The organism is Belliella buryatensis, from assembly GCF_900188245.1.
Lineage (GTDB): Bacteria > Bacteroidota > Bacteroidia > Cytophagales > Cyclobacteriaceae > Belliella > Belliella buryatensis.
The window spans coordinates 1-184,918 of the sequence record NZ_FZOK01000009.1 but is presented as its reverse complement, the minus strand read 5'-3'; the positions used below and the strand labels follow the sequence as shown (position 1 = coordinate 184,918).

Here is a 184,918-nt window from a genome sequence, read left to right as displayed (position 1 = left end):
TAAAATTGTCAGTCTAACAGATTATAGAACCAAACCCATTTTTAGAGGGGTCAATATGTCCAGAACAGGGGTCAGTATTGTCCGGAATATCCATCCTAAAGCTCAATTTGTAAAAGACGGAAAAATCCACGCCTTTTTGAATGTGGATGACGAGTTGGGGTATGTTAGGATCAAGGTGAATTAAAACTCCTTAAAAAATGAAAAATCCTTACTTGATACTGCTCGTACTTAGTTTTTTTGCATGCAACAAAAATACTGATACGAAAACCGATCCAGTAGAAGAAACAGTCAGTTATGCAACCTTTTCCATCAGCATGGATACGGTTATTGTGGAGTCGAATGATGAAATAGTGATGGCTGCGGTTTACAGTCCTTTAGGTCATCAGATAAATCAGGATTTATCCAAGCATCTGTATTGGAATGTTAGAGAATTTACGCTTGAGATGATTGACTTAGATAAATTTGAGTTGATCAAGAAAACCGAGTTCAACAGAGAAGGACCTGATGGAGTTGGATTTGCTTTAGATATTGAAATGATTGATCAAGAACATATCGCTTTCCATAATTGGGATCAATCTGTGATTTCAGATTTGAATGGAAATGTGGTAGAGCGGATCAGCAAACAGGAAGATTGGATGAAAGAGGGTTTAAAGCCGAATGAAAATTTCCATGTCAGATTTACTTCCAAAGATAGAAACCTGATGTATTGCAGTATCTCCAATTTCGAAAGGCTAAACTCCAATATATTGAAATTGGATCTCAAAGATCAAAAAGCTGACGTGATAGAATTACCTGAGTTTGATAACCGAGAAAATTTCAGAGTCGCTTACAATATTGGAGGTGGTGGGGGCTTATATTTTCCTCTATTGTCGATAAGTAAATACGAGGACAAATTTATTTTTTGGACTGACGCCTTCAATGCCATTTATCAATATGACCCTGGGAAGGATTCTTTAAGTTATCACAAAATTATCAATACGCTTTTTGCCAATGAAAAATCAGGGGAATATAAAAATGATGTAGGTTCAAATATAGAACTGCAAGCTGAGATGGATAGAATGAAAGAAGAAATAAAATTTTCGGAATTGTTTTGGGATGAAAAAAACAAGGTCTTTTACAGATTTAGCCATTTTGGACTACCGGATATTGGCGAAGGCCCCCCTCGATACAAACACTTCATGAGCATTATTGATGAAGGATTTCAGGTACTAGGAGAAAAAGAGATTACAAACATCTTTCCCAATCCTATCAATATCCTATTTGTCAAAGATGGTCTAATTTTTTCCCATTTGAATGTAGATGATGAGTTGGGGTATATTAGGATCAAGGTCAATTGAATCTAATAGTTTGGGAAATTATGAGCTAATAAAATTCATAAAAGAGAACCGCCGAATTTTTCCCTAAACTAAACGACATTGATTAAGCTTCTAAAAATTAACCTTTCTGAATAATACTTCGTCTTCTCCAGCATCCAAAACACCCAAGTAAAGTCCATCCTTGGTAATAATTCGGGACAAAAATGAATATTCGAGAACTGATGTATTGAATGAAGCTTCCGACAGAAGTTTAAAATCACTACTAAATTTCTGAATTGAAAAAGGCCTAGTAGCAGCACTCCTTCTTTTACCTTCCAAATCAGTCAACTCCTGAGGAAAGACGCAAATCCTATAAATAACTTTCTGATAGGGATCTGAAAAAATATCATGATAAAACCCTTCCTTAACCATCCAGTCTATAGAACTGATTTCTTGATTTATATCTAATTGTGAAGGATTGTTGAGAGATTGTGACTTTCCATCAGACCATTTATTTCCTAATGCCGTAGATGATTGAATGGCTTGTTCATTTCTAAATGAAATCAAAACCTCTTCCTTGGAATCTAGTCCAAACTCAAACCCAAGCTTAGTGCTGTTAAAAAAGAATTTATTATTCCTAATCTCGTAGCTGCTTGGGTATTCTCCATACAATATGGCTGTACCTAGCGCATTCAAATCTAAGCTGCCAAATATTTTCCCATGATAATACTCTTGCTCTTTGGGTGAAAAATTAGTTTGATGAATTCTGAAAACTAGCTTGCCATCCCTATGAATCATGTTTTGAGTATTATTTCCAAAGAAGAACTCGTATCCTTCTGGTAAATAATCATTCAATGAAAACGCCAAGAGAAGTTCGCTTTCAGCATTCGTTAAGAGTATTTTCCCAAAGTAATCGACAAATACCAAGGAGTCTTCTGCCATAGGTAAAAATTCGGACCATGCAAAACCATAAGCTTCAGGAACATCTGGCAGCGGTATTGTCCTAAGGTATTTCCCATCTTTCCATTCAAAAAGATCAAGAACAGATGACAATTGATTGTAGGCATAAAGCAAGTCTTGATCTTCTAAATAATGATACTTATTATACCCCCCAATGGCATCTGAGATGTCAATAGTTTTAGTTTGCTCGAAAATCGGAGCTTTCATTTCTGATTTTTGATAGCAGGAATTAAGGCCAAAAAAAACAAGAAAGAGAAAACTTCTAATATGCATATTATTGAAAGTTTGGGGTTGAAATTTAATTGATATTTACTCTAAAATTTGTCTAAAGAAAAGTTTACCTTTTGTTCACTTAAAGATGTTTTTATAAGATAAAGATAATTTATTGGAGTGGGAAAAAACTACACCGTGATATACACTGGCACTCCTTCTTCATAATATTATTTGATATATACAGCTATTGCAAACAAGATTAGTAGTGATTATTAAATTAAAGGAATTATCTTTTATCAATAATTTGTTGAATATTTGACTGTTTTTATTACTACACCTTTCAGAAACCAGCAAAATCCCAACTAACCAAATCAATTGTATATACTTCTTTTTTTTCATCACTTCTTTTTAAGTATAAATTCCCATTTTCGTCAATGTGAACGAAATTCTTGTAGTCACTAGGTAATAAAAATTCTTTCCATTCATAATTTTCCTTTTCATTCAATTCTACAATTTGGATAATGTAATCTTGTTTCGGGCTTGTAATGACGAAAGTGTTTAAATCTTTTATATTCAAATTTTTGTCATTTATAGCTTTTCTAGATACTCTTACAAAATATTCTTTTCCTGATTTTGTCAACAAGTTTTTTGATACTAGATTAAAATCATTTTTATTATAATTCACATCGATAAAATGTTGAGAAAAGAAATCCCCTTGATACATACCAAATTCCACACCATAGGCATCTTTATTTAATTTACCTGTATAGGGTACAACCTTATAATCTTCAGAGTCTTCTGTAAAAATGTATATGTTTGGATCCATTGGGAAACTTAAAATATATTTATCATTATGATAAATAAAATAAGGCACTTCATTCCCCCAAAGGAAAACTTGCCTGTAAGTGCTTTCATTAGGATATTTAAAAAGTGGTTTATAATCACCTGTATTTAGATTAATTTTTGCTGCAAGAAAAGTTTTTTCAAAATAGCTGATATCACTTAATTGAAGATTACTATCATTTGCAGCTACAGTAATATAAGGATCAGAGTCAACTAACCTAAAATTCAAAATTTGACTTCGTGATCCTGTTGTAGATACATTTGCTTGTGTTAATGTTCTAATGTTCCAAGAATTTTTAATTTTTAAATTGCCATCTAATAAAAGAAGATTCCCATAACCGTTTTCTAATATTAAAATAGAATCGTTACTTATTGGGTAAAGATGCCCTATTTGACTTAAATCAACCTCGTTTTCACCATTTTGAAATCGGTTAGTTTGTAGTAGATTACCATGATTATCAAATTTAAATACAACCCCCTTTGACATATCATAGCCGTAAATTAATGAATCATTTATTTTACTAAAATCTGTAAAGTCTATTGCATATAACTCATTATTTAAAGTTATTTTTCCCTTCAATTCAAAAATAAAACTATTAAAATTATTCTCGTTGTGTTTACAGCTTATAAAAACAAATAACAACAATGCATGATAATATTTCATAATTAGATTACTGATGATCAAATTTTGAGCTTTCAATTATTTTATGGTGGATGCTTTATCAAAAATGGACTTCATAGTTCTTTAGGAAGTCCAAGAGCTTAAAATGTTCTAGATGTACAACTTAATACTCCACAAGATGTATCTGGGTCACACCTAAGACATTCTGAAGATATAATTAAATCCCTCTTCATTATTAGTTATGCGTTTACTGCTTTATCAACATTGTAGCTCCTCTCCAAGTAAGGTTCAATAGTTTAAACTGCAAACAAATGGCCTCCATAAATTGCACTTTGAACTGAATCAAATTTGTCAAAAAGATAAAGCGAACTGAGCTTTTTATAATTATTAAAATTAATAAATATTTTTTATACAATTAAATAAAATTGATATTCTTTTAATATTGTTGTTGATCATCCAATCCTTAAAACAAATTAAAACTTTACTTCCACGAATTCCCTATATTATTTGGCACAACTCATTCCATTATTTCTAGAATCTGTTTTGAAATTCTATTTACACCAATCATTTTATTGCTGCTTTTTTCCTGTGATGAAAAGACCAACAAAAAATCCAAATCAACCCCAATCTTTACTATTCTTTTGACACGATAATGGTGGATGCAGGAGATGAGTTTTTGTATCTGAATCACGTTTTAAAACAGCTTAAAACTAAATTTTTTTATTAAGTTAGTTGTAAGTTGGATACTGACTCCCCTTTGATATAATTAATTTTGTAGTGATTAATGTTTTTAGATTTAAGAAATTATTATTTTAGAATTAGACTCTTGTAAATAAGTTCATCTTCTAATTGATTTTGATTTAAAATACCAACATAAAGCATATTGTCATTTTTGAAAATAAAGTTCTCAATTCTATTTACTAAAAAGACTGAACCATCTTTATGTGGGTTTTCAAAAACATTCCTGGCGAGCAACTCGCCTTTATAATTATATGCAAATACTTCAAAATCACATAAATCGATGTTAAAAGAATTAGTGTTAGATTCTTTTTTCCCGTGGATCAAAATTCTGTAAATCAAACTGTCACAAGCAAAAATACTTGAGAAACTTTTGTTTTTTTCAAAAATATCAACTCTTCTTCTACCTTCTTTTTTTGCTTCTTCAGAAAAGCCAAGTTCCCTTAAATCTGAAAAGATCTCATTAAAATGACCTGAAAAATCAATATTCAAGTCTGGCTTTAAAATTATTTTTGATAAAGATTTATTCGTTAAATCTGACTTGTAAATTTCATTTCTATTTGCAAATGAAAAATATAGAGTTCCCAAATTTGAATCCAGATCCATAAATATCATTGAATATGAATGTTCAAATAAAAAATCTAAGTTGTCAAATTCATCTATTGGAAAATTGAAATACTCCTCAAGTTCATTTTTCTTAATGTCATAAACACCCAAAATTGGTTTAGTGATATCAATATGTGTTGTTGGATAATAAATCTTGCCCTTATGAAAAGAAATTGGTCTGGAACTCGTCGCCAAAAAGTAGGCTGGAAGTCCCTTATTATCGTTGGTAGGTGTGATCACTTCTCCAACTTTATAGTTTTGATAAACATTTCCCTCTTGATTCATAAGCTTTATCCCAATTCCATAGTCTTGTACAAAAATTGAATCTAATTTATGAATGAAGAAATTGGTGGGATTTATAACCTGATCTGGTCCATCTCCAATACTTATCTTTATTTTTATCGCAAATTTTCCCACTCTCCCAATCAAAGAGATTGATATAATTCCTTGACATATCCATAGTCGCTAGGTATGTAGCAGAATCGGTCATAATAATTTGATTTTGTATCAATTCAGAAGTACTAGTACTATCTAAAGAGAAAACTTTTTCTGCACCCAATACGATTTGATTTGGTAAGGTTGATTCTGTTTGCTTTTGAGAACAAGAAAAATAGAAAATCAGGGTTAAAAAAATATAAAAACTAATTTTTAAGTATTTCATATCTATAATTTATTGTTTGATTTTCTATTACTAGCACAGATCTTTTATAAAAATTGTTATTGCAAAAGAGCTATCTGACTTTATATAAAGTTTACATTATCAAAGTGATACGCGGATATTTTTATGAAGAGGATTGATATTAATCTTTCTAAAATAAGCCAGAAAATCAAGTACATCCGAGTTAAGGATTTACCTTAAATAATATTAAACTATTTTATTTAAACATTCAATTTTTGTTAATAAAAGTTTTCTTAATCCTTAAAGCCAAAACTTCTACAACTAATTTGTTATATTCAAAAATTGAATATAAACTATTTCACATATTATTATTTTAGGTGCCAAGTTCACTTTTGTTCTGATAAGTATAACCTCAAATTAATTTGACATGAAAAATTTATTTACCCCAATCATTTTATTGCTGCTTTTTTCTTGCGGTGAAAAGACAATCAAAGAAATCCAAATCAACACCAATCTTACTTATTCCTTTGACACGGTAATGGTGGATGCAGGAGACGAGTTTTTGTATCTGAACAACAGGCTTTTTTCTTCCGATATTTCTTCTGATAGGAAGTACTTATTCAATTGGAATAGGGAGGGAAGTAATCTGGAAAAAATCGACTTGAACGATCTTACATTGGTCGACAAAATCAAGTTTGACCAAGAAGGACCAGATGGAGTCGGCCCTTTCACATTTGATTTTGCCTTGACACCTGATGACAACTGCCTCTTTTGGTCTTCCAAAAAAGGAGTATGGGATCAAAACGGTAATCTACTTCGTGAATTGCCAATAGACAAGTTGTTGGAAAACACCGAACATACAGAAGAAGTGATGCTATCAAGACTCGTCCAAATACCGAATGAGCCCGATAAGTATCTTACATTTCATAGAAAATGGAGGTCACTTGATTTCTATTTCTTGATTTTTGATTTTGCTGATGACAGTTTCAGAAAAATAGAATTACCAGAATTGCAGAAGCTATCAGAATTTGAAATCACCATGATGTACGATGGACAATTGATGGGAAGCTTCAATGCAAGCGCTTTGCAATCCATCCAAAATGATAAAGTTATCTTGGCTTTGAATTCATTCAATCAAGCCTACATCTACGATATGAAGAAAGATTCGCTCTACTTCAAAGCTTGGGAGGGGCCTTTGGTAGGTAGCCAGCAAACTGCCCAACTTCCAAAAGAGGTTCCCGCTGAGGGAAAAGAGAGAGCAGAAGCAATGCGAAAAGCAAATGAACAAATCAATTATGGTTCATTTATTTGGGATGATGAAAACAGAAAGTATTACAGATTTTCAATCAAAAGTATTTTCAGTGAAGAAATGACAGAATTTGAGACCTATAAGGTCAGCGGTGCTGATGTCTTCCTGAGCGTCTTTGATGAAGACTTTAAGCTAATCGCAGAATCAAAAATCCCTGAAATTCAGAATAGACCTGCCAAGCACTTTGTCAAAGATGGCAAAATCTGGCTTTTTGAAAATATAGATGATGAATTGGGATTTGTGAGGTTGACCATAAACTAACATAAGATGAAAAAAACTGCATTAGGAATAATTTCAGGTCTGGCATTCATAGTGGCTTGCTCAACTGAGAAAAGTGAGTCATCCGAGAATTTTGAATTTAACCTGACTCAGGATACGGTGGTGGTGGATGCTGGTGATGGAATTATCAACCTGAGCGGAGGTTTGCGTAGTTTTGAACTCTCAAGTGACGGTAAATACCTGTATAACCTTGTTTTCATGCAGCCAAAAATTGATAAAATCAATTTAGAAACTTTGGCTCTAGATAAAACCCTTGAATTTGAAAAGGAAGGACCAAATGGTGTCGGGACTTATGTTGCAGGACTCTCCCTGACTCCCCAAGATCAAATCATGATGTGGTCTTACGCACTCCATGGAGTTTTTGATCAATCTGGAGAAAAAGTGAGGGATTTTAGGCTTAATGCAATCGCTGGAGATGAAGTTAGTGGTTCTGGATTCCTACCGATCCGCTTAGTTGAGCATCCTAAAGACCAAAATATAATATTTGGTCTCTACGTGAAATGGGAAGACAATGAATATTTCTTGATGAAATATGACCTGGAGAATGAGTCATTTGTCAAAATCCAATTGCCAGAAACAGAAAAGTTTAGGGAGTTCAGAATGGAGTTTGAATCAAGTGGAGGTTCCGTAGGAGCATTTTGCCCTTCACCCGACCCAATTTCTGTTGAGGAAAGAATAATTATGACCAACATGGCTTTCAATGAAGCTTATGTCTATGACATGGTTTTGGATTCTCTGTATTTGGTCCCTTGGAACAGTACTTTGACAGAAAATAAAAATGAAGCTAAACTTCCCAAAACAGTAGAAATAGAAGAGAGTGAAAAGTATATTAGGATGTTTGGCGAATCTATCAATTTTATGCCACTTTCTTGGGACTCGATTTCTCAGCAATTTATCAGGATGTCCTATAAAAAAATATACGGAGAAGAATTGGATGAATATGGCCGTCCAAAGGTTTTAAACTCCGAAGTTTTTTTAACCCTTTTGGATAAAAATCTAAAAATCATCAAAGAGACAAAATTAAAGAATTATACTAAAGAGCCGCCAAGGCATTTCTTTTTAGACAATACCATCTGGCTTTATGAAAACATAGATGACGAGATGGGCTTTGTGAGGATTAAGATTGATTAACGTAGTACTTCAAGTATTATCTGAAACAGATTCGTAGAACACGCTATATGTCATTTTATTTAGTCAATTCACCGAATATTACGATATATAGGGATTCAATTCACCAAAAATCATGGTTTTTGGTGAATTGAATTTTGTTGTTATCTAATTATTTCAAAATAAGTGCACTTTTCAATGACTCATGAATCCCATCCCACAGCACTTTCCTGGCTTCTAGTGCTTCAATAGCCGCTACCTTGGTCTCTTCCCACTTTTCAGGATCATTGCCACATAGGTGATCTAACATTTTCATGGCTAATGGTCCGTGATGATCTTCATCCAGGTGGATATGCCTTTCAAAATAGTACTCTAAAGTTTCCAATTCTCCTGGCTTACTTTTGATCAGATCATTGACCAATTGTCGGAATAGGTCTGGAATCAACTCCTCTCTTCCTAGGGTAAAAGAGGCAGCTATTTGGTGTGGCTTACCACCTTGAACAACAGCATAATTGATTTTAAGAAAATGCTTAACCGCATCTGACTCGCTTAGACTCGCAAGTGCTGATTCAAAAGATGCTCCTTCTCTAAGTCCTTGGATAAAGCTATCAATATTTTCTGTACTTGCTCCAGCTTCATGCATAGCTCTCAAGTACAACTCAAAATGACTGCAATACCCTCCTTGTCCATCTTCATCACTTTCTTCTGCCAAAACGATGTCGTTAATCAGTCTTGTGACAATTGGTTCACTTGAAGGAATCCAAGGAATACTCGTTCCAGTAAGTTTGAGTTGTAGCGCTTTAAGCAAGGTCATAAAATCCCAAACGGCATAGACGTGTTGTTCCATAAAAACCCGAAAATCTTCCAGCGTCTTTAAGTCATTGTAAATAGGATGTTGCAAAAGTGCATTTCGATATGGCTGTACAGCAGCCAAAAGGTTATCAATGTTATGATTCATCATTTTTAAGTTACGTTGGATTAACTTCTCTTGGATTAAAAAGATTTCATTGAATCTGGAAATTGTAAATCAAATGTCATAATCTGAGCATAAGCTTTATATTTGACTAATCTCAAAAAGTGAAAAGCATGAAAATCATCCGTTCTTATTTCTTCCTGTTGCTCATCCTGTTGCTTGCCTGCCAAGGCGAAAAGTCAAAGGAAGAGACATTGAACACTCAAAAACGAGTTTCCATAGCTGAAATAGAGGCCGGTATCAAGGCTTATATCGACGCTGAAACTGCCGATAATGATGGCTACTTCCTGATCAACGAGGAAAATCAAAAGCTCCGGCTCAAGCTTGTTCGCGTGCATACAGAATACCTCAGCAACTTAGGTCCCAGCAGACATTTTGCTTGTGTAGATTTGGCCGATGAAAAAGGAGATGTCTATGATGTGGATTTCTTTCTAGAGGGAGAGCCAGGAGCAATGCGAGTGACTGAAACCTCCTTACACAAACTCAATGGAAAGCCTTTTTATACTTGAAAGCAAGTGGTGGATAAAACATGGAGAAAAGTGCCTGTTGAAACTGCTTCATCTGATTTGTTGGGTGTAGTGGAGTTGGAAGATTCCTTCGAATTTACTTATTATGCCCAAATGCCAGATTTGGATAGCAAAGCTAAGGTATGGATTCCAATAGCTCAATCCGATGAATTTCAAACCATCTCTATTAAATCCATGAAACTTCCTGCAAAGGAAAAATATCTAGACGAGCTGGAATTTGGTAATAAAATGCTCTACCTAGAGCTAGGGCCAGAGCATAGTGGTCAAGAGATCGAAATCATCTATCAAGTCAAAAGAATAGAAAAAGGGCCTTATGATGCAGAAGGGAAAATAGATCCCAAATACCTCCTTCCTAACCTACTGATGCCAATCGGTGGTCAGTTTGAAGAGATTGCACTAGAAGCCACTAAGGGAAAAGAAAATGATGGAGATTTGGTAAAAGCTAGGGCGCTCTATGACTATATCATCGACAATATGCGTTACATGAAATTCGGCGATTATGGAAGAGGAGATGCGGTCTATGCCTGTGATACCAAAACAGGAAATTGTACGGAGTTTCATTCCTTCTTTATTTCGTTGGCAAGAAGCATTGGAATTCCTTCCCGTTTTGCGATCGGTGCCTCCATCCCCTCTGACAGAAACGAAGGAGGAATCGACGGCTATCATTGCTGGGCAGAGTTTTATGCTGATGGCAAGTGGTGGCCTGTGGATATTTCAGAAGGAAACAAATACACTGCCCTGGCAACTTATTATTTCGGGAGACACCCAGCCAACAGAATAGAACTCAGCAAGGGGAGAGACTTAAAAGTGAATCCAAGTCCAAGTACAGGACCGATTAATTTTATTGCCTACCCTTTGGTGGAGGTAAAAGGAGAGGTAATTTATCCAAAAGTTAGGTTTTCATTTGAAAGAGGGACATAAAAAAATCCCAGGCTGAAAAACCCGGGATTTTGATTAGTTGCTCGGGTGTTCTCCTCCTTCAGATGGGTGTTCACCGCCTTCACTTGGATGTTCTCCCTCTTCAGCAGGATGCTCAGGAGCCTCGTCCATTACTTCTTCTACAGCCTCATCTGAGCTTTCTTCGGCTTTTTTGTCACCACAAGAAGTAGTGACTACTGCAAATAGGAACCCGAATGCGAATAACAATGCAGTGAATGATTTGAAACGTTTGATCATCATAATTTTTTTAAGGTTGGGTGTTTTAATTTGCTTGATTTTAAAAAGCAATCATTCAAAGATAGGAATATTCTTTGAAGCGCAATAAAATTTCGAAATTATGCATTATTACAGCTTTAACTTGATGTTTTAATCTGCAAACTGTAACCTGACCAAATTAGCATAAAAACCATCTTGTCGTAAAGCCAAACTATCATGTGTCCCTTCTTCCACAATTTCTCCATCCTTGAGGACATAGATCCGGTTTACTTTTCTAATCGTAGAGAGCCTATGAGCAATGATGATGGTAGTTCTGTTCTGCATCAAGGTATCCAAAGCCTCTTGAACCAAGTTTTCAGATTCTGCATCCAAAGAGGAAGTGGCTTCATCCAAAATCAAAATAGCTGGATCCTTCAATATTGCTCTTGCGATGGCTACACGCTGACGTTGTCCCCCTGAAAGCTTAATGCCTCTCTCGCCTACTTTGGTGTCCAATCCCTCAGGAAACTTAGCGATAAACTGCCATGCATTTGCTTTTTTAGCAGCTTCTATAATTTCTTCTTCAGTGGCATCAGGCTTGGCATAGGCTATATTCTCCCGAATGCTCCCCCCAAAGAGTAAGACCTCTTGTGGCACTATGCCAATATTCGATCTCAGCTGCTTGAGGTTCCAGTCTTTGACAGGCTTTCCATCAACTTGTAGGGTGCCTTCATTTACTGGATAGAAATTAAGCAAAAGCTGTATGATGGTAGATTTTCCAGCTCCCGAATGACCGGCTAAAGCAATCTTCTCTCCTGCATTGATTTTAAAATTAATGTTTTTTAGGACTTCTACTTCATTACGTGTAGGGTATCGAAATCTAACATGGTCAAATACGACCTCACCTCTGATTTTTGCTTTCTGAAAATCTGCAGTAGCATCTTCGGGAGTTTCTTCCAAGATTTCTAAAACACGCTCTGAGCTACCAATCGCTTTCTGCAATTGACCATAGATGTCTCCCAAGCCTGCGATCGAGCCTCCTATGAAAGTGGTGTAAAGCACAAATGAAACAAGATCTCCTACACTCATCTCACCTGAAGCTACCAAACTAGCACCATACCACATCACCGCAACGATCCCACCAAACAAGGCAAAAATGATAAAGGAGATAAAAGCACCTCTGAAGCCTGCAGCTTTTAATGCTACTTTGACAACCCTATTAAGCCCTGATTGATATCTCTTCGATTCGTAATCTTCTCCTACAAAGGACTTCACAGTAATGATGGACTGAAGTGTTTCTTCCACGATTACATTGGCAGCAGCAAGTTCATCTTGTGCTTGCTTGGATAGCCTTCGGATAAACTTCCCAAAAACCATCGCAATGATGACCAAAATCGGAAAAGTAGCCAACATAAATAGCGTCAACTTAGGCGTCGTCACCATCAAGAATACAACCCCAGCTAGCAACGTGATGATTTGTCTGAAAAGTTCTGCAAGCGTAGTAGAAAAGGTGTCCTGCAGCATGCTTACATCTGCTGTGATTCTTGATATCAACTCACCAGTCCTTCTTTTGTCAAAGAAGGTCATGGGCAATTGAACCAATTGACTGTAGAGCGCTATTCTGATATCTCGCATGCTTCGCTCGGAAACCTTTGCAAACAACCAAACTCTAAAAAAGGAAAATACACTTTGGATCAAAAGGATCCCAAGAAGAATAAATGCAATGGAATTGATATCATTGACTAGCCAAGTGTCGCCAGACGCGGTATCTATCAGCTTACCCGCTACAAAAGGGAAAGTCAGTAAAGTGAGACTTGATAATAACAAGAAAACCAAGCCAATGAAAAAAGTCCATTTGTAAGGTAAGACAAAACGGAATACGCCACTGAGTTTTCCGAGATTTTGCTTATTGAGTTTACGCTTTTCGTGTTCTTCCAGGTTTTTACCTCTTTTTTTCGCCATTCCTGTCTTATGCTCTTATCAAATCAATCTGCAAATTTACGTAATCATGCTACCTAAAAGACTATCGTTTGCCGATTTTTTTGATTCTTCTGAAAATCTGTTTTTCTTTTTCCCAGAAAAAATGAAATTGACCAAATACAAAGCCCCAAAAAAGCAGGATGATCTGATAAAGCGGGAGGACAAGTAGTAAGTAGAGCACAGTTTTCCAAAAACCTCCTTTTTCCATACTAATCCCCAAAAAATCAAAGATAGGCTTCTTGATGAAAAGAATTGTAAAACCAGTCAATGCGAAGACCACCAAAACAAGAATGACCTGTTGGAGACTTTTCAGTTTCCATTTGGTTTGAAGCTTTTTTAAAAGTGAAGGTGTCGTTTCTTTTTTATTCATTCCTATTTCAATTCCTCATTATCTAAAATATCCATTATTTGTTGTGTAATCTCTGGAAGACAATTAGTAGCTAAGTCCCAGATTATTTCAATATCAACACCAAAGTATTCATGTGAGATTTTTTTTCTCAATAGATACATCTCTGTCCATGGCACATCTGGATATTTTATTTTAATTCTTTTGGAAGTTTTTTTGATGCCTTTCCTATGACCTCAAAATTTCGAATTACCACATCAATCATCTTAATACCTTGACTAAATTCTAAAAAAGAAAAGCCATGGATATTTATTGTTATTCTTTACATGGCTTGAATCATATCCTCAAATATAATCAATTTTCCACTCTATAGACTGGATACCTATTATGCTCTTTTTCCTTCCACGGTGAGCGCTCGTAGACCCATCTGAGTTGCGCTGGGCCACTATTTGCAAGTGTCTCATCTGCCGCTTTAGCCGCTTCTAATTCTGATTTGAGTTGGGGGTTTTTGCTCAAGAACTCTGCTGCCAAATCCTCAAAGACATACGCAGAATAGCCTTCTTTAGATTGAAGGATGGTGTCGAAGAAATTCCATGCAAAGAAGCTATCTTCACCTTCTGGCTCGAGAACTTCCATTAGGTAATTATTAGCCTCTTGATTCATGTGTACGATAACATCTCCTTTCCGGAAGTGCATGATTTCACTTGACTTATCTACAGCTACTCTGCTGTGGAGGTAGTGCCCCTCAAAAGACCTTTGCCCTGTTTGGAAATCCTTGATATGGTAAACAGTCACCGACACGGCACTGTCCTTTTTGAGCTCTTCAACCTTGATCCCATTTCTTCTAAGGTTATCAATGACATTATGCCAACCTTGAGGGATAATATACGCCTTAGGTTTGTCAATCGTCAAAGTAGGTTTATAGGTATCATAAAACTTGATCTCCATACTATATGGCTTAGCTCTGTCATAATACAAGCGGGGCAGTCCTGAAATTTCAGATGGCTTTTGGCCTGATTCATAACCATGAAATTCCATCATCTGAAAAGTACTGCGATCAGAGGAATGATTTAGACCAAAACTGCTTTGATTGGATACAGCAGCTCGATCTGCTTTGACCATAGCAACGATCTTGCTGGCGTCTCTTTGAAATAATGCGATAAAGGATTCAAAAAGTGCATAAGTAGAAGCTACTCGCTGATCATATGGTTTCAGCATGTGTGTTTCTGGCATAAAGCTGAGTGTTTTGAACAGGGCTGCATAACCACTACTGTACCTACCGATATCTTTGAATTGAGGCCATCCATTTTCTGGTCCACTTCCATAAGCATTGACATAAGGAATCATGGGAAAATCCCTCTTTTTCATATCCGCATATAGAAATGGGTTCATTTCTTTTTGTAAATATTCACCCAATTGACCTCCCAGCCTATTGTGTTGGGTAGAAATCAATGTCATCACGTGTTGGTAATCTGCTCCATTACTCACATGGGTATCGATGAATACATGAGGCTTCATCCAGTTGAAGATTTGCTGAAAGGATCGGGCATTTCTTGTATCTGCCTTAATAAAGTCTCTATTTAAGTCATAGCTTCGAGCATTACCTCTGAAACCAAATTCCTCTGGGCCGTTCTGATTGACCCTGCTGTGAGCACCCCTGTTGAGATGACCACCAATATTATATACTGGAGTGATGGCTAATATGGTCTTTTCTGGTAAGTTTTGCTTTCCAAGTAAGATATCTCTCAGTAGCATCATAGATGCATCTATACCATCTGGCTCACCTGGGTGGATAGCATTATTAATGTACACAATCAGTTGCTCTTGCTGATGCCACACCTTTGGGTCAAATTCCCCACTTGGATCGTAAATCACCACATGAAGTGGCAACCCAGCATCTGTGGTTCCCATTTCTACCATTTTGACTTGTTGAAAATCTGCCGCCAACTCCGCAAAGTATGCGATTACATCCTCATAAACAGGTGTTTGCTTTCCTGCAGATTTTTCAAATTGAGTCAAATAAGTTTTTTGTCCGTAGGCCATCAAGCCACCAAACAAGCACAATGAAAGGAGTAGGATTTTTTTCATGTCGAAATTTGAGTAAAAAGTAGATTAAATACTAAAAGGATTTTACAACTGGTTTTGATTATTCTACCTTTATTACGTACTTTACGTTATGTACTTTGCGTTACGTACTTTGCGTAACAATGACTAATATGACGCTATGAAAAAGCCAGACAATCCTTTCGTATTGAACACCTATCATGGGAAAGCCTATTTCTGTGATAGAGAAAAAGATCTTTCCTTACTACAAAATCATATAAACAATGGAAGAAATGTCGTATTATATGCTTGGAGAAGGCTGGGAAAGTCTGCTTTGGTACATAGATTTTTTGAGGAATTGGAGGACTCTGGGGCTTATGAGACGGTATATGTAGATTTCCTTTCGGCAATATCTATGGAAGACGCTGTGAGAGAACTGTCCAGCGCAGTATTTGAAAGATTTGGTAAGACCAAATCTGGAATTAGTGCTAGCATTCAAAAATTGATAGCATCTATAGGCGCTTCGATTAGTTTTGATCCCATATCAGGCGTGCCTTCATTGAGTCTAGGCTTGAAAGCCCCTGGCCATGAAGAGCAGTCCCTTCATGCATTGGGAGATTTTTTGAGTCAAAGAAAAAAGAGCATAGTGGTAGCGATAGATGAATTTCAACATGTATCTACTTACAATGAAGTTCATGCAGAAGCCTTATTTAGAAGTTGGGTACAAAAATTTCCAGATATCAGGTTTATTTTCTCTGGTAGTCACAGAGGCATGATGTCAGAGATGTTTTTGGAGAAGAATAGACCGTTTTATCTCAGTGCTCAAATGCTCCCATTAGATCCTATACCACTAGAAAAATACTCCGCTTTTATTCAATCACACTTTGAGGCCAAGAAAAAAGTGATCTCTGAAGATATCATCAAGATGATAATCGAATGGTCAAGGGGACAGACTTATACGGTTCAATTGATTTGCAATTATCTCTACGCTCAATGCCAAGAGGTCAAAGAAGCTGATTTTCATCGTGTAAAAAGAGATATCTTGGAACAGCAACAAGCTATTTTTGCTAATTTCCCAAAAATGCTCACAAAGACTCAGTGGCGGGTCTTTCAAGCCATAGCCAAAGAAGAACCCTTAGAAAACCCACTTTCCAAGGAGTTTATCAACAAACATCAACTAGGTGCTGCAAGCACTGTGAATACAGCAATCAAATCCCTTAGAAAGCAAGAACTCGTCATCGAGGACAATGGAGTGTACTTGGTTCACGAGGTACTTTTAGCCAGATGGATGGCCAGGTCATAAAAAATCCCCTTCCTAAAATAAAGAAGGGGATTCAAATTCGAAGGATTGGTTTACCACTCGAATAGTCCGCTGTTCAGGCTTTGAAGCGCAGCATTTTTGTATTGAGCATCTACCAGCAGAGATACATTGTGCCTGCTTCCTCCATAGGAAACCATCCTGACAGGATAGTCCGTCAGACAGTTCATGATCTGTGCGACGCTCCCTTTTGATTCTGCAATCAAGTTCCCTACAATAGAAATGATGGTTTGATTTTGATCTACTTCAACTGATCCATAAGCTTCCAACTCTCGGATGATTTCTTTGAGATGGGACAAATCATCAATCGTCACTGAGACTGCAACCTCAGAGGTCGTGATCATATCAATGGAAGTCTTGTACTTTTCAAAAACCTCGAAAACCTTTCTCAAGAAACCATAAGCCAAAAGCATCCTGCTAGACTTAATCTTAATGGCAGTGATTCCATCCTTTGCAGCTAAAGCCTTGACACCAGTACCTTGTTCTTTGGCAGTAATGGTCGTCCCAATAGCATCAGGCTCCATGGTGTTGAGCAATTTGACAGGAATATTGTATTGTTGAGCAGGCCAGATAGAAGCTGGGTGTAGAATCTTGGCTCCGAAGTAGGCCAACTCTGCTGCTTCATCAAAAGACAACTGAGCGATAGGCCTGGTCTGATCTACAATTCTAGGGTCATTGTTGTGCATACCGTCGATATCAGTCCAGATCTCCACCACTTCGGCATTGATGGCAGCACCAATTAGTGAGGCCGAATAATCAGAACCTCCACGCTTGAGGTTATCTACTTCGTTTCTGTGGTTTTTACAGATATAGCCCTGTGTTACAAAGATGCTCTCTTCTGGATAGTTTTTCAGGATTGATTTTACCTTCTCTGAAATCTTTTTCAATTCAGGCTCGTGATTTTCATCTATACTCATAAAATCCAATGCGGGCAAGAATACCGCTGGAATATCCAGCTCCTGCAAAAGGGTATAAAAAAGCTTGGTTGAGAGCAATTCTCCTTGAGCTAATATATCCCTATTAATCGCCTCATTGAAAGAAATCTTAAGAATGATATTGAGAAATTCAAAGTGCTCAGCAATGATCTTTTCAGCTTTTTTGCGTGCAGAATCTGACTTGAGCAAATCCTTGTAGAAAGTCAAATAATGCGCATGTAAAACGTCAATACGCTTTTTTGCAAGCTCTTTATCAGCATCTGCCAAAGCTTCACCAATACCTACAAGCGCATTTGTTGTTCCTGATAGCGCCGAAAGCACCACAATCTTCTTCTGACTATCTCTAGTAATCAGGTCTTTTACTTGATGCATTCGCTCGGGTTTCCCCACGGAGGTTCCACCGAATTTCATTATTTTCATTGATGTATTAGGTTTGAGGTAGTTAATTAATTCAATGTATGAACTCAATTTCTTTGGCCACTCTTTGCCCCTTTGTAAACTCTGCGAGAACCTTGTTTCTTAGAAGCCCAGCATTTTCACAGCTGTAATCGCTGCTTCATCACCTTTGTTGCCATGCTTTCCTCCTGCTCTATCAAGAGCTTGCTGCATAGTGTCTGGAGTCAACACCCCAAAGATCACTGGCTTGTTATACTTAAGACCAACATTGGTTATGCCATGAGCCACAGCATCACAGATAAAGTCAAAATGCCTAGTCTCTCCTTGAATCACACAGCCTAGACAAATTACAGCATCGATCTCTTCTATTTCTGCTAACCACTGAGCGCCTAATGTCAGTTCAAAGGAGCCTGGTACATTTTTTCTATAAATATTATCCTTTTTGGCACCATGCTTTAGCAATGTTTCCAAAGAAGCCGAAAAGAGAGATTCTGTAATTTGATCGTTCCATTCTGAGACCACGATTCCAAACTTTTTGTTTGAGATATCTACAATATTTTTTTCTGAATACTGACTGAGACTTTTGAGGTTAGTAGCCATTAGGATTATTTTTTTGAGTTTGTGTATAAAAAAAGAGTAAGACCATTGGGGTCTTACTCTTCTCAAATGCTTAAATATACAAGCATTACCTAGAGGCAAGACCTTCTAAGCGTGCTTTATGCTTTCGTGCGTTGGTAAATTCGTATGATTCAAAGTATTTTTCTTCGATCGTTTCGTAGGTTTTGATAGCATTGGTCAAATCACCATCTTCTTCATAAGCTACTGCCAATTTATTTAAATATCTTGGAGTGAAGTATTTATTTTCACCTTCAGCCGCAGCCTTTTTGTAATAATTAATCGCTTCTTTAACATTTTCCAACTCTAAATAAGCATCGCCAATTAAGGCATACGTTTTAGCTTGTACAAAATAATCACTTGCTGAAAATTTCTTCAAATGCGTAAGTGCATCATTGTATTTACCTTCTGAAAGATAAATAGAGCCAATGTAGAAGTTAGCCAAGTTAGCTGCATCAGTACCAGAATATTGATCTGCGATTTTCAATAATCCTGCATTGCTTCCATCTCCATTAAGGGCGAGGTCTGTCTGATCTTGTTCAAAGTAATATACAGCTTGGAACATCTCAGCTTGCGCTTTCTCGTTTTGATTTTGCTTATTGATCTGAAAAAACAAGATTCCCGCAATCAAAAGCACCCCTACAATAAGAATTCCACCTACTACTTTAGAATTTTCTCTGACAAAGGTTTCTCCTCGTTCGAGTCTGCTGGCGATCACCTCTGGGTTCTCCAGTACTTCGTATTCTACTTCGCTATTTTTTGTTTGTTTCTTAGCCATTCTATGAAAATTATTGACGCAAAGATATATTTCTTTAAAACAAATGCAAAGCCGTATGGGGAATACATAAAAAACTCTAGTAAAATCAATCAAAAAAGCCTCGAAAAAAGATATTTCCGAGGCTTTTCAAATCTGGTCTTCGATTTATTCCATTACAAATGGATAGTCTTCCTGCATGTACACATCCTTGAATGCATCCTGACCATCAGGCCATGGAGATTCTTCTGCAAATTTAACAGATTCATCTACTTGCTTCTTTACTTTCTTGTCTATCTCTTTGATCTCTTCCTCAGAAAGGATTTTATTATCAAGGATGGTAGCTTTTACTTGCTCAATTGGATCTCTTTGCTTGTACTCCTCTACTTCCTCACGCGTTCTGTATTTTTGAGGATCAGACATGGAGTGACCTTTATATCTATATGTTCTAAATTCCAACAAAGTTGGTCCATCTCCTTTTCTAGCTCGCTCTGCTGCCTCTGCTACCGCTTCGTGGATAGCTTCCACATTCATTCCGTCTACTGGGAAAGAAGGCATGTCGTAGGCTTCTCCAATCTTGTAAAGTTCAGTCACATTGGATGTTCTGGCCACAGAAGTACCCATTGCATATCCATTGTTTTCGATGACGAAAATAACCGGAGTTTTGTACAACATAGCTAGGTTGAAAGCTTCATGAACTGCGCCTTGTCTCACTGCGCCATCACCCATGTGACAAATGCAAAGATTCTTGGTACCTTGGTATTTCTCAGCAAAACCAATTCCTAATCCCATAGGAACTTGTGCACCTACGATACCATGACCTCCCATGAAGTTTCTTTCTTTATCAAAGATGTGCATTGATCCACCTTTCCCTTTGGTGGTACCAGTAGCTTTGCCGTATAATTCAGCCATCACAGCGCCTGGGTCAGTACCAAGCCCTAGCGGGTGAGCATGATCTCTGTAAGCCGTGATCCATTTATCATCTTTTTCCAAAGCGGTAATCGCACCAGCTGCACAAGCTTCTTGGCCGATGTATAAATGACAAAATCCTCGGATTTTCTGCTGACCATATAATTGACCTGCCTTTTCCTCGAATTTTCTCATCAACAACATGCTTTCATACCAAAAAGCATAAGTTTCTTTGGAGTATTTTGCTTTTGACTTTGCAGTCGTACTCTTCTTTGCCATATCGTTATGTTCTAAAATATGCTAAATTTAGGCCTCAAATATAATCAAAAGGGCTGAATTTTAAGGCTGAATGCGAAAATAGTCCAAAAACCCTGTCTTTTCTAAACATGCACCTAAAAAATCTCCAACTCAATCAATTCAAAAATTATCAGTCTGCAAAACTGGAATTTTCTGAGGAGATCAATTGCATGGTTGGCATCAATGGATCAGGAAAGACAAACCTTCTTGACGCCATCCATTATCTATGCCTTACCAAAAGTGCGGTCAACGCGCAGGATAACCAGAATATCCTGCATGATATGGATTTTTTTACAGTAATGGGAGAGTTTGAGATGGCTAAGAATTCTTTGGAGATCAGATGCGTGGTAGAATCTGGGAAAAAGAAACAAATCATCCAAAATGGCAAAGCTGTAGAAAAAATGAGCGATCATGTCGGCTTACTTCCTATTGTGATGATAGCCCCAGATGATACTCAGCTGATCAAAGATGGCAGCGAAGAGCGGAGGAGATTTTTTGACAACATGCTTTGCCAATTGGATAAACCCTACATGGATAATTTGGTCCGGTATCAACATTTTCTCAAGCAGCGCAATGCCTTGCTCAAAAACTTTGGAGAAACTGGAAGGATCAACAAAGCATTGCTTGAACCTTATGACTTAGAATTGATCCGCCTGAGCCGATTGATTGCAGAGGTAAGGTTGGAATTTGTCAATGCTTACAAACCCCTTTTGCTGGAACACTATGCAGATATCTCGGGCAAAAGAGAGACTGTGGACATTCATTATGATACCACTTGTACGGCTGAGGACTTCGAGCGTGAATTCTATCAAAACCAAAGCAAGGATCTTATTTTGAGAAGATCGACCATGGGCATTCACAAGGACGACTTTATATTTGAAATAGATAACTATCCAATCAAAAAATATGGCTCACAAGGACAGCAGAAGTCCTTTTTAATAGCGTTGAAACTCGCCCAATTTGAGATTTTTCATGCTAAAAAAAGTACTAAACCCATTCTTTTGCTCGATGACATTTTTGACAAACTCGATGACCTTCGCATAGAAAAGCTAATGCAATTGGTAGCTGATCAAAGGTTTGGGCAGCTATTTATTACAGATGCACGACCAGAGCGCTCTGCTGGTATTCTGAAAGGAATCAATGCACAAGCTAAGTTTTTCAAGGTCGAGCAAGGTCACGTCTCAGCCTGGGATCAATAACGGTTTTTCTTATTGATTTGACCATCTACAGAGTACTTACCTGGTCCTAGTAGAAATAGACAAACGAATATGGTCAAGAAGAGCAAAGATTTTTCTTGCATGGAAAAAGGATCTCCTCCATGTGCTATAAATGCTGCTACGGACATTGCTATGATCAAAGGTATCAGAGACAATCTGGTCAAAAAGCCAATGGCTAAAAACAAGGCACAGAAAAACTCTGCGAAAATGACCAATTGAAGAGATACTGCGGGTCCAAGACCTATGGGGTCTGAGAAGGTCTGAAGCTTTGCAGAAAAGTCAGAAATTTTTGTCCAACCGTGGGTTGCCATCATCAAACCTGTAGCAGCTCGGAGTACTAAAAGTGCTAGGTCCTTCAATATGGTATTACTGAAGAAAAAGAGCTTTTTCATTTCTTATCTTTTTGGAAGTATTTCAATTTATTTCTTTGATTAAGGTAAAAATCAAATAGTTTACCTGATGGTTTAAGAAAATTCAATTTGAATCTCTAATTTCACACAATAATTACAATGTCAAAGTAATCTAAAATAAGCATGAAATCCATATTAAATTTCCCTAAACTTATACTTTCTCTTTTAACGGGCTTATGCGTCAGTTTATCGGTTAGTGCCCAGCAATCTTTTTCCGATAACTTCGTGGAATACATGGCTGGACTAGAAAGCTATGTGCAAAATGAACTCTACGGACAAGTGAGTGAATTTCTCTACGACGTAGAAGAGACCCCGAATGGAGAGTATTTCATCAGCTTTGTGCTGAATATCAAGCAAGGATTAGATCAATATCACCAAGATCGGGTAGGAAGTCTTGAGGAAGATGAAAGAGCACTCGCCAAAGCGTATACACAAACCATGCTTGTACAACTAGCGGAGCTATACCTAGATAGAGCACAGGAGCTCGAGGTCAAAGAAAAGCAAATATTCCTCCACCAATACTTAGCCAATACTGGACTTAACAAAGAAATAGAACAATTGTCAGATGACCTGGCGCGCTCATTGATGATGGCATTACATTCTGCTATGAAAATTCCTTTTGGAATGCCCAACTCCGATGTACCAAACTATGTCAGAACGATAAGAGGAGAAGATCGGGAATTGTTTTTAGCTTCATTGATCATCAATGATATGCTGATGTTGACAGGTACTTATGAGGAAAGTGAAGAGGCAATTTTGGCATTTAAAAGTGAGTTTGCTTCTTCTAAATTTACCCCAGCACTCAATGAATCTTTGGTCTCTCTGGAAAAATTAAAAACTGGAGCACCAGTAGAAAATTTTAGTTTTGTCAATCTGAATGGTGATCAAGTAAGCCTATCTGATTTCAAAGATAAGATAATCTATCTGGACCTTTGGGCCAGCTGGTGCGGGCCTTGTATACAAACTTTCAGAACAAAGACTCCAGATTTTGAAATGCAATTGAGAGATCAGGAGGACATCGTACTGATGTATGTATCTATAGATGAAACAGAGGAGCCTTGGAAGAAATATCTAGATAAAAATCCGATGCGTGGAATTCATGTCTATGCAGGTCAGGGCTTTGATGCAGAAATTATGAAATATTTCAAAGTATGGGGCATTCCTAGATACTTAATAATAGGCAAAAACAACAAACTTCTAACTCCAAATGCCCCAAGACCTGGGGACGAGGCTATTTCTAAGTTATTGGAATTAGTAGGGGGATGATACATTCATAATAACGAAAAAGGCAACTAGCAGAAAGCAGGTTGCCTTTTTGGATATTGAGTATAATTTGCAAAATAACTTCAAGTAAGTACCACATTTACGCTTTTTCAAAAACGCAGATAATTTAAGTGGAATTAGTTGTTTCAATAGAATATCTACATATCAATCATTATCAGGTTTGATCAAAAGTCTTGAACTGATATCATCAAGTGATAATAATTCGCCTCTCTTTTTACCTACTCCATAGGTTTTCTGGATACTCTCCTGATTCATGTAATTTTTTGAGAGAATCGATTACTACTGGTTTGTCCTCTGTATAAGTGACACCAAACCAAGTTTTCCCTCCTTCCAAAACTTCAACCGCGGCTTTACCCGATTCGATGAGGTTGTTGGCTACCAAAGGAATAAAGAATTCGGATTTGATATTCTCTTTATTGGCTGGTAGAAATTCATTCCACATCTGCTCAATATCAGTAAAAACAGCAGGATGAAAACCCCAGAAATTCATTGAAACTGGTGTTCCTTCTGGTATTACAATTTCTTCACCATCTCCCTTAGCGATGATTCTTCCATTCTCCTTGGCGATAGATGTCCGCTCAATCATTCCAATCAATTGATTGGAGGCATTCATTTCACATACTCCTCGGCTTACTGTACCATTATCAGATAAGACATTCTGAATGGCATATCCAACCATAGCATGGAGATTTGGCTGTACACCATTTGATAAGAACTTCCCTATCACTTCAAATGCCTCCTTTCCATAAAAATCATCCGCATTGATCACCGCAAAGGGTTCCTTGACAGCGTCCTTTGCACAAAGCACGGCATGGGCTGTTCCGTATGGCTTGGCTCGATCTGGATTTTGAAACTTCGTCGGAACATGTGATGTAATCGACTGCAAGACAAAGTCTACTTCGATCTTTCCTTCGATTTTAGGTAGAAACTTTTCCTTAGCTAGTTCTAGGATTTCTTGCCTAACAATGAAAACCACCTTTCCGAACCCAGCCCGAATGGCATCATATATAGAATACTCCAGGATTGTTTCTCCATGAGGACCAAAGCCATCTACTTGCTTATTGCCTCCATATCTACTGCCCATTCCGGCAGCCAAGACCAAAAGTGTTGGTTTGTTTTGCATATTTGAAAATATTGATTTTGATTCCACAGTTCCAAATTTAGTCCTTTCATTTTTTAGACAAAGGTAAAACTCAAAAAATCATCACTTTCCCATGCCTGTTACTCAAATCAACTTTCCAATTTTCATTGCTTCATTCTAATATTTGAGTTTAAATTATAACCCAAACTCAATTACTTATCATCATATAAAGAAAATAATGCTAATTTTTTACCCTATTAATTGGATTTATATATTGTTTTTGATAAAAACAGGTTCAAAAATTAACCATTATTATTTTTTTAACACAATTTCTTTTAGATTTGAAGCATAAATTCAACAAAACCACTAATTCATTGACTAAAATGAAAAAAATAGAAGCAATCATTAGAACATCGAAATTTGAAGACATCTACAAATGTGTAGCTGGCTTGGGGGTGAAATTTCTCTCCTTTTATGATGTCAAAGGAATGGGTTTAGAACATGCACGTCCTCAGACCTACAGAGGGGTGGCTTTTGAGCCATCCTATATTCCCAGAACCAAAATAGAAATCGTGACAACCGAAGACTTGGTAGAGCCAGTGATCAACTGTATCCTAACAGAAGGTAAAACTGGAGAAGTAGGAGACGGGAAAATCTTCGTATCCGAAATCCAAGAGGCTTACAGAATCAGAAACCAAGACACTGGAGAAGCCGCATTATAATCACCAATCGAATTACCTATTTCACTCAAAAACCTTTACAAACCTATGAATCAAGAAATGTTTACCATTAATAACCTATGGATGATGGTGGCCACCATTTTGGTCTTTATCATGCACCTAGGTTTTGCAAGCTTGGAGGCCGGTCTTACTCGCGCCAAAAATACTGTCAATATTTTGTTTAAAAACACCATCATACCAGCCATTGGTTTGTTGACTTATGCTTTTATAGGCTTCAATCTAATGTATCCAGGGGATGACTTCATTGGAAGTTTCTTTGGTTTAGGAGGTCTTGGGATATCACTTCCTGAGGGAGGCAATACTTTTGCATATAATGAAGGATATACTTTTTTTACTGATTTTATCTTTCAAGCTATGTTTGCAGCTACAGCAGCGACCATCGTGTCAGGCGCGGTAGCGGAGCGAATTAAGTTAGGTCCATTTATTTTCTTTTCCATTATGTACGTTGGGATTGTTTACCCAATAGTTGGTATGTGGAAGTGGGGAGGAGGCTTTTTAGATACGCTTGCCACTCCATTTTATGATTTTGCGGGCTCTACAATTGTTCACTCTGTAGGAGGGTGGGGAGCTCTTGTTGGTGCTTATTTATTGGGTCCTAGAATCGGGAAGTATACGGAAAAAGGCATGAGTGCCATTCCTGGTCATAATATTCCTTTGGCGACAGTTGGTGTATTTCTGCTTTGGTTTGGTTGGTTTGGCTTTAATGGTGGTTCAGTCTTAACAGCTGACCCAGGATCTGTCTCATTGGTGTTTGTGACTACGGCTATTGCAGGTGCAAGTGGTGCTTTTGGAGCATTGATGGCATCTTACTTGAAATTCAAATCCTATGATATCACCATGGTTCTGAATGGAATTTTGGCTGGATTGGTCGGCATCACAGCTGGAGCTGATCTAATGAGTGTGGGCGAGTCTGCTATTATCGGCTTTATTGGAGGCACCTTGGTAGTCTTTGCGGTAGTCTTTTTCGATAGAGTAAAAATTGATGATCCGGTAGGTGCCATATCTGTTCACCTAGTCGGTGGAATTTGGGGTACACTCGCCGTAGGCTTGTTTGGAGACCTGGCAAGTTTAAGTCAAGTTTGGTCTCAGTTATTGGGAATCACCGTCGTAGGAGCTTTCTGTTTTGTGACTAGCTGGTTGCTCTTTTTCAGCATGAAGCGTACGATTGGTATCAGAGTAGACGAAAGGGAAGAGACAGAAGGGCTAGATATCAACGAACACAGCATGCGTGCTTATCCTGATTTTGCCACAAAGGATTAAATAATTCCTCAGCCATATGATACAAAAAAGGGGCTTCACTGTTGGTTTAGCCCCTTTTTATTTATTTTAATATGATTATCAGCAATGACACCAGTAATTCAATAAAACGAAAGGATCAAGCGGATAATCGTCAACGGACGACGGTCGACAGTCGACAACATCTGAATTTAAGGTGTGTGCGTAATAAAATGTGGTTACTGGTGCGAAAGAGGATATACATATATTTTAAATAGCTTTTAGACTAATATCTAAACTTTTCACCTGATGGGTAAGTGCACCTACTGAAATATAATCAACACCACATTCAGCCACATCCTTGAGTGTGAGTTCTGTGATTCCTCCGGAAGCTTCAAGCGGGAATCTACCATCCACCAAGTTGACTGCTTTGCGCATGGTATCATAGTCCATATTGTCGAGCATGATATAGTCAATACCACCTACTCGAAGGACTTCCTCCACCTCTTCCAAGGTCCTTGTTTCTACTTCAATTTTCAAATGAAGCCTATTATCCCTGAGGTATTGCTTAGTGGCATGGATAGCCTTTTCTATACCACCAGCAAAATCAATATGATTGTCTTTCAACATCACCATGTCATACAGTGCATATCGGTGATTGAGGCCTCCCCCAAGAACCACGGCCCATTTTTCCATCATTCGGAAATTTGGTGTAGTCTTTCTTGTATCCATCAATTTGGCTTTGGTATGCGCAATCAATTGGGCCAGTTGATTGGTCTTAGTAGCAATTCCACTCATACGCTGCATGCAATTGAGAATAAGTCTCTCTGTAGTCAAAATCGAAGATGCTTTGCCTTTGACCGTCAAACCTACATCTCCAGACTTGACGGCATCGCCGTCCTCCAAAAGTAAGTTTACTTCCAAGGTCGAGTCAAATTGCTTGAAAATTTTTTCAGCTAACTGCAATCCAGCAATAATCCCATCCTCTTTGATCAAAAGTTGAGCTTGCCCTTTTCTATCATTCGGTATAGACGCCAATGAAGAATAATCACCAGGACCTACATCCTCTAAAAGTGCTCTTTCAATAAATTGTCGAATGCTCGACTCGGTTAAATATGGTAAGTTTTTCACAGCACAAAATTAGCAAAAAAGTCTAAGCTGGAATTATAAATCAATATTTCATGATCTCAATGCTGTAAATGCGCATCTCGTCTCTAATCAGTCTTCCTTTTATAAAAATCCTGTAAGGGTCCCCCATTGAGGTGTAAGTCCCAATATAATTTTTGATTTGTTCTCCTGAATTACTTTCATGTACAATTTCAAAGTTCTCTGGTGGATACTTTTTGAAAAAATCTCTTAATACCAATTCCGCTTGATTTTTCGAAAACTCACCCTGATTTCCGTTAATATTGAGTTCGACTCCTTGCTCTAAATACCTAGCTATCTCTCGACTAGAGCCCGTTTTGAAAGTAGTCATAATGATCTCGTTATTTTGATCATGCATGATCTCGACAAACGAGAATATCATTAATACAGAGCAGAAAAAAGGCAATAATTTAAACATAATCCGAAAAAAACAAATTTTACGCCAAAGATGAACCCTTGTGCAATAAATACCAGCCTTTAGGCGCAATCTCTTTAAATCTGTTAAATCAATCTTGTAATAATTATGAAATTAAAATGAAGAAATAAAAATAAGCTGTTACTCCTTTGGCTTGCCGAACAAGAATCCTCATTTTTACACTTTGGAATTGAAAAAGAAACCTATTAGAAAAACCTATATTTGCGACATGAACAAGAAAGTACTATTGATGATTTTGGATGGTTGGGGCATTGCAACCAACCCCAATGTATCTGCGATTGATAAGGCAAACACACCATTTATAGATGGGCTTTTTGAAAATTATCCACACTCCAAACTTGAGGCCTCTGGCTTAGCAGTGGGTCTACCAGAAGGTCAGATGGGGAATTCTGAAGTGGGACATATGAATATAGGTGCTGGAAGAGTGGTCTATCAAGATTTAGTTAAAATCAACAAAGCCGTTGCTGAGGGGGATTTAAAAACGAACCCAATCTTGAGTGAAGCATTTGACTATGCCAGAAATGAGGGAAAAAAAGTTCACTTCATTGGTTTGGTTTCTGATGGTGGAGTTCATGCACATATCGACCACCTCAAGGGGCTTTGTGATGCTGCAAAAGCCAACGGTTTAGATAAAGCCTACATCCATGCTTTTACAGATGGAAGAGATACTGACCCCAAAGGTGGATATCAATACTTGCAAGACTTGCAGGAGCACTTGAAAAACTCAACAGGCGAGATTGCCTCTGTAGTCGGAAGGTATTACGCCATGGACAGAGACAACCGCTGGGAACGTGTGAAACTAGCTTATGATGCCATGGTCTTGGGTGAGGGCGAAAAATCCAAAGATATCTTAGCAACTATCAAAAAATCCTATGAAAACGGTGTAACTGATGAGTTCATCAGGCCGATAATAAAAGCAAATGATAAAGGACAAGCTGTTGCCCTCATTGAAGAAGAAGATGTGGTGATTTGCTTCAATTTCAGAACAGATAGAGGCAGAGAAATCACGCAAGTGCTTACGCAACGAGATTTTGAAGAATATAAAATGAAAGCCCTCAAGCTGAACTATATTACCTTCACCAACTATGACGAGACTTTCAAAGGAGTAAAGGTGCTCTTTGAAAAAGATAACCTACAAAACACCTTGGGCGAGGTATTAGCAGCCGCTGGTAAAAAGCAAATCAGAATTGCAGAAACTGAAAAATATCCCCACGTAACTTTCTTTTTCTCTGGAGGAAGAGAAAAGGTTTTTGAGGGCGAAAGTAGGATTCTTTGTCCTTCTCCAAAAGTAGCCACTTATGACCTCAAACCTGAAATGAGCGCTTTTGAAATAGCCAACAAGATCAAGCCTGAGCTTAAGAAGAAGGAAGTCGACTTCATTTGTCTAAACTTTGCTAATCCAGATATGGTTGGGCATACTGGAGTATTTGAAGCAGCTGTCAAAGCTTGTGAGGCAGTAGATAAATGTGCCGAGGATGTAATCAAACAAGCTTTAGATAGCGGATATACCACTATCGTTATTGCTGATCATGGCAATTCTGACATGATGATCAATGAAGATGGTACTCCTAACACAGCACATACAACTAACCTAGTCCCATGCATTATGGTAGATGGTAAAGATAAGTTAGAAGTTAATGATGGAAAACTTGGAGACCTCGCACCAACAATACTTAAACTGATAGGAGTGGGTATTCCTTCAGAAATGACAGGAGATGTCCTTTTAAAATGATGATAAATAAACACTTGGTATGGACACTTGCTGTACTGACATTACTATCCTGTCAGTCAGAAATATCAGATAGGGGGGATTTCGTTCCTCCCTATTTTCTATTGGAAGAATTTGTGCAAAAACAAGCTTCCGAGCTTGAAGGAAAAACACTTCACAAAGAAATTCAAATTGATGAAACCAAAGAAACTGTAAACCTAAGTCCTGACAAAGATAATTGGCTGCAAGAACTAGATTTCTTTATTCAGGCTGACATCAACCGCCCTTCCTTAGCCTCTGCTTTTGACGTTTTTGAAGATGCTAATACTTTGAGCTATACCTTAAAAAAAGGAGAAAAAAGTAAGCTCAAGTTTTTGAAAATAGAATTGAATCAAAACGGTGATCCTTATCGGATCAGCTTCAAGATGTCAGGATCAAACACCTTTTATGAATCCAATACAAACGGTTGGCTCACTGTAGATGTCAACACGGGATTAATTAGTAGGTTTGAAATTACTGGGAAGCAAAAAGTATCGTTTTTATCACCCATCGAAATGCAAGTAAGAGCAAGCATCGAATAACTCTTCAAGAAAATAAGTAAAGCCCTTTGGTATTTGATTTTTGAATACCAAAGGGCTTTACTTATTTAAAATGACTTGATGATATCCATAAAGTCTCTGGACTTCAGCGATGCTCCTCCAATCAGCCCTCCATCCACATCAACTTTAGAAAAGATCTCCTTAGCATTGCCTGGGTTACAGCTGCCTCCATATAAGATCGAAGTATTGTTTGCTGCTTCCTGACCAAATTTACTAGCCAAATGCTCTCTTAGCGCCTTGTGCATTTCCTGTGCTTGATCAGAAGAAGCTGTCTTTCCAGTTCCAATCGCCCATATCGGCTCGTAGGCAATTACTATTTTTGCAAAATCCTCTGCGCTTAGCCCGAATAAGCTTTCTGTCAATTGATTTTTAACATAAGCTTCATGGGTACCAGCCTCACGGATCTCCAAAGGCTCTCCGCAACAAAATATTGGTGTCAAACCATTATCCAAAGCTTGTCTTACTTTGGCTGTTAATAATTCATTACTTTCTTTGAAATATTCTCTTCTTTCGCTGTGGCCTAGAATCACATATTCCGCTCCAAATGATTTCAGCATAGAGGCAGAAGTCTCTCCAGTATACGCTCCGGCAGCTTTGTCAGAGCAGTTTTGACTTCCCAAAAATAAATTTGGAGTATTTCCAATCAATTTCTTTACAGGGAAGAGGTGCACAAAAGGAGGGTTGAGCACCACTGTTACATCTTTGATGTTTTCATCCTTATACATATTGACGATCTCGGAGGTGAGCTTTTGCCCTTCCTCATAATTGAGATTCATCTTCCAGTTTCCTGCTACGATTTTCTTACGCATGGTATTCAATGGTTAGGTTTATAGATTTGAAAAAAATAACGAATGCCGTTACTTTGCCCTAAAATTACACAAAATGTCCTACCCTAGAAAAGAATATGGTCACGATCAGCCCAAAAAGTACTGGAGCCTCCACGAGGCAAAAGTAAAAATAGCGGCCTATTGTGCCTATCAAGATCGCTGTCAAAAAGAGGTCAGGACCAAACTCTACGAGAAGGGAATCTATGGCGAGGAGGCAGAAGCCTTGATATCAGAGATGATAAGTGAGAATTTTTTGAATGAGGAACGCTTTGCACAATCTTTTGTAAGAGGACGATTTGGACTCAAAAAATGGGGTAGAAATAAAATCCTACAAGAGCTAAAACTCCGAAATATCAGCCCCAACTGTATCAAGTCTGGCATGAAAGAAATAGATGAAGAGGAATACTTCAAAACACTCCTCTATATCGCCGAAAAAAAATGGCTTCAATCCAAAGAAAAAGACACGTTCAAAAGGCGATATAAAGTACAACAATACTTGATATCTAGAGGATACGAGATGGATTTGATAGGAGAAGTGATGAGGGAAATCTCACAATAACTCCTCAAAATTTGTCAAATACCTTTCCAAATAAGACCTAATTCTAGCCCTCTCAATTCTGCAAGTCCCTTCAATCTACCAATACCAGAATAACCTGGGTTCGTCAGCTTCTTTAGATCATCTAACATTTGATGTCCATGATCAGGTCGCATTGGAATGGATTTTTGTCGCTTTTTTTGCCACTTCAAAATTTCTTCGATAACTGCTGGCATTGGAACATCTCCATCCAAGTGGTCTGCTTCATAGAAATCCCCCTTTTCATTCCGCCTTGTACTTCTCAGGTGAATGAAGTGGATTCGTCCGCCAAACTCTCTAACCATAGCAGGTAAATCATTGCTTTCGATGACACCAAAGGAACCTGTACAAAAAGTCAAACCATTGTTATTGCTGGGGTTATTTGTAAAAATTCTCCTAACATCGCTGGCATTGCTCACGACTCTGGGCAATCCAAATATATCAAAAGGTGGGTCATCTGGATGAATTGCCAATGAAATGCCATTTGCTTCAGCCACTGGCGTGATTTCACTTAAAAAGTAGTCTAAATTACTCGCTAATCTTGTATGGTCAATTCCTTGATAGGTATCCAAAGCCTGCTGAAATTGAGTCAAGCTGTAGCCTTCTTCTGAGCCTGGAAGACCTTTGATGACATTGCTAACCAACTGCTCAACTTGATCAGACCTGAGTTGATCAAAATATGCTTTGGCACGAGTAATCCTTTCTGTTGAATAAGAATCCTCTGCTCCAGGCCTCTTCAGGATGAACAAGTCAAAAGCAATCACTGCATCCATTTCAAACCGTAAAGCCTTCGACCCATTTGGTAATTCATAGGCCAAATCAGTCCTAGTCCAGTCTAGAATGGGCATAAAATTATAGCAAACTGTCTTTATACCTGATTTGGCAATATTGATTAAAGACAGCTTGTAGTTTTCAATATGCTGCTGATATCTTCCAGATCTGGTTTTGATCTCTTCATGTACAGGTACTGATTCTACTACTTCCCAAACCAAATTTGCATCTTTGATTTTTTTTTTTCGTGATTCGATTTCTTCAGATGTCCATATATGGCCATTAGGAATGTGATGCAGTGCTGTCACTATTCCACTTGCACCAGCTTGCCTTATGTCTTGTAGACTCACAGGATCATTGGGACCATACCAGCGCATGGTTTGTTTCATAGAGTAGGTTTGACTCATTTCGGTTGCTAATAAATTTTGAACTAAAGTAGATAATGAAATGGTCATTGTAACCCTTTTGAACGCATTAATGTGCAATCGTTTCCGATTTTTTATGCATATTTATAATCTTACTTACCTATATGATACACGCTCAATTATGTCCGAAATCACGATCAAACACTTGGCAAAACAGCTAAACCTTGCCACGTCTACTGTCTCACGAGCACTCAATGATAGCCATGAAATCAGCGACAAGACAAAGAAAAGAGTCGTTGAGTTAGCTAAAGCTTTAAACTTTCAACCCAATGCCTATGCAAGAGGATTGAGAGAACAAAAAAGCAAGACCATAGGGATCATCGTTCCGGACAGGGTCAATCATTTTTTCAATCTTGTCATAGAAGGTATGGAGACAGTCTGCAGAGCCAATGGTTACAGTCTCATTGTGTATAATTCTTATGAAGATGTAGCCCAAGAGAAAAAGATTGTCTATGGGCTTTTGGGAGGAAAAGTAGATGCAGTAGTCATGTCACTTGCAGACGAGGAAAAAGAAGTCGAACACTTGAAATGGTTACAAGAGAGAAATATCCCTATCATTTTTTTTGATCGAATTGCTCAAAATGTAATGGGTAGCAAATACGTCACCAATGACCAAGAAGCGGCTTACATTGGTACCAAACATTTACTTGAGAAAGGCTGCAAAAAGACTGTTTTCTTAGGACTATCTAATACAAGTAGTGTGGGAATGGCGAGAAAAAAAGGATTTATTCAGGCACATGAAGAGCTAGAAATTCCACTTAGCAGCTCCTCTTTTTTAGAGTTTGGGCATGACGATGTACAGAACCAAGCCATCCTAGAAAAACTCTTTTATAAACTAGATAGACCAGACGGTGTATTAGCAGCTGCAGAAAAACTCGGACTTTCAGCTTACAGGGCTTTGGCCAAAACCAAAATTAAAGTTCCAAATCAAGTGAAAATCGTCAGCTTTACTAATATGCAAGTAGCTGACCTTTTGAATCCTCCTTTGAGCACCATTGCACAACCCGCCTTTGACCTTGGTAGTGCTTGTGCCACAGAATTGATAAAAGGGCTCAAAGACAAGAAAACCGATTTTTCCTTAGACAAAAAAATAATCATCCCATCTGTCTTTACTGCGAGAGAAAGTTCTCAATAACTGGAAACGATTGCGAAGATAACCTGCTAATTGCTGCCAAAGGATATTTTTATTGAAGAGATTTGATCAATAAAAAATCCAAAATGATATGCAGCAAATATCAGGAAAAGTAGTTGTAATCACGGGTGGCTATGGTGTATTATGTGGTGCAATGGCAAAAACCATGGTGCAAAATGGTGCAAAAGTAGCCATACTAGGGCTAATTAAAGAAGAAGCAGATGCCTTTATCAGCACAATAGAAGCGCCTAATGGAGAAATGCTAGGCTTTGGTGCAAATGTATTAGATAAGAAATCCATAGAAACGGTTCATCAGCAAATTTTAGCGAATTGGGGCCCTTGTGATATTTTGATAAATGGCGCTGGTGGTAATCACCCAAATGGAACTACAGACAGGCCTTTTATGAAAGAAAAGGACATCAACAACGATGCTATCAAATCATTTTTTGATCTAGATCCCGCAGGTTTTCAATTTGTCTTTGAACTGAATCTCTTGGGTACTTTGATCCCTTCTCAAGTATTTGCTCAGGATATGGTAGGGAGAAAGGGCTGCTCTATCATCAACATCTCTTCACTTTCTGCCTTCAAGCCATTGACAAAGGTGCCTGCCTACAGTGGAGCCAAAGCTGCGGTTTCCAACTTCACACTTTGGCTTGCAGTACATTTTGCTAAAATGGGAATTAGAGTAAATGCCATTGCTCCTGGCTTCTTTTTAGCCGATCAAAATAGGGCCCTACTGACAAATACAGACGGAACTTTGACGCCACGTGGACAACAAATCATCGATCAAACACCAATGGGAAGATTTGGCGAACCAGAGGATTTGTTATCCACTTTGGCTTGGTTGCTGGATGATGAATCCTCCTTCGTCACAGGAGTAATCGTGCCAGTAGATGGGGGGTTTACTGCCTATGCTGGAGTCTAGTCCTGATGATATTATTCAAGAATAAAATTAACGGAATCGATTTCGTTAATTGCAGTGCATTTGTTCCGTTTTATAAAATAGTATTACAATATTGTATTGTTAACAATTAATCTAAACACCATGAATTCTATTAACCTATACCTATGCTATCTATGTTTAGGGCTATCTGTTTCAATGATATCATGCCATTCCAGTGATAAGATCGAAGAAAAGTGGATAAATCTCTTCGATGGAGAGTCACTGAATGGCTGGAAAGCAGTGATGGGAGCAGCAGATTTTGAAATTGAAAATGGCGAAATTATAGGCATAGCTAAATTTGGCACACCAAACACTTTTTTGATCACGGAAGAGCTCTATGATGATTTTATTTTAGAGTTTGATTTGAAGATCAATCATATTTCATCCAACTCAGGAGCTATGGTGAGGGGACAATTTGATCCAGCAGCTCGCAATGGAAACGGATTAGTCTATGGCTACCAAATCGAAGCTGATCCTACGGATAGGGCTTGGTCGGGGGGACTTTATGACGAAGCAAGAAGGGGCTGGATCTATCCTATGGATTTAAATCCTCCTGCAAAATCAGCCTTCAAAATGGGTGAATGGAATACTTATCGAATTGAAGCTATTGGCAATGAAATCAAATCATGGATCAATGGGCAGGAAGTGGCCTATGTTGTTGATGATATGGACAGCAAAGGCTTCATTGGCTTGCAAGTACACTCAATCAATGACCCAAATTTTGAAGGGGAAAAAACCCATTTCAGAAATATCCGCATTCAAACTGAAGATTTGACGTCTACTCCTTTTAATGGTGACGTGTTCGTGGTTAATACTGGATTGAATCAATTGACTGATCTTGAACAACAAAATGGTTGGAAACTTCTATTCGACGGCAAAAGCTCGGCTGGGTGGGTTGGTGCTTACAAAGAAACATTTCCAGAAAAAGGATGGCATATTAAGGACGGCATATTGATGGTGGAGGCTTCTGATGGTTCGGAATCTATGAGTTTTGGGGATATTGTCACCGTAGACAAGTACCGTTCCTTTGACTTATCATTTGATTTCAATATATCAGAAGGTGCCAATAGTGGAGTTAAGTATTTTGTCACCTTATCAGAAGGAAACACAGGATCAGCTATTGGACTAGAATACCAAATTTTAGATGATGAAAGACATCCTGATGCCAAAATGGGACGAGATGGTAATCGGACTTTGGCTTCACTCTACGATCTTAAAACTGCCGACAAACAGCCTCGATTTGTAAGAAAGCCAGGAGAGTGGAATCAAGGCAGGGTCATCGTTCATCCAGACAATAAAGTAGAACATTTTATTAATGGCGTCAAAGTCTTGGAGTATGTGCGAGGTTCTGAAGATTTCAGAAAATTGGTAAGTGAAAGTAAATACAAGGTCTGGGAAAATTTCGGAGAAGCCCCAGAAGGGCATATTTTGTTGCAAGACCATGGAGATGAAGTTAAATTCAAAAACATCAAAATCAAAGAATTAAACTAACCCAAAATAAGTATGGATAAGCAAAACCAATCCAGAAGGGATTTTATCAAAAAAGGAACTTTACTAAGTGCTGGAATCAGTTCATTAGGAGCACTAGGCTTTTCTGCCAAAAGTTATGGCAAAATTCTAGGAGCAAATGATAGAATCAACATTGGTGTCATTGGTCTTGGGAGAAGGCTCGGAGCATTTATCCCAGCACTGACCAATACTGGTACAAATGTGCAGGTATCATACCTCTGTGATGTCATGAAATCTCAGAGAGAGAATGCTGGCAAAAAATTTAATGAGTTTTTATCATATACTCCCAAGCTAGAAAATTCTATTTTTAAAGTAATTGAGGATGAATCCGTGGATGCGGTCATCAATGCTACACCTGATCATTGGCATGCACCAGGTACTTGGATGGCCTTGGAAGCAGGCAAGCACGTCTATGTAGAAAAACCATGTAGCCACAATGCCAAGGAGGGTGAGTTACTCGTAGCTTATCAAGAAAAATATGGTAAAATAGTCCAAATGGGCAATCAGCAACGCTCATCAGACCACACAATAGAAATTATACAAGAAATCCACAATGGAGCTATTGGTAAGCCATATATGGCAAAAGCATTTTATAATATGGCAAGGGGTAGGGTTCCTAATCCAAGTGCAGCAGCTGTGCCAGAGGGACTTGACTGGGATTTGTTTCAAGGCCCTTCTCCGAGGAAAGCCTACATGCACAATACATGGGATTACAACTGGCATTGGTATGGATGGGATTTTGGAACAGCAGAAACAGGCAACAATGCCACCCATGAATTGGATGTTGCTAGGTGGGCATTGCAAGTAGAATTTCCAAATCATGTGGCCGTAGATGCAGGAAAATATCATTTTAAAGATGATGGTTGGGAGATGTACGACACGATGCTAGCTACCTTCAAATTTGATAGGGACAAGACAATCATTTGGGATGGGAAAAGTAGGAACAACTATGACATGTACGGTGGGGGAAGAGGCACAGTCATCTATGGTACTGAAGGAGCTGTATTTGTAGATAGAGAACTGTATAGATTATTTGACCGAGATGGGAAACTGATTCGCGAGGTCAAATCAGGTGGTGACGAGGGAGGTACAGGGCTTGGTGGTGGTGGAGATATGAGTACCTCACATGTAGTCAACTTTCTCGAAGCAATCAGAGGAAAAGAAGTTCCTAGATCTCCAATAGGTGAGGGCAGAAAAAGTACACTGCTGTGTCATTTAGCAAATATCTCTTCCAGAATTGGCGAGAACTTCGATTGTAATCCTTTAAATGGACATATTTACAATAGAAAAGGTATGGAACTCTGGTCTAGAAGTTATGAACCGGGTTGGGAACCTAAGTTTTAAATCACCATAAAGCGCTGAACCAACTATCAGCGCTTTTTTTAACAGGTTTAAACCACCACACCATCTATCAAAATTGGATCGGGGATTGAAAATCATTACTTTAGAACGGTTAAAAAATTAAGCTTTGAGAAGAAGAGATTTTATCAAAACAAGCACAATGGTCAGTTTGGCAAGTACAATCCCTTCATTTGCCATTCATCATGCAATTAAAAAAACATATAAAGTAGGGATCTTGGGTTATGGAAGCCGTGGAACAGGGCTGCATGCAGTAATTAACAATCTGCCTGAATACTTTCAAGTAAAAGCGGTCTGCGATACACTTGACTTTCGGATTGCAGCATTAAAAAATTATGGAGATCCTTCCAAAATTAAACAATACAAAGACCATCGGCAGATGGCTGAGGACAAAAATCTAGATATTATTTTTATCTGTACACCTTTGTCCATGCATTTTGAACATGCTAAAACAGCAATAGAAAATGGCAAGCATATCTATCTAGAAAAAGCCATGACTCACACAGCACAAGAGTCCATTGAGCTACAGAAAATTGCCTCAAACTATCCTAAGCAAACCATACAAATAGGTCATCAGTATCGCTATTCCCCTCTATACTTCAAGGTAAAAGACTACATCCAAGCGGGGTATTTAGGGAAAGTCACTCAAGTAGAAGTTCGTTGGGATAGAAACAATAGCTGGAGGAGACATGTACCAAGTCCAGAGCTTGAAAGGATGATAAACTGGAGAATGTATCATGAATACTCCGGTGGCCTAGCAGCAGAATTATTGTCTCATCAGATTGATTTTATCAATTGGGCATTTGAGACACAGCCAGATAGTCTCTTCGCAACAGGAGGGATTGATTATTTCAAAGATGGTAGAGAAACACACGATAATGTGCAAATTCTGGCCAGGTATGAAGATGCAGGTATGATCGGCAACTTTGGTGCTACTTGTAGCAATGCACATGAAGGATATGTCTTTAAAATTAGGGGACATAAAGGCACCATTTCTCTTTTCTTTAATGATGGCTACTTCTATCCAGAAGAAAACCACATAGAAGAATTGCTACAGGTAGATGGAGTCTCTGGAGCAACCAAACTCAATTGGATCGAAGACAAAAAGGCAATTAGGCTAATCGACGAACCCCTAAAAGATGGTAGCTATTATGCACTGACTGATTTCTATCGATGCATAGAGGAGCAAGTTATTCCCTACTCAAATATCATTAATGGTGGACAAACCGCAATCGCAATCGCAATGGCCAATGAATCTCTTCGAGATGGACAATTGAAGCAATGGGGGTAATCAATACAAAAACCCAAATAGCCATTGAGGTATCTTGTTTCCAATTCCTTGTTGATTGATTTGTCTATAAATTAAAGTTAGCTTAATTTCTAGTTCCTAACAATTCAAGCCTTTTGTTTTAATTATCTCTTTAAATGACGTATTTTGCAAAATATTTAATTGACAATGATTCAGAAACTCTTTCCTTTAGACAAAAATTATATCCTGCGGCAAGCTCAAACTGCCATGGAAGAAAAGTCTTTGGAGCTGATGGTATACGAGTTAAAAAAATCCTACACAGCACTTTACAATCCATTGATGCTGATGGACAATACTTTTAATCAGATCATTGATGCATATGAATATCCTACAGACCGTCTGAAAATCATCTATCACCAACTCTGTGGTGTGTATAGATTTAAGTATGGAGATAATCAACTTGAATTACTTTTTGATGGACGAAGCCATTTTGATAAATTCCAAGAAGACTGGTATAAACAGTTGACTCATTGGTTAAGAGAGTTGGGGCAACACGAGCAATTTGTAAAGACCATGTTGAGAATGACCATCCTTTTCGACACAGACTCTCGAGCAGAGTGGTCTGAAAATCAATGCAAAGCTTTTATCAATCAGTATTTTGCCCTAAAAATTATCAAGAGAAACGGTGAATTGAAATTAAAGATTGCTTAATAATAAAACAAGAAACCCAGCTTAAAAGCTGGGTTTCTTGTTTTATTACTCCACCGTAACCGACTTAGCCAAATTCCTTGGCTGATCCACATTACACCCTCTCATGACTGCGATGTGATAAGATAGAATTTGTAAAGGTATTACTGAAAGTAAAGGCACGAATGCCTCAGCTGTATCTGGTACTTCTAAGACATGGTCTGCCATACCTCTTACGACCGTATCTCCTTCTGTGACTACAGCAATGATTTTTCCTTTTCTAGCCTTTACCTCTTGAATATTTGAAACTACCTTTTCGTAAGAGTTATCCTTTGTAGCTATGAAAACTACTGGCATCTCCTCATCAATCAAGGCAATAGGACCATGCTTCATCTCAGCTGCCGGATATCCCTCTGCATGGATATATGAAATTTCCTTCAACTTCAATGCTCCCTCTAGCGCGACTGGGAAATTATAACCTCTACCTAAATAGAGGAAGTTTCTAGCGTTTTTATACTCAGCAGAGATGGCCTCAATATTTGGGTTCATCTTAAGCGTACGCTCTACTTTACCTGGGATGGTTTCTAGTTCATTGAGCAATTGCACGTATTTGCTTTCAGTCAATGTCCCTCTTTGGTAACCCAACATCAAAGCCATCATAGTCAACACAGAAATCTGAGCTGTAAATGCTTTGGTAGAAGCTACTCCAATCTCTGGTCCTGCATGGGTATAGCTTCCCGCATGAGTGGCTCTAGCAATAGATGAACCTACTACATTACACACACCAAAAATAGTCGCTCCTTTGGATTTGGCCAACTCAATCGCTGCAAGCGTATCAGCAGTCTCACCAGACTGAGAAATAGCAATAACAAAGTCTTTTTCGCTGATGACTGGATTTCTATACCTGAACTCAGAAGCATATTCTACTTCTACAGGAATACGAGCAAATTCTTCAAATAAATATTCTGCAACCAAGCCCGCATGCCAAGAAGTACCACAAGCTGTGATGATAATCCTGTCCGCATTTTGAAACTTGTTCATATAATCCCTGAGACCACCCAAGACTAAGCGACCATTTTTGGCATCTAGTCTTCCTCGCATACAATCTGCAATAGACCTCGGTTGCTCAAAAATTTCCTTGAGCATAAAATGCTCGTAACCACCTTTTTCTATTGCTTCAAGCTCCATTTCGAGCTGATTGATGTAGGGGTTGGTCTCTACATTTTCGATGGTTTTGATCTGAAGAGAGCCATCTCGGATGACTGCAATTTCATAATCATCCAAATAAATTACTTGATTGGTATATTCTATAATTGGGGTTGCATCAGATGCAAGGAAATATTCATTTTTACCAACACCTATTACCAAAGGAGAGCCTTTTCTAGCCGCTATCAAGGTATCAGGTTCTTCGATATTCATGATGACAATCGCATATGCACCTACTACTTTATGCAGAGCTAGCCTTACTGCTTCTTCAAGGCTACAATTGTTGTTTTTGTGAATATCCTCGATAAACTTCATGAAAACTTCAGAGTCGGTTTCACTCTGAAAGGTATAGCCACGGTTTTTCAAGTCTGTCTTTAAAACATCATAATTCTCAATGATTCCGTTGTGAATCATCGCAAATTTTTCGCTTGAAGAGTAGTGGGGGTGTGCATTGACATCGTTAGGTTCACCATGGGTTGCCCAACGAGTATGCCCAATTCCTATCGTCGAATGAAGGTCTCCTTGACCAAGAAGGTGATTTTCTAATTCAGATACTTTCCCTTTTTTCTTGTAGACATTAAGACCTCTCTTATCGATAAGTGCTACACCTGCACTGTCATAACCTCGATATTCAAGTCTCTTGAGTCCTTTGATGATAATTGGCAACGCTTCCTGCTGCCCAACATAAGCTACGATTCCACACATATGCAAAAATAATTAAAGAATAAAGTTAAACTTTTTAGAAATACGAAAGCAAAAACCCAACCTAAAATCTCAATTTGATAAAACTATTTCAACGAAATCATAGCATGGGTTTTTTAGATTTATTCTAACTCAAATCAGTCGACTAAAATGCCCTAATTTTAGAATAATAAATTTTAAGTTTGATATCATTTTGATCTACTACAAACTCTCTAAAGGATCTTTTGAAAATATCTCCTGAGCCTGGTTGTGGAGTAGCTGGATAAAGCAATAAATCATTACGTTGTAAACCTAATCTGTAAACAGCGTTCATATAAGATGTCATCTTTTGTCTATAAAGATTAGAATTGCTACTGTAAGCAAGATAAGTAGGTGCCGAAGTTGCTGGTCTAGCCACGCCATTCTCAGTAATCAACTGAGGCCTGCCTTCTTGTTGCACAGAAAACTCTTGTCCTTCTGAACCAGTCAAAATGGTATTGTCCTCGCTAGCAAAAAACATAATCATGGAAGTAGGAGGCCTGTTGGTTGCAATATTACTTTTCAAGGGGCCTATTGCCAATTCTATATCATTGAATGTGACATTCTGTAAAGTATCTAGAAATGCATCTATTGGACTAGTATCCAATCTTAATAACAAGCCAACGTTAGATTTGATACCCACCCTAGCTCCTACATCATAGGATTGTCCCGGTTGCGTTATGATGGCTGTTGGAGTGCCTGTTCTGTCACTATTCACATAATTGAAATGACGAGATTGAGCGGTTGAAATAGAATAACCTCTAGAAACAGTATCTCCTTCATTTTTGTAATACACTATGATGCCTGTGGAATTGCCTACTCTTATTGCTGTAGATGCCTCTTCATCTGTATTACCCTGAAAGGCAATCCCTGGAATCAAATTCCTGAAAGCAAAAATATCCCTGAATGCATCTCCTTTTTTCAATTCATCGAAAATAAATTGAGAAAAATCACTTTCCATTTGGACAGAGACCAATGTATCTTGTCTATTAGCAAAATTGAAGCTCCCCTGCGCTACTGGTTGAGGATCAAATTCCAGACGATCAAAATTGTAATAGGTCGTATCTAGTATCCGCTCGTTGAGCAAGTGTACAGAAATACTTTTAGGTGTACTTAAATTATCACCAATCACTGATTCAATTTGAAAATTGAATTTCACAGAATCCAAAACTGCATTTTGCTCAGGTCTTGATCCTGCTGGATTGATGGCTAGTCTTGAAAAACCTATCCCTTCAGTAAACCCAAAGAATTCACTTGTGCCTCCTCCGATCACCATAGCACCCGCATTGGTGGTATTGAAAGAATCAAGCAAAACCATAGAAGCAGAAAGGGGTATTTCTGCATAGAAAACCCCTATCTGATTATTGTTGGGATCCAAGTCCAATCCGATACTGGAGGGATCACTGCAAGAACTCGCGATGGATAATGTGACAAATAGTCCTGCAACCGCTTTAGCCGGCCAGGTCAGTATAGATGTTGTAGTAACTTTCAAAAAGTTGTTCGTCTTCTTCGCTGTTAATCTCACACTTCTTGTCTTTAGAGCAATCTTCAATTAATTGTGTCAACTTATCTGAGATATCCTCGCTTTTGATGACCATGTCGGCATATTCCATACCAATTTTTAGGAAACCTTCATAGTCTTTGGATTTCAAAGGAGCCAAAATGTTATCGTCGATATCGACCATCTTAACTTTCTCAAACAAATCATCGCCAAATTTATGGCTAAATCCGGTATTATAAATAGCAAATACCGATTTTGTATCTTTGAACAAAGGTTCATTTTTGTAGGTGGTCTTCAAATACATTGGAATCAAGCTGGTCATCCAGTCGTTACAATGCACTACATCAGGAGCCCATCCTAATTTTTTCACAGTTTCAATTACACCTTTGCAGAAGAAAATGGCTCTTTCGTCATTGTCTTCGTAGAACTTTTCCTGCTTGTCGTGGAAAACGCTCTTCCTTTGGAAATAGTCTTCATTGTCTATAAAATAAACTTGAAGCTTTGCATTGGGTATAGAAGCCACTTTGATGATCAATGGTTTTTCTTCCTCACCAACTGCAATGTTGATTCCAGAAAGTCTCACTACCTCGTGCAACCTGTTCTTTCTTTCATTGATCAAGCCAAATCTAGGAACAAGAATGCGAATTTCCATACCTTTTTCTTGCATCGCCTGAGGCAAAGCTCTTACGAAATTGGCAACTTCAGAAGTTTGGAGGAATGGATTGATTTCACTTGCAACGTAGAGGATACGAAGTTTGGACATGTCTTGTTATTTTTTGTTGAGGGATAATACGGGACTACAAAGTTACAAAAAAAATCCCGCAAATCCATTGTTTTTCTGAGGAATGACATAGCTTTGCGGCTATTTTATATTTGACAACTCAGGCAAATCGTGGATATTCTCAGGACCAAAAACGAAGTAAAATCAGCTCTAGACATTCTTAGAAAAAGCCAAAAAACCATAGGTTTTGTTCCCACTATGGGTGCCCTCCATCAAGGTCATTTGTCATTAGTGAAAAATGCAAAATTATCTTCTGAAGTAGTAATTGTCTCTATTTTTGTCAATCCTACCCAGTTCAATAACAAAGAGGACTTCGAAAAGTATCCAATTACTTTAGAAGAAGACCTTAAACTTTTGGAAGAAAATGGAGTAGATTTTGTCTTTTTACCAAGTGTTTCTGAAATGTACCCTGCCGAAACTCTCCTAAAAATGGACTTCGGAGACCTTGATAAAACCCTAGAAGGAGCCTTTAGACCGGGTCATTTTAATGGTGTTGGAGTGGTGGTTTCCAAACTGTTAAATATTGTTAAACCTTCCAAAGCCTACTTCGGTCAGAAGGATTTGCAGCAAGTTGCCATCATCAAAAGGCTTGTTTCCGATCTTTCATTTGATGTAGAAATCATCACAGTGCCCACCGTCAGGGAAAATGATGGGCTTGCCATGTCATCAAGAAATATCCGACTTAGCAAAGAAGATCGGCTTACGGCAACGATCCTCTACAAGTGTATGCTTTTTGCAAAAGATGAACTATTAGCTGGAGAAGATTGGTTTGAGATCAGAGAAAAAATCACAAAAAGATTCCACGACGAGCCCCAAGCCAGGTTGGAATATTTTGAATTAGTCCATACCGATACTTTGATCAAACTCAAAGGGATCAAAAACCAAAAGAAAGTATCGATCTGTACCGCAGCATATATCGGTGAAGTGAGGCTGATAGACAATCTCGAAATAATTTGATTAGTTTTGCGCAAAATTTGAGTCATGCATATCCAAATATTAAAATCTAAAATCCATAGGGTAAAAATCACACAGGCCGAGCTTCACTATGTAGGAAGCATTACAGTCGATGAAGACCTGATGGATGCTGCCAATATCATTGAAAACGAAAAAGTCCAGATCGTCAACATCAACAATGGTGAAAGACTGGAAACATACGTGATCAAAGGTGAAAGAGGAAGTGGAATGATCTGTCTCAATGGTCCAGCCGCGAGAAAAGCACAAGTGGGAGATGTAGTTATCATCATTTCTTATGCTTCCATGGATTTCGAGGCAGCCAAAAAATACAAACCTGTAGTCATCTTTCCAGACGATCACAATAAAGTCATCTAAATTTTGAAACTCAGCATCAAACAATGGATCCAGATTTTGCTATCTCTAGGAGTAGCGATCTGGATTTTTTGGTTTTTATACAAGGATATCAGCATTCAGGAACTCGCTCAAGTAATTTCAGAAGTTTCATGGACTTGGATGGGCGCTTCAATTTTAATTGCTCTTTGGGGTTTTTGGCTCCGTGCTTGGAGATGGAAGCTGATGATTGACGCAAATGAGCAGAGTAAAGTCAAAACCGTTCGTGCTTTTTGGGCTTTGATGATCGGTTATTTAGCTAACTTAATTATTCCTAGAGCTGGAGAAATAGCACGCTGTGGCGTGCTACAGAAAACTGAAGGGTCAGAATTGGGCAAACTATTAGGTACAGTCATATTAGAGCGCACCATCGACTTGCTCTTTATGGCCTCTACAATATTTTTGGCCTTCTTTCTAGAACGGTCACTTTTTTTAAGCTTGATTGCTGACTTGGTTTCTTTAGAAGACTCATTAATTAAAATAAGCAACACCTTACCACTATTTATCGGAGGGTTAATTATTGCGTTTTTATTTTTTTATTTTTTATTCAAAAGATACAGGGACAATAGTTTGATCAAAAAGCTTAGGCACTTCATCAGAGATTTGATCAAAGGAGTCAGCTCTGTAAGCAAAGTGAAAAATCAAGTGGGATTTTGGGCATCTTCTATCACGATTTGGTTTACCTACTATTTTACCATGTATACAGTAGCACTGGCTATTCCTTCTACTGCCAGTCTGTCACCTAGCTCAGTATTGATGGTCATGGTAATGGGTAGTATTGGCATGATAGCGCCGGTACAGGGAGGTATTGGAACCTTTCACGCACTTGTGGCCTTTATTTTGATCAGGTATGGTTTATCAGAAGAACAAGGGAAAATCTTTGCAGCCATCATTCATGGCTCTCAAGTTTTGACGATTATTGCCATTGGCCTGTTGGCTCTCGGTATTTTCTTCAAAATCACTGCAAACAAAGAACCCAAAACTTCTTAAATTCGTATTGACAAGCAGTTTAAAATAAAACAAAAGCTATGATTATTCTTATCGTCGTTGTATTCGGAGTCTTAGGATTCGTGGTGAGCAACAGGCTGAAAAGCAAATTCAAAAAGTATTCTCAAACTCCGCTTCAAGCAAACCTTTCAGGAAAAGAGATCGCAGAATTGATGCTTGCGGATAACAATATCCGTGATGTCGCTGTACACTGTGTAGAAGGTCAGCTATCTGACCACTACAACCCTGCCAATAGAACGGTCAACTTAAGCCCAGATGTATATTATGGCAGAAATGCTGCCGCTACAGCAGTTGCCGCGCACGAGTGTGGTCACGCTATTCAGCACGCTACTGCCTACACCTGGTTAGAAATGCGCTCTGCTATGGTACCAATCCAAAATGCAAGTGGTAAAATTCTAAATATCGTATTGATAGCTTCATTGTTAGGTGGTTTCTTTATCGGGCTTCCTTATGAAATCGTCGGCTTTATTGTTGTCGGTGCGTATGGTATCATGACGCTATTTACATTAGTGACATTGCCAGTCGAATTTGATGCGAGTAGAAGAGCCTTGGCTTGGGTCGACCAGAGAAACATCGTCACACGCTCAGAATATGCAATATCCAAAGACGCATTGAAATGGGCAGCAATGACTTATGTAGTTGCAGCCTTAGCATCCTTGGCTACATTGGCTTATTACATCTTTATTTTCTTCGGAAATAGAGACTAAAAAAACGGAAACCAAAATCTTACAAATCAGTTTACATAAGAGGTGCAAGTAATTGTGCCTCTTATTTTTTTGAATTATCTTTCAAGCGGAAAATTACTTAACCCAAATATATATATGAATTTCGACTATACAGAGGAGCACTTAGCAGTGCGGGACGCAGCGAGGGAATTTGCACAGACTGAATTATTGCCTGGTGTCATTGATAGAGATACTGAGGCTAAGTTTCCCCACGAACAAATCAAAAAAATGGGAGAATTAGGCTTCATGGGCATGATGGTCGATCCAAAATACAATGGTGGTGGTATGGATACAGTCTCCTATGTATTGGCAATGGAAGAAATCTCCAAGATCGATGCTTCAGCATCTGTATCTATGTCTGTGAATAATTCTTTGGTCTGCTGGGGCTTGGAAAAATATGGTACAGAAGCTCAAAAAGAAAAATACCTGAAACCATTGGCAACAGGAGAAATCATCGGTGCATTTTGTCTATCTGAGCCAGAAGCAGGCTCTGATGCTACTTCTCAAAAAACAGAAGCTGTCAAGGATGGAGATCATTATATTCTCAATGGTACCAAAAATTGGATTACTAATGGCAGCACCGCTAGCGTATATCTAGTCATCGCTCAAACCGACCCAGCCAAAGGTCATAAAGGCATCTCTGCCTTTATTGTCGAAAAAGGTTGGGATGGATTTGTCATTGGAAAAAAAGAAGACAAACTCGGTATAAGAGGTTCTGATACACACTCTTTGATGTTTACAGATGTGAAAGTTCCTGTGGAAAACCGTATAGGTGAAGAGGGGTTTGGGTTTAATTTCGCCATGGAAACACTCAATGGAGGAAGAATTGGTATAGCTGCTCAAGCACTGGGTATAGCGTCCGGCGCTTATGAGTTAGCCTTGGCTTACTCCAAAGAAAGAAAAGCATTTGGAAAACCAATCAGTCAGCACCAGGCGATCCAGTTTAAGCTAGCTGATATGGCTACAAGTATAGAAGCTGCTCGACTTTTAGTAATCAAATCCGCATGGCTAAAAGATCAGGGTAAAGACTACTCACATGCTTCAGCCATGGCAAAACTTTATGCTTCACAAGTAGCTATGGAAGTGACTGTGGAAGCAGTCCAAGTTCATGGCGGCTATGGGTATGTAAAAGAATATCACGTAGAGCGTCTGATGAGAGATGCCAAAATCACACAGATTTATGAAGGCACAAGCGAGATTCAAAAAATAGTTATATCCCGTGGTATTTTAAGATAATCCAATTTTCGAGTCTAAAAAAGGGCAAAAAATCCAATTTTTTTGCCCTTTTTCTTTTTTACATGAAACTTTTATCAAATTATTCCATTGTGAATAAAATTTTTATCCTAGTTTTACAATAAAACCACAAAGCCTTTATTCATGGAATTTTACAATAAAGTCATCGAATCAGTAGGAGTGCGCTTCTTAAAGGGCAATAACTACAAAGTTGAGAAAGCTGTAAGCATTTCAGATTTTAATGATTCAGAAAACACAGCTATCCTATTACACAAAGGATCACTCAAATTCTCCGAGGATGGAGAGGGTGTCAATGAGGGGGAAATCCTCTTTATCCCAGCAGGTAGAAAAACCAATATATCCTTTGGTGCTGTTTCCAAAAAAACAGATTTAACCAATGAAGCATTTTTGGACAACAAAAGAAAATACCTGCAAACGATTAGCTTCAAAGACATCAAAAATGCTGATGAAGACTGTGTCACCATCGTAAATTTTGAGGCGAAAGTCTTTGATGTAGTAAACTTCTTCAATTCTTTAGGCATACCTCCATTTGTAATCCGATTCAATGATCAGATAGCAACTATACTAGAGGATATCGTCAAAGAATCAGAACAACATACTCCAGGTAAAGAGCGTGTTTTGAAGTTATTCACAGAATTACTCGTAATAGAAATCGTCCGTCACATTCTCAAAAACAGACTATTCGTTGAGGAGCTTTCTACCAATAGTACTTATTTCAAAGATCCAAGACTAATAGAGATGTTCAATTACATCAAAAAGAACATCGGTGGTGATCTTTCTAATAAAGTATTGGCAAAGGTGGCCAATGTATCAGAGGACTATGTAGGCCAATACTTCAAAATGCTAACAGGAATCAATCCACAGGACTATATCGAATATCAGCGAATGGAAGCTGCTGTTGAGTTACTTAGAACTTCTAAAAAGAGCATCAGAGATATCGGTAAGGAAGTGGGCTACAAAGACACTGCCTATTTCTGTCGCAGATTCAAAATGATGTATGGCTTGCCAGCAGGAAAAATGCGGAGAAGAGAATCTTTAATTAATGTTCAAGGATAAATTCAGAACATGTACATATTCCAAAACCTCAGTCAGCAGGCTGAGGTTTTTTTCTGCGCCATTACCAATTACTATAATGTCAGCCCCAGCTTTGAAGGAAGACTTTACTTTGTCAAGGGTATTGAGCCCTCCACCTACTATCAATGGAGCATCAATTTGACCTTTGATCGCTTGAATGATGGAACTAGAAACAGGTATTTGAGCACCACTACCCGCATCCAAATAAAAATACTTCAAACCCAAAAATGAACCCGCCAAAGCAGTTGCAAGCGCAAGCTCTGGCTTATCGTTGGGTAAAGGAATAGTCTGAGAAATATAGTTCACACTGGTGGTGATTCCGCCATCTACTAGCATATAGCCTGTAGGTAATACTTCCATCTTGCTCTTAGCCAATAAAGGTGCCACTGTCACATGCTGCCCAATCAGAAATTCCGGATTACGGCCTGAAATCAATGAAAGAAACAAAATAGCATCTGCTTCTGGGGTAAACTGATTTGCATTACCTGGAAACAAGATAACAGGGATAGAAGCATCTATTTCTTTGATCATGGAGATGATCTCTTTGCTGAAATTATTTTCAACTAAACTTCCACCAATAAAAATAAAATCAAGATTGGTTCTTTTTGCTTTCTCAAGCTGAGCATGAAAATCAACTTTATTCGCAACCTTATCAGGGTCAATTAGCCAAGCCACAGCCTTTCTTCCTTCTTGATAATTAGACAAAATCTTGTCTGTGACCGGACTATGCTTCATCTTCATCTTCCTGAGATTGAAGGTAATTATTTAAGAAACGATCTTTGCCATAAGCAATCGCCATCGGAATCAGCACCGCTGCTAACCTGCCCATAAAACCAGATTGCTTTTTTGCTGTGAGTTTTTCAGCGATTTCCTCATCCAACAATCCTTCCCTTTCGAGCACAGCCATGACTTTCTTAGTTTTCTTATTTTTCTTTCCCTTAAAAGCACTGACAAGACCAAATGCAACCAAGCCACCCACAAAGACTCCTGCACCAACCTTTACCCAATCTTGAGAATCAGATTTAAGCAAGTTCATCTGTGCTTGTAAAGTTTGCTCAAGCTCTTCAGCTTTTTTTTTCAAATCATCCTGCATGACTTATTTCTTTTTGTTACGGAATAAAAAAGCTCTAAAAAAAGCCCTGAATGATGATAATATTCCATCAGATTCTCTCAATAAATATAGAAACACAAAAAGGAGTAAATAAAACAAACTCACATACAAAAAGCCCATATATGGTGAGTAGAGCTGCTCTCCAATATAAAATGCCAGTGATATGCTTGCAAACAATAAGATCATCAAAGAAGCTAATCCCATCAAAATCAGTATAAAGATTCTAGACAAGATCTCTGAAAATTGTTCCTCGATCTGATTTTTGACAAGCTGAATTCTTACTTCTATCAGCTGCTTGATGGTCTGTACGATTTCTGAAACGTTCAGCATAGATATAGTTATTTAAAAATTCTTTTTTTACAATTGACTACAATATACAGTAAAAAGCTGGCATCAAAAATTATCTATACCCTCAGGCTCATTGTTTTCAGTATAAAACATATAAGTCATAACTGTCTCTAATGCCTTTTTTATTGCAATATTGATTGGAAATTGCTCCTTGGTCAACTGAAAATCAATGTTATATAGCTGTGAATAAAAATCCCCACTCGATGGGACAGCTGCACCTTCCTTGATGGCAGCAGCAGTTTGTTGATATGCTTCAGATTTTTGTTCCTTGATGATTTTGCAGGTAATCAGTTCTTTTTTTCCTTCTTTATTTCTTCTTGCAGCACTACCGAATAAGCGACAAATCATGCCCCTGTTGGCATAATCTGAGCAAAATCCAGACTTCGCATCCGCACTGAATGACTTATAGACTATGCAATTAGCTCCTTCTCCAACCTCATCAAGTAACTCAAGTGCTTTTTCTGCTTTTCCTTTTTCATAGAGATCAAATGCCAAAGGCAGAAACTCCAGCACTGAAGCATGTACATTGGGATTGGCACAGCAAGCCCCACAGCCTGCTATACAAGAGAGCTGACTGGTCTGCATGAAGGACTTGATTTCAATATCTAGTTCATCAAATACCTTCCTGACTTCCAGGGACTTTTCACGTAAATTCATAGGATCGAAAATAAAAGCCTGCGAAAGTAATACCTCTACTCATCTAAAGCAACAAGTATTTTTGAATGCAACTTTTTTTAATAAGAATTCATTATTACCAAGGTTTGTTTTCCTTCTCAAGAAGAAAAATCTAACTTTACGAGCTTAAAATAACTTTTGAGCCACTTTAAATCGTTTTTTAATAAAAGATCAAAAATTATGAGTGAAAATAATGGTCACATAGACCCAAAACAAGAAGAAAGAATCCGTAAAGCCTTCAAGGAAAGAGATTGGAACGAAATCAAGAGTGCCGACTCTTGGGCGATTTTCAAAGTGATGTCTGAATTTGTAGAGGGGTTTGAAAAGTTGGCTAAAATCGGACCTTGCGTCTCAGTGTTTGGTTCAGCAAGGACACCAAGAGATCATCATTATTATAAAATGGCCGAAGAAATAGCTGCCAAACTTGTGAGACATGGATACGGTGTTATCACTGGCGGTGGTCCAGGTATCATGGAAGCTGGCAACAAAGGAGCACATTCTGAAAATGGAAAGTCAGTAGGTCTGAATATTGTACTCCCTTTTGAGCAATTCAACAACATCTACATCGATCCAGACAAGTTGATTACATTCAACTACTTCTTTGTAAGAAAAGTGATGTTCACCAAATATGCCCAGGGTTTCATAGTCCTTCCTGGTGGGTTCGGAACATTAGACGAGTTGTTTGAAGCGCTCACATTGATTCAAACCAACAAAATAGGAAGGTTCCCAATAGTTCTTGTTGGCAAGAAATATTGGTCTGGAATGGTGGATTGGCTGAAAAACACGATGCTAGAAGAGAAAAATATCAATGCGGAAGACTTAGACCTATTCTCTATCGTTGACAATCCAACAGATGCTGTAAAAGTGATCGATGATTTCTACAGCAAATATCTCTTATCACCAAACTATTAATTTTGAGAAGGTATCATCTTTTCATTATCTATGGACTCATAGTCCTCCTTTTTGGGCTCATTTTGTTGTCTTCAAGGCAGCAAAATGAGCCTCAAGTTCCCTATGAAGAGATCTATCTTCAACAAGAAACTGGTGAAAATATCAGGATACAGATCCCAGATGCTAGAGCCAAGCTTTTTGAATTACCAAAAGAAATTAGCTTTGCTGGAGAAAATGTCCCTTTAGATATTGAAGATGTCAAAGAGCGACTTGAACGCGAAATCTATGTGAATGCCTATTGGCAATCCAATATGATTTTATTAATGAAACGATCAGGAAAATACTTGCCAACCATAGAAAAAATCCTGAAAGAAAACGGAATACCTGAAGATTTCAAATACCTCGCCATGGCTGAGTCTGGGCTGATGAATGTTGTCTCTCCTGCAGGAGCAAGGGGTTTCTGGCAATTTATGCCCAATACAGCCAAAGAGTATAACCTAGAAGTGAGCAATGATGTAGACGAAAGGTACCATCTCGAAAAATCTACGCTTGCGGCTTGTAAATACCTCAAATCCGCTTACAGTAGGTTTGGTAACTGGACGTCTGTTGCTGCAAGTTACAATATGGGCATGAGTGGACTTTCGAGAAGAAAATCTGAACAGAAGCAAAATAATTATTATGACCTGCTTCTCAATGATGAAACAAGTCGATATGTATTCAGACTTTTGGCATTCAAGGAAATTTTTGAAAATTCAGAAAAATACGGGTTCAACCTCAAGCAAGACGATTATTATCAAATGCCTGATTTCAGAGAAATAGTAGTGAGCGATAATATTAGTAATCTCTCCGATTGGGCAATCAAACACAAAAGTAATTACAAATCTCTGAAACTGTACAACCCTTGGTTACGCTCAGATAAGTTGAGAACTGCAAGAGGAAAAGCCTACATAATCCAAATTCCGATATAAGGCTATCACAAGCTTCTTAGTAAAGGAAAAGTCTATGTGTCAAAGGACTGATTGCAGAAAGTCCTAAATTTTTCTATATTCATACCCTGCAACCTTAACTTTTCAGGGAATTTTTATGAAGAAATGGACAATAATTGCCTTAATCGCTTTGGTCATTCTAATCCTAGCTTTGAGAGGGATCCCATATATGATCAACGTCTATTTGAATCAAAATGCCGATACCATTGTCAGCAACATGATTACTAGGACGAGTGGATTTGAAAATCACCATGTCAGTTTTGGGAAAATAAGATTAGATTACAATTATGCTGGAACATATTTGGATATTGAAGATATCAAAATCAAACCTACCGAAGAATTACGCTTAGAACAAGCAAGTTTTGACCTCCACCTCAGTCATGCTAAAATTACTGGATTCAAATGGAAGAATTTTCTCTTCAACAATACCATAGCAATCGATTCTGCCAATCTGAAAAATTTACTAATTAAAAGCATCACTCCCCCAATAGACTCTATCTATCTAGAAAACATTTCTGAGAAAAAGGAGAGGAAAGATTATGATTTGATAGCAGCAAACCATATCATACTTGAGAATTTTAACCTAGAGAATAAAGACCTCCAATCTGATTCAACTAGACTTACCATAGAGAAGCTATCAGTAAATGCTGAAAACTTTCATTTTACCAAAGAAGATATATCCAACCCTAACTCACTTTTTGGCGCAGGAGCTATTCATGGAGAAATCGATGAAGTGTCTCTACATTTTGATGAGTTCAGGCAAAAAGTTGCTATCCAAGAACTCCTTTTTGACACCAGAAACCAAGGCTTGTCTATTGGAAATTTTTCAGTTATCAACAAGCTTGATAAGTTTCCTTATACACAAGCTTTCAAATTGCGAAAGCCATGGCTCCAACTCAAAGAAGGTAAAATGGATATCGTAGGAATGAACTTTGAGTCATTTCTCAAAAAAGGAATTATAGAGATTGATAGTCTAAAAATCAGCCATATTCATCTTGAGGTATTTAATAACAAAAAAATACCTGAAGATATGGAAAGGAGACCTGCTATGGTTCACGAAATTTTTCAGACAATCCAAGTTCCTATGGCAATTAGAAATACTATTTTGAACAATGGATACCTGAGAGTAGAAGAACAGCCAGAAAAAAGCACACCAAAAACAGCACACCTTTTCTTTTCCAACTTGAATGCGCAAATTAGTGAGTTGAGTAACTTAGAAAATGGGCTAGAAAGCAATGAGTTGTCACTCAAAGCTAATGCGCTACTGATGGGGAAAGGAAAAATTGATCTTGCACTGAGCTATGCGCTAGATGATAGCCTAGGTAACTTTCACCTGCGAGGAACACTTGGCCAAATGGCCCTCAGTGAAGTCAATACCATGATAGAACCTGAAGCAAAAGTAAGTCTCAAATCAGGGGTGATCAAGAGGCTTGACTTTAATATTTATGCAAATGATGATGATGGTCATGGAGAAGTGATTGTCCGGTATGATGATTTAGAAATTGAGCTTTTGAATGAAGATTACCAAAAAGACAATAATATCCTTAGAAAAATAGGTTCATTTCTAGCCAGTAAAGTCATCATCAAGTCCCAAAATCCAAAGAAAAATGGAGCACTCAGAAAAGGACCTGTTTATGCACGAAGAGTCAAGCACAAATCTATGTTTAACTATTGGTGGCAGCTTATTTTTTCTGGATTGAAATCTACTGTCACAGGTGAGGAACTTGAAGAACTCAAAGCCAAGGAGCTACAGAAAAGCTAAATCAATGCTCCTCGCATCATTAATCAAACAGCTAAACTATATCCCTTGAAAATAGGTTTACCAATCGCAGTGCATCTTGGGATAGCAGTTATTAAATCCCTATTTTTGCAAGCTTGATATCTAAAGGATTAGCCCTTCATGACAGACCCGATCACCGACAAACAAGAATTCATCGAAATATACGGTGCCCGTGAGCACAACCTCAAAAATATCGATATTGAAATTCCTCGCAACAAACTTGTAGTCATCACTGGCCTCAGTGGAAGCGGCAAAAGTTCTTTAGCTTTTGATACTATCTATGCAGAAGGACAGCGGAGATACATGGAGAGTTTTTCGGCCTATGCTAGATCATTTTTGGGGGGTATGGAAAGACCAGATGTGGACAAGATCAATGGACTTTCCCCAGTGATATCTATCGAACAAAAGACCACTTCTAAAAACCCACGCTCTACTGTAGGAACAGTCACAGAGATTTATGATTTCATGCGATTGCTCTATGCCAGAGCTGGTGAAGCCTATTCTTATCTCTCTGGCCATAAAATGATCCGACAAACGGAAGATCAAATCATCGAACAGCTTTTTGAAAACTTCAGTGGTAAGAAGCTCTATATTTTGGCTCCTGTAGTCAAAGGAAGAAAAGGACACTATAGAGAACTTTTTGAGCAGATTCGAAAAATGGGATTTTCCAAAGTGCGTGTTGATGGCATTGTCTTGGAGATGGTACCCAAAATGCAGGTCGATCGGTACAAAATCCATGATATTGAAATTGTCATAGACAGGATCATTGCAGAGGAAGAAGACCGCTATCGCATTACACAATCTCTCAAAACAGCGCTTCAACATGGGAAAGGCGTAATCATGCTACGAGATGAAGAAGGAAATATCCATCATTTCTCCAAGTATCTGATGGATCCCACCACTGGTCTTTCATACGACGAGCCTGCACCGAACAATTTTTCATTCAACAGTCCTTATGGCGCTTGCCAAACCTGTAATGGATTAGGTGTAATTGAAGAAATCACCAAGGAAAACATCATTCCCGACCCCAAACTCAGTATCAGTAGAGGGGGAATTGCTCCTCTTGGAGAATACCGAGATATCTGGATTTTCAAAAAAATAGATGCTATACTCAAGAGATACAAGTGTAGCATCTCTACTCCAATATCCAAGCTTCCCGAAGAAGTCCTAGATGTCTTGCTCTATGGAGACAAGCAGGAGGTAGAGGTTGACTCAGTCAAATACCCTGGAACTAAATGGACTACAACTTTCGAAGGGATCATCAACTTCCTGACCAAGCATCAAGAAGGAAGCTCTGACAAAATTCAACAATGGGTCAGTGAATACACTACTACCAAGACTTGTCCTGATTGTGAAGGCTACCGATTAAAGAAAGAAGCGCTACACTTCAAAATAGCGGAAAAACATATCGGTGAGCTGGCAATGATGGACATCAATACCCTTGGATCATGGTTTGCAAACATAGAATTGCGGATGACAGACCGTCAACAAGTGATTGGGAAGGAAGTCCTCAAGGAAATCAGAAAGAGAATTGGCTTTCTACTAGATATTGGTCTTGATTACCTTTCACTAAATCGCCCTTTGAGAACACTCTCAGGTGGGGAAGCACAAAGAATCAGGTTAGCTACTCAGATCGGCACACAGCTGGTAGGTGTCCTCTATATACTGGATGAACCTAGTATTGGACTACACCAAAGAGACAATGTCAAACTGATCAAAGCACTTCAAGACTTAAGAGATTTAGGCAATTCCGTCATCGTGGTAGAGCATGACAAAGATATGATGCTAGAATCTGATTTTGTAGTGGACATAGGTCCTGGAGCAGGACGTCATGGCGGACAGATTGTCGCAGCAGGAACTCCAAAAGAATTCTTGAGCCAAAAAAGTATTACCGCTAAATACCTTTCCAATGAACTGAGAATAGAAGTTCCTAAAACAAGGAGAAAAGGCAATGGAGAAATATTAAGCTTAAAAGGAGCAGAAGGTCACAACTTGAAAAAAGTAGACTTGAAGCTTCCACTAGGGAAAATGATCTGTGTCACGGGTGTATCTGGCTCTGGAAAAAGCTCCTTGATCCACGAGACCTTATATCCATTACTCAACAGCCACTTCTACAATTCCAAAAAAGAGCCCCTTACTTACAAGGAAATCAAAGGGTTAGAGTACCTAGATAAAGTGATCGAAGTAGATCAATCACCGATCGGAAGAACCCCAAGATCTAATCCAGCTACCTACACTGGAGTATTTACTGATATCAGAGCGCTATTCACAGAGCTTCCCGAAGCAAAAATCAGAGGTTACAAACCCGGTAGGTTTAGTTTCAATGTCAAAGGAGGTAGGTGTGAAGACTGCGAAGGTGCTGGTATGAAGCTCATTGAAATGGATTTCTTGCCAGATGTTCACATCCCTTGTGAAACATGCAAAGGCAAACGCTACAACAGAGAAACACTAGAAGTTCGCTTCAAAGGAAAATCTATCTCCGATGTATTGGATATGACCGTAGAGCAAGCGGTAGAATTCTTCGAGTTTCAACCCAAAATTCTAAGAAAAATACAAACACTCAATGAAGTTGGCCTAGGTTACATTACATTGGGACAGCATGCAACCACCCTTTCCGGAGGAGAAGCACAACGGGTCAAGTTGGCCACGGAGCTGTCCAAAAAAGATACTGGAAAAACTTTTTACATCTTGGACGAGCCGAGTACAGGACTTCACTTCCAAGATATTGAGCTACTGATGCAAGTATTGAATAAATTGGTAGACAAAGGAAACACTGTATTGATTATTGAACACAACTTAGATATCATCAAAGTGGCAGATCATATTATAGATATGGGGCCTGAAGGTGGAGATAAAGGAGGGCAAATTGTCATAGAAGGTACACCGGAAGAAGTAGCCAAAAACAAAAAAAGCTATACTGCGAAGTTTCTCAAAGAAGAGCTAAAATGACGATTTGACAATCAAACAAGCTATATACCCATTGACATAATAGGATATAAGACTAACTTTAGCTTGATTATCTTTGAGTTCAGGCATGAATAGAATCAAATTATACTGGATATTACAAATTTTGGGTTGGTCGGGTTTTGCCTTGATCAACCTTTTCTTTGTATCCCTAGAACGAGGGATTTCGCCAGTACAGACAGGAGCCTTTTTCACACTTGCTGCTTTTTATTTGATATCTACACATGGACTCCGCTATGTCATAAAAGCATACGGCTGGTTCAATCTTAACTTTTCACAACTGATTTGGAATACTTTTTTGGCTTTGCTAGTCTTGGGAGTCTCTAATACCATTGCCCAAATTATCATTAACCTGATTTTTGATACCCTGATTCCAAGTATGGACCTCAGGCCTTTAGTATTGGCTGTAAATACCTTTGTGAGTTTTCTGTTTTATTCACTATGGGTGATGCTGTACTTTATTTTCCATTTTTTAGACAATTACAATCAATCCCTGAAATATAAAGCCAAAATCAACGAAATACAGCTCAATCATCTCAAATCCCAGCTCAATCCTCATTTTATATTCAATGCACTCAATAGTGTGCGGGCTTTAGTGGACGAAGATCCAGCCAAAGCTAAATCTGCAATCACCCAATTATCAAATATCCTGAGATTCTCTCTGATGATGGACAAAAAGCGTGTAATTGATTTTGAAAATGAATTCAATACAGTCAAGGATTACCTCAATTTAGAAATGATCAGGTTTGAAGAAAGGTTGACTGTGAAATATGAAATAGAACCTGAGGCATTCGACTATAGAATTCCTCCGATGATGCTTCAAACGATCGTAGAAAATGGTATCAAACATGGGATTTCCAACAGAGTAAAGGGAGGAGAAATCATGATCAAATGCTATGAAGGACTGACCGATGACTTATACATTCAAGTAAAAAATAGCGGACAGCTCAAAGGTCAACCTTTTGGAAAAAAGAAAGATGGAGAGGGTCATGGTATCACTAATACAATACAACGCCTCAAATTGATCTATGGAGAGCGGGCATCCTTCAAAATATTCAATTCCGGAAGCGATTTTGTCATCACTGAAATAAAAATTCCAAAACAAAACCTTACATTAGGTTAAAATTTCAAAGAAATGCGAGCACTTGTAATAGACGATGAAAGATTGGCCAGAAAAGAGCTAATCAATTTATTATCTCAATACGACCATGTAGAAGTAATCGGCGAAGCCAATAATGTGGATGACGCCAAGGAGAAAATAGATAATCTCCTGCCTGATGTGGTTTTTCTGGATATTCAGATGCCTGAAAAAACAGGCTTCGACCTTTTGGAAGAATTAGACAATGTTCCGCATGTAGTCTTCACCACTGCCTATGATGAATATGCACTGAAAGCCTTTCAGGTCAATGCCTTAGATTACCTACTAAAACCAATAGAACCCAAAAGATTGGGTGAAGCTATAGAACGACTTCAGAAAAAGCTCCAAGACCAAAACCAAAAACCTTCGGAAAGGGATAAAGACAGCGGAGATAAAAAACTCACACTGAATGATCAGGTTTTTGTCAAAGATGGTGACAGGTGTTGGTTTGTCAAGCTAGAGCACGTGCGTCTTTTTGAATCTGATGGAAACTACATCAAGGTATATTTTGACAACAATAAGCCGATGATACACAAATCTCTCAATGCACTAGATGAAAGATTAGACGAGAAATCTTTTTTCAGAGCAAGTAGGAAACACATCATCAATTTGAGCTGGGTAGAAGCTATAGAACCTTGGTTCAATGGTGGCTTGGTAGTTACCCTCAAAGGAGGAGACAGAATCGAAGTCAGCAGGAGACAAGCAGCAAGATTCAAGGATATGATGAGTCTTTAAAGCTTTTTTTATAAAAAAATCAGAAAAATGGGAAAACTATTGATTCTCCAAACTATATTTTGTAAATAGAAATGTTTAATTTCGTATACACAAAAATTGATTTGTTCACAGTAATCACGCCATATTTCCCATAACCATATATGAAAGAGGAAAGAATTCTGATCGTCGAAGACGACGTAAATATTGCGGAAAATATCGAGGAGATTCTCGAGCTTTTAGGTTATGTCAATATTGATATAGCCAACTCTGCCAATCAGGCCATCAAAATCATCAAGAAGTATAGACCTGATATGATTTTTATGGATATCAAACTGAAAGGTGACAAAGATGGTATCGAGCTAGGTGAAATCCTGAAACAAATGGTCGATGCACCATTGGTATTTGTGACTTCATATTCTGATCCTACCATCATCGAAAGAGCCAAGAGAATCAATCCTGCCGGCTTTATCGTAAAACCATTCAATACGAATGACATTCATGCAATCGTCGAAATCGTACTATACAATAAGCGAGTAAACCCTGTATCAGATGCTGCTTCTGTCAAGTCAAAAGACGAAAGCCCTTACTTAGTCACTGACGCAGTCTACATCAAAGCTGACAATGCTTATGAAAAAGTACCATATACGGACATCTATTATGTAGAAGCCAATGGCAATATGGTGACAATTTTTACCAAACATAGAAACTATACGATCAGAAAATCTATGAAGGATATGGAGGAAAAACTTCCTTCAAATTTGTTCTTAAGGGTACAAAAATCATTCATTGTACAACTTGGACAAATTGAAAACTTCAATACCAAAGAAATAACCTTAGAATCAGGTGCTGTTGTTCAAGTAGGAAGACAGTATTACAACAGCTTCCTCGCTAAGCTGAACACCATTACGGAAAGCTAAAAATCGACTAGTAGTTTTAAAATACCAAAAAAGAGGTGAGCATGGCTCACCTCTTTTTTTATCATTAAACCAAACAATCAAAATTTTAGCTGACGAGGTAAAACTCGTGATTACCTGAGGCCGTAATAAAGTCACACTTCCTGAAAAGGCCTTTAAATTTTTGCTCCAACTCGGCTTTATCCCCATAAAACTCAGCGACTACTTCACCGTGTTTGTTGATAAAAGTAGCCGTGGGCTCCTGCTTGATATTGCTTAGATCGATCTCGACCAACATTTCTTGTTGATCAGCGATTTTCAGTTCTTCCATAGCAGCAATTTCATTTGCTTGCTCACCTTTCAATGTCGCTCCCTGCGCATTAGCTGTCCATACAATCGTCAATGCCATGATTAATCCTAAAAAGGCACAAACATTTTTCTGAGTTAAAACTGTAGTATTCATATGTATTTCTTTTAAGTTCTCTGCTTTCAAAATATCCGATTCAATTGCGGACTATACACCTATGCCAAAACTTGATCCAAAAAATATAAGCTATTGATAATAAGCTGATTAAATGATTTAACAAAAAACAGATGTGTTCATTTTCGCACAATAAAAGAAATGGAATAGTACAACGGTGTACCTAATTTTCTTAGAAAGTTGGTTGCAAAAGAATTGTTAAAAAAAATAAATCCAGCTAGTTATAGGAAACTAGCTGGATTTGATAAGTGGCAACATCAATATTATAATAGTTCATTGGCCAGATTAGCCAATTCAGAACGCTCTCCCTTTTCTAGCTTGATATGCGCATAAAGCGGGTGATCCTTGACCCGGTCAATCAAGTAGGAGAGTCCATTACTCTGAGAATCTAAGTAAGGTGTATCAATCTGGAATACATCACCGGTAAAGATAATCTTGGTATTCTCTCCTGCCCTGGTGATGATGGTTTTCACTTCATGCGGAGTGAGGTTTTGGGCTTCATCTACGATAAAGAAAATATTGGACAGAGATCTACCCCTGATATATGCTAGGGGCTGAATTACTAACTTTTCTTGATTGACGAGTTCTGTGATTTTTTGATATTCCTTGTCTGATTCCTTGAATTGATTTTGGATAAATTTTAAGTTATCCCAAAGTGGCTCCATGTAGGGGTTCAACTTGGATTTAATATCTCCAGGAAGGAATCCGATGTCCTTGTTGCTCAAGGGAACTATTGGCCTTGCTAAATACACTTGCTTGAAATCCCTGCGCTGTTCCAATGCTCCTGCCAAAGCCAAAAGCGTCTTGCCCGTACCAGCTACTCCTTGAATGGTTACCAACTTCACTCTTGGGTTTAGAATTGCGTGCATAGCAAAAGTCTGCTCCGCATTTTTCGGCTTGACATTGTAGGCAAGCTGCTTATCTACTCTTTCCAGTCTATTGTCTTCAGCACTGAAATAGGCCAATACAGAATTCTTTTCATTCTTGAGGATAAAGTAGCCATTAGATTTGATCTTTTTCCTTCCGAAGACCAACTTGGCCTCAATGGAGTGGGATTCATAAAGTTGATTGATGGCATCGATATCTACATTTTCAATGATAAATTTACCAGTATTTTCTAACTCATTGATGTTTTTAATTTTACCAGTCTCATAATCTTCTGCATAGATATCGAGAGACTTAGCTTTGAGTCGTAAATTGATGTCTTTACTAACCAAGATGACCTTTCTACCCTTTTCAGTCTGCTTGAGATGAAGGGCTGCATTGAGGATTTTATGGTCATTTTTCTCTTCACCAAAGATCTCGTTGGCATTGAGGTTATTATCAGGATTCATCAAAACCCTAAAATAACCCTTGGTCTTCCCATTGAGTGGTGTCCAATTATGAATCATATTGTCCTTTGATAAGTCATCAAGAAGTCTGATAAACTCCCTTGCTTCAAAGTTTTTGGTATCATTCCCTTTCTTAAACTGATCGAGCTCTTCCAATACAGTAATCGGGATGACCACATCATGCTCTGCAAAGTTCATGATGCTATTGTGCGCATATAAAATGACAGAGGTGTCTAGCACAAAGATTTTTCGGTCTTTATCGGATTTAGCTCTAGGCATAGGTTAGAAAATTTAGCGGTTGTTAGTTGTCAATAAGTTAGAAAAATAATAGAAGGATTACCATGCAAATACTTAAAATTCACATACCATCAGAAAGGAAAAGATATATTGTTTTGATTTTCAATGTTATAAATTCCTAAAAAGCATGAAAAAATATCAAAAGAAAAAACCTGCCAGGATCTTAAGACTGGCAGGTGAAACAAAAAAAGTATTAATGCTTGTGACCCAAAAGATAAAATACTCCCAATTGGAATCCTCTATTTTTAAAATCATTGGATGCATTCTCACTGATATTCGTCATTCCTAAGTTATATCTAGCATCAACTCCAAATCCTGAGGGAGGGTGCACATAACTAGCACCAAATCCAAGACCTAAGTCGATGTTTTTAAACTCATTTTTCACATCCACCTTGTTATCACCAAGAACCGACTTTGCACTTGTCAAGACTCCTAACTGGGGTCCTGCTTGTATTCTAAATCCATTGTCAAACATATACTGCAGCAAGATCGGTACGTTGACATAAGCAAGATTGAGCGAGTTGTCAGAGTTAGCAAACTTTGCTCCCTGAGTAGAATAAACAAGTTCTGGTTGAAGAGCAAATTTTTGAGATAGATGAATATGACCTAGCAAGCCTAAATGAACGCCTAGCATTGGATCAAAATTACTGTTGGATAAATCGTAAAGATTCAATCCTCCTTTGACTCCTAGATGAACTTGCTGCGCACTGATCGTACCCGTAATCACCATTGCACAAAGGAAGGTTAATATTTGTAATCTCATTGTTTTCAATATTTAGTGTTTGGTCAATTGAAAACAGAAAATATGGACATTCCAATTTTAAGTTATCTGGTCTAAAATGGTTTTAAATTTCTATAACCAGTCAATCGAAATACAGTATAGCATTTATGATGCCCCGATTGCAATGGGCTACCAAATGATTTGATAATAATTTTGAAAAGATAGATATCATGAATATCCGCGCTCATTAAAAGGCTATAAAAAGAAAAAGCTGAATCCTAAGATCCAGCTTTTAAATTAGTTTTTATCATTATTGACTTCCACTTCCACATTTTTTGTCTTGACAGAACCTCCATCTTTATTGATTTTGATTTGCGTCCCAGCTTCTTTCTCGGTTTTGACTTCGATTCTTGTTTCTTTGACTACTTCTTTTCCAGCTTTGTCATTACATCCAAAAGTCATCATCAATGCAAGTATTCCAATTATTCCTAATAGCTTCATACTACTGTTTCTATTTTTACTGTGAATAAAAGAATTAGTCAAAAGCTGTACCACAAAATACAAGGAACTCATAATCGATCCATTTTTTATTGTTCAAAAGTCCTCACTCAAAGAGGAGTCAGGATTGTAGAATAGAAAAGATGCTAACATTCAAAACAACTGCCTCATTCCCGAAGTAAAAAATGGCCAGAAAGGTACACTGTCTCTGATTTTGAACTCTTCCCAAAATCCACTTTCATTGGCCAAAAAAGCAAGTATGCGCTCTGGGTCATTGGCTTTGAAGAGACTACTGAACAAAAACTCTCCCTCCACTTTCTTCTGCAACAAGACATCTAACAAAACCATGTCATACCACTGAAACATTTTCTCTCTGATAGAAAGCTGCACCAAAGGGGATTTATCCGCAGCTAGCAAAGCTACTATCCTGCTGACTTGGGCTTGGACAAACTGAAAGGTGTAGCCAGAACTAGCCTTGGTATGTCCACCAGCTGTTCCAATATGGATAATTCGCTCTTGTGAGCCCATACTGCTAGGAAACTTAGCCATCGTCATGGGAATCACACCAAACTCCCTATGCTCAATCTTAAAATCTTCCAATCCAAGTTTATTTTCTATATAATTCTCCAGCTCTTTCTCGTATTCATGCTTATCGAGAACCCGCTCCGAGAACAAGGTATATTCCACCAAGGCTTCAGTATCTGAAATGGGAAGTACATACATGAATGTTGTCCCATGATGCTGAGATAGAGTAAAATCCATCAAAGTACCTACTTTACTATCGAACACAGGAGCTTCTGTCTTGATAAACCAGCCCATGAAATGCTGCAAAAGTGTATTTTCTTCGTTCATATTTGGATAAAAGAGTCCTGTGGAGTTGAAAATAAACTCACTCGTAAATTTACCTTGGTCTGTCCGCACCAATACCTCTTGCCCATTATCTTCAATGGCTAGGATGCTAGCTTTCAAAAATTTCACATTGGAAAACTGGCTGGCAAAATCCAAAATATGACTATAAAAGTCACCCGACTGGATCATCTTATAGCTGTATTCCTTCATCTTAAAAGTTTTGGATACTGTAGGCGAAAAAAACTGCAAAGTCTTCCATTCTTTGGCCACCAAATGTTGAAATTGGCTAGGCTGCTTTTCCCAAAAGCACCAAGTTCTGTCATTTTGGTTTTTATCAACATTATCTACAACCAAGATTTGCTTATGCTGAAGCACATCATTTTTCAATATGGCATAAAGTAGGCTTAGGCCTGCCATTCCTGATCCAGCCAGAATATAGTCGTAATTTTTCTCCATCAAATTCACTTCAGCGGTATTTACCAAACATGCATATTAATCCCGAAGATTACAAAATGTTTAAACATCCTTTACAGCAATGGTTTGGAACAGCGCTCAAAAAATTCCTAGATTTGAGGTAGAACACTATAAATTATGAAAAATACATTACTCATTACTTGCTCCTTGATGCTGCTTTTTTCCTGTGGAAATCAGAAAGATTCAGCAGACAAGGTATTTATCAACGGCATCATCTACACTGTGGAAGATGACCAACCTACTGCCGAGGCAGTGGCCATCAAAGATGGAATTATCTTGGCCGTAGGCTCGCAAGCAGAAATAGAGGCATACATCGGCAAAGATACCGAGACCATAGACCTACAAGGTAAGACCATGACCCCTGGTTTGATTGAATCCCATGCACACTTGATGGGAATTGGCTACAATAAACTCGATATAGACTTAATGTATGTCAAGTCATATGACGAATTGGTAGAGAAAGTCGCTGAAGCCGTGGCCAAAGCCGAGCCAGGAGAGTGGATCACAGGTAGAGGCTGGCATCAAGACAAATGGATCGAAATGCCTGATAAGACAGTCAGTGGATTTCAGACCCATGATCAGCTCAGCGCTATCACACCTGATAATCCCGTCTACCTAGCTCACGCTTCCGGACATGCTTCATTTGTCAATCAGAAAGCCATGGAACTAGCTGGAATTACCACATTGGGAAGTGAAAAGCCTATCCGAGAAGTAGAAGGAGGAGAAGTCATCCTAGATGAAGTAGGCAACCCAACGGGAGTACTGGTAGAAACTGCCTCAGGATTGGTTAGCAAACTGATCCCAAAAGACACACCAGAAAGAGCTGAGAAAGCTTTGGAACTGGCTTTGGAAGAATTGGCAGCGAAGGGAATCACCTCTTTCCATGATGCAGGTGGCAATCAGGATTTGATAGATCTTCTAGAAAAATTCCAGAAAGAAGGGAGGCTGACAGCAAGAATGTACGTCATGCTCTCTAGCCGAATTCCTGAGCTACTTGAAGCATGGTATGTCAAAGGGCCAAAGATAGACCCAGATCACATGGTCACAGTACGTTCTATCAAACTCAATATGGATGGGGCACTTGGTCCATGGGGTGCTTGGCTGTTGGAAGATTATTCAGATAAGCCTGGAAGTAGAGGACATGAAACCATGCCGATCGACAGGGTGAGAACAGTCGCTGAAAAAGGCCTCCAACTCGGTTTTCAAGTAAATTCCCACGCAATCGGAGACAGAACCAATAGAGAAGTATTGGACAGATATGAGGCGGCTTTTGCAAAATACCCTGAGGTGACCGATCACAGGTTCCGTGTAGAACATGCCCAGCACCTACATCCAGACGATATCAGCAGATTTGGAGAATTGGGTGTGATTGCGGCGATTCAGGCGATTCACTTGAGTTCGGATAGACCTTGGGCGATAGGAAGACTGGGTGCCAAGAGAATCAAAGATGGAGCTTATGTGTGGCAAAAGTTACTTGGCTCAGGAGCCGTGATCTCCAATGGTACAGATGCTCCAGTAGAACCAGTAGATGCGCTACCATCCTTTTACGCTTCTGTTTCTAGAAAAACATTGAAAATGACTCCTGAAGGAGGATATGAACCAGACCAAAAACTGACCAGAGATCAGGCTTTGAAATCTTATACTTTGGCAGGTGCTTATGCAGAATTTGAAGAAGACTTCAAGGGTTCTATCAAAGTAGGCAAAGCAGCTGATTTCACCGTTTTTGACCAAAATATCATGGAGATACCAGAAAACGAAATTCTCAACACCAAAGTAATGATGACTGTAGTTGGTGGGAAAATCGTCTTCAGAGCAGAGTAATCACATCATACAAAGTTCATTTTAAAGGGGTTCTTATCAGAACCCCTTTTTTATTTTCTTGATTAATTGATAGTTAAAAAACTTACTCCTTACCAGCTTTTTGATCTACCAGCCTCTTTAAGCTTTCTTTGATAAAATACGTCCAGCCTGCCCGGCAACTTGCTCTGCTAAATTCAGGAATCTCATCATTAAAGTCTTCTAGAACTTCATGTGTCAAGCTCAACTCGGTCTTGCCTCCCAAATCTCTCAATTCAAAAGTTACATTAGAGTCACCTGCATAACCTTTGTATTTCCAGTTATAGGAGATTTTCCTAAGTGGTGTTACTACTGTGACCTTCCAACAATGTGGAAAAACCCTCTCTTCGTTTTCAACCACAAACTCAGTCTCAAATCCAAGCACTGCCTGAAATTCTGGTATGTTTTCGAAATACCACTGAACCATCAATTCACGCTCGGTCAGGTATGACCAAAGCAGCTCAATTGACAGATCAAAAGTTTCTCGGACTAGGATGGGGGCATCTGATTTTTTCATGGTTGGGACGTAATTAAGTTATAACGGGGTTCAGCTTGGAGATTGCGGGCTTTCGGAGCCGATCCATTCATTTTTTCTCCTAACTTCTAAAAGATACTAAACTTTCTATTTACTCTGAACCGACCGCTTGCTCTTAGGTGATGTTAGCATTTTGTTGTTTATATCTTCTTACCTGCATCTAAATAGGTAGTCTCAGAAAGCTTTTTTATTGATTTTATAAAATCTTTGTTATCTAGGGTAGCTAATTGCGATTTTGCTATTTTCCTTAGTTGAATAAACCTGTCTTCCTTGTTCTCTTTTCTCTCAATCAAGATAGCATTCACATTTTCAAGATTTGATAAGACAACCAATTCATTGATGCTTGCAAAATCTCTAATGTTTAACCCCTTGTCCGAATGTTCCTTATTCACTTCCCTCCAATCTTTAGCTGTACAACCAAAAAGGGCTACATTTAATAAGTCTGCTTCTTCTGCATAAACCAACCACTCCTTATCTTTCAAATAGTTTTTGTCAGGAATAATGTGATTTTTGATTGCTTCAGTATGGATGTGATAATTGGTTTTTGTCAAGATTCTTTTCACATTCCATTCCAAGTTGTATTGATTTGTCTCAATTTCTTTTAGTCGTTGAAACTCCTTGATAAGTAGTAGTTTGAACAAGGGACTTATCCATGAGCCAAATTCAAAAGCTATGTCTTTATGGGCATAAGTTCCTCCATATCTGCCTGACTTTGAAAAAACGCCAATTGCATTAGTAGCTTCAATCCACTTTCTAGGTGTTAAGTTAAAACTGTTGAGCCCTGCCTGTTTTCTAAAGGTGTCGAATTCGACAGGTTTAAAATCAGGGTTGTGTAAAGTTTCCCAAAGGCCGATAAACTCAACTGTATTTCTGTTGCGCATCCAGTTTCTAATATGGTCTTCACCTTCCTCACCCCTTACCATATCTGTTAGGCATATGTAATCTTCACTATTCTGTTCAATTATGGAAATTGATTTCTTATCTACTTCTATTTTAGATGTTTTTGCCATACAAAAAGTTTTTTCTAAAAATAACAAAATTTTGGATGATAGGTGGTTTTACAATAAACGCTAACATTTTGCTTTCCTTTTTAGAGGAAAGCATTCTTATTTAGGACGCTTTTCTCTGTTATAGAGGAAATAACTTTTTTAAAATATATTCAAAAATTAAATATCTAGGTTATCTAAAGGACTAATTATTTGCTCAAACCCTTTAGTTGTCACATGAGTATAAATCTACGTAGTCTTAGGACTTTCATGACCTAATAAGCTTTGAATATACCTGAGATCCGTCCCTTGTTCCAATAAATCTGTGAAACCTCTTCCTCACTTAACACCTCAGGAAGTACTTTCTCTCTAATGGGCCTATCCACATGACAGTATTTCTTTTCTCCACATTTTACCTTCTCAAAATAAAAAGCCTCCGGTTGATCCGAGCCTTATTTTATAAATGAACGATTGTCCAATGGGTAAAGACCTTCGGGGGTTTTTGGAAACACCAAAGGACTTGCGTTGCTAATGACTTTGCAAAAAATTAGCCCCTGATCTCTCAGAGGCTATTTTCATATACAAACTTTGTGTCTTAGCACCTTCGTGGCAAAACCACTTACTTAAGAAAAAGGATACTTACCCTTCTCTATCATATAATCTGCTATCTGTCTTCTCAGGGTCTTGGTATCTACGAGATCCATCTTGGTAAAGCGCTTCAAGCCCATCAACATCACTTTCTGCTCGTCGCCCTTGGTGAAAGAACCGATTGCTTCCTTCGCCGCAGCATTGATCCTATCTACAGCCGAAGATAAATAAACCTGAGACATAGCTATCTGATGCACGCAAGCTTCTTCACCTCTCAAACTTACCAGCTTTTGAGTACGAAGAATAGCTGATTCTGCTGCATAGATTTCGACCATCACATCGGCTAAGTTCATCATGATTTCTTGCTCCGATTCTATTTTATCTTGCAATGCCATGGCCGCTTTGCCTCCTACCATCAGGAAGACCTTTTTCAATTTCTTGATCACCTCTTTTTCAGCAGCAAAAAGCTCCGAAGTGTCGATAGTGTCAAAACTTGGTACGGAGGTCAGTTCTTGAGAAACTGCCATTGCTGGCTCAAAGAGGTTGATTTCACCTTTCATTGCTCTCTTGAGTACCATACCCACCATCAGCATTCGATTGATTTCATTGGTGCCTTCGTATATCCTCACAATTCTAGCATCTCTATATGCTCGCTCCATTGGTGCATCGGCCGAATAGCCCATTCCTCCATAAACTTGCACACCTTGATCTACTACATAATCGAGGACTTCTGAACCGTGAACTTTAGAAATTGCACACTCGATCGCAAATTCTTCAACACCTTTGAGCTTGGCTATAGCATCTTCCATTCCACTTGCTACAAGATCATTGATCCGATCTTCGATATCTTGTCCCGCTCGATAGGTCAGAGATTCTGATACATATGTTCTGATTGCCATTTCTGCCAATTTGGATTTGATAGCACCAAAAGTATTGATGCTTACTCCAAACTGCTTACGCTCTGTAGAATATTTGATCGCTTGAGAAATCACTTCGCGAGCACCATTCAAAATCCCTGATCCTAACTTGATTCTGCCAATATTCAGGATATTCACAGCAATTTTAAATCCATTTCCTCTGTCAGAAAGCATATTTTCTGCTGGTACTTTGCAGTCATTGAAGAAAACCTGACGAGTTGAGGATCCTTTGATACCCATCTTTTTCTCCTCTTCATTCATGGTAATTCCACCAAAGCTCTTTTCTACAATAAATGCAGTCAGATTCTTATCATCATCGATTTTGGCGAAAACAATGAAAATATCTGCAAATCCTGCATTCGAAATCCACATTTTCTGCCCATTGATTAGATAATGCTTACCATCTTGAGAAAGAACAGCTTTAGTCTTACCACTATTGGCATCTGATCCTGCATCGGGTTCGGTTAAGCAGTAGCAGGCTGCCCATTCTCCAGTAGCTAGCTTTGGTAAATACTTTGCCTTTTGATCTTCTGTGCCATAGTATAATATTGGTAAGGTACCGATTCCTGTATGGGCACCATAGGTGGTTGAAAATGACCCCGCCGAACCCACAATATCTGCAATCAACATAGAGGTATTGAAGCTCATGCCCATCCCACCATATTGCTCCGGAACTGAAATTCCCAATAAACCTAATTCACCAGCTTTCTTAAAGATATTAGGAATGATTTCCGGATTTTTCATACTGTCAATCTCTTCGATATTCGGAGTGATTTCTGTATCAATAAAATCCTGACAAGCCTGCGCCATCATTTTTTGTTCTTCATTGAACTCTTCAAAAATGAAGATGTCTTGGGCATCAGTTTCCTTGATCAGAAACTCGCCCCCGTTGATTGATTGTTTTGTTATTGTATTCATAATTAGAGACTTTAGATTCAAGACGTAAGACATAAGACAAGCCATATACCTACGAACAAGTCATTACTTTTTTTCAAATTTTGTGATTAAAGCGTAAAACATTTTCTGAATTTCAGTTAGCTCGGTAGTTACTTCATGGAATAATTCATTTTCAACATATTCAAGTTCAAAAGCTACATACAATTGCGTTTCCAATTCACAAATTGATCCGTGAGCGATCTCTAAGAAATTTGCAAACTCACCATCTGTTCTTCTTCCTGCTCCTTCAGCAATATTTGAAGGAACAGAAACAGCACTTCTTCTGATTTGGGAAATAAGACCAAATCTTTCTTCTGCGGGAAAAAGTCGAGAAACCTTATAAACTTGAACTGCCAATTTGATAGCTCTTTTCCACACATTCAATTCTTTATAGTTGTGCATAGGATAAAATTTTAGATGTTCTTAAAAGGTTATAATCTACTAATCAGATCAACTGTAATCTGGCATATTGAAAGAACGTAAGAATTATAAATAAACCAATCTTACATCTTACGTCTAATATCTTCAATCTACTTTAATAGCTCAAACACTCCTGCTACACCTTGTCCTCCTCCTACACAGGCGGTGACCATGCCGTATTTTTTATTTTGTCTGCGGAGCTCATTGAAGAGCTGGACAGAAAGCTTGGCTCCGGTACAGCCTAGTGGGTGACCGAGCGCAATGGCTCCACCGTTGACATTGACGATATCTGGATTCATGTCCAAGGATTTCATCACAGCAAGACCCTGTGCTGCAAATGCTTCATTCAACTCTATCAAGTCAATCTTATCCAAGGTCAATCCCGCTTGTTTCAATGCCTTAGGCACGGCTTCCTTGGGACCTATACCCATAATTCTAGGCTCTACGCCTGCTACGGAATAAGACATCATCCTTGCGATGGGCTCTAGATTCAATTCCTTTACCATCCGCTCTGACATCACCACCACAAATGCAGCCCCATCAGAAGTCTGAGAAGAGTTACCCGCTGTCACCTGTCCTCCTTGCTTGAATGCTGCTCTCAGATTGGCAAGTCCTTCTAGAGAAGTTCCTTTTCTTGGACCTTCATCTGTATCGACTACATATTTTCTAGTCTTTCGTTTGCCCTTTTCATCTAAGTAGGTTTCTTCTACTTCCACAGGGACAATTTCATCTTTGAATTTACCAGCTTCTATTGCAGCCAGAGCTCTGTCATGAGAGCGAACAGAAAATTCATCAGCTTGTTCTCTGGTGATATCATAATCTTTGGCAAGTTCCTCTGCAGTAAGTCCCATGCTGAGGTAATAATCAGGAGTCTCAGAAGCTATCTTCCAGTTAAGTGAAGTCTTATAACCCATCATAGGCAATAGAGACATGGACTCTGTACCTCCTGCGATGATACAATCAGCCATTCCAGCTTTGATCTTCCCTACCGCCAAAGCAATGGCTTCGAGTCCAGAACCACAGTATCTATTGATGATAAATCCGGGATTGTCTATACCTAAGGCCAAGAGTGAAATCATCCTTCCCATCTGCATGCCTTGCTCAGCTTCGGGGATGGCATTACCGACAATGAGGTCATCGACCATCTTTGCTTCGAGTCCTGGTGTCTGTGCTACCAAATGCTTGATGACATCCGAGGCCAAATCATCTGGGCGATAAAATCGAAAGCCCCCTTTTTTGGCCTTCCCTACCGCCGATCTATATCCATTTACTATATATGCTTCCATTTTTATGTTTCTATTGAGGTTAATGTTTATTTCAGGTTTGTTGTGTTTTTTTTTGAGAAATAAGAGATAAGAAATAAGAATCAAGAACCAAGAAGGTCAATACGAGTTAGATTCAACGGATGAAATCAAGCCATTGATCATTCTTTGTACCTCAGTGATATCTTGATCCAAGATTTGAAATTCTTCATCATTTATTAAACCGACCAAGTTTGCAATGATTGCTTGTGTTTCTAATTCATAACTTTTACCCAAACTAATATCAAGGGAATTGACAAATGATTTTGAAGTACTTTTTGCAGTGCCTTCTGCAATATTTGAAGGAATAGAAACGCTGGCTCTCCTCATCTGTGATGTTATTCCAAATTTTTCTTCGGATGGAAATGACTTAGTCGTTTTATAAACCTTTACAGCTAAATCACCAGATTTTTTCCAGACATTTAAGTTTTTGAAATTATGCTTGATTTTCATATCCTTCAATTTTTCAGTTTGACATATACTACAAATAAAACCTCTTTCTTTACTCCTTTATCATGCTTCTTTGCTCTTGTCTCTTGCTTCTTGCTTTTTTACTCTTGTTTCTTGCTTCTCAAATCTCTCCCTTCTAATTCCTCAAGGGTTTACCTTTGAACAATATGCTGTGGATACGCTCAAGGGTTTTCTTCTCGCCGGTCAAGCTCAAGAAAGCTTCTCTTTCTAGATCTAAGAGGTACTGCTCACTTACCAAAGTTGGCGCAGATAGGTCTCCTCCAGACATCACCCAGGCTAGCTTCCTGGCAATTTTGGCATCATGGTCTGATATGTATGCACCATATTGCATTCCTGTGATACCTGCTTCGAATAATGCCAAGGATGTTTTTCCTAATACTTTGATATCCGTACGCTGTGCGGCTTGGGTATAACCTACCTCACTTAGTGCCAATACTTTGGCTTTGGCCTCTGCGAGTTGTCGCTTTCTATTGAGTGTAATACCGTCTTTGTCTTGCAAATACCCTAAGCCATAAGCCTCAGCAGCTGACATGGAAACTTTAGCAGTGGCGATATTCATGAAGTATTCCTGTAGTCTATTCAATTCGACATCACCTTCCTTGATCTGATCTGAAAATCTTAGGGTCATCTCTTTGGTGCCACCACCAGCAGGAATCAATCCTACTCCAAATTCTACCAAACCCATATACAATTCTGCATGCGCTTGAACTGCATCTGCGTGAAGTGATAGTTCACATCCACCACCCAATGCCATATTGTGAGGAGCTACTACGACAGGCACTGAAGAGTACCTTGCGCGCATCATGGTATTTTGGAATCCAGCGATCATGAGATTGATCTCATCATACTCTTGATCACCAGCAAACATAAATAGCATGGCTAGGTTAGCACCAGCTGAGAAATTGGCTCCTTCATTACCAATGACCAAGCCTTTATAGGATTTCTCGGCCATCGAGATGGCAGTATTGATTCCTTCTATCACTTCCTGGCCTAGGGAGTTCATCTTGGTGTGAAATTCCAGACCTATCACATCATCACCCATGTCATAAATGGTAGCACCAGCATTGCCCCAGATTTTCTTATCTGCTGCCTTGAGTGTATCTAGAATAATAAAATCATCTAAGCCTGGAATTGGCTGATAAGATTTTGCATTGATATCGTAGAATTTCTTTTGGCCTCCTTCGACTTTGTAGAATGTATTATGTCCAGCTGCAAGCATTTCATGTACCCAAGGCGCTGCTTTTTCGCCTGATGCTTCCATTTTCTCTACTGTTTCCTTGACCCCGAGTACATCCCAGGTCTCAAAAGGTCCCAATTCCCAACCGAAACCTGCACAAACAGCTTGATCTATTCGGTAGGTTTCATCAGAAATCTCTGGAATTCTGTGAGAGCAATATTTAAACAAGTCATAGAACGATGTTCTGTAGAATTCACCTGCTTTGTCATCAAAATTGACTAGGAATTTGATTCTCTTTTTGAGGTCTTCTATTTCTTTAGATGCTTCAAGCGCTTTGAATTTTGGCTTTTCTACATCTTTATATTCAAAAGTTTTTAAATCAAGTTCTTTCAGCTCTTTGCTTCCATCTTTATGACGAATCATTTTGAAATAGCCTTGACCTGTTTTATCTCCCCACCATTTATTATCATAAAGTACCTTGACGATATTAGGGAGCTTGAATTTATCTCTTGACTCGTCATGCTCAAGCGTTTTGTAAAGGTTGTTCGCCACATTTACGGTGGTGTCTAGTCCTACTACATCCATGGTACGGAAAGTCGCTGACTTGGCACGGCCAATAATTGTTCCTGTAAGTTTATCAACTTCTGATACGCCCATTCCCATTTTTTCAATAGCGTGCATCCCCGATATAATGGCATATACTCCTATTCTATTGGCAATAAATGCAGGAGTATCTTTACATAGAACTGTTTCTTTACCAAGGAACCTATCTCCATAATCCATTAAGAAATCAACAATTGCCGGATCGGTTTTAGGTCCAGGAATAATTTCCAAAAGTCTAAGGTATCTAGGTGGATTGAAAAAGTGTGTTCCAGCAAAATTTCTCTGAAAATCCTCAGATCTTCCTTCACACATCAATTGCATAGGAATGCCGGAGGTATTAGATGTAATCAAAGAACCCGGCTTGCGGTATTGCTCTACCTTCTCAAAAAGTGACTGCTTGATATCCAATCGCTCCACTACTACTTCCATTACCCAGTCATAATCCTTGATTTTGGATAAATCATCATCAAAATTACCCGTAGTAATAAGCGATATGCTTTTAGAATCATAAAGTGATGCTGGCTTGCTTTTCATGGTACTTTGAAGAGCTGTATTCACAATACGGTTGCGGACATCTTTATGCTCTAAGGTTAGTCCTTTTTTGGCTTCTTCTTCATTAAGTTCGCGAGGAATAATGTCGAGCAAAAGAACCTTCACGCCAATATTGGCAAAATGACAGGCTATCCTCGATCCCATTACTCCTGAACCTAAAATGGCTACTTTCTGAATGCTTCTTTTCATTGTATCTTATTGGTTTAGAGTTCGTACACTTTATCGTTGTACGGATTCGGGTTTATGGTTTCTGATTGATTGAGTTCTATTACTTGGTTGATTTTTTCAAACACATTATAAAATGTTTCTAACTCTTTATCGCTGACCTTTTCTCTGACTTGTTGATTAAATTCCTTAATAGTGCCAACGGAAATTTCCTTTTTGCGTTTGCCTTCTTCTGTCAAGTATATGCGTACAGATCTCTTGTCTATTGAATCCTGTTTGCGAAAAATAAGACCTTTCTCTTCCATAGACTTAAGCATACGCGTAAGACTTCTAGCTTCCAATCCCATCAATGGAGCAATCTTCGTGGCTGGAGTACCTTCTTTGGAATTGATATTGATCAATACATAACCTATGGCTGCAGTAAAATCCTCCTGCGCCGCCTTTTGGTTATACATTCTTGATATGGCGTGCCAAGAACTCTTGATGTGGTAATCTACCGTTTCTTCTCGTTTCATAGGCATGATAAATTTTGTCTGCCTAATTTACGATAAAAATGTTATGCATACATACTATTTTTAAAAAAAGTTATGCATGCAGAGGAAATTAAAAAATGATGAATTTTACATTAATAAAATTTTATTTTGTTTATATAAATAATATTGAACTAATTAAGATATATATTTTAGGAAAACTAATATACACAAAATAAGTTTCTTTGAAATAAATTATTTGTAAAGCTCTTCTATCTCATCAGCAAACTTGCTATGGATTACCTTTCTCTTTAATTTCATCGTAGGTGTGAGTTCGCCAGATTCTACTCCCCAGACTTTAGGTAATAATTTAAACTTTTTAATCTGTTCCCATTTTCCAAAGTACTTGTTCAATTGATCCAATTCTCTTTGGTACTTCTCTAAAATTTCAGGTTTCTGGATCATTTCAGCATCACTGGTATACGGTATATCCTTATGCTTGCAATATTCTCTCAGTCCATCAAAACTGGGCACAATAAGTGCTGCGGGAAAATTTTTATTCTCCCCTACTACAATCAATTGTTCAATCAAAGTAGATTCTTTAAATTTATTTTCCATCGGTTGCGGAGCTATGTATTTACCTCCTGAGGTCTTAAACATCTCCTTTTTTCTATCAGTGATTTTCAAGTAATCTCCTTCGTGAAGCTCCCCTATGTCTCCTGTATGAAACCATCCATCCTTGATTACTTCTTGGGTCATATCGGGTTGTTTGAAGTAACCTTGCATTACATTTGGTCCTTTGACCAATATTTCCCCATCTTCTGCGATTTTTACTTGAACTTCCTTCACCAATTTACCTACAAAGCCAATTCTAATATCCTCCAAAGTACAAACAGAAGCCGATACTACTGGAGAAGTCTCTGTCAGACCGTATCCTTCACAAACTGGAATTCCAGCACTCCAAAATACACGAGCTAATCTAGGCTGAAGTGCTGAGGCACCTGAATTGATTTGCATCACATTACCCCCAAGTGCTTCTCTCCATTTACTAAATATAATTTTATTAGCCAAGTTCAATTGAAAGTCATACCAAAAACCTTGTGATTTATTAGGTTCGAATTTCAAACCTAAATTCAATGCCCAAAAGAAAATGGATTTCTTAAGCCCTGTCAACTCATAACCTTTTGCTACAATTTTATCATATACTTTTTCAAGTAACCTTGGTACAGTATTGAATACTTGTGGTTGTACTTCCTTGAGATTATCACCTATAGTCTCCATACTCTCTGCATAATAGATGGAAACCCCCATATACATAAAGCAAAAGGAACCTGTTCTTTCATAAATATGACAAAGAGGTAGAAAACTTAAGGCTTTGGAAATTCCCTTTGGGACCATCATTCTATCTTCCACAGCCAAAAGATTGTGAATCACATTCCGATGGGATAGCATTACTCCCTTTGGCCTACCAGTAGTACCAGAAGTATAAATGATAGTAAAGAGGTCATCTGTTTTAGCATTATCTTTCAAAGCTTCAAGATCTGCTAAATTTCCTGATTCACCTTTTTGACTAACTTCTTCCCAATAATTGCATCCAGCAATTTGATCAAAAGAATATAATTCAATGCTTGTTCCTTCAATAGCGATTTTTGCTTTTTCAAAAATCTCTTCACTGCCAACAAATGCCATTTTAACCTCTGCATGCTCAAAAATATATTTATAATCATCAGCAGAAATAGTAGGATACATCGGAACTGATATTGCTCCGATCTGTTGTAAGGCCAAATCAATAAAATTCCATTGAGGCCTGTTATCAGATATAATGGCAACCTTATCTCCTGCACTAATCCCCCCTGCTAAAAATCCTAAACTCAAATTATCAACAATTCCTTTTAAATCTTTAGAAGAATATGTTTTCCAAGAGCCATCTTTTTTCTCGGCAAAAGCTACCTGTTTGTCATAAGTTGCAATCTGATAATTGATGATGTCAAATAGTCTATTGATTTGCATGGTTTTCTTTGGGTTTGTTAGTGGTTATCAAATTATCAAAAAGCATTCAGTAAAGCAAAAAGAATTATCATTCAAATCGGATTTGTAAAAGTACTTTGTAGAATTCTGACTACTTATCCACCTTCTATTTAATCCAATAGGTTAATTTTTTAAAAAGATTTGTTAAGCTTATTATAGTGTGGATTTGTGGAAAAATAAACTGATTTTATTTACTCACATCAATTGGATACATATATAGATCTTTTTCCACTTGATATCAACATGGTTTATTATATTTAATATTCTGATCCTTATGATTTTATAATAACTAGGATATATTCCTGTGTATAACTTTTGTATGTACAAATGTCTGTATGTTTTTGTGTTTGAAATTGTGGATAGATGTTAATGATATGTAGGTTATCCTCATTATGTATTCAATGCTATTCTTGATATTTTAAAATTTATGACAAGTCCATGGTTGTACGCATGTTCTCCACAGTTATTCACATTTTTTTTTGAAGTTATCTACAGACTTATTATCGATTTTTAATGGTAAATTAATTTTCTTCTTCCTCAATTCTCCCCTCGATTATCTCTTCTTCAATCGAAGTTTCTTTAAGAGTTTCATTGTTGATACCAAGTGGTCTAATTGGAAGCACTATAATGTCATTGGTCCATCCTGCCTTTAATAGTACGTCATATGATTTTGGATCGTCGGGATTGGTATAATAATAGACCGATTCTGACTGCCTATTATAATTCATATTTGAAGGATCCCACATCCTATTTTTATTTTCATCTATTATGACCCTAACCTGATAGGTATTAGGCTCCAGGTTTGTAAATGAATACTTATTTGTATTTTCTAGATAAGCTTGCCTGTATGTTTTACCTGCTTTATCTAGTAGTTCTATTAAAAGCGGTCTTTTATCTGATGCGACTTCCACAATAAGTTCAGTGACGAGTGTCTCTGGATTCAGTTTTTTATAGTTTGCCTCTATTTTTTTATCATTGAATTGATTCTCTACATCAAAAAATGTTGAGTCTGCAGCATATATTTGGAACGTGCTCTTGGCGATTGAATCAGATATTGGTATCTCTATTTTTAGCTTAGTAAAATCTGTACTATCTACCAAAGAAACCCAATCAGGTATAATCTGTATGATAGATGCTGTGTCATATTTTACTATCAGCGAATCGTAATTTATTTTCTTCAATGGTTTATTGAAAGTGAATTCTGCTCTTAAATTTTTCAAGAATGATGATCCGCTATTAGATGTAATTTCTAAAGATTCCTTTTTTCTATCACTTTCTTCAAATTTTAAATAAATCAGTGTATCAATTTGGTTACCTACTGAATCTTTGAAATTTAATCTTGTTGCTATGCTGTCATTTCTTAATTCTGTATGATAGAATCTAAGGTTCTTTTCGTTTCTTCGGTAAAATAGTTTTTGTCCAAAATCCTCGTGGTCAATTGTTGTTTCCGTTGGAAATTTACTAAGTATTACATCAAAATTTTCTCCCACTGTTGAACTCCTATTTATTTTTAAATCAGACAGATCTGCCTTTGAGATATAAAACTGCACATTTTGAATGTCATTATTGATCAGTATGGTATCTCCTAAAAATCCGTATGGCTCTGATTTATCTTCTGCTTTTAGAGAGTTGTTTGAATCGAACCAAGCATAAGCTCTGTATTCTCCTGCTTTTATATTGGTAATTTCAAAATTTCCTGAACTGTCGGTAGCTGCTATATAGTATGGTGATGCTGTCAGTACATCTGTGGTATCATTTTTTTCATATAAGCCCACTAAGACATCTTTGATGAACTTATCTTTTTGAGGAAATAGATAGCTTACCCTTCCAGAGAATTTTAAACTGTCAATGTCATTTCCAGTAGAAAATACAAGCTTTAGATTTTCTGCTGGATTACTTTCTGTGATATCTTGTATGCTTTTTTGGAAATTGAATACATATGTGGTGCTATCTTCTAAATCCTGATTTAATTTGATAACAACTCTATTTTTTATCGCTGTTACCACCATTTCATCTTTATTGATTCTTGGAGTAATGATTATTTGCTTAGAGGCATTATCTAATTTTACATATTCATTGAATTCAAGTTCTATTGTTTGGGGCTTTATATTAGTGGATTCATTTGCTGGTTTGATGCTTACGAGTACTGGTGGATCTAAGTCTTTCTCTCCTCCCATTGGCGTACTTTGTTTAGCACAAGCATATATTAGTATAATGATGGATATTAGTAATATATTTTTGAATATTTTCATTTTTTCTTAAGAATAAACAAATTACTAGAATAATTTTTTTTATTTCTTTTTGCCCAATAGTTTGATTTCAGACCATTGATAAAGCCATTAATTAATGCTTTGATACCTGTATTACCAAGATGATTTTCTGATAGTAGCGATACATAGTAGCTATCAAATTTCATTGGGATGATAGATATGATTTTCATATTTAACATATCAGCAAATGTATTCAAAGTTGATTGATTGAAATGATACAAATGTCTTGGTACATCCCAAGCTGCCCAATTAGCTTTATATTTTTCTGCATCCCAAGAGTCTCTATTTGGAACAGCTATTAGTAGTGTACCTTTTTCGGTCAATCTATCTCTTAAAGATAGGCTAATCTCATTGAGATCATGTACATGTTCTAACACATGAAATAGCGTGATGATATCAAATTTATAATTTCCGTCTATTTGCGATAGGTTTTCTTTTACATCGATTGATAACTTTCGAGCAATGTTTCTAGCAGTTTCATTAGGCTCTATTCCTTTTACTTTCCATCCATCTTTATTTGCTGCTTTTAAAAAATAACCTGTTCCACACCCATAGTCTAATAAGTTACCTTTGTTTCTACAGAAAGTATTTATCCAATAGACTTTCTGTTTCAGTGTTATTTTTCTGACCTGCTTATAGAGCCAATTTGTTAAATTATTAGCTTGGTCCTGATGTGATATATATTCATCAAACTCGTAATAATTTCCAATACTTTGTTGGTTTGGTCGAGGATTAGTAAAAATTAAATTACATGTTTTGCATTGATAAAGCTTAAAGTTCTCTTTGCTTATCGAAAAATCTTGTATTGTGGTGTATTCAATGAAATGCCCACTCGAACAAAGTGGGCATTTTGTTAGCTTTTCTATCATTTTATCTACCAAGGTAAACAGTCAATATGGACAAATCTGCAGGGGATACACCTGAAATTCTAGATGCTTGCCCTAGTGTTTCGGGCTTGATTTTATATAGTTTTTGTCTTCCTTCAGCGGAAAGTGCGGTTATAGCTAGGTAATCGAAATCTAATGGAATTTTGTAATTTTCCATATTACTGAGTTTTTCTACCATTTGTTGTTCTTTTTCTAGGTAGTTTTCATATTTGATTTGTATTTCAGCCTGTTCGATTACTTCTTTATCGTATTTGCTTAGGTATTGTTCTAGCTCTGTATCAAGTTTCATGATATCCAATATACCTAGCTGAGGTCTTTTGATGAGCTTGTCAATGGTAATTTTTTCTTTGATAGTAGCTGTTTCCAATCCTTCCAAACCTTCATTTATCCCATCTGGAGATAGCTTCTTCTGTTTTAGATCATTGATGAGTTTTGCAGTATCATTCTTTTTATCCAGCATTTTTTCCAATCTAACATCATCTGCCAAGCCTATGCTATGACCTAATTGTGTCAATCTTAAGTCAGCATTATCCTGTCTAAGTAAAAGTCTGAATTCGGCTCTTGAAGTAAACATTCTATAAGGTTCATCGGTGCCTTTATTGATCAAATCATCGATCAATACTCCTATATATGCATCTGATCTTTTAAGTAAGAATGGATCTTTTTCTTGTGTTTTCAACGAAGCATTGATACCAGCTACTAGACCCTGAGATGCAGCTTCTTCATATCCTGTTGTTCCATTTATTTGTCCAGCAAAATATAAGTTCTCTATTAGCTGGGTTTCTAATGTAAGTTTAAGCTGTGTTGGAGGAAAGAAGTCATACTCTATGGCATATCCAGGTCTGAACATCTTTGCGTTTTCAAATCCTGGAATTTTGCGTATTGCTTCATATTGTACATCTTCTGGTAGAGATGTAGAGAAACCGTTCACATACATTTCTACAGTATTCCATCCTTCTGGTTCCACAAAAATTTGATGTCTTTCTCTTTCTGCAAACCTATTGATTTTATCTTCTATGGAAGGGCAATACCTTGGACCTAATCCTTGGATTCTGCCATTGAACATTGGAGATCTATCAAATCCGGTTTCAAGTGTTTGATGGACTTCTTTATTGGTATAAGTTATCCAACAAGTGTGTTGTTTGGTAAGTGGTTTTGTTTCATCTGAGAAGGAGAATTTTTCCGGATTTTCATCTCCGTACTGTATTTCCATTTTAGTGTAATCAAGTGACCTACCATCCACCCTAGGCGGAGTTCCGGTTTTCATTCTGCCCGCTTCGAAACCTAATTCAACAAGCTGTTCGGTAATACCTTTTGCAGCTCCCTCTCCTGTCCTTCCCCCACCAAATTGTTTTTCACCAATGTGAATTAATCCATTCAAAAAAGTTCCATTCGTAAGTACTACTGATTTTGCCTTTATTTCTAATCCAATACTAGTTCTTACACCAATTACCTGTTTGTCCTTTATAATTAGACCGGTGATCATTTCTTGCCAAAAATCTACATTTGGAGTTTGTTCTAGTGCTAATCTCCATTCTTCGGCAAATTTCATTCTGTCGTTTTGTGTTCTTGGCGACCACATGGCAGGACCTTTAGATCTGTTTAGCATCCTGAATTGAATCATAGATTTATCAGAAATAATTCCCGACATGCCTCCAAGAGCATCTATTTCTCTTACGATTTGCCCTTTTGCAACACCACCCATAGCTGGGTTACATGACATTTGAGCAATAGTATTCATATTCATGGTACATAGTAATACCTTTGAATCCATCTTTGCAGCGCCATGTGCAGCTTCACAGCCTGCATGCCCTGCTCCTACTACTATGACATCATAATGTGGAAACATATATCTTTTTACTTTAGTGTTCCACGTGGAACACATGATTTTTAATATTCTTTTTTTTCACTGTTCCACGTGGAACATTATATATTATCAAATAATTGTATGGATTGATTTTCCATCCGCCTCATTAGTTCTGCTTCTTTTTTGGTTTTGTCTTTGTAGCCCATCAAGTGTAGAAGTCCATGACTCAATACGCGCAAGAGTTCATGATCAAAACCTTCATTCTCCTTCGTAGCATTTTCCTTTACTCTATCTATACTGATAAATATATCTCCTTCAATCTTATCCTCTTCTTCTGAATTATCGAAAGTGATGATATCTGTGTAGGTATCGTGATCTAGGTATTCTAAATTGATTTTATATAGATATTCATCTGAGCAGAAGATATAATTCAATTCTCCAATTTTGTATGTTTCTCTTTGAGCGATCTCTTTCAACCATTTCTTGTACTTTAGCTTTTGGTTGAGATTAAAGTTTGCATCCTCGTCAAAAAAGGAAATAGCCATAATTTACATGTAAAATGTGAGAATGGTTTTTCTTCCTTCATCTTCAAATGCAACATTATCTGAAAGATGTTTCATGATAAAGATTCCTCTTCCACCCGCCTTCTCTAAATTTTCTGGTGCAGTAGGGTCTTCTAAATGCTCGTAGTCAAACCCAGAACCTTCGTCTGTAATGACAAATTGTATTTGTTCATCTTCGAAATGAAGCTCCAAATTTACTTTTTTGTTTGCGTCACCTGCATTACCATGTAAAATAGCGTTGCTGACACATTCGGTAACCGAAATCATGATATTTCCATAGATATCATCATCGATGTGAAATTTTTCACGAGCATTGTCGATGAAGCTTTCTATGATTTTTATATTCTCAATCAGAGAAGGGATTGAAATTTTAATAGATTTCATGAAGCTTTTATTGAGTAATGAATATTTAATTTATTTATATCAAGTCTATATTTCGATCATAATTGGACAATGATCTGAATGTTTTGCTTCAGGTAAGATGATAGATCTTTTTACCCTTTCTTGCATTGGATCTGTGACCATGTGATAATCTATCCGCCAACCTAAGTTTTTGCCTCTTGCGCCTGCTCTGTAGCTCCACCAGGTATAATGATGTGGATCTGTGTTGAACATCCTGAAACTATCCGTAAAGCCATTTTCAGTAAACTTATCCATCCAAGCTCTTTCTTCTGGCAAAAATCCTGATGAATTTTTGTTTGAAACAGGATTATGAATGTCTATGGATTTATGACAAATGTTATAATCACCACTGAGAATCAAATTAGGCAATTTTTTGATCAAATCCTGTGTATAGCCATAAATGTCATCTAAAAACTGATATTTGAAGTCTTGTCTGATGTCTCCAGTAGTTCCTGATGGAAAATAAGCTGAAATAAAGGAAAAGTCTTCAAAATCTGCTCTGATGGTTCTCCCTTCATCGTCATATGCATTTACTCCCATTCCGTAGAATACATTTTTTGGCTTTTGTTTTGCTAAAATTGCTGTTCCACTGTATCCTTTTTTTACTGCTGGATACCAATAGATTTCGTATCCCATATCTTCGAAGATGCTGCGATCTATTTGATTTTCTAAGGCTTTCACTTCCTGAAGGCCAATGATATCCGGGTCCGTCGCTTTTAGCCAATCTGCAAATCCTTTATTAAGGGCTGCGCGAATTCCGTTTACATTGTAGGATACGATTTTCATGCTAATTAGATTTTTTTATTTAATCTCAATGTCAAATTCTTGTTCAAAGTATTCTAATACCTGGATTTTTAAGAATTTTTCTTGGTCTATGGTGTTTAGGTGTGGAAGTTTTTTGATTAGCTTCCAATGTGGCCATCCATCCTGATCTATATAATCAAGTTCATAAAATCCAGCCAAACTGAGAACTTTGCAAATAGCAATGTGCATCAAATCTTGCTTCTGCTCTTTGGTGAAAGTTTTATTTCCTTGACCTAGTTCCTGTACGCCGATGAGAAACAATACACCATTGAGGTCCGCTGGTTTTTTGCCAATCAGTTCATGAATACCAATCAACAATTTTCCCCAGCGTTTTTCAAGGTCTAAATCTTTCTTAAACATCTTGATTGTTTTGTTCCAAAGCTTCCCAATATTCTGCTGCTCTTCTCAAGTGTGGAATCACAATGGATCCTCCAATCAATGTGGCAATAGAAAATACCTCAAAAACCTCTTCTTTGCTCAATCCAGCTTCATAAGATTTTCCAAGGTGGTATTTGATGCAGTCATCACATCTCAAAACCATGGAGCATGCAAGACCAATCATCTCTTTGGTTTTGACATCTACTGCGCCTTCTGCATATGCATTGGTATCAAGGTTGAAAAAACGCTTGATCACCTTATTGTCGGCCGACATGATTTTTTCATTCATGCGGCTTCTATAATCGTTGAATTCTTCTATTAAATTCATTAAATTCAAATAAGTTTTTAATTAACTGGCAAATATAACAGGTATTTTGCTGTCATTCAGTTCTAACAAGCCTTTTTGGATATGCGTTTCACATTTTGGGAAGATTTTTTGGCTCTGGTTTTTCCAAAAACCTGCGCCAATTGCAAAAGAAGTCTCTTTGATTTTGAAAAGACACTTTGTAAAGCTTGTATTGCACGGCTTCCCATCACCAATTATCATCTACAGCCACAGCATAATGATCTGGTTATAAAAGTAATGGGATTAACAAAACCTGGATTGGTGATGTCTTTTCTTCGTTTTACCAAAAAAGGCGTAAGCCAACAACTTTTGCATCAATTGAAGTATAAGAACAAGCCCGAAATCGGACTGGAACTAGGAAGTATATATGGACAATTGCTTTCCGTTCATGGCTTTAAAGATCATTGGGATGTGATTGTGGCCGTCCCCCTACATCCTCAAAAGATGAGAAGGAGAGGGTACAATCAAAGTGAGCAATTCGGAAGGGGGATTGCAGAAACTATGGAAATTCCTTTTGAGCAATTGCTTGTTCGGACGATGTATACTGAAACTCAAACCAAAAAATCAAGGCTTGAACGGATTGAGAATGTAGCAGCTGTCTTCAAAGTGGCTAAAAGTCATGCAACATCCGGGCTTCGCGTACTTTTGGTGGATGATGTGATGACAACTGGAGCTACCTTAGCCGCCTGTGCCAATACCCTTCACGAATCAGGTGTGGCACAAGTAGACATGGCTGTCATTGCGGCAGGTAGGTATTGATGGAAAATATAAAAGCATTGAATCAATGTGTTTTCTATTAATTCAATGCTTTTAAAAATGTTTCTAATACATACTTTATACGTTACCAGCTTCCACCTGCTCCACCACCTCCGAAGCTACCGCCTCCAAATCCACCAAAAGAACCTCCTCCAAATCCTCCTCTTCCAGAAGAGAAGTCACCGAATTTTCCTCTGCTACTTCCTTTGAGCATATTGGCTAGCATGATCGTGGTGAAGAGGTCTACTCCTCCTCCTTTACCACCCATGTGGTTATCATTGTCCTTCCTGTTTTTGATCATTGGAAGAATCACAAAAATGAAGATAAAGAACAAAAACATCAGTAAAGCACCCCCAGAATTACCACTTGATGTTACTTTATCAGCTTGGTATTCACCTGAAGCTAATTTGAAAATCATATCTGTAGCCTTGTCCAAACCTGCATAATAAGATTCCATTCGGAAATTTGGTACAATTAATTGGTCTACAATCCTTTTGGCTAGGGCATCTGGAATAGCTCCTTCCATGCCATATCCAGTAGCTATGAATACCTTTCTATCCTTCATGGCTGCCAAGATCAAGATGCCATTATCTTTATCTTTTCTACCAATTCCCCAACGATCCCCAAGCTGAAATGCATAATCACTAATATCGTAAGGACCTACAGAATTGATCAGCACTATACTCACTTGGGAGGATGTACTGTCATTGTAAGAAATAAGCTTAGTTTCCAACTTTCGGATCTCTTGATCAGAAAGTGTATTAGAGAAGTCATTGACAAGTTTAGGAGGGTTGGGTTTTTCGGGAAAGTCCCCTTGAGTCCAGCCTCGCAGGTTCAATGAAAACAAGATAATAAGGGTGAATATAGCGTTTTTGATCATGTTCTTATCCAAAGGATATTTCATCAGGAAGCTCATTTATGTCTCCTTTTTGTTCGTATGGAAAATGTTGCTGTAGTTGTTGACCAGACATTTCTATGCCCTTTCTCAAGCCTTCGGTGTATGATCCTTTTTTGAAATGGACGATCATTTCTTCTTTGATTTTTTCCCAGAAGTTTTCAGGAACGACCCGATTGATCCCAGCATCACCCAATATGGCAAATTGGTGATCTTCTATAGCGAGATAAAAAAGCACCGCATTGCGGTGCTGTGTTTGATGCATTTTGAGGGTTTCGAATACCTCTGCAGCACGATCCAACACATCACCACTCGTATGGTTTTCGATGTGTACTTGAATCTCTCCCGAAGTTTCTTTTTCGGCAGCCCTGATCGCTTCGATGATGATTTCTCTGTCAGCTGTGCTGAATAGTTTTTCTGCCATGATAGTCGGGTTTAAAATTCTACAGTTGGGGCATTTTCTGCTCCTGCAGTAGCCTCAAAGTAACCTTTTCTCTCAAAACCATACCATCCCGCAAAAATATTGTTAGGAAAGGTTCTCAAATTGGAATTATAGCCTTGAACTGACTGGTTGAAGTTTCTTCTGGCAACAGCGATTCGGTTCTCAGTACCCTCAAGTTGCGCCTGAAGTTCTAGAAAATTTTGATTGGCTTTCAAGTCCGGATATCTTTCCACAGCCACCAATAGCCTGCTCAGTGAACCACTCAATTGGTCCTGTGCTTGTTGGAACCTGGCAAGGTTTTCTGGAGTAAGGTCATCTGCTTGCAGATTAATAGAAGTTGCTTTTGATCTAGCCTCAATCACATTGGTTAAAGTCTGTTGTTCAAAATCTGCATATCCTTTCACTGTATTAACCAAATTTGGAATCAAGTCTGCCCTTCTTTGGTACTGGGTTTCTACTTCAGCCCATTGACCATTGATGGTTTCTTCTGTTTGTACAAAGGTATTGTACACGCCTACAGCTTTGGTGTAGACAAATAGCCCAATTAGGGCAATGACAAGAATGGGTATTAATGCTTTTTTCATATTCTTTTTAGATTTTAAACATTGCTGGTAAAAGACGTAAATTTAAAGCGTATGTTGCTTTTTGAATTTAATTTGATTTGGTAAGTATGTCCTCTGTATTGATTATTAGGTTTTTGAGGTAAATATAGAAGGTAGTCCCTTTTCCTACTTCACTCTCTACATGAAGATTACCATCATGAGCTCTGATCTGCTCTCTTACCAAGTAAAGCCCTAAGCCCTTACCCTCTACATGGGAGTGAAATCTCTGATATAGTCCAAAAAGCCTATCTCCATACCTTTCTAAGTCAATCCCTATTCCATTATCTTTGAATTCGATGACCATAAACTCCCCATCTTCATAGGTTTTGATTTGAATATGTAAATCTTGATCAGGGCTGCGGTATTTTATGGCGTTGGTAGTTAAATTGGTGAGGAAGTTTTCCAAATGTGAGTAAATATAATTGATGCTTCTTGCTTTAGAGAAGTCTTTACTTATCAATGCACCAGACTCTTCTATCTGTTTGCTTAGACTAGTTTCTATGTTAGTAGCCAATAGCTCAAAATTGATTCTCTCGATTTTCGGAAGTTTATTTTTCTTGATGGCTACTACATCAATAAGGTCTTGAAGTGTATTATTCAATATTCCTGTAGCTATTTTTAAATTTTCTATCACTTCAGGGTTTTCTGGATCTTCAGGATTAAAATCATTATAAAGATCTAGCAAAGCAGTGATATTGACAATTGGGGCACGCAGATTATGTGAAATGATGTAAGCAAATCGCTGTAATTCTTCGTTTTGTGATTTAAGATCCTTTATTAACTGATTCCTTTCTTCTTCTGCTTTTTTGGTTTCAGTGATATTTTGAGTGACTAGTAATATTCTATCTATTTCATTTTGCTCATTTTTTAATGGAACACCACTCTTGAGGTATTGCTGTTGATCGATTAGAATTTCAAACATGACAGATTCACCAAGCAATACTTGCTTAAGTTGTATTTTGATCTTTTGTCCTGTTTCTTCCGAATATCTCGCAAATATTGATTTGCCAATTAACTCTTTTGGGTTGATTCCTTGCTGATGGTATTCTTTGCCATCCGTATAGACATAAGTAAAGTCCGTGTCCAATACCTCTATCGTTCCTTTGGGGAAATTCTCGGCAATGCTTCTGAACAATAATTCTGAATTGATCAATAAGCTCTCGTAGTTAATTCTACTTAATTCGGCTCCGATTCTGTCAGCAAGTATTTTCAGTACTGTTTCATAAGCTGGACTGAATTGAACGGGATTGGTATCCATCAAGACCAACATCCCAAGATTTTTATTGTTAATATCTGATATGCTTACACCCATATAAGTGTTGATCTTAAGCCTAACCAATTCCTCGTCATTTGGAAAAAGCTTGGATGCATCATTCAGAATGATTAGTGGACTTTCGGAGCGCATGCAATGTTCACAAGGAGAATTAGCAATTTTATAAATGAAATTTTCCTGTTTCTCTCCGTTTTTGAACATTGAAATAACTTCCGCTATTTCCAAGTTATCATTCACTTCTGAAATAAAGCAATATTCAGTACCCAATTTTTCTGAAAGAAACAGTGTTAATTGATCAAAAAATGCCTTCCCACTGAATTTAGAAGTTCTTTCTGTCAATTCAGCTAGGATATTTTGCACATATTCTTGCTCGGTAATATTCTCAAGGATTGCTTGAAAACTATCATTGTCTATAGGTTTTGCATTGACTCTTAAGTGAAAAAGCTTTTTGCTAAAGTAGCTTATATAGGGACCTTCATAGAAACCGAATCCATTCTGAATACTGTCAGTATATGCCTGTCGGATAGGTTGATCTCCAATCAATTCGAAAAGATTTTGTCCTTTGACTTCTGATTCTTTTTCTAGTCCAATACTCGATAGGAAAGCTTGATTTGCCGTTAAGATATTACCATTTCGATCATACTGAAAGATGGGAACGGGGTTTTCGTCAAAGAGTAATTTGTACTTTAATTGTTGAAGTAAAGCTTCTTCTTCTTTGATTTTACTTTGAGTGATATCTATGAATAAACCTGCCCAGATCGATTGATTTTGATATTTTTCTAATCTATTAGAAGCACCATAGATCCATTTGATCTGACCATCTTGGGTTTTGATGCGGAATTGAGATTCAAATTTCTGATTGTTATTATAAGCATCCCTATCTGCTTGAAGCACCTGATTGATATCTTCTCGAAGAATCAATGCTTCAAATGATTTTTCATCTTCAAGTATTTCTTTGGGTTCTAGACCTGCTAATTCCCTACTTCCCTCACTGATAAAAATATATTGGTGTGTTCCATCAGGAAAAGACTTGAGCATGTATACAATTCCAGGAACTACACCTGTTAGTTCATCAAGAATACTCTTGTTGTCAAGCAAGTTTTTTTCAATTTCCTTGAGTTCCGAGATGTCACCGATTACTCCTAGCTGAAGATGCTTGTTCTTCCCTTCCTCTTGATTGATATTTTCTATTTCATCTTGTAAAAAAATATAGTGACCATCAGCATGAAGGAATTTATAAACGATGATTTTACTTTGCTTAAAGCCATGGTCATATATTCTGTCGTCATCTGGATGGATCATTTTTCTCCACTCAGATTGTGTAAAACCCTCAAAGAAGTCAGCCTGATAACCTAAGACATTTTCTATTGCTCCAGTCAAAACCATCTCTCCAGTCTCTGAATTGAGTTCGTAGTAAACCAAATTATTTTCTTGAGGGTTGGGAAGCCCCAACTCCATAGCTGTTTGGTTATTGTGATACTCGAGTTGAATCAAGTTAACATTTGTTGCCAAAACCCTTTTGGTTAGATATAATCTGTTTGGAAAAATACAAAAGAAAGCCTCACCTTCTTGAATTTTGAAGTTATGCAAACTCTCTTGATCCAGAAATGGAAACCTGCTAATAATAAATTTTTCCCAATCTAAGTCATAATCGTTGTTTCTGGCCAATTGTACAGTATTATCACCAGATTTCAACCAACTAAAGGGAATGTCGGAAGAAACAGATTGAGGAGAAATCAGGGCATTGATCAGATAGGAATTGTCTTCTTGACTGATAACATAACCTTCAATTTTTACCCATTGAAAATACCTGTCTTTGACTAAAATCGGACATGAAAACTTATCACCATTTCCCAATGCCTGAAAGAGATAGTCGAAAATAGGTTTTGGCAAAGTCGGAAGTATGTATTCAAAAAAACTTTCTTGATAAAACTTGGTGTTTTTATCAATCAACTCTCGAATTTCTGAGGATATGTACAGCAGTTCGTAAGTAGCATCGCTGTATTTTTTGAGCGTCAGAAGGATATTATCGAAGCTGTTATGAGTCTGCCTAGGCTTCATTTTTTTAGGGATAAAATATTTGCATTCATCATTTTAAACCCTCCCAGGTTTAAAAAAATACTTAGTACAAAGTTACAAATTTCAATAGGAATTCAAGACAATGAAGCTTATCTCAAGACATTTTTAAATTTGCCTTCGAAGAATGAACGAAAAATCCATCTCAATTGGATTGGATTCGTTTTCCGGATTTGCCCTCAGAATTGTTAAATTAATTTTTCTTCCAACTTCCGATCTAAAAATCTTGATCAAGTCTGAAATTTCCCAGAAGTCTACAGGGATATTGTTGACTTTGATGATCTCATCAAGCAATTCAAGTCCTGCTTGCTTGGCGGGAGAATTCTCTTTTAATCCAGCTATGTAGACTCTTCTTTGTTCTGTTGGCAATAACTTTGGTGTAATTCCACTCATGTCATATTCAAAGGGGTTCAAAAAAGTAGAGGATTTTTTAAATAGCATTCGCTCTCTTGGATAATCTAAAATCAATTCCATCCGGCTTAGCACTTCTGAACCAAGACTTCCTTGCCTTCCTGTTTCTTTGATCACATAGCTGTAGTCATTTTCTTCTGGAAAAGATGTAATCACATTATAAAACTTCAGTCCGGCTAGGTTCAATTGCTTAGCTCTACCGATCCACCCAAACAAATCTCCACCCAATGACCGCCCTAAGTCAGAAGCTAAAGTGACAGGGGGCAATTTGATTTCTTCGGAGGTTTCAGGATTAAGCAACAATCCGTGATTAGCTCCTGTATCAATAAGTAATTTGGTATTTAATTTTGAACCTGAGACTTGACTGACCTTGGCCGAAACATAAGGCTTGCTGTTCTCTATGCTGATGGATACTTTTCTGTATCCCAATGGCCGCCACCTCATTTTGTTTTGCTGATAGAAAGTAATTTGGCCTTTGTCGTAATTGATTTTCATCGGATTGAATTTAAAAAATTCGTAGCCAATCACTCCATATACAGGAATTCCTATGACACTTTCCAACTCAAAAAAATCTTCATCTAATACTAACAAAGTTTGACTGATTCCCTCTACATTGCCTAAGTCAATATGATTATTCACTGTCACAGAAGCTGAAAGGACGGTTTTACCATCTGCTCCTACCAGATTAAGCGTGCGACTGTATTGCAGTCCCAGCTCGTCACCTAGGGTTTTACTAAAAAGAATATTAGTTCTAACTCCTGTGTCTAATAAAAAATTGATCGGTGGATTACCATTGATAGAAATAGGGACAATGATAAGGTTATTGGAATTTAAAAACGGAACAATAACCCTCTTCTCCTCATTTTTTATAAAAAAACCAGGGATTTGAGACCATACCGGACTACTCAGTAGGAGACATATTTGGGTGATAATCAGATACAGAATTCTTTGCATGTGAATTTTGGTGTCTGCTTTTGCTTTTATTAATATAAGAAGAAAAAAACGGGAATTATGTTTTGGAAAGACTTTGATTTTTCTTTCTGAAGGAATTTCTTATTACCTAACTCTCAAACAACTAACCCAGACTAATCTGAAAAACCAATGGAATCCTTACTTCACATACCATTATACTTTTGGATTATTTTTTCAGTTTTTCTGATAGATAGAATCTATAAAGTTGAAAAAATCTAAAAAAACCCGCATCTTAGTTTTTAGATTGAAACAATTATGGCAGAAAAGTCGGTAGTAGAAAAAGCAAAAAAGATATTTGAGAACTTCTTGTTGCGTCAAGGAAGTAGGAAAACACCTGAGCGGTTTTCTGTCATTGATGAACTTTATGCGCTACCACAAGACGAGCATATAGACGTAGAGGGACTTTTTCTTTTGATGAGAAATAAGGGTTATTCTATCAGCCGTGCTACCATTTACAATACACTAGATCTACTGGTAGAATGTGGCTTGGCCGTGAAGCATCAGTTCAAAGATAAAGTGGCGCTTTACGAACAAGCATTGACTTACAAGCATCATGACCATCATGTCTGTAATCAGTGTAGGAAAATCAGAGAATTTTCTGACGAAAGGCTTAACCTAATCAAAGAGGCTATGGGCAGAGAGTTTCAATCTGCCATTACTAGCCATTCCTTGGTACTCTATGGAGATTGCCAGATTCAGGATTGTGACAATATGCAGTTTTAATCAATTCCCGAAAATCTTCTTATAAATCGGCTTTCGATATAAAAATTGTAAATATAGGGCTGGATAAAGCAATAAAGTCATCAAACCAAAAGGTCCTTCATAGCTAATTTCATCCCTTATGATACTGCCATTTTTTGCTTTGATGATTCTATGTTTGTGTTTCCATTTTTTGAGGAAAAAAGGTAAGATGGTTCCTTCATCTATAAAGTAGAATTCTTTATCATCTGTCTGATCATCAGTGATTTCAGAAGTCCATTTTTGTTTGAAAAAAATAAAATTTAATTCAAGAGTCACCAAATCCCCAGTCTTAGAGCCGTCGAATTGAAGTAATTTAACTGGTGGAAATGGGGGGCTTAGTTTGGTGAACAAGGTTTCATCAAAGCCCGCTTTGACTTGGAGGTAGTCTTGTGCTACTGGGGTTTCTATGGTAATATTCATATCAGATAGTTAAGTCTAATTTCGTCATTTTTGTTTTGTCAATTGATTAGTTGCTCGTGTCTTGAGGAATTCATTTTCATAAAAAAAGCCCCCATCTTCATGGAGGCTTTTTTGGAAATCATTACAAATGCTTATTTCTTGTTTTTCACATATTTTTCCAACCACTGATGCTGCTCCCAAAGGGTGTGAAGAATAGACTCTTCAGCTGCATAGCCATGGGATTCGTGAGGTAAGAATACCAATCTAGTAGTAGCTCCGTGACCTTTCAAAGCATTATAATAACGCTCAGATTGAACAGGGAATGTACCAGAGTTATTATCTGCTTCACCATGGATCAATAAGATTGGAGTTTTTACTTTGTTGGCATGCATAAATGGAGCCATGTTGAAGTATACTTCTGGAGCCTCCCAGAATGTTCTCTGCTCATACTGGAAGCCGAATGGAGTCAAAGTTCTGTTGTAGGCACCTGATCTTGCGATTCCAGCGGCAAATAGGTCAGTGTGAGAAAGTAAGTTAGCAGTCATGAAAGCACCATAAGAGTGTCCACCCACTGCAATTTTACCCCTATCACCGATACCTGATTCTACAATATAATCGATAGCTGCTTCAGCATTGGCTACCAATTGCTCCAAGAAGAAGTCATTTGGCTCTAGGTCACCCTCACCTACGATAGGCATCTCTGTCTGATCCATGATGGCGTAACCTTGAGTTACCCAGTAAAGTGGAGAACCCCAGCTCAATCTGGTGAATCTATATTGAGAACCTCTTACTTGCGCAGCTACTTCAGCAGACTTATACTCTCTAGGATATGCCCACATCAATACAGGAAGACGACCATCTCTTGCTGGATCATACCCTTCCGGTGTGTAGACTACCGCTGATAGGTCTAGCCCATCATTTCTCTTGTATTTTACCAATTGCTTATTGATACCTTTGATTGATTCGTATGGATTATCAAAGTTGGTGATTTGAATTGGCGCTACTCTTCTTCTAGTATTGACTAGCCAATAGTTAGGCTGAATGTCAGTGCTTTCTTTTACAGTTACAAATTCAGTGGCATTGTCATTCAATACTTTCACTACTCTCTCGTAGTACGGTGCCTGAGATCTCCAAAGGATTTTCTCTGTCTTGGTCTTAGCATTGAAAGTCGAAAGGTAAGGCATGCTACCTTCTGGTGAGCCACCTTCACTAGTCATGAAAATTTCATCACCCTTTCTTTGAATCACAGATCTACCATATTCGTTGGTAACGAAAAGTGGGCTTCCTGGATCATTGTAGATGTCATCAGATGATCTTTCGATGATTATTCTACCATTATCACCTGGCTTGGAAGGGTTGATTACTCTGACGATTTGCTTTCTAGTAGCTGACCATCTTTCGTTGAAAAGAGCAAAGTTATCATCAGACCAAGAGATGCCTCCATATCTGTATGGTGTACTTACCAGTTTTGTTCTTTGAGCAGTAAAAGGTGCGTCTAGGGTATATACAATGTCTCTTTCCTCCATTGCAACTCTACCATCACCTCCATCTTGTGTTTCTACCCAATATAGCGTAGCGGGCTTGTCAGCTCTCCAGTTGATGGATCTTGGACCTGTCACAGTCGCATCAAAGCCAGTAGGTCTTACTTCATCCAATGGCAATTCAGCCATTGTTTTTACGTTTTTACCTGTTCTGTCCCAAACTTCTACATTGTAAGGGAATCTAGAAGCTGGAACTAGGTAAGAAAAAGGTCTTTGGATGATATCAACCATCACATAGTTTCCATCAGGAGATATACTCACAGATTTGAACATACCAGGCTTGCCGAATGGAGTAGCTTTTCCATCTAGGTCGATCATCATCAATTGAGAATCTGTAAAGTAAGCAAACAAAGCTTCATCATGCGGATTGGTTAACAAATCCTGATAAGTTCTAGAAGGAGCTGCATTTCCCGAAGTTTCTTGAACAGTCGGGCCTACAGGTGCCAAAGGTGCTTTAGGCATTTGGCCTCTATTTGGATTGACAGCTTTCAACAAGATCTTGTTGTCAGGAGTCCAGCTAAGGGTACCACCCATGACATCATTGACGATCTCATCAGTTAATTTTTTTGCTTCATAAGTAGTCAAGTCAACTACCCATAGACTGATACCTGTATTGGTAGTGTTGGTCACAGCAGCATATTTTTCATCTTTGCTGACTGAGAAGCCACCTAGTCTTGCATTGGCAGGGAGTCCTTTGATCTGGAATTCTTCACCTGATTTAGTCATTTTGATTTTAACATTCTCAACAGCACCTGAGCGGCTTGGCCCATTGGTAGCTGGGTTGATTCGCATACCGGCGATTCTTAGCTCAGGTTGAGCCAGATCCTCAATGGATGGATTGCCAGAGCGCTCCAAAAGCAACATAAAGTCGCCTGTTCTACTGAAGCTTACAGAAGGCGTAGAAGGTGCCTTTACTAAATCAGCGATTTCTTTTGGTGGGGTTTGATAGGTAAGTGCATTTTGGGCATTTGCCTGTGGGTTGGTAACCAACCAAGCCAGACAAACTATCAGTGATGCACTTAGCGTTTTTCGTAGTGAATATAGCATAGCATTAGTTCGTTTAATTACAGAAATTTACAGCTTAATGGACAGTTTAGCTATTTTTTTTGACTTGGATTGTCCTACATGATATGAGCGGTCATATCTGGTGCTTAGAAAATAAAAAAGGAGCCATTTGGCTCCTTTTTTCATTTAAATCTCTGTCTTCTTATTTCCCTACAGCTCCTACCGAAATCATCGCGCATCTGAATCCGATATGGTTGGTTGCAGAGTCTTGATGCATAAATCTTCTGGTACCTGGAGATAACCAATAAGCTACATCTCTCCAAGAGCCTCCTTTGTACACTCTGTAATTGTCATCTATCAAAGTAGTACCGTAATCTTTGGCTTCATCAAAAATACCATCTTTTCTCAATGGATTCAAATCATCAAAGTCTGTAAATGAAAGTGGTCTGTATACATCCTGAACCCACTCGTTCATATTACCTGCCATGTTATAAAGACCAAAGTCATTTGGTGGGTAATCGTATACGTTGGTTGGGATGATGTCACCATCATTGGAAATCCCACCTGCGATACCTGCGTAGTCACCTCTACCTCTTTTGAAGTTAGCAAGCATATCTCCTTGCTTTCCTTTTCTCTTGATGTTGTATGGGTTTCTGACACCTCTGCCATCCCATGGATAGATTCTGCCATACTCCTGATTTTCGTCCATGTATTGTGTACCGATCATCGCCTTAGCTGCATATTCCCATTCTGCCTCACTTGGTAGTCGGTACTCAGGCATAGCGACTCCTCTTTCGATCAATTGGTTTTTGGTCAGTGTGCTGTCTATACCTTGTTTTTGACGCATCAGTTCATTTACATATTGGGTTCTCCATTTGGTGTAAGCATTGGCTTGAGACCAAGTCACACCTGCTACAGGATAGAAATTGAAGCCAGGGAATCTGAAGTAGTAAGTGTCATACACGTCATTATAAGACATCGCACCTTCCCATACGCGATCGGATGGTTCTAGCTTGCCTACGGAGTCTGCACTTACGGCTTTGCGCATATTGAACAAAAATTCCTTGTAGTCATTGTTAGTGATTTCCGTTTCGTCCATATAGAAGGAAGCGATCGTCACTGTACGCTCTACATTGTCACGGAAAGCCATGATGTCTTGCTCTTGAGAACCAAGTACCGCACGACCACCTTGGATATACTTTAAGTTGGGTCCGACGATTTGCTTAGCCATTCTGGTGACTACAAAATTGGTACTGTCATTCGCATCAAAGCTGAATTGCGCTCCTGTAGTCGCACTTACTTTTCCAGGTTTAGCCGCAGTTCTTCTTCCATAACCCGGCGTCTTGTTACAAGAAGAAAGGATACTTACCGCTACAAAAAGCAATGCGGTAGCGACCAATCCAAATTTATTTTTTCCAAAAACCATAAACTTTTAGTGTTTTTTGTGCACAAATAGAACGCTAATATATAATGTATAATATCTTATCACAATATTATTTTTTCTCTTTTGCCAATGCAAAAGGCTGAAATTTGTCGAATTTAGCAATATGATACAAAATTTGTCTACAAAGAGGCAAATTTAAGCTTATCAAAATTTTTCAACTTTTTTTGATTTTCATCTCATTTAACCATTGTTTGGCCCGTTGAATCGTCTTCACTCCACTGATAGTGAGGATCAAACGGTTTTTGTACTCCTTCATTTTGCAATGCTTAGACTGGGAAGATACATATTGTAAAACATGTCCAAAGGTCTCTGATTTGAAATATTTCTCCTTATTAGATGGAACAAAGAAACATTTCATGCTTTCGTTTTTCAAGATCAATTTTTCAAAACCTAGTTGCTCTGCAACCCAACGTAGCCTCACTGTTTCGAAGAGGTCATTGACCACTTCTGGAATTGGACCGAATCGATCTTGAATCGTCTTGATGTAAGCCTGAAGCTCTTCTTCCTTTTTGATATTGTCTAGCTTCGAGTATAGGCTCAACCTTTCTGAAATATTGCTCACATATTCCTCTGGTATCAAAAGCTCCATGTCCGTCTCGATCACACAGTCTTGTACCAAGATTTCTACCTTCTCTCTGAGGTCTACTTCGAAGAGCGCAGCAAATTCATTTTCCTTCAATTCCTGAACCGCTTCATCCAGAATCTTATGATACATGTCGAAGCCCAAATCTGTAATAAACCCACTTTGCTCTGCGCCAAGTAAGTTGCCGGCTCCTCTGATATCCAAATCCCGCATGGCTACTTTGAAGCCATCACCCAAATCTGAGAACTCTTCCAAAGTTTGCAAGCGCTTTCTTGCCTCCGAGGTTAGGCCTGTGGTTGGGGTAGTCAATAGATAACAGAACGCCTTCTTGTTGCTCCGACCTACACGCCCCCGCATCTGATGCAGGTCACTCAAGCCAAACATGTGCGCTCGATTGATGATGATGGTATTGGCATTAGGAATATCTAATCCTGATTCGATGATATTGGTGGAAACCAGCACATCAAACTCTCCTTCGATGAACTTGACCATGATTTTTTCTAAGGTCTTGCCATCCATTTGACCATGGGCACCTGCTACCCTTGCATCTGGTACCAAGCGCATGATGGTATTGGCAATGGTGTCGATTTCGCCAACCCTATTGTGAACGAAAAATACTTGCCCACCTCTCCTCAATTCAAAGGCTACGGCATCACGAATTACCTCTTCTTCAAAAGTGTGAATTTCTGTAGTTACTGGCTGTCTATTCGGTGGAGGCGTGGCAATCACAGATAAATCCCTCGCTCCCATCAATGAAAAGTGCAAAGTTCTTGGAATTGGTGTAGCCGTCAATGTCAATACATCCACATTCAACTTCATTTCCTTGAGTTGATCCTTGACTTTCACACCAAACTTCTGCTCCTCGTCAATGACCAAAAGTCCCAAATTTTTGAATTTGATGTCTTTGTTGACGATTCTATGGGTACCTACCAGGATATCAATTTCCCCGGAGGTAACTTGTTTGGTGATTTCTTTGATTTCTTTGGCAGTTCGGAAGCGATTGATGTAATCTACCTTTACGGGGAATGCTTCAAGTCTTTCTTTGAATGTCTGATAGTGCTGCATGGCAAGAATGGTGGTCGGAACCAATATTGCCACTTGCTTTCTATCATTGACAGCTTTGAAAGCTGCACGGATGGCAACTTCTGTTTTGCCAAAACCCACATCTCCACAGACTAATCGGTCCATAGGATATGGTTTTTCCATGTCTGTCTTTACATCTGCTGTAGCCGTAGCTTGATCTGGTGTATCTTCGAAGACGAAGGAACTTTCCAATTCTACTTGCAGTACTGAATCAGGAGAAAATTGAAACCCAGGGGCATTTCTACGCTTGGCATAGAGAGCAATGAGGTCTTTAGCGATGTCCTTGACTTTGCTTTTGACCTTTTTCTTCTTATTATCCCACTCTGGGGAGCCAAGCTTGGACATGGATGGTGCCGTGCCTTCCTGACCAGAATATTTAGATATTTTGTGTAAGGCGTGTATATTGACATAGAGCAAGTCATCGTCTCGGAAAACTAAGCGCACGGCTTCTTGTAGTTTACCATTGACGTTTACTTTTTCCAGTCCAGCAAATCTTCCCACACCATAGTCGATATGCACCACATAATCTCCCGGATGCAAGGATTTGATTTCTTTCAGTGTCAGTGCCTTTGACTTGCTAGAGCGTGCCTTGGTTTTGTACCTGTGGAAGCGCTCAAAAATCTGATGATCCGTGTAGCAGGCGATCTGCAAGGTCTTGTCTACAAAACCCTCTCTCAAGCCTATCAGTAAAGATTGAGTTTTCAGCGTGGGGTCTAACTCTTGGAAAATATTCTCAAGCCTATTGATTTGCTTGTCATTTTCAGAGCAAATGATATTCAACCAACCATTTTTTTCATTAGTGACCAGATTTTCTACTAGGAGGTCAAAATTCTTATTGAAAGAAGGCTGTGGCTGGGAGTCAAAAGTGATGACCTCGGCATCCTTGGCATAAAACTTATGTCCAAACTCTACCTGCACAAATGACTGAGATAGCTGCTGAAAGCTTGAAGCATCGTCAAATAGGTCTTGAGGTTTTGGTAGGAGTTTTTCAGACTTAGATTTGTCTACTTCCTGCTCAAAGTGCCTTTTTGCTTTTTCAAAGTTTTCATCCAAAACATCTAGCGTAAATTGAAAATCTTTGAACCAAATTGTCGTGTCATTGGGTAAAAAATCTAAAAATGATTGCCTGACTTCTTGAAGCAAGCGTGTTTGTATATTTGGTATGATGCTGATGGATTCGATGGGGTCAACCGAAAGCTGTGTTTCTGGATCAAAAGTTCTGATGCTTTCGATCTCACGACCAAAAAGCTCTATTCTGTAGGGCAAATCATTGGCGTATGAATAGACATCTAAGATTCCTCCTCGAATGGAGAATTGTCCTGGCTCGTATACGAAGTCGGATTTTTCGAAATCATAGGTCATCAGCAATTCTGCGATGAACTCCATGTCTACCTTTTCTCCAACTTTAGCCGTGAAGGTATTTTCCTTAAGTGACCGCTTATTGATTACCTTTTCATAGAGTGCCTCCGCATAAGTAATCACGATTTCGTTTTTTTCCTGTCTTTCTGAGATTTTATTGAGAATCTCAGCCCTAAGGAGGATATTTGCATTTTCTACTTCTTCAAAATGATAAGGACGCTTGTAGCTTGAGGGAAAAAGTAAGGTGTCTTTCTTGCCAAGTAGCTCCTGCAAGTCTGAGTTGAGGTAAGCTGCCTCTTCCTTATCATGTGCAATGATGAGGTGAAATCCGCCTAGTTTTTTGAATAGGCTCGTGAAGAGTACCATGTCCAAACTCCCCGAAACCCCCTTGAGTTGAAATTGACGGTTTCTGCGGTATTTTAATTTCTCTGAAAAAGTCTGTACAAAAGGATCTTTTTCGTAGAGGCTTAGAAATGCTGATTTATCCAAAATGCTTAGAAATTGCGGTGTTCAATAAGTTGGCAAGTTAGGAAATTGATTTGTTTCCTTCTTTATGGAGACTATTTTGAATTTGTGAAGTATAATCCTGAACCTATGCCCTATTAAAATGTTTAGAAACAAAGTACAACAATACCCATGAGTCAAAAACAGCAAACCTGGTTTCAGAAAATAGAAAGTATGCACCCCTATCAGACCCTGATGTATCTGGGAATGTTTGGTAGCGGATTGATTTTTCTTTTTTTGACCGTTGCTTTTTTAGCTTCGGGTTATGGTCAGATGGATGGTTTGGGTTTTAAGATGCCCCGCTCTTTTATTTTGAGCACATTGGTGATTTTATTTTCAGGCTATACGGTATCCAAGATGCTGCTACATTTCAAAGAAGAATCTATCAAAAAGGTAAAAAACAGTCTTTTAAGTACTTTTTTCATGGGTTTGATTTTCACCGCGCTACAATTGATGGGCTGGAAAGAACTCACAGGAATGGGCGTGGATTTCAAAGGCTTACCGAGCGGTAGCTTCCTGTATGTGCTCAGTGGTATCCATATTTTTCACCTGATTGGGGCGATGGTTTTTGCTTTGATCATGGTGGTGCAATACAGCAAGCGGGAAAAAGATCAAGTACAGCATTTGATCATGTTGACCAATCCATTTGAAAAAATGCGCATAGAACTCTTTACCAAATATTGGCATTTCATGGACTTCATTTGGCTGGTTTTGTTCTTGATTTTTGTGATCTCCTTTTGAATTATATTTCATTTTGAGGAAAATTAGCCTTATTCTTAGCAAAGAGTAGCTTTTTGATATCCGAAAGTGGACAATTTTACGTATTGGAAATTTAATTATTCTCGATTGGTCGCATAATCAAATAGAGATCATGGCTAATGATGAAACAATTGTCCACGATCCATAGCCGAATGTGGCTCTAAAATACCTAGTATGAATATTATAATTTAACACCTTTTAAAATAGCAGAGATCAATAAATAATAAAATTCAATGGAAGACAAAAATTATGAAATCAATATCAATCCTGACTGGATCAAAAAGTATCTGGGCAAGATTGTAGCAGGGCTGATTGTCATTGTGGCAATTGGGTCTAGTGTCAGGACAGTGGGGCCTGAGGAAGAAGGAGTAGTGATTCAACTGGGGCAATACAATAGAACTGTGCAGCCAGGCTTAAACTTTATGCTACCCTTTGGTATAGAAAAGATGCACAAAATTCCCGTACAGAGACAGCTCAAGCAGGAGTTTGGGTTCAGAACCACGAGCGCTTCCCAAAGGTCAGATTATGCTAAGTCAGGATTTGGTGATGAAAGCATGATGCTTACTGGGGATTTGAACCTTACTGATGTGGAATGGGTGGTTCAGTATAGAATCACTGATTCTTACAAATTTCTCTTTAGGGTAAGAAATGCGGAAAAAACACTCCGTGATATGTCAGAATCTGTGATGAGAAAAGTAGTGGGAGACCGTACTGTCAATGAGGTACTGACCGTCGGAAGGCAAGAAGTAGCTTCTAGTGTGGAGGTACTACTCCAAGAAATGTGTGACGAGTATGAAAATGGTATCAGGATCGACCAAGTCGTATTACAAGATGTGAACCCGCCTGAGCCAGTCAAGCCAAGTTTCAATGCGGTAAACCAAGCCCAGCAAGAAAGGGAAACCTTGATCAATCAAGCAGAAGCAGAATATAATAGGGTCATCCCAAGAGCAAGAGGGGAAGCAGAAGAGACTATTCAACTAGCGGAAGCCTTTTCTCTCAATAGGGTCAATAGAGCCATCGGTGAAGCCGAAAGGTTCAATGCGCTCTATGATGCTTATGTCAAAGCACCTGAAGTGACCAAGCAGCGAATTTACTTAGAGACTATGGAGCGTATTTTGCCTAAAATAGGCAATAAGATCATCGTGGATGAAAAAGGAAACAATGTATTGCCACTTTTGAATATCGATAAAGTTAAAGCACCTACACAATGAAAAAGAATAGATTAGGATATATAATTATAGGAGCCATTCTGGCCGTACTGCTTTTCAATAGCTATTTTATCTTGGACGAGACGCAGCAAGCCATCGTCACGCAGTTTGGTAAGCCAGTCGGAGAACCTAGGACTACTCCTGGGATCAATTTCAAAACACCCTTTTTGCACAAAGTGCAGTTCTTCGATAAGCGCTATCTAGAATGGGATGGTGATAAGAATCAGGTGCCGACCAAGGACAAGAAGTTTATCTTTGTAGATACCTATGCCCGATGGGAAATCACCAATCCACTTCAATTTTTTATCCGACTGAGAGATGAGCGATCTGCTCAGTCCAGGTTAGATGATATATTGGATGGAGAGACTAGAAATGCCATTGCGAGCAATGATTTGCTGGATTTAGTAAGATCTACCAATAGGGATCCAGAAATCACCGAGGACTTTATGGAAGAAATCGAAATCCTCGAAGATATTTCTGTGGGAAGAGATAAGATTGAAAAGATCATTTTGGAAAAAGCCAATGAAAGAACCACTGACTTGGGTGTAAGGATTCTAGATTTCAGATTCAAGCGTATGAATTATGTGGACGAAGTAAGAGATCGCGTATATGACAGGATGATTTCTGAAAGAAACAGGATCGCGGATCAATTCCGCTCAGAAGGTCAAGGTCGCGCTAGGGTGATAGAAGGTAACAAGGAAAGAGATTTGGCACAGATTCAGTCGGAAGCTTTCAAAGAAGCGGAAGAAATCAAAGGTCGCGCAGATGCTGAAGCTACCAATATTTATGCATCCGCCTACAACAAAAACAGACAATCCATAGAGCTCTACAAGTTCTTGAGAACGATGGAGAGTTTCGAAAAATCCATGGATGAAAATACCAGCCTAGTGTTATCCACAGACTCTGAGTTTTTCAGGTATTTGAGGAGGTTGAATTGATATGTAAGCTGAAATTTGGTTCTCGTGGTATATGAAAAAAGGCACTTCTTGATTTGATTTGCTATTGATTCTATTTTATCCGCTTCGCTTGTTGGCTTAGCGGATAAGATAAGAGTGGATATTGATAAAGAGTGAGCAGGAATAGGCTTTCTTATAGTTACACTGAGAGAAGATAAAATCAATGGGTATTAACAAAGAATGCCGCAGAGTCAAATCTGCGGCATTTTTGTTTTCATAGGAAGTAAGGTGATTAGTTTCTTCCAATGCGTATCAGGTCGTATTTAGCATAGAAGAAAATTGGAGTCAAGTTGGCTTCGCTATATACTACGGTTCGACCCGTGTCTTGATTGACTTCTTCGAAGGTGGGTGTAGTCACAGGGCTAATCCATCGGAGGCCTAATGTCCAGTTATTTCTGACTATACCTGCTTCTAGTCCTATGATCAAATTATTTTTAGAAACAGACTTAGTTTCATTTGTATTCACACGCTGTACCACATGACTGAGACCTAGCCCTGTTCCTACAAAGGCATACCTTCTAGGTTCCCTGAGGGGAAACTTATACCTACCAAATGCCATGTAATTGGTCATATTGGCCAAGCCTGATTCGTAGACATCAAAGTTGGAAAGCTCAAGAATAGGCTCAGGGTCTGAGAATCGCATCTGTCCTGTAGTGAGAAAATCTAAACCAAACTCAAATCGAGGTCTAAACTCGTAAGTCAATGCAGAAGTAAAAAGTACCTTGCCAGGCCCAATGGACCCATCATGGAATGTGGTTCCAATCCCAAGTCCCGCATCTAGACGAACTTGCTGCGCAAATGATATTGAAAAAATGAATAGAAATAAGGGCAAAAGGATTCTGAATTTCATGGTCGCTCAATTTTAAATTAAAAGACAGTGTTGACTAAAAGTATCTATAATAGATTACGGGGTGGGGAGGGGAAGGTTGTTGGTGGGTTTTAAGATTTAAAAATATTGCTTCTATGCCATTCTAAATTTTCTCTAGAGGGATGGTATTTTGTAGTGTTGGGTATTATGGCTTTTTTACCTTTTAATTTTTTTATGCTGTAAGTATTTTCTGTGTTTTCCTCAAAGTGATCAGAAACCAATATTTTGTAGTCTTGATCTAGACTTACAAGCCCTCTATCAAATGCCCTATGCATATTTGGGCATAAAGCTATTCCGTTGTCTACTTTATCATTTTGAGAAATACTGAAAGGAATAATATGACAAGCATCTATTAAACTATACCCATGCATAGAAACTAATTTCATTCCTGTGAAGCTACATTGTGATTCATATATCCTAGGAATAACACGTTTGAAAATGCCATTTCTTACAAATACTTCATCCTCTTTTGTTGTGATTATCCTTTTATATGGCTCAATTGGCTCGCTTAGAATTTCACTTTCTATTTGATTAATATAGCTTGTTACACCAGTTTGGTAATTCAGGCCTTTATTTGGAAAATATTGATTGACCAACCTTGATTTTAAAAATTCCCTTTTGGTAGGGTCTTGAAGAAGTTGAAAGAGGCTTGGGTCTAAATAACCATATTCCAAAACATCAGATAATGTAAAAACACTTTTAATATGTGAGTTTATAGAGTACCCAGCCTTAGGCTTTAAATACCAAAAGTGTTTCTTCTTGTACTGATCATTTTGGAGGTAATAAAAAGGTTGAGTAAAATCAGCCTGATGTAAAGTATCTACATAATTACCCCAAACCTCTTGAAATTTAGCAACGAGAAGAGCATCGACATAAAACTCATTTTTCACCACTTCGCCTTCTTCAATCAACTGAATTAAAGTTAAAAGGAGAATAGGCTTATGTGGAGCTTGACCAAACTTCGTGGAACCCCTCTTTAACCTACTTAGACCCTTTATATAGAATTCTAATTCCTCGTGCATGTTGAAAGATAATGATTCTATTCAAAACCCTCTTCCTTACCTCAACAATATCCTAATATCTCAATATCCAAAATCATTTAAATCATCTTCTTCCAAACTCCACTTTCGCTTCTTCAAGGAAATTGACGAAGTTTTGGATATTGGTATCGTAGGCTTTGGGTCTGACGAGGAGTTCTTCATTGTGGTCTAGAATCACATAGTAGGGCTGCGCATTGTTGTTGAAGCGGGTGATTTGGAAATCGGCGTTTTGCTTGCCGATGGTTTTTTTCTCCTTGCCATCATATTCCGATACATACCACTCCGACTCTGGCAATTCAAAGCGCTCGTCGATGTATAAGGCCACCATGATAAAATCTTCATTGAGCCTCTTTAGTACCTGTGCATCAGACCATACACGGGCTTCCATCTCTCTACAATTCACACAGCCATGACCCGTGAAATCAATAAAAAGCGGTTTGCCTGTTCGCTTAGCCGCAGCTAAGGCTTGGTCATAATCGAAGTAGCCTTGGATTCCATGTGGGAAATGGAGGAATTCAGCATATTTAGGTACATCATCTAGGGTGTTGGCTTCGGACATGCTCAAGCCTCTGTTTTCCATGATATTGAAATCATGGGTAGCCATCGGAGGCAAATAGCCACTAAGCGCCTTAAGCGGAGCGCCCCATAGTCCTGGAATCAAATAGACTACAAAGATAAAAGTGCTGATTGCTAGCATCAGTCTTGGCACCCCAATGTAGTCCATGGGTGAATCGTGTTTGGTTCGAATCTTTCCCAGTAAGTAGAAGCCTAATAAGGCAAAAATTACAACCCAAATGGCAATGTAGATGTCTCTATCCAATAATCCCCAGTGATAGACTTGATCGGCTACGGAGAGGAACTTGAAGGCCAAGGCGAGTTCCAAGAAACCCAAGACCACCTTCACAGAGTTCAACCAACCGCCTGACTTAGGAAGGGAGTTGAGCCACTCTGGGAATACGGCGAAGATTGCGAAAGGAATCGCAAATGCCAAAGAGAAGGCAAACATGCCCAAGATTGGCTTCAAAAGTGCTCCACCTGCCGAACTGATCAAGATAGAACCTACGATCGGGCCGGTACAAGAAAAGGAAACTAATACCAAGGTAAAGGCCATAAAGAAAATGCCAGATAGCCCACCTTTATCCGCTTTGGCATCTATTTTATTGACAAAGCTGCTTGGGAGGGTAAGCTCAAACATGCCTAGGAATGCAAAGGCAAAGAAGATAAATACCAAGAAGAAAAAGACATTGGGCACCCAATGGGTAGAAAGCCAATTGGCAAACTCTGGCCCTTGGATAGCTGCCACTGCTGTACCAGCGATGGTATAGATTCCGATAATGGATATGCCATAAATCAACGCATTTTTGATTCCCTTGGCTCTGGATTTGGACCTGCCTGTGAAGAAGGTCACTGTCATCGGAATCATCGGGAATACACAAGGAGTCAACAAAGCCGCTAAACCTGCCAAAAACGCCAATATCATAAAGCCCCAAAGACTTTCTTGTTCCTCGTCTGCTGCAAGGTCTATGTAAGTACGCTCCTCTTGTGTCGGTGTGATTTCAGCTTCTTCAGCTACTGTACTTTCTTCAGCTACAACTGTTTCCGTTTCGCTTGCCTCTGTGGATATTGCCTCAGCTACTGATGCAGGAGTCGCTTTGGCTTTGATGCTGAAGTCTTCGTCAAAAGGCACGCATTGCCCAGTCACATCAGTACACATTTGATAGCCTAGGTAGCCATCAATGACAATATCTTCTGCGGTGATTTTGATCAACTGTTCGAAAGTCCCCGAAACTTCAAAATAAGTAACATCACCTTCCCAAACCTCGTCAAACTTCTTTTTTGGGTTGATGGCTTTGAGCCCACCTACCAAGCTAAAGCCTTTGGATTTTGCTTTATCCAGATTCAATTCGGTCAGCATAGGACCCAATTCTGGATCAAAATCATTGGAATAGATGTACCAGTCCTTTGGAATTTGAGCTTTGAAAGTAATTTTCACCTCGTCTCCTACTTTGAGGTCTTTGGTAGCCAACTCAATGCTCCATCGAGGCGGTGCAATCATCTGTGCAAATGCAGCTGTGCCAATCAGAAAAAGGAAGGATAAAATCAGTGAAGATTTGAGAAATTTTGACATGATCGTAGTTGAATGCTAAACTGAATGTAAAAAGGCAAAAGTAGGCAGGAAAGTTCAGTGAGAAATGTTCCAAAGCCAAGCAGATAAACCAAAACTCCAAGCAAAACGGGATGTTTTACTTGGAGTAGGCTTACTATAACTTATTTGCTTGCTTCATTTTTGAAGTGTTTGAAGAAGAGCGCGATGGTTTCGATGCCCATGTAGTAGTTTTTCACGCCATAATGTTCATTTGGCGAATGCAACGCATCGGTGTCTAGTCCAAAGCCTAGCAAAATAGGATCTAGCCCAAGTTCTTGCTGGAAAAGCGAACAAATTGGGATGGAGCCTCCTTCACGCGTAGGAATGGCTTTTTTGCCAAAGGCTTCTTGTATAGCTAGGTCAGCTGCTCTGTAGCCAGGCGTATCAGTAGAGACTACTGCCGCTTGACCTCCATGGTGGGGAGTAACTTTCACTTTCACTGAATCCGGCGCGATGGCTTTGAAATGTGCTTCAAAAAGCTTGGCGATCTCCTTATGATCTTGATTGGGAACCAATCGCATGGAGATTTTAGCGTAGGCTTTAGAAGGAAGGACTGTCTTGGCGCCTTCGCCAGTATAGCCTCCCCAGATGCCGTTCACATCCAAAGTAGGTCTGATGCCTACTCTTTCTATGGTTGTGTAACCTTTTTCTCCATGAACATCCTTGATGTCCAGTTCTTTTTTGTAAGCTTCTAGGTCAAATGGCGCATCGTTCAATGCTTTTCTATAGTCAGCTGAGTAGTCTTCTACTTTGTCATAAAAGCCAGGGATGGTGATGTGGTTGTTTTCGTCTTGGAGTGAAGCGATCATTTTGCAAAGGATGTTGATCGGGTTGCCTACAGCCCCACCGTATGTTCCAGAGTGAAGGTCTCTGTTCGGTCCAGTCACTTCCACCTGCATGTAGGCCAATCCTCGCAAGCCTACGGTTACGGAAGGATTTTCCAAAGAAATCATGTGTGTATCAGATACCAAGACCACATCGGCTTTGAGCTTTTCTTTGTTTTCTTTGACAAAAATATCCAAGTGCTCAGAGCCTACTTCTTCTTCCCCTTCGATCATGAATTTGATATTACAAGGCAGGTCTTTATTGGCCATCATGGCTTCGAAAGCTTTGACGTGCATATAGAACTGCCCCTTGTCATCGGCTGAGCCTCTTGCGAAGATGGCACCTTCAGGATGTCTTGCTGTCTTTTTGATCACAGGTTCAAATGGTGGGGAATCCCACAATTCATAAGGGTCAGCAGGCTGTACATCATAGTGTCCATAGACCAAGACGGTAGGCAGGCTAGCGTCAATGATTTTTTCACCATAGACGATCGGGTAGCCTGCGGTTTGACATACTTCTACCTTTTCAGCACCAGCTTTTTCTAAGCTTTCTCTGACAAATTCAGCTGCTGCGAACACATCATCTTTGAATTTGGGATCTGCACTTACGGAAGGAATTCTGAGTAAGTCTAAAAGTTCATTGAGGAATTTTTCCTGATTGTCTTGAATATACTGTTTTACTGACATACTTGGGTTTTGTTTAGGACTTTGATGCTGATCCACACTTCAGGACTTCCAAGAGTTAGGAAAAACCTTTGCGCAAGTGTATCGCACTCAAAGTGCTGATTTTCACAATTGCTCAAAATTACGGGATATATCAGGAATTGCCTATTTTAGGCAAAACTTTTATCTATGAAATTGACCCTTTGGACTTATGCTAAGTGATCATTAAACAAGAAAAAATATGAAAGCGATTATTTGTCAAGAACACGGATTACCTGATTCATTACGCTACATGGATGTACCTGAACCCGAAATCGGCGAGCATGAAGTATTGATTCAAGTGGCTGCCTCTGCGGTGAATTTTCCCGATGTGCTGATCATTCAGAACAAATATCAATTCAAACCTGAGTTGCCATTCTCCCCTGGAGGGGAAGTCTCTGGGATAGTGGAAAAGGTAGGAAGCGCAGTGAAACACCTGCAAGCAGGACAACGGGTCTTGGCGCTTTGCGGCTGGGGTGGTTTTGCAGAAAAGGTCAAAGTGGAGGCTGATCGGGTATTTCCTATTCCTCCTCAGATGGACTTTATCACAGCTGCTTCTACGCTTTACACATTTGGCACAGCTTATCATGCTTTGAAGGACAGGGCAAATTTACAGGCTGGAGAGACCCTTTTGGTATTGGGCGCTTCTGGAGGTGTGGGTTTGGCGGCAGTTGCCTTAGGGAAAGTCATGGGTGCGAAAGTGATCGCGGCCGCTTCTACTGCAGAGAAGCTTCAAGTCTGTGCTTCCCATGGAGCCAGCGAATTGATCAATTATGAAAAAGAAGACCTCAAAGAGCGCATCAAATCCTTAACAGATGGCAGAGGGGTAGATGTGGTATTGGATGTAGTGGGTGATAAGTATGCGGAGCCAGCATTGAGAGGGATGGCTTGGAAAGGAAGGTATTTGGTTGTGGGCTTTGCGGGAGGTGAAATTCCCAAGCTACCTTTCAATCTTGCCTTACTCAAAGGCTGCGCGGTGATGGGGGTATTCTGGGGAAGATTTTCCAAAGAAGAACCCAAGCAAAGTCAGCAGAATATCATGGAACTTGTCGGTCTGATTCAGTCAGGAAAAATTTCACAGCACATTTACAAAACCTACACCCTGGAAGAAGCCCCTCAGGCATTGCAGGATATGTTGGATAGGAAGGTGATTGGGAAGGGGATGATAAAAATTGATGGAAATTGGAAGTAAATTGAAATACAATAGAAATAGGGTTGAAAAAATGTAGAAATAAAAGGAAGATCATCCGCGGTAATCCGCAAGATCAGCGTCATTCCGATAGTGATCGGAACAGGTCCAGCGTTCTATTAGTAGAAGATGACGGTCTTATTGCCTATAGGATGCACTTTCCGTTCTAGATGATATTTGATAGCTTTTGATAGCACTACTTTTTCTATGTCTTGTCCCATCTGAACGAGGTCAGTTACAGTATTGTGGTGTCTTACCCTAGACACATCTTGTTCAATGATCGGACCCGCATCCAGTTCCTCAGTGACATAGTGTGCGGTCGCACCGATGATTTTTACGCCTCTTTGGTAAGCGGCGTGATATGGCTTTGCTCCCACAAATGCTGGTAAAAAAGAGTGGTGGATATTGATGATTCTATTGGGGTATTTTTTGATGAAATCTCCACTGAGTATCTGCATGTACCTGGCCAAGACAATGAAATCTACTTGATTTTCTGCTAACAAATCCAATTGCTTACCTTCAATTGCTAATTTATTGGCTTTATCCATAGGAATGTAGTGAAATGGAATCCTGAAAGCCTCCACCACTCTTTTGAGATCCCTGTGGTTGGAAATAATTATGGGGATTTCTACCTCAAACTGCCCTGAGTAGTACCTACTCAAAATATCAAAAAGGCAGTGAGAAAGCTTGGACACAAAAATTGCCATCCTCGGCTTCCTATCATTGAAATAAAGTTGAAAGTCCATGTTAAACCTTTTGCCAATTTCTTGTTCAAAGACTTTCTTGATTTCTGATTTTTTCAGCCCAAAGCTATCGAGCTCCCAGCAAGCTCGCATAAAAAACAGGCCAAGCTCTTGATCCACATGCTGGTCAACTTCCAGGATATTACCCTGATGCTTGTATAGGAAATCCGAGACTACGGCCACGATACCTTTCTGATCGGGACATTGAATGATAAGCGTTGCTTTTTGCATGATTCAATAGGTTTGAATCTAAAATTAATCGAAAGAGGTGGAAAAGCGCTACTTCACATTGTCTAAATGCTAAAGAATTAGACTATTAAAAAATTTTGTTAATCTTATCGTTTATTTATCAAAATAAAACCTTTGAGAAACGAGTGTTCCCAAAGGTTTTATAAAATTCAATTCTCCATCAAATGAATTATTGTTCACAACAATAAACCTGAACAAAGAATCATCGGATTAGCTTAAAGAAGGATGATTAGCAGAATAAGAATTATGATCAAGGCACCTGTGGAGATATAAAGTCCTCCTCCATTGTTTTTCGCCTCTTTCTTCAAATCTTTAAGCTCTGCACGGATTTCCTTTCTTTCTTCTTTGCTAAGTTCGGTGAAATCCATTGCTTTGATTTCATTGACTCTGGATTCGATTTCGTCCATTCTTACTTTGGCCTCTGCAGAGATTTCAGCGGTTTTTGCAGTAGAATTGTCCCCTGCAAACGCACCTGTTGCTATACCTCCGAAAAGTAGGATAGCGAAGCAAGCGTTGATAAAAAACTTCTTCATGTGATTATTTTTTAAAATGAAAATGAAGCTCAGCCATGAGGCTAAGCTTCCAGAGATTATTTAATTTATTTTAAACTACCGATCATGTCTTCAGGTTTCACCCATTCGTCAAACTGCTCGCTCGTCAATAATCCCAATGCGATAGCAGCTTCTCTTAGGCTAGTACCTTCTTTGTGAGCTTTCTTAGCGATAGCAGCAGCATTTTCATAACCAATATGTGGATTCAATGCCGTCACCAACATCAGGGAGTTTTCCAAATGCTGCTTGATAAATGGTGTGTTTTGTTCGATACCGATGGCACAGTTGTCATTGAAAGAAACCGCAGCATCTCCTAGCAACCTTGCAGACTGAAGGAAGTTTGCGATCATCATTGGCTTGAACACATTCAATTCAAAATGACCATTAGACCCGCCTATGGACACTGCCACATCGTTGCCCATTACTTGTGCAGCGACCATGGTGATGGCTTCTACTTGTGTAGGATTGACCTTACCCGGCATGATGGAGGAACCTGGTTCATTTTCTGGGATCAAGATCTCACCGATACCAGATCTTGGACCTGAGGAAAGCATTCTGATGTCATTGGCGATTTTCATCAAGCTTACAGCCAACTGCTTCAAAGCTCCATGGGCCTCCACGATGGCATCATGTGCTGCCAATGCTTCAAATTTGTTTGGAGCGGTAACCAAAGGTTGTCCTGAGAATTCTGCGATTTTCTTGGCTACGAGTTCTGCATAGCCTTTTGGTGTGTTCAGACCAGTACCTACTGCTGTACCACCTAGTGCCAATTCAGAAAGATGCGGAAGTGTATTTTTCAATGCCCTCAAACCATGATTCAGCTGTGCGACATATCCAGAGAATTCCTGTCCTAAAGTAAGCGGAGTAGCATCCATGAAGTGTGTTCTACCAATTTTGACCACATTCATAAAGGCTTCAGACTTTGCCTGCAGGGTGTCTCTTAATTTTTCGATGCCCGGAATGGTGGTTTCTACGACCATTTTGTAAGCAGCGATGTGCATGGCAGTAGGAAAAGTATCATTGGATGATTGCGACTTGTTCACATCATCATTTGGATGGATTTTTTTCTTTTCGTCTTCCAAAGATCCTCCAAGCAATACGTGTGCTCTGTAAGCAATCACCTCGTTGGAGTTCATATTGGACTGCGTACCAGAACCAGTTTGCCAGATCACAAGCGGAAATTGGTCATCATGCTGACCAGTTAGGATTTCATCACAGACTTTAGCAATGATATCAGCTTTATCCTGAGCCAATACACCAAGTTCGGCATTGGTCAAGGCTGCTGATTTTTTCAGGATGGCAAAAGCTCTGATGATTTCGATTGGCATGCGGTTTCGCTCTCCGCCAATCTTAAAATTGTTGATAGATCTTTGAGTTTGTGCTCCCCAGTACTTGTCAGAAGGGACTTCCACAGGCCCCATGGTGTCTTTTTCTATCCTGATGCTCATATGTATTTCTTTTTTTTAGTTTTAAATACGGATTATGCATTAGGGTTCATAATAGAAATACTAATGCATATTTCGGGTTAAATTTCAGTTCGCTAAATTACTACCTGATGCTTATAATCCATAGCCATTGATGGATTTCCTCTTTTTAGTTTGCTGAATGCTATAGTTGATTTTTGTCGAGGAGTTGATGGAAGATATCTTGAGAAATTTTGATTTTCCTTTTGAAATGTAGCCATGCAAAGAGGTAATTAAAGATTCCAAAACTAAGACTTAGTATAGCATAAACGGTCTTTTGCTGAACTAATCCAAAGAAAAGCGTCAAGCCCAAGGTTACCAAAGACCAAAAACCCAAGAAGAAAGTTGAACTAGGAAACAGCCGGTAAGTTAGAAAAAGGATGCAGCCCATAGGGGTATCCTCTATCTTCCCTTTGATCAGGGGTAGGAAGCTGTCTGCTTTTTGTATCAACAAGGAAATGTGGAACTGATCTTTTTCAATCTTGCCGTTAAATTGAAACTCCTGATCCTGCTTTAGGTCATAATCTAGGTAATTGACCTGCTTGGTCACTTCCTGCAAATTGGCAAGAACAACTTCTTTGCTCAAAGAAGAAACCAATACTTCACTTTGGGATGGGAAAAAGGGCATAGCTACATAACTTCAACGAGACAAAGTTAGTTATTTGATAGACTAGATTTTAATTTTAGAACTGTGGAAAAGTTGGGACAACATAAAAATACCTTTGTGGAATTATGGGAAGCGGATGTTTCAAAAAGAGAAGCGGATATTTGGCAGCGGGTTTGGCAGATTGGAGGAGATCAAGGCTGGTACTTCGGAACCAAGCTTTGGAAGCTGAGAGGAATTGTGGATAAGCTGCTCGGTGGAGTTGGTTATAGAAAAGGCAGGCCAAGTGGAGATTTACAAAAAGGGGATCAACTAGACTTTTGGAGAGTGGTAAATGTGGATAAGTCTAAACAGTATTTGAAACTTGGAGCAGAGATGAAACTGCCCGGCAAAGTGTGGATAACTTATGAAATCAAAGCTAATCGATTCTTTCAAAAAATAGAGTTTATGCCTAATGGCACATTTGGGAGGCTATATTGGCTTCTTGTGAAGCCTTTACACTATTTTATCTTTACGCGAATGTTTAGAGCGATTGTAAAATAAGTTATTTACAAAACTTTAAAGTAAGAGGAAAGATATAAGCTTGCTTTCCCCTTTAACCTTTCCCCTATTTCACTGCAATGCAAGAAATTTCCACATTGACATCTTTGGGAAGTCTACTGACTTCTACAGTTTCTCTAGCAGGCGGATTAGACTTGAAGTATTGGCCATAGGCATCGTTGATGGTGGCGAATTGCCCCATATCTTTGATGAAGATCGTACACTTGACTACGTTAACAAAGCCATAACCTGCTTGTCTGAGAACAGCTTCTAAGTTTTTCATGACAGCATGTGTTTCTTCGGTGATGTTTTCATTGATCAATTCTCCCGAATCAGCATCAAGTGCTATTTGACCAGAGACATAAAGTGTATTGCCAGCCTTTACTGCTTGACTATAGGGACCAATTGGCGCTGGTGCTTCAGCTGAATAGATGATTTCTTTTTCCATTTATTAGATTAGTTTATTGTTTGATATTGCTCGCAGATTACGCGGATTTCGCAGATTTATTTTACCACGGATAGACACAGATGAACACTAGATAAAATTCAAATCCAAACCTATTATGCTTTCTGCATCTTGTCAAGCTTTCTTAGAGGCAAAATCTAAGATCTACAATCTAAAATTAAAGGCTCGCAGATTTCGCGGATTTATTTTACCACGGATGGACACTATTTTTATTTTGTTTGACTTAAGGATGTTTTTTAGAGATCGTTAATTGATTACTCTTTTGATTTCTAATCTTGGTTTAATAAACGAAGAACCTAATTGTTGCTCGCAGATTTCGCGGATTTCTCAGATTTAATTAAATTTATTTTGAGCTGTTTAGATTGAAGGCTTTCTATAATTTTTTTAAATTTAGATAAAATTGAGTTTTTAGATTTAACTTTTTATGGATATCAACGAGAAAAGCTACAATATAAGAAGAGCATGTTTTAATGTTCATAATATATTAGGACCTGGACTGTTAGAAAGTGTTTATGAAAGTGCATTAATCTATGAATTAGAGTTACAAGGATTTTCAACTGAAAAACAGGTTGCTTTACCTGTGGTTTATAGAGATGTTAATCTTGGGTTAGGGTTTCGGATTGATATCTTAGTAGATAATGAAATTATTATTGAGTTGAAATCTGTAGAAATGCTTAATTCAGTGCATAAGAAGCAGGTTTTAACGTACCTCAAAATAGCCAAAAAGGAATTAGGTTTTCTTGTAAATTTCAATGCTAAATCATTAGACAAAGAAAATTTGATCAGAATTATCAATTCTAAATCTGTGTAATCAGTGTAATCTGTGAGCTTCCTTTTTAGATAAATGCTGAAATACTTCTAGGTATTGATCGGTGACGTGGTCCCAGTTGTATTTTTGGGTGAGGCCGGTGCGGGCGGTGTCTCGGAGTGACTGCATGGCTTCAGGTTGGGATTCTGCCTTGTGGATAAGTTCTGATACTGCTTTTGGGTTCTTTTTGAAATACCAACCATGCTTCCCATTTTGAAGCATTTCTTGATTGAAAGCCGTGTCCAAAGCCAAGATTGCGCAACCATAACCAAGAGCCTTGAGCATGGCAGGGTTAGTACCTCCATACTCATGCCCATGAAAATACGCGTAGCAGTTATGATAAAGTGCTTTAAGCTCCTCGGGGTCTGTCACATACCCAGTGAAGAGTAAGCGATTGTCTTGAATGGCTTTTAAGTTATCCACATAGTCATCCTGAAAAGGTACATCGCCCACGATTACAAGTCTTCGTTTGGAATTGGACTTTACAAAACCTGAGATGATGATATCGGCATTATTATCAGGAACTAGTCTGCCTACAATCAAAAAATAGCCTTCCTTTTCTAATCCCCTGTTTTGAATTTTTCGAGCATCTGAACTCAATGATGGGTTGGCTCCATAGGCAATTACTTTAGAGTTAGCATTGAAGAGCTCCTTATAGATGCGCTGCATTTCGTCAGAGTCGTTGATGATCTGATCGTAAAACTTGGTAGCCATCTTGGAGGCCCAGAAGAAGTATTTAGAACCAATGCCCTTCCATTTTGGCCGAAGCCATTCTAGCCCATCTACATTGATGGCTGTGGGTTTTCTGAAGATTTTGGAGATGATCCCAAAAGGGCCGTTACCTGAGTTTACCACAAAAATCACATCCACATCTGAAAAACAAGCATGCATCATCGAGACGAAGGAATGCGTCAATTGAGTCAGGCTTTTCTTTTCTATGGCAGGGGTATAGATTAGTTTGATTCCATTGACGTAGGGTGGTTTATCTTTGAAAAGTGCGCGGTGGCAATAGACCGTTACTTGCACACCTTTTTTTTGAAGTCGCTCACCTAGCTCTTTGACCATGGTATCATAGCCACCATAGACATAAGGATAACCTTTTGCTCCCAAGATTGCTACTTTTAAAATTTGGTCTTTTTTGATATTCATGGTTGTTGATTTACAAGCTGAAATGCTCGATAATTCGTTTTTGCCCATTTGACCCCAGCTTGGAAGACAGTGCTTTATTTTCAATCAATGTGGAAAACTTTTCTATGGCTTGGTTAAGGTCATTTTCTTGTATCAATAAGCCTGTTACCTGATCAATGATAACCTGCTCAGCTAATTGAGATTGAAAGGAAATGACTGGCAAGGCTGTTGCCATGGCTTTGAGAATGATACTTGGAAATGTACCTTCAGTCTTATAAGGGGATACAAAGATATCAGAGGCTTTGAGGATGTCTGGCAGCTCTTTTCCAAACTTGAGGTAAGATACCTTTCCATTGAGGCTCGGTTGGTCAAGTTTTTCAAGAAAGTCTTCTTCAAAATTTGGATCCACTTCATTCGTAGTGATCAAAAAATAAAGTTGATCGTATTTCTGAGATAGTTTTTGAATTAGCTCCAAGAAGAAAAAGTGGCCATATCCAGCTTTCGTGGGTGCTGACATATTGATGATAAACTTATCCACAGGTAGTTGCAGATAATACCGAGCATCTACCTCTGGCTCAATAAAAGGTTTGTGATCGATGGCTTGAATTTCACTTTGAGTTAAACCTGATTTTCTTTTTTGCTTCATGAAAAATAATTGTTTAAGAGGTAAAGATAAAAGGCTTTTTTAAAATTACATTATTGGTTTATTACCTCTAGAACAGCTTTCCCAAAATTCTCAAGGTAAGCGTCAATTGAGAAATACTGTTTTAGCCTTTCCTGTCCCTTGAGACCCATTTGACTACGCAATTCTGGATTGTCTATCAGCTCTTGGATTTTTTCTGCAGCTACTTTTGCATCATCATGCGGAATCAAAAAACCTGTCTCTCCATTGACGACCATTTCTGTGGATCCGCCTAAGGCTGTAGCTATGACTGGTTTGGCAGCAGCCATGGCTTCCAAGATTGTTGTAGGGAGTGAATCATGCTGAATGGATGGCAAAACAAATATATCTGAGCCTCCCATGATATTGTATACATCAGAGCGGAAACCCAGGTCTTTTATATTGTGCACAAGGTTATTGCTTACAATATATTCTTGTAGTTCTTCCAGAAGATATTCGTAGCCAGGAAAAGTATCACCTGCAAGTATAAAATGTAGGTTCTTGTTCTTCAATAACAGTAGCTTGGCAATTTCTAAGAAATACTTTTGACCTTTTAGCAAGTTGACTCTCGCCACCATAGAGATCAAGATTTTATCTTGCGATATACCTAGTTCGTGCTTAAGATCATAAGCATTATCCACAAATTTGCTATATTCAATGCCATTGTAGATTACTTGAGTTTTTTCAGCTTGAATTTTGGGAAGGTAATTATCTCGGGAAGCATTCGACACAAAGAAATTGGTGTGCCCAGTCTTGTTGAGCAAGTAGGTGATGAAGTTCTTGAAGAAAGCAGGACCTGTAATAGTCTCCCTGACATGCCAAATATGTTTGACTCCAGCTAGTTTAGCAGCGAAGGCACCAGAAAATATCACAGTAGTATTGGTCAGCACCAACTGGAAACTTTCTTTTTCAATTATCCTTCGGATTTTCAGAGAGGCTCTTAGGATGTAGTATTTTCTATTCAGCAAGCCTAAGAGGTTGAAGTACTTTCTTCTGATCACTCCTAGCCTGAGTATACGAACCTCTATTCCCAATGCTTCTACTTTTTGACTTAGTGGACCAGTTTCAGAAAGTAGTAGCATGGGTTCCAGACCCACATGACGCAGTGCCATCAAGGAGCGAACCACACTGTTGCTGGCACCATAAAGGTCCGAACTGGAATGGAGCACAAGAACCTTATTATTTTTCATTGAGCGTTTGCTTTATTTCTTTCCAAGAATTGCTCCAATTGTACCAAGAAAGGAGTTTCTCCTGTTTTTCTTTCATTGTGGATAACTCTGATTCGCCCATACTGAAAAGCGCCTCTATTTGATATGCCATTTCTTGAATATTGTATGGATCAAACAATAGACCACCTTCTCCTACTACCTCTGGTAAGGATGAAATATTAGAAGCAGCTAAAGGTAGCCCATGTTGAAATGCTTCTAAAACTGGAATCCCAAAGCCTTCATAAGTCGAGGGGAAAACATAAGCTTTGGCATGTTGATAATAATGGGCTAGCATTTCATCTTTCAAATAACCCGTCAAATGAACACGTTTTTCCAAGCCAAGCTCTTTGATTGTTGCTTGAATTTCAGGATAGCTGTCATTGAAAATTTTCGAAGGCCTACCTCCTCCCAAAATCAGATGAATAGAGCTGTCATCAAGTAAAGCAAAAGCACGAATAAGGCGAGGCAGATTTTTTCTCTTGTCCAATACGCCAATGTGGAGGAGATATTCATTTTTGATAGGTCTTTGAGTAGCGTTATTCACAGAATTTTGAATTGCTTTGGCTCCTATTGGAATGACCTTGATCTTGGAATCTGCTATGCCCAAGACATCTATCAGTTTAGACTTGGAGAATTGTGATACTGTCAATACACGGTGTGCCTTTTTTTCTCCCCCCCTTGCAAGAGCAGAGAAGTACCACCTCCAGATGGTGTTATAATTTTGAGGTATTTCCCAAATATTGCAACCGTGGAAAACGGGGAGGGTTTTGACCTTGCCGAGGAAAAGAAATGGTGCTACATAATCTGGGCAGATCAGATAATCCACTTTTGCCTGCTGTGCTTTTCTTGGTAAGGTCCAAAGTTTCCAAATGATAAATTGAAAATGTGCGAGGGCCTTACTCCATAGTGAACTGGGTGCTTTGGCATTTTTAGGACTCAATAATACCAATTCTACTGTTGGGTCTTGCTGAATTTCTTTGATCAGTTCTTCTGAAAAAGTTTTTGTGCCCGTTTGCGCAAAAAATAAGTCTCTGGAGTCAAAACCCACTCTAATCTTACCCATGGCTGATGATTTCTTTAAGCTTTTGCCTGTGGATAGCATTGACGGTGTACCCTACCATCCACCAAGTAATGAGCGAAACAAATAAAAATTTCTCTGCATTGGAAGTAAAGAGGGGAAATATTGCTGCAAACTTGACGGTGGTTGCAATAAATGCAATCCTCGCTTCACCAGTATTTTTCAAATGGCCAAAAGCTTTGTAGCAGTAGACAATTGACCCTAATAGCATGAGGATATACAAGATCATCCCTATCCAACCTATTTGTACACCAAAGACAAGGAATTGATTCTCTCCACCTACTCGGAGTTCTTCATCGACTGCACCAATGTTCCCACTTGTAGCTAGTCCTATTCCCATTGGATTGCTTATCATAGATTCTATGGCTGCGAGCCATTCTACAAGATGTCCCAAAGAAGAGGAGTCTTGTAAAGTGATCGTATCTATAAGAAAGTACCTGAACTCGTCTGAGCTAAAGAAAAGAATATATACTAAGACAGTAAAGCCTAAGCCAATAATTGCAAAGACGATTTTGTACAGTTTAAATAAGAAGGCGATATATACCAACATGACAAGCAATGCAGCGATTGATGATCTTGAATAAGAAAGTACCAATGTTGCAGCAGTAGCTCCTATCATGAATAGGTAAGGTGTAGCTTTTCCTCTTTTGGTGGTCAAATACATAATCAAAGCTGTTGCAAACATCATAATTGATGAAATAGCCAACTCAAGTGGATCCGAGAAGAATGAAGCAAACCTTTTGGCGTAAGTTGGAGTCTCAAAAGTCCATGTCAAACCATGGTTACCTTTAGGACTTATATTATTGATTTCATCATTGAATACTGCATATCCAGTAAACTGCTGAAAGTGGGTATCAATACTGAATTCAATGATATTCAAGGTCAATGCTAAACCAGCGATTAGTAGAATGACGTGCAATAACTTCTTTAGCTCTCGATCACCAAAATGGCTGTTTCGTCCAAAGAAATAGAAGAGGCCCATCAAGGCTACATTTTTGAAATAGAGCAACTTGCTGTACACCGTAGCTTCACCAATCGGTAAAATTAAAAAGCAAATGACTAATAAGTAGAAAAGAATAAAGCTATAGTCTAAACCATTCAATCTAAGAGGGTAATTGGATAGGTTCTTCTGGTATACAAAGAAACCTATAAAAGCAACTAGCATGACTATTTCCTTGATATATTGAAATATAGAAAGGATCAAGATGGATTTCGTAGTACTATATACTGTACTGATAATTGTAATATAAAAAGGGAAGAATATGACTGTAAAAAAAATAACATACTCCCATTTGCCTCTAAAAACGATGTTTTTGAAGGTAATAAAACACAAAATAAATACCGCTACGGAGAAAATTATAAATAGCATATAGCTTGAGCTAATTTTCCATCATGAAGATCACCAATACAACCATGATACAGAATGGTGAATAGAAGAGCCTTCATTGATTAAATAATCGAAATAAAAAGCTTAACTATTTTGTAATATAATGATCCTTATATTGCTGACTATCCGATCTTTTCTTGATAAGTTCATCAATCTCGGGATTGTTTTTCTGATCTTCAGTAGGTGCGTAAAGCGCACGTTGTCTGTCAACATAAGTTGCGGGAGGCACACAAAGATAATATATAGCCAGTGATTTTCTGATTTTTTGACCATCAGAAGTGACCTGGCGACTGAGTCCATGCCAAGACTGTAAACTAGTATCGAAAATCACCGCTCTATTAAATTTGATTTCTACTTCTTTAATAAGTTTGTCTGGCCTGTTTGTTTCTTCATTGTTGCTCCACAGACCGAAATGGCCTCCATATTCAGGTTTCCAATCCTCCGATAAATAGATAATCAGATTGATTCTTCTTTGTAACCCTAGTTTGGGATGTATATTATAATCCAAATGGGGGTTAAGCTTGCCACCATCTGGATGCATGTGCCATCCACCTCCATGAAGGCCAAAATCAGGGAATAATTTTATCCCTAGAATTTCTCCCAGCTGATTGACAAAATCATTTGAACAAAGAAATTCAAAAAAACTGTAAGTGTTTGAAGGAAACTTATTCCAATCATTCAAAGCAGATTTTTTTTCTAACGGATTAGAATAATTGAAAAGACTGTTGTCATTGATATCGGGGAATTCATTCGATAATTTTTGAGCTAGTTCAAGATCCAAAAAATCATCTATAACCAAATGCGGAAATGGTTTAGCTGCTTTGTAAACCTCAATTCCATTTCTAATAATTTCAGTATTAATCATGGTAAGTTTTAAATAATCCATCTTTAAAGCCTTTCCAGACCATCTTTAGCTTTATAGGCCTCCAAAGAACTAAAAAATATAAGGAATAAGCAAGCAACTTGATAACTTGTGTTAGGACGGCGACGGGTTTAAATATAGTCGGAGTATGGTGGTTGATAAAAATCATTTGATTTCTTTGCGTCAAATAATGGACCTTAGGGTTTAGATACCCTTCTTTCCCTTTGGTTTTGGATTTTGAAGAGCCACCTACTGAATGATAGATTACCGCGCTCGGTTCAAACCAAAGTTTGTATCCAAGATTCCGTATTCTCATTGACAAATCCACATCTTCAAATGATCCGAAAAAGTAAAACTCTTTCAGCAAGCCTGTTTTTTTGATCACCTCAGACTTGATCAAAAATGCACAACCCGTTATCCAGTCAGTTTCCGAAGCCTTTATAAACCTAGAGTCTTTGACGTTTTTATATTTGGTCTGCGAAATACCCAATGGACGAATGTAATTTCCACCAGCATTCCAAACAATATGTCTATTTGGAGTATTGAAATAAATCAATGGTTGGGCTGCGCCATATTCTGGCTTATCGACAATAGAATCAATCAATTTTGTGATAAAATCAGGCTCTACTTCCGTATCATTGTTCAGCTCCATTACATATTCAAAACCCTGATCCAAGGCATATTTCAGACCTAAATTATTTCCACCTGTGAACCCTCTGTTGGAATCTGAAAAGATAAAGTAAGCAAAATCCTTAAATTCATCCTCTAACTTTCTCCCTGATCCATCTTGTGAGTCGTTATCCACTACTATGGATTGAAAATTTGGGTAATCACATTTTTTAAGGGAATTGAGACATTTTTGGGTATCATTGAAATTATTCCAATTGATGATTATGATCGCTACAGATGGTTGGGTAATTGCTGCCATTTTGTTGAAGTATTTGTGTATTGGTTGGAAGAATTTTTATGATTTGATATAATATAAACAAATTGTTACGTCTATTTTACCTTGGATGCAACATTGTGGATACTTTTTATTATGAATATCCGTCTACATACAAGTAGGCAAATTTTATACTTTGACAATACGTGTCAATAACTTTCAGGGCTGTATTTTAAGTGTTTAATTGGCTTCAAATAAAGAAAAAAGCCATGACTATCCTACAATTCAATGAAAGATATCCAGATGAGGCAAGTTGCATGCATTTCTTTAAGGAACAAAGAGAAAGAGAAGGCATTATTTGCAAGAAATGTAAGTCCAGAGAACACTACTGGCTTACCATATGGTTTCAGAAAAGATGCTTCAAAACTATCTCAATGAATTCTGTTACAAACTAAACCGAAGATACTTTGGTGAAAAACTATTTGACAGATTAGTTATTGCAAGCATTTGCCCCTACTTGTATACAAGCGGATAATCATACTTTTTATTACGTAATATTTAATTTTATCAGGATTTACTCCCTATGTTTTTATTTAAATAAATCCGGTAAAAAATCTCTTCTGATCTGGTAAACAATATTAATGAAAACAAAAAGAAATAAATTACTTCTGTAGCTAAAAGAGCTATACAAATTCCAATAGCTCCATAATTTGAAGCCAAAAAAACTCCAAGAGAAAGCATACAAATACAAGCAATTGATGAGATTTTAAAAAAAAGTTCCTGTTCATTTTTTATTAAAAGAATTAAAACATTTAACAAGTTTAGACTGGCTAAAAATGGAATAAAAGATAGAATTTTCAAATAATATATAGATTCTGGTATATCATTTTTTGAAAGTATTTTTATGATGATTGGTGCTAAAGAGTAAATGAAGATAGAAATTATTAGGGATATTGATAATCCTAAGAAGTATGCCTTTCTCGCAAATTTAAAAAACGCATCCAAATTATTGTGAAATAATTTTACGGCATTGGGGTAAATGGATTGTGTTAGAATAGCTGGAAAAAGTCTGATGACCATAGTTATTTTTTCTGCAAGACTGTAATTGCCTAGAGTTTCAGGTGTAGAATAAAAGCTTAGGATTATCAATCCACCATTTATTGAAATATAAGAGGTTAAGTTTGATAGGAAAAAGTTAATATTTGATTTAAGAGAATCATATATCTCTTTAATTTGAGGAAATATTAATGCTATTTTCATTTTAAATTTGACATAAAAAATAACAAGAACATTAATAGTTAAACCGCTTGCCCCAAGCAAAAAATTTACAAACTTTGAATGATTAGGCTGCTCTATAAACAAAACAATACCTAATAAATATAAAAGTTTACTAAATACATTTGCCACTGATATTAACTTCATCTTTTCTAATCCTTGAAAAAACCACAAACTAAGTGTCGCTTCAGAGTAAAGAATTAGTAACGAAAAAACTAATATCGACTGATACTCCTGAAAAATGTTAAAAATGAATATTCCCATTGACAAAAGAACAGCTACAACAGTAGCCAATAGGAGCTTACTAACCGTTATTCTTGATAATAGAATTGATAGTTCTTTTTTGCTTTTTTGATTAATAGCTGTTTCTCTTGGACCACTTAAGTTAAAACCAAAACTTACAAAAATATTTGAAATTACTATTATAGATAAAGATAAATTAACTAAACCAAATTGATCAACACCTATAGAGGTTATTAAAATAGGCATTGAAACTAAATTGATTAAAATATTAGAGACTTGAATAGAACTAAGAAATATAAAGTTCTGAAATGACTTATTTTTTAAAGAATTTAATAGAGATAAACGCAAGATTTTTTGAAGCATATTTCAAATTAAACAATTCATTTTGACAGTAATTTGCCATATGATTTTTGGAAATAAAGAATCGCAAGACAAAGTATAAATGTTATAATAGAACCATACAATAAACCCCATATTAATTTTATCTCATATCGATTCAAGGGATACCTTGGGCTATCGATGATCTGAATCAGAGGAGAATTGTTGCGCTGATTGACTTTGGCTACTTCTAGGTTTTTGACGATCTCGGAATAGATCGCAGAATTTGCCTGAACATCGATTTGCTTCTTTCTAATATCTATATTTCCCGACTGTAAGAGCGGGTTTGGATTGGGTGTTTTGTCAGAAAGGAATGCGAGTTCCTCCAAGCTTCTATCGAGAATCTTCCGCACAGAATCAGCTTGAGATTGTAGGATTTGAAGGTTTTCAGAAGTCTTTTTGGTTTTAGTTTCGAAGTAGAAATTATTGACATTCTCTACCAGCCTTTCATTGAATTCCTTGGCAAAAGCCTCGTCTTTTCCGGAAATGTCTACTTTGATAATCGATAATTTCCGATCTGGCTTGGCTACGGAAAGGTGTTGTTCACGAATGATCTTGGACAGCTCTCGCATCACTGAATCTTGTGTCACGGTGAATTTCTCCCTTGGTATGGTAAAATCTAAGCTATTGAGATCTACCGTTTTTTTCCATTTTTGATCCAATTCATTGAATGCAATATACCTATGAATCAATAACTCCTCTCCTTGAAAAGGGCTCAAGAGGGTTTTGCTAAGCATATTATTGGATCGATACAGTTCTATGATATTGTCTCCTTGAAATAGGCCGCTTGAACCACCAAGTGAGCCGATGTTTACACCAACCAAAGTTGCCAAACCTGACATTTGTCCCAATCCACCTCCATCAGATTCCTCCAATACAAATGAGCTCTCTGCTACGTAGACTGGTTTTTTGACAATAGATACCAAGGCACCTAATCCAGCCCCAAGAGCTACCCAAATAAAGATGGTCTTCCACTTCGAACGGAAATACTTGATCCACTCACGTAGTCTCAAAACAACTTCTCTCAAAGTGATCTTATCGTCCAATATATGCTTTTCTGACATGGCAGTTATTGTGTGATCTGTGAAATAATCAATACCAAAGTGGCTAAGCCAGTAGTAAGACCCACCAACTCACCAGGTCTAATCGGCACTCTCGGCCCTTTGGTTGGTACGAAAACCTCCGCTCCAGGCTCTATAGATGGGTAGGATCTCAGGCCTAAGAAGCTTCTTGTGCGGGTGACATCACCGTTTGCATAGACTACATAAGTCCGTTTTCTATTGGCTCTGTTGTCGAAGCCTCCTGCTTTGTTGATATAGTGTTTCAATCCTCTGGCATTTTCAAATCGTACAGTAGTAGGATAGACAATATCACCTCTCAATCGTACTGTCTGTAACTGTCTTGGAATTGAAATGATATCTCCTTCTTCTAATATCAGGTCAAATGCAGAACCAGGGTTGCTCATAATTTTTTCCAAATCAATGGCTACTGCCTCAGTCTCTCGGATTTTTACCTGACCAAAGTCCCCTTTGCTTTCTGCAATACCAGCTACTGTCTCTCTTTTGATTTCAGAAACGGCCGCGCTTTCTGCGGCACTTTTTGAAGCATCCTTATTGCCTAGATCTTTGAAAAGTCGCTCAAGTAGTAATTCTTGTGCTTCTGTATTGTTAGGGTCAGCTTGCAATTTAAGCTGTAGATCCATCAGATTTTTTTGCCTTCTCAGTTGCTCAGATTCTGTATTGAAATACTCTGTTCGGCGGATAAGCGTTGCTCCTTTGGCGTAAGCAAAAGCTGTCAATCCTCCTGCACGAGAGATTACATCTGAGATGCGCTCTTGGGCAGATTGCACCGCAAAAGCACCCGGTGAGTTGACCTGCCCCTCGATGTACACGATTTTTTCCAAATTGAAATTTGGCTTTCTTCTGATGATTACATTATCAAATGGCTCAAGAACCTGAGGATTGTCACTTGGTACTAGAGATTTATCCACATTTACTGGAATCAAGGTGGAGAAAAGTCCTTCTTGAGGTGTTCCTACCCTTCTTGCAATTTCTATATCCTTGGTACTTGCCGCTTCTCTCAAACCACCAGCTAAGATGATCAAGTCTTCCACAGTCATCTGCTTTGAAAATGGATAGGTACCTGGGTTTCTTACCTCACCTGTCACCTGTACATAAAACTCCTCCTGCAAATCATAAATACTGGATATGCGAATCACATCCTCTCTTTGAAGCCGAACGTCCGCGGCACTTCCATTGAGAATATCTCTAACATTTACAGTCAGGACTTCCGTACTCAAGTCCTCGTTGGTGCGAAGTATACTGCCTCGCTCAAGATATGCTTCACCACGCACACCATCTGCATTGGCTATTAATTGTTTCAAAGTCAGGCCTTCCGTGAGTGCATAGTTACCTTCTCTGAAGACAGCGCCTTTGATCTGTACCCTATTGGTGAATCTATTCAAGACTTTACTGATGGTATATTTGTCACCACCTTTGACCGTGAAAATGTCAAATTGATTCTTGAAAATATCTGACACAGATCGTTCTTTACCAGTGATTCTTGACACAGCAATCCTATCTTGAAATGCCTCGTCTGTAAATCCACCCGTATACCTGAGCAAGTCAGCAAAGGTTTCTCCATTTTTCACTTCGAAGATTTTCGGCCTCTTGACTTCTCCTTCCACTGTTGCCCTTCCTTCAAAAGGCTCTACCAAGATTACATCTTGATCTTCCAGCTGCAAGTTGAGATCAGCCTTGCCATTAGTGATAAAGTCATAGATGTCTATTGTCGATATCGTCTTATTCTTACGGATCAGTTTGATGTTTCTATAAGTTCCGTTTTCACTTGGGCCGCCCGCAGCATAGAGCGCATTAAACACCGTACTGAAAGAACTCAAAGTAAAAGTGCCAGGAAGTCTAAGTTCGCCTACCAAATGCACTTGGATTGATCGGACATTTCCCAAAGTCACTTGCAAATAGGTGTTTGGGTTAGACCCGCGCATGCCTTCATAAAAATTAGAAAGCCTGTTTTTGAGGATGTTGGTAGCTTCTTCTATGGATTTTCCTGACAAACTGATTGGCCCAATGTTTTCAATAATCGCAAATCCATCTGGGTTGATATTGACCTCCATGTATCTTTCGGATTGCCCATAGATGTCAATGTAGATCATATCACCAGGGCCCAAAATGTAATTTTTTGGCGTAGGGATATTGATGTTGGGCTCAAAAGTCAGCTTTCTATTTTTATTGTAAAAAAGATCACCTCCGAAGTAGGGAGAACTCTCCTCTTCAAAGAAAAAAAGCTCTTGTTGATATTTGAAAAAGCCTTGGTTAATTTCATTCAAATCACCTTGACTTCTGGCATCCCTTTTTCCAGCTTGGGAGCCAGACCTAGCTGAGCCCATAGATGAAGACTCAAGACCCTCGATCCTGTTTTTGAGCTTCTCCACTTGAAAATCAGAAAGACCACGCAATTTGGCCATTTGGAGGAGCTCTGTTTCACTCAGACCAAGTTCAGCAGCTCTTCTGATCAACTCTCGGATTTGTGTGTCAGACAGCTCGTCTACATTTAGATTGGATAGTTCGCTGAGTGATTGTGCTTGTACTGTCGTGGGGTTGATGGTGATCAGCGTCGAAGTAAAGAGTAGGACGATGGTGAGGACCCTGAGGATTGCCTTGTGTTGAAAATGCATAGGAATTACCATGATTTATGACCAAGATTAAGTCGATCCGTAAAATTGCGGAGCTGATTAACTTGATTAGTATGATCGCATTATAAAATAAAACTTTCGTAAAGATAATTATTCCAAGGTGTAAAGAAATAGCTAAGTAGCCTTTTTCAAGCCGGAAGTCATTACTCTGTACAGTTTTTGCAGATGTCTATTTGCTTTCTGTCTTCTAAAAGTTGCTTTCTAAACGTTTGATAGGCAGTGTTTTTCCAGATTTCTTTCATGGGTTTGAAACTCAATTGACCCATCACGTGAGCACCATCCTTGTCAAAACAACAAGGGACTACCCTCCCATCCCAAGTGACTACAGCACCTTGCCACATTCGCCAACATTTATTTTCAATATCCTTTTTGAGTTTCCACTTTCCATCCCCTGCGGGAATATATCGGGAGTATTTTAAGTCAGAAGGAATCAATTCAGAACCATGCTCGAAATCATAAATTTGAGTTGTTTTCAGCTGAAGTTCGTCCACTTGCATTGCTTTTGCCCAGTCCTGAAGTTGTTCTATTTGATGTTCATTTTTTCCAGTCACCAAAAACTGAACTACTACTCGCGGGAATTTTTGTTGGCGTGATGCTCGTTTTTCTAAAAGTAATTTGAGCCCAGATTGCACTTTCGAAAGTTGACCGCCTATGCGGTAATCTTCATAAATCTCTTGCGTGATACCATCCATTGAGATGATCAGCTGTTGGAGTCCTGAGTCCAAAGTCTTATTGACGCTTTCTTCGTTGAGATAATGCGCATTGGTGGAAGTCGCAGTGTAGATTCCTTTTTGGTTGGCATAGGTTACGAGATCGAGAAACTTGGGATGCAAATAAGGTTCTCCCTGAAAATATAAATGCAAATAGGTCAAGCATGGACCATTTTCATCAATGATTTTTCTAAAAAGAGATTCTTGTATCATTCCAGTAGGTCTGGTAAAGCTTCTAAGACCACTAGGGCACTCTGGACAGCGGAGGTTGCAGCTGGTCGTCGGTTCAATAGAAAGCGTAGTGGGCCGACCCCAGATGATCGGTTTTTTGATCCAGCGGCTGTAGTGAAATGATAAAACAAGCTGGAGGTAGTTCAATAACTTCCTCCAGCTCAAAAATTTCAAATAACCATATGCCGAGATAATTTGGTTCAAGTTTACCCTTTTTGGTTAGATTGCCTTGACTTTTGCTCCCCTTCAAGCTCGATCAGAAAGCTATCGATAGTACCTTGTTTGACATGTGGCATCACGACGATTTTATACCACTCTGGTTCAAATTCATAGCTATTGGCTACCAAATAGAATTTATCCGCTAGCTCAGTAGACATGTACTTGGCTTTGATGGCGATGATATTGTTATATGGATTGCGGAAATACTCTACACCCATTCTATCTAATTTTTTGCAGATTCGCTCAGTCTTGTCACAGAGGGACTCCATCTTGTATTTCCACCCTTCTGAGCCGTGAATCTTCAAAATCATCCACATAGAGATGGCATTGGCTCCTGATCGGCTTCCACTGATGGTATAGTCTTTACCTGGGATATACTGCGCTTCGTCGGTTTTGACATATTCTATATAGTCCTTTCTGATTAGGAAAAGACCTGTACCATATGGAGTTTGTAGCATTTTATGACCATCTGCTGTGATGGAGCTCATATATGGATTTTGGAAAGTAAATCGGCTTGTGGGATTGGTAAAAGGATAAATAAATCCCCCATAAGCTGCATCAACGTGTATTCTGAAATCTACATTTTGATCTGTAAAGAAGTCCCCCAATGCATCTATATCATCTACTGATCCAAACATAGTTGTTGACAAGTTGGCGATGACGATGAAGTATTTGATACCATCCTGCCTGGCTTCTTTGATCTTGGACTCAAGGGAGCTCTGGAGAATTTCTCTTGTCTCCGGGTCTACTTGAAGGATGATGTTCTGAAGGTTCAGGATATTGGCACCCTTGGGCATGCTATAATGGGAATCCTCAGAATAGACCAAGGCAATTTCACCCAATCGAGCACCTTTTTCCTTGATGAAATAATTACGGTAAATCCACATGGCTTGTATGTTGGCTTCTGTGCCACCTGTAGCGACATAGCCATCTTGGCCATTGGATTCTCCATTGAAAACCTCCTCTGCTACGAGTCTGATGAGATCTCTTTCGATCTTTTGCGTTCCTTCGAAGACTTCCAAGACGGATTTTTCACTCAAAGTATGTACCCCAATGTGATTTGGGTTGCGCACCATGGCGGACATATATGGGGCATCCTGAAGAAAAGGCGCATCAGGATAGAATTCCGTAGTATCTAAATAAGTGCCAGGGATACCTAAAATAGGTCGCTCTCCTCTATAGTCGAGATTTTCACCAAGAGCTTTGAATACGGTTTCTTTGATTTGTTCGTGTGATAATTTTTTCCAGTACATATTAATAATATAAAATGGGTTGAGATCAATTCCAAATCTTCCAAGCAGCTTCTGCCTGAAGATGAAGCATTTCCAAACCATTTTTCACTACTGCACCGCGCGCTTCGAGGGAGCGCATCAAAAAAGTTTTCTCTGGATTGTAGACGAGATCGTAAACCCTGTGCTCACTTGAAATCAAACTTGCATTGATATCCGCCATGACTTCGGTATTGGGATAGGTACCTAGCGGGGTAGTATTGATGATCAAGTGATGTTGTTGGATAATTTTTTTGTCTGTTTTGAGGTCTTCATACGTTACCCAATTTGGCTGATTGCTTGCTGACCTAGACACGATCAAATAGTGAATGTCGAGGTCTTTGAGTGCTTGTATCACGGCTTTTGATGCTCCTCCAGTTCCTAGGACAAGTGCATTGGGTTTCGCTTTGCCTAGCCAATTGTAGAGAGAATCCTTGAAACCAATGTAATCTGTATTATACCCTATCAGCTTTCCATCCCTTACCTTGATACAATTCACAGCCCCTATGGCCTCACAAGCTGGATCTAAGCCATCTAGGTATTCAATTACTTTCTCCTTGTATGGAATGGTGACACTCAATCCTTCAAGTTCTGGGTTTTCTTGTAGTATTTGTGGAAAAAGGCTGATATTCTCGATCTCATAGAGATCAAATTGGCAATCAGACAAACCTTCTTTTTCAAATTTCTCCGAAAAGTATTTTTTTGAAAATGAATGTGTTAGTGGAAATCCTATCAGGCCAAATTTTCTCATGATCTCTTCATATAATACGCTAGCCTTTCGATTCCAAGTACAATCAGAACTCCGAAGGCAAATGCAAGTATCGCTTGTAAAAATAAAGAATCTTGTCCAGTTTGCTCCAGATAATGTTGAGGAAGAATATTTTCCGTCACAAAAGGCTTCTGAACACCAGAAGAAGAGACTCTATAGCTCAGCACCACCTTCCATGGCCACAGCTTATTGATAGAGCCGAGCATAAAGCCAGAAAGTAATCCAATGGTAATTGCGTGATATTTCTTCAATAGCCAAGAGATCAATCTACTAAAAGCCAAGAGACCTGTGATACAGCCAGCTCCAAATATTGCAATGATGACAAGATCTCTTTCAGATACCGCAGCTAGTATTCTTTCATATTGTCCAAGCATCAGCAGCAGAAAACTACCCGACACTCCTGGCAGTATCATTGCACAGATAGCGATGGCTCCCGCTACAAATGTGAACCACTGACCATCGGGTGAATTCACAGGCGGAATACTGGTAAATAGGTAAGTGCCGACTATACCCAATAAAATAGCTACAACGACAGCAATGCTCCACCTTTTGATATCTCTAAGAATAATGATAGCTGAAATGATGATCAATCCACAGAAAAAAGACCAAACTGGAATAGGATGTTCATCTATCAAGTAGGTAATGATCTTTGACAATGCAAAAATGCTGCTGAGTATCCCAAAGAGTAGCGTTGCCAAAAATTTCCCATTGACATGCACCCACAAAGCCTGAATTTCAAATTTGAAAAGATGCTTAATTGCTGTTTGGTCAAAAGATTTGATGCTATCGAGTAGCTTTTCGTAAATACCTGTAATCAAGGCAATGGACCCACCCGATACACCAGGAACAATATCAGCTGCTCCCATAGCCATGCCTTTGAGATAGGTGAGTAAGTAATCTTTGAGTCGGTTCATGAATGAAAAACGAAATGGACTGCCTAATCACATCAGACAGTCCAAATTAATTTACAATTTGATATCTCCGAGGAAGTGATCGAAAGTATCTCCCCTGAGCCCCAAGCGGATAGTCTCCAATGGGATCAATTCCGATGGAGCAATATTACCTAAGTTTACATTGGCACCAAGTAATTTTACAAACCAAACTTGTTGCTCTTTTTGTGGTGCCTCCCACAAGATTTTTTCTTCTGGAATTTTAGTTAAAATCTCTTCCACCAATCCTTGTCGCACTTCACCAGAATCTCTAAATAGACCAACAGTACCCCCTTCTCGTGCCTCACCGATGACTTTCCAAGAACCTGCTTGAAGCTCTTTTTCCATCTGTTCAATCCATTTATAAGGAGGGATTATCTTGGCCGCATCTTTGGATCCCACTTCAGAGAGTACAGTTACATCCTTGGCTAGCGTCGCAATAAACTCACACTTCATGTCATGTGGCATACTTACCGACCCATCTGATACCTCGGCGAATTTCAGATCATATTTTTCTAGCACTCTTCTGTAATCATCAAATTGATCTCTGATGACAAAGGCTTCGAAAAGTGTTCCTCCTAGATATACAGGTACTCCTGCATCATGATAAAGGCTTATTTTTTCAGCGAGATTTTTGGTAAGATAAGAAGTCGCCCAGCCCAACTTGACGATGTCTACATAATCCGAGTTGCCGTCCAAAAAGTTTTCTACTTCTCTTATGCTTAGGCCCTTATCCATGACCATGGTAAATCCCGAGGTACGTGGCTTTTGGGTACGTACAGGGATGTTCTTCAGAACGTAATTCATTCTTTGAAATTTTTTGCTGGTAAATAGATTTTCTGAAGGTGTCAACCTTCTTTAAATTGAGAGATAATCTTGAAAATTGCTTTTTGATGTTTGACTTCTGGCATCAAATCATACAAAATGACATGTTTTTCGAAGTCCAAAGTTAATGCATTTTCTAAATATGAAAAGGCTTCCTTGTATTTCCCTGATTTGATTAGAAATACCACTAATCTGTAGTATAATTCGGCGTTTTCAGGTAATTCTTCTATCCCTTCCTTGATCACATCTTCGGCTTCTTCAAACCTGTTTTGATCAAAATAGATGATGGATAGGTTGATGTAGGTTTCTACCATGCCTGGCTCAAGGTTGATGGCTTCTTCGTATGCCTCAGAACTCGCATGTAGATTGCCCAAATGATATTCTGCATCTGCTAAGCCTACCCAATAATTAGGGTTTTCTTTGGTGATTTTGATTGCTTTTTTGAAATAGTGTATGGCTTCAAAGTATTTTTCCTTTTTCAACATACACATGCCTAGTCCAAACCAAGCATCATCATACTCAGGATCTAGTTTTGCTGATTTTTTAAAATATTTGAAAGCTTGATCTATCTGTCCCAGCTTCTCATAAGCAGCTCCTAAATAACAGCAGTTTTCTGAATTTGCGCCTTCGCAATTGATCGTATTTTGGTAGGCTTCAAGTGCTAGCTCAAACTGCTCCGTATTCATGTAGGCATTGCCCAAATTGAAATAGGCTGAGGCAAAGGTGTCGTCTATGATCAATGCATAATCATAGGCTTTGATGGCATCTTCAAATTTACCGAGCCTATTATAGACCACACCTAAGTTGTACCAAGCGCCTGCTGAATATGGATCTTGATCGATAAACTCCTGGTAGAATTCCAGGATTTCATCAAAAGAGCCTTCCTCTTCCGTAATCATTGCAAGTTGAAAAAGGGCATCTTCGTGATTGATCTTCAACTTTACACATTCCTTGTAATAAAAGACGGCTTTTCCCTTGTTGTCTTCACTTCTGTAAAAATTACCTAGGCAGTAATAGATCTCGGCTTTGTCTTCTGCCAAAGGAAGAAACTCCTCAAGTATGCTTATTGCCTCTTTGGTATTGTCCGAAAGCATCATCGCATTGGTTAGCGCCAAGATGATGTCTTCATTGTTGGGTGAAATGTTATTGATATTTTCTAGAAGCTCTAAACCCTCCTCTAATTCATCATTGAAAATTAAACATTGGGCTTTAAGCAATTTGACCTCAATGCTGAAAGGAAATCGCTCCAATGCATGATTGGCTGTCCGCAAAGCCTTCAAGTATTTTTGGTTGTCAAAGTAAAACCGGATGATATCTTCCAATTCTTCCTCTTCAAAATAAAGATCTAGGTTGGCTTTTAGTGAATTTTCATACCTTTCAACCAGCTCTTTATCGTTGTTCCATTCGTTTTCAAAATCTCCGGTCATCGGCGTCAGATTAATTTCTAGTGTTTAAGATACCAATAAATTCAGTGTCTCAAAATCAGTTGATTTATTTTTTTGTCTCTAAGACCTATTTATTTTTCAACACTTCAAATGAAGGTTTCTGGTAAAAGTAATGTTACAAACGACCAATTATTAGGAATCGTTCCTCGTGGCCCATTTGAGCGTGTTTTGTAGAGGGTGAAACTCGTGACTTATGGCCGAAAGAAGTTTTTTATTAGATAGAATAAACTTACGCTGTGCAAGCATTGCTGTTTGAGGGCTCAGAGGTAACTTATTGATTCCAAATGCCTTCGCAATTTTGGTAAAGAATAGTAGTAGTTTGAGAGAAATGGTAGTGACAGGCTTATAAGGTGCTTTTTTACCAAAAGCTTCTGCCATTTCTCCAAAGAAAGTCTTGTAGGAAACAGCCCCAGCACTTAAAATGAAATGATCACCCCAGTGCTTTGCCTGATAGAGCTTTACTATTGCCTCGCTCAAGTCTCTTACATCGATGTAGTTTATGGTGCCTTTTGGATAGTATATATTTTCCTCCAATACATAATTGTACAGCTGCGTACTGCTACGATTGTCAACGATTTTTGCCAAAACTACTGAGGGATAAAATACCATGACATCAAGCCCTTCTTGAGCTCCTCTCCAGACCTCTAAGTCTGCTTGATATTTGGAAATAGCATAAGGTGTGTTGAGCGGAGATTCAATCCATTTGTGTGTTTCGTCAAGTTTTGTAAGCTCCGGTGATCTACCCAATGCAGCTACTGAGCTTATATGAATCAATTTCTTGATGCCTTGTTCTAACATAACGTTGACCACATTTGTCGTGCCTTCTACATTGATCTTTATCATACGACTGGCATCTTTGGATTCATAAGAAACCAAAGCAGCAACGTGGATGATCATATCCATACCTTCAAAGGCAACTTCCAATGATTGATAGTCTGTAATATCACCATCTCGCCATTGAATACCTGGAATCTGAAGGTCTTCTAGTCGACTTTCTGGTCTCTTGAGCCCATATAGCTCACCTAATTCGGAAAAACTTCGAGCTAAATATCTTCCTACCAAACCAGTGGCACCGGTGATTAATATTTTCATAATGTATGGTTGAGCAAATTCAAGCCTTGGAGCTTTTCATAATACTTGCTTGAGGTGAGCTGCTCCATGTTATCCAAATAACGCATATTGTGGCAGTCAGTTCCGACTAGCTTGATTCTTTTTTCGTCTACTAATCGCTCGGCAAATCTTTGTACATCCTTAGAATAAAAACCAGTAAAGGAAAGCAGGTTGGCTTGGAAGTAAACATTTCTATCGAGTAGGTCTTCTTGAAGGCTTTTGTCTGACATCAAATAATAATAGCGCTCTGGGTGGGCAAGGACCGGTTGGAATCCTCGTAACTCTAACTCAAATAAGGTGTCTAACAAAATGGATGGTTTGTTGATAAAACTGGTTTCTACCAAGATTAGATTATCATGGATAGTCAATAACTCCTCACCATTCCTCACCATTTCTAAGAATGCTTCATCAATATTGTATTCGGCAGCAGCCTTGACTGAGATATGCATGCCATCACTAATAAGTGCTTTTTGGAGCTTTTCTAGTCCTGAGAGGATGATTTCAGGGGTATTCTTATAGAACTCCACCATGATATGTGGAGTTGTGATGATTTTCTTCAAGCCATACCCTTGCATTCTTTTGATAAGTGCTAGAGACTGATCCAAAGTCTTAGCACCATCATCTATCCCTGGGATCAAGTGAGAATGCATATCTGTTCCCATCCAGGTTAAATCTAATGAACCAGATTTTTTTTGCTCTTTTTTGAAGAAATCTAATATGCCCATTATAAGCCTCCTTTTTCCTTTGTAAATTTCTCTAATGTCGGCCAAAGTTGATCCTTCTCAGAGAGAATTGGCGATTCCACTTTCCAGTCAATCATTAGTTTGGGATCGTTCCATAAGATTCCTCCCTCGCTTTCTTTGTGATAATAGGCAGAACACTTATAGGTGAATATTGCATCTTCTAATACCGAAAACCCATGTGCAAAACCTTCGGGGATGTAAAGCATATTGTGTTTCTCTGCATCCAATATGACTGTGAAAATTGCTCCATAGCTTATAGAATCTTTTCGTAAATCCAAGACTACATCTAAAACCTTGCCTTGGATCACACTTACCAATTTGGCTTGTGCATGATCCCCAGCTTGAAAGTGAAGGCCGCGGATGGTCCCTTTTTTGGAGAATGATTGATTCTCTTGCACCCAATCTTGCTTGACTCCTTCTTTTTCTAAGCTCTCTTTTCTAAACGACTCAAAAAAATACCCGCGACTGTCTTCAAATACTTTTGGTGTAATTTCGATTAAGCCCGCAATGGGTGTAGCATTGGTTTTCATGAAAATGGTTGGTTTAATTAGCGTTGCAATCAAAATTATCCCTTCAATTTCCTTTGGGATTAGAGTTCAAATATAACAGTTATTCTAGCGATGTGCTTTTTCCTAAGTTCAATTTTAATGTTTATGTCCCTTCTGCCATTTCAACATCTTATTATTAGCGCTTGATTCGTAACTTTGCTCTTTATTCCTCAGGGAACTAAACATCAATACCTTACCTTATTTATCAAAAGGGCTAAACATTTTATGAGCAAATACTCCAGAAAATTACAAAAACTACACGACACAGCTCCCAAACAGGATACTGCGGTACTCGTTGCCTTGATCAAACAAGGACAATCAGATCATCAAGTGGACGAATATTTGGAAGAGTTGGCGTTTTTGACAGAGACTTTGGGAGCTAAAACAGTCTACAAGTTCACCCAAAGAATGGAAAAACCAGACGTCAGGACTTTTGTAGGATCTGGAAAGCTGGAGGAGATACAAGCTTATGTGCAGCACTTTGAAGTGGATATGGTGATTTTTGACGACGACCTTTCTCCTTCTCAAATGAGAAACTTGGAAAATGAATTAAAGATCAAAGTTTACGATAGGTCACTATTGATCCTAGATATTTTCCTTCAAAGAGCGCAGACCGCACAAGCCAAAACCCAGGTGGAATTAGCAAGATTTCAATATTTGCTGCCAAGATTGACTAGAATGTGGACTCACTTGGAGCGTCAGCGAGGTGGTACGACCACAAGGGGTGGATCTGGTGAAAAGGAAATCGAGACAGATAAAAGAGATATTAGAGGAAGAATCACCCTCTTAAAAGAGAAGCTGAGGGACATTGAAAAACAAGGCGTGACTCAACGAAAAAGTAGAAAAGGAATAGTCAGAGTTTCCCTTGTAGGCTATACCAATGTGGGCAAAAGTACCTTGATGAACCTGATTACCAAGACGGATATTCTAGCTGAAAATAAGCTCTTCGCAACAGTAGACTCTACAGTAAGAAAGGTGGTTTTGGAAAATATCCCCTTTCTCCTTTCGGACACGGTGGGTTTTATCAGAAAACTTCCAACTCACTTGATCGAGTCTTTCAAATCCACCTTGGACGAGATCAGGGAGGCTGATTTATTGATTCACGTAGTAGATATTAGCCATCCGGGATTTGAAGACCATATAGCGGTAGTCAATCAAACTCTCACTGAATTAGGGGCGAGCAATAAGCCTGTCTTGTTGGTTTTCAATAAAATTGACCTTGTAGATCAAATGCCAACTGAAGAGGAGCAGATGAACATGACGGAAATTGAATTGGAGGAACGAAACTTCCTTGATTTTGAAAAATTAGCCGAGGCATACAAGAAGAAATTCGGAATCAGTCCAGTGTTTATGGCAGCTGAGAATGGTACGAATGTGGAGGAATTTAGAGAAGCATTGGTCAGGGAAGTGAAAAAAGAGCATAAGAAAATGTACCCTCATTACCTTGAAAGTGAAACCATCGATCTGTCAGGTTTTGAAGGTGAGAACTAACCAATCTAATTTGTTAACATCTTTCAGATTCTTAAGTTATTGATTAGATTGCTGTATAAATCTTGAGAAATCACCCTTTCTTAGATTTGTAATTAACCCAAATGCATCATCCTGGTTGATCGACTTGGAGCAAATCATTGTGGAGTCAGAGCTTTCACTGCTTTAGTCAATTCTATGAGAATCCTAGTATTTATATTATTGCTGTTTTGTATTCCCAAGAGTTGGGCGCAATATACTTCCATAGATAAGCGCATGGAAGAAGCGCTCAAGCAATGGGACGCTGGGGATGATTTAGAAGCCTTGCTTGTTTTTTCTGATGTGATCAGAGAGCGACCATTTTTTGCCGAGCCTTATTATTACAGGGCTTTGGTTTATGAAAAAATCGGAGATCCAGAGGCAGCGCTTACAGACTTCAATATCCTGCTAGAGCTCAATCCATACCATTCAGAAGCTTATTTTGCCAGGGGATTGATGCGGTTTAAAATGGGGCATTACGAATCAGCTATTGATGATTTTAAAGTTTTGCTTGACATTCCAAGAGGAGAAACCGTGGAAATCATTTACCGAAGGCCTACTTATAAGTCTGGTGTGGATAAGATTCTCAGCAGGCAAAATGAACAGCAGGATTATATCTATCATCATCTTGGCCTGTGTGAACAAGGTTTGGGGCGACATGATTTGGCTACACAATACTTTACAAAAGCCATTCAGATCAATGCTACAGAGCCAGATTACTATTTGAGTCGTGGCAAGTCTTTACTGATACTTAACAACACAAAAGCCGCAGAAGAAAATTTTGCCAAGGCTTTGTCTTTGAATCCATATCACCCCATGGCTTATCAGTACCTTGCTGAGTTGGCTAAGGAATCAGGAGAAAGCCTTTTAGCAGAAAAGTATTTCAGTCAAAGCATAGAAAATGCTCCAGACAATCCCACCGCCTATAAACAACGAGGCTATCAACGCTTGATTTCAAAACAGTGGGAGTATGCATTTGAGGATTTCTCTAAAGTATTGAAATTAGAACCTGAAGATGTTGAAGCTACTTTTTACTTAGGTCTAAGTTTAGAGGGGCTTGGTCGCTATCAGGAAGCAACAGATTGTTTTCAGCAAGTGACTACCAAAAAAGCAGATCACCTTCAAGCATGGATGGCTAAAGGAAGTGTCTTATATAAAGCCAAAAAATACCAAGAAGCACTTCAGGCCTATCGTATGGTAATCATCTATCAACCCAATCACAAAGAAGCCTATTACCACAGAGGAATTACCCAATATCGATTAGGTAATCAAACGGCTGCCTGTGCAGATCTGCAGCAAGCAGCTATCTGGGGAATGAATGAAGCTGCTGAGGCTAGTCAGCGAATTTGTAATTAATACCTAACGTCGAGTACATTCACCTGATCACACTTTTAGCTTTTCATTTCTTTTTTTGATCCATTATTCTAAGAATTAACTCAATATGTAGATCCCCATTTACAACAGTCGCCAAACAAAATACCGTTATTTAGATCAATAGGAGCACTGATAGCTAATCGACCAATAACTCCAAGGCCTTGGCGTAGATTATTATTATCCGCAAAATTATTTGTGATAAAATCACATAATTGTGTCATTGCGGATAATCATATTAACTCACAATAGATTTTTAGGCACCTTCTAATTTTCAAATTTCTAATTCGAACATTAAAATTAACTACTGAATTGATGATATGGTAAACAAAATAGCTTTTTAATAAATAAAATGTAAAAATTAAGCTTATTTGTTACAAAAATTTTAACAAAAGGATTGTTTTATTACCTTTGAAATATCAAACAAAGACAAAAGGTCAAAGGAGTTTGAAATAAAGACAAATTGTAGGATGTTGAAACTGGCAGACAAGCCCTCCTGTCTCGGGGGTGAAGATCACAGCATAAAGCAAACATCGAGCTCGTGTTTCGCCTAACTGCTTCGTGGAGGTTCGAATCCTTCTCCTACAGCCATTATTCTGATAGAAGATCAGAGTTACAAATTTGATGATATGATACTGTAGGATGTTGAAACTGGCAGACAAGCCCTCCTGTCTCGGGGGTGGGGATCACAGGATAAAGCAAATATCGAGCTCGTGTTTTTGCCCAACTGCCCCGTGGAGGTTCGAATCCTTCTCCTACAGCTGGTTATTTTGGGTTTATTGTTAATTGACTAAAGCTGTGAAACTTTGTTTCGCGGCTTTTTTATTTTATACTCTTTATGATCCAAAGCCTAATGGGTTCAGGTTATTCATCTGTCTCAAGATCCAAGCTTGCCTACCATATATATAAGGTGTAGGTCTAGCCGGGGACCATCGTCTTGGATTTGGCAAGGTCGCTGCAATCAAGGCCGCCTCTTGTCGCGTGAGTTGTGCCGCTGATTTTTTGAAATAATATTGAGCGGCTGCTTCTGCACCATAGATTCCCTCTCCCATTTCGATCACATTGAGGTAGACTTCCATGATACGTTCCTTGCCCCAGATAAATTCTATCAAAACAGTAAAGTAAGCCTCAAAGCCTTTCCTTACCAAAGTTCTTGCTGGCCACAAGAAAACATTCTTGGAGGTTTGTTGAGAAATGGTACTAGCTCCTTTTACTCGTTGTCCTTTTTGATTGTTTTCCCATGCTTTTTTCATAGCCTCTCTATCAAAGCCATTATGGTCCATAAATTTTTGATCTTCTGCAGCATAGACTGCTTGAGAAAGATGTCTGGAAATTTTGGTCATAGGGACCCAGTCCTTGTACAGCCTAACTTCTTTTTTGTCATCAAATGTTTGCTCCCAAACGCGGATTAGCATCAATGGCGTGACGGGTACAGGGACAAACTTATATACAACTGTCAGGCCGATTGTGATTACAAAAAACCAAAGGATTATTTTGGCGATTAGTCTAAGAAGCCATTTGAAGATTTTCATATTATATTTAATGTATATCCGCTTTCATACCAGTTGATCTGTTTTACTAAACTTAGATAGTCATGGACTGTCGACCATCGTTGTTATCCTTTGTTATCAGCCTTTCAGTTTATTCAGATGCACAATTTCGGAAAATCATATTTCTATTTAAACAAAAGCAGTAGCTTGGATAAATCTATAGTAAAACACAGCATCTTTTTGAGCTTTCAATTGATCCATTTCTGCTTGCATTTGCAGCAATAGGTTTTGGTCGATCAATCCTTCTTCTAGCAAAGCTGGTGCACCGCTACTCATCAAGTTTTTCCAATAAGTCATTACTGTATTTCTGTCCTCAGGATTGCGACTATCTAAATGAAAACCACCAGAGCGCAAGGATTTAGCCCTGTAGCCAGCAATTTCTAATAGATCACCAAGCCTAGCGCCTACTTGAGGGTCTCCTCCGATCTGAACTTGGTAGTCATTGTAGATTTGCCAGTACTTTTTTACTGTTGGCATTTCTGGAAAAGTATAAAACGTAGCATTGAAAACCTCAGTTATGACCACTTTGGCTCCAGGAAGAAGACAAGTTTTCATGCTATGCAATACCTGAATAGGATCTGAAATATGCTCCAATACCCAACAAATAAATGCAGCATCGTATTTTTCTGAAAGCTGTAAGTCCTTTGCGTCTTGTTGAATAAATTGAACCCTAGGGGCAGTATAGCCAAGATCCTGCATATTTTTTTCTGCTTTTGCGATTTGTTTGGGCTCGTATTCTACGCCAGTAATGTGTAGTTGGGGGAATCTTCTCAACAAGATTTCTGTCTGTGCGCCTACACCTGAGCCTATCTCTAGCAAATTTTTATTTTCCGAAAAATCAATGTAATCATAAATGGGTCGCTCGATGACTAGAGCTTGATGTCTCAGACGCTCTTGCTCTTCTTCTAAGTAGCCATGAATATATTTTGGGGAATGCTTCTCAGTCATATCATTGGTATTCTCAAGCAAATTAAACTGAAAATAATTGGAAAATTAGTACCTTTAATTTTTTTAAAACCTATTTGAATATGAGTTTAGTAAGAATTGGAAGTTTCGAGGAATTCGAACAATATATCGGAAAGGACCTAGGAGTCTCCGATTATCATCAAATCACTCAAGAACAGATCAATCAATTTGCTACTGCCACTTTGGATCATCAATGGATTCATACCGATCCAGAAAAAGCAAAGGCTGAGGGTGCTTTTGGAGATACCATTGCACATGGATACCTCACACTTTCCATTGTGCCTTACTTGTGGGGACAGATTGTAGATGTCCATAACCTGAAGATGATGATCAATTATGGCATAGAGTCTCTAAGATTTGCGCAGCCAGTATTGGTTAACAACGAAGTGAGACTCAATGCTAACCTCAAATCTGTTGTTAACCTTCGAGGTACGGTCAAAGCTGAAGTCAATGTGAAATTGGAAATCAAAGATCAAAAAAAACCAGCCTTTTCAGGCGTCTTGGTATTCCTTTACCACTTTCAATAAACATTAATAATATTGTGTGTTTCTTTCCAACTGCATGAAAGATAAATTTATGATTGCTTCCTAACAAAATCTATGAGTATCCAATTTCTATTAATATAGGAACAAAAATATATCAGGTCTGTTGTTTTAAAAAAAGACCTGCCAGGTTTTCGGGAACCTGGCAGGTCTTTATATTTCATGTATATCCGCTTACTTGCACGTAGCCGAACAATTAATCGAAGAATGTATGATTTCACCTTCGGTTGACTGTGGACTATTGTCTGTGGACGAGTATCCGCATGCTGTAATGCCTCTTTTTTCTTAACCCGCAACTTTGCGGATACTCATATAATATTTTAATCTATCATATCTGTCATGATTTTGGCAGAGAGTAGGCAAAGTGGAATCCCTCCGCCGGGATGTACGCTGCCCCCGCAGAAATAAAGGTTTTTGATATCCGAAGAAAAATTAGCGTGACGAAGGAAGGCTGCATATCTATTATTAGAGCTATTCCCATAGAGTGCCCCTTGCGCAGATGATGTTTTGCTTTCTATGCTGCGTGGTTCAAGTACTTCTTCTATTTCGATCAATGGCTCCAGGTCTGTGTGAAGTACTCGGTTGATTTTGGCGATGATATTTTTTCTAGCTTCTATTATCATTTTATCCCAGTTTTGACCTTTGTTATTGGGCACATTGATCATGGTAAACCAATTCATGCAACCTTCTGGAGCATCATCTTTTTTGTAGACAGAAGTGATATTGATGTAGACTGTAGGGTCTTGGTAGATGGTGCCATGCTCGAAGATATGCTCAAACTCTGCTCTGTAATCTTTGCTGAATAGGATGTTGTGTAAGTCGAGCTCAGGGAATTCCTGTTTGATGCCCCAGTAGAAAATCAGTGCCGAACTTGATTTGGGCTGATCAAGGAGTTTTTTAGGTTGTTTTTGTTTGCTTAGGATGGTCTTATAAGCATTGACCATGTCCATGTTATTGATGATGGTATCAGCAAAGTAGCTTTCTTCTCTAACTTTAACACCAATAGCTTTGTTGTTGTCAACTAGAATCTCTGCTACTTTTTTTCCAAAGTGATAGCTGACACCGAGGCTCTTGGACAATTCGTACAAGCTCATAGTGATGTCGTGCATGCCTTTTTTGGGAAAAAACGCACCAATATTGAATTCCAAATGCGGGATGATATTCAGTGTGGCAGGCGTCTGGTATGGGTCAGATCCATTGTAAGTGGCATATCTATTAAATAGCTGCACTGTTTTTTCTTGCTGAAACTGCTTTTCATTGGAGCCATTCATGGTATCAAAAATCCCCAACTTTCCCATCCTCAGGTACGATCGTAAAGCCTGTGGATTGACCCAAGTGTTCCATTGATGCAGGGATCTATGCATAAATAACGGCGCCAAATGTTCGTATAGGTAGGCTGCGCTTTTCAATGCCTTTCGAACATTAGCGGCCGGCTCTCCGAGTTTGGTTTCCACTTCTTCCGCAAATGCATTTATATCACCATAGGCATGAACACGCTTGCCATCTTCCCAGAAGTAGTGGCAAGCCACAGCTAGTTTCTGATATTGAAAAAAATCCTCTGGGTTCTTTCCAGCCAAGCCAAAAAGCTCTTCCACTTGTTCTGGTAAAGTAAAAAGAGAAGGGCCAGCATCGAAGCGGTAACCATTGAGTATGATTTCCGCTAATTTTCCCCCGGGATAAGTGTTGGTCTCAAAGACGGTTACCTCAAAACCCTTAACAGCCAGTCTGATGGATGCTGCGATTCCTGCGATTCCTGAGCCGATGACGATTGCTTTTTGCTTCATATTGGTCTAAACTCTCCCACGAAGGTATGGTTTAGATGAAGAAAAGATGAATTTTGTCTTCAGAAAGATTTACTTTTTGCTCAGGCAAAAAATATTTTCAAATATTTTTTATTTTTTTTCTCCCTCTTTTATCATATAAAATCATTCTTTAGGATTGTTTCAAATCAATGGGAAAGTGAAAATATAGTTTATTTTGAATTGGTATAAGTTTTTAAGGTTCAGGTAATTTTAGCATATATTGATCAAAATGTATTTCGTATACAAGTAATTGTTTCTCGTTCTATATTTGTAATCTAATCGATAACTCCTTATATCAATTTAACATTATGAAAAACACATTTACAAACTATTTCAAAGCGACGCTTTGGAGCGTAGCGCTGGTCTTCGGAATGATGGCTTGTGCACAAATGGAAGATTTGGATCGTACATTGGATTCAGAAATTATGAGAAAGTCCAGCCCTATCAATACTGGAAACTTTCTAAATGCTAGAGTTGGAAGCTACACTAATGAAGGTGAAGCTGGTCCTTATGACATTTCTTTAAATGTAGAGAATAACAATGATGGAACATTTACTTGGACTTGGGATTTTGCCAATAGGGAAGGAGCTCAGGATATAAGCCACTGGAATATAATTCCAGCTGAATGTTTAGAACTTGGAGATATAGTAACTGCTGAGTTTAATATTGGTAATGGGTGGGTTTCTTTTGATCCAACTTTTGGAGAAGATTCCTCAGTTACCAATGGTCCTTCAGCCTCCTTAGATTGTGCTCAAGGTACTGATGTTCTTAAGTTTGATGCAGGAACGAGTAATGTATCGTACAGATTGGTTTTGAATAAAGCATTCTCTGTTGACATGACTGCCACTTCAGTTTTTAAAGGTGGTAATGATCCAGCTTGTGGTATCATAACTTACCCAGGAATCGGCTGTGATACAGTAATAGAAGAAGATACTTGTTACAAAGATGAGACTGCTTGGTCATTTGGTACTAGATTCAATGAAAGAGGAAACTGGGCAATGTACACAGCTTATGAATCAGGAAAAGAAGTAGCATTGATCGCAGGTCAGCACTATGAAATTGGTACGGTATCATTTGGTGCTGTAGTTGATGGAGAAGTAGAAATCACAATCTCTTTGAATGCTGATGGTGCTTTCCAAGATGTAGCATCTAATGTGAAAATTCAAGGTTATGATAAAGCTCCTTCAGGAAATCCGGCTCCAGGAAGGTTTGCTTTCCACGGTGATGCTTCTGGATCTACCTTTACTGCTACAGTTCCAGCAGCTAAATTCTACGGAGTTCACGTAGATGCTGCAAGGGTAGTAGAATGCCCTATTGAAGAATAAAAAGTATTAGATCCCTAACCTAATACTGAGAAAGCCACCCCGCGAGGGGTGGCTTATTTTTTTCCTATCGTGTCGTTGGTCTGTGATTTAAGCGGTGTCAAGTAAATTAGGAGTTTGCTTAACAATCCATTTAAAACCTCGCTTACGCTACTAAAGGAATTCTAAGAAAGTGATTTTTTCTAGCAATCACAAGCAAAAAGTGATTCACATACCAATCGCACAAAGATCAGTCCAATACTGCTAAAACATACTAAAACCCTGAAAATCTGAGGATTGATAAAAAAAAATCAAATAAATTTAACGGTTTGAAAATATTATTTTTTCTTAGAATAATCATTTAAATAATTTATCTAGTCAAAAAACTCTTAAAAAAATGATTTTGGTAATATCATAAAAAACCAATGAAAATTTTTTGAAAAACATTTTTTGCATAATTAAATACATTTATTTGTATATTTGAGGTAGGAGTTTGTTTAACAATTTAAAACATTTAAAACTATGAGATTAAACCCAACCGCAATGTGGTCCACGGGAGTGTTGGCCCTTGCAATTTTTATGTTCAGTTGTCAGGAGATGGAAACTCTTGATTCAAATTTACTTGATAGAGCTGAATTGGCTCTGAGCGATGGTGCTGGCGATCATATCAATGCCAGAATGATGATCCAAAATGTAGATCCAGTAGTCATTACTGGTGCAAACCCTGGAGGCAATGTAGAATGTAGCGAAGTTGCTGACTATTTTGAGCTTGATGGATTCAATTCCTCAAGTGAAAGAATAGCTACTGCTGGCGGTGCCTTTAATGGAACATTTCCAGCAGGTTTTACAGTAACACTTACTAGTGAAAAAACAATGGATTGGAGCTTTACCCCAGGTGAAGATGAATGTCTTTTTGACATTGCCGTCGTTGTCAAAGGTGGACCATCAGCAAATGTTTATTATTACAAAGATGGTCAAACAGCTGGAACTGGCCTTGTTGCTCCTGATGGTGCAGGAATTAGTAACGTTACTTTCTGCTATAATATTACCGAAGCGCCTGATGCTCCTGAAGTGATGGGTGATGAAGCTTGCTATGAAGAAGGTATTAAACTAACAGCCAAAGCAGTCAATGTTCCTGATGGTGTCACTGTCGTATGGTATGAATCAGCAGAAGGAGGAAGCCCTGTAGCTGATCCAAGCATCACCACTGTTGGTTCTAAAACTTATTATGCCGAGGCTGTCTCTGGAACATGTGTCAGCACAAGCAGATCTGCTGCCACTTTAGAAATCTGGGATTTACCAGCAGCACCGACCAATCCTAATAGTCAAGAGCGTTGTATTGAAACTTTCCCTTCTCTAACTGCCTCAGTTGAGGTTCCTGAAGGCGTTACAGTTATTTGGTATGATGAAGAAGGCAATGAGACTGATAATATCACAGTGACTACTGCAGGAACACATAAGTTTTATGCAGAACCTATCAGTGAAAATGGCTGCGTAGGTGAAAGAACAGAAGTAGTCCTAATATTGAAAGTTTGTGGTGACACTGATATCGAGGAAGATCCTTGCTATGCTGACGAGACCGCTTGGGCTTCCAGAGGTGCTGGTTTAGATCGCTACAATATGAGAGGTAATTGGGCTACATGGGTATACTTTGATGGCAATAAAACAGTTGATCTTTTTGCTGGACAAACACACCTGATTGGTACAGTTAGCTTTGCTGATAATGGAGACAATACAGTAACTATTACCATTGAAATGAATGGTGATGGTGCCTTCCAAGAGGTGGGTGATAATGTGAAAATCCAAGACTATGCTTCCAAGCCAGGAGGTAATCCTGCTCCAGGTGGATTTGCTCATAAAGGCACAGCCGAAGGAAGTTCATTTGAAATTACCGTTCCAAAGAACAATTACTATGGAGTTCACGTGGATGCGGCTCGCTTGATCGAGTGCCCTGTGGATGAAGATTAATTGATATAAGGATGATTTATAATAAAAAAGGGCTAGCGATATCGCTAACCCCTTTTTTATTTGATAAGAGTGTGAAAAATACGAGTTTGTTTACCTATTAAAAAATTCCCTAACCTATGTTACTTTTCAATCCACGTCTCTCGTGGATTTTTCATTTTTTTAATTGTACCAGATTTTAATTTGCTCGGTGTGCAATTGGATCTGGTGTGGAGTCTTTGTCGTTTTTGATAAATCCATCCCCTCTAATGTTACCCAATAACCTTAATCCTGCTACATGCGGTGCAGCCATAGAGGTGCCGTTCTTGCTTCCATATCCTCCTCTCAGTACTGTGGATCTGATCGATACACCTGGAGCAGCCCAGTCAATAGGAGGGTTGCCATAGTTGGACGAACTTGCCATTCTATCACTGCTGTCCATGGAAGAAACCGTTTGGAGAAATGGACCATTCGCTCTGGCAGGAGAATAGTTATTCGCATCATCCGCACTGTTACCTGCTGAGGTTACAAACCAAATCCCTTTGTTGGAAGCATTGATGACAGCATTGTCAAAAGTTGTACTCGCAGAAGCTCCGATGCTTAGGTTGGCTACGTCTCCAGGCTTACCTACAGATGCGACATAATCCACCCCTGCAATGGCCCAAGAAACTCTACCTCTGCCATCATCTCCCATGATTTTCACTGGAACTACTGGTGCGCCTGCTGCTACACCGACTACGCCAAAGCTGTTATCTATAGCGCCCACAATCCCAGCAACGTGTGTACCATGTGAGTGTAAGTCAGAAAGCGTTGTACTGATGTCATCTGGTACTATTTTTATTCCTAATGAAACAAATACATTCAAATCTGGATGATCTAATTCAATCCCAGTATCTAAAATAAAGGCTACATTGGTACCTGTATATCTTGTGAATCCACCAATACGTTTGATTCCCCATGGAACTTCCTGAGTGGAAGGTCCTGAAACTACAGGCTCTGGCTCAGGACTTGGCTCTGGTTCAGTAGGAGTAGGCTCTGGTTCTGTTGACTCAGGATTTTCCGGGGTAGGCTCAGTTGGTGTCGGTTCAGGATCAGAAGGAGCAGGTTCAGTGGTGTTATTTTTCTTTGGTCCACCACCATTATTTCCTCCGTTTCCGCCACCATTGCCACCACCACGGTTATTGACCGTTGAATCATTGGGTCTGGACAAGGTGATTACTTGATCTTGTTCTATATGCTTGATACGAGGGTCTTTTCTGAGCGCTTCAAACTCTTGGTCTGATAACTGAACCGAAAATCCATCCATCGCATGTCCATACACCATTCGAAGATTTTCAGGACTGATCTTGTTTCTAAAAAGGATCTCAGAAGATAGCTTTCTCATACCAGCTTGTACATCTTCATATTTGTCAGATTTTCTAAAGTTGACCGCAGAAGGATGAAGCTCTACGATATACTCACCGGGGATAAATTCTGAGCTGAAATCTTGGGTGATTAGCTCTTGGTTGAAGGGGGCTTCTTGATCTAGGGCTTCATAGCAAGAAACCAACATAGTTAGGGCCGCTACGATTCCTAACGTCAAACCCTTCGTAATTCTCTTTCTCAAAGTTTTCATAGCATTTGTGTGTTTTTATAGGTGTAATTTTTTCTAGACAGTTTTAAACTCTTTTTAATCAGGAATTTGCACTTCATTTTTGGCCATAAAAAAACCACCTCGAAAGGTGGTTTTTAGTAAAGACTTACCGGATTGTCTCTGGCTTTTGAGCCATACCTCTTGGGGTAATCCCCAGCCTGTATTTCCTCCTCGAGTAGGGAAGAAAAGCGAGCTTTTTGTTGTGCTATGGAACAAAGTCAGATTCATGATTAATTAATTTTCACTGTTTTCGACACTTCAAAACAAGCTGATTTTGAACACTTTAGCAAATCTGCCACAAAATAGAAATAAGACAATAAAAAAATGGAAATAGAAAATTTATAAACATTAATTGCTTATTAAACACTGTTTTAAACTTTAAATAGTCAGTTTAAATTATTAAAATTATCCATAAAAAATTTTGCAAAAAATGCACAAAGCAAAATATTTTACGCTAGTTGCAAAATTGATGATTTGAAATTTTCGGTATTTTCACTAAAAATTACGCAATCTAACATCCATTTTTCCCCTAGACCTGATATAGATCCTAATATCGGATTCGGTGCTGTAGATTCCTTCCACATCCAAGCTTGGCTGGATCAACCTGAAATCTGCCAATTCAGTATGAATATTTCCCTGACGCTGTAACTCAAAACGTGCTGCATCTAGATATTCGCCAATAGGATAGTAGGCCATTTTTTTGATTTGATTGAGCACTTGTCCTTGCTTCATCCAGGTAGCACTACGGGCTAAGAGATTCTTTGTATGGATATCAAATTCAATTTCCTCAAAGCGTATAGCCTCTGTCTCGGGATCGAACGTTGGTTTTCCTACCAAGTACATTTCCCCATCAATCTGTCTGCGATTTCTCCGGATGGCCAAAAAGTCCATCTTGAGTAGAATTCTATCTCCAAAGCTTTGAGACATCAAGTTGGATACTTCAATTAAGGTGTTTTTGTCCGTTCGGAATCTTTGACCAGATAAACTCTCATTAAGATATTCATCCAGCTTATCATAGCTAATAGCCAGAGGTATCATGATATCCAGCATATTTTCCTTGTTGTCATTCGCTTGTAGCCTAGGCAATGGCTTGGGTTGAATCTGTGGGACTTGACCCACTTGAGAGAACACCTCGCCTTCAATTCCGAGGTATAGCTTAATTTTTTGGTCATTGGTGACCTCTTCTGTTACTTTCAATCTACTGGGTTGCGTGTAAATATATGCTGCCACACCATCCTGAGCGATAGCCAACGGCTTCGCAAATGTCGTCCATGCTTCCTCGGCAATGCTTCGAAAATCAAACTGCGTCAAGCCTGAGTTTCCCAACTGCTCGTTTAGCATTTTTTGAAGTTGCTTGCGAATCATAGGATCTAGATCGATCTCGAAGCCTAGCAAATTGTACTTCATGGACCGACCGTAGTTTTCGATTTGAATATTTTGCAATGAAAAATTCCAGTCAGCTCCAATTTTTGGCAAAAAACTGATCTCAGGCATCAGGTTTTCATCAAAGGGAATAGCTGTGTTTAGATTTTGTCCAAAAATCCGCTTTTCAAATTTCAGATTTCCAGACATGCTCATAGGAAGGATAAGAGCAACTTTTTCCGAGTTTTTGGTTACTAATCTAGCCCGACCAGTTTTGTTGACATCAATATCTGTAAAAAACCCTCCTCCGAGATCCAATCCTCTTTCAGCAAAGAGCCTAGATGTAAGGGAGTTGTTCAGCATTTGTTCCAACTGTGAAAGCGGAATTTCTATAGGAATATTAATCTCAGATGTTGCTCTCGGTAATATGATGCGTTCACCTGAATAGGTGGGCTTGTTTGGATTGATACTTTTACAAGAAGAAAAGAGTATGATTAAAATAACAAGCCTGGCGAAGTTTTGCATAAGAGGATATTGCATTAAAATTTTGTGTTTTTTGGTCAAATAGCCTGCCAGCTATAATTTCTAATTTTAGTAAGGAACTAATTCAACGAAGAATTAATTGATCGAGGTATTAGATTAAGATAATTTAAGATTATGGATTGGTTAACACTGAATAATATCACGCAACTAGAAGAGATCAAAGAGAGCAGCAAAGAAAAACCTGTGCTGATTTTTAAGCATTCTACTAGATGCTCTATCAGTAGCATGGCTTATGATCGCTTGAGAAGAAACTGGAGGCATGAGGATACTCATAAAGTCACGCCCTACTATCTAGACTTGATCAGTTACAGAGATATTTCTAATGCTATTGCTTCGACTTTTGCCATAGATCATGAAAGCCCCCAAGTCATCTTGATCAAAGATGGGGTAGCCATCTATGACAATAGCCACATGGGAATCAGCTATGCAGATATTATGGCACAATTTTAACAAATACTTGCTGCTAGTCTCCTTATCAACCAATAACAAATATTATTATCATGGTTCAAGTACTTTTCCAATGCCATGAATGACGCCATTTTTACCATGGATATTGGATAAGTTGGAAAGCAAGGGCGCATCGTTGATTTCTTGATTGGTAAGATTCACGGAAAGCGTTTCTCCAGAAATTAATGTGGGAAGATTCGCACCCTCTCTCAAGTCTTGGCTAAAGGCTCTTAATGTGACGATGTGGTAGTTTAATATTGCAACTAGATCTTCAAGACTTAAATCATTGAGACTTGAAATACCTTTGCTTGCCATAAATTCTTCAAAAGCCTCATCAGTAGGAGCAAAAAGGGTAATGTTTTCTTCATAGCCCCTATTGAGCAGGTTGTCCAATCCAGCTCTTTCTACTGCCTGTGCCAAAATAGAAAACACGCCTCCTTCCTCTTCATTTTTCAAGTTGAGCTTCTCAAGTATACTTATTTGAGGTCTTTCGATGACATAGTCTATGACATGCACGATGCCATTGTCGGCCTGTAAATTCGTTGCAGTAACCCTAGCAGTCCCATTTACCCAAATGGCACCATTTGGAGCAATGCTGATGAATATGGGTTGTCCAGTGAGTGAAGGTAGACCTGCTGACTCAAATGCAGCTGCCGGAATCACCCCATCGATCGCGTGACCTCTCAGGATAGCTGGAAGTGAGTCAGCACTCAAAAATTCCGAAGCACTTAGACCTTGGTCATTCAAGTATCGAGTAAAAGCGGCATTAGTAGGTATGAAGGTCGTGTAGGGACCGGTATTGTTGAATAGTTCTGTCAAGTCTGCTGCATTGACCACGTTGAGAAAAGTGGTGAAATTATTGCGGTCGGCCACATCCAAAATAGTATTGGATGGAGGAAGCATCAATTGGTCAATGACATGAATCACGCCATTGAGTGCCTCTCGGTCTCTCTGGATTACTTGAATAGAATCATTGAGGATAATCCTACTGCTCGATTTTTCTATGGTGATTACTGCATTATCTAAAAAAGTGTCTACTTCACCTGTACGCAATAAGCTACTGATGTTTCTGCCTGGAATCACATGGTATGAAAGTATTGCAGCTAAACTTTCCTGCGGAATAGCGGCCAAACTACTAATTCCTAAACTTTGTAAGGCTGAGGTAAAGGCCTCATCACTGGGAGCAAATACGGTAAATGGTCCTTGATCCGACAAAGCTTCTCTCAGTCCAGCCCTATTGACTGCCTCTACAAACAAGCTCAAGCCTTCGCGATCCGCCGTTTCCACAAGCAGTAATTCTTGCTGTGGAGGAAGGTCATAATTGTTGCATGCAAAAAGTCCAGATAAAGCAAAGAGAATGAAAATTGACAAGTATTTAATCTTTGATTGCATGTTTTTAAAATTGAATGCTTGCTGTTGTTGTTAAAAACGACGGGAAGATACAAAGTATGGAGATGGAATGAAAAAAATTATTAAAATGCAAAAAAGGGATGCCCACAGACACCCCTTTTCCAACATTTATGAACTTAGGAAAAAATTTCCTTATTCTGGTAACAATACACTATCAATCACGTGAATCACACCGTTTGTAGCATGAACATTCAACAATGAAGGAACTAATGCAGATTCATTGATTCTCAAATTAGCCAAATCCACTGTCAAGTTTTGTCCTTCTAATAGCGTAGGCAAAGATGCACCCTCTCTCAAATCTTGAGAGAATTCTCTCGAAGGGACTACGTGATATAAAAGGACATTGGTGAGTAACTCCAGCTCAATTTCATCAACTCCATTCACTTCTAAAGCTTCATAAAGTGCTTCAAATGCTGCATCGGTTGGAGCAAAGACAGTCAAATTATCATCAAACCCACCAATAAATGCTTCTACCAAATCTGCTCTCACCAAAGCTGCTACCAATTGTGTAAACTCTGGCTCATCTCCCTCAGCAAAACCAGTAGCAATTTCTGCGATGTTTTGTGTCGGAGGCGTAATGACATAATCTAGCACGTGGATAATTCCATTTGAGGCTTGAATATCAGTATTGATGATTTGAGCAGATCCATTTATCCAAAGTGTACCATTAGGACTTTCGCTTACAAAAAATGGAAAATCAGCTACCGTATTCACTCTTCCAGGAGAGACTTCTGAAGAACTTACGGATGAACCTACAACATGATAGGTCAGGATCAATTCAAGATTAGGATCGCCAAGAAGTTGTTCTGCAGAAAGACCATTGTCAGACAAAAACTCAACAAATGCGTCATTGGTAGGTGCGAATACTGTAAATGGACCATCGCTTGATAAAGTTGCTACTAAGCCTGCCTGATCTACCGCTGCTACAAGAGTTGAAAATTGTGTGTTATCACTGGCAACGTCCACAATGGTATTGCTTTCTACAATTGGTGGTTGATCATCATCATCACTACATGCCACCAAACCAATGCCAAGCGCAAGCGCTAATGCGGTGGTTTTGAAATCCCAATTTAATCTACTGTGCTTTTTCATAATTTTTGTTGGTTTAGTTAAAATAAAAGTACACAGATTCAAACCTTTGAATGGCAATTAATGTTACGGAATCTATTTAATTAATTGTTAAAATGTATTTAAACGAATAAAAAACGTACATAAAAAAACAAAATGTGTAAACTAATATTATTCCAGTTTATGAAAAAAATGATGGTTGTTGTTTTTTTACAGTACAATTTTTGTTAAAATAATTATATATCATCCATATAAAAACTTTATTATCGCTCAGAAATTTCAACTTTATACCAAAGATTAAAAATAGTTTCTAGTAGATTTGGACTCAAATCATTTGTACATGAAGATTCTATTTAATTATCGACAAGGATTTTTACTACTGGCTCTGACTTTGACTTTGGCTTGCAAAAGTCAAGAAGAGGAATGTCAATTGGACGAGAAGATTTTAGCTGTGCCTATCGATTTTAATATAGAAAGACTGGAAGACAGATTTTACACAGCCAGTGCTATTGAGGAGATCAATTACCTTTTAGAAGAATATCCCGATTTTACCGATAAATACCTACAAGTAGAATTGTATGATTCCAAAGCTGAATTAGCAGAAGCTTTGTTGGAAATCAATCAGGACTCCTTGATGCAGGAGCTTTTTCAAGAAGTAAAGCAAGAATTTTCTGATTTCCAAGCTATAGAGCGACAGTTACGTGATGCTTTCGCCTACATCAAGTATTATTTTCCTGAATTTAAAGTACCCAAAGTTTACACTTACCTTTCTGGATTCGGAAATGATCTCTTGATTACAGAAGATTTGATTGTAATAGGCTTGGACTATTATCTACCTAAAACCCATCGTTTTCAGCCACCTGAACTGCCTCAATACATGGCAGATCGCTACGAAAGGGATTTTATCGTGCCCATGATCGTGACAGCCATCTCTTCTCGATACAATCAGGTAGATCTTTCACAGAATACGCTTTTGGCAGAGATGATTTTCTATGGAAAAGCTTATCATTTTACAAAAGTAGTGTTGCCTTGTATCTCCGATGAGTATATCATTGGCTATACTACAGAAGAAATAGCAGCAAGTTATGCGAATGAAGCTTTGATTTGGTCACATTTTATAGAGAACGACCTATTGTTTGTCACAAATCCCTTTGAGATCCGGAAATATACTGGAGAAGCCCCTTCTACAGATGAAATCAGCCCCGATGCCCCAGGTAGACTTGGAAGATGGTTGGGTTGGAATATTGTGGATGACTATAGGTTCAATAATGAACTCGAACTCGATCAACTAATGGCCGAAAAGGATGCAGAGAAGATTTTCAGGCGCTCAGGATATAAACCTCGTCAGTAATTTCATTCCCGAATTGATTGGCATCAATAGCAGACAGTAATCTTTTGATGGCCATTTCTTTAGTAAAGTGCTCTTCTGCTAGTTTTCTTGCATGTCGTTGATACACTGCCAGCTTATTTTCTGCTAGCATTTGATCAATCTTGGCCAATGTTTTCTCTGGAGACTTGCTATGATGATAGATGCCAAGTTGGTATTTTTTAGTCAAATCATATACCCAACCTTTGTGATTGACTAAAATAGCCTTGCCAGCAGCAAGTGCATCAAAGAACTTATTTGGAGAGTTGGTCTTCAATACAGGCAAATGTTCAAAAGAAATGAATGCCATGTCTGAGATGTCCAAGAGCATTTTGACCTTTTGCTTATTGCCGAAGTCAAAGAACCTGAAGTTTTTTAATCCTAATTCTGCGGCTTTCTCTAATAAAGCTTGTTGATGGCTTCCTTTGCCCACAACCAAAAACTGATAAGGCTTTCCTTGTTCAAGCGCTGCTTTAGCAAGGTCAAGGAGCTCGCCAACTGCATTGACTTGTCCGATGGCACCCGCATATAGGATCGTCAAACTATCCTCTAGCCCTAGTTGCTCTAAGAGTAAGGAATTTTTGTCCATCGATGGATGAAAAAACTCCGTATCAGAAAAGTTGGAGACAATGGCTACCGGAGAATTTGTCCGAGTCCGTACTGCATTTGCTATCCCCGGGGAAAGGGCAATGCACTTTAGTGCGTGCTTATAGATTCTTTTTTCTAATTGATGAAGCAACTTTTTGAAAACTGGATTGCGAATTGCACCAACTTGAATAGGTGCATCAGGCCATAAATCTCGGATCTCAAAGAAATAAGGAATAGCAAATTTTCGCTTTGCCCAAAGTCCTAATAATCCGGTGGTGAGCGGCGTGGAACTCACATACAAATAATCTGGTCTTGGAAGTTTTTTGATCAATTTTTTGGCTTGTGCTACAAATTTCAGAAATGACAAAGATCTCTTTACAAACCCCCATTCTTGCTTGTAACTGACGGGCAAGTAATGCACCCTAATGCCGTCAATGATCCTGAGGTCGTAATAGTCCTTATTGTGGGCAGTGATCATATCTACAGCTATTCCAGCAGCAACCATGCCTTTTGCAAGGTGGTAGGAGCGAACCGCCCCACCTTCTTCAGGTGTTAGAAAGTATTGATGAATGTAGATGATTTTCATCTTTGCAAATCGATTTATCTTCAAATATAGGCTTTGAACAAATCTGATTGATTAGACCAAAAGGAGATCAAGCATGTACTCTGAGCCAAGACGCCAAGATAAACATATTCCAGATCAATAGAAATTGATCTTTTGAGGCTTTTTCTGGACTCTTACAAAGCGATTGCATTTCTAAGGGAAAATATTGCCCCCATTTATCGTACATGGCTTTGATTTCGGGGTATATCCAGTTTTGAAAAGTTTTATCCTTAGCAATCCATTCTTCCAAAGGAAGCCCAAACCCAAGTTTCTTGCGCTTGGCGATCATTTGCATTCCCCTAGATGTAAGTGCTGATTTGATAGGTAGCTTTCCGCAGATGTTTAAGTGTTCTGAATCCGAAAAACTCGTAATCCAAGCGATCAAGTCAAAGTCCAAATAGGGAGCTCTACCTTCTATGCCATGAGCCATGCAGGCATTGTCATGAACTTTGAGGATATCATTGATCAAATAATAATTCCTATCAAAATTAAGTGCTGCACTATAAGTATTTGACCCATCAGGGTACCAACTCAAGAATTGCTTTACAATATCTTCTGGAATTGGGCTCAAGGAAGCAAAATTCAAAAATGTATGTTTGGGATCTTCTTTGATACTAGCCAAAAATTTACGGACTCTTCTAGGTAGTGGTAGCCATAGGATATAAGATTTGAGCTTCAGCAGCTGGTCTTTGTTGCGCAAATAGAATTTATAAGCGCTATGTCGCTGATAGCCTCCCAAAAGCTCGTCAGCACCTGCTCCTGAGATCAATACTTGCACATCAGACTTCGCTTCTTTACCAATCATCCAAGTCAGTAAACTTGCACTATCTCCCACGGGTTGGTCCAAAGACTCGATGTATTCCTGCCAGTTTGCTTTAACCTTTTCCAGATTGATATGAACTTCATGATGAAAACCTTCATGCTGACTGGTCAACTTTCTGGCATAAATGGGATCTTGATATTTTTTTTGAAATGTCTTTTCAAAAGTAGCTGTAAAGGTTGGCATAGGCTGTCCAGTTTCTTCTAGCCACAACTGATACAAAAGGCTGCTGTCTGCTCCACCACTCAAAATCACGCCCACATTGCGCTCGGTATGAAAGTTTTTTAGGACGGCATCCTTGAGTTTAGATTCGAAAAGTTGCTGGGAAAAAGATTCCTTATTTATAGCTTCATGTTTCCATGAAAACTTCTCTTTGTAGTTTCCTTTTAAATCCAACTTTAACCCCTCTCCAGGAAGGAACTGCCGAATGTCTTTATAAAAACTTTGATCTGGAAAACTATGCCTTGAGTAAAAGTAAGGCAGAAACTGATTTCCATCCACATTTGGTCCTATATCCAAACCGGCTTTTACGCCTCTAGCTTCCGATGAAAAAACCCATAGACTATCTTTTTGATAGTAAAAAAGTGGCTTCTCTCCAGATGGATCTCTTGCTATGATAATTTCCTCCAAGTCTAGATTCACAAAAACAAAAGAATACATTCCTTTGAGCGATTGAATGCCCGTTTTTCCATGTGCCTTGAGCCAATTAAGAAAAACCTCAGAGTCTGAGCTTGTCTTAAAAGTAAAGCCCAGATCCAAAAGTTGGTTTCTTAAATCTTGGTAATTGTAAAGGGCTCCATTCCAGACTAGCACACACCGTCTTTTTTCATCCCAAATGGGCTGATTGGAGGCGTCGCTCAGGTCCAAAATTTTCAGTCGGTTCCCTGCCACCCATACTTTATCACTTACTCGATTGTATTCAGAATGATCTGGACCCCGATGAAGGTTGGCCGACATCATACGACGGATTTTTTGTTCCGCCTTTGGGCTGTTGTCAATCAGAAGGGATATGCCGCACATAAATTAGGCCTTATTGGATTTTTCTATGACAGCCTTTACCTTGTTCGCCTTTTCGTAGTACCTGCAAAAATGTGTGATGTTGCATAATTCACATTTAGGTTTTCTGGCTAAACAAATGTATCGTCCATGTAGAATTAGCCAGTGATGCGCTTTGTGTATGTACCGATCAGGAATATTTTTGACCAATTGTTTTTCAACTTCTAGAGGCGTTTTGGCATTTTGCGGAACTAAGCCAAGACGTTTGGAAACCCTGAAAACGTGCGTATCCACTGCCATATTAGGCTGATTCCAAACGACGGAAGTGATTACATTAGCCGTTTTTCTTCCTACCCCCGGAAGTTTGATCAAATCCTCGACTGTAGAAGGAACCTCACTACCGAAGTCCTCCACCAACATTTTCCCTAGACCAAGCAAGTGTTTCGTCTTATTATTGGGATAGGAGATGCTCCTGATAAAAGGGAATAGCTCATCAAAATTAGAAGTTGCCAAATGTTCGGGACTTGGAAAATGTTCAAAAAGCTTTTTAGTAACTATATTGACCCGCTTGTCAGTACACTGTGCACTGAGTACCACAGCTACCAATAACTGAAATGGATTGTCATATTCCAATTCAGTTTCAGCAATTGGCATATTAGTTTCAAAATGATCAATAAAGGTTTTATATCTTTCTTTTTTTAACATTATTTGGCTGTTTAGATTGATAAAAATAATATCTTAATGCTGAATTCTCTTGCTGACATAGATTTATTTACAACATCAGCCAATGTGAATCGTTTTTGGAATAGCAAAAAAGTTTAGATCATTATGTTGAAAAGAATTGACAGGAAAGGGGCTATAGTAAGTTGTGTATTGAACATTTTTATTGTTTTTTCATGTGCTGAGCCAGAGGAAGCGCCACTCAATCTTGACCCTTCAGTAGCAGTAGAAATTATTGATGATGATTACGGCAATCATCCTAGGCAGGTCATGGATGTATACCTTCCTGCAAACCGCTCTAGCAATAGCACCAAATTATTTGTTTGGATTCATGGCGGTGCTTGGACAGATGGGGACAAATCAGAATTCAGCAGATTCAAACCTTGGCTTGAAGCTGAGTTGGAGGATTATGCCTTTGTTTCTTTGAATTACCGCCTCTATAACATCACCACGGGCAGCAATCGCTTTCCCAATCAAGAAGAAGATGTCCAAGCCGCCATCACTTATATCAAATCTAGACTAAGCGCCTGGGATGTCTCCGATGATATAGTTTTAGCTGGTGGTAGTGCAGGTGGACATTTGGCACTACTACATGCTTATAAAAACAACCCAAATCGTACCATCAAAGCGGCAGTTGCTTTCTTTCCTCCAACAGATTTTCCTACTTTTCATGGATTCAATTTCATTACCACGGCTCTAATTGAAGCTCTGATCGGCGGAAGCCCTAGTTCTAACCCGCAAGGTTATGCCGCATCAAGTCCAACAACCCATGTAAGAAGTAGCAGTGTCCCGACTGCCTTTTTTCATGGCACGGCTGACAATGTAGTTCCTATTCAGCAGAGCTATTTGTTAGAAGAAAAGCTCACTGCCAACAATGTCCCTTTTACCAAAAGGTATGTGCAAGGTGCACAACATGGATTTTCAGAGTCTATATACAGAGAGATGATTGCACAGACAGCGGAGTTTTTGAAGGTACAAGTGCCATAAAAAAGCAAAGGCCTGAGAATAGTCTCAGGCCCACCTTGTTTTGAAATTTTCATACTCTTTCGAGTCCCGTAGATTTGGCTTTTTTAAAAATGGCCTTTACTACTTTTTCCGAAGGCTGGAGTGTGATTTGATCTAACTTCTCTATTGTGCTCAGCATTTCCAAATATTCTTGCATCAAAGACTCGTCTAGGTGCAAGGCCTGCATTAGAAGCTCACTCTCCCCTTCGTTCATTTCTTGGTAGATATATCTGACCAAGTCATTTGGGGTAAATTGTTTTATCATAGGCTATGTTTACTAATTTCATTTTTTTTCTCAAATTGATCAAGGCATATCTCATCCGCCCGAGGGCTGTATTGATACTTACTCCTGTCTGTTCTGCAATTTCCTGAAAACTCAAGTCCATGTAGTGTCTCATGATCAAAACTTGCTTTTGAGTTTCTGGAAGCTCGTCTATCAGTTTTCGAACCATCTCAATGGTGTCCTCCTTGACCTTAAGGTCTTCCACATTGTTTTCAGCAAACCTCAAGGTATTAAATATACTTTCTCCATCCTCCATGACGATGGTAGGATAGCGTTTACTTTTTCTGAAATGATCAATAGCAAGATTATGCGCTATACGCATCAACCATGGCTGAAATTTCCCCTCTTCGTTGTAGCGGTCGGAATTCAATGTTTGGACTACTTTCACAAATACGTCCTGCAACAAATCCTCCGCAACTCCTTGATCTTTGACAATCAGATATATGGTGGTGAAAACTCTTGATTGATATTTTTCTACCAACATTTCAAATGCAGCTTCACTTCCAGCCCTGTATTGTGCTATTAGCTCGCTGTCTTTAGGACCAATCCTTTTACTCATACTGATTTGACTTTTGAATAACGTAGAGGTTTATGCCATAGTATATGTTTATGTTGAAAGAAAAATACGAACGAAATCAAATGTATAGATTCAATAACAATCATGCAATAGATAAAAGAATTTTTTTATAACAATTTGTCTTGGTAAAAGTCTATATCACTATCAATAATTACAGTTGAGGCTTCCAAAAGTGAAATAAAATTTGCAATAGTCCATTTATTTTTTTCTACTTTAAAACCGATTCTTTTTTTAAGTTAGTAAAATCAGGGAGGCCTACTTTTTTACTATTGACCATATGAAATAGTAGAATACTATAATTTCCACTACACCATGCTTCATAATGCTAAAATCCAATATGCATACTGGTCTCACTGCGGATAATCATAAAATCAAAATTACAGAAAGAGATTCCAATGGGGATTTTGCATTGATTTTATTACCTTCGTTTTTCGACAGCAATCAAATAAAATAGCAATATGGAAATCAGTGGAAAAATTGTTCAGGTAATGGCTGAGCAAAATGGGAACGGAAGAAATGGAACATGGAGGAAGCGGGATTATATCCTTGAGACAGGAGGAAATTACCCCAAGAAAGTAGCCTTAACCGTATGGGGAGACAAAATTGATCAATTCAATATGAATGTAGGAGACGAGGTGATTGCTGGAATCGAAATCGAGAGTAGGGAATTTAACGGTAAGTGGTATACGGATGTCAAAGCTTGGAAAGTAGATAAGCAAGGAGCTCCTGCCGCTCCTGCTCAATCAAGTGCCACCGCTGCTGCAATGCCAGATGTGACCTCATTCTCAAGTGAAGATGGTGAGGATGTATTACCTTTCTAAAAGATACTTTGGACCCTGGGCTTGATTGGCTCAGGGTTATTTGCTATACTATTTTTACATAAAAACCTTTTTAAACCATGTGGGATGATTTTGATGACAACGACTTTGATGAAGATGATATGGAAGAATTTCAAAGGAAAAGGGATGAATTGAAACTCCATCCCCTAAAACTCAAAGGCATGGAGATTTTTGATTTGACTCATGCTTTAGTAGGCTCCTTAGATGAAGCCAGAAAAGAACTGTATGGTGGACTGATGCTGGAAAGTGCAGGATTATTGCCAGCAAAATTTTCAGGGGCTCACAGTGTGGATGACTATATCATCAAAATGGAAAATGCAGTGATCATGAAAGTCCATGCCAAAAGCCTTCAAAGCATGACCTATCAACTTGCCTTAGAAGGAACCCATGCAGAAGAACATCTTCAACTATTGAGAGATGCTATAGAGGAATTTAGAGTACTGTTCAAGGAGTGGGTCACTGCTTTTGATGGTACTGAGCGCTTTGATGATGGATGGGGTTTATTTTTGGATTAGGGCTGCACACTTTCGCCAAATTTGAAACCCAAATAAAGCCCTCCTAAAATCATCAATAGGCTTATTCCACCTAGAAGGAGAAGTACACCAAGCGGCATTTCCCAATCCTCTTTGCCCAGTTTGAATTTAATTATTCTATTCAAGTCCATAAATTATATTAATCATCCAAGCCCTCTTTCCATCCTTTCAATTCAATCTCTCTAGCAGAATCTTCTACTTTTTGTTTGAGATCTTTTTTGAAATTATCCAGGCTTTCGGCTACCTTGGCGTCAAATGCCCCGACGATAGAGGCAGCAAGAATCCCTGCATTTTTGGCCCCATTCAATGCAACGGTAGCTACAGGAATACCTCCTGGCATTTGTAAGATCGATAAAATACTATCCCATCCGTCGATTGAATTGCTTGACAAAATAGGAACGCCTATCACTGGCAAAGAAGTCAGAGAAGCAACCATCCCAGGCAAGTGCGCTGCACCTCCAGCACCAGCGATGATGACCTTGATACCTCTTTGTCTGGCATTTTCAGCGTATTCTATCATTCTATGCGGGGTTCTATGGGCTGAGACTACAGTCAGTTCATAGCCAACGCCCAGCTCTTCCAGAGCTTTAGCTGCTTCTGACATGATTGGCAGGTCTGATTTGCTGCCCATGATGATTCCTACTTGCTTACTCATTGTTATGCTTTTATCTTGATTTTTTCCTTGATTTCCATCGCTCGGCGCTTCAATTGGCCTAGGTCTTCATCCAATAATGTCACATGCCCCATTTTCCTAAAGGGTTTGGTCGTTTTCTTTCCATAGAGATGTACATACACGCCCTTTTCTGCCAGCGCATCATCGAGCCCTTCGACAATAGCATCACCAGTGTAACCTTCCTCTCCCAAGAGATTGACCATCGCAGCAGCACTCCTCAACTCTGTATTTCCTAGTGGCATGTTCATCACAGCCCTTATGTGTTGCTCAAATTGAGAAGTGAAATTCGCTTCTATGGTATGATGGCCTGAGTTGTGTGGTCGAGGTGCAATCTCGTTGACAAGAATATCCCCTCCTTTGGTCACGAATAACTCTACTGCCAAAATACCCACCAAGTCCAATGATTCAATCACTCGTAAAGCTACTTGCTTGGCACTTGCTTCAATCTCTGAGCTGACCGTGGCAGGAGCAAAAAGAAATTCTACTAAATTGGCTGTCGGATGAAAGGCACATTCTACTGCTGGATAAGCGATCAATTCACCCCGCTTGTTTCTCGCTACAATCACAGCAAGTTCTTTATCAAAATCAATCAATTTTTCCAATAGGCCTGGTGCTTCAAAGGCCTTCTCTAAATCTGCTGTTGTTCTTAATAACTGGACTCCTCGACCATCATAGCCTTCCCTTCCTAGTTTGTTCACAGCAGGTAAAAAATCTGCATTGGCAATTACCTCATCCTTATTGGCGGTGAGGATAAATTTCGCCGTAGGTATGCCTTTTTCTTTATAAAATTGCTTTTGTTCTCTTTTGTCTTGTATCAGCTTGATCAAGTGTGGTTGAGGAAACACTTCCTTACCTTCATCAGCTAATTTTTGTAGTGCATCAGTGTTGACATTTTCAATCTCTATGGTAATCACATCACAAGCTTGGCCAAAACTATAAACCGTATCAAAATCAGTCAATGACCCTTGAGTAAATTGATGTGCAATAGCCTTGCAGGGTGCGTTGGCGTCTGGATCCAAGATGTGAATATCAATATTATAATTGATGGCAGATTGGATGAGCATACGGCCCAATTGACCACCACCTAAGATTCCTAATGTTTTTTGCTGATAGTTTTCCTGCACTTTGATTTGGTTTTGATGCTCAAAAATAAGGAAAAAAGAACAGGCATGATAACCTTTACAAAAAAAGCCCCTAAGTGGGGCTTGATATAATGAATCAATGTGCGATTATCTATACAGAACGACCGCCGATCAACCTCAGCAGTACCGAAACGACCGCCAATACCAGTAAAATGTGAATCAGGCCACCGATACTATAAACAAAGAAACCGAAGATCCATCCGATAAACAAGATCAGTGCGATCAAATACAATAAAGAATTCATAGCTAGTTGGTTTAAGTAAATAATTGATTTTCTTATGGTTAAACAACTACTATGCCAACACCTACAAATCAACTGAACCTTATACCCATTAGCTCCATTAATTTGTGAGCATTGAAACTTGGACAGGGTCCATCCTTGATCGTATAGTCAAAATGAATCTCTTGATCTAAGATTTCAGAGTGGAAACTTTTGTTTTTCAAATACTTAAGTTTTGATTCTAAAGTACTCAATTCGATGTCATGGGTTGAAATAATTCCTTTCCCCCCTGCGGCCGCCAACTGTTTGATCAGAGCTTCCGAACCCATGATGCGATCCTCAGTATTGGTTCCTTTCAATATTTCATCTAACAGGAAAAAGACTTTGATACCCTCTGAAGCAGTATCTAAAAGTAACTTTATTCTTGCCAACTCAGCATAAAAAGAACTTACACTTTCTCCTAGGTTGTCACTATTGCGCATGCTGGTGAATAATTGAAAATGACCACAACGGAAAAATGAAGCAAACGGACTCAAACCCAAGTTTACCAAGACTAAGTTAATTCCCAAAGTACGCATAAAGGTGGTTTTTCCCGACATATTGGCTCCCGTTAGAAGGACAATCTGGTTTTTAGCATCCATACTAAAATCATTTCCAACAGCTTTCTCTGGATGAAGTAGCGGGTGTTTGATGTTTTTTACCTCAATCAAGTCTTCATTTGTCCAGTCAATGGTTTGAACCAAGCCCTCTTCTGAAGTAAAAGCTCCTAAGGAAATCAATACCTGCCATTCTGTAAGGGAGCCTTCCCAAGTTTGTAAGTATTGTGCATTCTTATTTTTCCAAACCAGCAGCCTCCACCACAAAAAAAAGTCTGTCCAAAAAAGTAGATTAAATATCAGATAGACCAAATTGAACCTGTTTTGGATCATAAAGGTCTTTTGTTCTAGCGACTTCAAAACCTCTGGTGCTGCTACTTCTTGATTTTTGAAATCATGCTGTAAGCGCTTTAGATAAGCACCCTCAAACTTTTCATTTACCAAAATAGCGGACCAAAGTCCGAAAGTTTTAACATCCCCTTCGTTAGGCATGACTTGCGCAGCTTCTTGAAGCGATTGAAAAACCAAACCCAAAAATACCATGCCTAGGATGATCCAAACCCCAATCCAACCATAAGGCAACTCAAAAAACAATGTTCCTGCCAGTATACCTAGACCCCCAATTGGGCCAAGAATCATGGGAAGGAATTGCCAAGATTTCCATATCTGTGGTTTTTCCAACCAATGGTAAAAGTCCTTTTTTGATTTTTCTTTTCCAATAAATGCTCGTCCCAAAGCCTCAAATTTTTTCAAAAATTGTTGCTTTTCACTTAACTCTTTGATCGCCTCAAATCTTACTTTGGCCTTGACCGAATTGATGGGACTTTTCATCCAATCCACCAATAGGGATTCCCCTTCCTGATTGACGGTATGATTTAGCAATTGAAATAGAGAATGCTCTCCAAATAGATCTAAGTCGTTAGCAAAAGGGTGGTTTTTGTCTTGATATCGCTCGCCAGAGCGGAAAAGATTGAGGTCACGAGCCTTTCTTTTCTTTGCTTCAAGCTCCATTTGCATCAATTGTTTGATGAAGGCTTCCTTGTCTTTTTGTTGATTAAACTGAATGATCAAAAACACAAAAAATCCTAAAGCAACTGGTAGGCTCAAAAGCAAGAGTCTGATTTCGCTCAATCCAACAATTGCAATCGCCAAAATCAGAAAAAATAGGAACAAGCGGATCAAGGATAAGGCAGTAGCTTTCTTCTTTGCCTGAGCAAGCTCTTTTTGTAGTAATTCAAAATCAATCTCTGTAATCATCTTGTAAAATTAGACTTTATAATCCATTTGTGTCCTTCTGATCAAAAATTTCATTCCTTTCCCCTTGATATTCCTTACCTTTGTCTTCCATATAACCAACCCCATTAGCCCCAATGAACGAAAGGTATATGCAGCGTGGTGTTTCTGCCTCCAAAGAAGATGTACACCAAGCAATTTCCAAGCTTGACAAAGGCCTTTATCCGAAAGCTTTCTGTAAAATCGTCGAAGACACTTTAGGGAATGACCCCGAATTCTGTAACATCATGCACGCAGATGGAGCCGGAACAAAATCCGCTCTTGCATACATGTATTGGAAGGAAACAGGCGACCTGAGCGTATGGAAAGGTATTGCCCAAGACGCGATCATCATGAATACAGATGACTTGCTTTGCGTCGGGGCGATCAACAATATCCTCGTTTCATCAACCATCGGTAGAAATAAAAACCTTGTACCTGGGGAAGTGATATCAGCCATCATCAATGGCACAGAAGAAGTGCTCCAAATGCTCAGAGATAATGGTGTAAATGTGGTACTTACTGGTGGTGAAACAGCCGATGTGGGTGATTTGGTGAGAACCATCATCGTGGATAGTACGGTCACTTGTAGAATGCGAAGGGACGAAGTAATCTCCAATGACAAAATTCGGGGCGGAGATGTCATCGTAGGACTTTCCTCCTATGGACAAGCTACCTATGAAACTGAATACAATGGCGGTATGGGCAGCAATGGCCTCACTTCTGCGCGCCATGATGTGTTTTCAAAAGTCTTGAAAACTAATTATCCTGAAAGCTTTGATCCCGCAGTTCCAGATGACTTGGTGTATTCAGGGAAATACAACCTTACGGACCCTGCTCCTGGCACTGCTGTGGATATCGGCAAACTAGTGCTTTCACCTACACGAACTTATGCGCCGATCATGGTTGATGTCCTCAAGTACCTTAGACCGCAGATTCACGGAATCGTTCATTGTAGTGGAGGCGCACAGACCAAAGTGCTTCATTTTGTGGATAATGTACATGTGATGAAGGATAATCTTTTTGAAACGCCGCCTTTATTCAAAATAATCCAAGAAGAAAGTAAAACTGACTGGAAGGAAATGTATAAGGTCTTCAATATGGGACATCGTATGGAAATCTATCTAGAAGAGCGCTATGCGGAAGAGATCATTGATATTGCTGAGGGCTTTGGCGTAGAAGCTAAAATCATAGGTAGAGTTACTCCTCATGAAGGGAAGAAAGTAACTGTGCAAGGTGCACACGGGACTTATGAATACGAATAAAATCTTCTGAAATGGAGATGTGGATAAGTCTATGGCAAAATTCCAAAAAGCTGTTTCAGGTGTTTTTATAGCGATTTTTATCGTCTTGCTCCTGGCAATTAGCCTGACAGATAGCATAGACAGAAGTCCTATTGAGCATCAGAGGTTTTATATCAACACGCTTGCTCAACTAGATAGTCTGACACCTGATATCAGCGATGGTACCACTTGGTTTGTAGGCTGGTCAAAAGTCAATGCTACCCCAGAGAAAGGGGCTTCCTTGGTTGGGTATGCACCAAGAGGGAATTATGAATTTGTTCAAGATAGCAGTTTCATTCGGTCTCTAATTATAGGAAATGGTGAGCAAAACATCGCATTTCTCAATTATGAACTTTTAATTATTCACCCCTATTTGGCAGCGAGTATCAGAGAGGCTGTCAATAAATCAAAGCTTCCTGTGGATAACTTGTATTTCACAGCTACCCACACGCATAGTGGAATTGGAGGATATATTCCAGGTTTGATGGGCAAACTTGCCTTTGGTGGTTTTGATCAGGAAATTGTGGATTTTTTAACTGAGCAGACCTTGGAAGGTTTACAGATGGCTTTGGTGGAACAAGATACAGCCTTTATCAACTTCCAAATCGCAGAGACTGACACGCTTGTTTACAATAGATTTGTCAGGGAAGACCCTGTAGACCCTTATGTACGACAATTGATCTTTCAGAAAAAAGACGGAAAAAGAGGTACATTTCTAACTTTTAGTGCCCACTCCACCACATTGGCAAGGAACTTTATGGGGCTTTCCGGAGATTATCCACATTACTTGATGGAAAACCTAGAAAGTCAAATCTATGATTTTGCATTGTTTGCTGCTGGTACTGTTGGTAGTCATGGACCAAATAGACCTGGAAATTTGCCTGAAGACACGAAGGCTTACGCCGATGCACTTTATCAACAATCTTTGAAGCATGTAAAAAGATTGACTTTAGTCAATTCGAATCGCCTGTCATTTACATTGCTTCCAATTGAATTGCGTAAGCCTCAATATCGCCTTGGGAAAAATATAAAATTGAAGCCAGCCTTGTTCAACTTTGCATTTGGAGAGATCAAGCCACATTTTGATGTGGTCTTGATTGGGAATACACTATTGATCAGTAGTAGTGGAGAAATATCAGGCGTATGGATGGCAGGTTGGGAAGTTTTGGCAAAAAGTCACGGATTAAATTTGATGGTCACAACATTCAATGGCTCATATATAGGATACATTACTCCAGATGAATATTACGATTATGACTATCATGAAGTCAGTGCCATGAATTGGTTTGGTCCAGGAAATGGAGCTTATTTTGACACAATCATTCAAGGTTTGATTGTAAAGAATAGGCAATATTGAGGAGCTTGGAGGGTGACAATAACCCTAGCCCAACCTAATGTAGGGCTTGCTGAAAAAGTCTCAGGTATGCCAGGTTCAAAGCGGGCGAATGAAGATGTATGCTTATACTTCGAATGAGCCCAATGAAGAAGATGGTATGCCTGAGGCTAGCCTTAAAATTTCGAGTTTTGAAATTTTAAGGAGCACGGAAATCAAGCTAGATCGTTGATTAAGCTTGCACCCGCTTAAAAAGATAATACTTGTTAATTGAGATATTCTTGACAATTTTAAGAATTTATGCTCTATTTGGCGTTTTTCAGCACGCCCTAATGTATCCTTGATCATGAAGTTCTTCGACACTTTTGATAGGGAATGACCTACCATTATTGATCATATAAACTTGGTCAGAGATATCCATGGTATGTTGATACAAATGGTCAGAGATCAAAATACCCTTATTGGGTTTTTCTTGTAGGATCAAATCTTTGATTGTCTCTACATGGAGTGGCATAATATGCGTAAAAGGCTCGTCCAATAAGACAAACTTACTTTTTGATCTTAGTATAAGATACACCTCTAATATTCTTTGCCAACCACCCGATAGCTGGTTGATTGTCAAATTTGGGAAATTCCCAAACTCAGGAAAGTAGGCAATCAACTCAGATTTTTCCAACTCAAAGTCTGCTAATACCCGATCAAGGGATAGTTTATTGGGGATAAATTTCTGTTGTGGGAGATATCTCATGTCACTAGGATGCCTATATTCACCTAAGAGGCTCATTCCATCAATTCTTACTGACTTATCCATAGCTATTGGTTCACCAAACATGATCCTCATGAGAGAAGATTTGCCGCAACCATTTCTACCAAGTAGTCCAGTTACCTGTCCTGTTTGACATTTCAAGTAAATGTTTTGTAATACCCTATTTGTTCCGTAATTCAGCAATACGCCATCTACTTCTAAGACGTGATTTATCCTATCCATAGTATGATCAAATAGCCAATGATGAAAAGCCCAAAGTCAAAACCTAGGCTCCAAGCCCACAATTGCTTTCTACTATAACCAAGATTTTGGAAATAATAAAAATGTCTACTAATGTCTTCATTTACGAAAAAATAGATCAAACCTAAAGTCAGTACCTTCAGCCAAAAAAGCAGTCCAAATGCAGCAAGGCCAGAGAAATAAATAACTGACCAACAAACCACAGTCAAAGTAAGACTTGCTGGCGCAAAAAAACTATAAAACGTTTTGAGGACTCTAAATTGCTTGTATACTGACTTGGTACTCGTCATAGTTTAGTTGATTTCTAAGATTTTTTCAATATCAAACAGGGCTTGTTCCAACTTCTTAGGCTCAATCTTAGTTGCAGTCATTTCAACATAATAGTCCTCATGAAAAATTACAGACTTGATGCCTAATAGTAGGAAGAGTTGTTTCATGTTTTTGAGATTAGTCTATACTTATAAATGTAGTGAATATCTCAAATGTTACAAGAAAAGTACAAGCAAAAAGGGCAATACAAAACTCAACTCCATCATCCTCCTTTTGCTCAATTCATTGCTGCTGGACTTTAAAAAAGATTCCAAATGGATAAAAAGTATCATCAGCAAGATCCCAGTGTAAATGTGATAGTAGGAACGGAGGAAAACTAATAGCATCAATCCATACAGTAAAGCAACACCAATCAATAGAAGAATCATACGGCTGAGCATTTTTTCATTGAGCCACATGCTTACTGACCCATACCCATCTTTTTGATCTATAGCCCTATCCATTTGGGATAGAACCAGCAAATTGATATAGGCGATAAGAAAGTAAAAGCCAGCTATGTAGTAGGTTTCTACAGGTATCAACTTATCCACATAGACAAATGGAGCCAGCGCTATTCCCAACACATAAAAGGTAGCAATCAAAAATTCTTTCAAGAATGCCAGACGCTTTTTCAACATAATGACCAAACCCAACACAAGTGCCAAACTGAAAGCTAAGATCAAACCTGGCTTAATCAAGATATGTAGGTCTTTTTTCCAAAAGAGCAGGATAACTACAAACACAAAAGCTAAAATCAGGAAGGATTGAATGACTCTTCTATGCTTTAAATGAAAAGCATGTCTCAATGAACTTGGACCTCCTTTGGCTTTCATAGCATCCATCAAATGATCTAAGGTGTAGATAATCCACACCGTCAACGCTAGCAACAAGTAAACTTCCTGATTCAATTTGACGCCAAGCAGATGGGCAAAAAAGTACATGCCAGCCAAAGCACCCAAGACTACATCTAAGGATAAGACATTGAAATAATGGTATATTTTGGCAAACTTATCCACAATTAATAAAGCATTCTATGCCAACAATGCCTCAATATCTTCCTTGTTGAGGCTCTTCATAAAGCTCTCTTCCGTGCTGATCAGTTCTCCTGCCAGCGCCATTTTTCGCTCTTGCAAAGCCATGATTTTTTCTTCTACACTATTGCGGGTGATAAACTTATAGATGATCACTTTATTTTCTTGACCTATTCTATGTGCTCGATCTATAGCTTGAGCTTCCACGGCAGGATTCCACCAGGGGTCAAGCAGGAATACATATTCCGCCTTGGTCAAGTTCAAGCCGACACCTCCAGCCTTCAAGGAGATCAAGAAAATCTTAACAGATTCATCTTCTTGGAAGGATTTTACCTGCGCTTGCCTGTCCTTGGTAGAACCATCAAGGTAGGCATACTTGATTCCTTCTTGATCGAGAAATTCCCGCACAATTCCCAAATGCCTCACAAATTGGCTAAACACCAGCACCTTGTGCCCCTCACTCGCAGTCTCGTGAAGCATGTGAATCACATCCTCTAGCTTCCCAGAATCCCCTACATAATCCTTATTGGTCAGCCTAGGGTGGTTGGCGATTTGTCTCAGCTGAGTCAAGCCTCTCAGTAGGGTAAACTGCTGATTTTTCAGCCCTGGTACAGAAAGCTCACTGACGATCTTCTCTCTGTAATAACTCTTAATCTCTTCGTAAGCCTTTTCCTGAGACTCTGTCATGGATGAATACTTTACGTTGATAACCTTCTCAGGTAGATCTGTAGCCACTTGGGTTTTTAACCTTCGCATGATAAAAGGCTTGATCATGGCGTGCAGCTTTGCCGCCTTATCCATGTCATTTTTCTTTTCTATAGGAAGCAAAAACTGTTTCTTGAACATGTTTTGATTGCCCAAAAGTCCCGTGTTGATAAAATTCATCTGAGACCATAGATCCATGGTGCCGTTTTCTACAGGAGTACCAGTCAAAATTAATTTATGGCGGCAGTTGAGTTCGCAGACAGCTTTAGCAATGATGCTACCCGGATTCTTGATGGCTTGAGATTCGTCGAGAATCACATAGTTGAAATAAAAGCCTTTGAAGATATCCACATCTAGTCGGGTGATTCCATAGGAAGTCAAGACCAAATCATATTTTGCAAAGCGTGTATTGTCCTTGATTCTTTGCGTGCCAGTGTACACAAGGACTTTTAAGTTAGGAGTGAATTTCTTTGCCTCCAATTCCCAGTTATAGATCAGGGAGGTTGGCATGACCAATAGGGAAGTTGCTCCAGGGTTCACTTCTTTTTCGTGAGCCAATAGTGCCAGCGTCTGCACGGTTTTACCCAGACCCATATCATCGGCCAAGCAACCGCCAAACCTGTATTCATTCAAAAATCTCAACCAATTGTAACCAGCTTTTTGATAAGGACGAAGCTCTCCATGGAAAGTACTTGGCAAGTCAAAGTCTTCTATTTGTGAAAAATCCCTCAATTTCTCCAACTTGCGACTCATGGTGAGTTGAACCAAGTTGCTCGATTGTAATTCCTGTGCCAAAGCAATATGGTGCTTCTTCAGCATCAAAGCCTCTTCATGGACTTTTTCATTGTCTTCTAGAAAAGCGAAAATCTCCGTATAATTCACAAACCAAGAATCTGGAATTACCGCAATCTCTCCATTGGGCAACTCAAACTCAGACTTACCCTGTAAGAGTAGTTTTCGGATTTTGGCAAAAGGGATTTTGTAGGACCCGAACTTGATCAGGGCATTTACATCAAACCAGTCGATGTTTTCAGTGACTTCCACGGATATTTCTGCATGTCCGATAAAGTATTTTTTTCCCTTACCATTGGTAGCCTGCTGTATGCGAATGCCCTGTTCTTCCAATTTTTCTCTATTGGAATTGATCCAGCCAAATGCCTTGGACTTTTCCAGCGCAAAACGAGAAGACCTGACAGGAAGACCGAGGTCCTTGAGGTAATCTCCGTAAGATTTTTCTTTGACACCATCACGGACTACTTTGTAGAAAGTATAATCGTCTCCATTTTGCTCCAGTTTGACATTATTGGGAGCAGTGTCATCTGAGCGGAAAGCATAATTTCCATATTGAAATTTCAGGTCAAAGACAATCTTATCCTCATCACCATCTCCCTCCTTATTCCCAAATAGATCTATAGAAGGGCTGCCAGGCAAATCACTCAGGCTGAGAACAGGTTCGGGAATATTGCGCTCTACCTTGATCTCAAAGCCTTTGGCGTAGACATCAAAGGAAGCTACTAGCTGGGTGACAAACTTCTCATAATATTGCTGCTCCACCTTTTTGGGGATGACAATAAATTTCTTGTTGAGAAAAGGGCTGAGTTTTTTTCCATCTACACCCTTAGCAAAATGGTATAGTGCACCATCAGCCACCAGCCAAGCAGGCTCATGACAGACCAAATAGGCGTTTTTATACTGCCATTCCAGTTTCTCTCCTCGGTATTTGAGGGTGGGGAAGTAATGGGTGTTTTCTTCATTCCTCCTAAAGTGAAAAAGTACGGTGGCAGGCTCTGGCATTACGCAGATTTCCTTCCAGATAGGATTGCCATCATTGGCCATTTCAAAAAGTCGCTTGCCCTTGAGTTTGGGAAGGATTTTTGACCTCAAACCCTCAAGTTTGAGCTCCAACATTTCCTGAGCAGCTTTATTTCCAGTTTTGGGATCGTAGATTTTACGGAGGTATTCCTTGGCTTTGAGTTTTTTGGTGTTCAGCTTTTTGGTGATGGCATCTTGCTGCATTTCATCCATCATTTTGATCAGCTGATAATCGGTTTCGTCCAGTCCGGCTTCAAATTCCTTGGCATTGACAGAGGAAATATTCTGATTGGCCAGCGAAAGCCTGCCCTTTTCATCCAATTGAATCACAAAAGATTCAAATAGGAGCCCAAGGAACTCATGACTAAAAAGAGAATATACGATCTCAAATGGCTGCTCTGCAGAAACTTTCATAGCTGTGGGTCAAACCGAAGAAGCAAAATCAACGGCAAAAGAGTTTTTTGAAATTTAAACTAGTTCGAAAATTAGCGAATAAAATCCATTATTAAAAAAATGAATCTGTATATCTACTTTGAGCCTGCTTCGTGCCTGCCTCACTTCGGCTTGTCCCGAAGAATTACGGGATGCTAAATTGTTCCTCTCCCCCAACGCTCTTTCCGTTAAACGTTCAATGTTAACCGTTCAACGAAGGGACCCAGTAAATTCACAATTCCCCCACGATTAACGCTTTAACCCTTAACGTTTAACAATTAACCCTAAACAGTTAAGCATCCCCAACCCTTCGGGGCAGTTAAACATTTTCTTTCCCCTCATCCTTCATACCTCCTTCAATCCTTCCTCACCAACCTATACCGATCCACCGTCACCCCATCACTTTTGCTGAGAATCAATTCCTCACCAGAGCGCTCTACCCTGAAGTCACCAGCCAAAATCAAAGTCCAGTCAAAATCAGCGGTAAAAAAGCAGGTATTCGAAAACTTGATCGTGCTTCGGCTGATGCTGTAGCTGCCAGCACAGATGGCTGGAAAGTTGCGTTGCTCGCTGCTACCATTGAAATTGCCGCCTTCCAAGACAATCCAAACCTCAGCCTCGCCTTCCGAATTACCATCTATGGTTCGCTGAAAAGTGCCCTCATAGCGCCCTTTTAGCCCTTCTTCATTAAATCCTCCCATAATTCCACAGGCCGTCAAGCCCCATATCATTCCAACAATTGAAAATATTTTGATCGCTTTCATATTCATCTCAAATTTACATGAAGAAGACGAGAAATTTATCAGCAATGTCCTGAGTTGTTTTTGAATAAAAAAAATTCTTTGTGCTATAATTACGTCCTAGTGTCATTGTGTATAATCATATTTTAATTTTTGACCTAATCAATCCAAATGGCCAATCTGCTTCGTACCTCTTTCCGAGTAGCGCAAACAATAAACTTTTTGTGCTGTTAGTTTTACAAACCAACTAAATATATTATGAAAAATAGTTTAATCATTAATCGAATCAAGCAAGGTGCATTACTCTTAATGTCCGCCTTGATTTTTGTAGCCTGTACGGAGGATGACATGCCTGCATTAGATCCAGATGAAGTATTGACAGGTCAGTCTAAATCCTATGACCTTGATGAAGTGGCAGTTCCTGGAATCAGTGGCACAGCCGTACTAGAAGAAACCTCCACAGGTAGCACCAAACTAACGATCACACTTTCAGGTACTCCTGATGGAGGTCAGCATCCTGCACATATTCATTTTAATTCCGCGGCAACTGGCGGAGGTATTGCAGTTTCCCTAACGCCTGTGAATGGTACAACTGGCATCAGCGAAACCATCATTTCCAGACAAGATGATGGCTCTTCATTGACTTACAATCAGTTATTGGATTTTGATGGATATATCAATGTGCATTTGAGTGCCGATGATCTGGGTACTATCGTAGCCCAAGGAGATATTGGCTCCAATGAACTGACTGGTGAAACCAAGACCTATACCCTCAATGAGGCAGATGTAGATGGGATTTCTGGAGAGATTATCTTTGAAGAAAGAAGAAATGGCTTTGCGTTGGCTACGATCAGCTTGACTGGTACACCTGATGGTGGCGTGCATCCTGCACACATCCATGCCAACTCAGCTGCCATCGGTGGCGGAATTCTATTTACTTTCAATCCAGTAAACGGCACTACAGGTATGAGTATGACTGATACGCGTGAAGGCATGATGGATGGTGAAGAAGGTTATACTTATGATGAAATCTTAGAAGTAGATGGCTATGTCAATGTTCACCTTAGTGCAGAAGCGCTAGCGACTATCGTTGCCCAAGGGGATATTGGTTCCAACGAGCTGACTGGTGTGTCTCAGACTTACCCACTTGCAGCGGTAGCAGTGGCGGGGATTTCTGGAGAGATTACCTTCCAAGAAAGAATCAATGGCTTTGCCTTGGCAACCATTACTTTGGTTGGAACGCCTGTTGATGGCAGTCACCCAGCACATATCCATGAAAACAGTGCTGCTGTAGGTGGAGGTATTTTGTACACCTTCAATCCTGTCAATGGTGCTACTGGAGTGAGCATCAGCGATACCAGACAAGGCATGATGGATGGAGAAGCATCTTACAACTATGCCCAGATACTTACAGTAGATGGCTATGTCAATGTGCACTTGAGCGCTACCGAACTAGCAACCATTGTGGCACAAGGAGACATAGGTGTTAACTTTGAATAATTAAAATTCTGAATTTCTAAACTAAACAAGAACGTTTAAAGCACCCACAGGAAATCTTGCAAAAGATAGTCTGTGGGTGTTTTTTTATTTGGATTGGACATTATAAGTATTATCCTTTAAATAATCAATCATTTCATTTTCTGTTTCAAAAGCAATTTTTGGTTCTACACCCAATTCAAAGAACTGCAACAACCCAATTAAACTATCAAAATACCTGAAATGATTTCCTTCATAATTGTAAATAAACACCAATTTAGTTTTTCCCGAATTTAGCACTTCAAGGACCTCAATTGATTTTGAAGGTGTGAGGTATTCAGTTGTAATAGGAGTTATTTTGTTTATCATAGTACAAATTATTTTACAAATATATAAAACCCCTTCTTTTTGTAGACTATAGTCCGTGGTACAATAGACTACATTTTTTCAAATTGCGTGATGGACATTAAAGTTGCCTACGGTGAAAAAGTAAAGGCCATCAGAAAAAGTCAGAATGTTTCTCAGGAAAAGCTCGCTGAACTGGCTGAGTTGGACCGGACCTACATTTCTGACATTGAAAATGGTAAGAGGAATGTTTCAATCGAAACAGTCTTCAAAATCGCTAAAGCACTAGATAAGCCAATGGTTAGTTTTTTTGAATTCTAAATTTTTATAAAAGCATGATTGAAGAAGTAGTAAGTCTTATTAAAGAATGGGCACTTGAATTTGGTGCAAATAATGAAAATGAATTCTCAAAATCTTATGTGTATAGAAACAACACTGGATCAGAGGCATTGAAAGATAATGGAGCTTTTTTTGGTTTTCTTCATCCAGATGAAGAAGAAAGAGGTGTATTTCATGATTTTTCATTCACACTCTTCCCTACCGACCAAGAAAAGCCTTGGTTACTTTGTTTAGGTATCGGCTCTAACGGTTTTAAAAAAGATCTTGAGCTCGCCAATAAACCTGGAATGAGAAGACTATTTTCTCAACTTATTGATAATGAAGGATATTATAAAAATGACTTTAGTGATATTGAATCCGGATTACCAAAAAGCATTACTTCCAATCCAAACCTTCAGCATTTAAAAAAAACGATCAAGACCTATACCAAAGTATTACCTGTTTGTCAAGTAATACATAACCCGCTTAGCGAAAGTGGAAAATCAAGAATCAAGGCTTTTTTAGCAGCTTATGCAAAAGTGAGAGATTGGCCTTCAAATCAAAATCACAGAAATGCGATATCTAAAGCCTTAAAACCATTTCAAAATGAAAAGTTAGAGGATGACCGAGATTTAATTTTCGAATTATTGAAAGAAAGAAGATTTGTAATCCTTCAAGGCCCTCCCGGAACAGGCAAGACCACAATTTCCAAAGAAATAGCGACCAAATCATCGGCAAAGAGTTTCTTCACCCAATTTCATGCTGAGACCACATATTCTGATTTCATTTATGGCATATGACCTAGCCTTAACAGCGATGACCTAACTTATGAAGGTAGGATGGGAAATCTTGCTGAGGCGGTATTGTATTCAAAAGAAAATCCCGGTGAAAAAGTAGTTCTTATAATTGATGAAATAAATAGGGCAAACCTTTCCAATGTATTAGGTCCAGTTTTTTATCTCTTTGAACATAAAATGAAAAATGCCGATGTATCTATTCAGATTACCCCGGAATTAGAAATAAAAGAGCTACCCTCAAATTTCTACGTGATTGCTACCATGAATACTGCTGACAGAAGCCTAGCAGTAGTTGATTTTGCTCTAAGGAGACGTTTTGCGTGGTATACTGTCAAGCCAAAACCTATTTCAGCTTCAAATTTTTACAAAAATGACTTTAACAAAATAGCTGAAATTTTTGACTGGCATGCAACATCTAATGAGTTGAACCTTCAGCCAGGTCAAGGATATTTTCTTGCTGATTCTGATAAGGAAATGGTGAACAGAATCAGGTATGAAATTTTCCCTTTGATCAGAGAGTACCTTCAAGAAGGGTTGTTGACTTCTGCTATTGAAGAATTCAATAGTTATTTTATGGATAGGATCAATCAACCACTTTTCGAATGACAAAAGACCAAGGCTTATTTCATGAAATTCCTTGTTTAACTGAAAGATCTTCAACTATCAGCGGTAGGGAATTACAGAAAAAGGTATTTAAAGGAGCCGATAAAAGGATCATTGGTCTTTATTTGCAAAAATTTATCCAATACAATTTAGAACTATTCAGCTTTTTGGGAATAGAGGCCCATATTGAAGGATCGGATCTAAATGCTTCTATTTTTTTTAAAACTTCTAAATTCATTGGTACTATCCCACTTAGAGCCCCTGATACAGGAAAACAGATAGGTGATTTTGTTGTTTCCCCTCGGTTTACGGGAACTAACCGATTTGAGGAGTATGTCGAAATTTTGGACTTACTGGGTGATGAAATTAGTCCTGAATTCATAGATAGTCTCCCTTTGGCTTCTAAAAGAGCTTTTAGACCACCTCTATATTTAGAAGCTGTAAAATTTATATCAGCTTTAGAAAAACTAGTTAAACAGCACTGGAGAAAATTTGACAATAAGGAAACTCAATCATCCCAACCAAGTGGTCAAGTAAACTGGAATAAATATGCAAACCATAGTTTTAAAGTTGAACAGAGTCTAGTTTACCCGATAAGAAAAAATTTTTTAAGCGAATTCCACTTGGAATTTAGTGAAATCAGGTTTGTTTACGATTTGTGCAAATCAGAATTATTAAGCTCCAATACACCTATAAGTATTAGGACTGCAATTTCAAAAAGAATTTCATTTTTGGATGAAAGGTTATATTTCCACAAGCCTAAAATCACCTCAAAAATCCAAGTAAAGAATGTGGATGGTGTGACGATAAAAGAAGCAAAGCAAATTGCTAATAGAATTCTAAGTTTCAATTTAATCGATGGAACAGCATGGAGGGTAGACTTTGCTGATGTTTTTGAAAAGTTTATTCAGTATATCTTTAAAGAAGTTGCCAAATCGATAGGAGGTAAATTTATTACGAACCTAAAGATCTACTCTAATACTAAGAAGAGATTCCAATGGAACTTAAATAACTTAGAGCCAGACGGAGTATTGATAAAGGATGACCAAGTGATTTTTATAGATGCGAAATACAAGTCACATTTCTACAATAAATTTGACCATAATGAAAATTTGAAAGAAGAACATAGAAAAGACCTACATCAGATTCTTGCATACAGTTCATTTAATAATGCAAATCAGAAAGTTGGTTTTTTGTGTTATCCTTCCAATAAAATAGAAGTTTCGCATATTGATTATTCTTTCTCTCAAATGAATTTTTCAAATATGGTTGTTATGGTAGGAGTTCCATTTAAAAAAGAAGCTATACCAAAAGCAAAAGAAGCCATTATTGAAAAGTTTGAAAAGATAGCTTCGGCTTACCCATTCGCCACATAATCCCAGAAAAAATCTCCCAAGCTTTCCCATTCCGGATCGTACTTCATCACAATTCGAGATGTCAACCGGTCTACAAATGCATTAATGGCAGCTTCGTCTGATAAGTTTTCCAAAAATCTTAAGTTGGGATTGGATTCGTCAAAATCTCCAAGGATCATCCCGATTTCCCATTTAAAACTTTCAGCATACGATTCTTCAGGCTTATCCAAATAAGCTTTCAGGTAAGTGATTTTTTCTTGCTTATTCATACCCACCTACTACCTCCCTTCTGGCGCCTTAATCTTAAATAACTTATCCAGCAGTGGGGTTTTTTGGATAGTGGCTATCCTCTTGATGATGGCACCTTCCTTTTCAAGCGCTACCAAACCAAAATAATTCATAAAGCGATCAAAAGTTCTAATCGAATAACAATTTGCAGCATATTTCTCCACGGTAGTGTAACCCGGATTTAATCCATCGAGCAAAGCGGGAAAAGCTTTCAAATATTTCTCCGCATAGAAAACATCAGAGCGTGGCTTTCCTCCATACTTGGACAATAGAATCAAAGTAAATCCAAACCCCAAAGGACCAATCGGCCTTTCATCATATCCATCAAAATAACCCCAATTATACTTATTCCTAAAAGTATCAAGCAGAAGTTTGAATAACTCAAAATCGTCTTTCAACACCTTCTGACCATTTTTTGTAAGGGATAATTTTCCCAAACGCTTCTTGGCAATCCCCGTCAGCTCAATCAATATCCTCGTCAAGTGAATGGAATTAGAATCTGTCTCCTTATAGAGCTTGTAATGGCCCTCATCGATAAAATCATCTTTGATAAACCCTTGTGCATAAAGCTCAGCTACAACCTTTGTTGGCAAAAAACCCTTTGAAGTGAGTTTTAAGGAACCCGCCTTTTCAATGATCCTGCACAAGTATTTGACCTGCTGAAGCATCGGAATCTGATTATAATCCTCAGAACTCAGCTTTTGTAATTGAATAGGACTATTTACACCAAATGTATCATGCAAGATATTATTCATCTCATAAGGAGAATAACCCTCAAATTCAGGAATAGCGCGCCTGTTTTGTTCTTCCATTAACTTGGCTATCTGCCGATTCAGTTCCTCTAAGTCCATTACACTGCTGTTTTTCAGAAAATAAATATACAACCCAATTAATAAGGAATAAGACGAAATTACTCCTTAGCTATGTACAATATTCACAGTCCGAACCTTACAAACCCTTGATCTTAAACTTACCCTTAATTGGACTTCTAAGCATAGATAATCGGAGATCCATTGGAATCTACTCCGTATCATCTCCATATTTACTTTGTATTAAAACCATATCAAACATACATACTAATTGAATCCTAGCTATTCAAACCCAAGAAAAAATTTATACGAATCTCGCACAAGACCACACCATACTATGCTGTAAAGATGATTTCAACCCTTTCCCAAAAAGACTTACATTAAGCAAATCCAATTTCCCCAAATCAAAAAAAAACTCTGTGAACCTCAGCGACTCCTCAGCGAAACTCTGTGGAACCCCTAAAACCTACTGTCTCAGAAAAGTAATCAATTCAACCAAACCCCATAAAACTACAATACCCCTAAATCTGAATTCTACCATCTAAAATCTAAAATTCACCATGTTCATCTTGATGGTCACGGGACAGGTTCTGTGGTAAAAATAAAGTCTGAAAAATCTGTGCACTTGACTCCCGTTAGTCGTGTCCCGTAGAATTGCGGGGGGAGGATTCGGGTGAGACTCAAATCCACTTCAAATTCTCCACTGTTTGGGCAACTTTGATATCCCCTGTGTGTAAGGTTGATTTGGGTTCGATAAGCATCACCCGTACCTCCTCGTCTTGGGTCCAAGGTCGGTGTTCTACCCCTTTGGCGACAATCAGGATTTCTCCAGGTTTTGTCGCAATCGTCTTTCCATCTCTGAAATCCATCATCAAAGTACCACTAATCACCACAAACATCTCATCTTCCTCCTGATGACTATGCCACACCAAATCCCCTTTTAGCTTGGCAAGTTTGACATAATTGTCATTCAATGCTCCAATGATATGCGGATGCCAGTAACCTGCAATTTTGGAATATTTCTCTTCTAGGTTGATCTTCATATTCACAAGTTAAAAGCTATAGCTTGTAAATCAAATTCCTTCCCCTCATTCCCCCTTCCTCCTTTACTTGGTTCATTGTACTTTGTACTTCGTACCCTTTACCCTTTACCCTCTTAATTCTTTGCCCCTCCGCGCCCTCCCGTATCAGGACAAGTTCTGCGAGATCCATTCGTGTCAATCCCAGCGCTTCAGCGCTACAAATAAAAAAACCTCAAGCTAATTTGAACTTCGTCAATTAACTCTTTCCCCCCAAACCTAAAATAGTTTATTTAATTAGTTCAATTCGTGTAATTTGTGGTTTCCCTTTTATGTCATTCCCTGAAATAGGTTGACCGTTTTTAACCCTTAAATTAGATGTTAAAGACTGGAAAAAGGATTAATTCCCAAAGGAGATTTTCTGAAGA

The 184,918-nt window shown here is 38.7% G+C and carries 171 protein-coding genes, 1 tRNA gene and 3 pseudogenes; 61 read left to right on the top strand and 114 right to left on the bottom strand.

The genetic code is table 11. The features are described from left to right. Window positions 1-184: hypothetical protein (locus CHB66_RS16995; protein WP_170932477.1), on the top strand; the 184-nt coding region annotated here is incomplete at its 5' end. Window positions 185-197: 13 nt separating this feature from the next. Continuing rightward, on the top strand, window positions 198-1,337 hold the full coding sequence (locus CHB66_RS11005) for a DUF4221 family protein (RefSeq protein WP_089240834.1): 1,140 nt from the start codon (window positions 198-200) through the stop codon (window positions 1,335-1,337). A 90-nt stretch (window positions 1,338-1,427) separates the two neighbouring features. Here CHB66_RS11005 and CHB66_RS11000 read toward each other — a convergent pair whose 3' ends face one another. From CHB66_RS11000 to CHB66_RS10990, 3 genes are all read right to left on the bottom strand, one after another. Beyond that, window positions 1,428-2,528 carry a hypothetical protein gene (locus tag CHB66_RS11000; RefSeq protein WP_089240832.1) on the bottom strand — a complete coding sequence of 367 codons (1,101 nt, stop codon included), beginning with the start codon at window positions 2,526-2,528 and terminating at the stop codon, window positions 1,428-1,430. 280 nt (window positions 2,529-2,808) lie between these two features. Further along, entirely contained in the window at window positions 2,809-3,975 is a 1,167-nt protein-coding gene (locus CHB66_RS10995) for a hypothetical protein (RefSeq protein WP_212668458.1), read from the bottom strand. A gap of 765 nt (window positions 3,976-4,740) precedes the next feature. Beyond that, on the bottom strand, window positions 4,741-5,694 hold the full coding sequence (locus CHB66_RS10990; protein ID WP_141107392.1) for a hypothetical protein: 954 nt from the start codon (window positions 5,692-5,694) through the stop codon (window positions 4,741-4,743). 629 nt (window positions 5,695-6,323) lie between these two features. On the opposite strand from CHB66_RS10990, the gene CHB66_RS10980 reads away from it, so the two are divergent. After that, on the top strand, window positions 6,324-7,466 hold the full coding sequence (locus tag CHB66_RS10980; RefSeq protein WP_089240826.1) for a DUF4221 family protein: 1,143 nt from the start codon (window positions 6,324-6,326) through the stop codon (window positions 7,464-7,466). A gap of 6 nt (window positions 7,467-7,472) precedes the next feature. Then, entirely contained in the window at window positions 7,473-8,615 is a 1,143-nt protein-coding gene (locus CHB66_RS10975) for a DUF4221 family protein (protein ID WP_089240824.1), read from the top strand. 148 nt (window positions 8,616-8,763) lie between these two features. Here the strand turns inward: CHB66_RS10975 and CHB66_RS10970 are convergent, their stop codons facing one another. Beyond that, window positions 8,764-9,552 (bottom strand): DUF3050 domain-containing protein, encoded by a 789-nt coding sequence (locus tag CHB66_RS10970; protein ID WP_245812713.1) that lies wholly within the window; start codon window positions 9,550-9,552, stop codon window positions 8,764-8,766. Window positions 9,553-9,677: 125 nt separating this feature from the next. Here CHB66_RS10970 and CHB66_RS17215 point away from each other — a divergent pair, with 125 nt between their 5' ends. Together CHB66_RS17215 and CHB66_RS10965 are read left to right on the top strand one after the other, a co-directional pair. Further along, window positions 9,678-10,073 (top strand): hypothetical protein, encoded by a 396-nt coding sequence (locus tag CHB66_RS17215; RefSeq protein WP_245812712.1) that lies wholly within the window; start codon window positions 9,678-9,680, stop codon window positions 10,071-10,073. Window positions 10,074-10,079: 6 nt separating this feature from the next. Further along, window positions 10,080-11,012, top strand: a complete 933-nt coding sequence (locus tag CHB66_RS10965; protein ID WP_245812711.1) for a transglutaminase-like domain-containing protein — start codon at window positions 10,080-10,082, stop codon at window positions 11,010-11,012. Window positions 11,013-11,045: 33 nt separating this feature from the next. On the opposite strand, the gene CHB66_RS10960 is transcribed toward CHB66_RS10965, so the two are convergent. The 5 genes from CHB66_RS10960 to CHB66_RS10940 form a co-directional block, all read right to left on the bottom strand. After that, window positions 11,046-11,270: a hypothetical protein gene (locus tag CHB66_RS10960; RefSeq protein WP_245812710.1), complete on the bottom strand. Its 225-nt coding sequence runs from the start codon at window positions 11,268-11,270 to the stop codon at window positions 11,046-11,048. 126 nt (window positions 11,271-11,396) lie between these two features. Beyond that, window positions 11,397-13,187 (bottom strand): ABC transporter ATP-binding protein, encoded by a 1,791-nt coding sequence (locus tag CHB66_RS10955; protein WP_089240822.1) that lies wholly within the window; start codon window positions 13,185-13,187, stop codon window positions 11,397-11,399. A 61-nt stretch (window positions 13,188-13,248) separates the two neighbouring features. Next, window positions 13,249-13,575 carry a DUF6787 family protein gene (locus CHB66_RS10950; protein ID WP_089240820.1) on the bottom strand — a complete coding sequence of 109 codons (327 nt, stop codon included), beginning with the start codon at window positions 13,573-13,575 and terminating at the stop codon, window positions 13,249-13,251. A 2-nt stretch (window positions 13,576-13,577) separates the two neighbouring features. Beyond that, complete coding sequence (locus tag CHB66_RS17300) at window positions 13,578-13,751, bottom strand: HepT-like ribonuclease domain-containing protein (protein ID WP_394335281.1); 174 nt, start codon at window positions 13,749-13,751, stop codon at window positions 13,578-13,580. A gap of 154 nt (window positions 13,752-13,905) precedes the next feature. Continuing rightward, a complete protein-coding gene (locus tag CHB66_RS10940) occupies window positions 13,906-15,639 on the bottom strand; it encodes a M14 family metallopeptidase (RefSeq protein ID WP_089240816.1) in 1,734 nt (577 codons plus the stop codon). Window positions 15,640-15,775: 136 nt separating this feature from the next. Between CHB66_RS10940 and CHB66_RS10935 the strand changes: the two genes are divergently transcribed. Continuing rightward, complete coding sequence (locus CHB66_RS10935) at window positions 15,776-16,897, top strand: AAA family ATPase (RefSeq protein ID WP_089240814.1); 1,122 nt, start codon at window positions 15,776-15,778, stop codon at window positions 16,895-16,897. Between the two features lie 50 nt (window positions 16,898-16,947). On the opposite strand, the gene CHB66_RS10930 is transcribed toward CHB66_RS10935, so the two are convergent. From CHB66_RS10930 to pdhA, 4 genes are all read right to left on the bottom strand, one after another. Beyond that, a complete protein-coding gene (locus CHB66_RS10930; RefSeq protein ID WP_089240812.1) occupies window positions 16,948-18,267 on the bottom strand; it encodes an aspartate kinase in 1,320 nt (439 codons plus the stop codon). Window positions 18,268-18,366: 99 nt separating this feature from the next. After that, window positions 18,367-18,843, bottom strand: coding sequence for a 6,7-dimethyl-8-ribityllumazine synthase (gene ribH, locus CHB66_RS10925; RefSeq protein ID WP_089240810.1), 477 nt, complete (start codon window positions 18,841-18,843; stop codon window positions 18,367-18,369). Between the two features lie 85 nt (window positions 18,844-18,928). After that, on the bottom strand, window positions 18,929-19,636 hold the full coding sequence (locus CHB66_RS10920) for a tetratricopeptide repeat protein (RefSeq protein WP_089240808.1): 708 nt from the start codon (window positions 19,634-19,636) through the stop codon (window positions 18,929-18,931). A 144-nt stretch (window positions 19,637-19,780) separates the two neighbouring features. Next, window positions 19,781-20,800 carry a pyruvate dehydrogenase (acetyl-transferring) E1 component subunit alpha gene (gene pdhA / locus CHB66_RS10915; protein WP_076498471.1) on the bottom strand — a complete coding sequence of 340 codons (1,020 nt, stop codon included), beginning with the start codon at window positions 20,798-20,800 and terminating at the stop codon, window positions 19,781-19,783. 107 nt (window positions 20,801-20,907) lie between these two features. Here pdhA and recF point away from each other — a divergent pair, with 107 nt between their 5' ends. After that, window positions 20,908-22,017 carry a DNA replication/repair protein RecF gene (recF, locus tag CHB66_RS10910; protein WP_089240806.1) on the top strand — a complete coding sequence of 370 codons (1,110 nt, stop codon included), beginning with the start codon at window positions 20,908-20,910 and terminating at the stop codon, window positions 22,015-22,017. Here the strand turns inward: recF and CHB66_RS10905 are convergent. Further along, the gene (locus tag CHB66_RS10905) at window positions 22,011-22,427 is read right to left on the bottom strand and encodes a DoxX family protein (RefSeq protein ID WP_076498468.1); all 417 of its coding nucleotides are present in this window, start codon (window positions 22,425-22,427) and stop codon (window positions 22,011-22,013) included. The genes recF and CHB66_RS10905 overlap by 7 nt on opposite strands. A gap of 141 nt (window positions 22,428-22,568) precedes the next feature. Between CHB66_RS10905 and CHB66_RS10900 the strand changes: the two genes are divergently transcribed. After that, window positions 22,569-23,711, top strand: a complete 1,143-nt coding sequence (locus CHB66_RS10900; protein ID WP_089240804.1) for a TlpA family protein disulfide reductase — start codon at window positions 22,569-22,571, stop codon at window positions 23,709-23,711. Between the two features lie 232 nt (window positions 23,712-23,943). Here CHB66_RS10900 and CHB66_RS10895 read toward each other — a convergent pair whose 3' ends face one another. Further along, entirely contained in the window at window positions 23,944-24,852 is a 909-nt protein-coding gene (locus tag CHB66_RS10895; protein WP_089240802.1) for a sugar phosphate nucleotidyltransferase, read from the bottom strand. A 341-nt stretch (window positions 24,853-25,193) separates the two neighbouring features. On the opposite strand from CHB66_RS10895, the gene CHB66_RS10890 reads away from it, so the two are divergent. Beyond that, window positions 25,194-25,532, top strand: a complete 339-nt coding sequence (locus CHB66_RS10890) for a P-II family nitrogen regulator (RefSeq protein ID WP_089240868.1) — start codon at window positions 25,194-25,196, stop codon at window positions 25,530-25,532. A 45-nt stretch (window positions 25,533-25,577) separates the two neighbouring features. Beyond that, window positions 25,578-26,810: an ammonium transporter gene (locus CHB66_RS10885; protein WP_089240800.1), complete on the top strand. Its 1,233-nt coding sequence runs from the start codon at window positions 25,578-25,580 to the stop codon at window positions 26,808-26,810. 225 nt (window positions 26,811-27,035) lie between these two features. On the opposite strand, the gene nadC is transcribed toward CHB66_RS10885, so the two are convergent. Both nadC and CHB66_RS10875 read right to left on the bottom strand, forming a co-directional pair. Beyond that, window positions 27,036-27,896 carry a carboxylating nicotinate-nucleotide diphosphorylase gene (gene nadC, locus CHB66_RS10880; protein ID WP_089240798.1) on the bottom strand — a complete coding sequence of 287 codons (861 nt, stop codon included), beginning with the start codon at window positions 27,894-27,896 and terminating at the stop codon, window positions 27,036-27,038. 40 nt (window positions 27,897-27,936) lie between these two features. Then, entirely contained in the window at window positions 27,937-28,242 is a 306-nt protein-coding gene (locus tag CHB66_RS10875) for a DUF4783 domain-containing protein (RefSeq protein WP_245812709.1), read from the bottom strand. 313 nt (window positions 28,243-28,555) lie between these two features. Between CHB66_RS10875 and gpmI the strand changes: the two genes are divergently transcribed. Together gpmI and CHB66_RS10865 are read left to right on the top strand one after the other, a co-directional pair. After that, the gene (gpmI, locus tag CHB66_RS10870; RefSeq protein ID WP_089240796.1) at window positions 28,556-30,079 is read left to right on the top strand and encodes a 2,3-bisphosphoglycerate-independent phosphoglycerate mutase; all 1,524 of its coding nucleotides are present in this window, start codon (window positions 28,556-28,558) and stop codon (window positions 30,077-30,079) included. After that, window positions 30,079-30,636 carry a hypothetical protein gene (locus CHB66_RS10865; RefSeq protein ID WP_212668457.1) on the top strand — a complete coding sequence of 186 codons (558 nt, stop codon included), beginning with the start codon at window positions 30,079-30,081 and terminating at the stop codon, window positions 30,634-30,636. The genes gpmI and CHB66_RS10865 overlap by 1 nt, the downstream gene beginning before the upstream one ends. A 65-nt stretch (window positions 30,637-30,701) precedes the next feature. Here the strand turns inward: CHB66_RS10865 and tpiA are convergent, their stop codons facing one another. After that, window positions 30,702-31,463, bottom strand: a complete 762-nt coding sequence (gene tpiA / locus CHB66_RS10860) for a triose-phosphate isomerase (protein ID WP_089240792.1) — start codon at window positions 31,461-31,463, stop codon at window positions 30,702-30,704. A gap of 73 nt (window positions 31,464-31,536) precedes the next feature. On the opposite strand from tpiA, the gene CHB66_RS10855 reads away from it, so the two are divergent. After that, window positions 31,537-32,040, top strand: a complete 504-nt coding sequence (locus CHB66_RS10855) for a regulatory protein RecX (protein WP_089240790.1) — start codon at window positions 31,537-31,539, stop codon at window positions 32,038-32,040. A 14-nt stretch (window positions 32,041-32,054) separates the two neighbouring features. Here the strand turns inward: CHB66_RS10855 and uxuA are convergent, their stop codons facing one another. Further along, window positions 32,055-33,233, bottom strand: a complete 1,179-nt coding sequence (gene uxuA, locus CHB66_RS10850) for a mannonate dehydratase (RefSeq protein WP_245812708.1) — start codon at window positions 33,231-33,233, stop codon at window positions 32,055-32,057. A 139-nt stretch (window positions 33,234-33,372) separates the two neighbouring features. Here uxuA and CHB66_RS10845 point away from each other — a divergent pair, with 139 nt between their 5' ends. The 6 genes from CHB66_RS10845 to CHB66_RS10820 all read left to right on the top strand — a co-directional run bounded on the left by CHB66_RS10845 (window position 33,373) and on the right by CHB66_RS10820 (window position 40,154). Further along, entirely contained in the window at window positions 33,373-34,386 is a 1,014-nt protein-coding gene (locus CHB66_RS10845; RefSeq protein ID WP_170932475.1) for a LacI family DNA-binding transcriptional regulator, read from the top strand. Between the two features lie 88 nt (window positions 34,387-34,474). Further along, window positions 34,475-35,308: an SDR family oxidoreductase gene (locus tag CHB66_RS10840; protein ID WP_089240786.1), complete on the top strand. Its 834-nt coding sequence runs from the start codon at window positions 34,475-34,477 to the stop codon at window positions 35,306-35,308. Window positions 35,309-35,428: 120 nt separating this feature from the next. Continuing rightward, on the top strand, window positions 35,429-36,817 hold the full coding sequence (locus CHB66_RS10835) for a 3-keto-disaccharide hydrolase (protein WP_089240784.1): 1,389 nt from the start codon (window positions 35,429-35,431) through the stop codon (window positions 36,815-36,817). A gap of 12 nt (window positions 36,818-36,829) precedes the next feature. Continuing rightward, window positions 36,830-38,179 carry a Gfo/Idh/MocA family protein gene (locus CHB66_RS10830; RefSeq protein ID WP_089240782.1) on the top strand — a complete coding sequence of 450 codons (1,350 nt, stop codon included), beginning with the start codon at window positions 36,830-36,832 and terminating at the stop codon, window positions 38,177-38,179. Window positions 38,180-38,336: 157 nt separating this feature from the next. Then, window positions 38,337-39,485, top strand: a complete 1,149-nt coding sequence (locus CHB66_RS10825) for a Gfo/Idh/MocA family protein (RefSeq protein ID WP_245812707.1) — start codon at window positions 38,337-38,339, stop codon at window positions 39,483-39,485. A gap of 165 nt (window positions 39,486-39,650) precedes the next feature. Next, complete coding sequence (locus tag CHB66_RS10820; protein ID WP_089240778.1) at window positions 39,651-40,154, top strand: hypothetical protein; 504 nt, start codon at window positions 39,651-39,653, stop codon at window positions 40,152-40,154. 45 nt (window positions 40,155-40,199) lie between these two features. Here CHB66_RS10820 and glmS read toward each other — a convergent pair whose 3' ends face one another. The 3 genes from glmS to CHB66_RS10805 form a co-directional block, all read right to left on the bottom strand. Beyond that, on the bottom strand, window positions 40,200-42,041 hold the full coding sequence (gene glmS / locus CHB66_RS10815; protein ID WP_089240775.1) for a glutamine--fructose-6-phosphate transaminase (isomerizing): 1,842 nt from the start codon (window positions 42,039-42,041) through the stop codon (window positions 40,200-40,202). Between the two features lie 142 nt (window positions 42,042-42,183). Next, window positions 42,184-43,548 (bottom strand): DUF4270 family protein, encoded by a 1,365-nt coding sequence (locus tag CHB66_RS10810; protein ID WP_245812706.1) that lies wholly within the window; start codon window positions 43,546-43,548, stop codon window positions 42,184-42,186. Further along, window positions 43,508-44,320: a glycogen/starch synthase gene (locus CHB66_RS10805; RefSeq protein ID WP_076498425.1), complete on the bottom strand. Its 813-nt coding sequence runs from the start codon at window positions 44,318-44,320 to the stop codon at window positions 43,508-43,510. Before CHB66_RS10805 ends, CHB66_RS10810 begins: the two co-directional genes overlap by 41 nt. A 129-nt stretch (window positions 44,321-44,449) precedes the next feature. On the opposite strand from CHB66_RS10805, the gene panC reads away from it, so the two are divergent. From panC to CHB66_RS10775, 6 genes are all read left to right on the top strand, one after another. Next, entirely contained in the window at window positions 44,450-45,295 is an 846-nt protein-coding gene (gene panC / locus CHB66_RS10800; protein WP_089240773.1) for a pantoate--beta-alanine ligase, read from the top strand. A gap of 24 nt (window positions 45,296-45,319) precedes the next feature. Then, on the top strand, window positions 45,320-45,667 hold the full coding sequence (gene panD, locus CHB66_RS10795) for an aspartate 1-decarboxylase (protein WP_076498422.1): 348 nt from the start codon (window positions 45,320-45,322) through the stop codon (window positions 45,665-45,667). A gap of 3 nt (window positions 45,668-45,670) precedes the next feature. Further along, the gene (locus CHB66_RS10790) at window positions 45,671-46,672 is read left to right on the top strand and encodes a lysylphosphatidylglycerol synthase transmembrane domain-containing protein (RefSeq protein ID WP_089240771.1); all 1,002 of its coding nucleotides are present in this window, start codon (window positions 45,671-45,673) and stop codon (window positions 46,670-46,672) included. A gap of 38 nt (window positions 46,673-46,710) precedes the next feature. Next, window positions 46,711-47,397 carry a zinc metallopeptidase gene (locus CHB66_RS10785; protein ID WP_089240769.1) on the top strand — a complete coding sequence of 229 codons (687 nt, stop codon included), beginning with the start codon at window positions 46,711-46,713 and terminating at the stop codon, window positions 47,395-47,397. 114 nt (window positions 47,398-47,511) lie between these two features. Next, window positions 47,512-48,651 carry an acyl-CoA dehydrogenase gene (locus tag CHB66_RS10780; protein ID WP_089240767.1) on the top strand — a complete coding sequence of 380 codons (1,140 nt, stop codon included), beginning with the start codon at window positions 47,512-47,514 and terminating at the stop codon, window positions 48,649-48,651. Window positions 48,652-48,792: 141 nt separating this feature from the next. After that, entirely contained in the window at window positions 48,793-49,725 is a 933-nt protein-coding gene (locus CHB66_RS10775) for a helix-turn-helix domain-containing protein (protein ID WP_089240765.1), read from the top strand. On the opposite strand, the gene CHB66_RS10770 is transcribed toward CHB66_RS10775, so the two are convergent. The 4 genes from CHB66_RS10770 to CHB66_RS10755 all read right to left on the bottom strand — a co-directional run bounded on the left by CHB66_RS10770 (window position 49,705) and on the right by CHB66_RS10755 (window position 51,859). Continuing rightward, entirely contained in the window at window positions 49,705-50,484 is a 780-nt protein-coding gene (locus CHB66_RS10770) for a geranylgeranylglyceryl/heptaprenylglyceryl phosphate synthase (RefSeq protein WP_245812705.1), read from the bottom strand. The two genes, CHB66_RS10775 and CHB66_RS10770, sit on opposite strands and share 21 nt — an antisense overlap. Then, window positions 50,468-50,836 carry a hypothetical protein gene (locus CHB66_RS10765; protein WP_089240763.1) on the bottom strand — a complete coding sequence of 123 codons (369 nt, stop codon included), beginning with the start codon at window positions 50,834-50,836 and terminating at the stop codon, window positions 50,468-50,470. Before CHB66_RS10765 ends, CHB66_RS10770 begins: the two co-directional genes overlap by 17 nt. Before the next feature lie 3 nt (window positions 50,837-50,839). After that, window positions 50,840-51,184, bottom strand: coding sequence for a phage holin family protein (locus tag CHB66_RS10760; protein ID WP_089240761.1), 345 nt, complete (start codon window positions 51,182-51,184; stop codon window positions 50,840-50,842). A 63-nt stretch (window positions 51,185-51,247) separates the two neighbouring features. Beyond that, the gene (locus CHB66_RS10755; protein WP_089240759.1) at window positions 51,248-51,859 is read right to left on the bottom strand and encodes a YkgJ family cysteine cluster protein; all 612 of its coding nucleotides are present in this window, start codon (window positions 51,857-51,859) and stop codon (window positions 51,248-51,250) included. A 198-nt stretch (window positions 51,860-52,057) separates the two neighbouring features. Here CHB66_RS10755 and CHB66_RS10750 point away from each other — a divergent pair, with 198 nt between their 5' ends. The 7 genes from CHB66_RS10750 (at window position 52,058) to CHB66_RS10720 (ending at window position 61,267) form a co-directional block, all read left to right on the top strand. Beyond that, on the top strand, window positions 52,058-52,789 hold the full coding sequence (locus CHB66_RS10750) for an LOG family protein (protein ID WP_089240757.1): 732 nt from the start codon (window positions 52,058-52,060) through the stop codon (window positions 52,787-52,789). Between the two features lie 2 nt (window positions 52,790-52,791). Continuing rightward, a complete protein-coding gene (locus CHB66_RS10745; RefSeq protein WP_089240755.1) occupies window positions 52,792-53,736 on the top strand; it encodes a lytic transglycosylase domain-containing protein in 945 nt (314 codons plus the stop codon). A 115-nt stretch (window positions 53,737-53,851) separates the two neighbouring features. Then, window positions 53,852-55,516: a hypothetical protein gene (locus CHB66_RS10740; RefSeq protein WP_089240753.1), complete on the top strand. Its 1,665-nt coding sequence runs from the start codon at window positions 53,852-53,854 to the stop codon at window positions 55,514-55,516. A 138-nt stretch (window positions 55,517-55,654) separates the two neighbouring features. After that, window positions 55,655-58,483, top strand: coding sequence for an excinuclease ABC subunit UvrA (gene uvrA / locus CHB66_RS10735; protein WP_089240751.1), 2,829 nt, complete (start codon window positions 55,655-55,657; stop codon window positions 58,481-58,483). An 85-nt stretch (window positions 58,484-58,568) separates the two neighbouring features. After that, the gene (locus tag CHB66_RS10730) at window positions 58,569-59,621 is read left to right on the top strand and encodes a sensor histidine kinase (protein WP_089240749.1); all 1,053 of its coding nucleotides are present in this window, start codon (window positions 58,569-58,571) and stop codon (window positions 59,619-59,621) included. 12 nt (window positions 59,622-59,633) lie between these two features. Further along, the gene (locus tag CHB66_RS10725) at window positions 59,634-60,371 is read left to right on the top strand and encodes a LytR/AlgR family response regulator transcription factor (RefSeq protein ID WP_089240747.1); all 738 of its coding nucleotides are present in this window, start codon (window positions 59,634-59,636) and stop codon (window positions 60,369-60,371) included. Between the two features lie 140 nt (window positions 60,372-60,511). Further along, the gene (locus tag CHB66_RS10720; protein WP_089240745.1) at window positions 60,512-61,267 is read left to right on the top strand and encodes a LytR/AlgR family response regulator transcription factor; all 756 of its coding nucleotides are present in this window, start codon (window positions 60,512-60,514) and stop codon (window positions 61,265-61,267) included. An 85-nt stretch (window positions 61,268-61,352) separates the two neighbouring features. Here CHB66_RS10720 and CHB66_RS10715 read toward each other — a convergent pair whose 3' ends face one another. From CHB66_RS10715 to CHB66_RS10695, 5 genes are all read right to left on the bottom strand, one after another. Continuing rightward, complete coding sequence (locus CHB66_RS10715; RefSeq protein ID WP_089240743.1) at window positions 61,353-61,706, bottom strand: hypothetical protein; 354 nt, start codon at window positions 61,704-61,706, stop codon at window positions 61,353-61,355. 281 nt (window positions 61,707-61,987) lie between these two features. Beyond that, window positions 61,988-63,334, bottom strand: coding sequence for a PhoH family protein (locus tag CHB66_RS10710; RefSeq protein ID WP_089240741.1), 1,347 nt, complete (start codon window positions 63,332-63,334; stop codon window positions 61,988-61,990). Between the two features lie 211 nt (window positions 63,335-63,545). Continuing rightward, a complete protein-coding gene (locus tag CHB66_RS10705) occupies window positions 63,546-64,115 on the bottom strand; it encodes a porin family protein (RefSeq protein ID WP_089240739.1) in 570 nt (189 codons plus the stop codon). 255 nt (window positions 64,116-64,370) lie between these two features. Then, window positions 64,371-64,646, bottom strand: coding sequence for a hypothetical protein (locus CHB66_RS10700; protein ID WP_089240737.1), 276 nt, complete (start codon window positions 64,644-64,646; stop codon window positions 64,371-64,373). 78 nt (window positions 64,647-64,724) lie between these two features. Then, the gene (locus CHB66_RS10695) at window positions 64,725-65,876 is read right to left on the bottom strand and encodes a lycopene cyclase family protein (protein ID WP_089240858.1); all 1,152 of its coding nucleotides are present in this window, start codon (window positions 65,874-65,876) and stop codon (window positions 64,725-64,727) included. Between the two features lie 135 nt (window positions 65,877-66,011). On the opposite strand from CHB66_RS10695, the gene CHB66_RS10690 reads away from it, so the two are divergent. Next, window positions 66,012-67,715, top strand: coding sequence for an amidohydrolase (locus CHB66_RS10690; protein ID WP_089240735.1), 1,704 nt, complete (start codon window positions 66,012-66,014; stop codon window positions 67,713-67,715). A gap of 82 nt (window positions 67,716-67,797) precedes the next feature. Here CHB66_RS10690 and CHB66_RS10685 read toward each other — a convergent pair whose 3' ends face one another. The 18 genes and pseudogenes from CHB66_RS10685 to CHB66_RS10605 form a co-directional block, all read right to left on the bottom strand. Further along, window positions 67,798-68,247, bottom strand: coding sequence for an SRPBCC family protein (locus CHB66_RS10685; protein ID WP_089240733.1), 450 nt, complete (start codon window positions 68,245-68,247; stop codon window positions 67,798-67,800). A gap of 158 nt (window positions 68,248-68,405) precedes the next feature. Then, window positions 68,406-69,275, bottom strand: coding sequence for a KilA-N domain-containing protein (locus CHB66_RS10680; protein WP_089240731.1), 870 nt, complete (start codon window positions 69,273-69,275; stop codon window positions 68,406-68,408). A gap of 156 nt (window positions 69,276-69,431) precedes the next feature. Then, window positions 69,432-69,578, bottom strand: a pseudogene (locus CHB66_RS17295) (tyrosine-type recombinase/integrase); the annotation flags it as partial. Window positions 69,579-69,874: 296 nt separating this feature from the next. Continuing rightward, on the bottom strand, window positions 69,875-71,674 hold the full coding sequence (locus CHB66_RS10675) for an acyl-CoA dehydrogenase family protein (protein ID WP_089240729.1): 1,800 nt from the start codon (window positions 71,672-71,674) through the stop codon (window positions 69,875-69,877). Between the two features lie 63 nt (window positions 71,675-71,737). Continuing rightward, window positions 71,738-72,094: a four helix bundle protein gene (locus tag CHB66_RS10670; RefSeq protein ID WP_089240727.1), complete on the bottom strand. Its 357-nt coding sequence runs from the start codon at window positions 72,092-72,094 to the stop codon at window positions 71,738-71,740. Window positions 72,095-72,222: 128 nt separating this feature from the next. Then, the gene (locus CHB66_RS10665) at window positions 72,223-73,398 is read right to left on the bottom strand and encodes an acetyl-CoA C-acyltransferase (protein ID WP_089240725.1); all 1,176 of its coding nucleotides are present in this window, start codon (window positions 73,396-73,398) and stop codon (window positions 72,223-72,225) included. 96 nt (window positions 73,399-73,494) lie between these two features. Then, complete coding sequence (locus CHB66_RS10660; protein WP_089240723.1) at window positions 73,495-73,866, bottom strand: four helix bundle protein; 372 nt, start codon at window positions 73,864-73,866, stop codon at window positions 73,495-73,497. 133 nt (window positions 73,867-73,999) lie between these two features. Further along, complete coding sequence (locus CHB66_RS10655; protein ID WP_089240721.1) at window positions 74,000-76,405, bottom strand: 3-hydroxyacyl-CoA dehydrogenase/enoyl-CoA hydratase family protein; 2,406 nt, start codon at window positions 76,403-76,405, stop codon at window positions 74,000-74,002. Between the two features lie 14 nt (window positions 76,406-76,419). Then, window positions 76,420-76,896 (bottom strand): MarR family winged helix-turn-helix transcriptional regulator, encoded by a 477-nt coding sequence (locus tag CHB66_RS10650; protein WP_089240856.1) that lies wholly within the window; start codon window positions 76,894-76,896, stop codon window positions 76,420-76,422. Between the two features lie 210 nt (window positions 76,897-77,106). Beyond that, window positions 77,107-78,861: an AMP-dependent synthetase/ligase gene (locus CHB66_RS10645; RefSeq protein WP_089240719.1), complete on the bottom strand. Its 1,755-nt coding sequence runs from the start codon at window positions 78,859-78,861 to the stop codon at window positions 77,107-77,109. A 539-nt stretch (window positions 78,862-79,400) separates the two neighbouring features. Further along, the gene (locus CHB66_RS10640; protein ID WP_245812704.1) at window positions 79,401-81,056 is read right to left on the bottom strand and encodes an Ig-like domain-containing domain; all 1,656 of its coding nucleotides are present in this window, start codon (window positions 81,054-81,056) and stop codon (window positions 79,401-79,403) included. Between the two features lie 71 nt (window positions 81,057-81,127). Continuing rightward, a complete protein-coding gene (locus CHB66_RS10635; protein WP_089240715.1) occupies window positions 81,128-82,018 on the bottom strand; it encodes a class I SAM-dependent methyltransferase in 891 nt (296 codons plus the stop codon). Window position 82,019: 1 nt separating this feature from the next. After that, the gene (gene mnmG, locus CHB66_RS10630) at window positions 82,020-83,885 is read right to left on the bottom strand and encodes a tRNA uridine-5-carboxymethylaminomethyl(34) synthesis enzyme MnmG (RefSeq protein WP_089240713.1); all 1,866 of its coding nucleotides are present in this window, start codon (window positions 83,883-83,885) and stop codon (window positions 82,020-82,022) included. 77 nt (window positions 83,886-83,962) lie between these two features. Then, window positions 83,963-84,388, bottom strand: a complete 426-nt coding sequence (ybeY, locus tag CHB66_RS10625) for an rRNA maturation RNase YbeY (protein WP_089240711.1) — start codon at window positions 84,386-84,388, stop codon at window positions 83,963-83,965. A 3-nt stretch (window positions 84,389-84,391) separates the two neighbouring features. Beyond that, on the bottom strand, window positions 84,392-84,790 hold the full coding sequence (locus tag CHB66_RS10620; protein WP_089240709.1) for an ATP-binding protein: 399 nt from the start codon (window positions 84,788-84,790) through the stop codon (window positions 84,392-84,394). A gap of 45 nt (window positions 84,791-84,835) precedes the next feature. Beyond that, complete coding sequence (locus CHB66_RS10615; protein ID WP_089240707.1) at window positions 84,836-85,594, bottom strand: exodeoxyribonuclease III; 759 nt, start codon at window positions 85,592-85,594, stop codon at window positions 84,836-84,838. A 15-nt stretch (window positions 85,595-85,609) separates the two neighbouring features. Beyond that, entirely contained in the window at window positions 85,610-85,972 is a 363-nt protein-coding gene (locus CHB66_RS10610) for a hypothetical protein (RefSeq protein WP_089240705.1), read from the bottom strand. Next, window positions 85,965-86,318, bottom strand: a complete 354-nt coding sequence (locus CHB66_RS10605) for a carboxymuconolactone decarboxylase family protein (protein WP_089240703.1) — start codon at window positions 86,316-86,318, stop codon at window positions 85,965-85,967. The genes CHB66_RS10610 and CHB66_RS10605 overlap by 8 nt, the downstream gene beginning before the upstream one ends. 81 nt (window positions 86,319-86,399) lie before the next feature. Here CHB66_RS10605 and CHB66_RS10600 point away from each other — a divergent pair, with 81 nt between their 5' ends. Further along, window positions 86,400-87,095: a ComF family protein gene (locus CHB66_RS10600; protein WP_089240701.1), complete on the top strand. Its 696-nt coding sequence runs from the start codon at window positions 86,400-86,402 to the stop codon at window positions 87,093-87,095. An 82-nt stretch (window positions 87,096-87,177) separates the two neighbouring features. Here the strand turns inward: CHB66_RS10600 and CHB66_RS10595 are convergent, their stop codons facing one another. From CHB66_RS10595 to CHB66_RS10575, 5 genes are all read right to left on the bottom strand, one after another. Continuing rightward, window positions 87,178-87,996, bottom strand: a complete 819-nt coding sequence (locus CHB66_RS10595) for a TPM domain-containing protein (protein WP_170932474.1) — start codon at window positions 87,994-87,996, stop codon at window positions 87,178-87,180. Next, entirely contained in the window at window positions 87,977-88,411 is a 435-nt protein-coding gene (locus tag CHB66_RS10590) for a TPM domain-containing protein (protein ID WP_089240699.1), read from the bottom strand. The genes CHB66_RS10595 and CHB66_RS10590 overlap by 20 nt, the downstream gene beginning before the upstream one ends. Before the next feature lie 11 nt (window positions 88,412-88,422). Then, window positions 88,423-89,013 (bottom strand): LemA family protein, encoded by a 591-nt coding sequence (locus tag CHB66_RS10585; RefSeq protein WP_089240697.1) that lies wholly within the window; start codon window positions 89,011-89,013, stop codon window positions 88,423-88,425. Between the two features lie 67 nt (window positions 89,014-89,080). Beyond that, window positions 89,081-92,365, bottom strand: coding sequence for a PAS domain S-box protein (locus tag CHB66_RS10580; RefSeq protein ID WP_089240695.1), 3,285 nt, complete (start codon window positions 92,363-92,365; stop codon window positions 89,081-89,083). 123 nt (window positions 92,366-92,488) lie between these two features. Next, window positions 92,489-93,745 (bottom strand): aspartyl protease family protein, encoded by a 1,257-nt coding sequence (locus CHB66_RS10575; RefSeq protein WP_089240693.1) that lies wholly within the window; start codon window positions 93,743-93,745, stop codon window positions 92,489-92,491. 273 nt (window positions 93,746-94,018) lie between these two features. Here CHB66_RS10575 and CHB66_RS10570 point away from each other — a divergent pair, with 273 nt between their 5' ends. After that, complete coding sequence (locus CHB66_RS10570; RefSeq protein WP_089240691.1) at window positions 94,019-94,486, top strand: Fur family transcriptional regulator; 468 nt, start codon at window positions 94,019-94,021, stop codon at window positions 94,484-94,486. Here CHB66_RS10570 and CHB66_RS10565 read toward each other — a convergent pair whose 3' ends face one another. The 4 genes from CHB66_RS10565 to mfd form a co-directional block, all read right to left on the bottom strand. After that, window positions 94,487-94,924 carry an SRPBCC family protein gene (locus CHB66_RS10565; RefSeq protein ID WP_089240689.1) on the bottom strand — a complete coding sequence of 146 codons (438 nt, stop codon included), beginning with the start codon at window positions 94,922-94,924 and terminating at the stop codon, window positions 94,487-94,489. It lies immediately after the preceding gene. A gap of 131 nt (window positions 94,925-95,055) precedes the next feature. Then, on the bottom strand, window positions 95,056-97,491 hold the full coding sequence (locus CHB66_RS10560; RefSeq protein WP_089240687.1) for an alpha/beta hydrolase family protein: 2,436 nt from the start codon (window positions 97,489-97,491) through the stop codon (window positions 95,056-95,058). 160 nt (window positions 97,492-97,651) lie between these two features. Beyond that, a complete protein-coding gene (gldJ, locus tag CHB66_RS10555) occupies window positions 97,652-98,875 on the bottom strand; it encodes a gliding motility lipoprotein GldJ (RefSeq protein ID WP_089240685.1) in 1,224 nt (407 codons plus the stop codon). Window positions 98,876-99,047: 172 nt separating this feature from the next. Further along, window positions 99,048-102,407: a transcription-repair coupling factor gene (gene mfd, locus CHB66_RS10550; protein ID WP_089240683.1), complete on the bottom strand. Its 3,360-nt coding sequence runs from the start codon at window positions 102,405-102,407 to the stop codon at window positions 99,048-99,050. Between the two features lie 147 nt (window positions 102,408-102,554). On the opposite strand from mfd, the gene CHB66_RS10545 reads away from it, so the two are divergent. From CHB66_RS10545 to hflC, 3 genes are all read left to right on the top strand, one after another. Next, entirely contained in the window at window positions 102,555-103,163 is a 609-nt protein-coding gene (locus tag CHB66_RS10545; protein ID WP_089240681.1) for a cytochrome c oxidase subunit 3, read from the top strand. Window positions 103,164-103,414: 251 nt separating this feature from the next. Beyond that, window positions 103,415-104,392, top strand: coding sequence for an FtsH protease activity modulator HflK (gene hflK / locus CHB66_RS10540; RefSeq protein ID WP_089240679.1), 978 nt, complete (start codon window positions 103,415-103,417; stop codon window positions 104,390-104,392). Next, a complete protein-coding gene (gene hflC, locus CHB66_RS10535; RefSeq protein ID WP_089240677.1) occupies window positions 104,389-105,327 on the top strand; it encodes a protease modulator HflC in 939 nt (312 codons plus the stop codon). The genes hflK and hflC overlap by 4 nt, the downstream gene beginning before the upstream one ends. Window positions 105,328-105,577: 250 nt before the next feature. Here the strand turns inward: hflC and CHB66_RS10530 are convergent, their stop codons facing one another. From CHB66_RS10530 to CHB66_RS10515, 4 genes are all read right to left on the bottom strand, one after another. Continuing rightward, window positions 105,578-106,195 (bottom strand): hypothetical protein, encoded by a 618-nt coding sequence (locus CHB66_RS10530; RefSeq protein WP_089240675.1) that lies wholly within the window; start codon window positions 106,193-106,195, stop codon window positions 105,578-105,580. Between the two features lie 89 nt (window positions 106,196-106,284). Continuing rightward, a complete protein-coding gene (locus CHB66_RS10525) occupies window positions 106,285-107,124 on the bottom strand; it encodes an HNH endonuclease (protein ID WP_170932473.1) in 840 nt (279 codons plus the stop codon). Between the two features lie 193 nt (window positions 107,125-107,317). Next, window positions 107,318-109,381 (bottom strand): protein-disulfide reductase DsbD family protein, encoded by a 2,064-nt coding sequence (locus CHB66_RS10520; RefSeq protein ID WP_089240671.1) that lies wholly within the window; start codon window positions 109,379-109,381, stop codon window positions 107,318-107,320. A gap of 140 nt (window positions 109,382-109,521) precedes the next feature. Continuing rightward, window positions 109,522-110,910, bottom strand: coding sequence for a dipeptidase (locus CHB66_RS10515; protein WP_089240852.1), 1,389 nt, complete (start codon window positions 110,908-110,910; stop codon window positions 109,522-109,524). Between the two features lie 217 nt (window positions 110,911-111,127). Here CHB66_RS10515 and CHB66_RS10510 point away from each other — a divergent pair, with 217 nt between their 5' ends. Continuing rightward, on the top strand, window positions 111,128-112,117 hold the full coding sequence (locus CHB66_RS10510; RefSeq protein ID WP_089240670.1) for an NADPH:quinone oxidoreductase family protein: 990 nt from the start codon (window positions 111,128-111,130) through the stop codon (window positions 112,115-112,117). Window positions 112,118-112,233: 116 nt separating this feature from the next. Here CHB66_RS10510 and purU read toward each other — a convergent pair whose 3' ends face one another. The 4 genes from purU to CHB66_RS10490 form a co-directional block, all read right to left on the bottom strand. Further along, window positions 112,234-113,088 (bottom strand): formyltetrahydrofolate deformylase, encoded by an 855-nt coding sequence (purU, locus tag CHB66_RS10505; protein ID WP_089240668.1) that lies wholly within the window; start codon window positions 113,086-113,088, stop codon window positions 112,234-112,236. Between the two features lie 233 nt (window positions 113,089-113,321). Then, on the bottom strand, window positions 113,322-113,639 hold the full coding sequence (locus CHB66_RS10500; protein WP_089240666.1) for a hypothetical protein: 318 nt from the start codon (window positions 113,637-113,639) through the stop codon (window positions 113,322-113,324). A 65-nt stretch (window positions 113,640-113,704) separates the two neighbouring features. Then, window positions 113,705-115,105: a class II fumarate hydratase gene (fumC, locus tag CHB66_RS10495; RefSeq protein WP_089240665.1), complete on the bottom strand. Its 1,401-nt coding sequence runs from the start codon at window positions 115,103-115,105 to the stop codon at window positions 113,705-113,707. Between the two features lie 160 nt (window positions 115,106-115,265). After that, on the bottom strand, window positions 115,266-115,748 hold the full coding sequence (locus CHB66_RS10490) for a hypothetical protein (protein ID WP_089240663.1): 483 nt from the start codon (window positions 115,746-115,748) through the stop codon (window positions 115,266-115,268). Window positions 115,749-115,811: 63 nt separating this feature from the next. On the opposite strand from CHB66_RS10490, the gene CHB66_RS10485 reads away from it, so the two are divergent. Then, window positions 115,812-116,267 carry a DUF2867 domain-containing protein gene (locus tag CHB66_RS10485; protein WP_089240661.1) on the top strand — a complete coding sequence of 152 codons (456 nt, stop codon included), beginning with the start codon at window positions 115,812-115,814 and terminating at the stop codon, window positions 116,265-116,267. A 64-nt stretch (window positions 116,268-116,331) separates the two neighbouring features. Here CHB66_RS10485 and CHB66_RS10480 read toward each other — a convergent pair whose 3' ends face one another. After that, window positions 116,332-116,712, bottom strand: a complete 381-nt coding sequence (locus CHB66_RS10480; RefSeq protein WP_089240659.1) for a RidA family protein — start codon at window positions 116,710-116,712, stop codon at window positions 116,332-116,334. Window positions 116,713-117,154: 442 nt separating this feature from the next. Between CHB66_RS10480 and CHB66_RS10475 the strand changes: the two genes are divergently transcribed. After that, window positions 117,155-117,541: a GxxExxY protein gene (locus tag CHB66_RS10475; protein WP_089240657.1), complete on the top strand. Its 387-nt coding sequence runs from the start codon at window positions 117,155-117,157 to the stop codon at window positions 117,539-117,541. On the opposite strand, the gene CHB66_RS10470 is transcribed toward CHB66_RS10475, so the two are convergent. The 7 genes from CHB66_RS10470 to CHB66_RS10440 all read right to left on the bottom strand — a co-directional run bounded on the left by CHB66_RS10470 (window position 117,542) and on the right by CHB66_RS10440 (window position 124,790). Beyond that, a complete protein-coding gene (locus CHB66_RS10470; protein WP_089240655.1) occupies window positions 117,542-118,687 on the bottom strand; it encodes a glycosyltransferase in 1,146 nt (381 codons plus the stop codon). Between the two features lie 10 nt (window positions 118,688-118,697). After that, window positions 118,698-119,312: a glycosyltransferase gene (locus CHB66_RS10465; RefSeq protein WP_089240653.1), complete on the bottom strand. Its 615-nt coding sequence runs from the start codon at window positions 119,310-119,312 to the stop codon at window positions 118,698-118,700. A gap of 50 nt (window positions 119,313-119,362) precedes the next feature. Next, window positions 119,363-120,517, bottom strand: a complete 1,155-nt coding sequence (locus CHB66_RS10460; RefSeq protein ID WP_089240651.1) for a glycosyltransferase — start codon at window positions 120,515-120,517, stop codon at window positions 119,363-119,365. Then, window positions 120,507-121,598 carry a glycosyltransferase family 4 protein gene (locus tag CHB66_RS10455; protein ID WP_170932472.1) on the bottom strand — a complete coding sequence of 364 codons (1,092 nt, stop codon included), beginning with the start codon at window positions 121,596-121,598 and terminating at the stop codon, window positions 120,507-120,509. Before CHB66_RS10455 ends, CHB66_RS10460 begins: the two co-directional genes overlap by 11 nt. Next, window positions 121,591-122,982: an O-antigen ligase family protein gene (locus CHB66_RS10450; protein WP_089240647.1), complete on the bottom strand. Its 1,392-nt coding sequence runs from the start codon at window positions 122,980-122,982 to the stop codon at window positions 121,591-121,593. The genes CHB66_RS10455 and CHB66_RS10450 overlap by 8 nt, the downstream gene beginning before the upstream one ends. Window positions 122,983-123,088: 106 nt before the next feature. Further along, complete coding sequence (locus CHB66_RS10445) at window positions 123,089-123,865, bottom strand: 2OG-Fe(II) oxygenase (RefSeq protein ID WP_089240850.1); 777 nt, start codon at window positions 123,863-123,865, stop codon at window positions 123,089-123,091. After that, window positions 123,858-124,790: a glycosyltransferase family 2 protein gene (locus CHB66_RS10440; RefSeq protein WP_089240645.1), complete on the bottom strand. Its 933-nt coding sequence runs from the start codon at window positions 124,788-124,790 to the stop codon at window positions 123,858-123,860. The genes CHB66_RS10445 and CHB66_RS10440 overlap by 8 nt, the downstream gene beginning before the upstream one ends. A gap of 243 nt (window positions 124,791-125,033) precedes the next feature. On the opposite strand from CHB66_RS10440, the gene CHB66_RS17290 reads away from it, so the two are divergent. Both CHB66_RS17290 and CHB66_RS16810 read left to right on the top strand, forming a co-directional pair. Next, on the top strand, window positions 125,034-125,183 hold the full coding sequence (locus tag CHB66_RS17290) for a hypothetical protein (protein ID WP_170932471.1): 150 nt from the start codon (window positions 125,034-125,036) through the stop codon (window positions 125,181-125,183). Continuing rightward, window positions 125,122-125,280: pseudogene (locus CHB66_RS16810) on the top strand (IS1595 family transposase); the annotation flags it as partial. The gene CHB66_RS17290 and the pseudogene CHB66_RS16810, both read left to right, overlap by 62 nt. 32 nt (window positions 125,281-125,312) lie before the next feature. Here the strand turns inward: CHB66_RS16810 and CHB66_RS10430 are convergent. From CHB66_RS10430 to rfbC, 12 genes are all read right to left on the bottom strand, one after another. After that, window positions 125,313-126,626 (bottom strand): oligosaccharide flippase family protein, encoded by a 1,314-nt coding sequence (locus CHB66_RS10430; RefSeq protein ID WP_089240641.1) that lies wholly within the window; start codon window positions 126,624-126,626, stop codon window positions 125,313-125,315. 17 nt (window positions 126,627-126,643) lie between these two features. Beyond that, a complete protein-coding gene (locus CHB66_RS10425; protein ID WP_089240639.1) occupies window positions 126,644-127,705 on the bottom strand; it encodes a GumC domain-containing protein in 1,062 nt (353 codons plus the stop codon). 5 nt (window positions 127,706-127,710) lie between these two features. Beyond that, entirely contained in the window at window positions 127,711-130,335 is a 2,625-nt protein-coding gene (locus tag CHB66_RS10420) for an SLBB domain-containing protein (RefSeq protein ID WP_089240848.1), read from the bottom strand. A 161-nt stretch (window positions 130,336-130,496) separates the two neighbouring features. Continuing rightward, a complete protein-coding gene (locus CHB66_RS10415; protein ID WP_089240637.1) occupies window positions 130,497-131,498 on the bottom strand; it encodes a radical SAM/SPASM domain-containing protein in 1,002 nt (333 codons plus the stop codon). A 2-nt stretch (window positions 131,499-131,500) separates the two neighbouring features. Next, entirely contained in the window at window positions 131,501-132,766 is a 1,266-nt protein-coding gene (locus tag CHB66_RS10410; protein ID WP_089240635.1) for a pyridoxal-dependent decarboxylase, read from the bottom strand. Window positions 132,767-132,791: 25 nt separating this feature from the next. After that, window positions 132,792-133,532, bottom strand: coding sequence for a shikimate dehydrogenase family protein (locus tag CHB66_RS10405; protein WP_089240633.1), 741 nt, complete (start codon window positions 133,530-133,532; stop codon window positions 132,792-132,794). Then, window positions 133,529-134,464, bottom strand: coding sequence for a DUF368 domain-containing protein (locus CHB66_RS10400; protein ID WP_089240631.1), 936 nt, complete (start codon window positions 134,462-134,464; stop codon window positions 133,529-133,531). Before CHB66_RS10400 ends, CHB66_RS10405 begins: the two co-directional genes overlap by 4 nt. Window positions 134,465-134,515: 51 nt before the next feature. Further along, window positions 134,516-135,286: a phosphosulfolactate synthase gene (locus tag CHB66_RS10395; RefSeq protein ID WP_089240846.1), complete on the bottom strand. Its 771-nt coding sequence runs from the start codon at window positions 135,284-135,286 to the stop codon at window positions 134,516-134,518. A 41-nt stretch (window positions 135,287-135,327) separates the two neighbouring features. Beyond that, on the bottom strand, window positions 135,328-136,731 hold the full coding sequence (locus CHB66_RS10390) for a tetratricopeptide repeat protein (RefSeq protein ID WP_089240629.1): 1,404 nt from the start codon (window positions 136,729-136,731) through the stop codon (window positions 135,328-135,330). 150 nt (window positions 136,732-136,881) lie between these two features. Continuing rightward, the gene (locus CHB66_RS10385) at window positions 136,882-137,841 is read right to left on the bottom strand and encodes an NAD-dependent epimerase/dehydratase family protein (RefSeq protein ID WP_089240627.1); all 960 of its coding nucleotides are present in this window, start codon (window positions 137,839-137,841) and stop codon (window positions 136,882-136,884) included. After that, entirely contained in the window at window positions 137,838-138,584 is a 747-nt protein-coding gene (locus tag CHB66_RS10380; RefSeq protein WP_089240625.1) for a tyrosine-protein phosphatase, read from the bottom strand. The genes CHB66_RS10385 and CHB66_RS10380 overlap by 4 nt, the downstream gene beginning before the upstream one ends. After that, window positions 138,584-139,132 carry a dTDP-4-dehydrorhamnose 3,5-epimerase gene (rfbC, locus tag CHB66_RS10375; RefSeq protein WP_089240623.1) on the bottom strand — a complete coding sequence of 183 codons (549 nt, stop codon included), beginning with the start codon at window positions 139,130-139,132 and terminating at the stop codon, window positions 138,584-138,586. The genes CHB66_RS10380 and rfbC overlap by 1 nt, the downstream gene beginning before the upstream one ends. A gap of 243 nt (window positions 139,133-139,375) precedes the next feature. Here rfbC and hflX point away from each other — a divergent pair, with 243 nt between their 5' ends. From hflX to CHB66_RS16990, 3 genes are all read left to right on the top strand, one after another. Then, a complete protein-coding gene (hflX, locus tag CHB66_RS10370; RefSeq protein WP_089240621.1) occupies window positions 139,376-140,641 on the top strand; it encodes a GTPase HflX in 1,266 nt (421 codons plus the stop codon). Window positions 140,642-140,815: 174 nt separating this feature from the next. Beyond that, on the top strand, window positions 140,816-142,012 hold the full coding sequence (locus CHB66_RS10365; protein WP_089240619.1) for a tetratricopeptide repeat protein: 1,197 nt from the start codon (window positions 140,816-140,818) through the stop codon (window positions 142,010-142,012). Between the two features lie 479 nt (window positions 142,013-142,491). Next, window positions 142,492-142,618 (top strand) — tRNA-Asp (locus CHB66_RS16990). Window positions 142,619-142,863: 245 nt separating this feature from the next. On the opposite strand, the gene mtgA is transcribed toward CHB66_RS16990, so the two are convergent. Continuing rightward, window positions 142,864-143,559, bottom strand: coding sequence for a monofunctional biosynthetic peptidoglycan transglycosylase (gene mtgA / locus CHB66_RS10360; RefSeq protein WP_089240617.1), 696 nt, complete (start codon window positions 143,557-143,559; stop codon window positions 142,864-142,866). Between the two features lie 147 nt (window positions 143,560-143,706). Beyond that, window positions 143,707-144,525, bottom strand: a complete 819-nt coding sequence (locus CHB66_RS10355) for a class I SAM-dependent methyltransferase (protein ID WP_089240844.1) — start codon at window positions 144,523-144,525, stop codon at window positions 143,707-143,709. A gap of 80 nt (window positions 144,526-144,605) precedes the next feature. Between CHB66_RS10355 and CHB66_RS10350 the strand changes: the two genes are divergently transcribed. Then, window positions 144,606-145,070 carry a MaoC family dehydratase gene (locus CHB66_RS10350; RefSeq protein ID WP_089240615.1) on the top strand — a complete coding sequence of 155 codons (465 nt, stop codon included), beginning with the start codon at window positions 144,606-144,608 and terminating at the stop codon, window positions 145,068-145,070. Between the two features lie 335 nt (window positions 145,071-145,405). Here the strand turns inward: CHB66_RS10350 and crtD are convergent, their stop codons facing one another. Continuing rightward, a complete protein-coding gene (gene crtD / locus CHB66_RS10345; protein ID WP_089240613.1) occupies window positions 145,406-146,869 on the bottom strand; it encodes a 1-hydroxycarotenoid 3,4-desaturase CrtD in 1,464 nt (487 codons plus the stop codon). A 326-nt stretch (window positions 146,870-147,195) separates the two neighbouring features. Between crtD and CHB66_RS10340 the strand changes: the two genes are divergently transcribed. Both CHB66_RS10340 and CHB66_RS10335 read left to right on the top strand, forming a co-directional pair. Further along, window positions 147,196-148,212 carry a hypothetical protein gene (locus CHB66_RS10340; protein WP_089240611.1) on the top strand — a complete coding sequence of 339 codons (1,017 nt, stop codon included), beginning with the start codon at window positions 147,196-147,198 and terminating at the stop codon, window positions 148,210-148,212. 498 nt (window positions 148,213-148,710) lie between these two features. Continuing rightward, a complete protein-coding gene (locus CHB66_RS10335; protein WP_141107390.1) occupies window positions 148,711-150,156 on the top strand; it encodes an Ig-like domain-containing protein in 1,446 nt (481 codons plus the stop codon). 175 nt (window positions 150,157-150,331) lie between these two features. Here CHB66_RS10335 and CHB66_RS10330 read toward each other — a convergent pair whose 3' ends face one another. The 3 genes from CHB66_RS10330 to CHB66_RS10320 all read right to left on the bottom strand — a co-directional run bounded on the left by CHB66_RS10330 (window position 150,332) and on the right by CHB66_RS10320 (window position 153,667). Beyond that, window positions 150,332-151,747, bottom strand: coding sequence for a S8 family serine peptidase (locus tag CHB66_RS10330; RefSeq protein ID WP_089240607.1), 1,416 nt, complete (start codon window positions 151,745-151,747; stop codon window positions 150,332-150,334). 54 nt (window positions 151,748-151,801) lie between these two features. Continuing rightward, entirely contained in the window at window positions 151,802-151,993 is a 192-nt protein-coding gene (locus tag CHB66_RS10325) for a hypothetical protein (RefSeq protein ID WP_089240605.1), read from the bottom strand. Between the two features lie 267 nt (window positions 151,994-152,260). Continuing rightward, complete coding sequence (locus tag CHB66_RS10320) at window positions 152,261-153,667, bottom strand: DUF4403 family protein (protein WP_245812702.1); 1,407 nt, start codon at window positions 153,665-153,667, stop codon at window positions 152,261-152,263. Between the two features lie 117 nt (window positions 153,668-153,784). Between CHB66_RS10320 and ytxJ the strand changes: the two genes are divergently transcribed. Further along, complete coding sequence (gene ytxJ, locus CHB66_RS10315; protein ID WP_089240603.1) at window positions 153,785-154,120, top strand: bacillithiol system redox-active protein YtxJ; 336 nt, start codon at window positions 153,785-153,787, stop codon at window positions 154,118-154,120. A gap of 48 nt (window positions 154,121-154,168) precedes the next feature. Here ytxJ and CHB66_RS10310 read toward each other — a convergent pair whose 3' ends face one another. Together CHB66_RS10310 and CHB66_RS10305 are read right to left on the bottom strand one after the other, a co-directional pair. After that, entirely contained in the window at window positions 154,169-155,509 is a 1,341-nt protein-coding gene (locus CHB66_RS10310) for a fasciclin domain-containing protein (protein ID WP_089240601.1), read from the bottom strand. A gap of 150 nt (window positions 155,510-155,659) precedes the next feature. Continuing rightward, on the bottom strand, window positions 155,660-156,619 hold the full coding sequence (locus tag CHB66_RS10305; protein ID WP_089240599.1) for a fasciclin domain-containing protein: 960 nt from the start codon (window positions 156,617-156,619) through the stop codon (window positions 155,660-155,662). 316 nt (window positions 156,620-156,935) lie between these two features. Between CHB66_RS10305 and gldB the strand changes: the two genes are divergently transcribed. Further along, on the top strand, window positions 156,936-157,946 hold the full coding sequence (gene gldB, locus CHB66_RS10300) for a gliding motility lipoprotein GldB (protein WP_089240598.1): 1,011 nt from the start codon (window positions 156,936-156,938) through the stop codon (window positions 157,944-157,946). On the opposite strand, the gene CHB66_RS10295 is transcribed toward gldB, so the two are convergent. The 3 genes from CHB66_RS10295 to nth form a co-directional block, all read right to left on the bottom strand. Beyond that, on the bottom strand, window positions 157,915-159,135 hold the full coding sequence (locus CHB66_RS10295; RefSeq protein WP_089240596.1) for a glycosyltransferase family 4 protein: 1,221 nt from the start codon (window positions 159,133-159,135) through the stop codon (window positions 157,915-157,917). The genes gldB and CHB66_RS10295 overlap by 32 nt on opposite strands. A 67-nt stretch (window positions 159,136-159,202) precedes the next feature. Next, on the bottom strand, window positions 159,203-160,993 hold the full coding sequence (gene asnB, locus CHB66_RS10290; protein WP_089240594.1) for an asparagine synthase (glutamine-hydrolyzing): 1,791 nt from the start codon (window positions 160,991-160,993) through the stop codon (window positions 159,203-159,205). A 3-nt stretch (window positions 160,994-160,996) separates the two neighbouring features. After that, window positions 160,997-161,674 carry an endonuclease III gene (gene nth, locus CHB66_RS10285; RefSeq protein WP_089240592.1) on the bottom strand — a complete coding sequence of 226 codons (678 nt, stop codon included), beginning with the start codon at window positions 161,672-161,674 and terminating at the stop codon, window positions 160,997-160,999. Window positions 161,675-161,797: 123 nt separating this feature from the next. Between nth and CHB66_RS10280 the strand changes: the two genes are divergently transcribed. Further along, entirely contained in the window at window positions 161,798-162,676 is an 879-nt protein-coding gene (locus tag CHB66_RS10280) for an alpha/beta hydrolase (RefSeq protein WP_245812701.1), read from the top strand. 49 nt (window positions 162,677-162,725) lie between these two features. Here the strand turns inward: CHB66_RS10280 and CHB66_RS10275 are convergent, their stop codons facing one another. Both CHB66_RS10275 and CHB66_RS10270 read right to left on the bottom strand, forming a co-directional pair. Then, window positions 162,726-162,959, bottom strand: a complete 234-nt coding sequence (locus CHB66_RS10275) for a hypothetical protein (RefSeq protein WP_076498263.1) — start codon at window positions 162,957-162,959, stop codon at window positions 162,726-162,728. Continuing rightward, window positions 162,934-163,536: an RNA polymerase sigma factor gene (locus CHB66_RS10270; RefSeq protein ID WP_089240590.1), complete on the bottom strand. Its 603-nt coding sequence runs from the start codon at window positions 163,534-163,536 to the stop codon at window positions 162,934-162,936. Before CHB66_RS10270 ends, CHB66_RS10275 begins: the two co-directional genes overlap by 26 nt. A gap of 476 nt (window positions 163,537-164,012) precedes the next feature. On the opposite strand from CHB66_RS10270, the gene CHB66_RS10265 reads away from it, so the two are divergent. Beyond that, entirely contained in the window at window positions 164,013-164,375 is a 363-nt protein-coding gene (locus CHB66_RS10265) for a DUF3127 domain-containing protein (protein ID WP_089240588.1), read from the top strand. Window positions 164,376-164,452: 77 nt separating this feature from the next. Further along, complete coding sequence (locus tag CHB66_RS10260; protein ID WP_089240585.1) at window positions 164,453-164,908, top strand: hypothetical protein; 456 nt, start codon at window positions 164,453-164,455, stop codon at window positions 164,906-164,908. On the opposite strand, the gene CHB66_RS16985 is transcribed toward CHB66_RS10260, so the two are convergent. The 5 genes from CHB66_RS16985 to CHB66_RS10245 form a co-directional block, all read right to left on the bottom strand. Next, on the bottom strand, window positions 164,905-165,051 hold the full coding sequence (locus tag CHB66_RS16985) for a hypothetical protein (RefSeq protein WP_170932469.1): 147 nt from the start codon (window positions 165,049-165,051) through the stop codon (window positions 164,905-164,907). The two genes, CHB66_RS10260 and CHB66_RS16985, sit on opposite strands and share 4 nt — an antisense overlap. A gap of 14 nt (window positions 165,052-165,065) precedes the next feature. Continuing rightward, window positions 165,066-165,581, bottom strand: a complete 516-nt coding sequence (purE, locus tag CHB66_RS10255) for a 5-(carboxyamino)imidazole ribonucleotide mutase (protein ID WP_076498257.1) — start codon at window positions 165,579-165,581, stop codon at window positions 165,066-165,068. 2 nt (window positions 165,582-165,583) lie between these two features. Continuing rightward, window positions 165,584-166,723, bottom strand: a complete 1,140-nt coding sequence (locus CHB66_RS10250) for a 5-(carboxyamino)imidazole ribonucleotide synthase (RefSeq protein ID WP_089240583.1) — start codon at window positions 166,721-166,723, stop codon at window positions 165,584-165,586. Between the two features lie 109 nt (window positions 166,724-166,832). Continuing rightward, entirely contained in the window at window positions 166,833-166,985 is a 153-nt protein-coding gene (locus CHB66_RS16805) for a lmo0937 family membrane protein (RefSeq protein ID WP_141107389.1), read from the bottom strand. Window positions 166,986-167,053: 68 nt separating this feature from the next. Next, entirely contained in the window at window positions 167,054-168,814 is a 1,761-nt protein-coding gene (locus tag CHB66_RS10245; protein WP_089240581.1) for a MutS-related protein, read from the bottom strand. Window positions 168,815-168,927: 113 nt separating this feature from the next. Here CHB66_RS10245 and CHB66_RS10240 point away from each other — a divergent pair, with 113 nt between their 5' ends. Both CHB66_RS10240 and CHB66_RS10235 read left to right on the top strand, forming a co-directional pair. After that, entirely contained in the window at window positions 168,928-170,094 is a 1,167-nt protein-coding gene (locus CHB66_RS10240) for an AIR synthase related protein (RefSeq protein WP_089240579.1), read from the top strand. Window positions 170,095-170,125: 31 nt separating this feature from the next. Continuing rightward, complete coding sequence (locus CHB66_RS10235) at window positions 170,126-171,469, top strand: neutral/alkaline non-lysosomal ceramidase N-terminal domain-containing protein (RefSeq protein ID WP_089240577.1); 1,344 nt, start codon at window positions 170,126-170,128, stop codon at window positions 171,467-171,469. Between the two features lie 295 nt (window positions 171,470-171,764). Here CHB66_RS10235 and CHB66_RS10230 read toward each other — a convergent pair whose 3' ends face one another. From CHB66_RS10230 to CHB66_RS10210, 6 genes are all read right to left on the bottom strand, one after another. Next, window positions 171,765-172,433, bottom strand: coding sequence for an ATP-binding cassette domain-containing protein (locus CHB66_RS10230; protein ID WP_089240575.1), 669 nt, complete (start codon window positions 172,431-172,433; stop codon window positions 171,765-171,767). Next, window positions 172,421-172,741: a hypothetical protein gene (locus CHB66_RS10225; RefSeq protein ID WP_089240573.1), complete on the bottom strand. Its 321-nt coding sequence runs from the start codon at window positions 172,739-172,741 to the stop codon at window positions 172,421-172,423. The genes CHB66_RS10230 and CHB66_RS10225 overlap by 13 nt, the downstream gene beginning before the upstream one ends. A gap of 3 nt (window positions 172,742-172,744) precedes the next feature. After that, window positions 172,745-172,888, bottom strand: a complete 144-nt coding sequence (locus CHB66_RS16980; protein ID WP_170932470.1) for a hypothetical protein — start codon at window positions 172,886-172,888, stop codon at window positions 172,745-172,747. 48 nt (window positions 172,889-172,936) lie between these two features. Beyond that, the gene (locus tag CHB66_RS10220; protein WP_089240571.1) at window positions 172,937-173,776 is read right to left on the bottom strand and encodes a hypothetical protein; all 840 of its coding nucleotides are present in this window, start codon (window positions 173,774-173,776) and stop codon (window positions 172,937-172,939) included. Between the two features lie 15 nt (window positions 173,777-173,791). Beyond that, entirely contained in the window at window positions 173,792-176,722 is a 2,931-nt protein-coding gene (locus tag CHB66_RS10215; RefSeq protein ID WP_089240569.1) for a DEAD/DEAH box helicase, read from the bottom strand. 374 nt (window positions 176,723-177,096) lie between these two features. Further along, window positions 177,097-177,504 (bottom strand): hypothetical protein, encoded by a 408-nt coding sequence (locus CHB66_RS10210; protein ID WP_076498241.1) that lies wholly within the window; start codon window positions 177,502-177,504, stop codon window positions 177,097-177,099. A 234-nt stretch (window positions 177,505-177,738) separates the two neighbouring features. Here CHB66_RS10210 and CHB66_RS10205 point away from each other — a divergent pair, with 234 nt between their 5' ends. Continuing rightward, window positions 177,739-178,980, top strand: a complete 1,242-nt coding sequence (locus CHB66_RS10205; protein ID WP_212668456.1) for a CHRD domain-containing protein — start codon at window positions 177,739-177,741, stop codon at window positions 178,978-178,980. 84 nt (window positions 178,981-179,064) lie between these two features. Here the strand turns inward: CHB66_RS10205 and CHB66_RS10200 are convergent, their stop codons facing one another. Further along, window positions 179,065-179,325, bottom strand: coding sequence for a hypothetical protein (locus tag CHB66_RS10200; RefSeq protein WP_245812700.1), 261 nt, complete (start codon window positions 179,323-179,325; stop codon window positions 179,065-179,067). 90 nt (window positions 179,326-179,415) lie between these two features. Between CHB66_RS10200 and CHB66_RS10195 the strand changes: the two genes are divergently transcribed. The 3 genes and pseudogenes from CHB66_RS10195 to CHB66_RS10185 all read left to right on the top strand — a co-directional run bounded on the left by CHB66_RS10195 (window position 179,416) and on the right by CHB66_RS10185 (window position 182,395). Continuing rightward, window positions 179,416-179,622, top strand: a complete 207-nt coding sequence (locus CHB66_RS10195) for a helix-turn-helix domain-containing protein (RefSeq protein WP_089240567.1) — start codon at window positions 179,416-179,418, stop codon at window positions 179,620-179,622. Window positions 179,623-179,636: 14 nt separating this feature from the next. Continuing rightward, window positions 179,637-181,022: pseudogene (locus CHB66_RS17205) on the top strand (McrB family protein). Then, window positions 181,019-182,395: an McrC family protein gene (locus tag CHB66_RS10185; protein ID WP_089240565.1), complete on the top strand. Its 1,377-nt coding sequence runs from the start codon at window positions 181,019-181,021 to the stop codon at window positions 182,393-182,395. Before CHB66_RS17205 ends, CHB66_RS10185 begins: the two are co-directional and overlap by 4 nt. Here CHB66_RS10185 and CHB66_RS10180 read toward each other — a convergent pair. From CHB66_RS10180 to CHB66_RS10170, 3 genes are all read right to left on the bottom strand, one after another. Further along, window positions 182,377-182,643: a hypothetical protein gene (locus CHB66_RS10180; protein WP_089240563.1), complete on the bottom strand. Its 267-nt coding sequence runs from the start codon at window positions 182,641-182,643 to the stop codon at window positions 182,377-182,379. The genes CHB66_RS10185 and CHB66_RS10180 overlap by 19 nt on opposite strands. A gap of 9 nt (window positions 182,644-182,652) precedes the next feature. After that, entirely contained in the window at window positions 182,653-183,513 is an 861-nt protein-coding gene (locus CHB66_RS10175) for a hypothetical protein (protein WP_089240561.1), read from the bottom strand. A 638-nt stretch (window positions 183,514-184,151) separates the two neighbouring features. After that, window positions 184,152-184,514, bottom strand: a complete 363-nt coding sequence (locus tag CHB66_RS10170; protein ID WP_089240559.1) for a cupin domain-containing protein — start codon at window positions 184,512-184,514, stop codon at window positions 184,152-184,154. Window positions 184,515-184,918: the final 404 nt, after the last annotated feature.

What these genes read in the sequence shown, in the direction of transcription:
- CHB66_RS10275 (WP_076498263.1), bottom strand. Translation starts at nt 162,959, where the DNA reads ATGATAAAACAATTTACCCCAAATGACTTGGTCAGATATATCTACCAA.
- crtD (WP_089240613.1), bottom strand. Translation starts at nt 146,869, where the DNA reads ATGAAGCAAAAAGCAATCGTCATCGGCTCAGGAATCGCAGGAATCGCA.
- tpiA (WP_089240792.1), bottom strand. Translation starts at nt 31,463, where the DNA reads ATGCGTAAGAAAATCGTAGCAGGAAACTGGAAGATGAATCTCAATTAT.
- CHB66_RS10975 (WP_089240824.1), top strand. Translation starts at nt 7,473, where the DNA reads ATGAAAAAAACTGCATTAGGAATAATTTCAGGTCTGGCATTCATAGTG.
- CHB66_RS10785 (WP_089240769.1), top strand. Translation starts at nt 46,711, where the DNA reads ATGATTATTCTTATCGTCGTTGTATTCGGAGTCTTAGGATTCGTGGTG.
- CHB66_RS10680 (WP_089240731.1), bottom strand. Translation starts at nt 69,275, where the DNA reads ATGGCAAAAACATCTAAAATAGAAGTAGATAAGAAATCAATTTCCATA.
- CHB66_RS10710 (WP_089240741.1), bottom strand. Translation starts at nt 63,334, where the DNA reads ATGCCTAGAGCTAAATCCGATAAAGACCGAAAAATCTTTGTGCTAGAC.
- pdhA (WP_076498471.1), bottom strand. Translation starts at nt 20,800, where the DNA reads ATGGCAAAGAAGAGTACGACTGCAAAGTCAAAAGCAAAATACTCCAAA.
- CHB66_RS17215 (WP_245812712.1), top strand. Translation starts at nt 9,678, where the DNA reads ATGAAAATCATCCGTTCTTATTTCTTCCTGTTGCTCATCCTGTTGCTT.
- gpmI (WP_089240796.1), top strand. Translation starts at nt 28,556, where the DNA reads ATGAACAAGAAAGTACTATTGATGATTTTGGATGGTTGGGGCATTGCA.
- CHB66_RS10510 (WP_089240670.1), top strand. Translation starts at nt 111,128, where the DNA reads ATGAAAGCGATTATTTGTCAAGAACACGGATTACCTGATTCATTACGC.
- CHB66_RS10580 (WP_089240695.1), bottom strand. Translation starts at nt 92,365, where the DNA reads ATGAAGCCTAGGCAGACTCATAACAGCTTCGATAATATCCTTCTGACG.
- CHB66_RS10280 (WP_245812701.1), top strand. Translation starts at nt 161,798, where the DNA reads ATGTTGAAAAGAATTGACAGGAAAGGGGCTATAGTAAGTTGTGTATTG.
- purE (WP_076498257.1), bottom strand. Translation starts at nt 165,581, where the DNA reads ATGAGTAAGCAAGTAGGAATCATCATGGGCAGCAAATCAGACCTGCCA.
- CHB66_RS10460 (WP_089240651.1), bottom strand. Translation starts at nt 120,517, where the DNA reads ATGAAAAATAATAAGGTTCTTGTGCTCCATTCCAGTTCGGACCTTTAT.
- rfbC (WP_089240623.1), bottom strand. Translation starts at nt 139,132, where the DNA reads ATGAAAACCAATGCTACACCCATTGCGGGCTTAATCGAAATTACACCA.
- CHB66_RS10305 (WP_089240599.1), bottom strand. Translation starts at nt 156,619, where the DNA reads ATGAAAAAGCACAGTAGATTAAATTGGGATTTCAAAACCACCGCATTA.
- CHB66_RS10215 (WP_089240569.1), bottom strand. Translation starts at nt 176,722, where the DNA reads ATGAAAGTTTCTGCAGAGCAGCCATTTGAGATCGTATATTCTCTTTTT.
- CHB66_RS10480 (WP_089240659.1), bottom strand. Translation starts at nt 116,712, where the DNA reads ATGGAAAAAGAAATCATCTATTCAGCTGAAGCACCAGCGCCAATTGGT.
- CHB66_RS10265 (WP_089240588.1), top strand. Translation starts at nt 164,013, where the DNA reads ATGGAAATCAGTGGAAAAATTGTTCAGGTAATGGCTGAGCAAAATGGG.
- CHB66_RS10765 (WP_089240763.1), bottom strand. Translation starts at nt 50,836, where the DNA reads ATGCAGGATGATTTGAAAAAAAAAGCTGAAGAGCTTGAGCAAACTTTA.
- CHB66_RS10740 (WP_089240753.1), top strand. Translation starts at nt 53,852, where the DNA reads ATGAAGAAATGGACAATAATTGCCTTAATCGCTTTGGTCATTCTAATC.
- CHB66_RS10940 (WP_089240816.1), bottom strand. Translation starts at nt 15,639, where the DNA reads ATGAAAAAAATCCTACTCCTTTCATTGTGCTTGTTTGGTGGCTTGATG.
- CHB66_RS11000 (WP_089240832.1), bottom strand. Translation starts at nt 2,528, where the DNA reads ATGCATATTAGAAGTTTTCTCTTTCTTGTTTTTTTTGGCCTTAATTCC.
- CHB66_RS10970 (WP_245812713.1), bottom strand. Translation starts at nt 9,552, where the DNA reads ATGATGAATCATAACATTGATAACCTTTTGGCTGCTGTACAGCCATAT.
- CHB66_RS10705 (WP_089240739.1), bottom strand. Translation starts at nt 64,115, where the DNA reads ATGAGATTACAAATATTAACCTTCCTTTGTGCAATGGTGATTACGGGT.
- CHB66_RS10420 (WP_089240848.1), bottom strand. Translation starts at nt 130,335, where the DNA reads ATGCATTTTCAACACAAGGCAATCCTCAGGGTCCTCACCATCGTCCTA.
- CHB66_RS10310 (WP_089240601.1), bottom strand. Translation starts at nt 155,509, where the DNA reads ATGCAATCAAAGATTAAATACTTGTCAATTTTCATTCTCTTTGCTTTA.
- CHB66_RS10725 (WP_089240747.1), top strand. Translation starts at nt 59,634, where the DNA reads ATGCGAGCACTTGTAATAGACGATGAAAGATTGGCCAGAAAAGAGCTA.
- CHB66_RS10760 (WP_089240761.1), bottom strand. Translation starts at nt 51,184, where the DNA reads ATGCTGAACGTTTCAGAAATCGTACAGACCATCAAGCAGCTGATAGAA.
- CHB66_RS10855 (WP_089240790.1), top strand. Translation starts at nt 31,537, where the DNA reads ATGTCCTACCCTAGAAAAGAATATGGTCACGATCAGCCCAAAAAGTAC.
- CHB66_RS10295 (WP_089240596.1), bottom strand. Translation starts at nt 159,135, where the DNA reads ATGAAAATCATCTACATTCATCAATACTTTCTAACACCTGAAGAAGGT.
- CHB66_RS10225 (WP_089240573.1), bottom strand. Translation starts at nt 172,741, where the DNA reads ATGACGAGTACCAAGTCAGTATACAAGCAATTTAGAGTCCTCAAAACG.
- CHB66_RS10780 (WP_089240767.1), top strand. Translation starts at nt 47,512, where the DNA reads ATGAATTTCGACTATACAGAGGAGCACTTAGCAGTGCGGGACGCAGCG.
- CHB66_RS10595 (WP_170932474.1), bottom strand. Translation starts at nt 87,996, where the DNA reads ATGAAATATCCTTTGGATAAGAACATGATCAAAAACGCTATATTCACC.
- fumC (WP_089240665.1), bottom strand. Translation starts at nt 115,105, where the DNA reads ATGAGCATCAGGATAGAAAAAGACACCATGGGGCCTGTGGAAGTCCCT.
- CHB66_RS10890 (WP_089240868.1), top strand. Translation starts at nt 25,194, where the DNA reads ATGAAAAAAATAGAAGCAATCATTAGAACATCGAAATTTGAAGACATC.
- CHB66_RS10355 (WP_089240844.1), bottom strand. Translation starts at nt 144,525, where the DNA reads ATGACTGAGAAGCATTCCCCAAAATATATTCATGGCTACTTAGAAGAA.
- purU (WP_089240668.1), bottom strand. Translation starts at nt 113,088, where the DNA reads ATGCAAAAAGCAACGCTTATCATTCAATGTCCCGATCAGAAAGGTATC.
- CHB66_RS10185 (WP_089240565.1), top strand. Translation starts at nt 181,019, where the DNA reads ATGACAAAAGACCAAGGCTTATTTCATGAAATTCCTTGTTTAACTGAA.
- CHB66_RS10235 (WP_089240577.1), top strand. Translation starts at nt 170,126, where the DNA reads ATGGCAAAATTCCAAAAAGCTGTTTCAGGTGTTTTTATAGCGATTTTT.
- CHB66_RS10715 (WP_089240743.1), bottom strand. Translation starts at nt 61,706, where the DNA reads ATGAATACTACAGTTTTAACTCAGAAAAATGTTTGTGCCTTTTTAGGA.
- CHB66_RS10835 (WP_089240784.1), top strand. Translation starts at nt 35,429, where the DNA reads ATGAATTCTATTAACCTATACCTATGCTATCTATGTTTAGGGCTATCT.
- CHB66_RS10720 (WP_089240745.1), top strand. Translation starts at nt 60,512, where the DNA reads ATGAAAGAGGAAAGAATTCTGATCGTCGAAGACGACGTAAATATTGCG.
- CHB66_RS10455 (WP_170932472.1), bottom strand. Translation starts at nt 121,598, where the DNA reads ATGGGTAAGATTAGAGTGGGTTTTGACTCCAGAGACTTATTTTTTGCG.
- CHB66_RS10210 (WP_076498241.1), bottom strand. Translation starts at nt 177,504, where the DNA reads ATGAAAGCGATCAAAATATTTTCAATTGTTGGAATGATATGGGGCTTG.
- ybeY (WP_089240711.1), bottom strand. Translation starts at nt 84,388, where the DNA reads ATGGCTATTTCCTTTTTTGACGAGGATGCAAACTTTAATCTCAACCAA.
- CHB66_RS10865 (WP_212668457.1), top strand. Translation starts at nt 30,079, where the DNA reads ATGATAAATAAACACTTGGTATGGACACTTGCTGTACTGACATTACTA.
- CHB66_RS10700 (WP_089240737.1), bottom strand. Translation starts at nt 64,646, where the DNA reads ATGAGTTCCTTGTATTTTGTGGTACAGCTTTTGACTAATTCTTTTATT.
- CHB66_RS10650 (WP_089240856.1), bottom strand. Translation starts at nt 76,896, where the DNA reads ATGAAACGAGAAGAAACGGTAGATTACCACATCAAGAGTTCTTGGCAC.
- CHB66_RS10490 (WP_089240663.1), bottom strand. Translation starts at nt 115,748, where the DNA reads ATGCCCTTTTTCCCATCCCAAAGTGAAGTATTGGTTTCTTCTTTGAGC.
- CHB66_RS10695 (WP_089240858.1), bottom strand. Translation starts at nt 65,876, where the DNA reads ATGGAGAAAAATTACGACTATATTCTGGCTGGATCAGGAATGGCAGGC.
- CHB66_RS10270 (WP_089240590.1), bottom strand. Translation starts at nt 163,536, where the DNA reads ATGAGTAAAAGGATTGGTCCTAAAGACAGCGAGCTAATAGCACAATAC.
- CHB66_RS10170 (WP_089240559.1), bottom strand. Translation starts at nt 184,514, where the DNA reads ATGAAGATCAACCTAGAAGAGAAATATTCCAAAATTGCAGGTTACTGG.
- CHB66_RS10575 (WP_089240693.1), bottom strand. Translation starts at nt 93,745, where the DNA reads ATGCAAAGAATTCTGTATCTGATTATCACCCAAATATGTCTCCTACTG.
- CHB66_RS10950 (WP_089240820.1), bottom strand. Translation starts at nt 13,575, where the DNA reads ATGAATAAAAAAGAAACGACACCTTCACTTTTAAAAAAGCTTCAAACC.
- CHB66_RS10395 (WP_089240846.1), bottom strand. Translation starts at nt 135,286, where the DNA reads ATGAATTACGTTCTGAAGAACATCCCTGTACGTACCCAAAAGCCACGT.
- CHB66_RS10205 (WP_212668456.1), top strand. Translation starts at nt 177,739, where the DNA reads ATGAAAAATAGTTTAATCATTAATCGAATCAAGCAAGGTGCATTACTC.
- CHB66_RS10930 (WP_089240812.1), bottom strand. Translation starts at nt 18,267, where the DNA reads ATGAAAATAATGAAATTCGGTGGAACCTCCGTGGGGAAACCCGAGCGA.
- glmS (WP_089240775.1), bottom strand. Translation starts at nt 42,041, where the DNA reads ATGTGTGGAATCGTAGCTTATGTTGGGCAGCAGGAAGCGTTGCCAATT.
- recF (WP_089240806.1), top strand. Translation starts at nt 20,908, where the DNA reads ATGCACCTAAAAAATCTCCAACTCAATCAATTCAAAAATTATCAGTCT.
- CHB66_RS10920 (WP_089240808.1), bottom strand. Translation starts at nt 19,636, where the DNA reads ATGGCTAAGAAACAAACAAAAAATAGCGAAGTAGAATACGAAGTACTG.
- CHB66_RS11005 (WP_089240834.1), top strand. Translation starts at nt 198, where the DNA reads ATGAAAAATCCTTACTTGATACTGCTCGTACTTAGTTTTTTTGCATGC.
- CHB66_RS10690 (WP_089240735.1), top strand. Translation starts at nt 66,012, where the DNA reads ATGAAAAATACATTACTCATTACTTGCTCCTTGATGCTGCTTTTTTCC.
- CHB66_RS10955 (WP_089240822.1), bottom strand. Translation starts at nt 13,187, where the DNA reads ATGGCGAAAAAAAGAGGTAAAAACCTGGAAGAACACGAAAAGCGTAAA.
- CHB66_RS10665 (WP_089240725.1), bottom strand. Translation starts at nt 73,398, where the DNA reads ATGGAAGCATATATAGTAAATGGATATAGATCGGCGGTAGGGAAGGCC.
- ytxJ (WP_089240603.1), top strand. Translation starts at nt 153,785, where the DNA reads ATGGATTGGTTAACACTGAATAATATCACGCAACTAGAAGAGATCAAA.
- CHB66_RS10895 (WP_089240802.1), bottom strand. Translation starts at nt 24,852, where the DNA reads ATGCAAAACAAACCAACACTTTTGGTCTTGGCTGCCGGAATGGGCAGT.
- CHB66_RS10635 (WP_089240715.1), bottom strand. Translation starts at nt 82,018, where the DNA reads ATGATAGAAAAGCTAACAAAATGCCCACTTTGTTCGAGTGGGCATTTC.
- CHB66_RS10590 (WP_089240699.1), bottom strand. Translation starts at nt 88,411, where the DNA reads ATGGCAGAAAAACTATTCAGCACAGCTGACAGAGAAATCATCATCGAA.
- gldB (WP_089240598.1), top strand. Translation starts at nt 156,936, where the DNA reads ATGAAGATTCTATTTAATTATCGACAAGGATTTTTACTACTGGCTCTG.
- CHB66_RS10640 (WP_245812704.1), bottom strand. Translation starts at nt 81,056, where the DNA reads ATGGGAGGAGAGAAAGACTTAGATCCACCAGTACTCGTAAGCATCAAA.
- CHB66_RS10770 (WP_245812705.1), bottom strand. Translation starts at nt 50,484, where the DNA reads ATGAAGATGAAGCATAGTCCGGTCACAGACAAGATTTTGTCTAATTAT.
- CHB66_RS10585 (WP_089240697.1), bottom strand. Translation starts at nt 89,013, where the DNA reads ATGAAAAAAGCATTAATACCCATTCTTGTCATTGCCCTAATTGGGCTA.
- mnmG (WP_089240713.1), bottom strand. Translation starts at nt 83,885, where the DNA reads ATGTTTCCACATTATGATGTCATAGTAGTAGGAGCAGGGCATGCAGGC.
- CHB66_RS10935 (WP_089240814.1), top strand. Translation starts at nt 15,776, where the DNA reads ATGAAAAAGCCAGACAATCCTTTCGTATTGAACACCTATCATGGGAAA.
- CHB66_RS10660 (WP_089240723.1), bottom strand. Translation starts at nt 73,866, where the DNA reads ATGAAAATCAAGCATAATTTCAAAAACTTAAATGTCTGGAAAAAATCT.
- uxuA (WP_245812708.1), bottom strand. Translation starts at nt 33,233, where the DNA reads ATGAGTCAAACCTACTCTATGAAACAAACCATGCGCTGGTATGGTCCC.
- CHB66_RS10685 (WP_089240733.1), bottom strand. Translation starts at nt 68,247, where the DNA reads ATGAAAAAATCAGATGCCCCCATCCTAGTCCGAGAAACTTTTGATCTG.
- CHB66_RS10615 (WP_089240707.1), bottom strand. Translation starts at nt 85,594, where the DNA reads ATGAAAATCGTATCCTACAATGTAAACGGAATTCGCGCAGCCCTTAAT.
- CHB66_RS10425 (WP_089240639.1), bottom strand. Translation starts at nt 127,705, where the DNA reads ATGTCAGAAAAGCATATATTGGACGATAAGATCACTTTGAGAGAAGTT.
- CHB66_RS10995 (WP_212668458.1), bottom strand. Translation starts at nt 3,975, where the DNA reads ATGAAATATTATCATGCATTGTTGTTATTTGTTTTTATAAGCTGTAAA.
- CHB66_RS10545 (WP_089240681.1), top strand. Translation starts at nt 102,555, where the DNA reads ATGAGTCAAAAACAGCAAACCTGGTTTCAGAAAATAGAAAGTATGCAC.
- ribH (WP_089240810.1), bottom strand. Translation starts at nt 18,843, where the DNA reads ATGGCTACTAACCTCAAAAGTCTCAGTCAGTATTCAGAAAAAAATATT.
- CHB66_RS10675 (WP_089240729.1), bottom strand. Translation starts at nt 71,674, where the DNA reads ATGAATACAATAACAAAACAATCAATCAACGGGGGCGAGTTTCTGATC.
- CHB66_RS10365 (WP_089240619.1), top strand. Translation starts at nt 140,816, where the DNA reads ATGAGAATCCTAGTATTTATATTATTGCTGTTTTGTATTCCCAAGAGT.
- CHB66_RS10390 (WP_089240629.1), bottom strand. Translation starts at nt 136,731, where the DNA reads ATGACCGGAGATTTTGAAAACGAATGGAACAACGATAAAGAGCTGGTT.
- CHB66_RS10475 (WP_089240657.1), top strand. Translation starts at nt 117,155, where the DNA reads ATGGATATCAACGAGAAAAGCTACAATATAAGAAGAGCATGTTTTAAT.
- CHB66_RS10180 (WP_089240563.1), bottom strand. Translation starts at nt 182,643, where the DNA reads ATGAATAAGCAAGAAAAAATCACTTACCTGAAAGCTTATTTGGATAAG.
- CHB66_RS10340 (WP_089240611.1), top strand. Translation starts at nt 147,196, where the DNA reads ATGAAAAACACATTTACAAACTATTTCAAAGCGACGCTTTGGAGCGTA.
- CHB66_RS10825 (WP_245812707.1), top strand. Translation starts at nt 38,337, where the DNA reads ATGGTCAGTTTGGCAAGTACAATCCCTTCATTTGCCATTCATCATGCA.
- CHB66_RS10670 (WP_089240727.1), bottom strand. Translation starts at nt 72,094, where the DNA reads ATGCACAACTATAAAGAATTGAATGTGTGGAAAAGAGCTATCAAATTG.
- CHB66_RS10900 (WP_089240804.1), top strand. Translation starts at nt 22,569, where the DNA reads ATGAAATCCATATTAAATTTCCCTAAACTTATACTTTCTCTTTTAACG.
- CHB66_RS10530 (WP_089240675.1), bottom strand. Translation starts at nt 106,195, where the DNA reads ATGAAATTCAGAATCCTTTTGCCCTTATTTCTATTCATTTTTTCAATA.
- CHB66_RS10260 (WP_089240585.1), top strand. Translation starts at nt 164,453, where the DNA reads ATGTGGGATGATTTTGATGACAACGACTTTGATGAAGATGATATGGAA.
- CHB66_RS10620 (WP_089240709.1), bottom strand. Translation starts at nt 84,790, where the DNA reads ATGAAATCTATTAAAATTTCAATCCCTTCTCTGATTGAGAATATAAAA.
- hflC (WP_089240677.1), top strand. Translation starts at nt 104,389, where the DNA reads ATGAAAAAGAATAGATTAGGATATATAATTATAGGAGCCATTCTGGCC.
- CHB66_RS16980 (WP_170932470.1), bottom strand. Translation starts at nt 172,888, where the DNA reads ATGAAACAACTCTTCCTACTATTAGGCATCAAGTCTGTAATTTTTCAT.
- CHB66_RS10410 (WP_089240635.1), bottom strand. Translation starts at nt 132,766, where the DNA reads ATGTACTGGAAAAAATTATCACACGAACAAATCAAAGAAACCGTATTC.
- CHB66_RS10330 (WP_089240607.1), bottom strand. Translation starts at nt 151,747, where the DNA reads ATGAAAACTTTGAGAAAGAGAATTACGAAGGGTTTGACGTTAGGAATC.
- CHB66_RS10875 (WP_245812709.1), bottom strand. Translation starts at nt 28,242, where the DNA reads ATGACTACTTTCAAAACGGGCTCTAGTCGAGAGATAGCTAGGTATTTA.
- hflK (WP_089240679.1), top strand. Translation starts at nt 103,415, where the DNA reads ATGGAAGACAAAAATTATGAAATCAATATCAATCCTGACTGGATCAAA.
- CHB66_RS10600 (WP_089240701.1), top strand. Translation starts at nt 86,400, where the DNA reads ATGCGTTTCACATTTTGGGAAGATTTTTTGGCTCTGGTTTTTCCAAAA.
- CHB66_RS10470 (WP_089240655.1), bottom strand. Translation starts at nt 118,687, where the DNA reads ATGAATATCAAAAAAGACCAAATTTTAAAAGTAGCAATCTTGGGAGCA.
- CHB66_RS10320 (WP_245812702.1), bottom strand. Translation starts at nt 153,667, where the DNA reads ATGCAATATCCTCTTATGCAAAACTTCGCCAGGCTTGTTATTTTAATC.
- CHB66_RS10775 (WP_089240765.1), top strand. Translation starts at nt 48,793, where the DNA reads ATGGAATTTTACAATAAAGTCATCGAATCAGTAGGAGTGCGCTTCTTA.
- CHB66_RS10515 (WP_089240852.1), bottom strand. Translation starts at nt 110,910, where the DNA reads ATGTCAGTAAAACAGTATATTCAAGACAATCAGGAAAAATTCCTCAAT.
- CHB66_RS10960 (WP_245812710.1), bottom strand. Translation starts at nt 11,270, where the DNA reads ATGATGATCAAACGTTTCAAATCATTCACTGCATTGTTATTCGCATTC.
- CHB66_RS10500 (WP_089240666.1), bottom strand. Translation starts at nt 113,639, where the DNA reads ATGAAGAAGTTTTTTATCAACGCTTGCTTCGCTATCCTACTTTTCGGA.
- CHB66_RS10755 (WP_089240759.1), bottom strand. Translation starts at nt 51,859, where the DNA reads ATGAATTTACGTGAAAAGTCCCTGGAAGTCAGGAAGGTATTTGATGAA.
- CHB66_RS10845 (WP_170932475.1), top strand. Translation starts at nt 33,373, where the DNA reads ATGTCCGAAATCACGATCAAACACTTGGCAAAACAGCTAAACCTTGCC.
- CHB66_RS10840 (WP_089240786.1), top strand. Translation starts at nt 34,475, where the DNA reads ATGCAGCAAATATCAGGAAAAGTAGTTGTAATCACGGGTGGCTATGGT.
- CHB66_RS10655 (WP_089240721.1), bottom strand. Translation starts at nt 76,405, where the DNA reads ATGAAAAGAAGCATTCAGAAAGTAGCCATTTTAGGTTCAGGAGTAATG.
- CHB66_RS10440 (WP_089240645.1), bottom strand. Translation starts at nt 124,790, where the DNA reads ATGGCAGCAATTACCCAACCATCTGTAGCGATCATAATCATCAATTGG.
- CHB66_RS10905 (WP_076498468.1), bottom strand. Translation starts at nt 22,427, where the DNA reads ATGAAAAAGCTCTTTTTCTTCAGTAATACCATATTGAAGGACCTAGCA.
- CHB66_RS10405 (WP_089240633.1), bottom strand. Translation starts at nt 133,532, where the DNA reads ATGAGAAAATTTGGCCTGATAGGATTTCCACTAACACATTCATTTTCA.
- CHB66_RS10350 (WP_089240615.1), top strand. Translation starts at nt 144,606, where the DNA reads ATGAGTTTAGTAAGAATTGGAAGTTTCGAGGAATTCGAACAATATATC.
- CHB66_RS10240 (WP_089240579.1), top strand. Translation starts at nt 168,928, where the DNA reads ATGAACGAAAGGTATATGCAGCGTGGTGTTTCTGCCTCCAAAGAAGAT.
- CHB66_RS16805 (WP_141107389.1), bottom strand. Translation starts at nt 166,985, where the DNA reads ATGAATTCTTTATTGTATTTGATCGCACTGATCTTGTTTATCGGATGG.
- CHB66_RS10445 (WP_089240850.1), bottom strand. Translation starts at nt 123,865, where the DNA reads ATGATTAATACTGAAATTATTAGAAATGGAATTGAGGTTTACAAAGCA.
- asnB (WP_089240594.1), bottom strand. Translation starts at nt 160,993, where the DNA reads ATGTGCGGCATATCCCTTCTGATTGACAACAGCCCAAAGGCGGAACAA.
- CHB66_RS10610 (WP_089240705.1), bottom strand. Translation starts at nt 85,972, where the DNA reads ATGTTTAAGAAAGATTTAGACCTTGAAAAACGCTGGGGAAAATTGTTG.
- CHB66_RS10385 (WP_089240627.1), bottom strand. Translation starts at nt 137,841, where the DNA reads ATGAAAATATTAATCACCGGTGCCACTGGTTTGGTAGGAAGATATTTA.
- CHB66_RS10200 (WP_245812700.1), bottom strand. Translation starts at nt 179,325, where the DNA reads ATGATAAACAAAATAACTCCTATTACAACTGAATACCTCACACCTTCA.
- CHB66_RS10430 (WP_089240641.1), bottom strand. Translation starts at nt 126,626, where the DNA reads ATGCTTCAAAAAATCTTGCGTTTATCTCTATTAAATTCTTTAAAAAAT.
- CHB66_RS10325 (WP_089240605.1), bottom strand. Translation starts at nt 151,993, where the DNA reads ATGAATCTGACTTTGTTCCATAGCACAACAAAAAGCTCGCTTTTCTTC.
- CHB66_RS10560 (WP_089240687.1), bottom strand. Translation starts at nt 97,491, where the DNA reads ATGCTATATTCACTACGAAAAACGCTAAGTGCATCACTGATAGTTTGT.
- CHB66_RS10195 (WP_089240567.1), top strand. Translation starts at nt 179,416, where the DNA reads ATGGACATTAAAGTTGCCTACGGTGAAAAAGTAAAGGCCATCAGAAAA.
- CHB66_RS10730 (WP_089240749.1), top strand. Translation starts at nt 58,569, where the DNA reads ATGAATAGAATCAAATTATACTGGATATTACAAATTTTGGGTTGGTCG.
- CHB66_RS10520 (WP_089240671.1), bottom strand. Translation starts at nt 109,381, where the DNA reads ATGTCAAAATTTCTCAAATCTTCACTGATTTTATCCTTCCTTTTTCTG.
- CHB66_RS10645 (WP_089240719.1), bottom strand. Translation starts at nt 78,861, where the DNA reads ATGCAAATCAATAGACTATTTGACATCATCAATTATCAGATTGCAACT.
- CHB66_RS10450 (WP_089240647.1), bottom strand. Translation starts at nt 122,982, where the DNA reads ATGCTATTTATAATTTTCTCCGTAGCGGTATTTATTTTGTGTTTTATT.
- CHB66_RS10230 (WP_089240575.1), bottom strand. Translation starts at nt 172,433, where the DNA reads ATGGATAGGATAAATCACGTCTTAGAAGTAGATGGCGTATTGCTGAAT.
- CHB66_RS10465 (WP_089240653.1), bottom strand. Translation starts at nt 119,312, where the DNA reads ATGAAGCAAAAAAGAAAATCAGGTTTAACTCAAAGTGAAATTCAAGCC.
- mtgA (WP_089240617.1), bottom strand. Translation starts at nt 143,559, where the DNA reads ATGAAAATCTTCAAATGGCTTCTTAGACTAATCGCCAAAATAATCCTT.
- CHB66_RS10885 (WP_089240800.1), top strand. Translation starts at nt 25,578, where the DNA reads ATGAATCAAGAAATGTTTACCATTAATAACCTATGGATGATGGTGGCC.
- CHB66_RS10750 (WP_089240757.1), top strand. Translation starts at nt 52,058, where the DNA reads ATGAGTGAAAATAATGGTCACATAGACCCAAAACAAGAAGAAAGAATC.
- CHB66_RS10805 (WP_076498425.1), bottom strand. Translation starts at nt 44,320, where the DNA reads ATGTCCAAACTTCGTATCCTCTACGTTGCAAGTGAAATCAATCCATTC.
- CHB66_RS10335 (WP_141107390.1), top strand. Translation starts at nt 148,711, where the DNA reads ATGAGATTAAACCCAACCGCAATGTGGTCCACGGGAGTGTTGGCCCTT.
- CHB66_RS10565 (WP_089240689.1), bottom strand. Translation starts at nt 94,924, where the DNA reads ATGAATATTACCATAGAAACCCCAGTAGCACAAGACTACCTCCAAGTC.
- panD (WP_076498422.1), top strand. Translation starts at nt 45,320, where the DNA reads ATGCATATCCAAATATTAAAATCTAAAATCCATAGGGTAAAAATCACA.
- CHB66_RS10400 (WP_089240631.1), bottom strand. Translation starts at nt 134,464, where the DNA reads ATGAACCGACTCAAAGATTACTTACTCACCTATCTCAAAGGCATGGCT.
- CHB66_RS10605 (WP_089240703.1), bottom strand. Translation starts at nt 86,318, where the DNA reads ATGAATTTAATAGAAGAATTCAACGATTATAGAAGCCGCATGAATGAA.
- gldJ (WP_089240685.1), bottom strand. Translation starts at nt 98,875, where the DNA reads ATGGTTTTTGGAAAAAATAAATTTGGATTGGTCGCTACCGCATTGCTT.
- CHB66_RS10380 (WP_089240625.1), bottom strand. Translation starts at nt 138,584, where the DNA reads ATGGGCATATTAGATTTCTTCAAAAAAGAGCAAAAAAAATCTGGTTCA.
- CHB66_RS17290 (WP_170932471.1), top strand. Translation starts at nt 125,034, where the DNA reads ATGAAAGATATCCAGATGAGGCAAGTTGCATGCATTTCTTTAAGGAAC.
- CHB66_RS10175 (WP_089240561.1), bottom strand. Translation starts at nt 183,513, where the DNA reads ATGGACTTAGAGGAACTGAATCGGCAGATAGCCAAGTTAATGGAAGAA.
- nth (WP_089240592.1), bottom strand. Translation starts at nt 161,674, where the DNA reads ATGTTAAAAAAAGAAAGATATAAAACCTTTATTGATCATTTTGAAACT.
- CHB66_RS10830 (WP_089240782.1), top strand. Translation starts at nt 36,830, where the DNA reads ATGGATAAGCAAAACCAATCCAGAAGGGATTTTATCAAAAAAGGAACT.
- CHB66_RS10980 (WP_089240826.1), top strand. Translation starts at nt 6,324, where the DNA reads ATGAAAAATTTATTTACCCCAATCATTTTATTGCTGCTTTTTTCTTGC.
- CHB66_RS10570 (WP_089240691.1), top strand. Translation starts at nt 94,019, where the DNA reads ATGGCAGAAAAGTCGGTAGTAGAAAAAGCAAAAAAGATATTTGAGAAC.
- CHB66_RS10820 (WP_089240778.1), top strand. Translation starts at nt 39,651, where the DNA reads ATGATTCAGAAACTCTTTCCTTTAGACAAAAATTATATCCTGCGGCAA.
- hflX (WP_089240621.1), top strand. Translation starts at nt 139,376, where the DNA reads ATGAGCAAATACTCCAGAAAATTACAAAAACTACACGACACAGCTCCC.
- CHB66_RS10245 (WP_089240581.1), bottom strand. Translation starts at nt 168,814, where the DNA reads ATGATTACAGAGATTGATTTTGAATTACTACAAAAAGAGCTTGCTCAG.
- uvrA (WP_089240751.1), top strand. Translation starts at nt 55,655, where the DNA reads ATGACAGACCCGATCACCGACAAACAAGAATTCATCGAAATATACGGT.